Source organism: Bradyrhizobium sp. 40, from assembly GCF_023100925.1.
GTDB lineage: Bacteria > Pseudomonadota > Alphaproteobacteria > Rhizobiales > Xanthobacteraceae > Bradyrhizobium.
Genome location: NZ_CP064688.1, coordinates 565967 through 796652 on the forward strand (window position 1 = coordinate 565967; position 230686 = coordinate 796652).

The window sequence follows — 230686 nt, forward strand, 5'->3', positions numbered from 1 at the left end:
TCCATTCGGCGAGCTGTGGCGCACCCATCAGGCACGATTGCATCGAGACGTCGGCGAAGTCGGATGTGGTGACGGTTTGCTCATGACAGTTCGCTGGAGAGGCGAGGTTGCAGAGCACGGCAATGATCTTGATCACGCGAGGTTTCCTCCGTCGCTGCGACGCGCGGAGGCTCCGCTCGATCGTTCGCCTACCGGATCAGCCGGCGGGAAGATGCTGTCGTAGATCGCGCGCGCTTCCTGGATGAGGCGAATGCGCTCGCGCTCGGATTTCGAGACAAACTCAATAACCTGGCCCATGTCGGCTCCAATAGATCCTCAATCCATCATCACATGATGGAAATCATTTCATGCGGATGTGGGGTGCCGGCTTCGGCTTTGCAGCCGTGCGGGCGGTCACGAGGGATAAAAAGCCCGTGAGTATTCCGTTCCTGAAGTGGAACGAGATACCTTCAGAGATGCGCCGCTCTCACGACGCATCTGTTCGGCCGGATCGCTTCGCAGCTTCGTGATGACGTATTGAGCTCTGCGGTGTGAGGGCATTGCGGCACATTGTCTCGCGCGCGGAGTTGTAGATCACTCAGTGCACGTGCGCCTGACGAACGGCATTGCGATTGAGAGACCGCCCGAAAGGATCAGCCATGACAACAACGAAACGCTCCATTGCTGCACTCATTGCTCTCGGATTGGCCGCAGCGCCACTCGCTGTCAACGCACAGACGTCGGCGACAGGTACACCAGGCAGCACGAGCGGACGCACCGGAGCGCCGGTACAGCAAGGGACTATCGGAAGTTCCGGGCAGACCGTCGGGACCGTGACAGCGCCCTCGGTCGGAACGTCCAACCAGCCCTCCGTCGGCGTAACAAACTCAGTCCCCTCCTGGAACAACACGAATCCTCGACCGAAGTAGCCGCAATCGGCTGACTTACGCTGCCGGCGCGCGCTCCTTGCGCCCCGGCACCGCCGCGAGCAGTTCGCGCGTATAGGCATGTTCGGGCGCGGCGAACAGCTGCGCGGTCGGCTTCAGCTCGACTATGACGCCGCGCTGCATCACGGCGATTCGGTCGCAGATCTGGGCGGCAACGCGTAGATCGTGGGTGATGAACAGCATCGAGAGGCCGAGGCGGGCCTTGAGGTCTTCGAGCAGCCTCAGGACCTGCGCCTGCACGGAGACGTCGAGCGCCGAGACGGCCTCATCCGCGACGATGATCTCGGGCTCGAGCGCGAGCGCGCGCGCGATGCCGATGCGCTGGCGCTGGCCGCCGGAGAATTCATGCGGATAGCGCTCGAGGGCGCCGGCATCGAGGCCGACCATCTTGAGGAGATTGCGGGCGCGGTCGAACGCGACTTTCGGATCGGTACCGGCCGCGATCGGGCCGTCGGCGATGATATGACCGACCTTGCGGCGCGGATTGAGCGAAGCGAACGGATCCTGGAAGATCATCTGGATGCGATGACGCTCGGCGCGTAGCGCCTTGCCCGCGAGCTTTGTGAGATCGGTCTCGCCGATCCGCACGGTGCCGCGATCGGCCTCGATCAGCCGCATCACCAGCCGGGCCACCGACGATTTTCCGGAACCGGATTCGCCGACCAGGCCGAGCGTCTCGCCCTTGAGAATCGTGAAGTTGACTTCGCGAGCGGCATCGACGCGGCGGTCCTCGCGAAACCAGCCGCCCGAGGTGACGTAGGTCTTGTCCAGTCCGATCACCTCGACCGCCTTGGCCTGGTCGTCGAGGGCGCTGCGGGCGGGCGGGTCCATCGAGGGCACGGCGGCGAGTAGCGCCTTGGTGTAGTCGTGCTGCGGCGCGTTGAAGACGGCCGAGGCGGGGCCTTCCTCGACCACCTTGCCGTGGCGCAACACGACGATCTGGTCGGCGATGTCGGCGACCACGCCGAAATCATGGGTGATGAACATCACCGCCATGTTGCGATTGCGCTGGAGGTTGCGGATCAGTTTCAGGATCTGCGCTTGCGTGGTGACGTCGAGCGCTGTTGTCGGCTCGTCCGCGACCAGCACCGCCGGTTCGAGCGCGAGCGCCATCGCGATCATGGCGCGCTGGCGCTGGCCGCCGGAGAGCTGGTGTGGATAGGCGCGCACGATGCGCTCGGGATCGGGGAGGCCGACCTCGCGCGCCAGCGACAGCGCCTTGGCGCGCCATTCCCTCGGCGTGAGCAACCCGTGCGCCTCGAACATCTCCGCCATTTGGTCGCCGATCCGCATCAACGGATTGAGCGCGGTCATCGGCTCCTGAAAGATCATCGCGAGCCGGCGGCCGCGCAGATCGCGCCAACCGTCGTCGTCGAGCTTGAGCAGGTCGCGGCCTTCGAACTGGATCTCGCCGGAGGTGACGGTGACCGTGTCAGGCAACAGGCCCATCAGCGCATGCGCGCACATCGATTTGCCCGAGCCGGATTCGCCGACGACGCAGACGATCTTGCCCGGCCGCAGATCGAGCGAGACGCCGTCGACCGCGAACGGCCGTTCCGCGCCCTTGGGCAGCGCGATCCGCAAGTTCTTGATGGAGACGGCGGGCGGTGCGGTCATGATCAGCGGCCCTCCCGGGACAGCCGCGGATTGAGCGCGTCGTTCATGCCTTCGCCAATCAAATTGAGCCCGAGCACCGAGATCAGGATCGCGACGCCGGGAAACACGGTGATCCACCAGGCCTGGCGGATCACCGTACGGCCGGCACCGACCATGTAGCCCCAGGAGATCAGATTGGGATCGCCGAGGCCGAGGAACGCCAGCGAGGATTCCAGCAGGATCGCGGTCGCCACCATCAGCGAGGCCAGCACGATCACCGGCGACAACGTGTTCGGCAGGATTTCGCGCAGGATGATCCAGGTGTTGCTCTGGCCCGCGACCATCGCGGCCTGGACGTACTCCCGCGTGCGCAACGACAGCACCTCGCCACGGACGAGGCGCGCGACCGGCGGCCAGCTTACCAGCGCGATCGAGGCGACAATCGAATAGATCGAGGGCTGCAGGATCGCGACCAGCACGATCGCGAGCGCAAAGCTCGGAATGGTCTGGAAGAACTCGGTGAAGCGCATCAGGGCGTCGTCGACCCTGCCGCCGAAATAGCCGGCCATGGCGCCGATGGGAACGCCGACGACCAGCGCCACCAGGGTGGAGACCATGCCGACGAGCAGCGAGACGCGTGCGCCAAAGATCATTCCCGCGAACACGTCGCGGCCGAGTGCATCGGTGCCGAGCGGCACGGTCGCGAGCGTGAACGGCGGCAGGAACGGCCGCTGCACCATGCGCCAGGGCGAGTTCGGGAACAGCATCGGACCAAACAACGCGACCGAGATCGCAAGGAGCAGGATGATGAGCCCGATTACGCCGCTCGGGCTCCTCAGCATCGATTTCCAGAACTGTTTCATGTGGTGAATTCGATGCGCGGGTCGACCAGGCGATAAACCAGGTCGGTGATGAGGTTGAAGATCAGGACCATGGCGGAGCAGATCACGAAGACGCCGAGCAGCAGATTGTAGTCGCGCTGGAGCAGGGCGTCGTACATCAGGCGTCCGATGCCGGGCCAGGCGAACACGGTCTCAGTGATGACGGCGCCGCCGATCAGGGTGCCGGAGTGGACGCCGGCGAGCGTCACGACGGGAAGCAGCGCGTTGCGCAGGACGTGGCGACGCTGGATCACGGCATCGGAGAGGCCTTTGGCGCGCGCGGTCTTGACGAAGTCGAGACGCTTCACCTCCAGCATCGAGGCGCGCGTCATGCGGGTGTAGGTCGCCATGAAGAACAGGCCGAGCGTCATCGCCGGCATGATCAGGTGCTTTGCCACATCGACGGCATGAGCGAAGCCGGTGAAGTTGGCGCCGACGGTCTCGTAGCCGAAGCTCGGCAGCCAATCCATGGTGACCGAAAACAGCAGGATGCCCATCAGCGCCACCCAGAAGATCGGCATTGCGTAGAATATCAGGGCGAAGACGGTGATCGCGGTGTCGAGAAAGGTTCCGGCAAAGCGCGCGGCGAAGGTGCCGAAGAGAACGCCGAGCACGAGCGAGATCGCAAACGCCGTCAGCGTCAGCAGCAATGTCGCGGGCAGCCGCTCACCGATCAGCTTCGCGACCGGTGCCTGCTGGCGGAAGGAGAAGCCGAGGTCGAGGGTAGCAATGCCCTTGACGTAGATGAAGAGCTGCTCAGGCAGCGGCTTGTCCAGGCCGAACTTCTCCCTGAGCTGCTCGACGAAGATCTGGTCGCTCGCCCCGGCCTCGCCCGCCATCACGACGGCGGGATCGCCGGGCGCGAGCCGGATCAGGAAGAAATTGAGGACGACGATCGCAAGCAGGACGATCACGCCCTTCGCGACACGCTGAGCGACAAAGGAGAGCATCTAGAGGATCATATCGGTGACGTGACCTGGAGCGACAGAGATGGAGCGATCACCTCTCCCCGCGAGCGGGGAGAGGTGACGGAGGCAGCCCTCACTTGTCCAGCCATGCGTCCTTGAAGCCGTCATTGACGCCGATGCCGGTCGTGATCAGGTTCTTGATCTTGCAGCGCATGATGGTCGGGAATTGCAGCTCGAGCATCCAGGCCACCGGCACGTCCTCGACCAGGATCTTCTGCGCCTTCTCGTAGATCTCCTTGCGCTTGGAGTCGGGCGTCGCCACCGCGCCGTCGGCGAACAGCTTGTCGATTTCCGGGTTGGAGTAACCCTCGACGTTGTTGAACACCTGGCCCTTGGCGATGGCGCTGGAGACGTAGTTGCGACCGACGCCGAGGGCCGGATCGCCGTACTGGTAGAGATAGGTGAAGGCGATGTCGTAGTCCCAGTCGCCGATCTTCTGGTTGCCGCCGGCGACGTCAGTGGCGATGGTCTCGATGTTCATGCCGACGTCCTGGAGGTTCTGCTTCACGGCTTCACCCCAGCGCTGCCAGGTCTCGCCATAGGCGAGCGGCAGAAGACGGATCTTCTCGCCCTTGTAGCCGGCTTCCTTCAGCAGCGCCTTGGCCTTGGCCGGATCGTAAGGGTACTTCGGCACGTCGTCGGTATAGTATTTGATGGTCGAGGCCGACGGGCCGGTTGCGACCTTGCCGAGCCCGTTCCAGATCACGTCCTTGGCGAAGTCGCGGTCGATCGCAAACATCACCGCCTGCCGCACCCGCTTGTCGGCGAGCGGACCCTGGCGGTTGTTGAGCCACAGCCAGGCCAGCGGCGAGAAGAACTCCCAGCCGGCGCCGGTGACGCAGGTGTCCTTCAGCTTGGACAGCCGCGGCACGTCGAAATTCTCGACCGAGCCGCCGGGCAGCACGTCGACCTTGCCGGTCTCATACGCCACCGAGCGCGCCGCGGCATCGGGAATGATCTGCCAGTAGATCTCGTCGAGATAGGGCTTGCCCTTCTCGTAATAGTTCGGGTTCTTGACCAGGCGGATGAATGAGCCCTTCTGCCATTCCTTGAACATGAAGGGGCCGGTGCCGACGGGGGCGTTGTTGTAGGGATTGGTCTTCCAGTCGGTGCCTTCATAAAGATGCTTCGGCACCATCGGCATCGAGCCGACCTCGAAGATGCCGAGGAACGGGCCGAACGGCTGCTTCAGCGTGAACACCACCGTGTAGTCGTCGGGAGCCTCGACCTTGTCGACCTGTGCCAGATTGTTGCGGGCGCGCGCGTGGGTCTGTTTCAGCATCTCGAGCGAGAACAGCACGTCGGCGGCGGTGAAGGGGCTGCCGTCATGCCACGTCACGCCCTTCCTGAGCTTGAATGTGTAGGTTTTTGCGTCCTCGCCGACACTCCAGCTCTCGGCGAGCTCCGGCTGCGGTTCGAGCTTGGGGCTGTAGCGAAGCAGGCCTTCGAAAATGTTGCCCGACACCATCTGCACCGGGCCGTTCTGGACCATTGCCAGCATCAGGCCGGGCGGCTCGGGCTGAATCACGGCATTGATCGCTCCACCCGCTTTCGGCTCTTGCGCCAGCGCCGGGGCCGCGAGACCACAAGCCAGGAGGACACCAAGCAACACTCGTTTTGACATGTCGTATCTTTCTCAAGCGAGACCAGCCGCAAACGCTTCGCACGTCATGGCGCGCAAAGCTATGGCCGGCCCATCCCAGTCCCCATCCGGGATCGAGGCTCACACAGTCTCGTTCGGCGCCGCAAGATGAAAGTCTCGACAGTGTTCGCACAAAAAATGTACAGCGCGTCCTGTTATGGCATTTGACGGCCAAGCCGGCGCCGCCGCGCCGCCCGGCTTCAGGAGGGCCGCAGCACCCGTTGCAACTCGGCAAGCGCATCCGCGAGTTGCTCCCGGTGCGCGATGTCGTCCTTGGGGATGGCCGCGACACTGCCCGCGAGCTCGCGCAGGATTCCGGCGAGCAGGCCGAAATTGAGGTGCAGGTGCACCGATTTGCGCTCGTCCGCCGTGCCCGGATGCAGCAGCACCAGCGCAACGCCGCTGCCGTCGAGGCGAGCCTCGAACCGCGATGAATGCCCGAAGGTGCCGACATAGAACTTGTCGGGATATTCGAGCGCGATCTCTGCCTTGTCGGGAACCGGCTTGGACATGCGAGCCTCATTGATGTCAGGCTATTCTGGCCGGGAATAAACTCGGCCGCCTTGCGATAGGTCAGAGGCGGGCTCGTTCCGGATTTGATCGGGATCAAAGCCGGGCTGCCGCTTCTGCGATCTGATGGCAGGACGCGTGAAGCCCCGCGTGCCCGGTCAACTGCGAGTGCATCGGCGATGAACGTCCATTCCACCCCACCCGAAGCGGATTCAGACGATATCGCCATCTCCTTCGCGGACGAGGCGTCGGCACGTTGCGCGCAACTGCTCGGCGATGCCGGCCTCAGGCTGACGCGCCACCGTCTGGCGCTTGGTCAAATGCTGTTCCTCTGCCCCCATCGTCATGTGACAGCGGAGGGGCTTTATGAAGAAGCGACGGCCGCCAATCTGCGGCTGTCGCTTGCGACCGTCTACAACACGCTGAACCAGTTCACCGAAGCCGGCCTGTTGCGCCGGATCGCGGCCGACGGCATCAAGTCGTTCTTCGACACCGATACGTCCGTGCATCCGCATTTCTACCTCGAAGGCGAGGATGTGCTGGTCGACGTCACCGACCGCCTGACCTTCACCAGGATACCCGGGGCGCTTCCGGGCCACGAGATCGCGCGGCTCGACGTCGTCGTCCATCTGCGCCGGAAGCGCGACGCAGACCCGGCATGAGGATCGTCTAGCGCAAGCCCGCCCGCCGAAATCCTTCCAGATAGTGCTCGCGGTCGGCCTCGTTGGCCCACGGCAATTGCGTCGCGATCCAGTGCAACGAGATGTTGGGCTGGGTGCGGCGGAGCTCGCCCAGCGCCATCTCCGCAACCATGCCGTCGCCGGTCATACCGGCAGAAACCGCCAGCACGCGGTAGGCGCCGGTGAGGTCGCCGCGGTGGCGGATCGCCTCGCGCGCGAGCGCGATGGCCTCGCCATAGCGCCGCTCGGTGAAGCGGGCATAGCCGGCGATGCCATGATAGATCGCCAGGGATGGATCGCGCGGAGAGAGCCGCATTGCCCTCTGCGCTGCCTCGAATGAATCCTTCGGTCGCCCGGCATAGGACAGCGCCAGTGCGTAATAGCCCTGCGCCAGCGAGAAGTTCGGATTGAGCGCGAGCGCCTGCTCGAACTCGGACAGTGCGTCTGCAAGCCTTCGCGTCGAGAAGTAGACGCTGCCGAGCGCGGCGTGCGCCCAGGCATCCTCGTGGTCGCAGCGCACCGCGGCGAGCGCGGCGACTTCCGCCACCGGCGCCACCAGCGCAAGCTCGGCCCAGCCGAGATGCACGCCGAACATGTGGTTCGCCGCGAGCACCGACAGCGCCTGACCGTAGTTCGGGTCGATCCCGATCGCGCGTTCCAGCAGCACCCGTGCGGTCTCGTGATCCCGCCGCGTCACGCGCCAGTAATGCGATAGCGCCCGCATCAGGAGATCCCAGGCATCCAGGCTCGCGGGGGGCTTGCGATGGGCGCGAAAACTTTCCGCAGCATGAATCTGCGGCTCGATCGCCGCGGCGATCGCGTTGGTGATTTCGTCCTGCACGGCGAACACGTCGACCAGCTCGCGGTCGTAGCGTTCGGCCCAGAGATGGCTGCCGGTCGTGGCGTCGTTGAGCTGAGCGGTGATGCGCACCCGGTTGTCCGACTTGCGCACGCTGCCTTCGACGACGTAGCGGACGCCCAGTTCCTCGGCGATCTGCCGGATGTGGACCGCGCGGCCCTTGTAGGTGAAGGACGAGTTGCGGGCGATCACCATGAACCAGCGCTGCTTCGACAGCGCGGTTAGGATGTCCTCGCTGATGCCGTCGCCGAAATAGTCCTGTGCGGGATCGCCGCTCATGTTCTCGAAAGCGAGCACCGCGACCGCCGGACGGTCCGCCTGGGCGCGCGGCAGAACAGCGACGGGTTGCGCAGGCGCCGTCGCGGCTGCCACTTCTTCCCGGACTTCGCCGACGAAACGAAAGCCCTTGCGCGGAATGGTCTTGATCAGCCGCTGGCTCGCACCGTCGTCGCCGAGCGCCTTGCGCGCGGCGTTGATCCGGCTGTTCAGGGCGGAATCAGAGATGATCCGATCGCTCCAGATCTGGCTGATCAGGTCATCCTTGCTGACCACACGGGTGCGCTGCGCCACCAGATAGAGCAGGAGATCGAACACCTGCGGCTGCAACGGCACGGCGGCGCCGCTGCAGGTGAGTTCCCGCAGGTCGCCGTCGAGCACGTTGTTTTCAAAGCGAAATCGCACGTTTCTGTCGTCTCAAGCAAAAATCAAAGTCGTCTCAGGCGAAAATCAACCGTCCGCGAAAGTCTTGAGACCTCCGGTGCGGCATGGTGCAGCGACCAATGAAGTGTCGGCGTTTTGGCACAACGGAGCTGTTTATGACCCAAATTGATCATCAGGTTCATCCTATCGGCCCGGTTGCGGGCTCACGCATTTTCAAGTTCATCGCATTTCTGTACGGAATTGCGGCGTATCTCGTGTTTTTCGTCACCATTCTGTACGCCATCGGCTTCGTCATGGGGCTGGTGGTGCCGAAGACCATCGACACCGGGACCGACACGCCCGTGGCCGAGGCCGTCATCATCAATCTGCTCCTGATGGCCCTGTTTGCGGTCCAGCATAGCGTGATGGCGCGCCGGCAATTCAAGGCCTGGTGGACGCAGTACGTCCCCAAGCCGGTCGAGCGCAGCACCTATGTGCTGTTTGCGAGCCTGTCATTGCTCCTCCTGTTCTGGCAGTGGCGTCCGCTGCCCACGGTCGTATGGGACGTCGCGAACCCGGATCTTGCTGTGACGATCGTCACGCTGTCGCTGGTGGGCTGGGTCCTGGTATTCACCTCGACCTTCATCATCAATCACTTCGAGTTGTTCGGATTGCATCAGGTGACCAATCATCTCGTCGGCAAGGAGGCGTCGCCGCCGCGCTTCAAGACGCCGTTGCTATACAAGTTCGTCCGTCATCCGATCTATCTCGGCTTCATCATCGCGTTCTGGGCGGCGCCAGTCATGACCGCGGGCCATCTGCTGTTCGCCGCCGTGACCACGCTCTACATCTTCGTCGGCATCGCGCTGGAGGAGCACGACCTCATCGATCTCTTCGGCGACGAGTACCGGCAGTACAAACAACGGGTGTCGATGCTTATTCCCTGGCGCAAGTCGGTATAGCTTCCGCGTCTTCTCGTCGCGTCCCCCGAAAGGAGGACGCGCGGCGGCGCAGAGGCGCGTAACGGATCCTGCCGGACGCAACCTTCAACGTTTCTCGGGGTGAATCCCCCTCATCCCGACGCTATCAGTGCGAGCAAAGCTCGTCGCGACCCCCGCATTCGTTCTCGCCGAGTTATCGGCAAACAGGAGCGGGGAGAGGAATCTGAACAATCATCAACGGAGACGACCTAATGAAACATGTTGGAAACTGCTTCTGTGGCGCAGTCACGATCGAGGTCACGGGCGCGCCGGAGGCGATGGGCTATTGCCATTGCAGCTCGTGCCGCTCGTGGTCGGGCGGTCCGGTGAACGCCTTCAGCCTGTGGAAGCCCGAAGCCGTGCGCATCACCGAAGGTGCTCAGAATGTCGAGACCTTTGCGAAGACGCCGCTCAGCCAGCGCAAATATTGCAAGAAGTGCGGCGGCCATCTCATGACCAACCATCCGCCGCTCGGCCTGGTCGACGTCTTCACCGCCACCATCCCCACCCTCGCCTTCGCGCCCGGCGTCCACGTCAACTACGCCGAGACGGTGCTGCCAATGCGCGACGGCCTGCCCAAGCTCAAGGATTTCCCGGCCGAATTCGGCGGCAGCGGCGAGATGATGCAGGAGTGATGCGCTTTCTTCCTCTCCCCGCAAGCGGGGAGAGGAGAGATTCGCTACCTCATCCCCGCGCGCCGCAATCCCTCGAGATAATGCTCGCGATCCTCGTCCCGCAGCATCGGCAGCTCGCGCGTGATCCAGGCGAGCGAGATGCCGGGTTGGGCGCGGCGCAAGCCTTCCAGGGCGGAAGCCGCGCGCGCGGGATCGCCCGACATTCCGGCGGCGGCCGTCAGCACGCGATGCGCGCCGACGAAATCGGCGCGCTGCCGCATCGACTCGCGCGCCATCTGTGCGGCGCCTTCGTAATCGCGGCCGATGAACCGGGCATAGGCCGCGACGCCGCAATAGATCGCCGCGAGCGGGTCGCGCGGGCTCAGCCGCAGCGCGCGGCGCGCGGCGACATCGCCGTTCTGCCATCGTCCCGCGTAACACAGCGTCACGCCGTAGAAGGCGTGTGCCATCGCAAAATTCGGATTGAGGTTCAGCGCCAGCTCGAACTCCGCCAGCGCGTCGTCGAAGCGGCGACGGAATAGATAAGTATAAGCCAGACCATGATGAGCCCAGGCATCCTCGCGATCGGCCTCCACCGCCGCGAGCGCGGCGCGCTCGGCGACCGGCACGGTCGGGGCCATGTCGGACCAGCCCATATGCGCGCCGAAGATGTGGCTGGTCGCGAGCAGGCCGAGTGCCTTGCCATAGGCGGGATCGAGCGCGACGGCCTTTTCGAGCAGTCCCTGCGCGGCGGCATTGTCCTCGCGGGTGATGCGCCAGTAATGCGACAATGCGCGCATCACGAGGTCCCATGCATCCAGGCTTCCCGGCGGCTTCTGCTGGGCGCGAAAACTCTCGGCGGTATAGAGCTGCGGCTCGATCGCGGCGACGATCGCCTCGGTGATCTCGTCCTGCACCGCAAAGATGTCGGCAAGCTCGCGGTCGTAACGTTCGGCCCAGAGATGGCTGCCGGTCGAGACGTCGTTGAGCTGCGCGGAGATACGCACGCGATCGCCGCTCCGCCGCACGCTGCCTTCGAGCACGTAGCGCACGCCGAGCTCGCGCGCGACCTCGTTCATGTGCACCGCGCGGCCTTTGTAGACGAAGGAGGAGTTGCGCGCGATGACGAAGAACCAGCGCAGCTTCGACAGCGCGGTGATGATGTCCTCGCTGATTCCGTCCGAGAAATAATCCTGCTCGCGGTCGCCGCTCATGTTGGTGAAGGGCAGCACCGCGATCGCCGGCCGGTCCGGTAGCAGCAGCGGGGCCCGCAGAAGCTTCGCTCCGAAATCGGATTCCGGCGCGGTTGCCCCACGCTTGGTTTCGACGTCGCCGACGAAACGAAAACCTTTGCGTGAGATGGTGCGGATCAGCGCCTGGCTTGCGCCGCTGTCTCCGACCGCCTTGCGTGCCGCATTGATCCGGCTGGTCAGCGTGGATTCGGAGACGCTGCGCCCGTGCCAGATCTTGTCGATCAGTTCGTCCTTGCTGACCACCCGATCGCGGTTCTCCATGAGGTGGACAACGAGATCGAACACCTGCGGCTCCACGGCAACGGGAACCTGCTCGCGGCTCAGCTCGCGCAAGTCGGTATCGAGCAGGTGATCCCGGAACAGAAACTGCACGTCGAAAACTCAGACCTCAAGGCAACATCGGGCAATGATGAAAGCAAAACGGATTTCGGCTGATGTCTGTGAGTCCGCCAAGGGGCCTGTCCGGTTCACCACGATCGCGTGATGGCAGCCATGCGATTTACGGGGAGGAATGCAACCTGGATTAGAATAAAGCCGTTTCGGCCGGATTGTCGCGATTTCGTCACGGCGTTGCGAGCAATCCATCCTGCCGCCGCGGAGCTAGCGTGGATTGCTTCGTCGCAAGGGCTCCTCGCAATGACGGTGTTCAGGCAATGGTGTGCGGCAGCTTCCCATGTTGTCCTGGCCTTCGCGACAGCATCGAATACCTGACGAATAGTGAATGTCCATTGCCGAACAGTTCCGTGTGCGTAAGCTGCCCTCACACAAAACACCAACCACGAAGAAACGCCCATGCCCGCTTTTCATGCCTCAACCACCGTGCTCGATTCCATGCTGTTCCGCGATGCCTTCGGCACGCCGCAGATGCGGGAGGTGTTTTCCGATATCGCGACGGTCGCGCGCTATGCCGAGGTCGAGGTGGCGCTGGCGAAGGCGGAAGCGAGATGCGGGGTGATTCCGCAGGACGCGGCCGATCAGATCGCGGCGCGGACCGACGTTGCCGCGCTGGATTTCGACCTGTTGCGGCAGGAGACCGATGTCGTCGGCTATCCGATCCTGCCGCTGGTGCATCAGATGGTGAAGCAATGCGGCGATGCCGGCCGCTATGTGCATTGGGGAGCGACCACGCAGGACATCATGGACACCGCCGTGGTGCTGCAACTGCGCGCAGGCCTCGAGATCGTCGAACAGGATATCGCGGGCTTGCGCAAGATCCTCGCCGACCTCTCGAAGCGCTACCGCGACACGCCGATGGCGGGGCGCACCCATCTCCAGCAGGCGCTGCCAGTCACCTTCGGCTACAAGACCGCGATCTGGCTCGCGATGTTCGATCGCCACGCCGAGCGTATCAGTGAATTGAAGCCGCGCGTTCTGGTCGGCCAGTTCGCGGGTGCCGCCGGCACGCTGGCCTCGCTCGGCGACAAGGGGTTCGAGGTGCAGGAGGCGCTCTGCGCCGAACTGAGGCTCGGCGTTCCCGCCTCGACCTGGCACGTCGCACGCGACGGTTTTGCCGAGGCTGTGAATTTCCTGGCGCTCGTCACCGGCTCGCTCGGCAAGATCGCGCTCGACATCATGATCATGGCCTCGACCGAATTCGCCGAGGTCTACGAGCCCTTCGTCAAGGGACGCGGCGCGTCCTCGACCATGCCTCAGAAGCGCAACCCGATCTCCTCGGAACTGATGCTTGCGGCGTCCAAGGCGGTGCGCCAGCACGCCGGCCTCATGCTGGATGCCATGGTGCAGGATTTCGAGCGCGCCACCGGGCCCTGGCACGCCGAATGGATGGCGATCCCCGAGAGCTTCGTGCTGACCGCTGGCGCGTTGCACCAGGCGAAGTTCGCGCTCGCCGGCCTCATCGTGGACGAAAGCAAGATGAACGAGAATCTCGCCGTCAGCCGCGGTCTGATCGTGGCCGAAGCCGTCATGATGGGGCTCGCGCCGCAGATCGGGCGGCAGGAGGCCCATGACGTGGTCTATGACGCCTGCCGGCTCGCCAATGAGAAAGGTCTGACATTGGCGGACGCACTGTCGTCCGATTCCCGCGTCTCCGTCAGAATCGATCGTGCCACGATCGAGGCGCTGACATCACCGAAAAATTACCTCGGCCTTGCTCCCGCCATGGTCGACCGGGTGCTGAAATCGGCAACGCGTTGAAAACCAAAATGCGCGAAACTGCGTATCTTTGGGGTGTCGCAAGGCACTCGCGCACTTGTGTCTCGCGATGCTAGACTTAGATTGAGCGAGAGACGTTCGGCAGAGGATTCGGCATGACTGATCAACGCATCACCTCCACTCCCATCGATCCCGTGAAGCTCGACCGGCTGGCCGAGGTTGCGGTGAAGGTGGGCCTGGGCTTGCGGCCCGGCCAGGATCTGCTCTTGACGGCGCCTGCGATCGCGTTGCCGCTGGTGCGGCGGATTGCCGTGCATGCGTACAAGGCCGGCGCCGGCATCGTGACGCCCATTCTCTCCGACGAAGAGATGACGCTGGCGCGCTACCGCCACGGCCACGACGACAGCTTCGATCGCGCCGCCAACTGGCTCTACGAGGGCATGGCCAAGGCGTTCTCGAACAACACCGCGCGTCTCGCCATCGTCGGCGACAATCCGATGCTGCTCTCGGGCGAAGATGCATCCAAGGTCGCACGCGCCAGCAAGGCCAATTCCATGGCCTATCAGCCCGCGCTGGAAAAGATCGTCAATTTCGACACCAACTGGAACATCATCGCCTATCCGAGCCCGTCCTGGGCGAAGCAGGTCTTTCCGAATGATCCTGAAGAGGTCGCGATCGGCAAGCTCGCGGACGCGATCTTCGCGGCGTCCCGCGTCGATCGCGAGGACGCGCCGGCCAATTGGGCGAGCCACAACGCGGTGCTGCGGGAGCGCACCAACTGGCTCAACGGCCAGCGTTTCCGCGCGCTCCAGTATTCAGGACCGGGCACCGACCTCACGATCGGCCTCGCCGACGGCCATGAATGGGAGGGCGGTGCTTCGCTCTCCAAGAACGGCATCAGCTGCAACGCCAATATCCCGACCGAAGAGGTCTTCACCACGCCGCATTGCCGGCGCGTCTACGGCCATGTTGTGAGCTCGAAGCCGCTGTCCTACCAGGGCACGCTGATCGACAACATCGCGGTGCGCTTCGAGGACGGCAGGATCGTCGACGCCAAGGCTTCGCGCGGCGAGGAGGTACTGAACAAGGTGCTCGACACCGACGAGGGCGCGCGCCGTCTCGGCGAGGTGGCCCTGGTGCCGCACTCCTCGCCGATCTCGCAGAGCGGATTATTGTTCTACAACACGCTGTTCGACGAGAACGCGGCCTCGCACATCGCGCTCGGCCAGTGCTATTCGAAGTGCTTCGTCAACGGCGCCCAGCTCACGCCGCAGCAGATCGCGGCGCAAGGCGGCAACCAGAGCCTGATCCATATCGACTGGATGATCGGCTCGGCCGAGACCGACATCGACGGCATTCTGGCCGACGGCAGCAAAGTGCCGGTGTTTCGCAAGGGCGAATGGGCGAAGTAACGCGTCTTGCTATCCATCCTTCGAGACGCCCGCTTCGCGGGCTCCTCAGGATGAGGTTTTTTCTTGCGGTGAGATATTAGACTCTCATGGTGAGGAGCGCCGTTCACGGCGCGTCTCGAACCATGAGGGCCGAGCACGTTCCTATTCTCAAAGCCCGCCTTACGCCGCCGCGTTGCGCAGCATCGGGCTGTTGTCGATGCTGAAGCGGTTGAGCAGCGTCGTGAACGGGCTGCCGTCGGTGGCCCGCACGACGGCGTCGGAGGCCGCTACCGCGTCGTAGAGCGCACCGACCGGATCATTCGCCTCGGGCAAGTCGAGGCCCTTGCGGATTTGCTCGCGGGCCTCGTTGACGTCGTCCTCGTCGTCGAGTGTGGCCTCCAGCGCGTCGGCCGCCCGCCGCATTTCATGGAGGTCACCGCCGGCGGAAAATTTGAGGATGTCGAGCCAATAGGGGCGCGCCACGACGAGCTGGACGAAAGCCTCGAAACTTTCCGCGATGATTCCCGCGCGGCCTTCCGATGAGACGTAGAGCACGTTCTGAGACGGCAGCAGCACGAACGCGCCGCCGGAGCCGTCACTGCCGATCTGCCGGGGGCTGTCGATTCCGTCGACCGTGAACCAGGGCTCCTCTTCGGTTGCGAAGGAGACATCAAGGCTGCCGAGCCAGGCGACGACCTCGCCTTGAGTTGCGAGAACCTCCGGGGTGAGGGGCATCGGCATGGCTCCTTTCAGATAGCTTCGCGCACTTTGTCGCACCCCGGAAAAGAAGGGTTCATGTGCGCGAAATTGCAGGGAAATTGCGACGTTAACCGTTTCGCGTCTGCAACTTGCGGCTGATTGTCGGCCCCTGCGTAAGAAAGAATTAAAAACCGGCTACTAGCGTTCCCGCCATCTTTGAACAATCCGGGCCGAGACCCGGCGGATCATATTTTATCCCCTGGGGAAACAGATGTCGCGTACATTGATTGAAATCAGCAGTTGCAATGTAGACCTCGAGCTGCGGCCGATCGAACCGTCCTGGATCATCGAAGGCAATCCGGTGTCGCGCTCGCACATCCTGTCCACCAGTGCCGACGGCACCGCTTCGACCATCATCTGGGCCTGCACCGAAGGGCGCTTCAACTGGTACTACGATATCGACGAAACGATCATGATCATGGAAGGGTCGATCGTGCTCGAAAGCGACGGCATGCCGCCGAAGCGCTACGGCCCGGGCGACGTCATCTTCTTCCGCAACGGCGCGCATGCCAAATGGCATGTCGAAGGCCACGTCAAGAAGATCGCGTTCTGCCGCAAGACCAATCCCGTGATGATCGGCTTCCTGATCCGCGTCGTCAACAAGCTCAAGAAGATCTTCGTCTCCACCGGCGAGCGCCGTCCGGCCTCGCTGATGGGCGCCGGCTAGAGTTCAATCAGTTTCAAGGACGCTTCCCAGCGGTCACGACGGAACGGGGGCCGGGATCAAGATCCCGGTCCCTGTTCTCGTCATGACGGCAATCCTTTTTAAGGCAAATCGAGCCGGTAGAAGTTGCTCGCGGTCTGCGAGAACAACGCCGTCTTCTCGGTCTCGCTCAGGGGCGCCGCGATACGCTTGAAGGCGTTGAAGATCACCTGGTAGCTGCACTGGCCCTTGTCCGGCGGGAAGTTGCTCTCGAACATCGCGCGCTTGGGTCCAAACGCCTCGATGCAGGTCTCGACGTAAGGCCGCCACGCGGCGGCAAGCTCCTCGGATGACGGCGGCCTCTCGCGCAAATGGAAGTCGTAGCCGAGCAGGCACATCGCGAGCCCGCCGAGCTTCACCACCACGTTCTCGCATTTGGCGATCTCCTGGATCGACGCCCGCCATTGCGGAAACACCTCCTCGCGTCGCCCGACAAAGCGGCCGATTCCGGCCGGGCCGCCGCAATGGTCGAGCACGATCCTGGTGTCGGGAAATGCGCGGGCGAGCTCGGTCAGCTCGCCGATCTGCGGATGGAACAGCCAGGCATCGAAGCTCAGATTCAGCGGCGCGAGACAGGCGAAGCCCCTGCGGAAGGTCGGGTCCTGCAGCAATCCCTGCGGCCGGTTCGCATACATGCCGGCGACAGCAGGATCCGGGTCCCAGGCCGAGGAATGCCGGATGCCGCGGAAGCGACCGTTGCCTGCCGCGATCTCGGCCTCCAGCACCGGCTTTGCGGCATCGCCGAGCAGCAGATTGACGTGGCTGACGATGCCGGCGCAAATCGCGGCCTTGCCGTAACCGCCGCTGGCGCTCATCGCGGCGACGCCATTGGCGAACTCGACCTCGCCCACCGGCCGGAATGCTTCTGGCCCGTGCGCACGATACATCGAGCGGCAATCGACATAGACGGTGGCGATGACGTTGTGGCCGGAGGCGATATCGGCCGCCATCTCCTCGATCAGATAGCGGTGCCCGCGATTCCAGAGATGGTGATGGGGATCGACGATCGGCCGTAAGGGATCGATGATCTCCTCCTGATGCAGCGCGAGCCAGTCCTCGCGCGGCTCGACGAATAACCCGCTCGTGTTGGCGGGCAGACCGCTTGCGGCCATGGGCGTGCGCTCCCCTTATCTATGCTTCTTGTTCGGGGAGCCTAGCACCTCGTCATCGCACGCAGCAGCGCGCGTTGCGCAACCGCACCCGTCATCGCGGGCACAGCGGCGCCGTCGTCAACCCTTGCGCCGCTTCGCCCTTACATCGACCACGAGCCGCCAATCGGTTGCGGTGGCCGGCTTGACCTCGCCGAGCCAATGGAAGAACTCCTCGGTGATCTCCGTAAAGCTCCACCGCGTCAGGTCGCCGGCTTCGGTCGTGCCTTCCTGCACGATGTCGGCATCGCGTGGACGGCCGATCTGCTGGCGGAATATGCAGCGACCGGGATCGAACCAGGAAATCCGCCAGGCATCGATGGTCGGATCGTAGACCCGCAGCGTCGTGCCGTACCAATTGCCGGCGATCGGCAAGGCCGGGCTGCCAGCCGGGCGCGGAATGATCCAGACGTCCTGCACGGCGCGGCCCTCCAGCACCCAGCCGAAATGGATTTCGCCGGGCGCGGTGTGTTTCGTTCCATCGGGTCCATGGACGGTGATCTCGGCGTCCCAATCGCCGACGAAACGGCCGTAAAGCCGCAGCGCCGCCGCGTGCTCGGGGTTCGGTCCGTCCGCGTGCAATAATCTCGCTAAGTCGGTCATGTCGATCTCCTGTTGCGAGGAGATCAGCACGACCGGCCGGCAGCCGACTTGGAGAAAATTGCGCGGCGCCCGCCGTCAAGTCTTGTTGGGCGACAGATGCCCCATGCCAGGATTAGACTTTTCGTTCGTTGGTCGGCCCGTTGAACGTTCCGCGAGCCAAATGACGATCACGGAGACAATGACGAGACCCGCACCAAGCAGCATCACGCGCGAAAATGGCTCGTTCAGCACGACAGTGCCGAGCAGCACAGCGATCACCGGGTTGACGAAAGTGTAGGTCGACACCAACGAGGTCGAGACGTTTTCCAAGAGCCAGTTGTAGGCGACGAATCCGATCACGCTGCCAGCGATGATCAGCCAAAGCGCCGCTGCGAGCGAGACCAGCGAAACCTCGCTTGGCCTGAAGTTTCCGATCTCGCCTGTCAGCCAACTGATCGCGAACAACACGGTGCCGCCGATCGAAAGCTGGATGCCCGAAAGCAGGATAGCGGATGCCTGGCTCGACATGCTCCGGGACAAGACAGTCCCGGCCGACCATGACAAGGCCGCAGCCAGCAGCCAGACGACGGGAAAGATGCTGATGCCAGCCTGCTCGACGTTTTGCCACGCCACGAGTCCGACGCCGAAGAAGCCCGGCGCGAGAGCGAGCAGGGCAAGCTCGCTGATCGCCGGGGAACAAGATATCGATCAGCAGGATCCAGAACGGGATCGTGGCCAGCACGATGGCCGCGACGCCCGACGGAACCGATTGCTGCGCGAAGGCGAGTACGCCGTGGCAACCGACAAAGAACAGGAGCCCGCACAGGCTCGCCTTATCCATGCCTGCGCGGATACGTTCGCGACCTCACCGGCACTCATGGCCAGCAACAAGATGCCGCCACAGAACGAACGTAACGCCATCAGCAGGAATGGCGGAATCGATTTCAGGCCCAAAGTGATGGCGAAGTAGGTGGAACCCCACAGCAGGTAAATGGCCGCAAATGAGCCTATGACCAGCAACCGTCTGCTCATGATTGCTCCGATCGTAACTGATCTCGAAGCAACCAAGTCGGAGGAGGCTGATGCGTTCCGACTTCGCGCCTCACACCCCGTCGAGGATGATCACCGTCGGCTTCGACGGCAGCGCATCCCGGGACATCCGGAAACTTCGTTCCATGCGGCGATCGATCTCGAACTGCTGGCCGATGCGTTGCATGAAATCATCGAGCGGGGTGGCGAAGCGGTGCATCGGCAGCACGACCGAGGCGCGCAGCCGCTTGGTGATCTCGGAGACGCCGTCGAGCGACATGGTGTAGGTGCCGTCGATCGGCACCATCACGATGTCGAGCCGCCCGATCTGGGCAAAATGGCTGTCGTCGAGCTTGTGGTGAAGATGGCCGAGATGGCCGATGCAGAGGCCCGCGACCTCGAAGATGAAAATGGAGTTGCCGTCACGGATCATGTCCGCGCCGGAATCGTCGCCGAAATAGCGGCGGATGTCGGTCGTGACGTTGCGAATGAAGGTGTCGCCGATGCGCTCCGACACGATGGCTGGCTTGCCGTCCTCGCCCCAGCCATGCAGCACACGTGGAATGCGCTTGTCGGGATATAAAGAGTAGTGCGTGCTGTGGGCCCGGTTCATGGTGACGACATCGGGCAGCCGGCCGACCTGGTAGGCCCCGCTATAGTCGGTGGCGATGCGCAAGCCGCCGGGCGTGTCGATGAAATAGGTGGAATGGCCGGCATAGGTGATCTCGACCTCGGCCGCGGCCGCCGCCTGCTTGAACGCGACCGACATGAGGCGCGGCGCAGCATTGGCCATCGCCAGGCATTCGCTGCGCTGTGGCTGTTGGGCGAGGGCATGCGACAGAGTTGCGCCGAACAGCGCCAGAGCCACCGAAACCAGTCGCCGCATGAATCCATCCCCGATGACTTCAGGGGGAAAGTCTAGCGTGCAATGCAACGCGTGGCCAACAGCGCGCGATCAACAGCGCGTCAGTGTCGCACCCTCACGCCGGCCCATTGTCACTCCCGCCGCGGGCTGAACTTCCAGGTGATGGCGACGAGGCCCGCGGTGATCAGGCTGCTGACGAGACCGACGATGGGCAGCGTGAGCACCAGGGCAGCGCTGGCAGCCCAGCCGATCGAGGAGAACGCCTCGGCGAAGGTCGCAAGCCGCGACGAGGTCTGGCGGCGGCGGAATTGGCTGCGCCGGGCCTGCACCCGGAACCAGAGCTGGATTGCGGTGGCGGAGGCCGCGCTGACGATGACCGCACCGGCGCTGACCGCGGCCTGGAACGGCGAGGCGAAAGCGAGCGCCGCGATCAACGGGCAGAAGATGACGGCGATCGCGATCAGCACCACCTCGATCTTGGCGCGGATGACGCTCGACGGCGTCAGCGGCGCGGTCGCAACCAAGTCGGGCGCGTCCTCGCCCGAGATCGTCAGCCAGGCAAGCCCGCCGGCGAGTTGTCCAGCCGCCATGACGATGACGGGCGTGATCAGCGTCAGTGCCGCGGAGCTGTCGGCAAAGTTGCGCCAGAGCAGCAGCGCCGGTGGCACCAGATAGAGCAGCTGCATCAGCGTCTGCGAGATCAGCCAGGGATCGCGCCAGAGCAGCGAAAACTCCTTGCGCCGCAGGGCATGCTGCCGCGATCCGCCGCGAAACGGGCGCTCCTTCGCGCTGCGACGGCCGGACGCGCCATAGGCGGCGGCATCGATCGCCGTGTCTGCAAAGCGGCTCGAGAAGATCGCCATGACGCTTCCGAGCAGCACGAGCCCGAGTGCCAGGAGCAGCAGCAGCGCCTCGGCGTCCCCCATCGCCGCCCGCGCCGGCCACCACCAGATGCTGTCGGCATCGGGCGCGTAAGCGGCCAGGCTACCCGAAGTCAGGATGGTGAAGCGCGATAGCGTGCCGTAGGACATGATTGCCGCGACCTGGAGCGCGATCACGAAGCCGGCGCCGATGATCGCGGCGAGGATCTGGGCGACGAACCGTGTCCGCGCCGGACCGATCAGGCGGAACAGCAGGATAGTGACGGCGATCGCGACCGCTGCGGCCGACAGGCCCATGGCGATGACGACGCCGAACGCTGCGAGCCAGCGCGCGCCGCCCCCGAACACCAGCACGTCGATAAAAGGCGTCGAGAACAGCAGCGCCATCACCGTGACGGTGAGCGCGATCGCGGCGATGCGCACCGAGAACAGATTGGCCAGCGTCGCGGGTGAGGACATGATGAGGTCGAGATCGGCGCGGGCGTAAAACACCCGGGTCACCGATTCGATCGCCTGTGACAGCATCAGCGTCCAGGCGAGAAAAATCGTCGCCGAGATCACGATCAGCGAGGATTTGTCGAGCGGCAATTGCAGGTCCGCGAAGCGGCCGATCACCGCCCAGGCCGGCACGTGCAGCAGCGCCGCGAAGAACAGCAGGCCGATTACCGCTGCACGCGTTCGTTTGCGCCGCCCGCCGGTCATCATGGCGAGCCATTCGCGCCAGGCGAGCCGGAGCTCGTGGCGGGCGAACCAGGACAGCGCGGTGGCCGAGCTCATGCGGCTTCCTGGAGCGTCACCAGTGCGATGAAGAGATCTTCCAGGCTGGTATCGGCATGCCCGTTTTGCTGTCGCAGCTCAGTCAGCGTGCCCTCCGCAACCAGCCGGCCGGCTGCGATCACGCCGATGCGGTCGGCCATACGTTCGGCGACCTCGAGGATATGCGTGGTCATGATGACGGTGCAGCCGGCGCGGACGCGCTCGCTGAGGAGTCCCTTGACATGGCGGGCGGAGACGGCGTCCAGTCCCGTCAGCGGCTCGTCGAGGATGATGAGGCGGGGATCGTGCACCAGGGCGCCGGCGAGGGCGACCTTCTGGCGCATGCCCTTGGAAAAACCCTCGCAGCGTTCGTGCCGGTGCGGCTCGAGCCCGAGCGAGTTCAGGAGCTCCGCGGCGACCGGTTCCGAGGCTGATGGTGCGATGCCCCACAGACCGGCCACGAATTCGAGATATTCGAGCGGCGTGAGCTTGTCATAGATCATGGGCTCGTCGGAGACCCACGCCATCACCTGCTTGGCGGCGACGGGGTTTTGGAGCGCATCGATGCCGAAGATGGAGACTGCGCCCGCATCGGGCCGCAAAAGGCCTGCAACCATGCGCAAAGTGGTGGTCTTGCCGGCGCCGTTGGGGCCGACCAGCGCATAGAATTCGCCGGCATGGATGGTGAGATCGAGGTTATCGACCGCCAGACGGTCAAAACGCTTCGTTAACCCCAGGACTTCGAGCGCCGAGTCGTCCCGCTTCATCACGGCCACACCTTGCGGTTTTGCATCGCTCGCGACCATGCCCCGAAGATGTTTCGGCACCGTGAATCGCGCTGCGGCAAATTCCGTCATCCGGATTGGACTAATAGCAAGTCACCGTTTGTTGACAGCGCTTGGCGGTTCAGGCTGAATTGGCGAAGGGACGAATGGCGCGAACGCAGCGAAACGACTGCGTAGCGACTGAACACAAGATGCGGCAAGGCGGTCAGGAAGAACCGCCGGTTGTATCGGGAGGATGCGCGACGATGCTGGATTTCGTTCAGCAGCTGGTCAGCGGTGTTGCGCTCGGCTGCGTCTACGGCCTGATCGCGCTCGGCTTCGTGCTCGTCTACAAGGCCACCGAGGTCGTCAATTTCGCCCAGGGCGATCTGATGATGCTGGGCGGCTTCTTTGCCTTCACCTTCATCGGTATGATGGGCCTGAACTACTGGATCGGCTTTGCCGGCGCGGTGGCGGCGATGGCGCTGTTCGGCATGCTGGCCGAGCGCGTGGTGGTGCGGCCGATCCTCGGCTATCCGCAATTCTCCATCATCATGGCCACCATTGGGCTCGGCTATTTCCTGCGCTCGGTCTCCGGCATGATCTGGGGCACCGACGATTTCAAGATCGACACGCCCTTCAGCCAGGGCGTGCTGCGGATCGGTTCGCTGGTGCTCGCCCATGACAAGCTCTCGGTGATCGCGGCGACGGTCATCCTCTGCGCGCTGCTCTGGCTGTTCTTCAACAAGACCACGCTCGGCACCGCGATGCGCGCCAGTTCCGAGAACATGCTGGCGGCCTATTACATGGGCATCCCGGTCAAGCGCGTGGTGTCGATCGTCTGGGCGATCAGCGCGGCGGTTGCGACCTGCGCCGGCGTGCTGCTGGCGCCGATCACCTTCATCCATTCCAATGTCGGTCTGGTGCTGGGCCTGAAAGCGTTTCCGGCCGCCGTGCTCGGCGGCTTCGGCTCGATCCCCGGCGCCGTCGTCGGCGGCGTTCTGATCGGCGTCATCGAGAGCATGGCCGGCTTCTATCTGGCCGAGGGCTGGAAGGACGTCGCGCCCTATATCGTGCTGCTCGCCGTGCTCTTGCTCAAGCCCGAAGGCCTGTTCGGCCTTCACGTCCGCAAGAAGGTCTGAACGCATGCGCTTCCTGTTCAAGACCGACTACGAGGACGACATCAGGCTGTTTCCGCATTCGGGCTATTACGTCTCGTACGGTCTCCTGCTGGCCGTGCTGCTGATCGCGCCTTATGTGCTCTCCAGCTATCTGATGAGCCAGCTCGTCTTCGTCTGTATCTACGCGACGGTCGGCGTGGCGTTGTTGATCTTGACGGGTTTCACCGGGCAGGCCTCACTCGGGCATGCGGCGTTTCTCGCGATCGGTGCGTATACGGCGGCTTATTTGCAAAAATATGGTGTGCCGTTCCCGGTCTACTTTCTCGCCGCCGGGCTCCTGACCGGGCTGATCGGTGCGCTGGTCGGCTTTCCCGCGCTGCGGCTGCAAGGCATCTACCTCGTCATCGCCACCATCTCCTTCGCCTTCATCGTCGAGGAGATTCTGGCGCGCTGGGAGAGCGTCACCAACGGCAACGAGGGCATGCGGATCAAGGCGGTGTCGCTGTTTGGGGTTGCAGTCTCGCGCGACAGCCCCACCTTCTATTTCCTCTGCCTCGCGGTGCTGGTGCTGACCATCGTCGGCACGCTCAATTTGCTGCGGTCGCCCACGGGGCGCGCCTTCGTCGCGATCCGCGACAGCGAGACGGCGGCGCGCAGCATGGGCGTCAATGTCGCGCTCTACAAAGTGAAGTCCTTTGCGATCTCCGCGGCGATCACCGGCTTCGCCGGCGTGTTGTTCGCGCACAAGCTCTCCTTCATCTCGCCGGAGATGTTCACGCTCCAACTCTCGATCGAGTTCATCATCGTAATCCTGATCGGCGGCACCTTCAGCCTGCACGGCGCGGTGCTGGGGGCGATCTTCATCGTGATGATCGATCCGTTCCTGACCTACCTCAAGGACGACATGCCCGGCATCATCGCCGGCATTGCCGCGACCTTCGGAGCGGGCACGCAGACCGCCGCCAATGTCCAGTCCAAGGTCGCGGCCTTTGCCTCGCTCAACGGCCTGAAAGGCGCGATCTACGGCATCATCATCGTATTGTTCGTGCTGTTCGAGCCGCTCGGGCTTTACGGCCGCTGGCTCAAGATCAAACTCTTCTTCCAGCTGTTCCCGCTCTACAAACGCGCCACTTTCAAGCGGCAGAAGATCTACGTGAAGTCGGAGCGCAACCGATGAGCTATTTTCGCGCCGAGAGCTTGTCGCTGCATTTCGGCGGGCTGAAGGCCGTCGATGCGGTGTCTTTCGCGGTCGAGAGGGGCGAGATCCTCTCGATCATCGGGCCGAACGGCGCCGGCAAGAGCTCGATTTTCAACCTGATTTCGCGGATCTACCGGCCGACCTCCGGCCGCATCTTCTTCGAGGATCAGGACATCACGGAGCAGCCGCCCCACGACATCGCAAGGCTCGGCATCGCCCGCACGTTCCAGAACATCGAGCTGTTCGAGAACGCGACGGTGTTGTCGAACCTGCTGGTCGGACGCCACCGGCATTCGACCACGCAGCTTTGGCAGGAACTGTTGTTCCTACCGGGCGTCCGCGCCGACGAGAAGGTGCATCGCCGCAGGGTCGAGCAGGTCATCGAATTCCTCGATCTCGAACCCTATCGCGACAAGCTGATCTCGGGTCTGCCTTACGGCGTGCGCAAGGTGATCGAACTGGCGCGCGCACTATGCTCGGAGCCGAAGCTGATCCTGCTCGACGAGCCGTCCTCCGGCCTCAACGTGGAGGAGACCGACGACATGTCGTTCTGGATCCGCGACCTCAGGAGCGAGCTCGGCGTCACCGTGCTCATGGTCGAGCACGACATGTCACTGGTCAACCGCGTCTCCGACCGCGTCATCGCCCTGAACTACGGCCGGGTGCTGGCGATGGGCTCGCCCGCCGAAGTGCAAGAGCACCCCGATGTCGTCGCCGCCTATCTGGGAGCCTGACGCGATGGATGCCGTGGTGACACCAGACATCATCCTGAAACTCTCCAACATCGAGAGCTATTACGGGCCGATCATGGCGATCCGCGGCATCTCGCTTGAAGTGCCGCGCGGCCGCATCGTCACGCTGCTGGGCGCCAACGGCGCCGGCAAGACCACGGTGCTCAAGACGATCTCGGGCATTCTCGATCCGCAGAAGGGCGCCATCGAGTTCATGGGCAAGTCGATCCAGCGCATGGAGGCGGACAGGATCGTGCGGCTGGGCCTCAGCCATGTGCCGGAGGGACGCGAGGTGTTCCCGTTCCTCTCCGTGCGCGAGAACCTGATGATGGGTGCCTATCCGCGCAAGGATCGTGACGGCGTTGCCGAGGATCTGGAGCGCGTCTACGGCTATTTCCCGCGGCTGAAGGAGCGCATCAACCAGCCGGCCGGACAGCTCTCCGGCGGCGAGCAGCAGATGCTCGCAATCGGCCGCGCGCTGATGAACCGGCCGACGCTGTTGCTGCTCGACGAGCCCTCGCTCGGACTGTCGCCGATCCTGGTGAAGGAGATCTTCGCTATCATACGCCGCGTCAACGAGGAGCAGGGCATGTCGATCCTGCTGGTCGAGCAGAACGCCAAGGTGGCGCTGGAGACGGCGCATTATGGCTATGTGCTGGAGATCGGCCGGATCGTGATGAACGACAGCTGCGACCGTTTGATGCATTCGAAGGACATCCAGGAATTCTACCTTGGCGCCAAGGAAGCGGGCGCACGAGGCGAGCGGCGCTGGAAAAAGAAGAAGACTTGGCGTTGAAGCAAGACTTGGCGTTGAAGGAAGAATTGGCGTTAGATCGGGAGACCCGTCCGAAACAATAGACCGCCGGCAAGGCAGGCAGCGGAGGGGAATGCGACAAGGAGGAGACGTGAATGGCCCGACCGGCGGTGCTGACGGTCGCTGACACGATCGCGAAGAGCTTTTTGCGCGCCGCGGAAACGCGGGGCGACAGGCCGGCTATACGCGAGAAGAAATTCGGGATTTGGCAGCCGACCAGCTGGCGCGAATGGTTGGAGATCTCGAAGGAGATCGCCTACGCGCTGCACGCCATCGACTTCAGACCCGGCGACGTTGCTTCCATCATCGCCAACGCAGTGCCGGAATGGGTCCATGTCGACATGGGCATTCTGTGCGCCGGCGGCGTCTCCTCCGGCATCTATCCGACCGATGCCTCATCCCAGGTCGAATATCTCGTCAACGATTCCCGGACGAAAGTGATCTTCGCCGAGGACGAGGAGCAGCTCGACAAGGTCCTGGCCTGTCGCGCACGCTGTCCCTCTCTGCGAAAGATCATCGTGTTCGACATGGAGGGCCTCAGCGGCTTCTCCGACGACATGGTGATGTCGCTCGAAGAGTTCCGCGCACTCGGGCGCAACCACATGGCCGGCCGTGACGCGCTATGGCAGGAAATGGTCGACAGTCGCAGTGCGAGCGATCTCGCGGTCCTCGTCTATACATCCGGCACCACGGGCCCGCCCAAGGGCGCCATGCACGCCAACCGCAGCGTCACGCACCAGATGCGGCACGCCAACGATTTCATTCCGGCGCGCGAGAACGAGGACCGGCTGATCTTCCTGCCGCTCTGCCACGTCGCCGAACGGATTGGCGGCTATTACATCTCGGTCGCGCTCGGCTCGGTGATGAATTTTGCCGAGAGTCCGGAGACCGTGCCGGACAATCTGCGCGAGGTGCAGCCGACCATCTTCCTCGCGGTGCCGCGGATCTGGGAGAAATTCTATTCCGCGATCACTATCGCCCTAAAGGACGCGACGCCGCTGCAGCAATGGGTCTACCGCCGCGCCATCGATATCGGTTATCGCATGGTCGATTGCAGGATCGAAGGGAAACCGCCGCCGCTGTCGTTGCGTATCGCGAACGGCATCGCTTATCGGCTCGCATTCCGCAACATTCGCCGCATGATCGGGCTCGACCGTTGCCGCATCGCCTTCACCGGCGCGGCGCCGATCGCGCCGGAGCTGATCCGCTGGTATCTCGCGCTCGGCATCGACATTCATGAGGTCTACGGCCAGACCGAGAATTGCGGGGTCGCCACCATGATGCCGGCGGAGCGGATCAAGCTCGGCTCGGTCGGCAAGGCGGTGTCGTGGGGTGAAGTGGCGCTGTCGCCCGACGGGGAGATCCTGATCAGGGGCGACTTCCTGTTCATGGGCTATCTGAACCAGCCGGAGAGGACAGCAGAGACCATCGACCGTCGCGGCTGGCTGCATACCGGCGACGTCGGCAGCATCGACAATGAGGGCTTCGTCCGCATCACCGACCGGATGAAGGACATCATCATCACCTCGGGCGGCAAGAACATCACGCCGTCCGAGATCGAGAATCAGCTGAAATTCTCGCCCTACATCTCGGATTCCGTGGTGATTGGCGACAAGCGGCCATACCTCACCTGCCTCGTGATGATCGACCAGGAGAATGTCGAGAAGTTCGCGCAGGACCACGACATCCCGTTCACCAATTATGCCAGCCTGTGCCGCGCGGCGGAGATCCAGGACCTGATCTGGCGCGAGATCGAAGCGGTCAATGCCAATTTCGCCCGCGTCGAGACCATCAAGAGATTCTATCTGATCGAACGGCAACTCACTCCGGAGGACGAGGAGCTGACGCCGACCATGAAGCTGAAGCGCGGCTTCGTAAACAAGCGCTATGCCGCCGAGATCGACGCAATGTATCCGACGCGGGCGGTGGCTTGAACAATCCTGTTTGAATAACAGCGAAGGAGTGATGGCCCCACCCTTCGCATCATAAGGGCCCCAAGGAGAGGAGACGTCAATGTCGAGATCGTTGAGAACGTTCGGCTTTGCGGCAGGCGCGGTGGTGCTCACCTGTTTGCCTGCCGCGGCGCAGACCAAGGTCACCAATGAAGGCATCTCGGCCTCCGAGATCGTCATCGGCACCCATCAGGATCTGTCGGGGCCGATCAAGGTCTGGGGCGTGCCGGTCTCCAACGGCATGAAGATGGCGGTCGAGGAAATCAACGCGGCCGGCGGCATCAATGGCCGCAAGATCAGGATGATCCTCGAGGACAACGGCTACGATCCGAAGAAGGGCGTGCTGGCGTCCCAGAAGATGGTCGAGCGCGACAAGATATTTGCAATGATCGGCTCGATGGGATCGGCGCCGACGCTCGCCGCGCAGGACATCTTGTTCGATGCCGGCGTCCTCCAGCTCTTCCCGCTGACCGCCGCCGAGTTCACCTTCAAATTCGACCCGGCCAAGCCGCAGGAGCGGCTGAAGTTCAACAACCTCTTGCCCTATGTCGAGAGCACGCGCGCCGCGCTGAAATACATGGTGGAGTGGAAGAACTTCCAGAAGCCCTGCATCATGCATCAGGATGACGAGTACGGAAAGAACGTGCTCGACGGCTTCACCCAGCAATTGACGGCCATGAAGCTGCAGCCGGCATCGGTGACGAGCTACAAGCGCGGCGCCTCCGATTTCAGCGCGCAGATCGCCAAGATGAAGTCCGACGGCTGCGACCTCGTCGTGCTCGGCACCGTAATCCGCGAGACCATCGGAGCGATGACAGAGGCGAAGAAGCTCGGTTGGGACGTTACTTTCCTGGGGGCGACGCCGACCAACGTGCTGGAAGTGCCGGCGCTCGGCAAGGACGCCGTCGAGGGCCTCTATGCGGCGAGCGGCTTCGAGATCCCCTACGAGGACACCGCCAAGGGCAAGGTCCACGACTGGCTCATCAACTACAAGAAGATGTTCAACACCGATGCCAACACCCAGGCGATCATCGGCTACAACGCGGTGACGACGTTTGCGTTCTACGCCAACAAGGCGGGCAAGGATCTGACCGGGCAGAAGATGCTGGACGCGCTGGAATCGGGCGACAAATTCCTCGACATCTTCAACTCGCCGCCGACCAAATTCTCCAAGACCGACCACCTCGCCAACACCATCACCCAGGTGCAGCAGGTCAAGGGCGGCCGCTGGGTTCTGGTGAAGGACAATCTGATGTTTTGATTTCTTCGCCTCTCCCCGCATGCGGGGAGAGGCCGGAATGTACGCAGCAAATTCCGGGTGAGGGGGCTCTCCGCGAGTCTAACGTCACCGGATTCGCTGAAGCAGCCCCTCACCCCACCCTCTCAGCGCCAGCGAAGCTCGTCGCGACCCCGTAAGAACGGGGAGAGGGAGAGCACACAGCCCTACGATCCCCCACCGGCGGTGCCTGAATTCACCGGGGCCAGTTCGTCTTCCCGGCAGCGCCAGCCGTCGGCAGCTTTCACAAACGCAAAGGTGCGCTGGATCCGCAGGCGGCGTGTGACGTTGAAGGCGTCTGCGGAGCGCTCCTTGTTGCCGACGCCAGGCTGCGGACGACCCGTTGTGGCGTTCCAGCAGGTGCCCGTGCACGTCGTGGCGATCTTGCTGCAGGTGGCGAAGGGTGCAAGCACGGCCATCTCGATTTCGCCCGTGACCTGCGCCTCCTGCTCGCCCACCTGGCTGTCGAGCGCGTAGACGCGGTTGATGCGGAGGAAGTTGCCGCAGGAATTGGCCGCGTGAATTCGCGCGGCGCAGAAATCGACGGCATCGGTGTCGGGCGCGCGGGCTGCGACCTGCCGGCCGAACACCTTCTTCGGATCGCCCTTCGCCGCGCCAATCTCGTCGGCCTTGTGCTTCAGATAGCCGGCAAGACAGTCCTCCGCGGATTCGAGCTCCCCGAGCGGCACGTTCTCCTTGCCGACCAGATTGCATTTGCGATCGCGCTCCCGCGTCCACCGGCCATATTCGGCGAAGGCAAAGCGGGCCGCGGTCGGATCGAGCTTGCCGATCAGGCCGAGAACCTGGCTGTTCAACTCGGTCTCGGCAAGCGCCAGCGACGGGTCCGCACAGATCAGCGCGCCCGCGGCGGTGTTGGCCGCGAGACAGTCGAAATCCTGATCGCGCACGATCGCGGCGCGCTCATCGGTCACCTTGAGAAGACATGCCTTCACCCGGTCGAAATCGTCGGTGCGGATCGCGGTCTGGCCGACGATGCCGCAACCGAGGTTGCGCTGGCGAACCCAGATCGCGTTCTCCTCGATCCCAGGCAGGCGATCGGGCAGGCGGGCAAGCCGCGCCTCGATTCCCGTACTCAGCTTCTCGGCGGCGGCGGCAAGCTCGGCATCACCGCAGAACAATTGATTGCCGGGATCGCGGATCTGCTGGCAGTTGTTCCTGGCGAACAGCGGCAGCCTGTCGGCGACGGAGCGGTCGGACGGGCTGGATTGCGCGAAGCCTGGAGCCGCCGGCAAGGCCAGCAGCGCAAGCACAGTCAGCACGATGAACCGCATTCCAGTCGCCCCCGCATAGCCGCGGCCATGCTAGCGTCCCGGATCGCGCTGTGGAATGGGTTTGTGGGTAAGCGTACTTTGTGCTGGTAGCCCGGATGGAGCGCAGCGCAATCCGGGATTCGTGCGACAGGCGGCATCGCGGAGCCCGTCATCGAGCGGCGCTGTGCGCCGACCCCGGCGGCTCCATCCCGGCCTATAAGAAAATCAACGCGCCTCGGCGGCGACCATCGAGAACCGCACGGGTTCGTCGACATATTTCATCACGGCCGACCGGTAGAGCACGAACAACGGCTGGTAGCTCCGCGCAGCGTCGTCCTCGACCATTGCCATGCGGCGGTTGTCGAGCATCAGCCAGTGGCCGTCGAGCCGTGCAGCGGCAACCGCATGCTCTTCGCCGGCCCTGACGTCACGCACGACGACGATGCGGAGATCTTCGGTGGCGACGCCCGCGAGCCGCAGGGCGGCGAGCTTGGCAATGGCATAGTCCTCGCAGTCCCCAGCGCCACGCGCGAAAGTCGCGAGCGGCGAGCTCCAGACGTCCTCGGAACCGTCATCGGCGGCACGGATGGCGAGGTTGATCGCGCGATTGATTTCGCCCAGCAGAGCGCGGCCGTCACGGCTGCGGGCCTGGTCGACGATGGCGAGCAGTTTCAGCGCAGCGGGCGACGCGCAATCGTCCCGGTCGCCGTCGCACAGCGCGAGCTGCACCATGTCATCGTCGAGCCTGGACCTCAGCGCGAGCCATTTCTGTTGCAGGCTGCCGGCGGAGATAGCGAAGGCGAACACGCCGAACGGCTCGGCGGATTTGCGCACGAGGACGCCGGCCCCCGGCGACAGTAGTGTTCCAGCGCGAAGCTCGGCGGCCGATCCGAGCAGGATCAATCCGCACAGCACAACGATTGCGCGCCAAGCGCGCGAGCGAGCAGCGGTCTCCATTTGACATCCCCTTCCGGCTTCGCCAGGTCCCCCTCGACCTGCACGTGCCGGGCTTTGTTGCTTTCGCGGAGATAGTGCGAGGCCGCCGGTTTTGTTCTGCTTAACGCGCCCGGCTGGGGTCCCAAAACCGGGCAACAGGCTGAAATGGGCCTGCTCAAATTGCGTAAAATTTTACGATTCGCCGGCTAGGAGGGCGGCAGTTGCCGCGAAGAAGGACCAATTGCAGGCACAAGTTGTCGTGGAACTGATTCTGCGCCTTATGGCTAACGGCTCGCTATTTCACGGCTTCTGTTAGTTGGATCACAGATTTGGCCCCGTATTTGCCGCAGGGTGGTGCGGGGATCCACGAACAAAAGATGACATAAGTATCTATTGTAGGATTTCTACAACGGAATACATGGGGTTACTGGAAATGAGCGAAAATAAGCGCTATTTTACTTATGAGTATTCCAAAAATTACTTTGGCTTCTCTGCGGGCGCCCAGCCGCCTGAGAGCATCGACCGCTTGGTGATGCCAAATCACACAAGCAATAGGTGGTTTCGCTAAGGACTTGGTAATGATATGCAAGTTTAGGCGAGCGATACTTACTTAGATTTTAACTCCTTTTTTGGTGCTCGGATTGAATTACGCTGGCAAATTTGACGCCGCGATTTCCTTGGACGGCTTGGGTTCCCTATCGCCCGCCGATAGCCATGTTGATTCCTTTACCGCGAAGGCACACGGTCACGTGCCCGAAGGCGCGGTCGTTGTTGCCGACCCGAACCTGATCTTTCACGGCGAGTACAAGCGCGCCGGCGCCGACCTCGTGGTGTCCCATGAGGGTCACGAGTTCGTCGTTCACGATTACTTCAGGGGTGACAAGCGCGCGGCGATCGCCTCGCCCGATGGTGCCCACCTCACCGGCGATATCGTCAATGCGCTCACGGGCCATGTGCAATACGCGCAGGCCGCCTCCGGCATTGCCGCGGCCCAGGTCATCGGCCACGTCACCAAGCTCTCCGGCAGCGCCACCGCGGTCCGCAACGGCGTGTCGATCGTCCTGAACAACGGCGACAATGTCGAGAAGGGCGACGTGGTCTCGACCGGCGGCGACTCGACGCTCGGCATCACCTTCATCGACGGCACCGTGTTCGGCCTGTCCTCCAACGCGCGGATGGTGCTGAACGAGATGGTCTACGACCCCAACGGGTCGAACAATTCCTCGCTGCTCAGTCTGGTCGCGGGCACCATCACCTTCGTCGCTGGCGAGACCGCCAAGCACGGCGATATGAAGATCGACACGCCGGTCGCCACGATGGGCATCCGCGGCACGGCGGTGTTGAACCAGATCAATTTCGTCGTTCCCGCCGGCGGCGGCGATCCGCAGCCGCAGGTGAGCTTCCAGGTGCTGGTCGAGCCGAACGGCACGACCGGCTCCTACATCCTGTTCGACAAGGTCACGCTGCTGCCGATCGCGACGGTCAACCAGGCCGGCCAGATGATCCAGATCAGCGGCGGCAACGTCTCGATCTCCAATGCGCTGATGTCGCCGGACATCCAGAAGCTGATCACCGACGTGTTCACGCTGAAGTTCACGGACAACAACAGCAACACCAAGCTGACCCAGAACTTCACCGACTCGATCACGCAGACCGGCAACGTTGTCTTCATCAAGACGGATACCGGTGCCACCGCGACCGCGACCTTCACGCATCTCCCTGAGCCGGGATCGCAGGGGCCCGGCCATGATCCGGCGACCAGCACCCGCATTCCCGGCCCGCCCCTTGCGCGCAGCCTCGATCTCAATGGCAATGTGCAGAAGGCGTTCCCGCTGACCGAGCGCGCGGACACGACCGGCGACACGACCCATTACGATACCATCTCCGGCCTGATCACCTTCGACGACCAGAACCTGGGCGACCGGCCGACTGTGAGCATGAGCGTCGCCGACGCGCCCAACTACGTCTACAAGGACGCCGGGCTGCACGATGTCACCGGATCGCTCACCGCGCTCCAGAAGCAGGACATTGCTGCGACGCTGATCAACATCGACGTGGTCGCCAATGGCGGCAACACCAACCACGGCTCGGCGGTCTGGACCTACACGATTCCCGACCACGTCTTCGACTTTCTCGCGGCGGGTGAGACGCTGACGCTGACCTACAAGGTCCGCGTCAACAATAATTTCTCGGTCAATCCCGAAGCGTCGACCATCGACATCACCATCACGATCACCGGCACCAACGACAAGCCGGTGATCACCACCAGCGTTCCGGTCATCATCTTCGAAGGCGGCACCAGCGTGCCGGGTGGCCCGCTCACCAGCGAGGTGCCGACTTCGGGCACGCTGACCTTCAAGGATGTCGACCTCACTGACACCCACACGGTCGCGGTCAAGCTGACCAGCGCGACCCTGCCTGACGGTAGCGTTCCGCCGGGCCCGCTCGCGGCGTTCCAGAGCGCGATGTCGGTCGCGATCGCGGCGGGCGCCGACAGCAAGGGCAGCGGCACCGGCACCATCAATTGGTCGCTGGCTGACCTGCCGGTCTATCTCGCCGACTTCATCCCCAAGGGTGAAGTGCTGACGCTGGTCTACACCGTGACGCTCAAGGACGCGCAAGGCGCCACTTCGCAGCAGACCATCACCGTCACGATCACCGGCACCGACGCTCCCGCCGTGGTGTGGATCGCCACCGACCATGCCGGCGCTCCCTCCGGCGGCTTCTGGAAGGACGCGGCCAACTGGGAAACCGGCACGGTCCCCACCATCAATGACGACGTCATCGTCATCACGGATCAATTGCACGGGCTGACGCCGTCCTATCCGGTGACGATCGACGCGGCTGCCTATGCCAAGTCGATCACGATGAACGACTACGACACCACGGTCGGCCACACGGCACCGGAGGTCATCAACAAGAGTGCGTTGACGATTGCGGGCGAGGTCAGCCTCAAGGCCGATTCGAAGCTCACCAATTTCACGGCAAGCACGATCTCGGTTGGCGGCAAGGCCGAGTTCCTGGACAGTAGCGTGCTCACCAACGCCGGCGATCTGACGCTCAAGGGCGGCGGCGATTTCGCCGAGGGCACCACGATCACCAATTCCGGCACGATCGAGCTGTTCGGCGGCACGCTGAAGACGCTCGCCGGAATTAACAATGCCGGCGGCACGCTGAAGGCGGATGCCGGCACGACGCTGATCGTCGACACCGCCACCATCAGCGGCGGCACGGTCACCATCGCCGGCACGCTGGAACTCGACGGCAGCAGCGTCCTCAAGGACGGCACGCTGAACAATTCAGGAGCCGTCAACGTCAAGGGCACCGCGGATTTCGCCCATGAGACCGTCTCCAACACCTCCGGCGGCACGATCAAGGTGCTGGCGAATGGCTGGCTGACGATCGACCAGGGCTCGACGGTTGCGAATGCCGGCAACGTCACGGTCGATGCCAACGGCAAACTGACGGTGAACGGGGCCACGATCAGCGGCACCGGTACGGCTACAGGCAACGGTGAGATCGATCTGACCGGCGCTGCGGTGCTAAGCGGCGGCATCCTGAACAACAACGCGGCCTTCAAGGTCAGCGGCTCCGGCAATGCGCTGGACCACGAGACGATCACGAATGTGACAACCGGCACGATCGAAGTGCTGGCGAACGGCGCGCTGACGATCGACCAGGGCTCGACGGTTGCGAATGCCGGCAACGTCACGGTCGATGCCAACGGCAAGCTGACGGTGAACGGGGCCACGATCAGCGGCGGTACGATCGACGGTCTCGGCACGATCGACGTCACTGGTGCCAGCAAGATCGACGGCGGCGCGACGCTGAGCACGGCCACAGTTAGCGCCAATGCCCAGTTGACGCTGGACGGCATCACGGTGTCGGGCTCGGCGATCACGGACAATGGCGGCATCGAGCTCGACAACACCGTCAAGCTCAAGGACGGCGCCAGCATCCAGGGTGGCGCGGTCGCCAATACCGGCCTGCTGGAGATCGCCGGCGCTGCGACGCTGCTCAACGACGTCGTGACCAATACCGGCACGGTGACGGTTGACGGCGGCCAGACGCTGACACTGTCCGGCACGGAGATTTCGGGCGGGGCCGTCAACGGCACCGGCACGATCGATGTCATTGGCAGCAGCAAGATCGATAAATCAGCGACGCTGAGCACCACTGCCGTGACGGTTGAGAGCGGCGTCATCCTGACGCTGGATGACGTGACAATTGCGGGCACCGCAATCGCCAATCACGGCACGGTCAAGGTCGATGCAAGCAGCAAGCTGACATTGAACGGTGCGAGCCTGACAGGTGGCGCGCTCACCGTTTCGGGCACGCTGAATTCGACCGGCACAACTGCGATTACCGACGCCAATATCTCGAACAACTATCTGATCGAGGCAACCCTGGGCGCCTTGACGCTGCTGGCGACGACCTCCGCAAGCTCGATCGCGAATGACGGCATCCTCCGGGCCAATGGCGCCGAGCTCGACATCAACGGCGAAGCCGTCGCAAACACCGGCACGTTGGCGGCGATCAATCACGGGACACTGAAGCTGATCGGGATGACGGTGACCGACACCGGCAGCGGTCATGTCTCGGTCGAGTCCGGCTCGATACTCGATCTCCAGGGCGCGACCATTGACGGCGGTACGGTGACGATTGCCGGTACGCTGGAATCGACCGGCACGAGCGCGATCAACAACGCCGACATCACCAACACCGGCACGATCACGGTCACCAGCGGCACCCTGACGATTGATCCGGCCATCCTCCACACCATCAACAATCACAATCTGATTCAGGCGAATGGCGGTGAACTCGATATTTCCGGTGACCTGATCGTCAACTCGGCCGATATCATGGCGGTCCACGGCGGCACGCTGAAGCTTGCGAGCGTCATCGTGACCAATTCCGGCGGGACGATTGCGGTCGACGGAAGTTCGAAGCTCTATCTGTCCGACGTTTCGATCAATGGCGGCAGCCTGAGCAATGCCGGCAATCTCTACAGCGTATCCGGCTCCAATACCGTTTCGGCAATGGTCACGAACACCGGCACCATCGAGGTGCAGGCCGGCACGCTCAACCTCGCCGGCGGCCTCAGCGGTGTCGGTTCGGTTATCATCGATAACGGCGCGACGCTCGAACTCGCGGGGGCGACGGCGCAGACCATTGCCTTTGCCGGTGGCACCGATACGCTCCAGCTCGACAAGGTGGCGGGCCAGAGCTTCACCGGCACCATTGCCGGTCAGTCGACGAAAGCCGGCACGTTCACGATCAAGGGCGCGGCCGATATCACGACATCGAGCGGCGATGCGCTCGACTTCACCGCATCGGGCGGCACATCAGCAGCGCCCGCCGACATCGTTCTCACGCCCACCGGTGCACTGACGGGCGCGGCCAATGGCGTCGCAATCACCCAGAACGGTACCGGCGATATCTCGTTCACGGCGACCGGCGACATCAAGGGCCTCGCCGGCCACGGCATCTGGCTGCGCGACAGCGCGACCGGCGCTGGCGATATCACTGTCAACGATCTCACCGGCAAGGCGACGGGCACCGGCGCGAATTCGGTCGGCGTTCTCGTCGAGAATTTGAACAGCGCCAATGCCGGCGGCATCTCGATCATCCAGCTCGGCGGCGCTGTCGGCGGCGCATACGGCATCGACGCGACCACGCAGGGCAACGGCGACATCGCCATTGACGCCGGCGGTACCATCACCGGCAGCTCCGTCTACGGTATCCGCGCGCGGAGCTATGGCAGTGGCAGCGAGACCGTCACGACCGAGGCCGGCAGCGCCGTCACGTCGGGCAGCTCCGCCATCATCGCGGTCAATCGGGCAAACTCGATCGACGCGTCAGACGGCAGCACCATCACCGTCACGACCTACGGCACGATCAATTCCGGCAGCAGCCTGAACCAGAGCGGCAACACGCCGGCGGGCATCCAGGCCGGCTACACCGGTGCCACGACCGGGTCGACCGCCAATACCAACGTCAACGGCACCGTCACCATCAGCAATCACGCCAACATCACCGCCGCGGCGGGCTATGGCATCGACGCCTACAATTACGGCAATGGCGACGTCAGGGTGACCAGCTTCGCCGGGACCACGATTTCGGTCTCCGGTACCCAAAGCGTCGGCATCAACGCCTCGGCATTGAGCGGCGGCACTGGCGACGTGACGGTCACGCTTGGCGAAAATGTTACGATCTCGGGTGCGACGAGCTACGGCATCAGGGCTTACAGCATCGATGCGGGCGACGTCAGCGTTACCATGGCGAACGGCGACAGCATCACGTCCGGCAGCACCGGCATCGTGGCGGTCAACTACGCCGCTGCGATCGCTGACGGCCTCGGCAGCACGATCTCCGTCGAGGCCCATGGCACGATCCACTCCGGCTCGACCTCGAATAACGACGGCACCACTCCCGGCGGGATCATCGCCGGCTACAAGCCCGGCGGGACCGGCACGTTCTCGAATGCGGTCAAGGGCGACGTCACCGTCACGAGCGATGCAACGATTATCGCCGATGCGGGCTACGGCATCGAGGCGTTTACCTGGGGTGCCGGCAACCTCACGGTCACGACCGGCGCGACCTCCTCGATTACGGCCGCCGGTACCGCCATCGGCGCCTTCGATCACGGTGGCGGCGACGTCAGCGTCACCAATAATGGCTCCGCCATCGGTGCGGTCGGCGTGTCTGCCGTCGCCAACGGCAGCGGCGACGTCACCATCGTCAATCACGGCGGTATCACCAGCACGAGCCTCGCCGGCATCAGTGTGACGCAGAACGAAATGGGCGCGACCGGCTCGACCCATATCACCAATACCGGATCGATCGTGGCCCCGAGCGCCCATGCGGCGATCTTCATCCAGGAGAACGCGACCGGCATCGCGCAGATCGACAATTCCGCCACCGGAACGATCGGACCAGCCGTCGCCTCGACCGTGACCGCCGCGACTTACGCCATCGTCGAGACCGGCGGCCACATCACGATCAACAATGCCGGCCACATCAACGGCAATATCTCAGTCGCCAGCGCGACCTTCAACAACGAGCTGGGCGGCACCTGGACGGTCGCCGGCAGCGGCATCTTCGGCAACGCGTCGTCGATCGTGAACCACGGCGCCATCGATCTGCATGGCGCGTCGATCTCCGGGTCCGGGCTGAGCGTCGAGAATTACGCGACCATCGACAGCTGGGGCACGGCGTCGATCACGGGCACCGTCGCCAATACCGGCAGCATCGAGGTCCACGCTGGGACCCTGACGCTGTTCGGCTCGCTGTCGGGCGCAGGCTCGGTCACCGTCGACGTCGGCGCGTGGCTGAAGCTCGAGGGCACGGTGACGGCCACGCAGACGATCACGCTCGATGGCGACGGCGCCCATCTTCAGATCGATGCGTCGACCTTCGGCGGATCGATCGCGGCGTTGTCCGCGCACGATACGATCGATCTGTCGAGTATTGTTTATGATGACGGCACGTCGGCGACCTATAACACCGCGGCCGGCGAGCTCGTGGTGAGCGACGCCCACAACCATACGATTACGCTGAAACTCGCCGCCGGCGTCGACTATAGCAACTATCATTTCGCCGGCAGCGACGACGGCCATGGCGGCACGCTGATCACGATCAATTCGGATGACGACAAGCCGGTGTTCGATACGGCAACGGCAACGTTGACCGCGACCGTCCCCGAACGCGAGAACACCACCGGCTCTTCGGCACTCGACCCGACACCCACTGCCGCGACCGGCTCGATCGATTTCAAGGACGTCGATCTCACCGATCGGCCGACGGCGGAGATCACAGGTCAATCCGTGACCTGGCTCGATACCGACGGCACGACTCCGTTGACGCTGACGGGCCAGGAAGCCGCGCTCGAACACGCCCTGACCCTTCTGCAGCAGACCGGCAAGAACAACGGCACGGCCACCTGGAGCTATTCGATCGCCGACGGCGCGCTGGATTTCCTCGGCGAGAACCAGAGCGCCAAGGTAGTCTCCACCGTTACCCTTGATGACCACCAGGGCAAGACCGATACAGCCGAGGTCACGGTCACGATCATTGGCAAGAACGATGCGCCTGCGATCACGGCGGAAACGAACGACCATTCCGGCGCGGACCTGCTCGAGACGAATACGGAACTGGTGAAGCACGGTACGCTGACGGTTTCGGATGCCGATGCCACCGATCACGTGACGGTCGCGGTTGATCATCTCGATATCTATCTGGACGGCGTGCTCCAGACCGACTATGTCGGCGAGCCCTCGAGCGCGACGCTGCTCGACTATCTGGCGGTGCAGCCCGGGGACATTCTCAACGGCTCCGCCACCAACGCCGCGTTTACGTGGGACTTCAATTCAGGCAGCGAGGCCTTCGACTTCCTTGCCGCCGGCCACACGCTGTCGCTGCAGTACACGATCGTGCCCGACGACAGCCACACGCCGACCGGCACCGGCAACGGCGTCCTCACCTTCAACATCGCCGGCAGCAACGATGCCCCGACTCTGGGTGACGCGACGCTAGCCTCCGTCAGTGGAGATAACAGAGATCCGGCTGGCTCCAAGGTCAGCGATCTCTTCGCCGGCAAGTTCCACGACGCCGACGACGGCGCGAGCTTCCAGGCCGTCGCGGTCAGCGCAGACGACGCCAATTCGGATCAGGGAGTCTGGCAGTACGAAATCGCCGGCTCTAACCAGTGGGTCGACATCGCCGGCGTCAGCGACACGACTGCGCTTGTGCTGAGCACGGATACGCTGGTCCGGTTCGTGCCAGCCGACGGCTTTACCGGAACGCCGGCCTCACTGGGCGTGCATGCGATCGACAATACTTACACTGGCGATGTCACGACTGACGTGTTGACGCCGGCGACGATCGATCTCACGGCGACGGGCACCGGCGGCGCCACGCCGGTCTCGCACGAGCTCACCGCCATCGACACCAAAGTGACGGCGCCCCCCGCCAGCGGCCCTGTCATCAACACCGATCACTTCCAGGTCTGGCACACCAACGAGCCGAACACCGACTCCATCACCGGTCTCTCGGTCGTCGATACCGATTCCGGTGCCGCGACGGACGACTTCAAGATGACGGCCGTAACCGGGCAAGATCCGGACAGCAGCGTCGATCCGGGGACCGCTTGCGGCAACCTCGACGATATCAACTCGGTCCTCGCCGACGGCGTCACCTACAGTCCAGGAGCCACCCCGCCCGCGACTGACCAGATCACACTGACGGTGACGGACAAGACCACGGGCCTGTTCGACACCGTCCACTTCATCTTCAACGAGGCTGGTGACACGAGCCAGGGCGTCAGCCTGGAAGGCACCAGCGGCAAGGACGTCATCTTCGCGACCGAGACGGGCGACACGTTGACCGGCGGCGGCGGCAGGGATCAGTTCGTGTTCTCGCCAAACGCGTCGGGAAGCGATAGCGAGCACACCATCACCGATTTCGCGACGGGTCTCGACAAGATCGACCTGCGGCAGTTCTCGGATGTCGGCTCCATCGACGATCTCTCCTTCACCCCGCAATCTGACGACACGCTGGTGTTATGGAGCCACGAGATCGGCCAGCGTGATGGAGAGCCGGTTCTGGAGCAGGAGTCGATCCTGCTGAAGAATGTGACCGCAAGTCTCAAGGCCAGCGATTTCATCTTCCACGTCACCTGATGAACGGCCGACCGATGACCAATTGGCTTTCCTTCGGCCGGCACGCGCCTTGACCGGGGCAAAAAATCCATAATCCTCCACCGCCAGGGAATGGCCAATCGCGTTCCGGCGCTGCATGATCAGTGCGCACGGCGCGAGGCAGGGCAGGAAGTCCTACTGAAATGAAACGTCTCAAGATCCTGCGGCGGTGGTTTGCGCGGAAGTTGGGGTTTGCGCGGCTGATGTGCCTTGCGCTGCTCGTCGTGTTTGCCGGCGCTCGCCTCTGGGATCCGCCGCCGATCCAGGAACTGCGGCTGCGCACCTTCGACATGTTTCAGTTGATCGATCCGCGTCACAAGACGGTGCGGCCGGTCACCATCGTCGACATCGACGACAAGAGCCTCGCCAAGCTCGGCCAGTGGCCGTGGCCGCGGACACGGATCGCCGACCTGATCCAGAACCTCACCAATAACGGTGCGGTGGCAATCGGCTTCGACGTGGTGTTCTCGGAGGCTGATCGGCTCAATCCGGATCTGGTCGCGAGCCAGATGCGGTACCTGGACGACGCCACCCGCGCCAAGCTGCGCGAGCTGCCGAGCAACGACCAGATCCTCGCCGACGCGATCAAGCGCTCGCGCGTGATCCTGGGCGAGACTGGGCAGCGGGCGATTTCGTCCGAGGTCGACAAGTCGCTGCCCTTCACCGGCGTCGCGACGGTCGGCGAGGAGGGCGCTGAGCGCTTCCTGTTCGAATTTCCCGGGCTGTTGCGCAACGTGCCCGAGATCGAGAAGGTCGCGGCCGGCCGCGGCCTGTTCTCGATCAAGACCGAGCGCGACGGCCTGATCCGACGCGTGCCGATGATCATGCGCGCCCAGGGCATGGTCATGCCTTCGCTGAGCCTCGAGATTTTGCGCGTCGTCACGGGCACGCCGACCTTGCTGGTTCGGACCGACAAGACCGGCGTGCGGGCCGTGCGTCTCAAGGGCGTGGAGATCCCAACCGACAGGAACGGTCAGCTGTGGGTGCATTATGCGCGCCAGGATCCCTCGATCTACGTCTCGGCTGCCGACGTGCTCGACAATACCGTGCCGCCGAACAAGATCGCCGGCAAGCTCGTGCTGATCGGCACCTCCGCGGTTGGGCTCAATGACATCAAGACCACGCCGGTGTCCTCGACCATGCCGGGCGTCGAGATCCATGCGCAGGTGCTGGAGAGCGTGCTGAGCGGCGCGGTAATATCCCAGCCGAACTACGCGCTCGGCGTCGAGCTGCTCGCCGCGCTCATCATCGGCTTGCTCGTCATCATCTTCACGCCGAACCTCGGACCGGTCCGCCTCGTGCTTGCCGGCGCGACCTTCGCCGCGATCCTGATCGGAGTGTCCTGGTTCTTTTACGTGCAATACCGCTATCTGATCGATTTCACCTATCCGCTGCTCTCGACCACGGCGATCTATCTGACGCTGATCTTTGCCAGCTTCGTGCGCGAGCAGCGGCAGCGCGTGCAGATTCGCGGCATGTTCGCGCAATACATGTCGCCGGTGCTGGTCGAGCAACTCGCGCAGTCACCGGAAAAGCTCGTCCTCGGCGGCGAGGAGCGCGAAATGACGATCATGTTCTCCGACGTGCGCGGCTTCACCACCATCTCGGAAACCTACAAGCACGATCCGCAGGGCCTGATCGCGCTGATGAACCGCTTCCTGACTCCGCTGACCGACGTGATCATCGATCAGAAGGGCTATATCGACAAATATATGGGCGACGCCATCATGGCGTTCTGGAACGCGCCGCTCGACGATGCCGAGCACGAGGTCAACGCCTGTGAGGCCGCGATCCAGATGTTGGAGAGGATCGACGCCGTGAACAAGGACCGCGAGCAGGAAGCCGTCGATGGCGGCCACGTCTACATCCCGCTCAACGTCGGTATCGGTCTCAACACCGGTATCGGCGTGGTCGGCAACATGGGCTCCGACCTGAAGAAGAACTATTCGGTGCTCGGCGACAGCGTCAACCTGGCCTCGCGCCTGGAAGGCCAGTCGAAAGAATACGGCTTTCCGATCATCGTTGGCTCCCGCACCGCGCTCGCCGCCAAGGACAAGTTCGCAATTCTCGAGCTCGACTTCATCATGGTCAAGGGCAAGACCGAGCCGGAAGTGATCTACGCCATCGCCGGCCGCGCGGACGTGATGCATTCGGGCGCCTTCCAGCGCTTGCGCAACGTCACCATCGAAATGCTCGCCTGCTATCGCAGCCGCGACTGGCAGGGCGCGCTGGACGCGATCGAGCGCGGCCGCAGGAGCGAGGATGCCGACACTCTGGAAAAGCTGTTCAAGCTCTACGAAGTGCGCATCAAGGAATTCCAGGTCAATCCACCGCCGGAGGGTTGGACCGGGGCCTATGCGCTGCTGACGAAGTAGGGGGCAAATGTGTGGTTTGAAGCTAACCACACACTCGCTGTCGTCCTGGCGAACGCCAGGACCCGTTGCCCCAGGGAGAAGTTGTTACGGCGAGCGGCCAACCACCAATCTTCGCCAAACGAATTCGGTGGTTATGGGTCCTGGCTTTCGCCAGGACGACGGTGTGTTTGCGGAAGCTGAGTGCCGCCGGCCTTGAGCCTCACTCCGCCCCGATCGTGGTGAGGTCCTGGAACCAGTGCTGCGCCTGCACGAATTGCTTGACCTTGGGCGACAGCGCATGCGGGTTGGTGTCGTGCACCACCCACACCAGCGTGGCGTCGTCGACGATCAGCGCGTGCGCCTGCGCCAGCAGCTCGTCCTGCTTGGTGCTGTCGAAGGTCTGCTTGGCCTCGTCGATCAGCGCGTCGACCTTCGGATTCTTGTAGCCACCCCAGTTGACGCCGACCGGCGCGATCTGGCTCGAATGAAAGAAGCGGACGATGGCGTAGAGCGGATCGGAGGTGACATAGGCGATGTTATTGGCGGTGATGCCGGCGTTCATCTCGTCGGCCGCGCCCTTGCGCCAGTGCGTATATAGTGTCTCGAGCTCGACCACCTTGAAATCGATGTCGATGCCGATCTCCTTGAAGCTCTGCTGCAAAAATTCGTTCATCGGCAGCGACAGCATCTGGCCGGTGCCGCCCTGTGCGATGATGAAGGTGGCCTTCAGCGGCTTCGCCTTGGAGTAGCCGGCTTCCTCGACCAGCTTCTTCGCCGCGGCGACATCGTATTTCAGCTCGAAGCTCGGCTTGCCGAACCACGGGCTCGACGGATCGACCTGTCCCTTGGCGGGTTTTGCGAGGCCGTTCATCAGGCCCACCAAGGCTTCACGATCGATCGCGAGGTTCAGCGCCTTGCGCAGGCGGATGTCGGTCCAGGGCGAACCCGGCAGCACGCTCAGATGATAATTCCAGACATGCGGCGTGACGTTGTCGACGAGCTTCATGCCGGCAGCCTTGAGCTGCGGCACGGCATCCGGCGCCGGCGTCTCGATCAGATCGACTTGCCCGGCGAGCAGCGCATTGGTCCGCGTCAGCGCTTCCGGCATCGGCACCAGCACGAGCTTGTCGACCTTGGGAATACGCTTCTTGTTCCAATAATCCGGATTCTTGGTGAGCTCGGCGAGCTCGCGCGGCACCAGTTTGGTCAATTTGAACGGGCCGGTTCCCGAAGGCTGGCTCGCGAACTTATCCCAGTCCTTGCCGAGCTTTTCGTAATGCGTTGGGCTCGACACCAGGAACCACAGCATCTGATAGGGAAAGAAGGAATCGACCGTCTTGGTGGTGATCTCCACCGTGGAGTCGTCGATCTTGGCGTAGCTCGCGACCGAAGGCAGGCGGGTCTTGACCTGGGCGCTCTGGCGCTTGTCGAATTGCGGCGCCTTGTCGTTGAGCACCTTGTCCAGATTCCAGATCACGGCATCGGCGTCGAACTCGCTGCCGTCGTGAAACTTGACGCCCTTGCGAAGGGTGAAGCGCCATTTCGTCTTGTTCTCGGCATCGACTTTCCACTCGGTGGCCAGGCCGGGCATCAGCTTTCCCGGGCGGTCGGCGACGTCCATCTCCCACGCCACGAGCGGATCGTAGATGGTGTAGGCCGTGAACTGATAGGCGCCGGCGCCGCGATCGGGCTGGCCGGTCGTCAGCGGGATGTCCGCCATCGAGATGCCGTAGCGCAGCACCGTCTCGGCGCCCGCCGGAATCGCGGACAACGCCAGTGCAAGCACGGCGAAACAGGTCGATAGTCGGATACGCATGGGCCAAAGCTCCAGGAAGGCTTCAAGGACAATCGGAGCCAAACCTGCAATCTTGATGCCAGAATAGGCAGCAAGGTGCTTTCACGGAGGCGTCATCACAAGGACTTGTCGTCGCAGGGGCAATTTGCAGAATAAGTTTCCCCATTGGCATAGGCATTGCATACGATTGCATCAAAATTAGTCATCGAAGCCGGAAAAGGATTGAGTCAATGCTTATCAATAAGAACAAGACCCGCGCGGCGCTGATCGCGTTGCTGGCGCTCAGTAGCGCGGCTGCGTGGCCGCGCGCCGCAAGTGCCGAAACCGTGTTGCGCATCGCCATGACGGCTGCCGATATTCCGCGCACGCTGGGCCAGCCCGATCAGGGTTTTGAAGGCAACCGCTTCACCGGCCTCACCATGTATGACGCGCTCACCGGCTGGGACCTGTCCTCGGCCGACAAGGCGAGCGTGGTGATCCCCGGCCTTGCCACCGAGTGGAAGGTCGACGATGCCGACAAGACCAAATGGACTTTCAAGCTGCGGCCGGGCGTCACCTTCCATGACGGCTCGCCGTTCAATGCAGACGCCGTGGTGTGGAATGTCGAGAAAGTGCTGAAGCAGGACGCGCCGCAATTCGACGCCAGCCAGGTCGGCGTCACGGCCTCGCGCATGCCGACGCTGGCATCCGCGAAGAAGGTCGACGACATGACGGTCGAGCTCACCACCAAGGAGCCCGACAGCTTTTTGCCGATCAACCTCACCAACCTCTTCATGGCGAGCCCGGCGAAGTGGCAGCATTTCTACGACAAGGCGGAGGGCGCCGACGCCAAGGCCAAGTCGCAGGCGGCTTGGACCGCGTTCGCCAAGGACGCCGCGGGCACCGGCCCGTGGAAGATGGCCGCGTTCACGCCGCGCGAGCGGCTGGAGCTGGTCAAGAATGCGGGCTACTGGAACAAGGACCGCGTGCCGAAAGTCGACAAGATGGTGCTGTTGCCGATGCCGGAAGCGAATGCGCGCACTGCGGCGCTGCTTTCCGGGCAGGTCGATTGGGTCGAGGCGCCGGCGCCGGATGCGTTGCCTGAATTGAAGCAGCGCGGCTTCAAGCTCTACGCGAACGAGCAGCCGCACGTCTGGCCGTGGCAGTTCTCGCGCGTGGAGGGCTCGCCCTGGAACGATATCCGCGTGCGCAAGGCCGCGAACCTCTGCGTCGATCGCGAAGGCCTCAAGGACGGCCTGCTCGCGGGGTTGATGGTGCCCGCGACCGGCACCTTCGAGGCCGGCCATCCCTGGCGCGGCAAGCCGACCTTCGAGATCAAGTACGACAAGGTGGCTGCGCAGAAGCTGATGCAGGAGGCAGGATTCGGCCCGACCAAGAAGCTGACGGTGAAGACCCAGACCTCGGCGTCCGGCTCGGGCCAGATGCAGCCGCTGCCGATGAACGAATATCTGCAGCAGGCGCTGGCCGAATGCTATTTTGACGTGCAGCTCGACGTGATCGAGTGGAATACGCTGTTCACCAATTGGCGCCGCGGCGCCAAGGATCCCAGCGCCAACGGCTCGAACGCAACCAACGTCACCTACGCGGCGATGGATCCGTTCTTCGCGCTGGTGCGCTTCCTGCAATCGGGCATGGCTCCGCCGGTCTCGAACAATTGGGGTTTCATCAACAATCCCAAATTCGACGAGCTGGTGAAGAAGGCGCGGCAGACCTTCGATCCCGCCGCGCGTGACGCCGCGCTCGCCGAACTGCACGCGGCCTCCGTCGACGACGCAGCCTTCCTCTACGTCGCCCACGACGTTGGCCCGCGCGCCATCAGCCCGAAGGTGACAGGCGTCGTGCAGCCGAAGAGCTGGTTCATCGACTTCTCGCTGGTGTCGTTGCAGTAATTCTCTCGGCTTGCTCAGTGCACCCTCTCCCTTTGCGGGAGAGGGTGGCTTCGCGAAGCGAAGCCGGGTGAGGGGTCTCTCTCCGCGAGAGACGCTCTCTTATTCGTTAACACTGCACCCGGGGATACAACCCCTCATCCGGCGCTTCGCGCCACCTTCTCCCACAAGGGGAGAAGGGAAGAAAAGAAACAACGTGCTCGCCTATATCGCCAGACGCATCGTCTACGTCGTCCCGATCGTCATCAGCGTCGCGCTGGTGTGTTTTCTGCTCGTGCACATCACGCCGGGCGATCCGCTCGTCGCAGTGCTCCCCGCCGACGCTTCGCAGGAGCTCGCCGCGCAGCTCCGCACCGCTTACGGTTTCGACCGCCCGCTGCCGGTGCAGTTCGGGCTTTGGCTGCTCCGCGCGCTTCATGGCGATCTCGGCAATTCCATCGCCACGGGCCGCCCGGTGCTCGCCGAGGTCATGCGCGCGGTCAGCAACACCGTCACGCTGGCGATCGCGGCGGCGATCATCGGCTTCACCATGGGCATCCTGCTCGGACTGGTCGCCGGCTATTTCCGCGAGACCTGGATCGACAAGCTGGCGACGTCGTTTGCCATCGCCGGCGTTTCGGTGCCGCATTACTGGCTCGGCATGGTGCTCGTCATCATCTTCTCGGTTCAGCTGAACTGGCTGCCCGCCGTCGGCGCCGGACCCGGCGGCTCCGCCGCCTGGGCCTGGGACTGGGCGCATTTGCAATACCTCGTGCTGCCGGCGATCACGACCTCGGTGATCCCGATGGGCATCGTCACCCGCACGGTGCGCGCGCTGACCGGCGACATCCTCAGCCAGGATTTCGTCGAGGCGCTGCGTGCAAAAGGCCTGCATGAGCGCGGCGTGTTCCGCCACGTCATCAAGAACGCCGCGCCCACCGCGCTCGCGGTGATGGGACTTCAGCTCGGTTACATGCTCGGCGGCTCGATCCTGATCGAGACCGTGTTCTCCTGGCCGGGCTCGGGCTTCCTGCTCAATTCGGCGATCTTCCAGCGCGATCTGCCGCTGCTCCAGGGCACGATCCTGATCCTAGCGCTGTTCTTCGTCTTCCTCAATCTGCTGGTCGACATCGCGCAAGCCGCGATCGACCCGCGCATCAAGCGGGGCTAGCAATGAGCGAGCTTCCGTTGTCCGTCACCAGCGATGCGGCACTTCAGTCCGCGCCCGCGACCAAGGCGCGCGGCTATTGGGCGACCGTCGGACGTCGTATCCGGCGCGACAAGGTCAGCATGGTTTGCGCGCTGGTGCTGCTGCTGATCTTCCTGTCCGCGATCGTTGCGCCGTGGCTCGGTCTGGAAGATCCGTACAAGGGCTCGATGATCCGCCGCCTGCGCCACATCGGCACATCAGGCTACCCGCTCGGCACCGACGAGCTCGGCCGCGACATGCTGGCGCGCCTGATCTATGGCGGCCGCTTGTCGCTTCTCATCGGCATTTTGCCGGTGATCCTCGCCTTCTGCATCGGTACGTCGCTCGGCCTCGTTGCCGGCTATGTCGGCGGCAAGCTCAACACTGCGATCATGCGCACGATCGACGTGTTCTACGCGTTTCCGTCCGTGCTGCTGGCGATCGCGATCTCGGGCGCGCTGGGCGCGGGCATCCTCAATTCCATCGTGTCGTTGACCGTCGTGTTCGTGCCACAGATCACCCGCGTCGCCGAAAGCGTCACCACCGGCGTGCGCAACATGGACTTCGTCGATGCCGCGCGCGCCTCGGGCGCGGGACCGTTCACCATCATGCGCGTTCATATCCTCGGCAATGTGCTCGGTTCGATCTTCGTCTACGCGACCAGCCTGATCTCGGTCTCGATGATCCTCGCGGCGGGCCTGTCCTTCCTTGGCCTCGGCACCAAACCACCGGAGCCGGAATGGGGCCTGATGTTGAATACCTTGCGGACCGCGATCTATGTCAACCCCTGGGTCGCCGCACTCCCCGGTGCGATGATCTTCGCGGTCTCGATCTGCTTCAACCTGCTCTCGGACGGCCTGCGCAGCGCCATGGACATCAGGAACTAGCCATGAGCGAAGTCCGCACGTCAGTCGTAATGCTGGAGCCGATCGAAGACCTCGGCGGCGTCGCCCAACCGCTGCTCCAGGTCAACGGCCTGACCAAGCATTTTCCGGTGCGAGGCGGCCTGTTCGCCGCAAAGCGCACCGTGCGTGCCGTCGACAATGTTTCCTTCTCCGTCGCCAAGGGCGAGACCGTCGGCATCGTCGGGGAGTCCGGTTGCGGCAAGTCGACCACCGCGCGGCTGCTCATGCATCTGATGCCGCGCGACACCGGTGACATCATCTATGACGGTATGAGCGTCGGCCAGTCGCTCTCCCTGCGCGAGCTGCGCCGCGGCATGCAGATGGTGTTCCAGGATTCCTACGCCTCGCTCAATCCGCGCCTGACCATCGAGGAATCGATCGCCTTCGGCCCGAAGGTGCACGGCATGGCGGACGGCGCTGCGCGGGCGCTGGCGCGCGAGCTGCTGGGCAAAGTGGGCCTGGTTCCTGCGAATTTCGCCAACCGCTACCCCCACGAGATCTCCGGCGGCCAGCGCCAGCGCGTCAACATCGCGCGTGCGCTGGCACTCTCGCCGCGGCTGGTGATCCTCGACGAAGCCGTCTCCGCGCTCGACAAATCGGTCGAGGCGCAAGTGCTCAATTTGCTTGCCGACCTCAAGAGCGAGTTCGGCCTGACTTATCTCTTCATCAGCCACGATCTCAACGTCGTGCGCTATATCAGCGATCGCGTGCTGGTGATGTATCTCGGCGAGGTCGTCGAGCTCGGCCCGGTCGACCAGGTCTGGGACCAGCCGGCGCACCCCTATACGCGCGCACTCCTTGCCGCGATGCCGTCCTCGGATCCGGATCGCCGCACCGAGACGCCGCCGATCACGGGCGACCCGCCCAATCCGATCGATCCACCTTCGGGCTGCCGCTTCCACACCCGTTGCCCGTTTGCGGAGCCGCTCTGCGCAAATGCGACACCAAAACTCACCGCGCTCGATAGAATGGGCCACGAGGCCGCCTGCTACATGGCGATCCCGGGTTCAGGCCATAGCCGCGCGCCCAAGGAGGAAACCGTATGACGAGACCGACGACGAAAGAGATCAAGGCGACGGCACAGGTCGCCGGCGTTCCCGTCGACGACGAGATTGCGACGCGCATCTCCAATTCCATCGGACCGGCCTTCGAGGGCTTTGCGGCCATTGCCGGCACGCTGCCGTTCGATCTCGAGCCCGCGCTCTATCTGATCGCGCAGACTGCGAAGGTCTCGAAATGAGCACCGAGCCCGCATTGATGACGCTTACCGAGGTCGCGCGCGCGATTGCGATGAAGCAAGTGTCCTCACACGAGGTGACGCGCGCGCTGCTGCATCGTATCGCGCAGTGGCAGCCGCATCTCAACGCCTTCATGTCGATCGAATCGGAGGCGGCGCTGAAGGCTGCCGATGCCGCCGACGCCGAACTCGCCAAGGGGGAATTCCGCGGTCCGCTGCATGGCGTGCCGCTCGCGCACAAGGATATGTATTACGACGCAGGTCACGTCGCGACCTGCGGCTCGCTGATCCGCCGCGATTTCGTTCCGACCGTCACCTCGACTGCCTTGCAGCGGCTGAAGAACGCCGGCCAGGTTCGGCTCGGCACGTTGCATCTGGCGGAGTTCGCCTATGGCCCGACCGGTCATAACGCCCATTATGGTCCGGTTCGCAATCCCTGGAATGTCGCGCACATCACCGGCGGCTCGTCGTCAGGCTCGGGCTCTGCGGTCGCGGCGCGATTGACCTATGCCGCGCTCGGCTCCGACACCGGCGGCTCGATCCGCATGCCCGCGCATTTCTGCGGCGTCACGGGACTGAAGACCACCGTTGGCCGGGTCAGCCGCGCCGGTGCGATGCCGCTGTCGCAGTCGCTCGACACGGTCGGCCCGCTCGCCCGCACCGCCGAGGATTGCGCGCTGCTGCTGGCGCTGATGGCCGGCCCTGATCCCGAGGATTCGACCTGCAGTCAAGAGCCGCTGTCTGACTATGTCGGCGCGACCAAGGGCTCGCTGAAGGGCCTCAAAGTCGGCGTCCCCTCGTCCTTCTATGTCGACGATCTCGACGGCGAGGTCGCGCGCGTGCTGGACGAAACCATCGCGGTGCTCAAGCGCGAGGGCGCCGACATCGTCACGGTTGAGCTGCCCGACCAGCGGCAATTGTCCTCGGCAAGCCAGCTCGTGCTTGCAGCCGAAGCCGCCGCTTTCCACAAGCGCTGGATGATCGAGCGGCCGCAGGATTATGGTCCGCAGGTGTTGATGCGGCTTCAGAACGGGCTTGCGGTCCCCGCCATCACCTATCTCGAGGCGATGCGCTGGCGCGGACCGGCGCTCGCTGCGCACAACGCTGCGACATCAGGTGTCGATGCGATCATCGCGCCCGCGTCCCCGGTGCCGGCGCCGACCATCGAGGAGAGCGACGTCGGCGGCGGGCCGAACGCGCCGACGCTGTTGCAGCGGCTGACGCTGTTCACCCGTCCGGTGAATTACCTCGGCCTGCCCTCGCTCACGGTGCCCTCTGGCTTCACCAAGAGCGGTCTTCCGGTCGGTATGCAGCTGATCGGCCGCTCGTTCGATGAAGCGACGCTGCTCACCATCGGCGCCGCATTCCAGCGCGCCACCGACTACCACGACAGGCTGCCGAAACTTCCGTCATGACAAAGCTCGTCGAGATCTCAGGCCTCAACATCCGCTTCACCGGCGAGCGTACGGTCTATGCCGTGAACGATCTCAGCCTCTCGCTAGGCGACGGCGAGGTGCTGGGCCTGCTCGGAGAGTCCGGCTCGGGCAAGAGCGTGACCTTGCGTGCACTGATGCGGCTGTTGCCGAAGAAGCGCACCCAGATCACGGGCAAGGTCAACGTGATGGGTCGCGACGTGCTCGCCATGAACGACGGGCAGCTGTCGTCGTTCCGTGGGCAGACCGTGTCGATGATCTTTCAGGAGCCGGCGCTCGCGCTCGATCCGGTCTACACCATCGGCGCGCAGATCGCCGAAAGCGTGGTGCGTCACGAAGGCAAGTCTTACGCGGAGGGTAGGGCGAGGGCGCTCGAAATGCTCGAGGTCGTGCGCATTCCTTCCGCAAAGCGCCGGCTCGATGCCTATCCGCACGAGATGTCCGGCGGCATGCGTCAGCGCGCGATGATCGCGCTGGCGCTCGCGTGTCGTCCCAAGATATTGCTCGCCGACGAGCCGACCACCGCGCTCGATGCCACCGTGCAGATCCAGATCCTGCTGCTGTTGCGCGAATTGCAGCGCGAGTTCGGCATGTCCGTCATCTTCGTCACCCATGACATCGGGGTCGCCATCGAGATCTGCGACCGGGTCGCGGTGATGTATGCCGGCCAGATCGTGGAGCAGGGCACACTTCGCGACATCGTCCGCTCGCCGGTGCATCCCTACGCCAAGGGCCTGCTCGCCTCGACCGTCCACGGGGCCAAGCGGGGACAGCGACTCGAGACCATCCCCGGCACCCCGCCGTCGCTCGGCGAGAGGCCGCACAACTGCTCCTTTGCGCCCCGCTGCGCCGTAGCCCAGCCGCGCTGCCTGGAACAACTGCCAGGGACTGTGGAGGTCGGCCCGGGCCGGGCGGCACGGTGCGTGCTGGCGGAGCCGGTCACCGCACTGTCCTGATATTTGACCGCGACCGGGAAGCGGGGAACAGCATTCACACCTCGTTCATCCCGGTTCCGCTTCCATGGAACCGTTCACGGAGAGGGACCTCACTTATGTACATTTCCAACGAAGGCCTGCTTGTCATCCTGTTCGTCGGCTTGGTGGCGGGTTGGCTGGCCGCCAAGGTGGTGCGCGGAACCGGATTCGGCATGATCGGCGATATCGTGGTCGGCATCGCCGGCGCGCTGGTGGCAAGCTTCCTGTTTCCGAAGCTTGGCATTCACATCGGCACCGGACTGATATCGGAGATCATCTATTCCGCGATCGGCGCGGTCATCCTGCTGCTGGTGGTGCGGTTGGCCCGCGGCGGTGGCCGGTTCTAATGGCGCCCGAGTTCAATTGATCGAACTTTTGACCTCTCCCCGCCAGGGGAGAGGTGACATGTCTGCAAGAAAAAGCCGCAAGATCGTGAGATTCCGGACTTGCGTGCAGGGCCGGTCGGGGGTGATGTGGGCCATAGGGGTCCCGGGTATTCGACTGCGTTGGGCGATGAGCGCAAACGCGATGTTAATCCGGGTCAATTACTCCTGAATTTGCCTTTGAAATCAGGGACTTTGGCCCCTACCCGAAAGAGATCAGACTGATGGCAGCCGTTCCCGGCGTCCGCCGCTCAGAGCTCGGTGATGCGCTGCGCGCCTGTCGCACGGCGTTTGTCGGCGTCGGCTTGATGAGCTGCATGATCAACCTGCTCTATCTGACCGGGTCGATCTTCATGCTGGAGGTCTACGACCGGGTGCTGCCGAGCCGCAGCATTCCGACCCTGGTCGGCCTGATCGTCCTCGCCAGTTTCCTCTACATGGCGCAGGGCGTGCTGGACATGATCCGTAACCGGATCCTGGGCCGGGTCGGCACCGCGCTGGACGAAGCCCTGAACAAGCGGGTGTTCGACACCATCGTGCGCCTGCCGCTGCTGGTCGGCAGCCGCAACGAGGGGCTTCAGCCGCTGCGCGATCTCGACAATGTCCGCTCCTTCCTCGGGGGCATGGGACCGAGCGCGTTCTTCGACCTGCCCTGGCTGCCGCTCTATCTCGCCATCTGCTTCGCCTTCCACGTCATGATCGGCGTCACCGCGCTGGTCGGCGCCGTCATCCTGGTCGGGTTGACGCTGGTCACCGAGTTCATGTCGCGCCAGCCGGCGAAGGACGCGATGGGCCTTGCCGCCCAGCGCAACGATCTCGCCCAAGCCAGCCGCCGCAATGCCGAAGTCATGGTGTCGATGGGTATGGCCGGCCGGATGAACGCGCGCTGGAGCGAGGCCAACGAAAAATATCTCGACGGCAACCAGCGTGCTAGCGACGTCGCCGGCGGTCTCGGCGCGGTCGCAAAAGTGCTGCGCATGATGCTGCAATCGGCGGTGCTCGCGGTCGGCGCCTATCTCGTCATCCATCAGGAGGCGACCGCCGGCATCATCATCGCCGGCTCGATCCTCTCGGCCCGTGCGCTCGCGCCGGTCGACCTCGCGATCGCGCACTGGAAATCCTTTGTCGCGGCACGCCAGAGTTGGCATCGCCTGACCCGTCTACTGGAGCAGATGCCGGCGCAGACGATGCCGACCCAGCTGCAGGCGCCGACCAGCCGCCTCTCGGTCGAAGGCATCGCCATGGTGCCGCCGGGCGACCAGCGCCTCATCGTGCAGGACGTCACCTTTGCGCTCGAAGCCGGCAACGGCCTCGGCGTGATCGGACCGAGCGGCTCCGGCAAGTCGTCGCTGATCCGCGCGCTGGTCGGCGTCTGGCAACCGGTCCGCGGCAAGGTGCGGCTCGACGGCGCGGCGCTCGACCAATGGTCGTCGGACATGCTTGGCCGCCATATCGGCTATCTGCCGCAGGACGTCGAATTGTTCGGCGGCACCATCGCGCAGAACATCAGCCGCTTCGATCCCGAGGCCACGTCTGACGGCATCATCGCCGCCGCCAAGGAAGCCGGCGTGCACGAGATGATCATCAAGATGCGCGAGGGCTACAACACCCAGGTCGGCGAGCAGGGCACGGCGCTCTCCGCGGGCCAGGCGCAGCGCGTGGCACTGGCGCGCGCGCTCTATGGCAACCCGTTCCTGATCGTGCTCGACGAGCCCAATTCCAATCTCGACACCGAAGGCGACGAAGCTCTGACCCGCGCCATCCGTGCGGCGCGCGAGCGCGGCGCCATCGTCATCGTGGTGGCACATCGCCCGATCGGCGTGGAAGCGGTCGACCAGATCCTGGTGCTGCGTGACGGCCGCATGCAGGCCTTCGGGCCGAAGGAGCAGGTGCTCGCCCAGGTGCTCCAGCCGCGTGTGACGCCGCCGGCGCCGATCAAGATCGTCAGCGAAGGCGGAGCCAAGGCATGAGCACGATGGCGCTCGGCGGGGCGAAGCCCGCCGCGAAGCGGACCGTACGGCAGTCGATCCGGTTTCACCTGATGCTCGGGCTTGGGATCGTGCTGGTGCTCCTGGTCGGGCTCGGCGGCTGGGGATCGACCGTGCAGATCTCGGGCGCGCTGATCGCGCCCGGCCAGATCGTGGTCGAATCCAACGTCAAGAAGGTGCAGCATCCGACCGGCGGCGTGGTCGGCGAGCTGCGCGCTCGCGATGGCGACGTGGTCAAGGCCGGTGACATCGTGGTGCGGCTGGACGACACCGTCACCAAGGCCAACCTCGCCATCGTCACCAAGAATCTCGACGCGGCGCAGGCGCGTGCCGCGCGGCTCCAGGCCGAGCAGCGCGGGATCGACAGGATCGACTACCCGCAAGCGCTGCTCGACCGCGGCAACGATCCCGACGTCAAGGCGCTGCTCTCCGCCGAAACCAAGCTGTTCGACGTTCGCGTCAACGGACGCGCCGGCCAGAAGGCGCAGCTGCGCGAGCGCATCCAGCAGCTCAACGAGGAGATCGAGGGCCTCTCCGCGCAGGAGCGGGCCAAGGACAGGGAAATCTCGCTGGTGCAGCAGGAGCTCGTCGGTGTCCGGGATCTCTATGACAAGCACCTGGTGCAGATCTCCCGCCTGACCACGCTCGAACGCGACAGCGCCCGCCTCAACGGCGAGCGCGCGCAGTACATCGCCTCGCGCGCGCAGGCCAAAGGCAAGATCACCGAGACCGAGCTCCAGATCATCCAGGTCGACAAGGACATGGTCAGCGAGGTCTCCAAGGATCTGCGCGAGACCAACGACAAGATCGGCGAAATGATCGAGCGCAAGGTCGCCGCCGAGGACCAGCTTCGCCGCGTCGACATCCGCGCGCCGCAGGACGGCATGGTGCTGCAATCGACCGTGCATACGGTTGGTGGCGTCATCACCGCCGGCGACGCCCTCATGCTGATCGTGCCGCAGGCCGACGATCTCCAGGTCGAAGCCAAGGTCAATCCGGTCGATATCGACAAGCTCCAGATCGGCCAGAAGACGCTGCTGCGCCTCTCCGCCTTCAACCAGCGCACTACGCCCGAGCTCAACGGCGTCGTCAGCCGCGTCTCGCCCGACGTCACCACCGATCAGCGCACCGGCCAGAGCTACTACACCATCCGCGTCTCGCTGTCCGCGGAAGAGGTCGCCAAGCTCGGTGACTCCAGGCTGATCCCCGGCATGCCGGCGGAAGCCTTCGTCCAGACCGGCGACCGCACCATGCTGTCCTATCTGATGAAGCCGCTGCACGACCAGTTCATGCGCGCGTTCCGGGAGAAGTGACGCGCGAAGGCGCGTCATCGCCTCCTTTCGTCATTGCGAGCGCAGCGAAGCAATCCAGGTTGCCTCCACGGCGAGATTTCTGGATTGCTTCGCTACGCTCGCAATGACGGGCGGCTTCTTTCTTGCTTTAGTTTTCTTGCTATAGTTCGATTCGGCCCCAGCAACCCGGCGTCGAACAATGCAATCGATCCAATCTCCACCCTCCGTCGCCACCGAATCCTTCTCCGACGCTGGCCTCGCCGTCGCCCGCCTCGAAGAGATCTACGAGCGCAACACGAAGTTCCTGCGCGACCGATTCGAAGCTTACGTCAACGGCGAGGCAATCACGACGCGGGTGCGGGCCTTCTATCCCTTCGTCCGTGCCACCACCGCGACGCATGCGCGGCTGGATTCGCGTCTCGCCTACGGCTTCGTCGCCCGGCCCGGCGTGCACGAGACCAGCGTCACGCGTCCGGATCTGTTCCGGACTTATCTGACCGAGCAGATCGGATTGTTGATCCAGAACCACGGCGTTCCGGTCGAAATCGGCGAGTCCGACGAACCGATCCCCGTTCACTTTGCCTATCGCCGCGACATCAACATCGAAGCCGCCATCACCACCAGCGAGAATTCGACCGTGACGCGGTCGCTGCGCGATGCGTTCGACGTGCCTGATCTTGCGACCATGGACGATGCCATCGCCGACGGCACTTTCGAGCTCCAGCCTGGCGCGCCCGAGCCGCTGTCCCTGTTTCGGGCGGCCCGCGTCGACTACTCGCTACGCCCGCTCTACCATTACACAGGCACCGACCCCGAATATTTCCAGAACTTCGTGATCTTCACCAACTATCAGTTCTACGTCGACGCCTTCGCGCAACTCTGCCAGCAGCGGCTTCAGGCTGGCGAGGCCGGCCTCGATGCCTTCGTTGCTCCAGGCAATGTGATCACGCGCAGCGGCGGCGCGACGACGGGCGTTGCGCCCGCGCGCGGGCCGCAGATGCCAGCCTTCCATCTGGTCGCGCCCGGCTATCGCGGCATCACCCTGATCAACATCGGCACCGGTCCGTCCAACGCGCGCAACGTCACCGACCATGTTGCCGTGCTGCGGCCCCATGCCTGGCTGATGCTTGGCCATTGCGCGGGCCTGCGCAACACGCAGCGGCTCGGCGACTACGTGCTCGCCCATGGCTATGTCCGCGAGGACCATGTGCTCGATCGTGAATTGCCGCTGTGGGTGCCGATCCCGGCGCTCGCGGAGATGCAGGTCGCGCTCGAGGAGGCGGTGGAGGACGTCACCGGGCTCGAAGGGTTCGAGCTCAAGCGCCTGATGCGGACCGGCACCGTCGCGAGCGTCGACAACCGCAATTGGGAGATCAGCGGGCCCGATGTCATTCGCCGCTTGTCGCAGTCGCGCGCGGTTGCGCTCGACATGGAATCGGCCGCGATTGCGGCCAACGGCTACCGCTTTCGCGTCCCCTACGGCACGCTGCTGTGCGTCTCCGACAAGCCTCTGCACGGCGAGATCAAGCTCGCAGGCATGGCCAGCGAATTCTACCGCCGCCGCGTCGGTCAGCATCTCGAGATCGGCCTGAAGGCGCTGGAACGGCTCAAGCAGCAGGAATCCGAGCGGCTGCATTCGCGAAAGCTCCGCAGTTTCGCCGAAGTTGCGTTCCAGTAGGCGATGGATTGCCTTTGCTGCTGACAAGCAGCGGGATTTTCGGCATTTTCGGCGCAGGGGTCGACCGGGACGATTTGATGCCACTCATGCGCGACAGGATCATTGGCCATGATCTCGAACGGCTCGCCTTTCGCTTCACCATGCTGAACGATGACGAGGTCGTGCAGTGCCAGATCAGCGACGCCGCGATGGACGAGCTTGCGGGCATGCAGGGCACCGAAAGCAGCGCGCGGCAGGCCCAGTTCCTGTCGCTGCGCGAGACCATCGAGCGGCTCGCCTCAGACCTCTACGACGAGGCGCCGCGGGTCAGGGGTCATGTGGTGCGGATCTTTACGCGACATTTGCAGCGGTAGTTCCGCTCGATCCTCCGCATCATGCCCCGGAGCAGGTCATAAAGCATTCGCTAACCAAGCAACCGGTTCGCCGCAATCCTAAGACCTGCGAAACCAGACGTTATGCAACTGTGAATTGATGGCCCGTAGAGGTTAGGTCACGAAAATGGAGCCTCACGAGTGATCGCGTGACAAACGACATTGTTGGAAGCGACGCGATCCGCGGGTATGGTCATGACGTCAAGGCGGACAAGACGCCACCAAACCATTGGCCGCTTGCAATTGCCGTAGCGATCGGATGCGGACTCGTGGGCCTTGCGCTCCGCTACTTCGCCCGGAAGCACGCGACCGACGACGCCATTCAGCATCTGATCCCCTGGTATGTCTTCGCTCGCGATCACGGTGTCGCTGGACTGGCCGAAGCCTTTACCAACTATACGCCGTTCTACAGCTATCTCCTGCTGATTGCCGCCCGATTTGATTGGCTAGGCGAGCCACTTTCCCATGTGAAAGCGATCTCGGCAGTATTCGAGTTGGGCTGCGCGATCACTGTGGCCCAGATCGTCTGGCGAGCGACAAAGTTGCCATTACGCGCTTCCCTGGCCTTCTGCGCGGTTTGGCTTGCACCGACGGTGATCTTCAATGGCGCAGTGTGGGCGGAGAGTGATTCGATCTGGACCTTCTTCACGCTGGTTTCCGTGGCGCTGTTCATGCGGGACCGAAATGGCGTTGCGTCATTTGCGATGGCCTTTTCGGTGAAGGCTCAGGGCGTGTTCCTGGGACCCTTCGTGCTCGGCATGATTCTGCGCCGCAGGATCCACCTGGCATGGCTCGCCACCGTTCCCGGGATCTATGTTGTCCTCGCCATTCCGGTTCTGGTCGCGGGCAGATCCTTGGCCTCCGTGTTCGCGGTCTATTTGGACCAGGCTCACACCTTCGATCGCCTCACCATGAACGCAGCGAACATCTGGGTGCTGGCTGGCGGAATGCCGTACGCGATCGGAGTCGCCGTCGGCATGGTGCTCGCGGCCGCGAGCGGGCTCGCCTTGTCGATCTTCATCGCGCGCTCTCGACGGACGGGGCCGGAGTTTATTCTGCTGGCCGCGTGCGTATCGCTGATGCTCATGCCGTATCTGCTCCCGAAGATGCACGAGCGGTATTTCTACGCGTTCGAGCTTGCGTCGATCGCCCTGGCCTGCCTCAATCCGCGCTATGTGCCCTTCGCGGTGATTGCCCAGGTCGACGGCGTGTTATCCTATCTCGCGTTCGAAGCCGGAATCGTCCTGGGCGTGCTGCCGGCGGCACTCTGCAACACCATTCTCGTGTACTACCTCGTGCTTGATCTTTGGCGCGGCGAACGTGGATTTCGTTTTCCGAGCCTTGCCTGGCTCGGCTTCATCGTGTCGACCGCGGGACTGTTCTCTTATCTGGTCTTCGAGGGGCCCGGTTTGAACATATCGCCCGTGTACCTGCTCACCACCGGTCTCGTCACAGCTGCGGCGCTGCTGCTCCTGAAAGAGTCGCGTTGCGACTTGGCCGGCCCGGACCAGTTGCCTCAATCCTGAGCGTCCCGCCTCATCCAGCCATCAGCTGTCGAACATGATCACGCTGCGCAGCGTCTTGCCGGCTTTCATGTTTGCAAAGCCTTCGTTGATCTCGGAGAGCTTCAGCTTGGCCGAGATCCAGTCTTCCAGGTGCAGCCGGCCGCGCAGGTAGAAATCCACCAGCCGCGGCATGTCGACGCGAAAATGGTTCGAGCCCATCGAGGAGCCCTGGATCCTGCGCTCGCGCAGGAAGTCGAAGCCATGCAGCTCGATCTTCTGGCCGAACGGAATCATGCCGACGATGGTGGCCGTGCCGCCCGAGGCGAGCATGCCGAAGGCCTGCTCGGCGGTCTCCTTGCGGCCGAGCACCTCGAAGGAATGATGCACGCCGCCATTGGTGAGATCGCGCACCTGCTTCACGACGTCGCCGTCTGCCGGGTTGATGATGTCGGTGGCGCCCAGCTTGGTCGCAAGCTGGAGCTTGGCCGGATTAGTGTCGATGGCGATGATGCGGCCGGCGCCTGCGATCTGCGCGCCGTTGATCGCAGCCATGCCGACACCGCCGCAGCCGATCACGGCCACGGTCTCGCCGGCCGTCACCTTCGCCGTGTTCACGACCGCGCCGTAGCCGGTAATGACGCCGCAGCCGATCAGCGCGGCGAGATCGAGCGGCATCTCCTTGCGGATTTTGACGATCGCGTTCTCGTGCACCAGCATCTGCTCGGCGAAAGAAGAGAGGTTGAGAAACTGATGAAGCTTCTCCGAGCGGGCCCACTGCATCCGATTAGAGGCCCCCGGCAGCAATTTCACCGTGGTGTCGGTGCAGAGCACGGTGCGGCCCGTGGTGCAATTGTCGCAGGTGCCGCAGAACACCGAAAGGCAGGTCACGACATGATCACCGGGCTTCACATAAGTCACATCGGAGCCGACCTGCTCGACGACGCCGGCGGACTCGTGCCCGAGCACCGCAGGCAGCGGATGCGGATACAGGCCTTCCATGAAGTGCAGATCGGAGTGGCAGAGACCTGCGACCGACGTCCGGATCAGGACCTCGCGCGGGCCGGGCTTCGGCAGGCTGACATCCTCGATGACCAGAGGCTTGTTGACTTCATGGAGGACGGCGGCCTTCATCGAGCACTCCCTATCGCTTTTTTTGCTTTGAACGTGGGTGCAGCCTACGCCGCCAAGACCAGTTCGCCAACCTCGCTCATATCAGCTGCGCGGTCGCCGAGCAGCAGCGTGGCGATCTTCTGCTGCACGGCATTTTCTGTCAGCCGGAACGGATCGCTCGGCGACACCCGGTGATCGATCACCAGCCGCGACAACAACAGCCTTCGCGCATCGCCACGCATGCCGTGAATACGATGCGCCTCCCAGGCGAGCGCAACGGCGCTGGCGACATGATAGAGCAGGCTGGTGGCGCGGCGCGCATCGGCTTCGTTTTCGGATTTGGCCGCGACCTCGCGCGCAAAACCGACCGCGCGATCGGTGAGGCCGCGGAGCCGGTCGCGCCAGGCCTGTGGCACCGAGGGGCTGTCATCAAGGCGGGCGTGCAGATCGGCGGCGAGCGCGGATTCGGCGCCGTGGCGGCCGACCGCACGCCGGAGCGCATCGATCGCGACGATGTTGCCGGTGCCTTCCCAGACCGAGCCGAGATGCGCGTCGCGGAGCAGGCGGGCGGTCGCGAATTCCTCGATATAGCCGATGCCGCCGCGCATCTCGAGCGCGTCGCCACAGACCTTTCGCGCATCGCGGGTCGCGCGGAATTTCAAGGTCGGCGTCAGGATGCGCAGCAGTGCGGCTGCATCCTGGCTGCCGGCCTCGGCGCGGTCGAGCGCGTCCGCGGTGAGAAAGCTCATCGACAACGCCTGCTCGACCGGCAGCATGATCTTCAGCATCTGGCGCCGGCCCAGCGGCAGGTCGATGATGCGGTTGCCGAACACCACTCGGTTTTTCGCCACCGTCATCGCGTCATGGTAGGCCCGCCGCATCAGCGCGGTGGATTTGACGCCATTTGAAAGCCGCGACGAGTTCACCATCTCGGCCATCTGCACGAAGCCGCGATCGAGCTTTCCGACCGCGTAGGCGATCGCGCCCTCGAGCTTGATCTCACCCGAAGCCATCGAGCGCGTGCCGAGCTTGTCCTTCAGACGCACGATCCGGTAGTGGTTCTGCGAACCGTCGTCCAGGAAGCGCGGCATCAGGAACAGGCCGACTCCGCGCGTGCCGGGGCCGGCGCCTTCGGGGCGCGCCAGCAGCATCACGACTTTTGCGTCGGCGTTCGAGCAGAACCATTTTTCGCCGGTGAGGCGCCAATGGTCGCCTTCCTGCACCGCCGTCGTGGTCAGCGTCCCGACGTCGGAGCCGCCTTCCTTCTCGGTCATGAACTGGCCGCCCTGGGTCAGCTTGCTCATGTCGGTCTGGGTCAGACCGTCGAGATATTTCGCCTTCAGCGCGTCGCTGCCGAAGTTCGCGAGCAGCTTGGCGCAGCCGTCGGTGACGTTGATCGGGCAGCCCATGCCAAATTCGGTCTGGTTGAACAGGAACGTGAAGGCGTGCTTGGCGACGACGGGATATTTGTCCGGCCAGCCCATGATGCCCTTGCGGATCGAGAGCGCGTGGATGCCGAACTCGCCGAAGGCTGCCTTCTCCAGCTCGCGATAGGCCGGGTGGTATTCGATCCACTGCACGTCGCAGCCGAACTTGTCGCGCTGGTGCAGCACCGGCGTGTGCCGGTCGGCGAGCCGCGCGCATTCATCGAGCACGCCGCCGGCGAGTTCACCCAGGCGATCGAGATGCGGCTCGATGTGACGGAATAGCGTGTCCGGCAGATGAATGCGCAGGAGATCGGTGAGTGCCTGATCGGCGCGGTAGAAATTCATGCCGGTGGTATCGGGAGCCAGCAATCCGGATGGCGCGGCCGCGACCTGTTTTGCCTGCGCGGGAGCCGGCTTGTGCATGATCGTCCTCTTCGTTTCCGCCTTGCGGTCATTTTGCGCTGATTTGGCGCTTGCCGCTTGAGATGATGTCGATCATGCTCCAGTCGCGAAAGCGGATAAAGCCGCAAATTGTCAGGGAGGCATGATCGCCGCGTGGGAGCAATTCGCTCTGCGGAATTGTGATCGTCTTGGCTGGTTGTCCGCGCGGACCGTGCATAGATCAGCGGCTTCCCGTCTTCGAGAGATCACGTCATGGAACACCCCAAATACAAGATCGCCCTCATCGTCGGCGCCGGCGAAGGCCTGAGCGCATCGCTGGCGCGGCTGCTGTCCGCCCAGGGCATCCGCGTCGCACTGGCCGCTCGAAAAATCGAGAAGCTCGGCGCGCTCTGCAGCGAGACTGGCGCCAAGGCCTATGCCTGCAATGCCACAGACCCTGATGAGGTCGAGCGCCTGTTCGGCCTGGTCGAACGCGAGATCGGCACGCCCGACCTGGTCGTCTACAACGCCAGCGGCCGCGCGCGCGGGCCGTTCGTCGATCTCGTTCCGGCCGACGTGGCGAACGCCATTGCGGTCAGTGCCTATGGCGGCTTCCTGGTGGCGCAGCAGGCGGCCAGGCGCATGCTGCCGAACCAGCACGGTGCGATCCTGTTCACCGGCGCCTCGGCCAGCGTCAAGGGCTATGCGCAGTCCGCACCGTTCGCGATGGGCAAATTCGCACTGCGCGGGCTGGCACAGAGCATGGCGCGCGAATTGTCGCCGCAAGGCATCCATGTCGCGCATTTCGTGATCGATGGCGGCATCAGGAGCGCAGCGCGCGCGGAAGCGCCGGAGAAGCCGGATTCGATGCTCGATCCCGATGCCATCGCGGAGAGCTACTGGAACGTGTTGCAGCAGCCGCGCAGCGCTTGGAGCTGGGAGCTGGAGCTGCGGCCCTGGGTGGAGAAGTTTTGAAGGCGATAAATTCACAACGACCGTCATTGCGAGCGAAGCGAAGCAATCCAGAAATGCCTCCACTGAAAAAGGCTGGATTGCTTCGTCGCTTCGCTCCTCGCAATGACGAAAGAGAGGGAGCGGCATGACCACGGAAACCACCATCGATACCGGCACCAATGAACTCCTCTGCGTGATCCGCGATCGCGTCGCCGTCATCACGCTGAACCGGCCCGAGGCGCGAAACTCGCTGTCGGACGCACTGACTCCGGCGCTGCGCACGATGATCCGCTCCTGCGGCGAGAACCCCGATGTCGGCGCGCTGCTGCTCACCGGCGCGGGCGAAGCGTTCTGCGCGGGCGGCAACGTCAAGGGCATGGGCGCGCATCGCGACCCGAAGAAGCTGGAAATGTCCTTTGACGACAAGGTCGCCGATCTCCAGGAGCGGCAGCGCCTGCTCACCGGCGCGCTGGTGTCGGTGCGCAAGCCGACGATCGCGGCGCTGCCGGGGCCGGCGGTCGGCGCGGGGCTCGCCATCGCCATGGCCTGCGACATCCGCATTGCCGCGCAATCGGCCTTCGTGGCCACCGGCTATGCGCGCATTGCGCTCAGCGGCGACTATGGCATCGCGTGGCTGTTGACGCGCCTCGTCGGCACCGCGCGGGCGCGCGAGCTGCTGTTCACCGGCGATCGGGTCGATGCCGTTAGGTGCGAGGCCATCGGTCTCGTCAACCGCGTGGTGCCCGACGATAAATTGCAGGCAGAGGCCTTTGCGTTGGCGAAATCCCTTGCCGGAGGTCCGCGCCTCGCGTTGCGCTACATGAAGGACAATCTCGACGAGGCCCTGCTGTTCGACTTCGAGACCGCGCGCGACCACGAAGCCGAACGTCTGGTCCGCCTGACCACGACCGCCGACCACAAGGAGGCGGTGCAGGCCTTCATCGAGAAACGCAAGGCGGTGTTCACGGGGAAGTAGGGGCGAAAAAAATGCCCGGCACTGGTTTCGCCAGGCCGGGCACGAGTGGAGTCAGGCCGAGGCTGAGGGGCTATCCGCCTGACGGGAAAGGGCGACGAGACGCCAGCTCGCGCAAGGAATGCCTTTCGGTGCGACGGAGATCTCCTTGTCGAAGCGCACCAGCTTCCAGTCGTCAGGATGTTTGACGAAGGCGAAGCTCGATTTGCGTGCGAGCGAGATCATGGCCGCGTTGGAGCGCAACGTGTCGCCGAACATGTGGTCGGCGCCAAGCGCGGCGGCGCGGCATTCAAGATTCTTCATCAGCACGGTGGCGATACCGTGGCCCTGCCAGCGGTCGGCAACCGACAGGCCGAATTCAAGCGTCGCGGTTTCGGCATGCAGCGCATAGCGCGCTTCGGCGACGATGGTCTCGAAGCCGTCGACCATCATGGTCGCCACCACGGTGAAACGTTCGCGTTCGCCGATTTGAAGGAATTCGTGCAGCAGGCCCTGCGGCAGTTCGCTGATCGCGCCGAAGAAGCGGTTGTAGCGCGACCGCGTCGAGAGCGAGCGAAAATAGTGCTGGAGCTCCTCGGTGTCGCGCGGCTCGACGAAGCGAACGCGCAGCGCCTCGCCGTGTCGCGTCCGCAGCGTGTCCGAATATTGCTTCAGATCTTCCAGGCGAAGGGTGCTCATGACACGCGCCCCCAAGGGGACCAAAGGGAAAAGGGACCGCCGGCGCCCCCACAGTCAGGCGGCGCCGGCCTGGCGGCCAATCAGGCCCGCCAGAAGGGTTTGTCGGCCTCGTAGGCCACATCGCTCCAGGACAGCCCGACGTCCTGGAGGTCGCGCGCGGACCAGTTGGTGAGCTCCCGCCGGGTCCGGTAGCGCTCGTGCCAGATGTGAATGGTCTCGCCGATCTGGTGGATCAGCCCTGGCGCATGATGATTTGTCATCGAATTCTGGGTCAAAGTAGACATTGCCAGCTCCTGGAGCTAAGTTGACCGCTAATATCTGCTTGCGGGTGCACTGCGACAAACGACAATTTGTACTCTTTCGCATGAAATAACGTCATGTATCCTGCTGCCATATGACTGCCAGATTGCCCTCCCTGAACGGATTGCGGGCCTTTGAGGCCGCCGCGCGCCATCTCAGCTTCACGCTGGCGGCGTCCGAGCTGAACGTGACCCAGACCGCGATCAGCCATCAGATCCGCAGGCTCGAGGAGGAGCTCGGCATCCGCCTGTTCGTCCGGCAGAACCGCGCGCTGACGCTGACGCCGGAGGCGCGCGACTATCTGCCGGGCGTCCGCGCCGCCTTCAACGACCTACGTCTCGCCACCGACCGGCTGCTGCGCAAGGACGATGACAAGGTGCTGACGGTCTCGACGCTGGCTTCGCTGGCCGCAAAATGGCTGCTGCCGCGGCTGACCGATTTCCAGGAGCACCATCCCGGCATCGACGTCCGCATCACCACCTCCACCAGCCTCGTCGACTTCCAGCGCGACAATGTCGATGCCGCGATCCGTTACGGGCGCGGCCAGTGGGCGGGCTTGCGCGCCGACTGGCTGATGGCGGACGAGCTGTTTCCGGTGTGCAGCCCGTCTCTGCTGCGCGGTGACAAGCCGTTGCGCTGTCCCGAGGACCTCAAGAGCCACATGCTGCTGCACACCTCCAATGCCAACAGCGACGATTGGCGGCTGTGGTTGACGGCGGCGGGTCAGCCGGCCGACATCGCCAGGCAGCCCGGCATCACCTTCGACATGATCTTCATGACCATTCAGGCCGCGATCGACGGCATCGGCGTGGCGATGGGGCGGACCTCCTACGTTCAGGACGACATTGCCAAGGGGCGACTAGTGGTCCCGTTCAAGATCGCGCTGCCGGCCGATGCCGGCTTCTACCTGGTCGCGCCGGAGGGCCGCCGCGAGGCGCCGAAGCTCGCCGCATTCCGCGACTGGATGATCGCTGCAACGCAGAATAAAGCTTGAGATCGCCGGCGCAATTCCGCGCCGTCTGCTTCGCTACAGGTCCACCACGACGTAGTCGCTCTCGACTTTCACCGGTATCGTCTCGGCGACATACGGCCCCTTCACCACGCTCGCACCCGGCTCGACATGGGCCGGGTACGCCTTGACGCGGAAGCGGCGGGGGTCGCAATAGGACTGGCCGGTGCGGATGTCGAACTCCCAGCCGTGCCAGGGGCAGCGGAGGATCTCGCCGAGCTTGGTGTATTCGATCTCGCCCGGATCCGTCGATTGCGCGAGTCCGATCAAGGGTCCCTCGCACAGCGCCGCGCCCTGATGCGGGCAGCGGTTCATCAGGCCGAAATATTCACCCTTGATGTTGAAGATTGCGATCGGCCGTCCGTCGATCTCCAAAAATTTTCGCGTGCCGGGCGGAAGCTCATCGGCCGCGGCAATCACATGCCGCGCCATCAAGCGATCCCGTACAGCTTCTTCGCATTGCCCAGATAGAAGGCCTCGCGATCATCGTCGTTGACGCCTGCGGGCAGCACGCGCGAGGGCTCGTCGTAATCCCAGTGCGGATAGTCGGTGGCGAACAGCAGCCGGTCCCAGCCGATCCACTTGATGACGTCGAACAGATCCTCGCGCCGCTCCGGATCCTCCATCGGCTGCGTCGTCCACCACACCTGCTCGCGGATATATTCGGACGGCGGCCGTTTGACATGCGGCACCTCGCTGCGCAGCCGCTGCCAGACCTTGTCCAGCCGCCAGGCCAGCGACGGTGCCCAGCCGAAGCCGGCCTCGATCATCACCATCTTCAATTTCGGGAAACGCTCGAACACGCCCTCCAGCACCAGGCTCGCGAGCGCCGATTGCTGGCACTGGGAGTGGCCGACCATCTCCTCGATGTAATAGGAGGGCCAGCCCGACGGCGTGATCGGGTTGCCGCCGAAGCCGAAGGCGTGGACGCCGACGGGAAGCCCGGCCTCTTCCGCGGCCTGATAGATCGGCCAGTAGCGGCGCTGGCCGAGCGGCTCGACATTGCGGCTGAGCAGCAGCACCTGCACGAAGTTCTTGTCGCCGGCGCGCTCGCGGATTTCGGCTGCGGCCGACAGCCCGTCCTCATTGCCGACGACGATGGAGGCCTTCAGCCGCTTGTCCTTGCTGGTCCATTTGTCGATCTGCCAATCGTTGATCGCCGAGCACAAAGCGGCCGAGAGCTCGTGATTGCGGATGCCCTGGCCGGTGTTGAGCGGATTGAGCACGCCGAGCTGCACGTTGTTGGGATCGAGCAGCTGCTTCTGCATGAAGGACAGCGAGGAGCCCTGTGGCCCGCCTTCCGGCGGATAGGCGTCGCGGCGCGAGGCGTTGGGCTGGGCCTTCGGATAGGGCGGACCTTCCATCATGCCCTGATAGGCATGGACGCCGTAGACTTCGAGATGATGCTGCCAGCGTTTGGCCAGATAGGGATAGAGCTCGGCGCGGGTCGCGCGTGCCGGATGGATGTCGCAGTCCGCGATCGCGGTTTTGACGGCCAGTGGGGAAGCGGCTTCGGAGCTTTCGCGGAACTGAATATTCATCGCCTTGCCTCCTTTGGCAGCGGCTAAGTCAGGCGGGGATAGGTCGCATGCGGATTATCGATCATGATCTTGCGCACGAGATCGGGGGTGAGACCTGCGGGCAGCGCCTCCTGGCCGTCGAACTGCCAGTGCGGATAGTCGGTGGAGAATAGGACTAATTCGTCCGACTGCATATGATCAAACAGGCGAATTAATGTCGCCTCATCCGGCGGTGCATCGAATGGCTGTAACGAGAAGCGGATGTTGCTGCGCACAATGTCCAGCGGTGCGCGATCGACCCACGGCGTCTCCATCCGCACCCCACGCCAGAACTTGTGCAGGCGCCACAGAAATGGGGAGATCCAGGACACCCCGGATTCCAGCATCACCATCTTCAGGCGTGGATATTTGGCGAACACGCCCTCGACGATCAGGCTGGTGAGCTGGGTCTGGAACGCCTGGGCCTGACCGGCATAATCCTCGATGTGGTAGGACCCCCAGCCCACGGCCGTCGGCGGATTGTGATAGGCGGAACCGGCATGAATGCCGATCGGAAGTTCCAGCCGTTCTGCCGCCTCGTAGATCGGCCAGAGCGCGCGCTTGCCGAGCGGCGTGTCGCCCATCACCAGCATCAGCACCTGCACGAAGCGGCGATCCGTCGCACAGCGCTCGATCTCGGCGACGGCCTTCTCGACGCTTTGGGTGGGAATCACGATCGAGCCGCGCAGCCGCGGATCGCGATCGAGCCATTCCTTCGCGAGCCAGTCGTTCAGTGCGCGGCAGAAGGCGGCCTGCAGATCCTCTGAAAACACCATCTGCACGCCATAAAGCGGATTGCAGATAGCATGCGAGAGCTGGAAGGGATCGAGCACATGGCGCTGCATGTCCGCTAGGCTCTCGCCCGGCTTGCCGCTTTCAGGGCGCCAGTCGGGCCGCGCCGTGATCGGCGAGTTTTGCGGGTAGGATTGCGAGATGAGATCGACCATGCCGCGCGTCGTCACCTGATCGCGCCAATAGTCGTTCAGGTAGGGCAGCAGGCTGGTCAGATGCGGCACGGCCGGATGCACATCGCAATCCACCCCGCCGGCGATCAGGGACGCCATGACGTGTCCTTCACGTTTCCTCGTCGCGTCGTCTCGCGGGCGGCGCTTGGCCGCTCCGCCTTTGGCCGCCATTCAAGCAGGCCTGCCCGTTGGCTGCAACTCGGCCAACGGCGCTGTCATATGCTAGAAAGGCCGAGCTCGGTTGCGAAGGCATAAGGGGTCAGGGAATGAAAGAGCTCGTTAGCATTGCGGAACAGGTCGCCGCAAAACTGATCGCGCGCAAACAGACCATTGCCGTGGCGGAATCCTCGACCGGCGGACTGATCTCGGCCAGCCTTCTCGCGGTCCCCGGCGCGTCCGCCTATTTCCTCGGCGGCGCCGTGGTCTATACCCGCGATGCCCGGCGCGTGCTGATGGATATTTCGGACGAAGGAATGAAGGGCTTTCGTTCCTCGTCGGAGCCCTACGCGCAACTGCTGGCCGAGCGGATGCGCATCCGCTTCAACTGCGACTGGGGCCTGTCCGAAACCGGCGCGTCCGGTCCCACCGGCAATCGCTACGGCGATGCGGCGGGCCACAGCTGCATGGCGGTCGCCGGGCCCGCAGTCGAGGTGATGACGCTGGAGACGGGCGACAATGACCGCTTCGCCAATATGCAGATATTTGCAGCGACAGCGCTGAAATTGCTGCTGAAGAATCTGGGGCGGTGACCTCGCGGCCTCCCGGAGATCTGGCTGTCCCGGAGAATGTGCAGTCTGACGCGCTCCCTACCGCGACACGTGCGCCGACACAGCCCGCCACGTCTCGTCCTTCTTCGCCCAGCAATCGGTATATCGCCCGGTGGCCTGCTGGCCGTCCGCATTGGTGTAGCTGGTTGCCGCATGGATGATGGCGAAATCGCCCATAATACGGATGATGACCTCGTGTGCCCTGAGGTCACGGATCGCAATCGGCCGCGCCGTCTGCTTCAGGAAGGCCTCGCGATCGACCAGCGTCTTGTCGGGATTGGAGCAGTAGAACTCCGGCGCCAATATTTCGTCGAAGCGCTTGACGTCGCAATTCTGCACCGAGGCGACATAGTCGCGGTTGAGCGCGGTGAGCTGTTCGAGGTCGTTGTTCATGAGATTTCTCTCAGTCATTGAACAAGGGCGGCGGCACGAACCCGCCGAACTCGCGTTCGATCAGCTCGGCGAGCTTCAGCGGTGTGCGGTCCTCGAGGAAGGGCCCGATGATTTGCACGCCGACCGGCAGGCCATCCTTCGACAGACCGAGCGGAACGGCCGTTGCCGGCAGGCCCGTCAGCGTGGCGATGCCGGGCCACGCAAGCTGGTCCGGATAGGCGTGGTCCTTGCCATCGATATTGATCCGGCGCTTTTCCTGCTCCGGCGAATGATCATGCGGATAGGCCGGGGTCGGCATGATCGGACAGATCACCGCATCGAATGTCCTGAACAATTGCCGCCATTGCGCGCGCAGGCCGGCGCGAGCGCCCTCGTCGAACACCCAGGCCTGATGTGTGCTGGTCATGCCGCGCAGCCGCTCGGCAGCAAGGCTCTTGTCTTCTGGTGAGAGCTGCGCTGCCCCGGCACGCGCGCCGGCGAGAATGTCCGGCGGAAAGAAGGCGCCGAGAAAACCCATCAGCATGCGCATGTAGAGGCGGGAGGCTTCCGTGAAGTCAGGAAACAGCGGGCTTTCACGTGTGATGCTCGCACCTGCGCCCGCCAATTGTTTCGCCAGCTTCTCGATCGCGGTGCAAATGTCGGCATTCGCAGGCAGCAGCGGGTGGCTGTCGATCACCAGCACACGGAAATCCTTCAACGCACGGTGTCGCGCCTCCGGCAGCGCGAGCTTGTATCCGATGCCCAGGTCCAACGGATCGGGGCCTGCCATCACATCCAGGAGCAGGGGCAGGTCGACGGCGCTGCGCGCCATCGGACCGATCACCGCCATATCGCGCTCCATCGGGATGGCTGGAAACGGCGGCGGCGTGTGGCCACGCGTTGGACAGAGATTGTAGGTCGGCTTGTGCGCATAAACCCCGCAATGGAAGGCGGGCACGCGCAGCGAGCCGCCGATGTCGGACCCGAGCGAGAGTGGTCCGTAGCCTGCCGCCAGCGCCGCAGACGAGCCGCCCGACGAGCCACCCGGCGTGCGGCCGAGATCGAATGGATTGTTCGTCGTGCCGTAGATCTCGTTGTAGCTCTGCCAATCCGCCAATCCCACGGGCACGTTGGTCTTGCCGAGGATGACGCCGCCGGCACCCTTCACCCTGGCGATCGACAGCGCGTCCTCCGCCGGCTTGAAATCTTTCTGCGGCGTCCAGCCCCAGGTCGTGGGCAGGCCGGCGATGTTGAAGGATTCCTTGATCGTCATCGGCAGGCCGAGCAGCGGCTTGCGCTCGCCGCGGGCCAATGCGGCGTCCGCCTCGCGTGCGGCGTCCAACGCACGGTCGAAATCCCGCACGCAGATCGCGTTGACCTTGCCGTCGTGCCGTTCGATGCGGTCGATCGCATCGCGGGTGAGCTCGACCGACGAGACCTTCTTCGCGGTCAACGCGGCCGACAGCGCGACCGCGCTCTTGAAGCTCCATTCGGATTTGGCCATGGCGCATCTCCTGTTCTTATTGTCGAACGATGATGCGCAGTTTGGCCCAGCACCGCAACCGCCGTTTGATCGCGATTGACATGTGAGCAAGACGAAACGCGGTGAGCCGCAACCACTCGCAGTCATCGCCCGGCTTGACCGGGCGATACAGTATTCCACCGGCGCAGATCGGATACGGAGAGGTCGCGGCGTACTGGATGCCCCGGTCAAGCCGGAGCATGACAACGTCCTACGCCGCTCCGATCAAAATCCCCACCGCCAGCACGATCGCGCCGCCGAGCACGATCTGGAACACGGCCTGGAGAAACGGCGTGTCCATGTAGCGCGCGCGGATGAAGGCGATCGCCCACAATTCGAAGAACACGACAATTCCGGCAATTCCGGTCGCGATCCAGAATGCGTTGGACCAGGTATCGGGCACGAGATAGGGCAGGGTGTGCCCAAGCCCGCCGAGCGTCGTCATCAAGCCGCAGGTGAGACCGCGCAGCCAGGGCGAACCACGCCCGGTCAGCGAGCCGTCGTCGGACAGCGCTTCCGCAAAACCCATGCTGATGCCGGCGCCGATCGAGGCGGCGAGGCCGACCAGAAACGTCTGCCAGTTCTGATGCGTGGCGAAGGCAGCCGCGAACAGCGGCGCCAGCGTCGAGACGGAGCCGTCCATCAGGCCGGCGAGACCTGGCTGCACATATTGCAGCACGAACATGCGCCGGTTGGTGCGGTCTTCTTCGGCGCGCACGTCTGAGCTCAGGATCTGGTCCGTCAGCTTGGCGGCCACCTCTTCGTGGCCTTTCTCGGCTTCGGCCAGATCGCCGAGCAGGCGGCGCACGCCGACATCCTGCGCCTGTTCGGCGGCCTTCACGTAAAAGCGCTCGGCCTGCAATTCCATCGTCTCGACTTCCCTGCGGACGGTGTCGAGCGGCAGGTTTTTGGTGAGCCAGACCGGACGACGGCGCAGGAAGCCTTTGACGTCCTCGCGGCGGATCGGGGGCAAATGCGGACCGAAACGCTGCTCGTACATTTCCAGCAGCATGTGACGATGGCCGCGCTCTTCCTCGGCCATCTGCTCGAAGATCTTGGCCGAGTCCGGATAGCGCTCCTTCAGGTCCTCGGCGAAGCTCATATAGATGCGGCTGTCCTCCTCCTCGGAGGAGATCGCGACAGCAAGCACTTCGCGTTCGGTCAGATCGGCAAAATTCTTCACGGCCACCCTGCCTATATAGTTTAGAATAGTTCTAAACTATATAGGACGCCGAAGTTCCCGGGTCAAACCACGCCGCGGCTCTTCGCCAGGAAATCGAGCAGCAGACGGCTCACCTCGGCCGGTTGCTCCTGCTGCACCCAGTGACCGGCGCCGTCGACGAGGTGGCAGCCGAGCAGCTTCGTGCAGGTACGCGCCTGCATGGCCTCGAACACGCCGGGACGCTGGTAGGTGCCCCAATCCTGCTTGCCCGAGATGAAGCAGGAGGGGACGTCGATGTTGCGGCCGGCCAACAATTGGAGCTGGCTGTTGAATGCACCCGATGTGCCGCAGCGATACCATTGCAGGCCGCCCTGGAATCCGGTGCGGCCATATTCGGCGCTGTAGTAAGCGAGCTCGCGGTCGGGCAGCCATTGATTGGCGGCGATTGCGGCCGGCGAGGGCATCTCCTTCGCGACCGTCTCGGCCATGGTCTCGTTCAGGTCCATCACATAATAGGTCGGCAGCTTCGCAAGCTCGTTCGCCGACCAGGATTTCAGCGGATACGGCTTGTTGTCGGTCCAGTCCGCGCTCTTGTGATGATAGTAGGCGCGCAGGAAATCATGCACGCCCTGCGGCGCGCGGTGGATGTCGGCATTGGCCGGACGTGTCGCATAGTACCATTGATAATGCTTGCGCGGACGCGGCAAGGCGGCGAGCTCGCGATGCACGGGGTCTTCGGCCGGTGGCTTTGCCGGCGTGTCGACCGTGTTGAACGGCAGCGGCGGCGCTCCGCCGAACGGCGCGCTCATCATCGCCACCGAACGAAATACGTCAGGCCGCATCAGCGCGCACCAGGCCGCGACCGGACTGCCGAAATCATGTCCGACCAAATCGACCTGCCTGTATCCGAACGCCGACACCAGCCCGAGCGCATCCCGCACCAGGTTGAAGAGCGAAAACGGCGCGAGGTCGCCGTCGTACTCCGCGCTCCATCCCGTCGTCCGGCCATAGCCGCGCTGGTCCGGCGCGATCACGTGATAGCCGGCCGAGCTAAGCGCCGGCATCACCTTGCGCCAGGAGAAAGCGAGCTCCGGAAAGCCGTGCAGCAGCAGGATGCAGGGCCGGCCCTTGGTCTCGAAGCCGGCCTCCAGCACGTGCATGCGCAGGCCGTTGATGTCGTCGACATAGCGTGAGCGGATGCCGGCGGGCAGCGGGATGTCGGGGAGGTCGGTCATTGCTTTCTCCACACGGGTGGAATCGTAGGGTGGGCAAACGCGCGCTTCGCGCGCCGTGCCCACCATCATTCTACAACGCGTTTAGCATGGTGGGCACGCTTCGCTTTGCCCACCCTACGGCATCTCGGCTAGATCACACCGCCGCGCAGACGAACCCGCTGCCCTTGCGCCGGATCTTTCCCACCGACGGCGATGGGAAATGCGCGGTGCAGCACAGCGTGTCGGTGTCGCAATAGCGTTCCAGGAAGCTGCGGCGCGTCGTTGCCGCCCTGGCCTGATCGAGGTCGAACTTGACCGACAGCTCCGGATAGAGCGCCTGCAACGGCGAGTGCATGAGGTCGCCGGAGAACACGGCCTCGTCCTTGCCGCGGCCCATCGTGATGGCAATATGGCCCGGCGTATGGCCCGGCGTCGGCAGGATGCGGACGTGATCGCCGATCTGGTGATCGTTGCCGACGAGCTCGTGGCGTTTGGCCTCGACCACCGGCAGCACGCTGTCGGCGAAGGGCGGCACCTCCGCCTTCGCGTTCTGCTCGCTCCAGTGATCGAACTCCTGCTTGGCGAAGACGTAGCGCGCTTTCGGGAAGGTCGGCACCCAGCGGCCGTTCTCCAGCCGCGTGTTCCAGCCGACGTGATCGACATGCAGATGCGTGCACATCACGAAGTCGATGTCGTCAGGCGAGAATCCGGCAGCGTTGAGTCCGCGCAGATAGGTGTCGTCGGTCTTCATGTCCCACTTCGGACGCTGCGGCCGGGGCTTGTCGTTGCCGATGCAGCTGTCGACCAGAATGGTGTGGTGAGGCGTCTTGATCACGTAGGACTGGAAGCACAGCATCAATGTGTCGCTGTCATCCAGGGCTTTCGCCTCCCTCATCCACGCGCGGTTCTCGGCCAGCAGCTCCGGTGTCAGCCCCGGCAACATCTCCAGTGCCGGCACGAACGAGGTTTCCTGCTCGATGATGCGATGGATGGTGAGATCGCCGATCGCGTATTTCAGGCTCATGCTCGCTTCCTTGCACTCAGCGTGCATCACGCACGGACGGAATGACGATGTTGGAGAGGACGTCGATCGCGGCCAGCCCTTCCTTCGGCTGGCCGTATTGGGCAGCGGTGGTCATCATGACGAGATCGAGCTCGGGCACGATGAAAATGCGTTGTCCGCCCCAGCCGAAGGCGCCAACCCATTTGATTTCCCTCCCGCTGGCCAACGAGCGGCCCATCCACCATTGATAGCCGTAGAACAGCGTGCCGCCGAAATAGCCGACCGCCTGGAAGCGCGGTGCGATCGATTGTGCAATCCAATCGGCCGAGACGATCTGTTGGCCATTCCACTGGCCGCGATCGAGCACGAGCTGGCCAAGCTTGGCGGCATCTCGCGGACGCAAGCGCAGGCCGGCGGCCGCAGCGATCTTGCCGTTCTTCGGGTAGGCCTTCCACTCGAAATCGGTGATTCCGAGCGGCTGGAACAGCACCTCGCGCGCAAACGTCTCGAGCGGCTTGCCGGAGACGCGTTCGAGGATGTTGCCGAGCAGTTCAGTCCCGCCGCCATTATAGGTCCAGAGCACATCCGGCGGCGCAGCGACGGGCCTTGCGAGCACATAGCCGATTGGATCGGCTTCAAAGCCGAGATGCGGCTCGTCGTTGTTCGGATCGGTCCAGGCCCGCGCCTCGTCCCATTTCATTCCCGAGGACATCGTCAGCAGATGGCGCAGCGTAATAGCCTCCCAGCCCGCCTGCTCCACCGCCTGATGGTCGGTGAAGAATCTGAGCACAGGCTCGTCGACGCCTTCGATCAGCTTGCGATCGATCGCGATGCCGACGAGCAGCGAAACGACGCTCTTCGATGCCGAACGCATGTCGTGCTTCGTCGTCGCGGTGAATTCGCGCTGGCCTTCCGGTTGTCCCCAGGGTTGGTCGTAGCCGGCGAAGTATTGCTCGAAGACGAGCTTGCCGTGGCGCGCGACGACAACCGAATGGACCGAAGTCGCGCGTTGCCCGAGTCGTGCAGCGATGCCACAGAGTTGCGCGCCGTCCATGCCGACGCTGTCGGGCGACGCAGCCGTCCAGCCGTCGTCGGTTGACGATGGCGGTTCGCAGGCGAGGTTTCGCTGTCCAGGCACCATGCCGTCGGCTTGCACGGAAGTGGTTGAGACGGTCAACGCGAGCATAAGGCTCGCGCCGAGAATGCTGAGGCGGGGGAAGCGATCGCGCATCATCCTTCTCCCCGCCGTCGCAATACTACGCCGCGGGCGGCACCGAGATCTTCACGGAGGGCCGCTCCAGCATCTTCTGGTGGAAGGCGTCGAGCTTCGGATAGGCCTTGCGCCAGCCGCAATCGGCGAAGCGGAAGTCGGCATAGCCGAGCACGCAGACGAGGCCGATCTGCGAGATGTCGAACGGGCCGTTCAGCACTTCGGGCATGTTCTCGAAGCGCGCCATGCCGGTCCAGGCCCGATTCCAATGGTCGTCCGACCACGCCTGCCATTGCAGGCCCTGCGGCCGCACCATCTTCTCGTAGCGGCACAGCAGCATGGAATCGAGCATGCCGTTGATCAGGGCGTGATTGGTCTTGGCCTTCCAGCGCCGCGGACCGTAGTCCGGGATCAGGCTGCCGCCGGCCATCTCGTTGAGGTATTCGACGATGACGTAGGAGTCCAGGATGACATCGCCGTCATTGGTGATCAGCACCGGCAGCTTCTTCAGCGGCGTGATGCGCGAATAGTCCTCGTTGGCCTGCCCCGGTGCCACCGCTGCCGGCGTGAACTCGATCTTGTCGATCAGCCCGAGCTCGATCGCGGCGATGCGCACCTTGCGGGCGAAGGGCGAGGCGGGGGAGAAGGTGAGCTTCATGGCGAGTATCCAAAAAATAAAAGTTTTGCTTCGTCATTGCGAGGAGCACTTGCGACGAAGCAATCCAGACTGTCTCCGCGGATGGATTACTGGATTGCTTCGCTTCGCTCGCAATGACGGTGTGGCGGCAGTGATGATCGCGGCTTACGCCGCGACGATCTCCTGGCGCTGCTCGCCGAGGCCCTCGATGCCGAGCGTGATGACGTCGCCGACATTGAGGAAGGTCGGCGGCTTCATGCCGAGGCCGACGCCGGGCGGGGTGCCCGTCGTGATGATGTCGCCCGGCAGCAGCGTCATGAACTGCGAGACGTAGGAGATGCACTTGGCCATCGAGAAGATCATGGTCTTGGTCGAGCCGGTCTGGCGGCGCTGACCGTTGACGTCCAGCCACATCGGCAGGTTCTGCACGTCCTTGATTTCGTCCTTGGTGGCGAGCCAGGGGCCGAGCGGGCCGAACGTGTCGTGCGACTTGCCCTTGGTCCACTGACCCAGGCGCTCGATCTGGAAGGCGCGCTCGGAGACGTCGTTGCAGACGCAATAACCGGCGACGTGGTTGAGCGCGTCGGCTTCCGAGACGTATTTTGCGCGCGTGCCGATGATCGCGGCGATCTCGACCTCCCAGTCGAGCTTGGTCGAGCCGCGCGGCTTCTCGACGGGATCGTTCGGGCCGGACAGCGAGGTGTTGGCCTTCATGAAAATGATCGGCTCGCTCGGGATCTCCGCGCCGGTCTCCTTGGCGTGGTCGCTGTAGTTGAGGCCGATCGCCACGAATTTCGACATGCCGGTGACGGGGGCGCCGAACCGCGGCTTGCCGGAGACGGCGGGCAGCGAGGCGGGATCGAGCGCCGCCAGCTTCTTCAGGCTGTCGGGCGAATAGGCCTCGCCGGTCAGGTCCTTCACATGCGCCGACAGGTCGCGCAACTGGCCGGATTTGTCGATCAGGCCGGGCTTTTCCGCACCCTTCTCGCCATAACGAACAAGCTTCATTCTCGTTTCTCCCTGGACTGGACCGATCGGTTGAACAGCTTCATGGAACAGGGCGGCGGGAAATTCAACCGCTCAAAGAGGGCGCATTGCAGCCCTCTCAATTCGGGAGGTTCGTCCGGGGCACGAGACCTAGGCCAGCGCCTCGAACCTGAACGCGTCCCCGTCCCGGCTGATATGCCCGGCCGAAAAATGCCCGCCGATCACCAGCGTCGGGGTCTCGGCAAACCGGCCGAACAATTCGCGCCGCGTCGCGGCAGATTGGCTCTGATCGGAATCCGCGGTCGAGGACCAGCCGGGATGCGCCATCTGGCAGGGATGATGGGCGACGTCGCCCGTCAGCAGTCCCTGCTCGCCGTCCGACTGGATCAGAATGCTCATATGTCCAGGGCTGTGGCCGGGGGTCGGGATCATGCTGATCTCGTCGCTGAGCCGGTGGTCGCTCGCGACCAACTCCGCCCGCTCTGCATCGACGATCGGCTCCACGGAATCGCCAAACACGGCCTGCTTGTCCGGCTCGGTGGAATGGTCGCGCCAATGCTCATACTCGGTCTTGCCGAAGACATAGCGCGCGTTGGGGAAGGTCGGCACCCATTTGCCGTCGACCCATTTCGTGTTCCAGCCGACATGGTCGACGTGAAGGTGCGTGCACAGCACGATATCGATACTCTCGGGCGGAAAGCCCGCCGCAATCATCGTCTCCAGGAACGGCGTGGTGCGATTGTTCCAGGTCGGGACATTGCGGCCCTGCTTGTCATTGCCGAGCCCGGTATCGACCACGATGCGGCGCGAAGGCGTCTCCACCACCAGCGAATGGATCGACATCTTCAGCCGGCCCTCTTCGGTGGCGAAATGCGGGATCAGCCAAGGCAGCTTCTGGATTTCTGTATTGCTCGCCAAGGGCAGAATGAAGCGGGTCGAGCCGACCGTCTCCAATTCCACGACTTTGGTGATTTTGACCCTGCCGACCTTCCACTGCATCCGGCGCATCCTCATGTTCTTGCTTTGGCGGGGAACATGCGCAGTTTCGCGGGCAGGCGCAATGGATCATCTGACGCGGTGCGGCGTTATCGCGGGAACCCAGGGAAAGACAAAGGGCCAGCCATGCCAGAGCTTGCGATTTCCGCGGAGAAGGTCGCCTTCATCATCGAAAAGGCGCGTGAATTCGACGTCAAGCAGGCGGATTCCGATCCGGATTCCGGCTCGAATGCGACGGATGACGATGCGGTCGACGTCCTCGAGGATGACGGCTCCGATCCGGTGGTCAACGAACTCGGAAGTTTCATCGTGGCCATGAACGAGGACGAGCAGATCGATCTCGTCGCGCTAACCTGGCTCGGCCGCGGCGACGGCACGATCGACGACTGGGACGATCTGCGCGCACGCGCGGTGGAGGCGCGCGCCGAGTATCGCAGCCCCCGGCGCGAGACGGCGCATTATCTCCTCGGTGAGCCGATGCTGGGCGATCTGCTCGCCGACGGGCTCGACGAATTCGGCGTCGACTGGACCGACGGAAACCCAGTCGCCGATTCATCCAGTCCGAGCCAGCGGGACGAAGACGAGCCCACCAAGCAACAGCGGTGATTCCGGCCGATATCAGCGCGCGCAGTCAACGACCACGGTGCCGAGCTTGTCGCCTTTCTCGACGGCGACATGGGCTTGCGCCGTCTCCGACAGCGCAAACTGCGCCGCGACATTGTGGATTCGCGGCCCCGCTGCCAGCCATTTCGAGATGTCGGCCTGCGCCGCCGCCAGCAGCGCCGGCGGCAGCGCGAACAAGACGAGCGAGCGGAGCGTGATGCACTTCTCCATCAGCTCGCGCATCGGCATGGTCGGCGTGCGGTTGCCGTTGGTGGCGTAGACCGCGATTGTCGAATTCATTGCCATCAACTTCAGGGTCGTCGCGATGTTGCCGCCGAAATCGACATCGACCAATTGGTCGACCCCGCGTCCGCCGGTGAAGGCCATCGCCTTGGCAACGACGTCTTCGTCCCTGTAATTGACCACGAGATCGGCACCAGCCTGTCGCGCCTGCTCGCCTTTCATCGCCGAGCTGACGGTCGCGATCACCTGCGCGCCGCCCCATTTCGCGAGTTGCACGGCGTAATGCCCGACTGCACCCGCGCCGCCGGTGACCAGCACGGTCTTGCCGACGATCGGTCCGTCCGCAAATAGCGAGCACCACGCCGTCATAGCGGGAATGCCCAGCGTCGCGCCTTCCGCAAAAGAGAGGTTGTCCGGCAGCGGCGTCACCAGATGCTCGGCAAGCGCGATATGTTCGGCCGCGGTGCCAAAGGCGCGGCCGTTGCGCTGGCCGTTGAACAGCCAGACCCTGTCGCCGATCTTGAACCGCGTCGCGCCATCGCCGGTCTGGTCGATAAACCCCGCGCCATCGCTGTTTGGAATGACGCGCGAAAATTCCTTCGCGCGATAGCTGCCCCCGCGCCGGCCGACATCGGCCGGATTGACGCCGGAGGCTTCCAGGCGAACACGAACTTCGCCTGGGCCTGCCACCGGCGTCGTCATCTCACCATAGGTGAGGACGTCCGCCGCCGGTCCTGTCTCTTTGTACCAGACCGCCCTCACAGGGTTCCCGGGAAGGCGCCGCCATCGAGCAGAAGGTTCTGACCGGTGATGAAGCCGGCTCTGCTGCCGCACAGGAAGGCGCATGCGTAGCCGAACTCGTCGGGATCGCCGAAGCGGCCCGCGGGATTGAGCTTGGCGCGCTCGGCCAGAACCTGGTCCGGCGTGATGCCGCGCTTCTCGGATTCCCCCTTCGCGGTGCTGCGCAGCCGATCGGTCTCGAACGGGCCCGGCAGCAGGCCGTTGATGGTGACGTTGTTGATCACGGTCTTGCGCGACAGGCCGGCGATGAAGCCGGTGAGGCCGGCGCGCGCGCCGTTGGAGAGACCGAGGATGTCGATCGGCGCCTTCACCGCGGCCGAGGTGATGTTGACGATACGGCCGAACTTGCGCGCCATCATGCCGTCCACGGTGGATTTGATCAGCTCGATCGGGGTGAGCATGTTGGCGTCGATCGCCTTGATCCAGTCGTCGCGGGTCCAGTTGCGGAAATCGCCGGGCGGCGGTCCGCCGGCATTGTTGATCAGGATATCCGGCTCGGGGCAGGCCTTCAACACCGCCTCGCGGCCCGCCGGCGTCGTGATGTCGCCGACAATCTCGGTGACGGTCACATCAGGATAGGCCTTGCGGATGTCGTCGGCCGTCTTCTTCAGGGCCTCGGCGCCGCGCGCGGTCAGCGTGACGTGAACGCCGGCCTCGGCCAGCGAGATGGCGCAGGCGCGTCCGAGGCCTTTGCTGGATGCGCAGACGATGGCGCGGCGACCTTTGATCCCAAGATCCACTGTTTCACTCCCGTAATGTCATGCAGGTTTTAGAGCCGCTATTCTAGCCAACCTTGGCGCCGCTGATAAGGGATTGGCTCGCATCAAAATGCATGCGCGCTTGCCCGGCGATGCAAATGCGCCTCATCAGATGCGCCGCTCCTGCTTGAGGCGGTCGATCGCGGAGGCTGCCTCCGGCGGCAGCGACTTGAAGCCCATCCGGCCGGCCGTCGAGAACAGCGGCCGCAGGTGCGAGCCGGCGAGAAACGGCGGCTGGCGGTTGGCCGGCACGATCTGGTCGAACACCAGCACCAGCGTCGTGGCGACGAGGCCGACCCTGATGGCGCCGAGCGCTGCGCCGCCAAGCCGGTCGCCGATGCCGGCCTGCCGTATCGTGTCGCTCAGCGCCAGCCGGCCGAGATATCCAAACAGCATGCCGACCACCACGAAGATGCCGAAGAACCAGATCCAGTTCTGCAGCAGCGGCGCGTTCGGATTGCCCGCGACCTGCGGGACGATCAGCGGCATCAGCGCGACGGCGATGGGGGCGGCGAGGAGATAGGCCAGGATCGTCATGGCGCTACCGAGCAGGCCGGTCCTGAAACCGAAACCGATCGCGATGGCGAACGCCGCATAGACGGCGAGATCGAAAGTGTTCATGCGCGGGAGCCTGCCATGGAACGAGTGAACGCAGAACCGATCATTCCGGTTTCAGATCGTTAAAATCGTCTGTATTGATGGCCAAAAGTTCAGGGATCGCCCCAAGGAAAGCGTCAAGGAAAGCGTCAAGGAAAGCGTCAAGGAAAGCGTCAAGGAAAGCGTCATGTCAGACCTATTCGACGTCAGTCAGGAAACCATCCTCGTCACAGGTGCGAGCCAGGGCTTGGGGCGGCAATTTGCCCGGGTGTTGGGGGCACATGGCGCGGCCGTCGCGCTCGCGGCGCGGCAGACCGACAAGCTGAAAAGCCTGGAAGACGAGATCCGCGGCAAAGGCGGCCGTGCCGCCGCCGTCGCACTCGACGTCACCGACACCGCATCGATCGCCAGGGCCGTCGATGCCACGGAAGCCGCGCTCGGCCCGGTCACGGTGCTGATCAACAATGCCGGCATCGCCATCGAAAAGCTCGCGACCGAGCAGACCGAGGCCGATTGGGACGCGGTGATCGGCGCCAATCTCAAGGGCGCCTATTTTCTCGCGACCGAGATCGCGCGCCGCATGATCGCGCGCAAGCAGGCAGGCAACATCGTCAACATCGCCTCCGTGCTCGGCACCGGCGTGCTGAAGGCGCTGTCGCCTTACGCGATCTCCAAGGCCGGCATCATCCAGGCGACCAAGGCGATGGCGCTGGAGCTTGCGGGGCAGAATATCCGCGTCAACGCGCTGGCGCCCGGCTACATCGACACCGAGATGAACCACGCGTTCTGGTCGACGCCGCCGGGCGAGCGCCTGACCAAACGCATCCCACAGCGCCGCATCGGCGCCGAGTCCGATCTCGACGGCGCGATCCTGCTGCTGGCCTCCAAGGCCTCGCGGTACATGACGGGCAGCGTGGTGACGGTGGACGGCGGGTTCTTGTTGAATTGAGCGCACCGCTGTCGTCCCGGCCTAGTGCGCAATTGCGCACTAGGCCGGGACGACGAGGTAGAGTTACCGCATCTCCGCCCTGATCATATCCGCCGCCTTCTCCCCGATCATGATGGTCGGCGCATTGGTGTTGCCGCCGATCAATGTCGGCATGATCGAGGCATCGACGACGCGCAGGCCTTCGACGCCGTGCACCTTCAGCGCCGGATCGACCACGGCCATGGCGTCGGTGCCCATCTTGCAGGTGCCGACGGGGTGATAGACGGTGTCGACACGCGCGCGCAGGATGGCGCGGATGTCGTCGTCCGTTCTCACATCGGATGTGAACATGTCCTTCTTCTGCAAAGCGCGCATCGCGGGCGTCTCCATCAGCCGTCGCGTGGTCTTGAAGCCCGCGACCATCGTCTCGAGATCCTCAGCCTCGCCCAAGAAATTCGGATCGATCATCGGCGCCGCCAGCGGATCGGCGCTTTTCAGCCAGACGCTGCCACGGCTCTTCGGTCGCAACAGGCAGACGTGGCACGAGAAGCCCGCCTCCTTGTGCTTCTTGCGGCCGTGGTCGTCGAGCATCGCGATGATGAAGTGCAGCTGGATGTCGGCCACATCGAGATCGGTTCGGGTTTTCAGGAAGCCGCCACACTCGGCGAAATTGGTGGTCATCAGTCCGCGCCGGTCCCGGCGATATCGCTGGATGGCGCGGAGGAGGGATGGCAGCCGGCCGAGCGATGAGTGGACGAAGTGCGGGTAGTCGGAGGCGTAGACGAACACGAAATCCGGATGATCCTGCAGATTGCGTCCGACGCCCGGCAGGTGATGCACGACGCCGATACCGTGCGCGGCAAGCGCCTCGCCGTCGCCGATGCCCGACAGCATCAGCAATTGCGGCGACTGGAAGGCGCCGGCGGCGAGGATCACCTCGCGGCGGGCGCGCAGCTGCTTTGTCTGCTTGCCCTGGACATATTCGATGCCGACCGCGCGCCCACCTTCGAACAGGATGCGCGTGGCATGCGCCTGCGTCTCGACACGCAGATTGGCGCGCTTGCCCATGTGCGGATTCACATAGGCTCGCGCCGCGCTCCAGCGCTCGCCATTATGCTGCGTCACCTGGTAGCTGCCGAGCCCTTCGTGGTCCTCCGCATTGAAGTCCTCGCGGATGCGGAACTGCGCCTCGCGGGCGGCCTGATGGAAGATTTCGTGGATCGGATTGTCCGAGCGCAGCCTGTTGACATGCAGCGGGCCGCCCTTGCCATGATACGCGCCGTCGAAATCGGCGTTGTTCTCCGAGCGCTTGAAATAGGGCAGCACGTCCGCGTACGACCAGCCGGCATTGCCGAGCGAAGCCCAGTGGTCGTAGTCCCATTTGTTGCCGCGGATGTAGACCATGGCATTGATTGCCGAGGACCCGCCGAGCCCCTTGCCGCGCGGTTGATAGCCGATACGGCCGTTCAATCCCTTCTGCGGCACGGTATCGAAGCCCCAGTTGGCGACCTTGTATGGCAAGGCGAGTCCGAACGGTGTGGTGATCCGCCAATTGTCGTTCCGTCCGCCGGCATCGAGCAGCGCCACGGATGTCCCCGCATCCTCCGACAGCCGCCCCGCCACCGCGCAGCCGCCGGAGCCCGCGCCCACGACGACGAAATCGAATATGTCAGTCACTGATGTTTCCCCCTTTATCGTCATTCCGGGGCGCGCGTAGCGGGAGCCCGGAATCTCGAGGTTCCGGGTTCGCTTCGCGCCCCGGAACGACTACCCCTACGACATGAACCGCATCATCTTCTCCAGCCGCGCGATCTTGCCGCCGTAGGGCGGATAGAGGTCGGCGAGGCGGTTGAATTTCGAACGATAGAACACCGGCTTCAGCTTGCTGAACGTGCGAAAGCCCCATTCGCCGTGATAGGCGCCGGTGCCGGACGCGCCGACGCCGCCCATCGGCTGGTTGATTTGCGCGAAATGAAAGAGGCAGTCATTGATGGTGACGCCCCCGGAGACGGTCCGCGCCAGCACCTCGTCGCGCGCAACGTGGTCCTTGCCGAACCAGTACAGCGCCAGCGGCCGGTCGCGGGCGTTGACGAAGGCGATGGCGTCGGCCGGCTCGCGATAGCTGAGCACGGGAAGCACAGGACCGAAAATCTCCTCCTGCATCACCGCCATGTCTGCGGTCGCGCCCGCGATCAGCGTCGGCGGGAATTTGCGGTGCGCCTTCCAGTTCGGATCGTCCGCCTTCGCCGGCTGCAGGATCTTTGCGCCGCGGCTTGCCGCATCAGCGACGAGATTTTCCAGCCGCGCATAATGCCGGTCGGAGATCACGGAGGTGTAGTCCTTGTTGGAGGGGTCGGTGCCGAACATGCGCCGCATCTGCGCGCGCACTTTTTCGGCGAAAGCCTGCAACGCGCGCTCGGGCACCAGCACATAGTCCGGCGCGATGCAGGTCTGCCCGGCATTGAGCAGCTTGCCGTAGGCGATGCGTTCGGCGGCCTCTTCGAGGTCGGCCGAGGCGTCGATGATAACAGGCGACTTGCCGCCGAGCTCGAGCGTGACCGGCGTCAGATTGCGCCCCGCGGCCTCCGCCACCAGCCGCCCGACCCGGGTCGAGCCGGTGAACACCAGATGATCGAACGGCAGCGATGCGAAGGCCTTCGCGATTTCGTCCTCAATGCCGGTGACGAGCAACTCCGCAGCGTCGAACCGCGCGGCGACCGTCTCCTTCAGCAGCGCTGAGAAATGCGGCACGAGCTCGCTCGGCTTGATGATGACGCGGTTGCCGGCGGCGAGTGCGCCGATGGCGGGCGCGAGCGTCAGCTGCAGCGGGTAATTCCACGGCGCGATGATGCCGACGACGCCGAGCGGCTGCGGCATCAGCCGGTTGCGCGCGGGCAGGAATTGCAGCGCCGTCGAAACGCGCTGCGGCGCCATCCAGCTCTTGAGGTGTTTCGTGGCATGACGGATCTCGGAGAACACCATCATGGTCTCGGCGATGGTGGTCTCGACCGTGCAGCGTTGGCCGAAATCGGCCGAGATCGCCTGCCGGAAGCGCTCCTCGTTGTCGGCGACGACAGTGCGCAGCCGCGCCAGCCGGTCGAGCCGCTCGGCAAGGCCGGGCGCCGGCTCGGCCCGCGACCGCGCGATCATGGCACGGAAGGTTTCCTCAACGGCCCGAAGCGGGGCGCTCGGCGGGGGGCGGTCCAAGGGGCGATCCAAGGCGTGGTCCATGGCATTCTCCCCCCTTGAAGTGGCGTTTCCGCCTGGTTTTGTGGCCGCAAGCTGGCCCCTTGTGGAACTTCTGGCAAGGGCGGGCCAAACAGGCCGCAAATTCGTCCACCGCGCTGTCATAAAGTCGAAAAAAACGTCCCCGCAGCCCTTTCCAAAGGCACCCCGGGTTGGTACATACCGCCCGCACCCAACGGGCTTTGCCCGGGGTTGCCTTCCAAGGAAGCCTTCGGGACGGACGAAGCAAGCCACGCGAACAGCGCCGGCCCTTCATTCACCGTCCCCGGCACTTTCACGAAGGCAAAGCAACGGTTAACGCGGGGTGGAGCAGCCCGGTAGCTCGTCAGGCTCATAACCTGAAGGTCATAGGTTCAAATCCTATCCCCGCAACCAAGTTCGGACCTTACCGGTCCCGATCCGAAAATGGCCCGCATAACGCGGGCCATTTTTGTTTTGGGGCGTCCTCGATCATGCATGTCCTGCTTTGGCTCAGCCGTGGTTCGTTCGGGCCAAAGCGCGTCTCGTCGCCATTGGTGGAGGTCCCGAACGTAAGCGCGATCCGTCCAGAGCATGCCGTCCGGGGAAGGAACCCAGGATGCCGCCGGGCGTCAACACGAGTCACCGGCGCGTCCGGTGCTCACTTGTTGGCTTGCCGTCGTTCGGAAGGAGAGGGCCAATGCAGCTCGAAGATTTCGAGGCCGCCGATGTTCGGGCGGATGAGACACGTATCTTCATCCGTCGCGCCGGTTCGGGGCCGGCCGTTCTCCTGTTGCACGGATTTCCGCAGACGCATCTGATGTGGCGCGACGTTGCGCCGGTGCTCGCGCAGAACTTCACGGTGGTCTGCGCCGATCTTCGCGGATATGGCCAAAGCGATTGTCCTCCCTCCAGTCCGGACCATACGCCATATGCAAAACGAGCGATGGCAAAGGACATGGTGTCCGTCATGACGAAACTCGGCTTCGACCGTTTTTCGGTCGCGGGCCATGATCGCGGTGGCCGTGTCGCCTATCGGCTCGCGCTTGATCACCGCGAACGCGTGCAGCGGCTTGCCGTCCTGGACATCGTTCCGATCGCCGATGCCTGGGAGCGCGCCGACAAGAACCTGACGGTCGGCTATTGGCCGTGATCGTTGCTTGCGCAGCCTGAACCTCTTCCCGAGCGGCTGTTGTCGGCAGCCCCCGATGCCATCATCGACAATGCGCTGCATGGCTGGGGGTCTTCAGCTGGCAGCTTCAGTCCGGCCGTGCGGGCAGCCTATATCGACGCGTTGAGCGATGAGGCGCATGTTCATGCGATCTGCGAGGAATATCGTGCGGCCGCGACACTCGATCACGCGCACGATCTGGCGGACCGTCGTTCCGGCCGCCGAATTGACTGCCCTGTGCTCGTGCTCTGGAGCGGTCGCGGCCCTCTGAACGCGTGGTATGCGAGCGAGGGCGGCCCGTTGGGGCTCTGGCGGAGCTGGGCCGATGATTTGGACGGAAAGCCGCTTGATGGCGGGCACTTCTTCCCGGAGGAGCTTCCGCAGCAGACTGGGTACGAGCTGAACCGGTTTTTCGGAAGCGGCGGATAGGACCAGCGGCTTGGCCGTGCGGCTTCCTTCGACAGCTCTTGGCGAGCGCGAGGGCTGCCCCTTGGGGCGGGCGGCGATCGGAAGCAAACATTAAGCCCGCGCTAATGCGCAGGCGTAATGCGTTCGTGCGTACTATCCGAAGCTCAGGGTCTGTGCGGACAAACCATCGTCAGATTGAGCAGCGTGGGCGTCTTGCTGTCTGCCTCGTACTCCCACTCCAGCCGAATCTCATGCCGGTCAGCGTCGCGATCGGCCGGCGCATGCGTGATGATGTTGGTCTTCATGGGAATCGGAGGCTCCGAGTTGAAGCACTTCCGGACACAGGCATCGAGCAACGCGCATCGCGTCAGGGGAATCACGTCCGGCTCGTCCTTCGACAGCGGTGTGGTATTCGGTTGGAACGTGAGATCGACGCGAGCGCGGCCCTTCTCCTTCTGCCAGTGCTTCGCGCTTCCCTGCGGCCACTTGCTCTTCGGCGTCAAAACTAGGTGATATTGGCCGTATTCCAATGTCGGGAGGTGGATATTTTCCGAGGCCTTGAGCTTCTTTACGCTCTTCTTCATGTTCTCCAATGGGTAGTAGTTACCATTCATCAGGTCCTTAAATGGCTTACCCGTATATACTCTCATGCCCATGTATTTTGCCCCTCAATGAGTACTTGGCTTCCCCGGGAAATGTGCAGCTCCGCGAAGCTTGACGACCACAACACGAGCCTGGCGGCTCGTCATACGCAGCCTGTTTTTCGCGCAGCTTTCGGCAAGCTACCACCTGGGACTGTGAATCGTCCAGATCAGCAACCGGCTCGAGGATGTTTGCCCAAGATGAGCCGCATGCCCCGTTGCTAACCAGGTTTCCATAAGCGATCTTATTGCTTCGTTCGCAGAGGCCGACCGACGATGCCGCTGCAAGGCCTTGAAAGCACGGGAATGCATTGCGCGGCATGTCAGTCGACGATCGACCCTGGCGACAGCCGGTGTCCCAATTGCGGTGCAGGCGTGCAACGTTCCGATCCCGACAGCGAACGACGGTTCGTCACGATTTTACGGGCCGATGTGATTGATTCCACCGGGCTTGTTGCCGAACTGGATCCGGAGGAGGCGGTCTCGCGCCTGGAGCCGGCCCTGGCGTCCATGAGAGGCGCGGTTCGGCAGTTCGGCGGCATCGTCAGCAAGGAGCTGGGCGATGGGCTTGCCGCGGTGTTCGGCGCCCCGATCGCGGATGACAATCATGCCCCGATGGCCTGCCACGCCGCGATCGAGCTCGTCCGCCGCGTCGCAAGCCTGGGTGACCCCGGACTTCAGGTGCGGGTCGGTCTCCACTCTGGCCATGTCGTGGCCTACATGGTCGCCAGCGAGTTCTCCAAGGTTTACGAGATCGGGGGCGCCGCCCAGCATCTGGCCGCGCGGTTGGAGGCGGCGGCAGAGGCGAATCAGATCTACGTCTCGGAGGCCTGTCAAAAGCTCGCCGAGGGACATGTCCGGTTCGAATCTTTGGGCGACAAGTCCCTGCGCGGCTTCAATCAGCCCGTGCCGGTCTACCGGATCGTGGGCGCGAGCGACCTGTCGAGCTGGCGGGTACGGCGGGCGCGTAGCGTTTCTCGCTTCGTCGATCGCACGATTGAGCGGGCTCTGCTGGAGCGCACCTCCGGAAACGCCAGGACAACCCGGCAGAGCGTCCTGCTGCTGGGCGATGCGGGTATCGGAAAATCGCGGCTCGCGCACGAGTTTGCCCAGCAGCTGAGAGCGGACGGCTGGCGGTTGATCGATGCGGAATGTAGCCCGAACCTCCAAGGCGCGCCCTTCAGCACGCTCAAGCGGCTCTTGCTCTCGATCCTGGAGGGGACAGCAAGACACCCCGGCAGTCCAAGCGATCCTCGGGACGATCTGCCGGCGATACAACAGTGCGCCCTCGACGCAGTGCTCGACCTACCGATATCGAATCCGTACTGGGACGAGCTGGAGCCTCACGCACGGGGACAAGCGATCGCAGACGCAAGCTGTGCCCTCGTTGGAAGCCTGGCCCATCGCCAGCCAACGGTAGTCTTGCTCGAGGATCTGCACTGGATTGACCGTGCGAGCGATATCGTCGTAGCCGCCGTTGCGTCGCTACAGGCGCCCGGTCTTCTCGTGCTGTTCACCTCCCGGCCGAATGGCATGCCGGCCTGGATCGCGCGCTGTCACGCCGAGATCGTCGCGATGCGGCCCCTCGACGACGATTCGGGGTTGGCCATGCTGGCAGACATGCTTGGCTCCTCGGAGACCAACGCCGATTTGAAGAGCCGGATCATTTCTCATACTGCCAACGTTCCCCTGTTCATCGAGGAGGTCTGCCGCGGGTTGAAGGATAGCGGCACGCTGCGTGGCCAATGGGGCGATCTTGCGCTCGTGCGTCCGATCGACGAACTCGGCATTCCCAGCAGCATCCAGGGCGTGATTGCAGCGCGCCTCGATCGGGTATCGAAGCAAGAACGGTCCATTCTGCAGATCGCCGCCACTTTGGGGCCGAGATCGAACGAAGCCTTGCTTGAAAAGATCGCAGCCCTGTCTCGTGACGTTCTCCAGGGGTGCCTCGCGGCGCTCGATCGCGCTGAGTTGCTTGTCAGGATCGATAGCGCATTGGAGAATTCCCTGGAATTCCGGCATGAGATGGTCCGGCAGGTCACCTATGACTCGATGGTCGAAAAGGTACGCGAAGACATCCATGCGCGCGTTCTTTCGGCCCTGGAGGACAGCGAAGGCAGTGCCGACGATCCCGACAAGCTCTGCTACCACGCCACGCGGGCGAAGGATTGGGACAAGTCGTTCAGCTATGGCAGGGCTTCGGCGAGAAGATGTCTGGCGCGGTCGGCATTTGCCGATGCGGCTGACTATTTCGAGGTAGCCATGAGGTCTTTGGACATGATGCCGGCGAATCCCTCGAGGGAGGCGAGCGCCGTGGATGTTCGTATCGAGGCGCGTGCGGCATTCATTGCGTCTGGCCAGATTGCCGAATGGCTCAACCTCGGCAAGGAGGCTGAGCGTCGCGCCGATGCGATCAACGACATCGGACGGAAGGTGGCGGCCATGACGGTCATGGCGGCTGCACAAAACTTCTACGGCACGCCCATCGAAGCGATCACCCTCGGTGAGCAAGTCGCGCACCTCGCGGAGGAGTGGGGTAATCCTGGATGGCTCAATGCCGCGCACTACGGGCTCGGACAGGTGTATTTTCTTGCCGGGCGCTACCGTGAAGCTGATCGATTCTTCGCCCGGAGCTGCGCTCAGCTGATGGGGCCGGAGCCCAGCGCGCCTTTCGGCTCGACACCGAAATACGCATTGTTGCTCTGCTGCATGATGAGCAGCATTACCCACACCGTCGTGGGCGAGCTCGATGCCGCCGAGCAGCTCCAGCAACAGGCCGCCGCGATCGCGGAGGAGACGGGCCGGCCCTACGACCGTGTCGCCGCTGCCTACAGCGGCGGCTGGCTGATGCTCGGCCGCAACGAGCCGGCGGCGGCCGCGGCCATCCTCGAAGACGGTTTTGTCCTGGCGCAGAAGCACGGCATCCGGCTGTTCGTGCCGGTGCTCGCCTGCCATCTCGGCATGGCCTATCTGGAGCAGGGGCTGTTCGACCGGGCGCGCGGCATGCTGACGGAGGCGCGCGAGGAGGCCAAGGCGGTCGGCTATACCTCGGCGGTGCTGCGCAGCTCGATCTACCTGGCGCTCGCCACCCATCGCCTCGGCGACGTCCAGGCCGCGCAGAACATGCTGCGCGAGGCGCGCAACACCGCGCGGCAACAGGGGTTCTCCGGCCTGGAGGCGGAGGCTCTGTTCGGCGAGGCGATGGTGACGCCGCCGTCGGGTCCGGAGGCCAAGGCGGCGATCCTTGGCGCCCTGCGCGCGACCATCGCGATCGCCGCCGAGAGCGGCGCGCTGCCGCTGCAGCACAAGGCCGAGGCGATGCTCAACGAGATGCAGGCGACGGGTGACGAGCTCAGCTGACGGCAGCGGCGGCCCGGCTGCCATCGCGGCCGAAATCTGCCCGACGCGTCAAATAAATTCAGCAGGCGTCGCAATGGGTTAGCCACTGTGCATGGGGTTGTTTTCGCCCTTTTATCTTGAAGGGCCCTTCATGGCGCGGCGCAGAGGACGGCACGCTGGTGCGGCCCGCTCCGATGACTATGCCCTTGCACGCGCAGCAAGGTCGGCTACCGTCGGCCCTGGCCACACGGCCAGGCGACTTTTGATTTCAATTTTTTAGCATTCGATTTTCCGGCGCCGCGACGGCGCGACGCCCACCGAACGAGGCGGGGCCATGATCACACGGGACCAGTCAGCGCTGCTCGCGCCGGTCGAGCGCGACCTGCGGCTCGATCTCTTCCGCGGCATCGGTCTGTGGATGATCTTCCTCGACCACATCCCGCACGACGTCGTGGCCTGGCTGACCTTGCGCAATTACGGCTTCAGCGACGCCGCCGAATTCTTCGTCTTCATTTCCGGTTATCTGGTCGGCTGGATCTACGGCCCGATCATCGCGGGCGGCTGGTTTGCCGCCGCGCTGAAGCGGCTGTGGCGGCGCGCGATCGAGATGTATGTCGCCCACATCATGCTGTTCCTGCTGTTCACGGCGCAGATCGCCCGCACTGCGCGCCGCTTCGACAATCCGATGTACGAGCACGAGTTCAACGTGTTCAATTTCCTGTCGCATCCGGACGAGCTGATCGGGCAGGCGATCCTCCTGAAGTACAAGCCGGTCAATCTCGACGTGCTGCCGCTCTACATCACGCTGGTGTTCGCCTCGCCTTTCATCGTGTGGTGCCTGGTGCGGCGGCCGAACCTGACGCTCGCCGCATCCGTGGTGCTCTACGTGCTGGCGCGCTGGTTCGACTGGAACGTCGCCTCCTATCCGCCCGGCACGCACTGGTACTTCAACCCGTTCTGCTGGCAGCTGATGTTCGTGTTCGCGGCCTGGTGCGGCATCGGCCAGATCGACAAGGTCGCGAGATGGGTGTGGTCGAAGGCGGCGATGGCGCTGGCCGCGACTTGGCTCGCCTTCGCGCTGCTGATCGTGATGACCTGGCACGTCCCCGTGCTCGAAGCCCTGATCCCGAAATGGATGATCAAGGCGATCTACCCGATCGACAAGACCGATCTCGACATGCTGCGCTTCACGCATTTCCTGGCGCTGGCGATCTGGGTGACTCACCTCATCTCGCGCAAATGGCGGACCCTGCACGGGGCCTGGCTGCGCCCTGTGATCCTCTGTGGCCAGCACTCGCTGCCGATCTTCTGCCTCGGCGTCTTCCTGTCGTTCTCGGCGCACTGGATCCTGACGCAATACACCAAGGGGGTCTGGGAGCAGCTCGCGGTCTCCGTCGTCGGCATCGTCATCATGATCGCAGCCGCCTGGCTGCTCGACCGGGCCGGACGGGTGCCGAACCTGTTCGTGAAGGTGACGGAGATCGAGGAGGCCGACACCGTCCTGGAAAGCGCGCCCGCGGACAGGTCTGCCGTGGCGCCCGCGGGTCATTGAGGTTCGCCGGCCTGTATTTTGGCGGAGAGATCCAACGGAGAAGTTCATGTCCAGACTTGTGTTGATGATCGCCGGCGCCCTCCTGCTCCTGATTTGTGGTGCGTCGGCGCAAGCACCGTCGCCGGAGGCGATGAGCGCGGCGCGCAAGCTCGTGGTCACCTTGAAGATCGCGGACCAGTATCGCGCGCTGTTGCCGCAGCTCCTGCTCAAGCTGAGGCCCGTGGTCGCGCAGGACAGGCCGGAGATCGAGCGCGACTATGACGCGGTGACGGCACCCGGTTCCGAGATCTACACCCCGGCCCTCAACTCGATGGTCGATCAGGTCTCAGCCCTCTATGCCCAGAGCTTCAGCATCGACGAGCTGCGTCAGATCGAGGCTTTCTATGTCCAGCCGGCCGGGAAGAAGCTTCTGGAGAAGTCGGATGCGCTGGCGCAGGCAAGCGCGCAGATCGGCCAGGACGTCGGCCAGAAGACGGCCGACGAATTGAAGCAGCGCCTCATCGAAGCGCTGCGCCAGAAGGGGCACAAGCTCTGAGCTTATACCGACAGGGCTCGCGACCCTATACCTTGTCCGTCCTGCTGGCTCACTTCACAAGAGGGCAGCCGCCGTCCTTCAGGGGCCGGAAGGCCTGGTCGGCAGCGACTTCGGCGAGCAGCTTGTAGTAGTCCCACGGGCCCTTGGACTCCTCGGGCTTCTTCACCTGGAACAGGTACATGCTGTGCACCATGCGGCCGTCTTCGCGTAAGCTGCCGTTGTCGGTGAAGGCATCCTTCACCGGCAACTCGCGCATCTTGGCCATGACGGTTTTGGTGTCCCTTGTGCCGGCGGCCTGCACCGCCTTCAGGTAGTGCAGCGTCGCGCTGTAGGTCGCCGCCTGGTTCATCGTCGGCATGCGCTTGACGCGCTCCATGAAACGCTTGCCGAAAGCGCGGGTCTTGTCGTTGAGGTCCCAGTAATAGGCCTCGGTGATGATCAGTCCCTGCGCGAGCTTCAGCCCTAAGCTGTGCACGTCGGAGATGAACATCACGATCGCAGCCAGGTTCTGGCCGCCGGCGACGATGCCGAACTCACCGGCCTGCTTGATTGCGTTGATGGTGTCGCCGCCGCCGTTCGCAAGCCCGATGATCTTGGCCTTGGAGGCCTGGGCCTGGAGCAGGAAGGAGGAGAAATCCGCGGTGTTTAGCGGATGCTTGACGCTGCCGAGCACCTTGCCGCCCGCGGCCCTCACGACGTCGCCGGTGTCGCGTTCGATCGAATGGCCGAACACATAATCCGCGGTGAGGAAAAACCAGCTGTCGCCGCCGTTCTTGACGATGGCGCTGCCAACCGTGTGCGCGTTGGAATAAGTGTCGTAGGTCCAGTGCGCGGTGTAGGGCGAGCAGGACTTTCCGGTAATGTCGGAGCTCGCCGCATCCGTCACGATCATGATCTTCTCGTACTGCTTCGACAGCTCCATCACCGCGAGCGCGGTGGCGGATGTCGGCAGGTCGATGATCATATCGACGCCTTCGGTCTCCCACCACTTTCGCGCGATGGTCGAGGCGACATCGGGCTTGTTCAGCACATCGGCGCTGACCATGTCGATAGGCTTGCCGAACATCTGCCCGCCGAAATCCTCGATCGCCATTTTGGTGGCCTCGACATTCCCCTGGCCTCCGATGTCGGAATAGACCGAGGAGAAGTCGGAGAGCACGCCGATCTTGAGCGGCGCCTGCTGGGCGAGAGACGGGCTGATCAGAAACGCAGTCAATCCGGCCGCTAGGGCGGCACGCATAATTCGGCACATGGCATTTCCCCAAACTCTATCGTTGGTGCACGAGGCTAGATTTGCCCCCCCTGAAGCGTCAACTCTTGCGTAACGGCGCCGTGCTCGCTGGCTGATTTGACGCGGCCGGTTGCCCCGACTACGCTTTTGCAGAGAACAAGAAGCGGGTGAATGCGGTGGCCTGACCTGTGCTCAGGCGGCCCTCACGAAGAGAAAAAATCCAGGGGAACGGAAATGACCGGCGATATCGCAGCCACCATCTCGAAGGCCCGCGAGCATTCCATCGGCGACCTCCTGCGCCGCGCAGCGGGTCGCGATCCGGGCAAGCTCGCGGTGAGCTGCGGCCACGTGAGCTGGACCTTTGCCGAGATGGACGCGATCTGCAATCGGCTCGGCCGCGGCCTGCTTGGCCTCGGCGTGAAAAAGGGTGACCGCCTCGCCGTGCTCTCGCGCAATTCGCACGCCTTTGCGGCGCTCCGGTTCGCATTGGCCCGGATCGGCGCGGTGCTGGTGCCGATCAACTTCATGCTCAATCCGGACGAGATCAATTTCATCCTGAAGAGTTCCGGCGCAAAGCTGCTCGCGGCCGGCCCTGATTTCGTCGAGTCCGCGCGCGCGGCCTGCGCCAGGGATTGCGCGGTCGAGAAGATGATCTGGCTGCCGGGTGAGGATCCTGCCACGGCGCCCGCGGGCCTCACCAGCTTCGACGATCTCCTCAGCCCAGACGGCTCGTACCTCGAGGCGTCGGTCGACAGCCGCGATCTCGCACAGATCGTCTACACCAGCGGCACGGAGTCGCTGCCCAAGGGCGCGATGCTGACCCATGAAGCGGTGATGTGGCAGTATGTCAGCTGCATCATCGACGGCGGCATGACCGTGGACGACAAATTCCTGCACGCGCTTCCGCTCTATCATTGCGCGCAGCTCGACGTGTTCCTGGGACCGCAAATCTATCTCGGCGCCTCCGGCGTAATCACGGGCAAGCCGACCGCCGACAACATTCTGTCATTGATCCAGACGCACAGGATCACGTCGTTCTTCGCGCCGCCGACGATCTGGATCGCGATGCTGCGCTCGCCCAATTTCGACAAGACGGATTTGTCGACCTTGCAGAAGGGTTATTACGGCGCCTCGATCATGCCGGTGGAGGTGCTACTCGAACTCCAGCGCCGCCTGCCCAGCGTGAAGTTCTGGAACTTCTACGGCCAGACTGAGATCGCGCCCCTCGCAACCGTGCTGGGTCCTGCGGACCAGCTGCGCAAGGCCGGCTCTGCCGGCAAGCCCGTGCTCAATGTCGAGACCCGCGTGGTCAATACTTCAATGGAGGATGTGAAGGTCGGCGAGGTCGGCGAGATCGTGCACCGCTCGCCGCATCTGCTCTCCGGCTATTACAACGATCCGGTCAAGACGGCGGCGGCGTTCTCCGGCGGCTGGTTTCACTCCGGCGATCTCGCCACCGTCGATGACGAGGGCCACATCACCGTGGTCGATCGAGTCAAGGACATGATTAAGACCGGTGGCGAGAACGTCGCGAGCCGCGAGGTCGAGGAGATGGTCTACCGCATCCCCGCAGTGTCCGAGGTCGCGGTGGTAGGCCTGCCCGATCCGCGCTGGATCGAGGCAGTGACTGCGATTGTCGTGGTCAAGAGCGGCGAGAAGCTCGACGAGGAATCCGTCATCAAGTATTGCGCCGGCCAGATGGCGCATTTCAAGGTGCCCAAGCGCGTCATCTTCGTCGATGCCCTGCCCAAGAACCCGAGCGGCAAGCTGCTCAAGCGCGAGCTCCGCCAGCGCTTCGTCGGCGGCGAAACGCTCGACAAGGCGATCCAGAAGAATTTTGGGACCTGACGCGGAGCGCCCGACCATGAAAGTCTGGCAAATCGCGCGGGACTGGTCGATCGAGGGAATGGAGCTCGCCGATCTACCCGAGCCCAAGCCCGGTCCGGGGCAGGTCGCGGTGCGCATGCGGGCGGCATCGCTGAATCATCGCGATCTGCTCACGGTGCAGGGCAAGGGTGGCGTCACCAGATTGCCGCTGATCCCGTTCTCCGATGGCGCCGGCGAGGTGATCGCCGCCAGCGACGGCGTTTCCCGCGTAGCAGTCGGGGACCGCGTCTGCCCGATGTTCTTCCAATCGTGGATCGACGGAGCGGTTTCAGCCGCGAGCCGGCGCTACGCGCTCGGTGGCACGCGTCCGGGTGTGTTGCAGGAAGTCATGTTGCTGGACGCGGAGGATGTCAGCCGCATTCCGTCGCATCTCTCTTTCCAGGAAGCGGCGACGCTGCCTTGCGCCGGGCTAACCGCCTGGCGCGCACTGTTCGAGGAAGCCAAGGTGAAGCCCGGCGACACCGTTCTGGTGCAGGGTACCGGCGGCGTGTCGATCTTCGCATTGCAATTTGCCAAACTTGCAGGCGGGAGCGTGATCGTAACGTCATCGAGTGACGAGAAGCTCGAACGCGCTCGTGCGCTCGGCGCCGATCACACGATCAACTATCGCTCGGTTCCTGAGTGGGGCAAGGCCGCGGCAGAGTGGACCGGCGGCGGCGTCGACCACGTCGTCGAGGTCGGCGGCAAGGATACGTTCTCGCAGTCACTCGAGGCGGCGCGGATCGGCGGTACCATTCTGGTGATTGGCGTGCTCTCCGGCTTCTCGCAGCAGATCGCGATTCCAAGCCTGTTCTCCAAGAATTTGCACGTCATCGGCCTCTCTGTCGGCAGCCGCCGTATGTTCGAGGGTATGACCGCCGCGATCGGGCGAAATGGGATCAAACCGGTGATCGACCGCGTGTTCGCCTTCGACGCCGTGCCTGATGCGTTGCGGTTGATGCAGCAGGGCGGCCACTTCGGCAAGATCGTGGTGGAGTTTGGTTGAGCGAAGTTCGGCGAGAGTTGCCGCGCAACTCGTCCTACATCGTCATTGCGAGCGCAGCGAAGCAATCCAGAATCTTTCCGCAGGACAGCCTGGATTGCTTCGTCGCTTCGCTCCTCGCAATGACGGCTGAGAAGGCTGGCCTCAATACTTCTTTACAGCCGCGCCGAACGCGAACCACAGCGCCATGGACGCGAGGCCAAAACCGCCGAGCAGCAGGAAGGTCGGGCCGTAGCCGATCCATTGCGCGATCCAGCCGCCCAGCGCGGGGCTGAGGCTCGCGCCGATGCCCTGCACGGTGATGACGGCACCCTGGCCGAGATTGATGCGGCCGGTGCCGTTGAGGGAGCGCGCGACCATGCCTGGGACGGCAACCGTCTGGAGCCCGGTGCCGATGCCGTCGAGCACCTGCATCGGCACGACGCCCCACCATCCCGTGACGAAGAAGGCGAGCACGCCGCGGATGGGCAGGAACATGAAGGAGACGAGGATGATAGGCCAGTAGTTGCGCTTGCTCGCCGCCCTCATGGCGATCAGCGACGTGATGACCATGACGCCTTGTGCGATCACGACGGTGGTCGCGACGAAGCTCGGGCCGTTGGCCTGGCCTTCGGCGACCGCCGCCAGGCCGTAGAGCGGCACGATGGCGGCATTGCCGAGATGAAACAGCGCGAGCGCCATTGCCAGCACGAGCAGCGCGCGGTGCTTGAGCAGCATCGTGAGCGCGTCCGGCGCGCTGTCCGGATCGTCCTCCTTGCTGCCGCGCGCGGCGCGATCGTCGATCGCCTTGGCCGGGATCATCATCACGCAAGCGATCGCGATGGCGCCGAAGATTGCCGCCAGCACGAACACGGAGACATAGCCGAACCTGTAACCGAGATAGCCCGACAGCGCGGCGCCGACCATGTTGCCGGCGTGGTTGAATGCCTGGTTGCGGCCGTTGAGCGCGTTAAAGCCCTTCTGCTTGGCGATGCCGAGCGTGATGCCGGTGACCGCCGGCACGATCGCGGCGCTCGCCAGCGATTGTGCGACCTGCGAGAATGTCACCGCCCAGAAATTCTGCGAGATCAGGATGATCGCGGACGCGAGCACCACGCAGATGCCGGGAATGACGACCCACATGCGCTTGTTGCGGCTCGCGTCGATGAAGCCGCCGATCGGCGTCGTGATCAGCATGCCCGCGACATTGCCGATCGTCATCGCGGTGCCGATCAATCCGCTCGCCCAGCCGCGCTCCTGGAGGAAGACGCCGACGAAAGGGCCGATGCCCGACTGCATGTCGGCCATGAAGAAGTTGAGAGCGAACAGGGGCCAGATACGAGACGAGGAGGGGGACCGCGATGTCATCGATACCAAAACGTGGTCTCAGCCGGGATGCGGCGGGTGGGACATGATCCTTTCAGCCAATCGTTCTGGCGCGGACGAGAGTTTAACGAGCGCTGATCGGGTTGGTTCCAGGTTTCGCCCGGTCGGTGGGGCTTGCGGTCACCGCCAGCAATTCCTTATTGACGTTGGATCGTCTCTGTCGGGAGTACGGCATGCCCCTCTGGACCTGCGAAACCTGCGGCGCGCAATTTCCGGGCGAAAATCCGCCAACGTCCTGTGAAATTTGCGAGGACGAACGGCAATACGTCGGGTGGAAGGGCCAGACTTTCCTCACGCGCGAGGCGCTCTCGGAACGTCACCGCATGGTCTGGCGCGACGATCTCGGCCTGACCGGCCTCGCGCTCGAGCCAAGCTTTGCCATCGGCCAGCGCGCGCTGCTGGCGCCGCTCGCGGACGGCTGGCTGATGTGGGACTGCGTCCCGCTGGCGACGCCGGAGGCGATCGCGCATGTGCGGTCACTCGGCGGCCTGAAGGCGATCGCGATCTCGCATCCGCATTACTATGGCGCGCTCGCCGATTGGAGCGAGGCGTTTGGCGGGGTGCCGGTCTATTTGCACGCCGATGATCGCCAATGGGTGACGCGTCCGCATGCTTCGATCGTGCACTGGACCGGCGACAGCCATCGCATCTCCGAGGATGTGCTGCTCCTGCGCACCGGCGGTCATTTCGCCGGCGCCACCATGCTGCATCACGCGAGCGGTGCGGACGGCAAGGGCGCGCTACTCACCGGCGATATCGCGCAGGTCACGATGGATCGCCGCTTCGTCAGCTTCATGTACTCCTATCCGAACTACATGCCACTCGATGCCGCCGCGGTGCGACGGATTGCGGCTGCCGTCGAGCCGCTGGCCTTCGATCGCATCTACGGCGCCTGGTGGGACCGCAACATCGCCGCAGGCGCCAAGGCCGCATTCGCGGCCTCTGTCGCGCGCTATCTGGCCGCCATCGCCTGAGCTGGCGCGCGACCGGATTTATCTTGCTGGTCCATAATAAATGGACTATAAGTACAGTTATTAAGCGCGACGATGCGTCTGCGGGACGGCATGATCGATGCATCGCTGTTTCCGCGGCGCTTGCCGCGTGAGCGGGAGTTAGGTCGATGACGGCAGGGCGCGACTACGAGATTTTCGAGGCCGGCGACGTCGCGCTCCGGTCCGGGGCCGTCGTCCCTTCGCTCAAGCTCGCCTACAAGACCTACGGCACGCTCAGTCCGGACAAGGACAACGTGGTTCTCTATCCGACCTCGTTCAGCGCGCAGCACGCCGACACCGAGTGGCTGATTGGCCCCGACGGGGTGCTCGACGCAACACGCTACTTCATCGTGATTCCGAATCTGTTCGGTAACGGGCTGTCGTCCTCGCCGTCGAATACCGCCGCGCCGTTCCCGATCCTGACCTATCACGATGCCATCGCGGTCCAGCACCGGCTGCTCACCGAGCGGTTCGGCATCTCGAAGCTTGCCCTGGTCTATGGCTGGTCGATGGGCGGCATGCAGGCCTATCACTGGGCGGCGCTGCATCCCGATATGGTCGAGCGGGCGGCCGTCGTCTGCGGCAGTGCCCGCTGCGCGCCCTATAATTACGTCTTCCTGGAAAGCGTGAAGGCCGCGCTGACCGCCGATCCCGCCTTCCGCGACGGCCGCTTCGTCGCGAAGCCTGTCGCGGGCTATCGCGCCATGGGGCGCGTCTACGCGGGTTGGGCGATGTCGCACGGTTTCTATCGCGACGAGATCTGGCGCGAAGCAGGCTTCACCTCGCTGGACGACTATCTCGTCCGCACCTGGGACGCGGCGTTTGCCCGGCGCGATGCTAACGATCTCCTGGCGCAGATCGGCATCTGGCAGAACGGCGATGTCAGCCGCTGCACGACCTTCGATGGCGATTTCGATCGCGCGCTCGGTGCGATCAACGCGCACATGTTGCTGATGCCCGGTAGGACCGACCGCTATTTCGACGTCCGCGACAACGAGGACGAACTCGGCCGGCTGGTCAATGCGCGCTCTGCGGTGCTGCATCCGATCCCGTCGCTGCACGGCCATCGCGCCGGCAACCCCGTCAACAATGCGCGCGATCGGGCCTTCATCAAGGCCGAGATCGCAGAGCTCCTCGGCAAGTAGGGCAGGCATCCGATCATGATCGACGCAACCGTTTCAGAGTCCGGCCATCGGCTGAAGCCGCTGGCGCCGGCGATGCTGCGTGAACTGTCGGTGCGGTCCAACCTCAGGGGTGCCGTGCAGAGCCTCGGCCATTACGGCGTGATCCTGCTGGTCGGCGGGCTGATCTGGATGGTCGCCTCACGCCATGGCGTGCTCTGGGCGCTGCCGCTGATGGCGGTGCAAGGCTATCTCGTCGCCTTCCTGTTCATGGCTGTGCACGAGACCGCACACAAGACCGCGTTCAAAAGCCGCGGTCTCAACCTCGTGGTCGGCTATCTCTCAGGCTTCATCATCGGATTGCCCTACGAATATTATTGCCTGTTTCACTGGGACCATCATCGCTACACCCAGGATCCTGACAAGGACCCCGAACTGATCGTCGGCGTGAAGCCCACATCGGACACTCAACTCGCGATCGCCTATAGCGGCCTGCTTCAGGTCGCCGGGCGCTTGCGGTTGATGCTCGACCATGCCGTCACCGGCAAGGTCGTCGTGCCCTGGATCCCCGAGAACAGACGCACCATCATCGTCACCGAGGCGCGCGCTTACGTCGCACTTTATGCGCTGCTGCTCGTGCTCTCGCTGTGGTTCTCGTCGGCGCTGCTGCTCTGGGTCTGGATCGTGCCGCTGAACATTGGGCAGTTCTTCCTGCGGCCCTATCTCTACGCCGAGCACACCGGCTGCGAGCGCACCCGCAGCGCATTCCAGAACACCCGCACCACCTACACCGGCGCAATCGTCAAATGGGTTGCGTGGAATATGCCTTACCATGTCGAGCACCACGCTTATCCCACGATCCCGTTCCACGCGCTGCCGAAGCTGAACGGGATCGTCGACGGCGAGATCGTCCACCGCGGCCGCGGCTACATCAGAACGACGCGCGAGACCTGGGCCTGGTTTCGCCGACATCGACAGGCCGGCTAGTAGAAAAAAATTGACGTGCAAAGGCCCCGATCGCGGTGCGATCGGGGCTTTGTCGTGAATGCGGGATATCAGTAGATCCCGTACGCGCAGACGTTCACGACGCGGACGCGCAGGCCGTGGCGGGTCTGGACGACGCGCTCCTGATAGCAATTGTTGACGCCGCTGTTGACGTAGACCCCGCCAAAGCCCCAGCTGGGACCCCAGTGATGGTGGAAGCCGTGGGCCGACGCGGCGGTGGGGGCGAGAGCGGCAACGCCGAGCGAGCCGGCGGCGATCAGACCAAGTGCAAGCTTACGAAACATCTTCATTCTCCAGTGTGGCGCAGGGGCCGTTGTTGTGTCCCTGCATCTCGGTCGAGCCGAAACGCGGATGCGTTCATGCAGGCAGGGGAGAATCGTGTTTCAGGAGTGTTTCGTCGGTCGCGGTGCGTTGCGCCGCCGTCCTGCTTTTTGCGCCGCGCGATAGCGCACGGCCATCGCTTCTGTCAGCTCGGCCATCTTCTCACGCAGATCGGCCGGCTCCAGTACTTCGGCCTCGGGCCCGAGCCGCAACAATTCGGCGGCGGCATGCCATGACGTCTTGCCGGTCGGCACTCTGGCAATGCGCCAGCCGTCTGCATCCGCGGTCTCTTCGAGCTGCGTGCGCGCCCTGACGTAAGGCTGGGTCAGCGCGTCGAGCAGTTTCACGCCGAAGGGCGACAGCCGAACGATCGCGACATTGGGATGCATCTCGGCCTCGAGACGCAGCGTTGCGTCCCGCCAATAGTTGGCGAGATCGAAACCGGCGGGCCGCTCACAGCGATCTTCGAGCGCCGTGCAGTCGAGCACGCGCGCGACGCGATAGGTCCGCACGCTGCCGTCGACCCGACCTGCCAGATACCAGCTGCCACCTTTCAGCACGAGACCGAGCGGCGCGACGCGACGCTGCTTCTCGGCGCGCCAGCTCTGGTAGCGGATCTTGATCAGTGTCCCGCGCAGGGTCGCGGCAGCGATGGTGCGCAGATGCTTGGGTTCTTCCGCCTCGCCGAACCAGCCCGGCGCGTCGAGGTGAAAACGCTCCTGCATCCGTCCGGCGTCTTCGCGCAAATTGGCGGGCAGTGCGGCCATCAGCTTGTTCTGCGCGGCGATCATCGCCGCATCCAGCCCGAAAGCTGCCGCCGGGCCCGGCAATCCCGCCAGGAACAGCGCTTCCGCCTCGCTTTGTGACAGACCGTTCAGCCGCACGCGATAGCCATCGAGCAGGCGGTAGCCGCCCTCCGCGCCGCGGTCGGCATAGACGGGGACGCCGGATGCCGCGAGCGCGTCGATGTCGCGGTAGATCGTGCGCACCGAGACTTCGCAGGCCTCCGCGAGCTCAGGCGCGGTGACCTGCCCCCTGGCCTGGAGGGTGGTGAGGATCGACAGCATCCGGCTCGCGCGCATGGTCCCTTAAACCATACCTGACACAGGATGTCAGGTATGGTCCGCTACAATGCCATTTGCCAGCCGGCCAGATGGAGACCGCCATGACCGATCCGAACCGCATCACGCTATATTATTCGCCGCAAAGCCGCGCCACCGGCACGCGGGTGCTGCTTGAGGAACTGGGGGCGCCCTATGATCTTCATGTCCTCAACATGAAGGCCGCCGAGCAGCGCCAGCCGGCCTATCTCGCCGTCAACCCGCTCGGCAAGGTGCCGGCGATTCACCACAGCGGGCAGCTTGTGACCGAGCAGGTCGCGATTACCGTCTATCTCGCCGATTTGTTTCCGCAGGCAGGGCTGACGCCCGCGCTGAACGATCCGCTGCGCGGCCCCTATCTGCGCTGGATCGCCTATTACGGCGCCTCGTTCGAGCCGGCTCTGATCGACAAGTTCATGCAGCGCGAGCCGGCACCGATCACGCAATCGCCTTATGCCGACTACGACGCCATGCTCGGCGCGCTCGAGGCGCAGCTGTCGAAGGGACCGTATCTGCTCGGCGAGCGCATGACGGCCGCGGATGTGCTGTGGGGCGTCGCGTTCAGCTGGACGATGATGTTCGGCATTGTGCCGAAAAAGGACGTGTTCGTCCGCTATGCCGAACGCATGACCTCGCGGCCGGCGTTCCAGCGCATCAACGCGGCCGACGCCGAGATGGCTACGCAGCATGCCGCGGCGCTTCAGGGCTGAGTGATCCAAGGTTGAAGATGACGAAGCCGATGCACACGACCAACTGCTTCAACACCTTCATCCAGGTTGCTGAAGATTGTCCTGCGCGCACAGGCGAAGAGCCGCCGCTGCGCGCGGGAAAGCCGACGGTGGCGTGCCTGCAATACGGGATGATCGCGAAGGCGCCTTACAAATACACGTCCGACGACGTGATCTTCGCGACGTCCGCGCCAGGACGCGAACTCGCCGTGAAGGCAACGGAAACGGAGAAGCAGGCGGCCCGTGAAGCGTTCTTCTCCCGAGGGCAGGCGTGCATGAGGGCGTCGAGCCTGGGCAAGCGCTTCGGCTGGGGCGTTCATGCCGATAGCAAGGGCCGGGTCGCGCTCTATCCCATCGAGAGCAAACGCTACCAGGCGCTTGCCCGCGATCCGAAGCTCACGCAGGTGCGGGCGATGCGGTCGAAGCGGGCGTGATCAGAAAATTGGCGGCCGCTTCTCCGCGAAGGCCTTGATGCCTTCCTTGATCTCGTCGCCGCGCATGCTGTCACGGTGGCGCTGGTCGGCGCCTTGCTCGTCGAGTTCGCCGCGGGCGAATTCGTTGATCGCGCGCTTCATGCCGCGCATCGCCTGCGGCGCGTTGCCGGCGAGGATGTTGGCGAGCCTGTCGACCTCCTCGTCCAGAAACTCGACCGCCACCATATCGGTGAGATAGCCGATCCGCAGCATCTCCGGCGCGCTGATCTTTTGCGCGGTCAGGAACAGCTTTTTTGCATTGTCGACGCCGAGCCGTGTCACGTAACGCTTGATGCCGCTGCTGTAGTAATGCAGCCCGAGGCGTGCCGCGGGCATGAACATCTCGGCGGTATCCACGCCGATGCGGAAGTCGCAGGCGAGCGCGAGGTCGGTCGCGCCGCCATAGACGCCGCCGTTGAGCCGGCAGATCGTGGGGACCCCGAGATCCTCCAGCCGGTTGACGACTACCTCAAAGGCGGAGCCCGCGCTCTGCTGCTCGTTCGCACTGACCGCGCGCTCGGCAACCGAGTTGAGATCATAGCCCGCGGAGAAGGCGCGCCCGGTGCCGGTCAACACCAGCACGCGGATAGCAGGATCGGCCTCGACCCGATCGAACAGTTTGACCAGCTCGCCGAGATCCTCGGCCTGGAGCCGGTTGAGATGTTTGGGTCGGTTGAGGCGGATGGTGGCGCGTGCGCCAACGAGTTCGAGCACCGGGCCGGTGGCTGCGTCGGTGATGTCCGACATTCTTGTCTCCATTTATTTGCTTGTCGCCATCTACTTGTTTTCGAGCGTGCGCCGCTTCGCCTCGGCATCGATGGTTTCGGCGAGATCGGGATGCCGCGCCATCAGCACGCGGAAGTCGACGAGGTCGAGCACGAGAAGCCGCGACACCTTGGTGGTCGAGACATTGGCGCCGCGCAAATTGTTGCCGAGCAAGGCCATCTCGCCGAAGAACGCGCCGTCGCCGAGCTGCACCTTCTTGCCGGGCAGGTCGACCTCGACCTCGCCGGCGGCGATGAAATACATGCAATCGCCCTGCGCACCCTTGCGGATGATCATGGTGCGCGCCGGCAGCTCCATGGTTCGCAGCATGTGGGTGACGTCGGCGATGGCCGCCGGTCCGAGCGCCGCGAAGAACGGCACCTTGCTGACGGATTCCCAGGTCTTGAGGAAATTGTCGCGCCGGGTCTCCGCGGCAAAGCCGGTCGCCAAAATACCGGTCCAGAGGCCGAACACACCGAGGCCGGAGATCATCACCAGCGCGGCCACCATGCGGCCCAGCGGCGTCACCGGCACGACGTCGCCATAACCCGTCGTCGTCAGGGTTGCGACGGCCCACCACAGCGCGGCGGGGACGCTGCCGAAGGTCTGCGGCTGCACGTCCCGCTCCAGGAAATATTCGGCGACCGAGGCCAGGAAGACCACCATCAGGAAGATCACGAGCACGCTGAGCAGCGGCCCCGATTCGAGCACCAGCACGCGGCGGAGCTGCCGCAGGCCGGGAATGCCCGGCACCACCTTCAGCACCCAGAGCACGCTGAGCAGCCACGCCGTCCTGGGCTCGATCCCGAGAATCAGCGCGGCCGGCACCGCCAACGCACCGACCGCGTCGACCAGCCCGGCGGAGGAGGACATGTAGAGTGCAAGGCGCCCCTGTCGCGCCATATGGCGCAGCCGGACCACCCATTCGAACACGAAGTAGACGAGGCAGGTCCAAAGCAGGGCATCGACCCAGCGATGCGCCGTCTCATAGGCCGGGCTGACCGTCAGCAGCACCATGCCGAGCACGCCGACGGCGACGGCCACATAGGCCGCCCTGGTCATGTTGCGGCCGGCCGTGGCGGCCGCGAACTGGGCCAGAGCGGAGATCAGCGGCTTGGACATGCGGGAAGGCGGCTCGGTTTTGTCTTTGCGGCCCCGACTGGAACCTCGGTGCCAAAGTGCCTGCCCTGGTCGAGGCCGTCAACGACGGGCGCGGCCGCGGGCCACGTGCCGCTACTTGAAATGCGGCGGTTCGTCGTAGCCGCGACGGCTGCTGAAGAACAGCAGCACCATCAAGCCGATGCCGACAAGAACGGAAAACCCGGCCCCCAGCGCCAGCGCCACATAGCCTTCCGTCGGAATCGGCTCGCCCTCGACCGCCATCGCGGAGTAAGCGAAATAGCCAACCGCGGCCAACATTCCCAGCAGGAAGATGATGAGGAGTGCACGCATGGCGCGGTCTCCGGTTGATCCGAGAACAAACGGTTGTGGACAGGGACGGTTCCCGGACTGGGGTCCCCCGGTCCTTCGCGGACGTGCCGGCAAGGCGTCGCCGCAGATCCTCAATCGATAGGTCAGGCACTCTGAGCTGTCTTCACCACCACGACATTGCTCTCATCGTGGTGGGGAGGGGCCGCATCCTGGGCGGCCTTCTCGCCCTCGCCCGCATGGCGCTTGAGGTAGTCGCGGCGCATGCCGATCTCGTCGCGGACGAATTCGTAGCCGAGCTTGAAGGTGTCGAGCCCGTCAGTACTGATCGTGCCGTCTCGCAAGCCGATGACCGCGCCGCGCAAGATGCCTTCCAGCTCGTCCTGGAGACATTCGAGCTGGTCGAGCGAATGCGCGTGTTCGATCCGCTCGCCGATGTCGAGGATGGCGGTGGAAAGCTCGCTGGCCTTCTCCGGCGCGATCCGGGTGATCTTGGCGTAGATCGCGGCGAAGATCGAGCCGATGACGCTGAGCGCGGCAGCGGCCAGATACATCAGGTCGCTGTACTTATCCATGAACGACTTGGTGTCGTCGTTGATGTAGTCGGCCGCCCCTTGATGCGCCATCACGAAGGCGTCCTTCTCGACGGAGGCGGGTTCGATTCTGCTGGCAAAGCCACTGTCGAGCCCGAGCGCGGACTTGTTCTCGTAGACGCTGCGCGCGAGCTCCCCGGCCGCCGTCGGCGACATCCGGGATTGGGCGACCAGCAACCATTCGAGCCCGATCGTGTCGAGATCGTCGTCGGGAATTTCCGGTGATGCAGACAGCGTGCCCGCCGTCAGCGTCTCGCTGGAAATGCCGGGGATCCTGCGCGCCAGCGCTTTCGCCTCGTCGATCGCGTTCAGCGTGAAGCCGCCGCGCCTGGCGACCTGCTCATACGCCTTGTCCCGCACCGCCCTCGAGGCGTGGACGATGGCGACGACCGCGCCAAAGCCGCTTGCCGGCGCGAACAGCTTGTCGAGCGTTGCGCCCGGCGGCGCCATCTGGATCCTCGCCGCGTCCGCGCCATCGGGAATGTCGAGGATGCCGCGGACGAAGGCGAGCGATGATTCGTTGTCGGCGAGGACGGCGACCTTCTTCTTCTTCAGCTCGGCGAGCGACTTGATCTTCTTGTTTCCCGGCCCGAGCAGCAGCACGAGATCGTGCTCGAGGATCGCGAGCGTGCGCGCCCGCAGCGGCACCTTGGCGTCGGTGCGCAGCACCGCGAGGTCAGCCTGCTTGCGATCGAACTGGGCGATCGCCTTGGCGTTGTCGGCGTTGTTGACGATCTTGATCCGGAAGCGCGAGGCGTTGTTCTTCAGGACGGCGGCGAGCTTGGCTGCGAACAGCGCCTCGTCGCTGTTAGGGGCGCCGACGGCAAAGGTCAGCGTTTCCGAACTGTGCACCAGCATGCGGCCGCCCCAGACGGTGGCAAGCGACAACAGCAGGGTCAGCACGACGTAGAGGAAGACCTGCTGCTGATTGGTCTTGATCACCTTGGGTCGCCGGGGCGGTGGCTCGATCGGCGATGAGGTCGGGCCCTCAGTACTCATGGCAGCACTCTGGCCTTATGCTTCCGGTGGCGGGCGGCATCGCGGATGCGATCGCTGCGGTCGCCCTGTAATTCGTAAACGTCTGAAAAAAGAACGATATTCTCTGCCGGCAATGATAGCGCGCAGGCCGCGGAATGCAAATTCCGAGCCGAAGGTAACCTTACTCAACCCGGCCGCGGCGATTGGTCATCCTATCACCAGTTAGCCACAGTTGGCGATTTTCCGGTTCCCCCCGGCTGCATTCCCCCGCGGGAGGTGTCATAAATCGCAGGTCCCGGCGATTTGACCGGCCCAGGAAGAGATTGCGCTGAACGCTCCAATTCTTCCTGTCACGTCAACGAGGGCGCCTTGTCGTTTCCACCCCTGTCATCGGCGGTTCCGGTCGAAGCCCTCATTGGTTGGATGTTGCTGCTGACGTTCAAGCACATCATCGCTGATTTCGTCCTCCAGACCGCCTGGATGGCGCATGGCAAGGACCAGAAGCACGGCTGGGCCCTGCCGCTCCTGGTGCACTGCCTGGTTCACCTTGCGGTTGCGCTGCCGCTCATCCTGATCGTGGCGCCGAAATTCTGGTTTGTGGCGCTGATCGACTTCGTGATCCACATCACGATCGACCGCGCCAAGGGCCTCGTCTCGGCCAATTTCGGTGTCGATCTTGCGCATCCCTGGTTCTGGACCCTGATCGGTGTCGACCAGGCCCTGCACCATCTGACCGGCTTCGGCCTCTCCATCTTCATGGCGGCGAACTGAGCGCTGGCGGCCGTCTGGAGTGGCTGGCGGGCCTGCGTGGTTCGAGACGGCGCTTCGCGCCTCCTCGCCACGAGGGCTGAGAATCTTTCAGCAGAAGCAGACCTCATCCTGAGGGCCCGCCGAAGGCGGGTGTCTCGAAGGATGGCCACAGAGAAAACCCTTTCCAGCCCATTGATTCGCGGCCCACGCGCAAGGACCCCGGGTGACTACCGGGCAGCGTGGTTAACCTTTCATTAGAGAATTGCACTGCATCTTCCCAGACGAGGGAGAACTGCAATGTTTTCAAGCCGCGATACCTTTGAAGGCGATTCGTGCCCGGTCCGCGACGAACTCCTTGGCGAGATGTACCGCGCCAGCGAGAGTGGCCTGCCGAGGCTGGTTGAAAGTGTTTCCCCTGACGCGCGCGCCAGGCTGGCGCTGTTCTGCTATCGCCGAAGCCATCTGCATTCGCTGGCGGTCGCGATCGCAGGCAGCTGCAACGAGCGCGACCTGATCGAGAACGGCGGCCGTGTCGGTTCGACGCTCTACGCGCTTGCGCGCGAAGGCGCGGCGAAATCCTCGCCGTCGCTGTCCGGTGGGCGCAAGCCGATCACGCTGTCGACCAAGCCGCTCTCGGTGCTCGCGCCGCTGGACGACGAGATCGACGACGAGATCAGCGAAGCCGTCCCGGCCTAAACGCTCGCGATCATTGGCAGCCCGAATTTCCGTCGCGCCATCGCGCATTCGGCGTCGCCCGGCATGCACGTGCGGCACACGTCCGGCCGCACTGCGTAGATGCCGCACGCGGTCGCTTGTCCGATCTCTCCCTGCAACGCCGAACAGCGATCGCCTTCGCAGCGCATGCCGGATTGACGGTCGTTGACGAGCGCTTCGGGAATCGCGGCGAGCTCCTCGTCGCTCTCGATCGAGAAGCGCGGCCAGTTCGCCGAATAGCCGCAGCAGGCGCCGCAACTCTGGCAGCAGCTCGACAGGTCGATGGGGGCGTTCTCGTCCATCGTCACGTGTCCTTCACGTATCCTTGGGCGGGCCCCAGACCAGGCTCTGCCGCCATTTTGCGCGCAGCACGTCGCGCCTTTCAGGATATCTCTCATCGGGATAGGTCGCGTCGACCACGCGGTCGGTGCGGAAGCTGCGGAAGTCTCCGCGCAGCTCGCACCAGGCCGCGAGCAGGCGCACGGCTTCGAGATAGCCGATCGAAATCGGCCAGATCATGCGCTCGCTGGCGCGGCCCTGCTCGTCGCGATAGCGCAGCATGATCTTCTTGCCTTCGTGGATCTGGGTGCGTGTGCGCGCCATGTCCAGGCGGTCGGGCTCCCTGTTCCAGCTCGGCCGGGCCCGGCTTGCCGGCTCCAGCACGAAGGGACGCAGGCGCTCCGGGACAGTGTCGGCGATCTTGGCCATCAGATCTTCAGCCGCGCGCGCCAGCGCGGGATCGGCATGGCCGGCGACCCATTGCGCGCCCAGCACCGCCGCCTCGATCTCGTCGGGTGTCAGCATCAAAGGCGGCAGGTCAAAACCCTTTTCCAGGATGTAGCCCATGCCGGCTTCACCGCGGATGGGCACGCGCTGGCCGATCAGCGTGGCGATGTCGCGATAGATCGTGCGCTTCGAGGTCTCGAGCTCGGCCGCGATGGCGTCCGCCGTCAGCGGCTTACGCGTGCGCCTCAGCACCTGGATGATTTGAAACAGCCGGTCGGCGCGTCTCATGACGGGTCTCTTGTCGGTGGTTTTTCAGATGGTGGCGCGCGGCTGCTGACAGGATGTTGGCAGCAGGGGAGTTCTATACCGGGTCAACACGTCGACTGAAGAGGATTTGTCCATGATCATTCCAACTCATTTCGGCCCGGCCGCTGCGCTGTGGCGGACCCAGCCTCTACAGGTCCAGCCTTTGCAAGTCCTGCGTTTGCAACTCCGGGCTTGGTACGCATGGGCGTTCGGCCGCCTCGTATCCCTTGATCTCATGGTCCTCGACCTCCGCCTTGCGCTCGCGACCATGGTGGCTCGCTTCCTGGTCCAGGCCGCGGACGCGCTGGTCCGTCATGTCATGGCCCGCGCCTGGCGAGGGGCCCGTTTCGCAGAAGATATCACGACTGCTGCCACCATGGTGGCAGCAGCCCGCGGTTAAGTTCCCTCAACTCTTTCGGCGGTTTCAGGAGAGCCTTCATGATCACGCTTTACGGCTTTGGCACCGGCTTCGGCCTGCCGGAAATCAGCCCCTTCGTCACCAAGACGGAGGTGCAGCTCAAGATGGCGGGATTGCCTTACCGCAAGGAGCGGGCGATGCCGCCCGCCTCTCCCAAGGGGCAGCTGCCTTTCATCGACGATGGCGGCGAGGCGGTGGCCGATTCCACCTTCATCCGCGCCCATATCGAGCGCCGCTACGGCTTCGATTTCGACGCCGGGCTGTCTCTTGCCGAGCGCGCACAGGCTTGGGCGTTCGAGCGCATGATCGAGCATCACGTTTATTTTGCGCTGGTCGGGGCGCGCTGGGTCGACCCCGTCAACTTCGCCAAGGGGCCTGCGCATTTCTTCGACGGCGCGCCGGAGCACAACCGCGAGAAGTTGCGCGAGGACGCGCAATTCCGTGTCGCCGAGAACTATTTGCTCTCCGGGCTCGGACGGCACGCGCCCGATGACGACGTCGATCTCGCCGTGCGCTCGCTGTTTGCGCTCTCGGTGCAGCTCGGTGACAAATCCTATCTGATGGGCAACAAACCCTGCGGCGTCGATGCCACCGCCTTCGGTGCACTCGCCGGGATCCTGACGCCGTTCTTCGAATCCGCCCTGCGCCGTCGCGCCGAAGGATTTTCGAATCTCACCGCTTATGTCGACCGGATGATGGGCACTTACTATCCGGAGTTCGCCTGGACCCCGCTGCGGCAGGCAGCTTGACGACAGCGCGTCCGCAGGGCGTGGCGGGTGAGGGCTATCTCCTCTGGGGGCTTTGCCGGTAGACGTCAGACAATCCCAATGCGGAGGCACCCTCACCCCAACCCTCTCCCGCAAGCGGGAGAGGGGGGCGACACCGGAGGTGCGGCTCGCTCATACAGCCAAAACAAAAAGAGCCGGCCCATCGGGCCGGCTCTGTCGTCTCTAGTTTTCGCCGCGTCTACTTCACCAGCGAGTACTTGCCGTTCTTCACCGTGAGCAGGATGCGCGAGCGCTCGTCGAGGCCGTAGCGGTCCTTCTCGGTGAAATTGTAGACACCCTGGCTCGCCGCAAGCTCCTTCTCCGACAGCAGCGCCTGGCGGATCGCTTCGCGGAATTCCGGCGTGCCGGGCTTCGCCGTCTTGAGTGCCGCCGGGATGATGCGCTTGAGAATCTCGAACGCATCGTAAGAGTGACCGGCGAACTGGCTGCGGCTGTTCGGGCCGTACTTGGCTTCATAGGCCGAGTTGAGCGCGAGGCCCGGCTTCTTGGTGGCAGCTTCGTCCGGCTGGTCCTCGGGATCCATGACGGGACCAGAGGCCATCAGCACGCCTTCCGCCGCTTTGCCGGCGATGCGGATGAAGTCCATGCTGGCGGCGCCATGGGTCTGGTAGATCAGGCCCTGATAGCCACGCTCGCGCAGCTCGGTCTGCGGCAGCGCGGCCGCGGTGCCGGAAGCGCCGACCAGAATGGCATCGGGATTCGCTGCCACGAGCTTCAGCACCTGTCCGGTCACCGACGTGTCGGGGCGAGCGAAGCGCTCCTCGTCGGCGATGGTTATGCCCATCGGCACGGCCTGCGCCTTCAAATCGTTGAACCAGAGGTCGCCATAGGAGTCGGAATAGCCGATATAGCCGACGGTCTTCACGCCCTTGGCCTTCATGTGGTCGTACAGCACCTTGCCCACGATCGGGATCGGTTGCGGCATCGCCACCGACCACTTCATGCGCTCCGGCGTGATCGGGAAGGGCGCCAGGCCGAAATGCGGAATGCCGGCTTCGTTGGCGACGTTGGACACGGCGATGGTCGGCGGCGTCAGCGCCGAGCCCATGATGATGTCGGCCTTGGATTCGGTCACGAAGCGGCGTGCGTTGGTGGTCGCGGTGGTGGGATCGCCACCGTCGTCGAGCACGATCACCTTCAGCGGCACGCCGCCGATCTCCTTCGGCACGAACTCCAGCGCATTGCGCTCGGGAATGCCCAGCGCTGCGCCCGGGCCGGTCGTGGTGGTGGTGATGCCGATGGTGACCTCGGCGGTCTGAGCCAGCGCGGGCACGGCCGGCAGCGCAAGCGCGGCCGCGGTGACGGCGGCGGTCAGGTAAAAGCGTTTCATCTATTCCTCCCTTTATGTGTTTCTTTGAAAGCAGAAATCGGGGGGTAATTCAGCCCCCTCTTTTGGTGATGTGGCGATTTAGCTCCGGGTCTCGCTCCCCGTGAATTTGGCTACCATTTCCGCAGGAAACGGTGCCGATTTCAGTTTGTCGGGGTTAACGGGGTCGCGCCCGACCAGGACACGGGTCTCGAAACCCTCGATCGCAAGCGCCTCGCCCTTGAAGACGCTGTGCTTTACCTCGAAACTCGAGCGCTTGATGCTCTCGACCTTCGTTTCGATGGTGATCCAGTCGCCATAAGTCGAGGGGATGTAGAACTTGGCGCGCGTATCGACCATGGGAATGCCGACCAGGCCGTATTTCTTGACCAGGTCCTGCTTGGAGAATCCGGCGACTTCGAACAGGGTCGACGTCGAATCGTCGAACATCGCGAAATAGCGCGGGTAATAGACGATGTTGGCGGGGTCGCAGTCACCCCACTGGATCTGGACGTCGCGCCGGTTCACGAACATATGCCGCGCCCTATTTCGGCGCCATGCGCAGCGAGCCGTCGAGGCGTACCACTTCGCCGTTGAGGTAGGAATTCTCGACCATGTGCAGGGCGAGCGCCGCGAACTCGTCGGCGTGGCCGAGCCGGCGCGGGAACGGGATTGCGGCGGCGAGTGAGTCCTGGGCTTCCTGCGGCAGGTTGGCGAGCAGCGGCGTGAGGAACAGGCCGGGCGCAATCGTCAGCACGCGGACGCCGAACTGCGCCAGCTCGCGCGCGATCGGCAGCGTCATGCCGACGATGCCGCCCTTCGAGGCCGAATAGGCCGATTGCCCAATCTGGCCGTCATAAGCGGCAACGGACGCCGTGTTGATGATGACGCCGCGCTCGCCGGTGGCCTGCGGCTCGAGCTTGGACATCTCGTTTGCGGCGAGACGCAGCATGTTGAAGGTGCCGATCAGGTTGACCTTGATCACCTTGTCGAAATCGGCGAGCGCCATCGGGCCGTCGCGGCCGACGACGCGCTTGGCAACGCCGATGCCAGCGCAATTGACCAGCACGCGCGCGGGTCCATGGGCCTTGGTCGCCTGCGCGATCGCAGCTTCCGCGGACGCGGCATCGGAGACGTCGCAAGCCACAGCCACGCCCTTGATCTCGGCGGCGACAGTCTCGGCGAGCTTGGCATTGAGATCAAACACCGCGACCTTGGCGCCCTGGCCAGCCAGCTTTCGCGCGGTCGCCGCACCAAGTCCCGACGCGCCGCCGGTGACGATGACAGCCTGATCCTTCAACAACATGGCGTTCTCCCTGGTGCGATATTTCTTAGCCGACCGATATCACACGGTCCGATGGATTGGCAGCGTAGAGCTCCTCGATCAGCAGGCTGCGATGCTCGAGCACCGCGCGCTGGTTGATCGAGCCCTTGTCGGTGACCTCGCCCTTGTCGATCGAGAGCGGCGTGTCCATGAGGATCGCGCGCGTGATCCGCGTTGAGGATCCCGTGGCCGCGCCGAGAAAGCGGGTCAGCCGTTCGCGAAATGCCTCGCGCACCAGCCGGTCGCGGGTCGCGACGACGAGATCGTCGGTCGGCAGCGTCGGGTTGATCAGCCGGCAGCCGTCGAGATCGAGCACGACGAGCGCGGAGACCTCGTCACGGTTGATGCCGGCGATGACGACGTCGCGCACCAGCGGTGCGCAGGCCGCAACGAAGCGCGCGCGCAACGGGCCGACACTGACCCAGGTGCCGCTGCCGAGCTTGAAATCCTCGCCGATGCGGCCGTCGAAATCGAAGCCGGCATTGAGATCATCGGGATCTACGGGCTTGAGTGCATCGCCGAGCTTGTAGAAGCCTTCTTCGTCGAACGAACTTGCGGTGATGTCGGGCTGGCGCCAGTAGCCGGGCATCACGTTCGGCCCCTTGCAACGAACTTCCATCTTGCCGTTGTTCGGCACCAGCTTGGCGTCGTTGCCGGATACGGGAAGCCCGACATGGCCGGAGCGGCTGGTGCGCGGGTTGACCGACATGAAGAACGGCGCGGTCTCGGTTGCACCGAGGCCGGTCAGCATCGGCACGCGGTAGCCTTTTTCCTTCACCGCGAGCTCGTCGAGGCTGTTCCAGACGAACGGCGACAGGGCCGCGCCCGAGAAGAACATTGCGTGCAGCCGGTCGAAGAATTTTGCGCGCAGGCCTTGGTCGTCGCGCAGATAAGGCAGCAGCGACTCGTAGCCCTTGGGGACGTTGAAATAGACCGTCGGCGATATCTCCTGGAGATTGCGCACGGTCTCCTCGATGCCTCCAGGCACCGGCTTGCCGGCGTCGAGATACATCGAGCCGCCATTGTAGAGCGTCAACCCGATATTGTGGTTGCCGCCAAAAGTGTGATTCCAGGGCAGCCAGTCGATGATGACGGGCGGCTCGTCCCTGAGGAAGGCGAGCGTCTCGCGCAGCATCACCTGGTTGGCGCAGATCATGCGCTGGGTGTTGACGACTGCCTTGGGGTTGCCGGTCGAGCCCGACGTCAGCAGGAATTTCGCGATGGTGTCGGGGCCGATCCTGCCGTGGACCTCGTCCAGATCGCCGCGGATCGGCGTTGCCATGAGGTCGGCGAGCAAGGTGACGTCGCGGCCCGGCACATGGCCGTAGGACGCGGCGATCTCGGTGCCGAGCGAGACGTTGGCCGCGAGCGCGTCGGCGAACTTGTCGGCGTCCTCGGCGAAGACGAGGCCGGGCGTCAGCAGCTTCATCAGGTAGGAGAGCTTGCCGTAATCCTTCGATACCAGCGAATAGGCCGGCGACACCGGGCAGAACGGAATGCCGGCATAGAACGCTCCGAACGCCAGCAATGCATGGTCGATCGAATTGCCGGAGAGGATGACGACCGGCCGCTCCGCCGACAACCCGCGCGCAATGAGTCCTGAGGCAATGTGCCGGCTCGCGGCGAGCAACTCGGCGTAGCTGATCTTGCGCCAGCCGCGGCCGCCTTCGCGCTCGGCCATGAACACGCGATCGGGGGTCGCGCTCGCCCAGTGATGCAGGCGGTCGGTGATGCGGGCCGGATAGTCTCCGAGCGGCTGTTTGGGCCGCAGGTAAATCGTGCCGTCGTCGCGCCGCTCGATATTCACGACCGGATCGCCGAACGAAATGGGCCGCAGCGGGGAAGTGCTCGCGCCGCGCTCCATGCTGGAAGAGGACGACGGCTGCGCGCTCATGATTTCGGCTTCACTTTTGCGGTCTTGTGTTCGAGGAACTCGCGGATCCTGCGCTTGGCTTCCTTGTCGCTCTGCGCCACCGTCGCCATCAGCGATTCCATCAACAGGCCGGTCTGCGGATTGGCCTCCGCGATCATCGGGAGTGCCTGGAGCACGGCGAAGTTGGTCAGCGGCGCGTTGGAGGCGACCTTGGTCGCAAGCTCCATCGCCTTGCCGAGCCCGTTGCCGGCTTCCGTGACATATTGCGCAAAGCCGTAGGAGGTGCCTTCGGTCGCGGAATAGACGCGGCCGGTCAGCATCATGTCCATCATCCTGGCGACGCCGATCAGGCGCGGCAGGCGCACCGAACCGCCGCCACCGACGAAGATGCCGCGCTGCCCCTCCGGCAGCGCGAAATAGGTCGAGGGTTCGGCGACGCGGATATGCGCCGCACATGCGAGCTCCAGCCCGCCGCCGATCACGGCCCCCCTGAGTGCCGCGATCACGGGCACCCGGCTGTACTGGATGCGGTCGAACACCCGGTGCCACATCTGGGAATGAAGAAGGCCGCCGGTGGCATCATGGTCGGTCAGTTCGGAGAGGTCGAGACCGCTGGAGAAATGGTCGCCGATGCCGTGGATGACGACCGCGCCGATATCCTCGGGCAGGGACGCAAAACACTCGCCGATTTCCAGGATGATGCCGTCGTTGAGCGCATTGCGCTTGGCCGGCCGATTCAGACCGACCGTCAAAACCCGGTCTGCCCGCTCGATCCTCAAAAGCCCGGAGGCGCCCGCGTCAGCGGTCTCGGCGTTTCCCTGTGTCATTTGCGTCCTTGTCAGAATAGTTATGTTGTATAACGAATTCAGGGGGAGTCAATACGGCTGACAGCGCGGAAGCCGATGCATAGTCCGGAAAAGGGACGACAGTCCGGGTGCAGCGCCCGTACCCGAATGCCCGATGCGCAAGATTGGGATCGATATACGGACGCCGATGCGATCCGGTCGCTACGCCGCCTTCGTTCCACTTTGGGGTTGCGCCACAAGATTGATACCCATGGCGTGGAGAACTTTTATCACAGTGCCGAATTCGGGTTTGGCCTCGCCGCCAAGCGAGCGATACAAGTTCTCACGGGATAGACCGGCCTTTTCGGCAATGGCGCCCATGCCCTGAGAACGGGCTACGGCACCGATTGCCATCGTTATTGCGGACGGATCGTCCGATTCAAAGGCTTCGGTGAGATAGGTCGCAATCATCTCGGGGCTGTCGAGGTACTCCGCAGCATCAAATGATTTCACTTTTGCCATTGCTCAGACCTCCAATTCGCTCGCGATCTTCTTTGCCAACGCTATGTCCCCCGGCTGAGAGCCTTTATCGCCACCGCAAAGAAGGATACGATGATCTCCTCGCCTCGGGCAACGTAGTAGATCCGGTATCCGGCGCCCTCATGGACTCTCATTTCGCTGATGCCGCTTCCGACCGCAGCAACGTCTCCGGGATTGCCGAGCGCCAGCCGATCGATCCGGGCGAGGATTTTTGCCTTCGCTCTCCGGTCTCGCAGGTTTCTAAGCCAGTCAGAGAATTCGTCGGTTCTCTTGATGTCGGCATCTGTAGCGTATACGCTACAGATGCCGTATTGTCAATGGACTAGCCGGCGCTTGCGGCGCGCCGCGTTCACATCACCTGATGCACGTCGATCACCACGCGATCCGCATGCCGCGCTGCTGAACCGACAAAAATGTGCTCCATCAGCCAGCGGTATTTCTCATGCCCGGTCTCGAACTTCGGCACGGTGCGGAAATAGATCTGTTTCGGGTCGACCGGCTCGCCGCGCTTGAGCTTTTGCAACAGCTCGACCGGGCCGAAGCGCATGCCCTTGTTCTCGACATAGACGATGGCGCCGTCGTCGGTTTCAAACGCATACTTCGCTTCGAGATCGATCAGCTCATTCGGGCGGATGGTCTGGAAGTCCGCGCCGAACGGCAGCACCTTGCCGGTGATCGCGCCCGTCACCTCGCCGCCGATGATCGGGATGATGCGGCGAATTCCGATGCCGGTCTCGCCGGCGGTGACGACGTCGCCGATGCGTGCGGTGACGGTGAAGACGTATCTGGTTTCCAGCGTCGGCGTGGTCATCGATTCACCCCTCAATGGGCCATCATCCGCGTCGGCAGCCACGTCGCCAGCAGCGGGAAGGCGATCAGGATCACCAGGCGCACGAGGTCTGTTGCAACGAACGGGATCACGCCCCTGAAGATCGTGGAGAAGGAGACGTCCTTCACCACGCTCTTGATGACAAAGACGTTCATGCCCACCGGCGGATGGATCAGGCCGAGCTCGACTGTCATGACGATGATGACGCCGAACCAGATCGGGTCGAAACCGAGATGCATGATCACGGGGAAGATGATCGGCACGGTGAGGATGATCATCGCCATGGCGTCCATCAGGCAACCGAGCACGAGATACATCACCATGATCAGCGCCAGCACGCCGTAGGGGCCGAGGCCGAGGCCGGTGAGGAATTCCGTCACCTTCTGCGGGGTCTGCGTCACCGTGAGGAAGTACCCGAAGATCAAGGCGCCGATCAGCACGGTGAACACGGCGGCCGCCGTGCGCGTCGCCTGCAGCAGCGAGGCCAGAATCTTCTCGCGGTCGAGCCGGCCGGTCGCCACGCCGATGATGAAGGCGCCGGCAGCGCCGACGCCGCCGGCTTCCGTCGGCGTGAAGCGCGGCAAATAGGGCAGGCCGTAGAGGCCGCCGATCACGAACACGAACAGCAGCACCGGCGCCCAGATGTCCTTCAGGCCGGCGAAGCGCTCGCGCCACGGCAGCACCTTGCCCTTGGGCAGAAAGTCCGGCCGGAAATAGCCGATCAGGAAGATCGTGATCATGTACATTGTCATCGCCAGGATGCCCGGAATGATGCCGGCGATGAAGAGCTTGCCGATGTCCTGCTCGGTGATGATGCCGTAGACGGCGAGCACGGTGGAGGGCGGCAGCATCGCGCCCAGCGTGCCGCCGGCCGCGATCACGCCGGTGGCAAACGACTGCGGATAGCCGAAGCGGCGCATCTCGGGGTACGCGACCGCGGAGAAAGTCGCGGCGGTCGCGACCGAGGAGCCGCAGATCGCGGCAAAGCCGCCGCAGGCGCCGACGGTAGCGATGCCGAGTCCGCCGCGCAAATGGCCGACAAAGCCGTTGGCGGCGCGGAACAGCTCGCGGCTCATGCCGGAATTGCTGACGAAGGAGCCCATCAGCAAAAACATCGGAATGACGCCGAAGGTGTAGTCGGTCACCGTGCGCATCGAGGTCTGGCCGACCAGCTTCAGCGCCGGCGTGGCGCCGACGAGATAGGAGAAGCCGGAGACGCCGACGAGGCCCATGGCCATGCCGACCGGCACGCGCAGCAGCATCAGGGCGAACAGGGAAACGAAGCCGATTACGGCGACGGCATCGGTGCTCATGATTACTCCGTCGCCTTCAGCTTGGGGTCGTGCATTTCTTCGGGATGGAAGATCAACCGGTAGGTGCGGATCGCGATCAGCAGCACGGCCGAGACGTCGCCGATCCAGGCGATCGCGAAGAACGGCCAGGTCGGCATGTGCATGTCGAAGGTCTGGACGTTGTCGTTGTAGGTGCCGCGGACCTTGTCGAACAGCGTAAAGGTCTGCACCGTCACGACGAACAGCAGCACCAGCGTCGCGAAAACGTCGATCCAGCGCTGGTAGCGCGGCCCGACATTGCCCCAGATCAAATCGACCGTGATGTGGGTGCCGCGATAGGAGGTCGCGGCGATGCCCCAGAAGATCAGGATGCCGAGCAGCATGCGGCCGATGTCGAAACTATCGGGGATCGCATAGTTCAGCGTGTTGCGCAGCAGCACCGACAGGAAGATGTCGAGCGCGACGATGCCGACGAAGGCCGCTGCGATCCATTCGATCGAATCGATAACGCGATCCATCCAGCTGCGCTTCATGTGAGCTTCCTAGGAGATGTCATCCTCAGGCGGGAGAGGGAGAGGACGCGCTCCTCGCGTCTCGACCCGCTTGCAGAACAACGGCGGCGAGATGCATCCCGCCGCCGCATGTGTTTCGACAAAGAGCTACTCCGCCAGCGCGTTGTACTTCTTCAGCGAGGCCTTCAGCTCGGCGAGCGCCGCGTCCGGATCCGCGCCGGTCTTCTTGGCGCCGTCGCTCCAGGTCTTCACCAGGGGCTCGGCGGCTTTCTTCCAGGCGGCGGTCTGCTCGGGTGTCAGCTTGTAGACCTCGTGACCGCTCTCCGCCTTGACCTTGTCGATCCCGGCATCCTCGAACTTGCCCCAGTGCTCGCCGACCACACCGGCCATCTCGACCGTGCAATTCTTGTCGATCGCGGCCTTCTGCTTGTCGGACATCGCATTGTACTTGTCCTTGTTCATGACGAACACGAAGGTCGTGGTGTAGAGCGGCGCCTCCATGTCGTACTTTGTCACCTTGTCGATGCCGAACAGCACGAGAGAGCCCCAGGGGAAGGTGACGCCGTCGGCGACGCCGCGCTCGATGATGTCGCGCACTTCGGGCGCGGAGGACTGCACATTGGTGCCGCCGAGCGAGGTGACGAAGTTCGCCATGGTGGCGTGGGCGGGCCGGATCTTCAGGCCCTTCACGTCCTCCGGCATCACGATCTTCTTGGTCTTGGAATGGAACGAGGAGGGTGAGTGGACGAAGGCGAGGCAGTATTTGACGTCCTTCATCTCCTTCTCGGCGTATTTGCGGTACCAGGCGTCCAACCCCATCGAGCCGCCCTTGGCGTCCGAGATCAGGAACGGCAATTCGCCAGCGCCGATGATCGGGAAGCGGCCGGGCTGGTAGCCGGGATTGACGTAAGTGACATCGGCGATGCCGTCGCGCGCCATGTCGTAATGGTCGAAGGCCTTGCCCATCTGCTGGGCCGGGAACACCTTGCCCTTGATGGTGCCGCCGGAATCCTTCTCGACCGCGGCTGCCCAGTCCTCGAGCGATTTCTGCAGCGGATGCGAGGCCGGCACCCAGTGCGAGATCTTCAAATCGAAGGTCTTGTCCTGCGCGAGCGCAGGGCTCACGCTTGCTGCCAGCAGCAACGCCAGACAGGCTTTCCTCATCACGTGTCTCTCCCTCTTTTGACGGCGGGCTTCGATGGCCCGGTCTCGTTAATTAACATGTTATCTAATTGGCCGGCGCGTTCAAGCCGGAACTGGCGCGGCGTGCCGCCGCGCACTCCCTTTTGCCCAACCGTTATATGATATAATTATCGTGCGCGGACGGCTGCGACAAGCGAGCCGCGCCGAAAGCCTACAGGATCGGGAGGAGCAAGTATTGCGGACAAAAGTCGCAATCATCGGGGCAGGGCCGGCTGGATTGTTGCTTGGGCAACTGCTGCACGGTTACGGCATCGACAATGTCATTCTGGAGCGGCAGAGCCCGGACTATGTGCTCGGCCGCATCCGTGCCGGGCTGCTGGAGGAGGGGACCGTCGCGCTGCTCGACCAGATCGGCGCCGGCGCGCGGGCGCATGCCGAAGGTCTGGTGCATGAAGGGATCGAACTCGCCTTCTCGGGGCGCCGGCACCGCATCGACATGAAGGCTTCGACCGGCAAGACGGTCATGATCTACGGCCAGACCGAGGTCACGCTCGACCTGATGAATGCACGCGCGGCCGCCGGTCTCACCTCGGTCTACGAGGCCAAGGACGTGCAGCCGCACGATTTCGACGGCAGTCACCCGCGCGTAACCTACGTGAAGGATGGCGTCACCCACACGATCGATTGTGATTTCATCGCCGGCTGCGACGGCTTTCATGGCGTCAGCCGCGCCAGCGTTCCGGCTTCGGCGATCGAGGAGTTCGAGCGCATCTACCCGTTCGGCTGGCTCGGCATCCTCTCCGAGACGCCACCGGTCAGCCACGAGCTGATCTATTCCAACCACGCCCGCGGCTTTGCGCTGTGCACCATGCGCTCGACCAGACGCAGCCGCTACTATGTGCAGTGCGCGCTCGATGACCATGTCGACCAATGGCCGGACGACCGTTTCTGGGACGAGCTCAGGCGCCGGCTCGACCAGGACGCCGCCGACAGCCTGGTCACGGGCCCCTCGATCGAGAAGAGCATTGCGCCGCTGCGCAGCTTCGTGGCCGAGCCGATGCGCTTCGGCAGGATGTTCCTGTGCGGTGATGCCGCCCATATCGTGCCGCCGACCGGCGCCAAGGGGCTGAACCTGGCGGCCAGCGACGCGCATTATCTGTCGAGCGCATTTCGCGAGTTCTACGACGAAAAATCCAGCGCCGGCATTGATGCCTATTCGGCGAAGGCACTGGCGCGGGTCTGGAAGGCCGTGCGCTTCTCCTGGTGGATGACCTCGATGCTGCACAAATTCCCCGACACCGGCACCATCGGCGCGCGCATCCAGCTCGCCGAGCTCGACTACGTCACGCAGTCGCAGGCCGCGATGACGTCGCTGTCGGAGAATTACGTGGGGCTGCCGTTTTAGGACGGTCACTGTCATGCCCCCACGAAGGCGGGGCATCCAGTACGCCGCGGCCTCTCCGTATCACGTCGCCGTCTCTGGAATACTGGATCACCCGCTTTCGCGGGTGATGACAGTCCTGGTGAGGCGACGCCGCCGTCCATTTCAAACGCCCGCGCAAATGTCGTTTAAAACTTTGTAGGTGATGCAACCGTCACGTCCCTCGCGTTCAATGGCGGCAGCCACCAACGCGAGATGGACATGACCAGCACCGACATCCCCGCCGGCTTCGAGCCGCACTTTCGCAAAGCCCCGCTCACCGATCCCTGGGAGCCGCTTTACTCCAGGAAGACCGACAACGGCGTCACCGTGGGATTGCGGCTGGCAGCACCGCACACCAACGCGCGCGGGCTGATCCATGGCGGCCTGATCGCGGCGCTGGCCGATGCCGCCATGGGCTACAGCTGCGCGCAGGCGACGGGCTGGACCACCTCGTTGGTCACGATCTCGCTGTCGGTCGACTATGTCGGCGCCGGCGAGATCGGCCAATGGCTGGCAGTCGAGGGTGAGGCGATCAAGACCGGCAGCACGATCTGTTTCGCGCAGTGCCTCGCGAAGGCCGACGGCGCCGTGATCGCGCGTGCCAGCGGCACCTTTCGCGTCGTGCCGAAGAAGGGGTGAGCGCGTCACCCGAATTTCCACTCCGCAGTCTCCACCACGAGATCGACGAAGGCGCGTACCTTGGCGGAGAGCAGGCGCGAGGTCGGGTAGACGATGTGGATCGGTAGCGCCGGCTGCTCGTAGTTCGCCAATACGATCTTGAGCCGCCCGCGCCGCAAGCCTTCGGCGGCCTGATAGGCCAGCACTCGGGTCACGCCGCCGCCGGCCTCGGCATATTGCAGGGCGGCGTCGGCGCTGTTGCTGGCGAACCGTGGATTCGGCGCCACCTCGATGTCGTGGCCGTCCTGCACGAAGCGCCAGTTCGCGGATGGACCGAACGCGATGGTCTGGTGCGTAAGCAGTGCCTCCGGCGTCTTCGGCTCGCCATGGCGCTTGAGATAGCCTGGGGTCGCCACCACGATCCGCCGCATCTCGCCGACCTGGCGTGCGACGAGCGAGGAGTCGGCGAGATGGCCGATCCGCACCGCGACGTCGACGGCATCTTCCACGAGATTGACGAGATTGTCCGACAGCCGCAATTCGCAGGCGACCTCGGGATAGCGTTTGAGGTAGGCGGTCATGACAGACCCGACATGGAGCCGGCCGAAGCCGACCGGCGCCGACACCACCAGCCGCCCGCTCGGCCGGCTGCGCTCCTCCCGTGCCGAGCCGTCGGCCTCCTCGACATCGGCGAGGATGCGGCGCGCGCGCTCCAGATAGCGCGTGCCGACGTCAGTCAGGGTCACCTGACGGGTGGTCCGCTGCAACAGCCGCGCCCCGAGATGCTCCTCCAGAGCCGCGATCAGCCGCGTCACCGCCGAGGGGGACAGCCGCAGCTTTCGTGCCGCCGGCGCGAAGCCGCGCAAATCGGCGACGGTGACGAAAACATGCATGGCTTCAAGGTGGTCCATGGCATTATTGCATATAACGCAATGATGAAGTGTCAAGCCGGCTGATTGTTTTAGCCGGCGGAAGGTCCATCTTACATGGCGAAGACGCAAGGACGCGCCGGGATTTCAGGAGATGGTCCGATGACGGCAACTCACACCTACGCCAGCGACGTGGCATTCACGCCGGCGGTGAAGTCGATCCAGACCCGAAAGGGATCACGCGAAGGCTATGCGCATGCCGAGCAGCGCGGCTGGCGCACCGAGGTCGATGAGAACCTCGCGGCGTTCCTGGCCGACGCCAACAGCTTTTATCTCGCCACGGCCTCTGCCGACGGCCAGCCCTACATTCAGCATCGCGGCGGCCCGAAGGGCTTTTTGAAGGTGCTGGACAAGCAGACGCTCGCGTTCGCGGACTACGCCGGCAATCGGCAATACATCACGCAGGGAAACCTGTCTGAAAATCCCAAGGCCTACATCTTCGTGATGGACTACGCCCATCGCCGTCGAGTGAAGATCTGGGGCGAGGCCCGCGTGGTCGAGGACGACGAGGCGCTGACGACATCGCTGATGCCGAAAGGCTATCGGGCGCGCCCGGAGCAGGTGATCCTGTTCAAGATCGAAGCGTGGGATACGAACTGCCCGCAGCACATCCCGCAGAAGTTCGACGCTGGCGATGTGGCAGCGGCGCTGGCGGCGAGGGATGCGAAGATAGCGGAGCTGGAGGCGGAGGTCGCGGCGCTGAAGGGGGAGGCGAACTCACCATCCAATGAAAGCTAGAGCGACTTGCGCGGGATGAGGGGTCCCTCTCCGCGAATGAAGCGCTTTCCGTTTGGATGGATACCTCTCATCCGGCGCTTCGCGCCACCTTCTCCCGCAAGGGGAGAAGGGAAGAGGAGTTGACGGCGCACTTACAACACACTCGCGCCTTCGTGCTGGAAGCCGAGATAGCTGGCGGCGACGCGTTCATTCGCCGCGATGTCGCTGGCCTTGCCGCTGAGGACGAACTCGCCGAGCTCCATGACATAGGCTTGATCCGCGATCTTGAGCGCGGCCTGCGCGTTCTGCTCGACCAGCAGCACGGAGACGCCGGCGGCACGCAACTCGGTGACGATGCGGAAAATGTCGGCGACGATGATCGGGGCGAGGCCGAGGCTCGGCTCGTCCAGCATCAGGAGCTTGGGCTCGCCCATCAGCGCGCGGCCCATTGCGAGCATCTGCTGCTCGCCGCCGGAGAGCGTGCCGGCGAGCTGCTTGCGCCGCTCCTTGAGCCGCGGAAACAGCGTGTAGACCCGCTCCATCGAGGCTTTCGCCTTGCTTCTCTCGATGCGGAAGGCTCCTAACTCGAGATTGTCCTCGACATTCATGGTCACGAACAATTCGCGGTGCTCGGGAACGAGGCCCAGCCCCATGGCGACGCGGTCCTCGATGTCGAGCCGCGACAAATCCTGACCTGCGAATGAAACGCGCCCCTTCAGCGGCAAAATGCCGATGATGGCGGACAGCAGCGTGGTCTTGCCGGCGCCGTTGGCGCCGACGATGGTGACGATCTGGTTCTGGCCGACTTCGAGCGAGACCGAACGCACGGCCTCGACCTTGCCATAGGCGACATGGGCGTCGGCGACGGACAACAGCGCGCTCATGCCGCCACTCCGAGATAGGCCTTGATCACTTCGGGATTGGTCTTGATCGTGGCCGGCGTTCCTTCCGCGATCTTGGTGCCGAAATCGAGCACCACGATGCGGTCGGCAAGGTTCATGACGAAGCCCATGTCGTGCTCGACCAGCAAGACGCTCATGCCGCCGTCGCGTAGCTCCCGCAGCAGCGTCGCGAGCTGCTGCTTCTCCATGTGGCGCAGGCCGGCGGCCGGCTCGTCGAGCAGCAGCAGCATCGGATCGACGCACAACGCACGGGCGATCTCGACGATCCGTTGCTGTCCCAGCGAGAGCGAGCCTGCGAGCTGATGCATCTGCTCGCCCAGTCCGACCCGCTCGATCTGGCGGGCGGCCTCGGCGAGCAGCTTTGCCTCATCAGTGCGGTCGAGCCGCAGCATCGAGGAGATCGGCCCCGAATGGCCGCGCAGATGCGCGCCGATTGCGACGTTTTCCAGCACGGTCATGTCAGGCACCAGCTTGACGTGCTGGAAGGTGCGGGAGATGCCGAGCTTGACGATCTCCTGCGGCGGAGCCCTGTCCACCTTGTTGCCGAGCACGGAGATCGAGCCCGAGCTGGCCGACAGCACGCCGGTGATCAGGTTGAAGGTGGTGCTCTTGCCTGCGCCGTTGGGGCCGATCAGCGCGACGATCTCGCGGGCCTGAACGTCGAAGGAGACGTTGTTCACCGCGACCACGCCGCCGAATTGCTTCCGCGCCTTTTCGACCTGGAGCAGGACGCTGGATTGGCCGGGCGAGCGGGTGCGCTGCTCCAGTTTCAGCGAAGTGTCCGGCTTCTTGCCACTGGTACGCTGGGGCAGGAACGACATCAGCCAGGGCCAGACGCCGCCGGGTGCGAGCTGGAGCAGCGCCACCAGCATGATGCCGAACACGATGGTCTCGACCTGGCCGGAGCCGGGCAGGATCAGCGGCAGGTAGCTCTGCAGCACTTCCTTCAGGACCACGACGAGCGCCGCACCGAGGACGCCGCCCCAGACATAGCCGGCGCCGCCGACCACGGCGATGAAGAGATATTCGATGCCCGCCTGCGCGCCGAACGGCGTCGGATTCACCGCGCGTTGAAGATGGGCGTAGAGCCAGCCGGAGAGGCCGGCGAGCACGGCGGCATGGATGAACACCAGCATTTTCGCCCGCGGCGTGTGCACGCCGAACGCCTCGGCCGCGACATGGCCGCGCCGGAGCGCGCGGATGGCGCGGCCGGTACGGGAGTCCAGCAGGTTCATCGTGAGCAGCGCCGAGAGGATTACGGCAACCCAGATCGCGTAGTAGATCGAACCGGGCGAGAGCATTTTGAACGAGCCGATCGACAGCGGTGGGATCGCCGAGATGCCGTCGTTTCTTCCCAAAAACTCCAGCTTGCTGAAGAGATAGAACAAGCCGAGTCCCCAGGCCAACGTGCCGAGCGGCAGATAATGGCCGGACAGACGGACCGTGACGAGGCCGAGCAGCACCGCCAACAATCCGCTGACCACCAGCGACAGCGGCAGCGTCAGCCAGGGCGACATGCCGTAGGTCGTCGACAGCACCGCGGTGGTGTAGGCGCCGAAGCCGACGAAGGCCGCTTGTCCAAACGAGGTCAGGCCGCCGACGCCGGTCAGCAGCACGAGGCCCATCGCGACCAGGGCGGTGAGGCCGACATTGTCCAGCAGCACGATCCAGAACGGGGGCATGCCCGGAACGAACGGGATCGCCGCCATGATCAGCGCGAAGATGAGGATGGGAAGCCGGCTCTGCATCTTGACGTCAGTCCTTCTCTTCCTCGACCGCAGGCGCAGCGAGCGAGCGCAGCAGCAGCACGGGAATCAAGAGCATGAAAACGATCACCTCCTTGTAGTTGGAGGCATAAAAGGACGAGAACGCCTCGACGATGCCGACGACCAGCGCCGCGACCGCGGTGAGGGGATAGCTGACAAGCCCGCCGATGATGGCGGCGACAAAGCCCTTCAGGCCGATCAGGAAGCCCGAGTCGTAATAGAGCGTCGTGATCGGCACGATCATGATGCCCGACAGTGCGCCGATGACGGACGCCAGCAGGAAGGCGATCTGCCCGGACAGCGTGGTGCGGATGCCGACGAGCCGGGCACCCAGCCGGTTCACGGCGGTCGCGCGCAGCGCCTTGCCGTAAAGTGTCAGCCCGAAGAACAGCCACAGCCCGACGATGAAGGCGATGGTGATGCCGTAGACCGTGATGCTCTGGCCCGTGAAGCGCAGCGCGCCGGTGGTGAAAGATCCGGACAGCACGGCAGGTCCGCGCTGGCCTTCGGCGCCGAAGAACAAAAGGCCCAAACCCTGAAGCGCGAGGTGGACGCCCACCGAGGCGATCAGCAGCACCAGCACCGAGGTGTGCGCCAGCGGCTGGAATGCGATGCGGTAGAGAAACAGGCCGATCATCGCCACGATCACCAGCGACAGCGCGATGCAGACCGCAACCGGCGGCTTCTGGGCGGCGTAGTAGACGGTCAGCGCCAGCACGATGGTCGGCAGCACGATGTTGGTGAGGGTGCTGCGCAGCACCAGGCGTCCGTGCAGCGCCTTGCGCGCGGCGAACAGGTCGAACGCGAAGGCGCCAACGCCGAGGGCGAGCGCGAGTTTCGCCGTGCCCGGCATCTGGCCCGCGGCCAGCGAGGCGTAGGTCAGCGCGCCATAGGTGACGAATTCGCCTTGGGGAATGAGGATGACGCGGGTGACGGCGAACACCAGCACCAGCGCCAGGCCGAGCAGCGCATAGATCGCGCCATTGGTGATGCCGTCCTGCAGCAGGAACAGCATGATGGTGGTATTCAAGACCGGACGCTCCCCCTCAAAGATTCAGGACCGGTCCCCTGATTGTGGTGGACGGTCCGCTCACAGCCATTGAACAGCGCTGACGATATTTGATATGGTCCATAACAATTATCAAATATAACATCAAGGGTGGCGAACGATCCTCCCGAACTTAACGGGATTGCGAGCATGAGGCGATGACCGTTTCCAAAAGCGCTGAAAAGTCCTCTGAAAAACCCGCCGAGACCGCCAAGGGCCGCAAGGATGCGGCCGACGGGCCTGGCGAAGCCCTCCAGCTCGGCGAGCTCTCGGAGCAGCTCGGCTATGTCCTGAAGCGGGCACAGCTCAAGGTGTTCGAGAACTTCCTGCGCTGCATGGCCTCGCTCCAGCTCACGCCGGCGCAGTTTTCCGTGCTGTTGCTGGTCGAGAAAAACCCCGGCCGTAACCAGACCGAGATCGCCTCCACCCTCGGCATCCTGCGTCCGAATTTCGTGGCGATGCTCGACAATCTCGAGAGCCGCGACCTTTGCGCGCGGATCCGCTCCACCAACGACCGCCGCTCGCACATCCTGGTGCTGACCGACAAGGGCAAGGCCGTGCTGGCCCGCGCCAAGAAGCTCGTCGCGACCAAGCACGAGGCCCGGCTGAACGAGCTGCTCGGGCCGTCCAACCGCGAAGCCCTGCTCGGGATGCTCTCGAAGATCGCCAACGAGTTTTGACGGTTGATTGCCGCGGCGACCGGGCATCAAACCCGGAATCGCGGGCGGACTGGCGGCGGTTATGCCGCAGCGAACCGGTCGGGCATGGCAGGTGCTTCCGCGGACAGGAAACGGCGCTCGATTTCCCCGGCGGGCAAGGGCGGGCTGAACAGATAGCCCTGCATTTCCGTGCAGCCTTCCGCTGCGATCCGGTCCCGTTGCTCCTCGGTCTCCACGCCCTCCGCCGTCGTCGTCATGCCCATCCCGCGCGCCAGTGCCGCCACCGCCCGCACGATGCTGAGGGAGGCCGCATTGTTTTCCACGCCGCTGACGAAAGACCGGTCGATCTTGATCTTGTCGAAGGGGAAGCATTGCAGATAGGTCAGTGACGAATAGCCGGTGCCGAAATCGTCCATGGCGACCTTGATGCCCAGCGCCCGGAGCTGGTGCAGCGTCGTCAGCGTCCCATGCCTGTCCTGCAGCAGAACGCTTTCCGTGATTTCGATTTCCAGCCGCCGCGGATCGAGGCCGGAGGCCGCGAGCGCGCCGACGATCACCTCTGTCAGGCCCGGCTGGCGGAATTGCACCGCCGAGATGTTGACGGCGACGTGCAGATGGTCCGGCCATCGGCTTGCAATGGCACAGGCCTGCCGGATCACCCATTCGCCGATCGGCACGATCAGGCCGATCTCTTCCGCAAGCGGGATAAAGCTGTTCGGCGCGACCAGTCCGCGCCCTGGATGTCGCCAACGGATCAAGGCTTCGAAGCCGCTGATCTCGCCGCCGTCGGTCTTCACGACCGGCTGGTAGTGCAGTTCGAACTCGCCGGCGGCAAGGCCGTTGCGCAGGTCCTGCTCCAGTGCACGACGGCTTTGCGCCTCTTCGCCCATGGCCGGCTCGAAGAAGCAGTGCATGCCGCGGCCGTCGCTTTTCGCGCGATATAGGGCCAGATCGGCATTGTGCAGGAGTTGCTCGGGCGTCGAGCCGTCACCGGGCGCAATGGCGATCCCGATGCTCGCGCCCACAATAGCCTGATGTCCGTCGAGCCCGAACGGAGCACTCAGGGTGCTGACAACATCGCGCGCCAGCGTGTCCGCTTCGTTCGAATCGGAAATCGGCGACTGGAGGATGACGAATTCATCGCCACCCATGCGCGCGATCGTATCGCTGTCGCGCGCGAGCTGCTTGAGGCGGCGGCTGACATCCTGCAGCAGGATGTCGCCGGCCTGGTGGCCCAGGGTGTCGTTGACGGCCTTGAACTTGTCGAGATCGATGTGGTGGATCGCGAACATCCCGCCCTGCTCGAGCGCCTGCTTGAGGCGCTGACCGAGCAGGGCGCGATTGGCGAGGTCCGTCAGCGCATCGTGGTGCGCCATATGCGCGATCTGCAATTCCGCCTTGCGCTGCTCGGTGATGTCTTCGTGGGTCGCCACCCATCCGAGATCGGGCATCGGTCGGTGCCTGATCTTGAAGGTTCGCCCGTTCCGCATCTCGACGATGCTGTCCATGGCCTCGGCCGACGTGGCGACATCGGTCCGCCATGTGGCGTATTCCTCCCGCGTCATCGCCGGCACGCTGCCGGCTTCGAAGCGCAGGTCGAGGATCTCCTGGAGCGGCGTGCCCGGACGAACGTGGTCGGGCGGCAGGCCGTACATTTCGATATAGTGCGTGTTGCAGACGAGCAGCCGATGGTCGGCGCTGAAGAAGCAAAGTCCCTGCGACATGTTGTTGATCGCAATGTCGAACTGAAAATTGCGCTCCTGCAGCCGCGCACTGAGCTCTTCGCGCTCGGTAATGTCCTCGTGGGTCGCCATGCCGCCGCCGTCGGGCAGGGGATGGATGGTGTAGGCGATGATTCTTCCGTCGGCGAACTGCTGGACCGTCTCCTCGCTGACGACCGAGCCTTCCGTGCGGGCGCGGACATAGGCGCCGGCTTCTCCGCCGATGTTCAGGCCCAGTTTGAGCCGATGCTGGATCAGGTCCTTGATCGGCGTTCCCGGGCGCACCTGCTCGGGCGAGAGCGCGTACATCTCGCGGTAGCGCGGATTGCAGAAAATGACCCTGCGGTCGCTGCCAAAAAGGATGATCCCAAGCCACAGATTATTGGCGGCGCACTTGAGCAGCTCGCCGAGCACGAGCGGATCAATGCTTGCGACCTCCTGATCACTTTGCGCCATGTGCGTTGCCCCCGGGACGACGCGATTAGAGCAGGCGGTGGTGAATCAGCCCAACAATACGCCCAGTTTCGGGACATGTTCCTGAAACTGCGGCGAATGCGAGGTTAAAGGCGGCGATGCCCGCCCCCTGGAAAAGAGGACGCCGACGAGAATTCAGAGATCGTTAACCAGGCCGTCCCGCCGAACCGCGCGCGGCGCCGGCGGGATGGCGATGCCGCCGTGTCAGTCGACCAGGATCACCCTGATGTCGTTCACATTGGTCAGCGTGGGACCCGGCAGCAGCAGGTCGCCCGTCGCCTCGAAGAACGTCGTCGCATCGTTGTTGTCGAGATAGGCCTGCGGCTGCAGCCCCTGCGCCGTCATCTTCGCGAATGTCGCCGCGTCGATCAGCGCGCCGGCGGGGTCGGTGGGATGGCCGGCACCGCCATCGGCGCCGTCGGTGTCGCCGGCGAGCGCGGAGATGTCAGGCGTGTCCTTCAAGAGGGCGGCGAGCGCCAGCGCGTATTCCTGGTTCGGGCCGCCGCGGCCATTGCCCCGCACGGTGACCGTTAGCTCGCCGCCGGAGAGGATCGCGACGCGCTTGCCCTGGGCGCGGGCCTGAAGCGCCAGCCTGGCGTGATCGGCGGCAACGTCGCGGGCCTCGCCTTCGAGGTCGGCGCCGAGATCGATCGTCTCGTAACCGGCCTCATGCGCGAGTTTGACCGCAGCGTCGAGCGATTGCTTCGGACGTGCGATCAATTCGAAATGCGCGCGCGCGAACGCGGCGTCTCCCGGCTTGCAGCTTTCGTTCGCGGGGTCGTCCAGCGCGCGGCGAACGGCATCGTCGATGTCGAGCTTGTACCGGGCGACGATGGCGCGCGCATCATTGAGCGTGGTCGGATCGGGCACGGTCGGACCCGAGGCGATCGCGGAGGGATCGTCATGCGGCACGTCGGAGATCGCAAGCGTCACGATCTCGGCGGCATTTTTGCCCGCACGCGCCAGCCGCCCGCCCTTGATCCGCGACAGATGCTTGCGCACGACATTCATCTCGCCGATCGGCGCGCCGGAGCGGAGCAGCGCCTTGTTGACCGCCTGCTTCTGCGCGAAGCTGATGCCGTTGACGGGCGCGATCCAGTTCGCCGAGCCGCCGCCGGTGAGCAGCACCAGCAGCAAATCGTCCGGCCCGGCCTCGGCTGCGAGCGCGAGCGTATCGGCCGCGCCCTTCAGGCCGGCTTCGTCAGGCACGGGATGACCGGCCTCGACCACGCGGATGCGGCGGGTCGGTACGCCGTAGCCGTGACGCGTGGTGGCGATGCCGACCAGGCGCTCCGGTGCGAGCCCGAGCGTGTCGAGATAATGCCGCTCGGCGGCGGCGGCCATCGCGGCCGCGCCCTTGCCGGCGGCGAGACAGATCACGCGTCCACTCGGAACGGGCCGCAAATGCGGCGCCAGCACCGTGTTGGGATGAGCGGCGGCAACGGCGGCGTCGTAGAGCGCGCGGAGCAGGGGGCGTCGGTCGGTCATGACGAAGGGCCTTGAGCGGGCAGGAAAGACTGGCGGCAAACGCGCCGCTCACCTGCCTACCGCATCATGCGCCAAAGCGTAAGCCGGCTTTGCCATCATTCGATTGTGCAATCGCGTGATCATAATCGGCGCGCAAGCAAAAACCCCCTGCGATGGTTCGCAGGGGGTTTTCATCGTCGTGGGTATCAGGCGGTTAGCCGCCGACGTCGGCGCTGATCACGTCGCCGAACAGTTCCCACTTCTCGCCCTTGAACTTCTCGAGCTGGAGCTGGCTGATCGGCGCGAAATCGGTCGGCGAGGTGTTGATCTGCACGCCCGGCAGCAACACTTCGGTGCGGAAGTCCTTCAGGCTGGCGGCCTGTTTCATGACGTTCGCGCGGGTGAGATCGTCGCCGCACTGCTTCAGGATCTGGACCAGGGTCTGCGCCACGCCGTAGCCGACGATGGTGCCGTGATCGAGCTTGTCGCCGTCAGGAAAGTACTTGTTCATGAAGGCGACGAAGTCCTTCATGCCGGGGTCGCTGTTCCACGTCGAATCCGAAATGTCCTTCAGATAGTCGGCGGAGATGATGTCCTGCGAGTTCTCGAACCCGGCGGGCTTGAGCACGCTGCCGACGGAGGCCGAGACGTTGTTGAGGAAGTGCAGCGGCTTCCAGCCGATCTCGGCCACCTTCTTGATCGCCTGCGCCGCGAATTTCGGCGTCGTGATGTTCATGAAGACGTCGGCGCCGGTCGACTTCAGCTTGACGATGTGGTTGTCGATGGTCGGCTCGGAGGTCTCGTAGCTCTCCTCCATGACGATCATCGACGCGGCCTTGGCGCCGAGGCCGTCTTTCAGACCTTTGAGATAATCCTTGCCGTAATCGTCGTTCTGGAACAGCACGGCGATCTTGGCGTCCGGCTTGTTCTTGAGCAGCCATTTCGCGTAGATCTGCGTTTCGCTCTGGTAGTTGGGCTGCCACCCCATCGTCCAGGGGAAGTTCTGAGGATCGTTCCACTTGGTGGCGCCGGTGGCCACCAGGAGCTGCGGCACCTTCTTCGAGTTCATGTATTTGTGGATCGCCGAGTTCGGCGGCGTGCCGAGCGAGTTGAAGATGAACAGCACCTCGTCGCTCTCGACCAGCTTGCGCGCCTGCTCCACCGTCTTCGGCGGCGAATAGGCGTCGTCGTAGCTGATGAAGTTGATCTTGCGGCCGTTGATGCCGCCTTCGTCGTTGATCTTCTTGAAATAGGCGGCTTCCGTCCGCCCGATGATGCCGTAGGCGGAGGCCGGTCCGCTGTAGGGCATGATGTTGCCGACCTTGATCTCGGTATCGGTCGCGCCGGTATCGTATTTCTTCTGGGCCGATGCAGTGGAGGCCGAGGCCGCAATGAGCGCGAGCGCCAGTGACGCGGCCGCAAGTTTGCCGGTGACAGCGGGCATTCCTATCTCCCTATTTTCTTGGTGTGTGTGCGTCCCTTTTCTTGTGTTGCCTGTTCTTGGTGACGCAGCCGCAATTCAATACGATTTACCTGATGCCTACAACAGAAAGCCCCTGCGGCGGGGTCGCAGGGGCTGCTTCTTTAGTAGTCAGGGGCGCCCGCGCGCGCGTGTGCGACTGCGAGAAGGTGCATCCGTCTGAGTTGACGAACCGATCAGGAGCGAGTTTGAGTTGCGCGGCTTCAGTGGCCGAGCTCGCTCGAGATGACGTCCCCGAACAGCTCCCATTTCCGGCCCTTGAACCGCATCATCTGGAGCTGCTCGATCGGGGCGAAATTATCGGCTGCGGTGTTGATCTTGATGCCGGGCAACAGGGTGTCGGGCTCGAAATCCTTCAAGGAAGCGGCCTGCTTCATGACGTTGTCGCGGGTGAGATCGTCGCCGCACATTTGCAGCACCTTCACCATGGTCTGCGCGGCGGCATAGCCGAACACCACGCCGGCATCCAGCTTGTTGGCCTTGGGATCGTATTTGGCGAGGAAGTTGTAGAACTTCTTCATGCCGTCGTCGGCATTCCATTGCGGGTCGGAGCCGTCCTTGGTGTAGCTCGCCGACAGGATCCCTTGCGAGATCTCGAGCCCGGCCGGCTCGAGCACGCCGCCGACCGAGGCCGAGACGTTGGAGATGATGTGGACCGGATGCCAGTTGATCTCGGCCGCCTTCTTGATCGCCTGTGCGGCAAATTTCGGCGTGGTGATGCTGACGAAGATGTCGGCGCCGGAGGCCTTCAATTTCACGACGTGCTCGTCGATTGCCGGCTCCGACGTGTCGTAGCTGTCTTCCAGCACGATCATCGAGGCCTTGGGCCCAAGGCCGTCCTTCAGTCCTTTCAGATAGTCCTTGCCGAAATCGTCGTTCTGGTAGAGCACGCCGATCTTGCCGTCCGGCTTCTCCTTCATGATGTACTTGGCGTAGATGCGCGCCTCGCTGGCGTAGCTCGGCTGCCAGCCCATGGTCCAGGGATATTGCTTCGGATCGTTCCACTTCGAAGCGCCGCTCGCCACGAACAATTGCGGCACCTTCTTCTCGTTCATGTATTTGCGGATGGCGCCGTTGGTGGAGGTGCCGAGCGAGCCGAAGATCAGCAGCACCCCGTCGCTCTCGACCAGCTTGCGGGCCTGCTCCACCGTCTTCGGCGGCGAATAGCCGTCGTCGTAGGAGATAAACTTGATCTTGCGGCCGCCGATGCCGCCCTCGGCATTGATCTTGTTGAAATAGGCTTCCTCGGCCTTGCCGATCGCCGCATAGGCGGAGGCCGGGCCGCTATAGGGCATGATGTTGCCGATCTTGATCTCGGTATCGGAAGCGCCGCTGTCGTATTTCTTTTGCGCCAGGGCCGGGTTGCCCATCGCAGTGCACAACGCGAATGCGGCCAGAACGCCCGCAACCTGAAATCGAACGGCAGTCATCTTTCTCCACCCGGAACGGATCGCCGCCGCATTGAACAAGAATGATGCGGGACGTCAACAAAAAGCCCCCGCGATCGTTCGCGGGGGCTTCTCGACGTGTCGGACTATAGCGTCAGAGTGTCACTCGGTGGCGATGTCGCCGCTGATGATCTCGCCGAAGAGTTCCCACTTCTCGCCCTTGAAGCGCTGCATCTGGAGCTGGGCGATCGGGGCGAAGTCGGTGGGCCCGGTGTTGATCTTGACGCCGGGCAGCAGGGTGTCCGGTGCAAAATCCTTCAACGAGGCCGCCTGCTTCATGATGTTGGCCCGGGTCAGATCGTCGCCGCACATTTCCAGGACCTTGGTCAGCGTCGACGCCGCGCCGTAGCCATAGACCATGCTGGTGTCGGACTTGTCGGCACCCGGCATGTACTTGTCGACGAACTCGTTCCACTTCTTCATGCCGGGGTCGTTGGCCCACTGCGGGTCCGTGGAGTCCTTGGCATAGGCTGCCGACAACACGCCCTGCGAGGCCTCGAAGCCGGCCGGCTTCATCACGCTGCCGACCGAGATCGACACGTTGGTGAGGATCTGCAGCGGCTTCCAGCTCAGCTCGGCGGTCTTCTTGATGGTCTGGGCGGCGAACTTCGGCGTCGCGTAGATCAGCAGGACGTCGGGATTGGCCGCCTTGATCTTGACGATGTGACCGTCGATCGAGGGCTCCGACACCTCGTAGCTCTCTTCCATGATGATCATGGACGCGCCCTTGGCGCCCAGGCCGTCCTTGGTGCCCTTGAGGTAGTCTTTGCCGAAATCGTCGTTCTGATAAAGGATCGCGATCTTGGCGTCCGGCTTCTCCTTCAACAGCCATTTCGCGTAGATCTGCGCTTCGCTCTGGTAGGAGGGCTGCCAGCCCATGGTCCAGGGGAAGTTCTTCGGGTCGTTCCACTTGGTGGCGCCCGTGGCGACGAACAGCTGCGGGATCTTCTTGGCGTTCAAATACTTCTGGATCGCGCTGTTCGAAGGCGTGCCGAGCGGGTTGAACACGACGATCACTTCGTCGCTCTCGACCAGCTTGCGGACCTGCTCGACGGCCTTCGGCGGCGAATAGCCGTCGTCATAGGTGACGAAGTTGATCTTGCGGCCGTTGATGCCGCCCTTGTCGTTGATCATCTTGAAATAGGCTTCTTCGGTCTTGCCGATGATGCCATAGGCCGACGCCGGACCGCTATACGGCATGATGTTGCCGATCTTGATCTCGGTATCGGACGCGCCGGTGTCGTATTTCTTCTGGGCAAATGCGGCGCCGGAGCTGAGAGTGATGACCGCCGTTGCCGTCACCAGCGCAGCGGTTCGCAGTGTTCTTTCAAAAAACAATTCGGGTCTCCTTAGCTTAATCAACGGGTTGTCAGTTCTTTCTGAGCCGGCCGACGAGTTGCTGGCCCATGATCGCGATCTGCCTCGCGCCGTGCGGCACGAGGTAGATGACGGCGAACAGGAGTACGCCGAATACGGCGCCGGAGAGGCCCTTGGAGATGCCCTCCGCCATGTTCGGCACGAAGATGATGAAAGCTGCGCCGACGAACGAGCCGGGCAGCCAGCCGACGCCACCGACGACCATGCCGAGGAACAGCGAGATCGCCAGCGTGATCGTGTAGCTGTCGGGCGCGACGAACTGCACGGCGATGGCGCCAAGCGAGCCGGCAACGCCGGTGATGCCGGCGGACACGCCGAAGGCCAGCGTCTTGTACAGTGCGACGTTGACGCCCATCGAGGAGGCCGCGATCTCGTTGTCGCGGATCGCCATGAAGGCACGGCCCGAGCGGGAGCGCAGCAGGTTTACCGAGAAGATGTAGATCGCGAGCACGACGGCGAGCGAGAAGTAGTAGAGCCAGGTGTCCTGCGACATCGGCAGCCCGAACGGCGCGTCGGGCTTGGTGACGACGAGGCCCTGCACGCCGCCCGTCCAGTGCTCGAGGAAGTTCAGCTTCAGCAGCTGCGGCATCGCGGTGGCAAGCGCAAAGGTCGCGAGCGCGAGATAGACGCCCGATAGCCGCAGCGCCGGCTTGCCGAACAGGTAGCCGAATGCGAAGCAGACCGTCGCGGAAATCGGAATTGTCAGCGCATAGTTGACGTTGAAGTACTCCATCAGCACCGCCGACGTATAAGCGCCCACGGCGTAGAAGGCGCTCTGGCCGAGCGAGAACTGGCCGGAGCCGCCCGTCAGGATGTTCAAGGCCAGCACCGCGAGCCCGTAGATCAGGAGCATCGTCATCTGGAAGATGATGAAGTTCTTGACGAACACCGGCACGATCAACAGCACCGCCAGCACTAACAGGGAGGTGCCCGTGCCCAGCGTCATCGCCCGCTTCGGAACCGCCTCGACGGCCGGGGCTTCCGTGACGACGTCTTCTGCAGCGCTCATGATCAAACTCGCTTGACGATTTGCCGGCCGAACAGGCCAGCGGGTTTGACGACCAGGACGGAAATGATCAGCGCGAGCGCGATCGGGAGCTTCAACTCGTTGCCGACGCCGGGAATGTAGGTGCCGGCGAGGTTTTCGAAGACACCGACCAGGAAGCCGCCGACCACGGCGCCGAACGGGCTCGTCAGTCCGCCGAGCACCGCCGCGGCGAAGCCGTAGATCAGCACGCCGCCCATCATGTTGGGCTCGAGGAACACGACCGGTGCGATCAGCATGCCGGCGATCGCACCGATCGCGGACGCCATGCCCCAGCCCAGCGCGATCATCCAGCTCGTGTTGATGCCGACCAGCCGTGCCGATTCAGGTACGGAGGCGGCCGCGCGCATGGCGAGGCCGATCTTGGTGTACTGGAAGAAGAAGTAGAGGCCGAGCAGCAGCAGCACCGTCACGCCGATCATGCCGGCCTGGTGGGTCGAAATCAGCTGGCTGCCGAGGAACGGCGAGGAGCCGAATGGGGTCGGATACTGCTTGATGGTGAAGTCCCAGATCAGGCCGGCCGAGGAGTTGATGATCGCGAACAGCGCGATGAAGCCGGCGACGTTGGTCAGCACCGGCGCCTTGGCGAGCGGCTTGAACAGGATGCGCTCGATCGCGATGCCGCCGACAAAGGACAATGCCAGCGTGATCACGAAGGCGGCCCAATAGGGAATGCCCCATTGCATCAGCTGCCAGGAGATGAAGGTCGAGAACATCGCCATCTCGCCCTGCGCGAAGTTGAGATGGTCGATCGCCTGGTAGATCATGACCACGGCGAGCGCCATGCAGGCGTAGATCGCGCCCGTGGCGATGCCGGCCAGCACTTGGTTGGTGAACAGCTCCATCGTGCCGGCTCCTCAGTAACCCAGGTAGGATTTGCGGATTTCTTCGTTGTTCGCGATGTCCTTGGCGTTGCCCGACATCACGATGCGTCCGGTCTCGATCACATAGGCCTGGTCGGCGAGCTCGAGCGCGAGCTGGGCGTTCTGCTCGACCACCAGGATCGACACCTTGTCCTCGCGATTGATCTTGCCGAGGATGCCGAACAGGTCGCGCACCACCAGCGGCGCCAGGCCGAACGAAGGCTCGTCCAGCAGCATCAGCCGCGGCCGCAGCATCAGCGCGCGGGCGACCGCGAGCATTTGCTGCTCGCCGCCCGAGAGCGTGCCGGCCTGCTGGGTATGCCGCTGCTTGAGCACCGGGAAATGCGCATACATGCGCTCGATGTCGGAGACGATGCCGGCGCTGTCCTTGCGGGTGATTGCGCCGAGCTGGAGGTTTTCCTCCACCGTCATGGTGGTGAAGGTGCCGCGGCCCTGCGGCACATGGGCGATGCCGAACCGTACGATGCTTTCGGTGGAGCGGTTGTTCAGCGGCTTGCCGTCGAACTCGATGCCGCCGGTCGAACGCACCATGTTGCAGATCGCGCGCAGCGTGGTGGTCTTGCCGGCGCCGTTGGCCCCGAGCAGCGTGGTCAGCGATCCCTCGCTGAGCGAGAAGGAGAGGCCGTGGAGCGCCTGGACCTGGCCGTAATAGGCGCGCAGGTCCTTGACGTTGAGCAGTGTCGTCATTGGTCCTTGCTCCCGAGATAGGCCTTGATGACGTCGGGATCCGCCTGCACCTGGGCCGGCGTGCCTTCCGCGAGCTTCTTGCCGAAATTCAGAGCGACGACGTGGTCGGCGATCGACATCACGAGGCCCATGTGATGCTCGACCAGCAGCACGGTCATGTGGCGTTCGTCGCGGATGCGGCGGATGAGGTCGCCGAGCACGTAGACTTCCTCGTGGTTGAGGCCGCCGGCGGGCTCGTCGAGCAGCAGGATCTTCGGATCGGCAGCGAGCGCGCGCGCCAGTTCGACGCGCTTCTGCGTGCCGAACGGCAGGCCCGACACGACGGTGTGGGCGACGTCCTCGAGGTCGAGATAGGCGAGGATCTCATGCACCTTCTTGTTGACGTCGCTCTCGCTGCGGCGAACCCAGGCCAGCCGCAGCGAGTCGCTGATGATGTCGCTGGAGGTGCGGGCATGGGTGCCGACGCGGACATTGTCCATCACCGACAAATTCGGAAACAGCGCCACGTTCTGGAAAGTGCGGCCGATGCCGATCTCCGCGATCCGGTGCGGCGGGCGCGTCAGGATGCTTGCGCCCTCCATCAGGATGTCGCCGGACGATGGCTGGTACAGCCGCGAGAGGCAGTTGAAGAGCGTGGTCTTGCCGGCGCCGTTAGGGCCGATCAAGCCGAGGATCTGGCCCTTGTGCATGTCAAAGGACACACCGTTGAGCGCGACGATGCCGCCGAACACGACGCTGACGTCGCGAACCGCGAGCAGGGGCGATGTCCCCTGCGCGAGCTGTGCCTGCGTCATCTCGTCTCGCCCACTCTGTTCGGTGAGCGAAGGAGCGATGTGAACCGCTCTCGATGACAACAAAGGCTATCTGATCCCCTCGGCCACACGCGCAACTTTCCCTCCTGATTTCAGCTTTTTGCTGACGTCTTTTTTGGAATGCGGCATCAGACCCCCAAGTGCCGCTTCGATGTTCCTTACCATCGCAAGCAGACGCGGTCCAATGTCGTTGATCAAACGCTCTTCCGTGAAGCGGAATGCCGGCGCGCCGCAATTGAATGCGTAGGGGCCGGTTCCGTCGTTGAGCCTGAGTGCGACGCCGGCGGCGCCGATGTCGTCGTGCCAGTCGCCGACCGAAATCGCAAATCCGTATTTCGCGACCGTCTCGCCGGAACGTTCCAGCCCGTCGCGCATCTTGGGCCAGCGGCTGCCGTAATGTTCGCGCAAAACACGAGACAGTTCCGCCCGATCGTTTTCCTCGAGCGCCCAGAAATAGGCGCGGCCCATCGCGCTGGTTGCAATCGGCACGCGGGAGCCGACGTCAAGTTGAACGCCGACCGTCTCGCTGCCGCGGCTTTGCCCGAAATAGATCATGCTGTGACGGTCGCGGCCGCCGACGGCAACGGCTCCGCCGGTCGCGCGCATCATTTCCTCGCGGAACGGTTCGGACAAATGCCGAACGCCGAGATTGGACAACGCGGCGTAGCCGAGCGCCATCGCGGCCGGCGCAAGCTGATATTTCTCGAAACGGGGAACCGGCGTCAGATAGCCGAGCTTGGTCAAGGTATAGGTCAGCCGCGAAACGGTCGGCTTGGGCAAATTGGTACGGGCCGCGATTTCCTGATTGCCAAGAAGTCCGTCGCTGGGCTGGAATGCGCGCAATACGTCTAGTCCGCGGGAAAGCGCGACGACGAAATTCCGATCGGTCGCGGTCTTCTTTCCTGTACGCTTCATCCCAGATCTGCTTCTTGCGCGGAGTCGTTGACAAGCCACGTGCTTCAAAATAACCCTGCCGTCAAGATGCGGAATTAAATTCCGCAGTGCGAAATTGAACAAAAGTTACCCCACCAAGGAGGGACACCGTGAGCGAAGTGGTCAAGCTTGAGCGTCATGACGAAGTCGGGATCGTCACGGTCGACAGCCCTCCGGTCAACGCGCTGAGCGCCGCGGTTCGCGGCGGAATTCTGGGATGCATCAAGGCCGCAATCGCCGATCCCGCCATCAAGGGCATCGTGCTGACCTGTGCCGGCCGCACCTTCATCGCAGGCGCCGACATCACCGAATTCGGCAAGCCGCCGAAGGCGCCCGCCCTCAACGACGTGCTTTCCGAGATCGAGAATTCACCGAAGCCGGTCGTGGCCGCGATTCACGGCACCGCGCTCGGCGGCGGCCTCGAGGTCGCGCTCGCCTGTCATTTCCGTGTCGCGGTGAAGGAAGCCAAGCTCGGCCTGCCCGAGGTGAAGCTCGGCCTGCTGCCGGGCGCCGGCGGCACCCAGCGCCTGCCGCGCGCAGTCGGACCGGAGCTCGCGGTCAAGATGATCGTCGGCGGTGATCCGATCGGTGCGGCGGAAGCTCTGAAGAACGGCCTGATCGAGGAGATCGTCGAGGGCCCGGCCGCCGGAGGTGAAGCCTTCGTACGAAAGCTGCTGGCTGAAAAGCGTCCGCTGCGCCGTCTGCGTGACGACGACTCCAAGATCGCGGCGGCCAAGGTCGATCGCTCGATCTTCACCAACGCGGTCGCCGCCATGACCAAGAAGTCGCGCGGTCTGGAAGCTCCGTTCGCGGCGGCTGACGCCGTCGGCTACGCCATCGACCTGCCGTTCGACGAAGGCCTCAAGAAGGAGCGCGAAGGTTTCCTGAAGCTCGTCGCCAGCGATCAGTCCAAGGCGCAGCGTTATGCCTTCTTCGCCGAGCGCGAGGCCAGCAAGATCGCCGGCGTTCCTGAGGGCACCAAGCCACGGCCCGTGAACCGCGTCGCCATCCTCGGCGCCGGCACAATGGGCGGCGGCATCGCGATGTCCTTTGCCAATGCCGGCGTTCCCGTCACCCTGATCGAGACCGGCGAGGAGCAGCTCAAGCGCGGCATGGGCATCATGCAGAAGAACTGGGAAGCGACCGCTGCGCGTGGTGGCATCCCGGCGGATGCGCCCGCCAAGCGCATGGCGCTGATCAACGGCGTCGTCGGCATCGAGAACGTCGGTGATGCTGACCTGGTGATCGAGGCTGTGTTCGAGACCATGGCAGTGAAGAAGGAAGTGTTCGGCAAGCTCGACCAGTACGTCAAGCCGGGTGCTGTGCTCGCCTCCAACACCTCGTACCTGAACATCGACGAGATCGCGAAGTCGACCAAGCGTCCGCAGGACGTGCTCGGCATGCACTTCTTCTCGCCCGCCAACGTCATGAAATTGTGCGAGATCGTGCGCGCCGACAAGACCGCGCCGGATGCCCTCGTGACCGCGGTCTCGATCGCGCGCAAAATCGCAAAGGTGCCGGCCGTGGTCGGCGTCTGCGACGGCTTTGTCGGCAACCGCATGCTGGCCCAGCGCGGCAAGCAGTCCGAGAAGCTGCTGTTCGAAGGCGCGCTTCCGCAGCAGGTCGACGCCGTCGTGACGAAGTTCGGCATGCCGATGGGGCCGTTCGCGATGGGTGACCTCGCCGGCCTCGACATCGGCTGGCGCTCGCGCAAGGACCGCGGCATCAAGTCGGAGATCGCGGACGCGCTCTGCGAAGCCGGGCGCTTCGGCCAGAAGACCGGCAAGGGCTATTACAAATACGAAGCCGGCTCCCGTTCGGCGCTGCCGGATCCCGAAGTCGAGAAGCTGATCGATGAGACGCTGCTGCGCATGGGCCGCAAGAAGCGCGTCGTCAGTGACGACGAGATCCTCGAGCGCATGATGTATCCGATGATCAACGAGGGCGCAAAGATCCTGGAGGAAGGTATCGCCGCGCGCCCGTCCGACATCGACGTGGTCTGGCTCTATGGCTATGGCTGGCCGATCTACCGCGGCGGCCCGATGTTCTGGGCCGACACCGTCGGCCTCAAGCACATCGCCGATCGTCTCTCCTTCTATGCCAAGGAGACCAACGATCCGAGCCTCGAGCCCGCGCCACTGCTGAAGAAGCTCGCGGCCGAAGGCAAGACCTTCGCGTCGCTCGCGGCGGGCTCGAAAGCGGCGTGATTGGATTGGGGTGGCTGTGATGTCTCGCCCCGGGCAACGCCCTCTCCGTTCCCTCCCCCCTTGTGGGGGAGGGTCAGGGAGGGGGGTAGCCCCGGGCGCAGGCGTTTGTGGCCACCCCCTTCCCCAACCCATCCCCACAAGGGGGAAGGGAGCCCGTCTGTCCGTGCCCGCCTCACGTTTGCAAAGTAACGGCCTTCAATGACCCATCCCGGCGAACAGTTTTATCCCGAGGGCGTGCGTTGGGACGACGCCATCGTCCAGGGCACGCTCCCTGACCTGCTGTCGAAAGCCGCCGCTGACTACGGTGCGCGCACCGCGCTCGAGTTTCGCGATCGTCCGATCAGCTACACCGAGCTCGCCGCGATGGCGGAGCGTGCGGCTGCCGCGTTCCTGCGCGCCGGCTGCGGCAAGAATACTTCCATCGCGCTGTTCCTCGGCAATACGCCGGACCATCCCGTCAATTTCTTCGGCGCGCTGAAGGCCGGCGCCCGCGTCGCGCATCTGTCACCGCTCGACGGCGAGATCGCGCTGACGCACAAGGTCTCCGATTCCGGTTCGCGCCTGCTCGTCACGTCCAACCTCGCGGCGCTGCTGCCGACCGCGCTGAAATTCCTGGAGAAGGGCCTGATCGACCGCCTGGTGGTCTGCGAGGACAATAATTGGGGTAAGGTCGGCACGCCGCAGGCTGCGATCCCCAGCGATCCCCGCATCGTCACCTTCAAGGCCTTTGTCGAGGGCGCCACCGCGCCGGCAGAGTGGCCGCAAGTGAGCGCCGACGACGTCGCGCTGCTGCAATATACCGGTGGTACCACCGGCTTGCCCAAAGGCGCGATGCTGACCCACGGCAATCTCACCTCGGCCGTGTCGATCTACGACGTTTGGGGCAAGCCGTCGCGCGCGACGCGTGGCGACGTCGTCGAGCGCGTGATCTGCGTGCTGCCGCTGTTCCACATCTATGCGCTCACAGTCGTGCTGCTGTCCTCGCTCAGGCGCGGCAATCTGATCTCGCTGCATCAGCGTTTTGACGTCGAAGCGGTGATGCGCGACATCGAAATCAAGCGCGCAACCTACTTTCCCGGCGTGCCGACGATGTGGATCGCGATCGCGGCCCTTCCCGATCTCGACAAGCGCGATTTCTCCTCGCTGGCCACCATCGGCTCCGGGGGCGCGCCGCTGCCGGTGGAGATCGCGAGTTTCTTCGAGCGCAAAGTCGGCAAGAAGCTCCGCAGCGGCTGGGGCATGACCGAGACCTGCTCGCCCGGTACCGGCCATCCGCCGGTAAGTCCCGACAAGCCGGGCTCGATCGGCCTGATGCTGCCCGGCATCGAGCTCGACGTCGTCGCGCTGGACGATCCGACACGCGTATTGCCGCCGGGCGAAGTCGGCGAGATCCGCATCAAGGGCCCGAACGTCACCAGGGGCTACTGGAACAAGCCCGAGGGATCCGCGGAGGCCTTCGTCGACGGCCGCTTCGTCACCGGCGACATCGGCTATGTCGATAGCGACGGCTATTTCTTCCTGGTCGACCGCAAGAAGGACATGATCATCTCCGGCGGCTTCAACGTTTATCCGCAAATGATCGAGCAGGCGATCTACACCATACCAGGCGTGCACGAGGTGATCGTGCTCGGCATTCCCGACTCGTATCGCGGCGAGGCCGCAAAGGCCTTCATCAAGCTCAGGCCCGGCGCAAAGCCGTTTTCGCTCGACGAGCTGCGCGCGCAGCTTGCTGGCAAGCTCGGCAGGCACGAATTGCCGGCGGAGGTCGAATTCGTCGACGATCTGCCGCGCACGCCGGTCGGAAAGCTGTCGCGCCATGAGTTGCGCCAGCAGCAGAAACCATCACAATCCGCCCAACTTGCCACCCGACTTGCATCAGGAGATCGCTCTTGACCGACGCCGTCATCGTTTCCACCGCCCGCACCCCGATCGGCAAGGCTTATCGCGGCGCGCTCAACGCTACCGAGGGCGCAACCCTGCTTGGCCACGCCATCGGCGCGGCCGTCGCGCGCGCCAAGGTCGACCCCAAGGAGATCGAGGACGTTGTGATGGGCGCAGCGCTCCAGCAAGGCGCGACCGGCGGTAACATCGCGCGCAAGGCGCTGCTCCGTGCAGGTCTCCCCGTCACGGTCGCCGGCACCACCATCGACCGGCAATGCGCCTCGGGACTGCAGGCGATCGCGCTCGCCGCACGTTCGGTGATTTTTGATGGTGTGGAGATCGCGGTCGGCGGCGGCGGCGGCGAGTCCATCTCGCTGGTGCAGAACGACAAGATGAACGGCTTCCATGCGCAGGACCCGGCGCTGCTCGAGATCAAGGGCGAGGTCTACATGCCCATGATCGACACCGCCGAAATCGTGGCCAAGCGCTACGGCATCTCGCGGGAGAAGCAGGACGAATATTCGCTGGAGAGCCAGCGCCGTACGGCCGCGGCCCAGCAAGGCGGCAAGTTCAATGATGAGCTCGCGCCGATCACCACAAAGATGGCGGTGACCGACAAGGCAACCGGTGCAGTCTCGTTCAAGGACATCACGCTCTCGCAGGACGAGGGCCCGCGCCCCGAGACCACCGCAGAAGGCCTCGCCGGCCTCAAGGCCGTGCGCGGTGAAGGCTTTTCGGTCACCGCCGGCAATGCCAGCCAGCTCTCTGACGGCGCCAGCGCGAGCGTGATCATGAGCGACAAGGAAGCGGCGAAGCGCGGGCTGAACCCGCTCGGCATCTTCCGCGGCTTCGTCTCCGCCGGCTGCGAGCCGGACGAGATGGGCATCGGCCCGGTGTTCGCGGTGCCGCGCCTGCTCAAGCGTCATGGCCTCACCGTCGACGACATCGGCCTGTGGGAGCTGAACGAAGCCTTCGCGGTGCAGGTGCTGTATTGCCGCGACAAGCTCGGCATCGACCCCGACAAGATCAACGTCGACGGCGGCGCGATCGCGGTGGGGCATCCTTACGGCATGTCGGGCGCGCGTCTCACCGGCCACGCTCTGATCGAAGGTCGCCGCCGCAAGGCGAAGTACGCGGTCGTCACCATGTGCGTCGGCGGCGGCATGGGCGCGGCGGGGCTTTTTGAGGTGTTGCAGTAGTTCTGGTCCAGTAGCCGTCGTCCCGGCGAAAGCCGGGACCCATACTCCGCAGCAGGAGTTTGGCGCACGAACAACAATGGCCTTCGCATAACGAAGGCCGGTGGTAATGGGTCCCGGCCTTCGCCGGGACGACACGTTCACAGGAGGATCCGATGGATCTCGCATTCACGAAAGAAGAGCAGGCGTTTCGCGAGGAAGTGCGGTCATTCTTCCGCGACAACGTGCCGCCGGATACGCGGCGCAAGCTGGTCGAGGGCCGCCACCTCTCGAAGGACGAGATGGTGACGTGGTGGCGCATCCTCAACAAGAAGGGCTGGGGCGTCAGCCACTGGCCCAAGCAATATGGCGGCACCGGCTGGACCTCCGTGCAGCACTACATCTTCAACGAAGAGCTGCAGTCCTATCCGGCGCCGCAGCCGCTCGCCTTCGGCGTCAGCATGGTCGGTCCCGTGATCTACACCTTCGGCAATGAAGAGCAGAAGAAGCAGTATCTGCCCCGCATCGCCAATGTCGACGATTGGTGGTGCCAGGGTTTCTCCGAGCCCGGCTCCGGCTCCGACCTCGCCTCGCTGAAGACCAAGGCCGAGCGCAAGGGCGACAAGTGGATCATCAACGGCCAGAAGACCTGGACGACGCTGGCCCAGCACGCCGACATGATCTTCTGCCTCTGCCGCACCGACCCGTCCGCCAAGAAGCAGATGGGCATCTCCTTCATCGTGTTCTCAATGAAGTCGAAGGGCGTCACCGTGCGCCCGATCCAGACCATCGACGGCGGCGCCGAGGTCAACGAGGTCTTCTTCGACGACGTCGAAGTACCCTACGAGAACCTGATCGGCGAGGAGAACAAGGGCTGGGATTACGCGAAATTCCTGCTCGGCAATGAGCGCACCGGCATCGCGCGGGTCGGCGTCTCCAAGGAGCGGCTCCGCCGCATCCGCGATCTCGCCGGTAAGGTCGAATCCGGCGGCAAGCCGATCATCCAGGACGCGGCCTTCCGTGACAAGCTCGCGGCCTGCGAGATCGAGCTCAAGGCGCTCGAGCTGACGCAGCTTCGCGTCGTCGCCGACGAAGGCAAGCACGGCAAGGGCAAGCCCAATCCGGCTTCCTCGGTGCTGAAGATCAAGGGCTCCGAGATACAGCAAACCACCACCGAGCTGTTGATGGAAGTGATCGGCCCGTTCGCCGCGCCCTACGACGTGCACGGCGACGACGGCTCGAACGAAGCCATGGACTGGACCGCCCAGATCGCGCCGAGCTACTTCAACAACCGCAAGGTCTCGATCTACGGCGGCTCCAACGAGATCCAGCGCAACATCATCGCCAAGGCGGTGCTGGGGCTGTGATCGTACACTATTAACGCGCACTCACCGTCATGGCCGGGCTTGACCCGGCCATCCACGCCTAGCGCCACGAAAGAACGTGGATGCCCGGCACAAGACTGGGCATGACGACATCGATACCGGAGAGCAAAGAATATGGATTTTGATCTGAACGAGGAGCAGCGGCTTCTGAAGGAAAGCATCGACGGCCTCTTGACCGATTCCTACGATTTCGAGAGCCGCAAGAAGTACATGAAGGAGAAGGGCGGCTGGAGCCGGACCGTCTGGGGCAAGCTCGCCGAGCAGGGCCTGCTCGGTCTGCCCTTCGCGGAGGCCGATGGCGGCTTCGGCGGCGGCGGCGTCGAGACCATGATCGTGATGGAAGCGCTCGGCAAGGCGCTGATGCTCGAGCCTTATCTCGCAACCGTCGTGATCGGCGGCGGCTTCCTGCGCCATGCGGGCAGCGATGCGCAAAAGGCCGCGCATGTGCCCGGCATCGTCGACGGCAGCAAGACGCTCGCCTTTGCCCAGCTCGAGAAGAACTCGCGCTACGATCTCTTCGACGTCTCCACGACGGCGAAGAAGAAGGGCGAGGGTTGGGTCATCGACGGCGAGAAGTTCGTCGTGCTCAACGGCGAGAACGCAGATACTCTGATCGTGACCGCGCGCACCAGGGGCGAGCGCCGCGACAAGAGCGGCATCGGCGTGTTCCTGGTGCCGGCCAACGCCAAGGGCGTCGCCAGGAAATCGTACCCGACCCAGGACGGTCTGCACGCCGCCGACATCACCTTCACCGGCGTCGAGATCGGTGCCGATGCCGTGCTCGGCAATCCCGACGATTCGCTCGCGCTGATCGAGCGTGTGGTCGACGAAGCCCGCATCGCGCTCTGCGCCGAAGCGGTCGGCCTGATGGACGAGTCTCTGAAGACAACAGTCGAGTACATCAAGACGCGCAAGCAGTTCGGTGTCGCGATCGGTTCGTTCCAGAGCCTCCAGCACCGCGCCTCCGACATGTTCGTCGCCGCCGAGCAGGCGCGATCGATGTCGATGTTCGCGACCATGGCTGCTGATTTCGAGGACGCCAAGGAGCGCAGCAACGCCGTCGCCGCGGCCAAGGTGCAGATCGGCAAGTCGCTGAAGTTCGTCGGACAGCAGGCGATCCAGCTCCACGGCGGCATCGGCATGACCATGGAGGCGAAGATCGGCCACTACTTCAAGCGCCTGACCATGATCGAGAACTCGTTCGGCGACACCGACTACCACCAGCGCCGCGTGGCGGACGGTGGCGGGCTGATCTAGTCGCCACCACCGTCATTGCGAGCGAAGCGAAGCAATCCAGACGATCTCCTCGGCGGCATCTCTGGATTGCTTCGTCGCTTCGCTCCTCGCAATGACGGAGGTCGTTGAACCAGCGAGGCAACAATAATGAAAAACACCCCGTTCGATCTCACCGGCAAGGTCGCCGTGGTCACCGGCTCCAGCCGCGGCATCGGCCGCTCCTCTGCCGAACTGCTCGCAAAGCTCGGCGCCAAAGTGGTGGTCTCCTCGCGCAAGGCGGATGCCTGCCAGGAGGTCGCCGACGGCATCAAGGCGGCCGGTGGTGACGCCACCGTCATCCCCTGCAACATCGCGCGCAGGCAAGAGGTCGAGGCGCTGATCGCGGGTGCGACCAAGCACTATGGCAAGATCGACGTCCTCGTCTGCAACGCCGCGGTGAATCCGTATTACGGCCCGCTGCTCGACATCACCGACGAAGCCTTCGACAAGATCATGGGCAGCAACGTCAAGAGCAACATCTGGCTCTCCGCGCTGACGATCCCGCAGATGGCCGAACGTGGAGGCGGCTCCGTCGTCATCATCTCCTCGATCGGCGGCCTGCGCGGTTCGACCGTGATCGGCGCCTACGGCATCTCCAAGGCCGCCGACTTCGCGCTATGTCGTTCGCTCGCCGGCGAATGGGGTCCGAAAGGCGTCCGCGTCAATTGCATCGCGCCCGGCCTCGTGAAAACCGATTTCGCCCGCGCGCTGTGGGAAGACGAAGCCAATCTAAATCGCCGCACCGCCACCACGCCGCTGCGCCGCATCGGGGAACCCGATGAAATCGCAGGCGCGGTGGCCTACCTCGCCTCCGACGCGTCGAGCTTCATGACCGGACAGACCATCGTCATCGACGGCGGCGTGACCACGGCTGCGCCGTAGGTCTCTCAGCTCGTCGTCCCGGCGAAGGCCGGGACCTGTAACCACAGGGAGTGGTTTGACGAAGTCTGGTCGTGCTGGATCGGCATCGTGCGCAATCGATGGATCACGCGGTATGGGTCCCGGCCTTCGCCGGGACGACAGCTGAGCCCTTCTTGACCTTCCCGCCCTAATCCGCTCCCTTTGGCGCGACACAATGATCCCTCCCGGGACACGCCAAGAAAACGACCAGCAAACCCCAAGGGTGCTTCCATGTCTTTCGTCCTTGCCATCGACCAGGGCACCACCTCCTCGCGCGCGATCGTGTTTCGCGGCGACATTTCCATTGCGGCGAAGGCGCAGGCCGAGTTTCCGCAGCATTTCCCCGCCTCGGGCTGGGTCGAGCACGAGCCCGAGGACATCTGGACCTCGACCGTGACGGTCTGCCGCGACGCGATCGCGCAGGCCGGCATCAGCGCAAAGGACATCGCCGCGATCGGGATCACCAACCAGCGCGAGACCACCGTGGTGTGGGACCGCGCCACGGGGCAGGCCGTACACCGCGCCATCGTCTGGCAGGACCGCCGCACCGCCGACATCTGCGCGAGACTGAAAGCCGACGGCCGCGAGCCCGTGATCTCGCAGAAGACCGGCCTGATCATTGATCCCTATTTCTCCGGCACCAAGGTCGCCTGGATTCTCGACCATGTCCCCGGCGCGCGGGCGCGCGCCGCGCGCGGCGAATTGATGTTCGGCACCGTCGATTGCTATCTGCTGTGGCGCCTCACCGGCGGCAAGGTGCACGCCACCGATGCCACCAACGCCTCGCGCACGCTGCTGTTCAACATCCACACCGGCCAGTGGGACGACGAACTCCTGGAGATCATCGGCGTGCCGCGCTCGATGCTGCCCGAGGTGAAGGATTCCTCCGCCCGTTTCGGCGAGAGCACGCCGGACCTGTTCGGCGGCGCGATTGCGATCTCCGGCATTGCCGGCGACCAGCAGGCCGCCACCATCGGCCAGGCCTGCTTCCGTCCGGGCATGATGAAGTCGACCTACGGCACCGGCTGCTTCGCCCTGCTCAACACCGGCACCACGCCCGTGGCCTCGAAGAACAAGCTGCTCACCACCATCGCCTACCAGCTCGGTGGCAAACGCACCTACGCGCTCGAAGGCTCGATCTTCGTCGCGGGCAGCGCGGTACAGTGGCTGCGCGACGGCCTCGGCATCATCAAGCACGCCGCCGAGACCGGACCTCTTGCTGATCAGTCGGACTCCATGCAGAGCGTGTATCTGGTGCCGGCCTTCGTCGGCATGGGCGCGCCCTACTGGAATCCACGCGTGCGCGGCGCGCTGTTCGGCCTCACCCGCAATACCGGCCCGGCCGAGCTCGCCCACGCCGCGCTCGAAAGCGTCTGCTACCAGACGTTCGACCTTTGGGCCGCAATGCGCGCGGACTGGCCGAGCTCGGAAACCGCCAGCGTCGTGCTCCGCGTCGACGGCGGCATGACCGCATCCGACTGGACCATGCAGCGCCTCGCCGACCTGCTCGACGCCCCGGTCGACCGCCCCGTGATCCAGGAGACGACGGCGCTGGGCGCGGCCTATCTCGCCGGCCTTGAGGCCGGCGTCTATCCCGAGCCGACCAAATTCGCCGACAACTGGCGCCTCGAGCACCGCTTCAAGCCGAACATGAGCCAGGCGACAAGGGAGCGGAAGCTGGCGGGCTGGGCGAGGGCGGTGAAGGGCGTGCTCGCGAGCGACGAGGGCGAGGGCTAGGAGGATCTCGTAGCCTGGATGGAGCGCAGCGAAATCCGGGGTTCTGCATGGCACGATCCCGGATTGCGCTGCGCTCCATCCAGGCTACAAGAAACAGCAACAAAGGGAGCACCAACAATGAACACGGATTTCAACCGGGTCATCCAGAAGCTTTTTGGCGCAGCGATCTGCGCCGCGCTGCTCACCTCGACCGCCATTGCGCGTGAGAAGCCGGACCCGCTCGGAAGCGCGCGGCAGGTCAAGACCGACGTCGCCGGTCTCAATGCCCCCGCGCAGATTCTGGTCGATGTCTGGGGCATCCCCCACATCTATGCGGCCAATGAGCACGACCTGTTTTTCCTGCAAGGCTTCAACGCCGCCCGCGATCGGCTCTGGCAGATCGATCTCTGGCGCAAGCGCGGACTCGGTCTGCTGGCCAAGGATTTCGGCCCGGCCTATGCCGAACAGGACAAGGCGCTACGGCTCTTTCTTTATCGCGGCGACATGAATGCGGAATGGGCGGCTTACGGCCCCAAGGCGAAGACCTATGCGGAGGCGTTCGTCGCCGGGGTCAACGCCTATGTCGCCGATGTGCGCGCGGGCAAGCGCCCGTTACCGATCGAGTTCAGGATCGCCGGCACCATGCCGGATCCGTGGACGGCGGACGACATCGTCCGCATCCGCAGCCACGGCCTGACGCGCAATGTCGCCTCCGAGGTCAAGCGCTCGTTGGTCGCTTGCGCAGCCGGCCTCGATGCCGATCGGTTTCGCGTCAAGCTCGAGCCGGCATGGACGACGAAAATTCCAGATGGTCTCGATCCCTGCAGCGTGCCGAAGGCCGTGCTGGCGCCTTACGATCTCGCGACGCGCCCGGTCGCCTTTGCCGCGCCGAAAGATCGCCAGGGCGCGCTCGCGCACGATCCGGACAAGTACCTCACCGAGGCCGACCAGCAACGCGACACCATCGGCTCCAACAATTGGGTGATCGCGGCGTCGCGGACCGCGACGGGACGGCCGATCCTCGCCAACGATCCGCATCGCGAGCACAGCGTGCCTTCGCTGCGTTACGTCGTCGGCCTCAATGCGCCCGGCCTTTCCGTGATCGGCGCGGGCGAGCCGGCGCTGCCCGGCATCTCGATCGGCCACAATGGCACCATCGCCTTCGGCCTCACCATCTTCAACGTCGACCAGGAAGACCTCTACGTCTACGAGCTCAATCCGCAGAATCCCAACCAGTACCGCTATGGCAGCGGCTGGGAGGACATGCACATCGTACACGAGAAGGAGCAGGTGAAAGGCGAAGGCGATCGCGATCTCGAGCTGAAATTCACCCGGCATGGTCCGGTGATCTATGTCGACGACGCCAACAAGCGCGCCTTCGCCGTCCGCTCGATCTGGTTCGAGCCCGGCACCTCGGCCTATTTCGGCTCCTCCGACTACATGACCGCGAAGGATTGGAACGGATTCCTCGGCGCCATGCGGCGCTGGGGCGCGCCATCGGAGAACCAGGTCTATGCGGACACCAAGGGCAATATTGGCTGGGTTGCCGCCGGCAAGACGCCGCGGCGCGCCAATTATGATGGCCTGATGCCGGTGCCGGGCGACGGCCGCTACGAATGGCAGGGGTTTCTCTCGCTCGACGAACTGCCCAAGGCCTATCAGCCCAAGCAGGGCTTTCTCGCCACCGCCAACCAGATGAACCTGCCGGCGGATTATCCCGTCAGCGAGCGCAAGGTCGGCTTCGAATGGGCGGACAGTGCGCGCTGGCAGCGCATCACCGAGGTGCTGCAGGCCAACAGCAAGGTGACGCTGGCCGATGCCATGGATTTGCAGAACGACGACACCACGATGCTGGGGCGGCGGCTCGTCAAGCTGCTGCAGCCGCTCACTTCGGACGATGCCAACGTGAAGAAGGGCCTCGAACTGCTCAAGCCGTGGGACGCGCGTGATGCCGCCGACAGCGCCGCTGCCGCGGTGTTCGAGGTCTGGATCGCCAATCATCTTGGACCGGTGCTGTTGAAGACCACGGCGCCCAAGGCTGCCGACCTGATCGCGCCCGAGGCGTCGAGCATTTCGGCGCTTGTCGCCTTCCTGGAATCTCCAGACGCGTCGTTTGGCTCCGATCCCGCCGCCGCCCGCGACCAGATCCTGCGCGACAGCCTTGGCGCCGCGGTGGCCGATGTGACGACCAAGCTCGGGGCCGATTCCTCAACCTGGCGCTGGGGCCGCCTGCACGTCGCGAAATTCGACCATGCTCTGATGCCGCTTGCCGACAAGGCGACGGCCGCTCAGCTCTCGGTCGGTCCGCTGGCCTACGGCGGCGCCGCCAATGTGCCGCGCGCGGCCACCTATCGCCGCACCGATTATCAGCTGTTCGCCGGCGCCTCGTTCCGCATGGTGCTGGACGTCGGCAATTGGGATGCGAGCCGCACCATCAACACGCCGGGCCAGTCGGGCGATCCCTTCAGCGGCCATTATCGCGACCTCGCGCCGCTGTGGGCGACGGGCCGGTATGTGCCGCTGCTCTACAGCCGCGCTGCGGTCGAGGCGGCGACGGCGGAAGCGATCACGCTGACGCCTCGGTGAATGAGGCGATCTAAACAAGGGCGCGGCCGCAAACACCACCGTCGTCCCGGCCTAGTGCGCAATTGCGCACGGGGGGCCGGGACCCATACTCCGCAGCAGCTGTTACGAACGGGGCTCGTCGTTCCAGCGTCACAAAGCAACCTGCATCCGTGGTTATGGGTCCCGGCCTTCGCCGGGACGACGCAGAATATGTGGCTCGCGCTCGGCTCTATTGGAAACCGCCATGATCCTCCCCGACGGCTATTCCGACATTCCCGCCGGCAAGATCGCTGCCGTCGTCACGCATCTCGAGATGACGGCGCGTCCGCCGCTGCGTGGTGATCCCCTTGGCGCATGGACCCTGCGCAAGGTCGATACCCCCGCGGTTCATTGGTATCGCGATCTCCATCGCCGCGTCGGCGAGGAGTGGTTGTGGTTTTCGCGGGCGCGCATGAACGACGCCGAGCTCGCCGCAATCATCCATGCACCGGGCGTCGAGGTCTATGCGCTTGTCGTGGACGGCAACGATGAAGGCCTGCTGGAGCTGGACTTTCGCGAGGGCCGCCAGTGCGAGCTCGTGTATTTCGGCGTCACCGCAAAACTGATCGGCAGTGGTGCCGCCCGCTTTATGATGAACCGCGCGCTTGAGCTCGCGTGGTCACGCGACCTGTCCCGCGTCTGGGTGCACACCTGCACCTTGGACCATCCGTCCGCCGTCGCGTTCTATCAGCGCTCCGGCTTCCGCCCGTTCCGCCGCCAGATCGAGGTCGCCGACGACCCGCGGCTCGATGGCACGGCGCCGCGAACCGCGGCGAAGCATGTGCCGATCATCGAATAAAAGCTACTGTCAGACGTCGCCCCGGACTGAAGCCCGGTTGGAGCGCCTTGTCCGCCGAAGCTCGAAGCGCGAAGGCGGAAGCGCAATCCGCGACAGCGTCCCCGCATTCCGCTCCGCTCCATGCGGGCTACTCCTCAAAACACCTTCTGCTCCGCCCGCGCCAGCGAAAACCCGCGCTGCATCGCATTGAAGCACGTCAGTCCCGTCTGCTCGGAACGGCAGGTGAATCCCGCCCGCTGCCACACTTCGCCATAGGCGAGCACGGGCAGCGACGGGTCCATGATGGTATCGCCGGCGCAGATGCGGCCCGCGGCTCCCTTCGCGCTCATCTCGAAGGCGTTGCCCCATTCCAGCTCGCAATCGGCCGGACGGCGCGGCCGCGTCTCCAGGTTCATGACGTCGCAGCGGAGCACGCCTTGTCCGTTGTCGGTGAAGAACTGGCAGGCGATGTTTTTCGACGGCGTCTGGAAGCCGATCGGGCGGTCCTGCGCGCGGGCGCCGTGGCCGGCCAGGGCAAGCAGGATCGACGTCAGCAGGATCGACGTCAAAATGAGTCCGCGATAGGCGACCATGCGAAGCTCGCTAGCCGTTGAAATTGACTGCCGTGGTGTTGGCGCCGCAAACCAGGACCGCGACCCGCTCGCCAGGTGAGGGACGATAGCGGCCGGAGAGCAAGGCGGCAAAGGCGGCCGCGCCACCAGGCTCGGCCACTAGGCGCAGGCTCGACCACAAGGCCGCCTGCGCCTGCCTGATCGCGTCGTCGGCGACGAGGACGACTCGCTCGACATGGGCCCGCGCAATCGGAAACATCAATTGTCCGACACGTCGCGGGGCGAGACTGTCGGCGGCGATGCCGCCCGCGGGCGCATCGGTCGGCGCGCCTGCCGCGAAGGCGGCGTGAAGCGTTGGCGATTGCTCCGGCTCGACCGCGACGATGCGCGTCCTGCCGGCACTCCAGGCCGCCATACCACCAATCAGGCCGCCGCCGCCGACTGCAACCAGCACCGTGTCGATGCCCGGTGCATCCTGCTCCAGCTCCATGCCGACGCTGCCCTGACCGAGCAAGGTCTCGACCTGGTCGTAAGCATGCACGGCCATGGCGCCGGTCTGCGCGACATGGGTTTCGCTCGCGGCGAGCGCGTCGGCATAGCGGCTGCCTGCGACCACGAGCTGCGCGCCATAGCCTCTGATCCGCTCGGCCTTGGCCGGCGAGGTGATGTCGGGCACGAAAATCGTGGCGGGAACGCCGAGCCGCTGCGCCGCATAAGCCACCGCCGCGCCGTGATTGCCGCCCGATGCGGCGACGACACCGGCCTCGGGCAGCCGCCGCAACAGCAAATTGGCAAAGGCACCCCGCGCCTTGAACGATCCGGAATGCTGCAACAGCTCGAGCTTGAAAATGACGGGCGAAGCCGGCAGGCCAAAATCGGCGAGATCGGCCTCAACGAGCGGCGTGCGCCGTATGTGCGGACGGATGACGGCCTCGATCGCCGCGATCCGCTCCCGATTGATGTCCATTGTTGCTGTCATGATGCCGTCCTTGATAGCGCATCCGGCAGACGCTGTCGCGGCGCCGTTGCATCCGGCGCAATGCTCCACTTCCATGATTTTGCTTGCGCCACTGCGGCCTTGCCGTGGAAACTGATCGGCCGTGCCTCGTCCAAAAGCCAGAGAAGAGCGCAAAACCATGTTCCTGATCGGCCAATACGATTCCCCCTTTGTCCGCCGCGTCGCAATTGCGCTGCGGCTGTACGGCCTCGCCTTCGAGCACAGGCCGTGGTCGACCTTCGGCGACGCCGACAAGATCGCGCCCTATAATCCGCTGCGCCGCGTGCCGACGCTGGTGCTCGACGACGGCGAGGCGCTGATCGAGAGCACGGTCATCCTCGATTATCTCGACGAATTGGTAGGGCCGGAGAAGGCGATGCTGCCGCGCTCCGGCGCCGAGCGCCGGCATCATTTGCGCATCTGCGCGCTCGCCTCCGGTCTCGGCGACAAGGCGGTCAGCCTGCTCTACGAGCGCGTGTTGCGGAAGGAGCAGCTTGCGCTGTGGGTGCAGCGTTGCGAAGCGCAGATCGCGGACGTGCTGAAAGCGCTGGAGGCCGAGCGCGCCAAGGTGACCACGCCATACTGGCTAGGCGACCGCATCGGCCATGCCGACATCGCGGTGGCCTGCGTCGTGCGCTTCACCCGCGAGGCGCACCCGCTTCTGTTCGAGACCTCGCGCTATCCGGCGTTGTCGGCGCATGCCGACGCGTGCGAGGCGCTGGTGCCGTTCCAGGAGATCGTGCAGCCACTGTCACCGCCGAAGGGGTGAGCGCCGCTATGCGAACCCGACCTTGATCAGGATTGTCAGGAAGAGGCCGCCGACGACCGCGCAAACCGCGGCGCCGATCAGCGGCCCCAGCGCGCCTGCGCGGCTTGCAGGCTCCAGCACGGCTTGTCCGGGCTGGCCCGGATCGTAATAGACCTGGACGCTCTTCCCGGGGCGATATTTCGCCGCGGCCTCTGCGGCGACCTCGCGCAGCCCGGAGATCATGGTGCCGTTCCAATCGACTTCGGTGCCGATGAAATCGCGATTGCCGACCCTGTAGGCGTAGCGCAGGTCGACCTGATAGCGGTGGACAAGCTTTGAAGTCGTCGGTCGATTGTCGTGCTCGGTCTTCTCCTCGACGATTTCCTCAATCACCTCGCAATGGGTGACCCTGCCGGCAGCGGTCGGCCAGCGCAGGCTGGCGCTCGCCAGCCGGCGCGTCCGGACATAATCGGCGGCGAGGAACATCCCGCCCACCAGCACGATGATCGGCACCGCGAACGCGAACAGCGGGACGCCCTTGTCGGCGTAGAGCACGTGGCCTGCGAACGAATGCGCGGTCAGCGTGGCGGCGATGACGCCGAACACCATCGTGAACGCCACCAGCGCCGCGACGTTCTGCGCGGCGGCAGGCTCCAGCAGCGCCTCGGTCGGTTGCTTCGGATCGACATGGACGTCGACATGGGCGCCGACCGGATAACGTCCGGTCAGTTTTGCGGCCAGCACCCTCGTCGTGATGACGGTGCCGCCAACAAAGACCTTGTCGCCTTCCAGCTCCTGGCCGCCGGCCTGATAGCGATAGCGGATGATGGGCTTGGCGTCGTTCCGATCGTCCGAGGTGTGCGCCGTTGGCTGGTCGACCTGGGAGACTGTGATGATGCCCTCCACCTTGTCCCAGCTCCGCGCAGCCACCATCCGGCCTCGCATGCGGACCAGATTGAACAGCGTCAATCCAAACAGCAGCACGGCGATGCCAGCGGCAATCTGGGTCCACATCAATTGTTGGGCGTTCAGCATCCGATTCCCCTGCGCTTCGGCGGCGACCGCCATTGGTCGCGGCGAACGCGCTTTGCGTTCACGTCAGGGTGAAGTGCGGCCGATTCTATTTCCGTGTACAGGGCCTGATCTCGCCCGTCGCCGACGTCATTCCGACCGGACTTGGCGATAACCTGATGCCAAAGAACAACTGGGAGCCGGACACCTTGTCGTCAGCCCCATCGTGCACGTCGAGGTCGAGCTTCGCGGCGATCTCGGATGTCAACTTAGCCTTCTCCTCCATCGAGATCGAGTTGTGATATTTGATCTCGTAGACGACGTCAGCCTCCAGTACGGAGCGCGTCTGGCACACGACGCCGCCGTTCGAAACGTTCTGGGTGACCGCGTCTGCGCATTCTGCCTTCAGCAATGCGTTCCGGGTCGATATCAGCGACTCGTCGGAAATCAGCAGGATGTTGGCATTCTCGAGCTTGAGGTTGACCGCCTCGACCTGCTGCATCCCGGCGACGGCCGACAGCTTGTCCCTGACCTGGGCCGACACGTCGAGCTTCTTCTCGAGCGACTGCTTCAGGTCTCGGTCAACGGTCCGCGATCTCTGGATCTTGCCGGTCAGGAGCGTGGGGTCGACGTCGCAGGTTGGATGCAGCTCCAGCCGGCCGTTGCTGAGATATTCGATCGTGTTGATCGTGCCGGGGCCACCGAACGTGCTTGGCGGCACCACCTCGAAATATCCGGTCTCGGAGAGGATGGCCGTGATCGTTTGCTTCTTGCGCGGGAACCCGGCGTAGACGGAGACCATCACGAGGCCTATCGCGACAAAAACCCCGCTACCAAGCCAAAGCCATTTGCGGCTTGCTACTTGCCTGGGCAGCACAACTGACTTCGCTCGCCGCATGGCACGTAGCCTTTCGGACAGTCCGCCGAGGCAATCGTTGGCAGAACGACAAGAACGATCGCGGCGACGAACAGTGCAATGAACTGCTTCATATGTTCGATCCCAACTAAACCGTCGGCTTGAAGGTAGTAGACCGAGAGAGTAGTGGATCAAGGTTGAGCGGACAAGTGAACGAGTTCACAAGCGCCCGATTCTCGCGAGGCACATCCGCAGCAGCTCGATGTGCTGCGTCGTTTCGGTACAGGTTGAGCATTTGCTTCACCCATGTCGTCCTGGCGAAAGCCAGGACCTATGGCCCCAGCGGGTCATTTGGCGAAGATTGGTCGTTCGGTATTACCAGCGATCGTCACCGATGGATCGCGCGGTATGGGTCCTGGCTTTCGCCAGGACGACACAGAACGTTCGACACAGAACGTTCGACACCGAGCGTGTGGCACGCGCCCATGATCGCGGCGGACGAGGCAGCGAGTATCAAACGGGCGCGGTCGGCGATCATGCATTCATACAGGTGTTTTGCCCGACGCCGCAAGCCATTTCGGTAAGCCCGAAATTTGTCGAGCCTTTTCAACCCCATGCCTACTGTGCATGGGGTTGATTTCTCGTTTTTTGTTTGGAGGGCGCCTAGCCCGCGCCCGCGCGCTTCTTCTGCCAGACCAGATGCACCGCGCAGGTGCAGCCCGGCGGATGCGAGGCAAGCTCCTTCGACGTTTCGTCGTTGGCCGGTGTTGCCGCGAACGCCGCCTTGTCGCTCGTACCCTCTCGCGCCGGGATGTAGTTCAGGATCGGCGCGAGCCAGCGCTCGGTCTCGGCGACGCTCATGCCCTTGCGCGCAGCATAATCCTCGACCTGATCGCGCTCGATCTTGCCGACGCCGAAATAGTAGCTCTCGGGATTGGCGAGATAGAGCCCCGACACGGAGGAGCCCGGCCACATTGCAAAGCTCTCGGTCAGCTTCACGCCGGCGGTGTTTTCGGCGTCGAGCAGCTCGAACAGCGTGGCCTTCTCGGTGTGATCGGGCTGCGCGGGATAGCCGGGAGCGGGACGGATGCCCTGGTACTTTTCGAGGATCAACTCGTCGGTCGAGAGCGTCTCGTCCGGCGCATAGGCCCAGAACTCGCGGCGGACGCGGGCATGCATGCGCTCCGCGAAGGCTTCGGCGAGGCGATCGGCCAGCGCCTTGCACAGGATCGACGAGTAGTCGTCATTGGCCATCTTGAAGCGGTCGGCGACCACATCCTCGCCGATGCCGGCGGTGACGACGAAGCCGCCGACATAATCGGGCACGCCGGTGATGGCGGGCGCGACGAAGTCGGACAGCGCCGCGTTGAAACGGCCCTCGCGCTTCTCGAGCTGCTGGCGCAGCGTGTGCAGCGTCGCGATCGTCCTGGTTCGGCTCTCGTCGGCATAGAGCACGATGTCGTCGCCCTGCGCATTGGCCGGCCAGAAGCCGACGGTGGCGCGCGCGCGGAACCATTTCTCCTTGACGATCAGGTCGAGCATCTTGCGCGCATCGTCGTAGAGCGAGCGCGCGACCTCGCCGACCTTGGCATCGTCGAGGATGGCGGGGAAGCGCCCGGCGAGCTCCCAGGTCTGGAAGAACGGCGTCCAGTCGATATAGGGCACCAGCTCGGCGAGATCGTAGTCGTCGAAGCTCCTGGTGCCGAGGAAGGTCGGCTTCACCGGCTTGTTCGCGGCAAAGTCGACCGGCACGCGGTTGGCGCGGGCGGTCGCCAGCTTCAGCCGCTTCTTGTCGGCCTGGGCGCGCATATGCGCGTCCGAGATTTTTGCGTATTCAGCGCGGACTTCGGCGGCATAGGCCTCGCGCCTCTCGGGCGACAGCAGAGCAGACGCAACACCAACCGCGCGGCTGGCGTCGTTGACATGCACCACGGGGCCGGCGCGATAGCTCGGGTCGATCTTCACCGCCGTATGCACGCGGCTCGTGGTGGCGCCGCCGATCAAGAGCGGCAGCTTGAGGCCTTCGCGCTGCAATTCTGCGGCGAAGAACGCCATCTCGTCGAGCGAGGGCGTGATCAGGCCGGACAGCCCGACGATGTCGGCCTTCTCCGCCTTCACCGTCTCGACGATCTTGGCCGCGGGCACCATCACGCCGAGATCGATCACCTCGTAATTGTTGCACTGGAGCACGATGCCGACGATGTTCTTGCCGATATCGTGGACGTCGCCCTTGACGGTCGCGAGCACGATCTTGCCGGCGGACGATGAGCCTTCCGTGCCGATGCCGTTGGCGAGATTGCGCGCCTTCTCCTCTTCCATGAACGGCATCAGCCAGGCGACAGCCTGCTTCATCACGCGGGCCGACTTCACCACCTGCGGCAGGAACATTTTGCCGTCGCCGAAGAGATCGCCGACCACGTTCATGCCCGCCATCAGAGGCCCCTCGATCACGTCGAGCGGGCGCTTCGAGGCCTTGCGGGCCTCCTCGGTATCCTGCTCGATGAACTCGGTGATCCCGTGGACCAGCGAATGCGACAGCCGCTTCGCCACCGGCCATTCGCGCCAGGCGAGATCGGCTTCCTTGGTCTGGGTCTTGTTGCCGCGGAATCTTTCGGCGAGCGCCAGCAGACGCTCGGACGCACCGGGGTCGCGGTTGAGGATGACGTCCTCGCACACCTGGCGCAATTCGGGATCGATGTCGTCATAGACGATCATCTGCCCGGCATTGACGATGCCCATGTCCATGCCGGCCTTGATGGCGTGATACAGGAACACCGAGTGCATGGCCTCGCGCACCGGCTCGTTGCCGCGGAACGAGAACGACAAATTGGACACGCCGCCCGAGATGTGCGCGCCCGGCAGATACTTGCGAATCCAGCGCGTCGCCTCGATGAAGTCGACGCCGTAATTGTTGTGTTCCTCGATACCGGTTGCGATCGCGAAAATATTCGGATCGAAGATGATGTCTTCCGGCGAAAAGCCGACGCGGTTCACGAGGATGTTGTAGGCGCGCTTGCAGATCTCGGTCTTGCGGGCGAACGTATCGGCCTGGCCGACCTCGTCGAACGCCATCACCACGACGGCCGCGCCGTGGCGGCGGGCGATCCTGGCCTCGTGAATGAACTTGTCCTCGCCTTCCTTCATCGAGATCGAGTTGACGACCGGCTTGCCCTGCACGCATTTCAGGCCGGCCTCGATCACCGAGAACTTCGAGCTGTCGACCATCACGGGGACGCGGGCGATGTCGGGCTCGGCGGCGACGAGGTTGAGGAAGGTCACCATCGCGGCTTCCGAATCCAGAAGGCCCTCGTCCATGTTGACGTCGATGATCTGCGCGCCGTTCTCGACCTGGTCGCGCGCGACCTGCAACGCGGCGGTGTAGTCGCCGGCGGTGACCAGCTTGCGGAAGCGGGCGGAGCCGGTGACGTTGGTGCGCTCGCCGACGTTCACGAAAGGAATCGCGTCGGTCAGGATGAACGGCTCGAGGCCGGAGAGCCGCAAGCGAGGTTCGATCTCCGGCACGATGCGCGGCTTGTGCGGCGCGACCGCAGCCGCAATCGCCGCGATATGGTCCGGCGTGGTGCCGCAGCAGCCGCCGACGATGTTGACGAGGCCATCACGCGCGAACTCGCCAACCAGGCGGGCCATGTATTCCGGGGTCTCGTCATACTGGCCGAACTCGTTGGGCAGGCCGGCATTGGGATAGGCACAAACAAGCGTGTCGGCGACGCGGCCGATATCGGCGATATGCGCGCGCAGATCTTCCGCGCCGAGCGCGCAGTTGAAGCCGATGGTGATGGGCTTGGCGTGTTGCACCGAATGCCAGAACGCTTCCGGCAACTGGCCGGACAGCAGGCGGCCGGACTTGTCGGTGATGGTGCCCGATACCATCACCGGCATGTCGATGCCGCGTTCTTCCGTGATCTCGGCGATCGCGTACAGCGCCGCCTTTGCGTTGAGCGTGTCGAAGATGGTCTCGACCAGCAGCAGATCGACGCCGCCGTCGAGCATGCCGTTGATCTGCTCGCCATAGGATTTGCGCAAATCGTCGAACGTGACGGCGCGGTAGCCGGGATTGGACACGTCGGGCGAGATCGAGGCGGTGCGGTTGGTCGGTCCGATGGCGCCGGCGACGAAGCGCGGCTTGCCGTCCTCGGCCTCGACGCGGCGTGCGGCGTTGCCGGCGAGGCGGGCGCCTTCGCGCGCCATCTCGTAGACGATGTCGGCGAGATCGTAATCGGCCTGCGCGATCGAGGTCGTGGAGAAGGTGTTGGTGGCGACGATGTCGGCACCGGCACGCAAATAGGCGGCGTGGATGTCCTCGATCGCCTGCGGCTGGGTCAGGATCAAGAGATCGTTGTTGCCGCGCAAATCGCGATGGAAGGTCTTGAAGCGCTCGCCGCGGAAGGCGGCCTCGTCGAACTGGAGGTTCTGGATCATCGTGCCCATGGCGCCATCGAGCACGAGAATGCGCTCGCGCGCGGCGTTGAGCAGGGCGGTTCGCTTGGGAGAGGTGGATACGGTCATGCTGTCTTAAGCCGCCTTCTGCGCGCTCTTGGCGCGGATGCCGAGCAAATGGCTGATCGCGAACACGAGATCGGCGCGGTTCATGGTGTAGAAATGGAAGGTGTCGACGCCGTGCTTCGCCAGCTTCTGCACCTGGCCGGCGGCGACCGTCGCCGCCACCAGCTTGCGGGTCTCGGCGTCTTCATCGAGGCCCTCGAACTTCGCGGCGATCCAGTCCGGCACGGAGGTGCCGTTGCGGGTGACGAAATTGCGAGCCTGCTTGAAATTATGCATGGGCATGATGCCCGGCACGATCGGGATGTTGATCCCGCGCGCCTGCACGCGGTCGAGATAGCGGAAATAGAGGTCGTTATCGAAGAACACCTGCGTGATCGCGCGGGTCGCACCCGCATCGACCTTGGCCTGCAGCGTGTCGATGTCATCGTCGAAGTCGCGCGCCTCCGGGTGCTTCTCAGGGTACGCCGAGACCGATACCTCGATATCGCCGTGCCGCTTCTTGATGCCGGCGACGAGGTCGGCGGAGCTCTGGTAGCCGTCGGGATGGCTGGAATAGGCCGTGCCGATGCCGCCCGCGGGATCGCCGCGCAAGGCCACGATGTGGCGGACGCCGACCTCGTGATAGCGGTCGACGATCTCGTCGATCTCCCCGCGCGAGGCGCCGACGCAGGTCAGATGCGCGGCCGGCAGCAGCGCGGTTTCTTTCAGGATACGCGAGATGGTCGCGTGGGTGCGCTCACGGGTCGAGCCGCCGGCGCCATAGGTGACCGAGACGAATTTCGGGTCGAGCGGAGCCAGCCGGTTGATGGTGTCCCAGAGATTGCGCTCCATATCTTCCGTCTTGGGCGGAAAGAACTCGAAGGAAATCGCAGGCCGCTTCAGGTACCCGTCTTGCCCGTCGGTGTGGGCAGGCATCGTCGCGTCAGTCATGGGCACCACTCACTCCAAGGGCGCGCCGGGTCGTTGGCGGCCGACGGTCAGGTCTAGATTGCGAGAGGCCAAGATAAGCCAAAGCGGCCGCGCACGACAGCCCATCGCAGATGGGAAATGGCCCACTTTTGTTACTATCGTAGCAAATGAGGTGTCGTTTGAAGTCGAAGTGGGCTAAATGCATTCAGCTATAATGATAAATAAATCAGGCATGTAGCCAAATCCGTGGCCATTTGACGCAAAGTTCTGGGGTGGGCAATGTGAAGGAGTTGTTTTCAGATCGATTTTGTCCCAACACCGCGGTGCGGTCCGGCGCGCGAGCCCGCGGCCTGCACGTCAGACCTGCGCGGTCTCCCCATTGCCGCTGCGCCGCTCTCCATTACGTTAACGCGCCATGATCCCGCTCTCAGTCCTCGACCTCTCCGTCGTCACAACAGGCACAAAGCCGGCCGCGGCACTGCGCAACAGCATCGACCTGGCGCGCCATGCCGACGGGCTCGGCTATGTCCGCTACTGGCTTGCCGAGCATCACAACCTCGCCTCCGTCGCGAGCCCGGCGCCCGACGTGATGATCGGGCAGATCGCGGCGGTGACGAAGCACATCCGCGTCGGTTCCGGTGGCGTGATGCTGCCGAATCACGCGCCGTTGGTCGTGGCCGAGCGCTTCAAGATGCTGGAGGCGCTGTTTCCGGGTCGCATCGATCTCGGCCTCGGCCGCGCCCCCGGCACCGACGGTGCCACAGCCTATGCGCTGCGCAGTCGGCTCGATCGCCGCGAAGGCGACGATTTCCTCGAGCGGCTGCACGAATTGATCCTGTGGCAGACCCGGGAATTCCCCTCGGGCCATCCCTACCACAACGTCGTTGCGATGCCCGACGATACGCCGTTGCCGCCGATCTGGCTGCTCGGCTCCAGCGATTATTCGTCCGAGCTCGCCGCGCAGGTCGGCATGGGCTTCGCATTCGCCCATCATTTTGCATCCCACGATGCGATCGACGCGATGGTGCATTATCGCAATCGTTTTCAGCCCTCGGCCTGGAGTGCGAGCCCGCGCGCGATCCTCGCGGTCGCCGTCATCACGGCCGACACGGATGACGAAGCCGAAAAGCTCGCCGCGTCTTTCGACCTCAACCGCCTGCGCCGTGACCGCGGCCAGTATCTTCCGTTGCCGAGCGTCGAGGAGGCGCTGGCCTATCCCTATACCGACTCGGAGCGCACCTCGATCCGGCGCAACCGCTCGCGGCTGTTCGTCGGTAACCCGGCGACGGTGCAGAAGACGCTTCAGCCACTGATCGATGCAAGCAAGCCGGACGAGTTGATGGTGATCACCGCCGTCTATGATCACGAGGCGCGAAAGAAATCGTATTCGCTGCTGGCGGAGGCGTTCGGGCTTAAGGCGGTCGGATAAGGCTCTCGTGCTCCGGCTCGCGCTTCGCGCGTCCGGGACACGAGACTATTCCATCGTCGCGCGGAACGGGTGGCCTGGATACACGCCGACGATGCGGAATTCGCGCGAGAAGAATTTCAGCTCCTCGATCGCGAAAGCGAGGCCCTTGTCATCAGGGTGGCCGTCGACGTCGGCGTAAAACTGGGTGGCGAAGAAATTGCCGTCGACCATGTAGCTCTCGAGCTTGGTCATGTTGACGCCGTTGGTGGCAAAGCCACCGAGCGCCTTGTAGAGCGCGGCCGGCAAATTCCGCACCCGGAACACAAAAGTCGTGACCAGCGGACCGGAGCCCTGTGCGGCCCATTTCGGTTCGCGCGCGAGCACCACGAAGCGCGTGGTGTTGTGGGCCTCGTCCTCGATGTCCTCGGCCAAAATGTCGAGGCCGTAAATCTTTGCGGCCAGGCGCGAGGCGATCGCGGCGACGGACTTGTCGTTACGTTCGGAAATGTCGCGGGCGCTGCCGGCGGTATCGGCGTGCACGATCGGCTTGATGCCAAGCTTGCGAATGATGCGCCGGCATTGGCCGAGCGCGTGCACGTGGCTCTCGACGCTCTTGATGTCCTCGAGCCTGGTCCCCTTCACCGCCATCAGCTGATGCCGGACCGGCAGAAACCATTCGCCGATGATGAAGAGGCCGGAGGCCGGCAGCAAATGATGGATGTCGGCGACGCGGCCTGCGACCGAATTCTCGATCGGGATCATGCCGAGATCGGCTTCGCCCGACGAGATCGCCGACAAGGCGTCCTCGAAGGTGGCGCAGGGCATCGGCTCGGCGTCGGGATAGGCCTCGACGATGGCGATGTGGGAATTGGCCCCAGGCTCGCCCTGGAATGCGATTTTCAGCTTGCTCATGCTCGGCCTTGTAACAGCGGCTCAGGATTTGGAAAGGATGCTGCGGGCGGTTTCCAGGTCCGCCGGGGTGTCGACCCCGCGGGGCACGGTATCGACAATGGTGAAGTCGATGCGCATTCCGGCCTCAAGCGCCCGGAGCTGCTCGAGCTTCTCCTGCAATTCCAGCGGCGAAGGCGGCAGTGAGACGTAGCGCTCCAGCGCGGCGCGGCGATAGGCGTAGAGGCCGATATGGTGGTAGCGCGGCCCGTCGCCGGTCGGCGCGGTGGCGCGGGTGAAATAAAGTGCGCGCATGCGTCTGCCGCCGAGCGAGGTCCCGATCGCCTTCACGACGCTGGGCGCGAGGTCCTCCTCCTCGGTGTGGATCTGCGAAGCCAGCGTTGCGATGTCCACGACAGGGTCTTGCAGCGGCGGCAGCACCTCGCGGATGTTGTCGATCGTGATGGTCGGGAAATCGCCCTGGAGATTGACCACGATCTCGGCTTTGCCGTCCGGATCGAGCTTCTGCATGGCCTCGTGGATGCGGTCGGAGCCGGACGGGTGCTCCGGGCGGGTCATCACGGCCTCGCCGCCATGGGCGGTCACGACGGACGCGATCTCCGCGGTGTCGGTTGCGACCGCGACCCGGCCTATCCCGGCGGCCTCGGCGCGGCGCATCACGTGCACGATCATCGGCTGCCCCGCGATATCGGCGAGCGGCTTGCCGGGCAGGCGGGTGGCGGCCATGCGGGCTGGAATCAGCACCAGGATGCGGGGATCGATCATGGTTCAAGGGCCTGGAAACGGGGCGTTTTCCGCGCCGAGAAATGGGGTGGGGACGGGCGTGAAGCCCGCTCGCTTATACGGGTTGCCAGACCCCGGGCAAACCGATATCTCAATGGCAAAACTCGGGGAAACAATAAAGGAACGTTGATTCTCCGAGGCTCGTCCTGGCGGCCGCATTGGGCCGCTCGATCCTTCTTGCGGTGTGGGGCCTGGCCGGCAATGGACTCTTTCGAACTGAACAAGATTCTCGGTGCCGTGCTCGGCACCTGTCTCCTTCTGCTGGTGACGAGCTTCACCGCGAGTGCGCTGTTCTCGCCCAAGATGCCGGAAAAGCCGGGCTTCGAGATCGCGGTGAAGGAAGACGCCGGTCACGGTAAGGAAGGCGGCGCTGCCCCCGCGGCCGCCGAACCGATCGAAAAGCTGCTCCAGACCGCCTCGGTCGAGAAGGGCGCCTCCGCCGCCAAGAAGTGCGGCGCCTGCCACACCTTCGAGAAGGGCGGCCCGAACCGTGTCGGTCCGAACCTCTACGGCGTCGTCGGCGACCATGTTGGCGAGGGCCGCGGCGGCTTCAACTTCTCGGCTGCGATGAAGGCCAAGGGCGGCACCTGGGACTTCGATGCGCTCAACAAGTTCATCGCCAATCCCAAGGCGGCTGTCCCGGGCACCGCGATGGGCTTTGCCGGCATCCCGAAGGATAGCGAGCGCGCCGACGTGATCGCTTACCTGAACAGTCTCTCCGACAGCCCGAAGCCGCTGCCGACCGCGGCGAAGTAAGGCCTGTCGATTTCGATCTTGGTACGCGGCCGGGCTCAAAGCCCGGCCGTTTGCTTATCCGGGCCTCGCGGCGTTGTTATCGGGGCGTTTGGCCGCAGCGATCGGCCAGCCGGGCTTCCAAGATGAGGAAAAAGCAACATATTCCGTCGAAACCTCGCCTATATTCGGACCTTAAAGGAGTAGCCTCCTTCAAGACAGGAATGTTGATTTGGCCCTTACCCGACGCGATCTCCTGCTCACTGGCACCGCTGCCGCAACGCTCCCCGCCCTTGGTTCCGTAGGGGGCCTTTCCGGCGTCGGCGTGGCACACGCGCAATCCGCCAGCGAGCCGACTTGGCGGCACGCGCTGTCGCTGTTCGGACAGGTCAAATACCCTGCGGACTTCAAGCGCTTCGACTACGTCAATCCGGAAGCGCCAAAAGGCGGCGTCGCGCGCCAGATCGCCGTCGGCACATTCGACAATTTCAATATCGTCGTCTCCGGTGTGAAGGGGCAAGTCGCCGGTGCCGTGGCATTCATCTACGAATCCCTCACGACGGCCTCGCTCGACGAAGTCTCGACCGAATACGGCGCGCTGGCCGAGGCCGTCAGCCATCCGGATGATTTCTCCTTCGTGACTTACCGCTTGCGGCCGCAAGCCAAATGGCATGACGGCAAGCCGGTTACCGCGGACGACGTGATCTTCTCGCTCGATTCCTTCAAGAAGCACCACCCGCAGTACTCGGCCTATTACAGCCATGTGGTGAAAGCCGAGAAGGTCGGCGAGCGTGAGGTAAAGTTCGTGTTCGACGCGCCGGGCAACCGCGAATTGCCGCAGATCGTTGGGCAGCTCACGGTCCTGCCGAAGCATTGGTGGGAGGGCACCGACGCGCAGGGCCGCAAGCGCGATGTCTCCGCCACCACGCTCGAAGTGCCGCTGGGTTCGGGCCCCTACCGGGTTAAGGAATTCGTTGCCGGGCGGTCGATCGCGCTGGAGCGCGTCAAGGATTATTGGGGGCGCGATCTCGCCGCCAATGTGGGCCGAAATAATTTCGACGAGCTGCGCTACGAGTATTTCCGCGACGCCACCGTGGCGATCGAGGCTTTCAAGGCCGATCAGGTCGATTGGCGCACCGAGAACAGCGCAAAGAATTGGGCGACAGCCTACGACTTCCCGGCCGTCACTGAAAAGCGCGTGATCCTCGAGGAGTTCGCCAATCGCAGCTCGGGCGTCATGCAGGCCTTCGTGCCGAACCTGCGCCGCGCCAAGTTTAAGGATCCGCGCGTGCGACGCGCGCTCAATTACGCCTTCGACTTCGAGGAGATGAACAAGCAGATCTTCTACGGCCAGTACAAGCGCATCAGCAGTTATTTTGATGGCATTGATGAGCTGATGGCGACCGGGTTGCCGCAGGGCAAGGAGCTCGAGATCCTCGAGACAGTCCGCGCCGAGGTCCCGCCCGAAGTCTTCACCACGGCCTACACCAACCCGGTCAGCGGCAGTCCGGAAGCCGTTCGCGACAATCTGCGCGAGGCGCTGCGCCTGTTCAAGGAAGCCGGCTACGAGGTGCGCGAGCGCAAGCTGATCGACATCAAGACCGGCGCCCAGTTCTCGCTGGAGCTGCTGAACTCAGATCCAAGCTTCGAGCGGATCACGCTGTTCTACAAGCCGTCGCTGGAACGGCTCGGCATTGCTGTCAGCGTGCGGACGGTGGATCCCACTCAGTACGAGAACAGGACGCGCGAGTGGGATTTCGACATCGTCACCAACTCCTGGGGCGAGTCGCAGTCGCCGGGTAACGAGCAGCGCGAATTCTGGTCCTCAAAGACGGCCGACATCGCCGGTTCACGCAATATTACCGGCATCAAGAATCCGGCGGTCGACAAGCTGATCGAGCGGGTGATCTACGCCAAGGGTCGCGACGATCTCGTCGCGGCAACCAAGGCACTCGACCGCGTGCTGCTGTGGAATCACTACGTCGTGCCGCAGTGGACTTATACGAAGGTCCGCACCGCGCGCTGGGATCGGTTTGGCCGGCCAGCGGAATTGCCCAAATATGGTCAGTCCGGCTTTCCGTTCATCTGGTGGCACGACGCGGACAAGGCGGCGCGGATCGCAAAGAAGTCGTGAAGGGCATTTCTCGCATGGCGCAGCTTTCACGCCGGCATGTGCTGGCCTTGGGTGCCGGTGGCGCGTTCAGCGCCGCTTGGCTCCGGGGCGCGACAGCGTCCGAGATGCCTGCAGAAGCCCACGGCATGTCGGCCTTCGGCGACCTCAAATATCCCGCCGACTTCCATCACTTCGACTACGTCAATGTCGACGCGCCCAAGGGCGGCACCTTCTCGCTGATCCCGTCGGTGCGCGCCTACAACCAGTCCTACCAGACCTTCAACTCGCTCAATGCCTTCATCCTCAAAGGCGATGGCGCGCAGGGCATGGACATGACTTTTGCGCCGCTGATGCTGCGCGCCAATGACGAACCGGACGGGATGTACGGGCTTGCCGCCAAGTCGGTAAATATATCGGCAGACAGGCTGGTTTATCGCTTCACCATGCGGCCCGAGGCGAAATTCCACGACGGCACCAAGCTCACCGCTCACGACGCGGCGTTTTCGCTGACGTCGCTGAAGACGAAGGGCCATCCCCTGATCATCGTGCAGATGCGCGATATGGTCAGCGCGGAAGCTGTTGACGATGCGACGCTTGTTGTGACCTTCGCCAAGGGACGCGCGCGCGACGTGCCACTCTATGTCGCGAGCCTGCCGATATTCTCGAAAGCCTACTATGCCTCCCGTCCGTTCGACGAAACGTCTCTGGAGATCCCGTTGGGTTCGGGGCCGTACAAGGTCGGCAAGTTCGAGGTCAACCGCTACATCGAATACGAGCGCGTCAAGGATTGGTGGGCTGCCGATCTGCCCCCCTGTCGCGGCAGCTACAATTTCGACGTCGTGCGCTACGAATTCTACCGCGACCGCGATGTCGCCTTCGAAGGTTTCACCGGCAAGAACTATCTCTACCGCGAAGAGTTCACTGCTCGTATCTGGGCGACCCGCTATGACTTCCCCGCGGTCAAGGACGGTCGCGTCAAGATGGAGGTCGTGCCCGACGACACGCCGTCCGGCGCGCAAGGATGGTTCATCAACACGCGGCGCGAAAAATTCAGGGATCCTCGCGTGCGTGAGGCACTGATCGACGCCTTCGACTTCGAGTGGACCAACAAGACCATCATGTACGGTGCTTATGCCCGCACGGTGTCGCCATTTCAGAACTCGGACCTCATGGCGAGCGATGGGCCTCCGCCGCCGGAAGAGCTGAAGCTGCTGGAGCCGTTTCGCGGCCAGATTCCCGACGAGGTGTTCGCCGCGCCGTTCACGCCGCCGGTCTCGGACGGCTCCGGGCAGGACCGCAGCCTGTTGCGCAAGGCGCAGCAACTGCTCAGCGACGCCGGCTTGCCGATCAAGGACGGCAAGAGGATGCTGCCGAACGGCGAGATCTTCAGGATCGAATTCCTGTTGGACGAGGCTTCGTTCCAGCCGCACCATGGGCCCTACATCAAGAATCTCGCGACGCTCGGCATCGAAGCGAGCGTGCGCCTCGTCGATGCCGTACAACATAAGGCGCGCCAGGAAGATTTCGACTTCGATATGACGATCCAACGCTTCAGCATGTCCGCAACGCCGGGCGACGCCATGCGCGCGTTCTTCTCGTCGCAGGTCGCGGCAACGAAGGGCTCGTACAATCTCGCGGGCGTCGCCAGCCCGGCGATCGATGCCATGATCGAGAAGATCATGGCGGCCGACAGCCGCGAGGACTTGACCATCGCCTGCCGCGCCTTCGATCGCCTGTTTCGCGCCGGCCGTTATTGGGTGCCGCAATGGTATAACAAGACGCACCGGCTTGCTTATTGGGACCAATTCGGTCATCCGCAAAAGCCGCCGCGTTATGCCAACGGCGTCGGCGCTCCCGACATCTGGTGGTACGAGGGTGGCAAGGCCGCGAAGCTCGATCAGGCGAAACAGCCATGAGCGCCTATATCGCCCGCCGCATCCTGCTGATGATCCCGACCTTGCTCGGGATCCTCTTCGTCTCCTTCATTGTCGTACAGTTCGCGCCGGGCGGGCCGGTCGAGCGCGTGATCGCGCAGCTCTCGGGCGCCGACACCGGCGGGACCTCGCGCATTTCGGGCGGCAGCGACTTTGCGCAGCGCGCCCCGGGGCAGTTGGGGGCCGGCGGCGACGCCATCAATTCGAAATATCGCGGCGCGCAAGGCCTCGATCCCGACTTCATCAAAAAGCTGGAAGTGCAGTTCGGCTTCGACAAGCCGGCCCCTGAGCGCTTCGCGCTGATGGTCTGGAATTTCGCCCGCTTCGATTTCGGCAAGAGCTATTTTCGCGATGTCAGCGTGCTCCAGCTCGTCAAGGAGAAGTTGCCGGTCTCGATCTCGCTCGGCATCTGGCTGACGTTGCTCACTTACCTGATCTCGATTCCGCTCGGCATCCGCAAGGCGGTCAGGGATGGGACGCGCTTCGACACCTGGACGTCGAGCGTGCTCGTGCTCGGCTATGCCATTCCCGGCTTCCTGTTCGCGATCCTCCTGATCATCCTGTTTGCCGGCGGTTCGTTCTTCAACTGGTTCCCGCTGCGCGGACTGACTTCGGACGGCTGGTCGCAGTTTCCGTGGTACTGGAAGATCATCGACTATTTCTGGCATTTGACGCTGCCGCTGATCGCCATGGGGCTCGGTGCGTTCACCACCATGACGTTCCTGACCAAGAACTCGTTTCTGGACGAGATCCGCAAGCAATACGTGATGACGGCGCGCGCGAAAGGCTGCAGCGAGAATCGGGTGCTCTATGGTCACGTCTTCCGCAACGCGATGCTGATCGTCATCGCCGGCTTTCCCAGCACCTTCATTCACGCCTTCTTCTCGGGCTCGCTTCTGATCGAGACCATCTTCTCGCTGGACGGGCTGGGACTACTCAGCTTCGAGAGCGTTCTCAACCGCGACTACCCCGTGGTGTTCGGCACGCTCTTCATCTTCTCGCTCGTCGGCCTCGTGATCAACCTGATCTCTGACCTGACCTATATGTGGATCGATCCGCGGATCGATTTCGAGGCGCGGGAGGTCTGATGACACTGGCCGCCCCCACCACGCCGATCGAAACCACTGCGAAGTCGCCGCTCGGCAGTGCCGTGCCGATCACGCGCAAACCGTTCGTGCCATCGCCGCTCAACAGGCGCCGGTGGCAGAATTTCAAGGCGAACCGGCGCGGCTATTGGTCCTTCTGGATCTTCCTGATCCTGTTTGTGGTGTCGCTATTCGCCGAGCTGATCGCCAATGATCGGCCGTTCCTGATCAAATATGATGGCCACCTCTATTGGCCGTCCGTCGTCACCTATTCGGAAACCACTTTCGGCGGCGACTTCGAAACGGCGGCCGACTATCGCGATCCCTACTTGCAGAAGCTGATCAGGGAGAAGGGCGGCAGCATCGTCTGGCCGCTGATCCGCTATTCCTACGACACCCACAATCTCGATCTGCCGACGCCGGCGCCGTCGCGGCCGACCTGGATGTTGACGGAAGCGCAGTGCAAGCCCGTCGTCGAGAAGAAGGGCCTCAAGAGCTGCCGCGATCTCGAATACAACTGGCTCGGCACCGACGACCAGGGCCGCGACGTGGTGGCGCGGCTGATCTACGGCTTCCGCATCTCGGTGCTGTTCGGCCTCTGCCTGACCATCGTCTCCTCCGTCGTCGGCATCGCGGCCGGCGCGGTGCAGGGCTATTTCGGCGGCTGGATCGACCTGTTGTTCCAGCGGTTCATCGAGATATGGACCGCGATCCCTTCGCTCTATCTGCTGCTGATCCTGTCGTCGGTGCTGGTGCCCGGTTTCTTCGTGCTTCTCGGCATCCTGCTGTTGTTTTCCTGGGTATCGCTGGTCGGGCTTGTGCGCGCGGAATTCCTGCGCGGGCGCAATTTCGAGTACATCCAGGCGGCGCGGGCGCTCGGCGTGTCGAACAAGGTCATCATGTTCCGGCATCTGTTGCCGAACGCGATGGTCGCGACCATGACATTCCTGCCGTTCATCGTGTCGAGTTCGGTGATGACGCTGACGGCGCTCGACTTCCTGGGGTTCGGACTGCCGCCCGGCTCGCCGTCGCTCGGCGAGCTGCTGTCGCAGGGCAAGTCCAACGTGCAGGCGCCCTGGCTTGGTTTCTCCGGCTTCTTCTCGGTCGCGATCATGCTGTCGCTCTTGATTTTCATCGGCGAGGCCGTGCGCGACGCGTTCGATCCGCGCAAGACGTTCAGGTAAGCCAATGGACGCGATCAACCAGCCTCTGCTCAGCGTGCGCGACCTCTCGGTGGCTTTCCACCAGGGCGGCGCCACCACGCTCGCGGTCGACAAGGTCTCGTTCCAGATCAGGCGCGGCGAGTGCCTGGCGCTGGTCGGCGAGTCCGGCTCCGGCAAGTCGGTCAGCGCGCTCTCGATTCTCAAGCTGTTGCCCTATCCGAACGCCTCGCATCCTTCGGGCAGCATCCGCTTCAAGGGCCAGGAACTGATCGACCGGTCGGAGCAGGAGATGCGGGAGATCCGCGGCAGCGACATCTCGATCATCTTCCAGGAGCCGATGACCTCGCTCAACCCGCTGCACACGATCGAGGCGCAGATCGGCGAGATCATCCAGCTGCACAATCCGACCAGCAATGCCGAGGCGCGCAGGCGGACGCTGGAATTGCTGACGCAGGTTGGCATTCCCGAGCCAGAAACGCGGCTGAAGAGCTATCCACACCAGCTCTCCGGCGGCCAGCGCCAGCGCGTGATGATCGCGATGGCGCTCGCCAACGAGCCGGACCTGCTGATCGCGGACGAGCCGACCACGGCGCTCGACGTCACCGTGCAGGCGCAAATCCTGACGCTGCTCGCAGAGATCCGCGGCCGGCTCGGCATGAGTCTTCTCTTCATCACCCACGATCTCGGCATCGTGCGACGCATCGCCGACCAGGTCTGCGTCATGAAGGGCGGCGAGATCGTGGAGCAGGGGCCGGTCGAGCAGGTCTTCAAGAGCCCGAAGCATCCCTATACGCGCGACCTGCTCGCCGCGGAGCCGAAGCCGGATCCCGCGCCGCCGCAGCCAGATGCGCCGGTGGTGATGTCGGCCGACGATCTGAAAGTCTGGTTTCCGATCAAGCGCGGGTTGATGCGCAAGACGGTCGGCCACATCAAGGCGGTGGACGGCGTCAGCATCGCCGTGCGCAAAGGCGAGACGCTCGGCGTCGTCGGCGAGTCCGGCTCGGGCAAGACCACGCTGGGGCTCGCATTGCTGCGGCTGATCTCCTCGAACGGACGTATCGTGTTCCTGGGAAAAGATATCCAGGGTCTCCGCTTCAAGGAGATGCGGCCGTTCCGGCGCGACATGCAGATCGTGTTCCAGGATCCGTTCGGCTCGCTCAGCCCGCGCATGTCGGTCGCCGACATCGTCGCGGAAGGCCTCACCGTGCATCAACCGCAGCTCTCGCGCGGCGAGCGTGAGGAGCGCGTAGTCAAGGCGCTCGAGGACGTCGGATTGAAGCCGGATACCCGCAACCGTTATCCGCATGAATTCTCCGGCGGCCAGCGCCAGCGCATCAGCATCGCGCGGGCGGTGGTGCTGGAGCCGGATTTCGTCGTGCTGGACGAGCCGACCAGTGCGCTCGACATGCTGATTCAGGCGCAGATGGTCGATCTGCTGCGTGAATTGCAGCGCCGGCGCGATCTCACCTACATGTTCATCTCGCACGATCTGCGCGTCGTCGCCTCGCTCGCCAGCCATCTGATCGTGATGCGCGGCGGCAAGGTGGTCGAGGAAGGCCAGGCCGCCGAGCTCTTCAAGAACCCGAAGACGGATTACACGCGCGCGCTGTTTGCGGCGGCGTTCCGGCTGGAGACGGCCGAGAACGGTTCGGCGGCGACGTAGCGTCCGTCAGAGCCGCTTGATCGCGGTGACCTCGCTGCCGGCTTGCTTGATCCGTGCGATGGCCGGCTCGATCGGCTCGATCACCGTTGCCATGTGATGCGCATTGGCGTGAACCATGGTGCCGCGATCGCGGACGATCGCGACATGACCCTTCCAGAAGATGAGATCGCCGCGTTGTAACTTGCTCTGCTCATGCGGCTCCAGCGCGCGACCGAGGCCGGCCTGCTGCATGTCGCTGTCGCGCGGGCAGCCGATGCCCGCTGACGTCAGCGAGATCTGGACGAGTCCGGAGCAATCGACGCCAAGGCTGCTCTTGCCACCCCAGAGATAGGGCGTGTCGACGAAACGCTCGGCGACGGCGACGAAATCCGGCTCGCGATGACCGAGCGGGACGAGATGGGTCTTGGGCAGATATTGTCCGTCGCGCGTCACGGCGAAGCTGCCGTCCTCGCGCACAACCACGATCTTTGATCCCATCACCAGGGTGTCTGCGGGCGGCAGCTTGATCGAGGGACCGGGGAAGGCAAAGGTTCGTAGCGCGCTGACCATATGGGTCGGGGCGGCCGAGGGCTTCATCAGCGCTGCATCCGGCAGCCAGCCGACATAGCCGTCACCGGAAAGCTGACCCCACGCCCATCCTTCGCCGTTGCGGTCGTAGACCGTGACGCGCTCGCCGCGCAACGCTTGTGTCATCAGCATTGCGTTCGACGACGGCTGTTCGCGCACGGGCGCGATCGCCTCGACTGTCTCGAATTCCTCGCCCGTGACGAAACGATCCGCCTGCACCTTGCCTTCGAGGTATTTTGCGGCGAGGTCGCCGCGCGCGGGTGTCAGCCTTGGATCTCGCCCTGGATCACGCATAGCGCTCGCTCAACAATGTGTAGATCGCGCGCGCGGCCTGGCATTCGCCGCCCTCGGGGCGTGCAGGCTTCGCCGACGGCGTCCAGCCGTAGATGTCGACATGCAGCCAGCTCCTGGCATGCTCGACGAAGCGTTGCAGGAACAGCGCGCAGATGATCGAGCCGGCAAAGCCGCCTGATGGTGCGTTGGTGATGGTGGCGGTCTTGGAGTCCAGCCACGCATCGTAAGGCGGCCACAGCGGCATGCGCCACAGCGGATCGTTCTCCTTCACCGCGCATCGTGCGACGTCGGCGGCAAGCATCTCATCGTTGGTGTAAAACGGCGGCAAATCCGGCCCCAGCGCGACGCGTGCCGCTCCCGTCAGCGTGCCGAGATCGATCAGCAGGTCCGGCTTTTCCTCGTCCGCCAGCGCCAGCGCGTCGGCAAGCACCAGCCGTCCCTCCGCGTCCGTATTGCCGATCTCGACCGTGATGCCCTTGCGAGAGGTGAAGATGTCGAGCGGGCGGAAGGCATTGCCCGCCACCGCGTTCTCCACGGCCGGAATCAGCACGCGCAGCCGCACCTTCAGCTTCGCATCCATCACCATGCGCGCCAGCGCCAGCACGTTGGCGGCGCCCCCCATGTCCTTCTTCATGATCAGCATGCCGCTCGAAGGCTTCAGGTCGAGCCCGCCGGTGTCGAAGCAGACGCCCTTGCCGACCAGCGTCACCTTGGGATGCGCCGGGTCGCCCCAGCCGATGTCGATCAGCCGCGGCGCGCGGTCTGACGCCATGCCGACGGCGTGGATCAGCGGAAAACTCGTCTTCAACTCATCACCGATGGTGCAGGCAAAGCTTGCACCGAATTCGGCGGCGAGATCCTGCGCGGCTGCGGCAAGCTCCTCCGGCCCCATGTCGTTGGCCGGCGTGTTGATGAGGTCGCGCGCCAGCATTGCGGCGTCCGCCATGCGGTTGATCTCGGTCGCGTCGACGCCGTCGGGTGGCACGAGACGGACGTCGGGGCGATCCGCCTTGCGGTACCGGGCAAAGCGGTAGCTGCCGAGTGCGAAGGCGAGTGCGGCGAGCCGTGCATCGTGCGGTGCATTGGCGAAGCGATAGACGCCCGGCGGCAGCAGGCCGGGCAGGGCGCCCGGTCGGAACAGGTCGCGCGATCTTGCACCTTCGTCCTCGAGCCCGAACAGCACTTGCGCGATCGCGCCATCGGGCGCGGGCAGCGCGAGATAGCCGCCCGGCTTTGCGGTAAAGGCGCTCGCAGTGGCGAACTGGCGTTGCGCCGCCGGTAGCCGCTCAGCGACCTGATCCCAGCTCGCCTTGGTGACGAAGGTGATCGGAATGGCGGTAGGCGACGTCTCGAAGACAGAAGGCATTGGCGGGTCCGGATCGTCAGATCGAGCGGGTCATACGAACGGACGAGATTTCGCAGAGTTTCGCCGCCGCTGCAATCAGCTTTGCTGCCACCGTTCAGCGATCCGCTACTCGCAGCAAGGGGGCCATGCTAGGTTCCGGCAACGGCCGTCAGGTGCAGATCTCCGGCGGCCGACGACAAAGCCGCCCGGGAGGAAATGCAATGGAATTTGTGTGGAGCGTGGTCACATTCATCGGCCAGGCGGTCGAGGCGATTTTTGGCTATGTCGAGCATCATCATTGGATATTCGCGTTCCTCGCCGGTGGTTACGTCTTCTATCTCCACGACCGCTCCGTTCACGCGCGGTTCGATGCACTGGACAAGCGCATTGACGAAATCCGCAAGCGGCTCGCCATCGAATATTGATCTGGTGAACGAAACCATCATCGGGCGGGCCCCGTATCTCATGCCGAGGACCGCCGTTCACGCGAGCGGCCGCAGGGCTTTACTAGCGCTGCGGTTGTGGCATTATTGGCCAATATTTTAGATTGTGTCGTGCGGTTCTGCACGTGGCGAGCGTAACAACGAGGCATGCGGTCGCTTCTTGCCCCGGCTCATCATGGCTCGGGCTGATACCGAACGGAACCTGATCGTCGAAGGCATTTCTCTTATCGTTTGCGCGGCGCGGCATTCGCAAATAAGCGACGCAAAATGGATAGATCGTTCGTCATCGTACAGATTTCCGACCTGCATCTGGACGGGTCTGGTCGGCTGCTTGCGACGATCGAGACGCTCAATGCCGCAATTCGCGAGAGGATGGCGGACTTCGCGAATGTTCCCGATCGCATCCTGTTGATCACCGGCGATATCGTGGACGACCCGACGCCGCCTGCGCTCGACGAAGCGCTCGCCGTCATTACGTCCTTCCGGCAGACCGGGCTGTTCACCGACATTCAGGCAATTGCCGGCAATCACGACGTCAAGCGCCCGAGCCAGCGTGCAGGCCGCCACGACGTCTATGATTACCTGCATTTGCCGCGGACCTCGAAGAGCGTCTACTACCGTCAGGCCGGTCTCGATCTGGTGCTGCTGGATTCGAACCGCGCGAGCCTCACGACGCTCGCGAGCAGCAACGTCGACCAGAGCGCCTATCACGCCCTGGTCTCGGATTCCTCGCGGCTGAGCGTCGAACTCGCGGGCAGCCTCGGGTCGGGCGGCCGCGCCGATTATGCCGAGCCGGTTGAAAACCTGGTGCGCGTGCTGGCGCTGCACCATCATCCACTGCCGCAGGCGACCGGAGAAGGAAAGCGGTTTCTCGGCGTGCCCGACGAGCCGCTGATGTATCTCGCCGCGCCCGCGACCTTCCTCGAAGCGGCGACATCGCTCAACGTCGATCTCGTTCTGCACGGACACCGGCATGTCGAAGGCTTGACGCGCTATTCGATTCCCGATCCGCGCGCCACGTCGAGTGAGAGCGATGAAGCATTCTGGCGCACGATCTACGTCCTGTCCTGTCCATCATCGACCGGGCAGGCCGGTGACGATGCCGGCTTCAACGTCATCCATTTCGGCCCGATGTCCCATGGCGGCCGCACCGAGTATCGCTTCGCGATCGCCCGCTACTCACGTCCGCGCAAGGATGGTGTCTTCAGGCCGCTCGATTCCAACCTGCCGCACGGCGTCGTCAGGCTGCCGGCCGGGCGCGAGTTTTCCCGAGATCCGGCCGTCCAGTCGGGCATCGAGATCGACGCATGCACGACGCTGAAACGGGATCAGGTCGCGGCATTCGCCCGCCGGCTCCTGCTACGCCGCGCCTTCTATGCCGACGGCGAGGTGGATTGGGCCGATTTGCTCCACGTCTATCTCGTGACCTCTCACGCCTGGGCCGATCTCGACAGCAAGTTCTCGAGATCCGCACGCAAGCATGACCTCGACGCCGTAGCCGTGGTGACATCGCTGCTGCGTCGGTTGGTCGAGCAATCTGCAAATGTGCTCGGCATCGACGACGTTCAGCTCGACGAGCTCCGCGCGAGGCGTCTGCTCAATCGTGACGATCTTCGGCGCGAATTGCCGAGGGTGGCGCGGCCGGGCATCGATGTCGAGATCGAAACGCGGCAACGACTGCAATTGCTGCGAGACCTGAACGAGCAGGTGAAGGCGCTGGGCCTCGATCTGGGCCTCGGCGGCGAGGTGCCGCCGCAGGCGCCGCGGTGAGGGACGCGGCAGGGAATTAACCGGCCGTTAGGGTTAACAGTCTATTGCTGGCGTGTTCGGCTCGATCAATCGGCTCGAGAGTCAAAGCGTCATGCGTCAACGGTTCGGTCTTGAACGGTTCAGTCTTGGACGGCTCAGTCTTGAACGACTCAGTCTTGCCCGGCTTCTTGCGTCCACCTCGCTGGTTGCGGCGGTGGCCATGGGCCTCGGCGGCTGCACGGCGATGTCGAAACTCTCCGACGTCACGGGCTCGGTCGGGCCGCGGGCGGAAGCCGCTCCCACCGATCCCGCGCGCGCTGCCGAAGTCTATGGCGAGCGCTATCGCGCCAATCCCAAGGACGCCGATGCGGCGCTCGCCTACGGCCAGGCCTTGCGCGCCAACGGCCAGCACGCCCAGGCCGCCGCCGTGCTCGAGCAGGCGACCATCGCCAATCCCGGCAACAAGGCGCTGATGGCCCAATACGGCCGCGCGCTCTCCGACAACGGCAATTTCCAGCAAGCCTTCGACGTGCTGACGAAGGCGCATTCGCCCGACAACCCGGATTGGCGGCTGCTCTCGGTGCAGGGGACCGCGCTCGATCAGATGGGCCGTCACGAGGAAGCGCGTTCCTATTACGCGAGCGCGCTCAAGATTGCGCCTGGCGATCCCGGCGTGCTCTCCAATCTCGGCCTGTCCTACATGTTGTCCAGAGACCTGCCGAAGGCCGAAGACGCGCTGCGGCAAGCCTATGCCTCGCCGCGCGCAAACGCGCGGGTGCGGCAAAATCTCGGTCTGGTCGTCGGTCTCCAGGGCCGCTTCGCCGAGGCCGAGACCATCGTGAAGGCGGACCTGCCGCCGGACCAGGCTGCCGCCAACGTCGCCTATCTCAAGGAAATGCTGACCCGCAGCGACGTCAAGCGGGGTGCGCCGAAGCGGACTCCGGTCGCCTCGCTCGGCCAGCCCGACTGATCAGACGTGATCGTCCAATCCTGAAGGCAGCCGCGGACCTTGCGCGGTCCGCATCTAACGTCATTGCATCTCGGTGACCTTGATCCCCGTCGGTCCGAGGATGACGACGAACAGCACCGGCAGGAAGAACAGGATCATCGGTACCGTCAGCTTCGGCGGCAATGCTGCGGCCTTTTTCTCGGCCTCGTTCATGCGCATGTCGCGGTTTTCCTGCGCCATCACCCGCAAGGATTGGCCGAGCGGGGTGCCGTAACGCTCCGCCTGCTGGAGTGCGAGACATACCGACTTGACGCCCTCGAGCCCGGTGCGCCGCGCGAGGTTCTCGTAGGCGACCTTGCGATCCTGCAAATAGGACAGCTCGGCCGTGGTCAGGGTGAACTCCTCCGACAGCGCGATCGATTGGCCCACGATTTCGACCGCGACCTTCCGGAACGCCATCTCGATCGACATGCCGGATTCGATGCAGATCAGGAGCAGGTCGAGCGCGTCGGGAAAGGCGCGCTTGATCGAGAGTTGGCGCTTGGAGATCGCGTTCCTGAGGAACAGCATCGGCGCTTGAAGTCCGAGATAGGCCGCGCCGACGCAGATGCCGATCTTGATCGGCATCGACTGCTGCATATGCGCGATCAGGAACACGTAGACGACCGAACCGACGAACAGCACGATCGGGGCAACCAGGCGGGCAAACAGGAAGGTGATGTAGGGCGCCTGGCCCCGATAGCCCGCCATGATGAGCTTGTCCCGTGCAGCTTCCTGCGCGAGCCATTTGGTAAGGTTGAAGTCGTCGACGACCTTCGAGACGAGCTGCTTCGGCGTCTGGCGAAGCGAGACTTTTTCGCTCTTGTGGAGGCGCTCGCGCTCGCGCTGCCGGATGCGCTCACGTTCGTTCGCTACCGCCTTCATGCGCTTGGAAAGGCCTTCGCCAGCGAACAGCGGCATCACCAGCGTATAGACTGTGGCGCTGGCGGCAACGGCGGCCAGCAGCATCGTCATGAAGTGGACGTCGTGAAGTTTCGCAACGAGGAACTCTACCATAAGGCACCATCAGAAGTCGAAATTGATCATCTTCTTCATCACCATGATGCCAATCGACATCCAGACGACGCAGCCGACCAGCATGAGCTGGCCGGTGGGATGAGTCCAAAGCATCGAGATGTATCCCGGCGTTGTGAGATAGACGAGGAACATCACGATCGGCGGCAGCGAGCCGATGATGCCGGCCGAGGCCTTGGCTTCCATCGACATCGCCTGGATCTTCTCTTTCATCTTCTTGCGGTCGCGCAGCACCTTGGAGAGGTTGCCGAGTGCTTCGGAGAGGTTGCCGCCCGATTTCTGCTGGATCGAGATGACGATGCCGAAGAAATTGGCCTCGGGCAGCGGCATCCGATCGTAGAGTCGCGTGCAGGCCTCGCCGAGCGGCATGCCGATCGCCTGCGTTTCGATGATGGACAGAAACTCCGAGCGTAGCGGCTCTGGCGCGTCGGCGGCGACGACCTTGATCGATTCGAACAGCGGCAGGCCCGCCTTGATGCCGCGGACGATCACGTCGACCGCGTCGGGCAGCGCCTTCAGGAATTTGGCTTCGCGGCGCCTCTTCAGGAAGCCCAGCGCCCAGCGTGGCAGACCGAAGCCGCCGGCGAAAGCGAGTCCGGCGGCACCGAGCAGGCCGCCGCCGATGAACAAGGCGACTGCGAACAGCACGCCCGCTACGACGGCGGACACGATCCAGAATTTCTGCGGCGCCCAGTCGAGGCCCGCCTGCGACAGGCGAACACTGAGCGGTACGCTCTTCTCCTGCTGGCGCCGCGCCTCGAGATCCTTGAGCGAGGTTTCGACCTGCTCGCGGCGCGAGCGCTGCGTCTTCTCGGCCGCGCGGGCCGTGGGCGCCTCTGCCCGCGAGATCGAGGCGCGGCGGCTCTCGGCCTTCCGTTCTCCGGACAGCATTGGATAAAGGAAGACCCAGGCGAGGCCGCCGACGGCGGCGGTGGCAAGGAAGGCGAGGGCAAGGACTTGCATGTTCATGGCTGCGCTGACCTGCTCACGTCGTGGGCGCCACTTCCGCGGCGTCGAGCGCCGCGGCAAGGCGCTTCTCTTCGCCGTAATAGCGGGCGCGTTCCCAGAACTTCGGACGGCCGATTCCGGTCGACCGATGCCGGCCGATGATCTTGCCGTTGGCGTCCTCGCCGACCATGTCGTAGAGGAAGACGTCCTGGGTGATGATGGTGTCGCCTTCCATGCCCATCACCTCGGTGATGTGGGTGATGCGGCGCGAACCGTCGCGCAGGCGCGCGGCCTGGACGATGACGTCGATCGAGGCGCAGATCATCTCTCGGATGGTGCGTGAAGGCAGGGAGAAGCCGCCCATCGTGATCATGGATTCGCAGCGCGATAGCGCCTCGCGGGGATTGTTGGCGTGCAGCGTGCCCATCGAGCCGTCATGGCCGGTGTTCATGGCCTGGAGCAGGTCGAATGCCTCGGGTCCGCGGACTTCGCCGACGATGATGCGCTCGGGACGCATACGCAGGCAGTTGCGCACCAGCTCGCGCATGGTGACCTGGCCCTCGCCCTCGATGTTGGGCGGGCGGGTTTCCAGTCGGACCACGTGCGGCTGCTGGAGCTGGAGTTCGGCGGCGTCTTCGCAGGTGATGACACGCTCGTCGTGCTCGATGTAGTTGGTCAGGCAGTTGAGCAAGGTGGTTTTGCCCGAGCCGGTACCGCCGGAGATCAGCACGTTGCAGCGGACGCGGCCGATGATCTGGAGGATTTCCGCGCCCTCCGGCGAGATTGCGCCGAACTTGACGAGCTGATCGAGCGTCAGCTTGTCCTTCTTGAACTTGCGGATGGTGAGCGTGGGGCCGTCGATCGACAGCGGGGGCACGATGGCGTTGACGCGGGAGCCATCGGCCAGGCGCGCGTCGCAGATCGGCGAGGATTCATCGACGCGCCGGCCGACCTGGCTGACGATACGCTGGCAGATGTTGAGGAGCTGCTGGTTGTCGCGGAAGCGGATACCGGTGCGTTGGATCTTGCCGGCGACCTCGATGTAGACGGTGTCGGCGCCGTTGACCATGATGTCGGCGATGTCGTCGCGCGACAACAGCGGCTCCAGCGGACCGTAGCCGAGGACGTCATTGCAGATGTCGTCGAGCAGCTCTTCCTGCTCGGCGATCGACATCACGATGTTCTTGATCGCGATGATCTCGTTGACGATGTCCCGGATTTCCTCGCGCGCGGACTCCGAATCGAGCTTGGCGAGCTGGGCGAGGTCGATGGCCTCGATCAGCGCGCCGAAGATGGTCGCCTTGACCTCGTAATAATTGTCCGAGCGGCGGGCTTCCATGGTCGGCGCAGGCTTCGCCGGGGCAAGCGGCGGAGAGGTGACGGCCGGCGGCGGCGGCACGCGCGACACAGCGGGCGCCGAAGCCTGGGCAGGCTCTGACGACACGGCACCGGGCTTCGAGGCCCGAGGGTCGGTGTCTGTTCCGCTACGCTTACCGAACACTTAAAAACTCCATGCGGCCACCTATTTTCCCCGCAACTTCTCAATCAGGGGTGAAAGCAGGGACGACTTTTGCTTCTTCGTTTCGCTGCGGCCGGTCAGGCGCTGGGCGATCTGAAGGAACATCTCGATTGATTTGTGATTGGCCGAGATCTCCGCGATCATCTGGCCGTTATTGGCCGCCGAGCCGAAGATCTGCGGCTCGAAGGGGATCGAGACGACCGGCTGGCTCTCGATCGCCTTGGCGAACTCCGCCGCGGCGATTTCGGGCCGTTTCGGCACGCCGACCTGGTTCAGGCAGTAGAGCGGCGGACGGTCGTTCGGACGCGCGGCCTTCAGGAGATCGAACAGGTTTTTGGTGTTGCGCAAATTGGCGAGGTCGGGTGCCGCCACGATCAGGATGTCGTCCGCTCCGATCAGGGCGCGTTTTGTCCAGCCCGACCATTGGTGCGGAACGTCGAGCACGATGCAGGGCATGGTGGAGCGCAGCGTGTCGAACACGGCATCGAAGGCGTCGGCGCCGAAATCATAGACCCGGTCGAGCGTCGCCGGCGCCGCCAGCAGGCTGAGGTGGTCGGTGCATTTCGACAGCAGGCGGTCGATGAAGGCGGTATCGACGCGATCGGGCGAGAACACGGCGTCGGCAATACCCTGCGGCGGATCCTGGTTATAGTCGAGCCCGGCGGTGCCGAAGGCGAGGTCGAGGTCGGCGACGACCGCGTCCATCGCGAGATCGCGGGCGATCGCCCAGGCGACGTTGTGGGAGATGGTTGACGCGCCGACGCCGCCCTTGGCGCCGACCACGGCGATGATACGGCCGACGGCCTTGGCTTCCGGCGCCGAGAACAGGTTGCAGATCGAGCGCACGACGTCGATCGCGCCGACCGGCGCTAGCACGTAGTCGCTGACGCCGCGGCGCACCAGCTCGCGGTAGAGCATGACGTCGTTGATGCGGCCGATCACGACCACGCGGGTGCCGGCGTCGCAGACGGTTGCGAGATGATCGAGCCCGCCTAGGAGGTCGTTGCGGCCGTCGCTTTCGAGCACGATCACGTTCGGCGTGGGTGCCGAGCGGTAGGCTTCGACCGCAGCCGCCATACCGCCCATCTGGATCTTGAGATGGGCCTTGCCGAGACGGCGATCTTCGCCGGCCGACTGCACGGCGGCCGCCGTTTCCACGGTCTCGCAGAAAGCCTGGACGGAAACGCGGGGGGCAGGCGCAATATGCTCCTCGGCCGGCGGGAGCGATGCCTCGGACTGCTCTTCTTGGGGCTGGCGAGCGTAGCTGATCATTTGCCGGTGTCGCTGAGTTTGGCCTTGTCGGCCTCAGGATAGGCGACCGCCGTCGGCATTCCCTTGCGATACTTCTCGAACGCGGCGGTGCGCCGCGGCGTGTAGGACGGCGTTTCGGGCCGCGGCTGCTCGAGATCTGACGGATTGTCGACCATCGCCGCGAGGTTGCGCTGATAAGCGCAGCCGTAATTGTAATATTCCTTGTTCTCGAACCAGCTCTTGTTCTTCATCGAAGGGCCGATGTCTTCCGGCCACAGGCCGCAGGGACCCGCGACCGCGGCGATCTTGGAATAGGTGAGCCGGATCGGCGGCAGGAAGCGCTTGTCTTCCGGCTGGTAAGAACGGGCGTTGACGCCGCGCGGCGGAACGCCTGCCGCTGACAGGATCGCCTGGATTTCACGCATGGTGTCCGCGACCGGACGCGCGTTGGGCGTGCCGGACGGCACGTCGATCTGGATCGCGCCGGTGCCTTCGTGCATCCAGGCCGACGCGACGCCCATCACGTCGGCGCGCTGGGCGGCGGTCAAGCCGCCGCGGGCATGGCCGACGAAGACGACGATGGAGCGATTCTGCTCCTCGATGGCGATCGGATGGCGCTGCTTGTAGTTGTCGGGAATGGAGGCGGTGACCGCTTCGTCATGCTGGCAGCCGCCAAGGGCGAGCGCCATGCCGACGAGCGCGCCGCCGAGGTGGATGGCGCGCCTGCGAATCTGGGGTGGTCTAGTGATCTTCATGAAGTCCCCGTTCCGCCTCAATCGGTGATGAAGCCGTAGGTGCCGCGGTAGTTCTTGGCCGGTTCGGTCCGGCCGGGCACGCCGTAGATGCGGTTGATGTTGCCGAGCAGTTCGGCCTGCGGATCCGCAGGCGCGGAGAAGCCATCATCCGGCCGCGACAGATCCTTTTGCGCAACTGCGCGAACGATATAGGGCGTCACGATCACGACCAGCTCGGTCGCGTTGTTGACGAAGTCGCGGCTGCGGAACAGCGTGCCGAGGACCGGGAGCTGCATCAGGCCCGGCAGTCCGCTGACGGCCTGCTTGGTCTGCTGCTGGATCAGGCCGGCCATAGCCATCGCACCTCCGGAGGGAATTTCCAGGGAGGTTTCTGCGCGGCGGGTCTTGATCGAGGGCACCGTGAGCGAGTTGACCGAGGTCGAGGTCACGGCCTGGGACAGCGTGATCGCGTTTTCGTTGGAGAGCTCAGAGACCTCCGTCATCACCCGCAGGCTGATCTTGCCCTCGGTGAGAACGACGGGGGTGAAGTTGAGCGAGATGCCGAACTTCTTGAAGCTGATCTGGGTGGTACAAACGTGCGTGGTAGGGTCGCACGCGTAGCCGGCAGGCACCGGGAATTCACCGCCGGCGATGAATGTTGCCGATTCACCGGAGATCGCGGTCAGATTCGGTTCGGCCAGCGTCCGGATCACACCCGCGGTTTCCATCGCACGCAGGGTGGCCTGCACCGACGGGGCCCCGCCGAACTTGGTGGTCAGATTGTTGCCGTCGACGAGGTTCTTGCCGAGAGCCGTGAACGGATTGGAGTTGCTGAAGCTGACGACCGAGGTGCCGTAGCTGAGATTGGCGGTAAGGTCGATTCCTAGCTGCTTGATGATGCTGCGCTGCACTTCGGCAACGGTCACCTTGAGCATGACCTGGTCGCGGCCGCGGACCACGATCGAGTTCACGACCTTCTCGGGGCCGCCCGCGAGGCGCACGGCGAGGTCGTTGGCCTGCTGGGCTTCGGCGGGATTCGCGGCCGAACCGGTCAGGATGATGCCGTCGCCTAGCCCGTCGATCTGGATGTCTGAGTTCGGCAGGACCTGCTTCAGCGCGGCCCGCACGCCGTTGAGGTCGCGCTTGACCGCGATGTCATAGGCCGCAATCTGCTGGCCGGCGGAATCGAAGAACACGATGTTGGTCTGGCCGATCGCGGCGCCGATGATGTAGGCGCGCTGCGCCGAGCGGACGACCGCGTTGGCGATCTTGGGATCGGCGACAAGCACGTCCTTGATGTCACGCGGAAGGTCGATCACGATCGACTTGCCGATGCCGAGCGAGAGGAATCGCGCGTTCATCTGACCGTCGGCCGCAGCCTGCGCCACAGGGCGATAGTCGGCGGCAACCACAGGGGTCAGCACCGGGTTGAGCGCGAGCGCGACGGTGGCCGAAAACGACAGGGCGCGGACCACAGAGGTTCGCATCGTCGCCAAGTTCGCCCTGCATTTCATATCGACAGTCCTCATCGTGCCTTCGCCGTCGAGCTTGGGATACCGTACCGAATGATCGAAATGCCATCGCGCTTCTGCGCGGAATCATCGAGCGTGATCTCGCTGAGCTTGACGTCGACGATGCTGCGCAACGCCAGCGACAGCGTGCCGCTCTGGCGTGCGGAGGAGAGCGTCGCAGTCTGCGCAGGATTGAGCTCGAGGGTGACGGTCTTGCCGACCACCGCGTTCTGCCCGTCCTTCTCCTTCGGCGCCTGGTCGATGGCCAGGACGCGGATATTGGCCAGGATGATCTCGGACGTGATCACATCAGGGGCGCCGCTGCTCTGGTCCGGATTCTTGAGACGGCGCGTCAGAAGCACGTCGACGCGGTCGTTGGGGAGGATGAAGCCGCCTGCGCCGGTTTCCGGCGAGATCTCGGTCGAAATCGCCCGCATGCCGGTGGGCAGGATTGCCGCCATGAAGCCGGAGCCTTCGGCCTTGACCAGCTTCTGGTCGCGGATCGGCTCACCCTGGATGAAGGGGGATCGTGCGATCGAGCCGGTGACCTGGGTTACCCCCTCGGGGCGCTCGTTGCGGCGGATGAAGGTGGTGCTGGCGGTCGCGGACGGCCAGGTCTGCCATTGCACGTCTTCCGGCTTGACGGTCTGGCCGAGGCCGATGTCGTTCTTGGCGACCAGGACGTCGACGGTGGGAAGCTGCGCGACCGGAGCCGGAGGCGGCGCAGAATTGTCCGAGCCGCTCGCCAGATACGCGGCGACACCGCCGGCGCAGATGGCGACCGTCAGGACGACAATGCGTGCCCTATTCATACGCTTCACTTTCCAACAAACGCCGCGACGCTGACGCCGCCGTAATCGGCAGTTGACCAGCTATTCGTCAAAGCATGGTTAATGAGGCGTATCTAAATCGCCTTAACGCCGGGTTGACCCGATGCGTTCAGCGCAATGCGAGGTGAGCGAGGTCGATCGCCTTCACCCATTCGGTCTCCGGGTAGACCATCAGCGCACTCATTGCGAGCGCGATGCCGTAGGGAATGCCGCTCTCCTTGGCGTGCAGCCGCGCGAGCCAGGCCTGGCCCGCCAGCCCATAAGGCAGCGGCCACTGCCGGAACTGGAGCAGGAGCAGCGTCAGCGCCCCACCGAACAGCGAGGCGTAGAGCAGGAAGTTCATCAGCTGTGCGAACCCGAACCAGAGTGCGACGGAGGCCGCGACCTTGGCATCGCCACCGCCGACCCAACCCATCGCAAAACAGGTGAAAGCCACGACCAGGACGAGCGCACCTGAGCCGACATGGCTCAGCATCTCGTAAGGTGCCATGCCACCGGCGAGAGCGAGCGCGAAAAAGCCGGCGACCAGCGCCAGCGATACGCGGTTAGAGATCGTCATCGTGAAGAGATCGCTCGCGGCGGCAAACGCCATCAGGGCAGGGAAGAGCAGAAGGCGCGCAAGGTCGAGGATCATGGGTTGCGTCTTGAGGCCTGGGTTTGCCGCGGAGCTGGCGTCGCCGGATTCTAGCCGGCAGTGCTAAACAAACCGAAAACGGCGGCAGCCGTTTCGATGGGCGGAACCAGCCAAAGGCGTGCTCACCAGAGGGAGGCGATGCGTGCGGCGAGCGCGACGGTCGCAAGCAGCAGGGCCAGGCAGACCCAGTAAGCCGGCGAGCCGGTCTGCGCGGCCTCCGCCGCGTTTGCCGCGACCGCGGCATCGGTACTGTACTTGCTCAACGCCACTGGAACTCGCCGTCTGAAAAACAAAGGCCCCGGAGGCCCGGGGCTTTTGCCGTCGTTCGTCGATCGCTTACTTCAGCGAGCTGCTGATCGAGGTGAACTTGGCGTTCAGCGTGGTGCCGAGATTGTTGACGACGGTGATGATGGCCAGCGCGATGCCGGCGGCGATCAGGCCGTATTCGATGGCGGTGGCGCCGGATTCATCTTTCGCGAAACGCGCAATCAGGTTCTTCATGAACAAAACTCCATCTGGGGTGGGATCGCCTCGTTCGGCGTTGTGCTTGACCCAATGACCATGAGATCCGAGCTCTTTCGGGAGAGTTAATTCGATCGGGCAAACCCGCCTGCCGCTGGCCAGAGTGAATTTCGCCTTAAGGCAGCCAGCTGCAATCGTTCCAGTTCCGGATGTGCAGCAAGCGCAGTTCCGGCTTCACCGTCCCTTAAATTTGAGGGAGTACGCGTAGGCGGGACCAGCAATTCGCAAGAGAGGCGACAATGTCGAGCCTGCCCATGGAAATCGCCCTGATGCTCGGCGAGACCATCGCGAAGGTGATCCCCACGACTTTCGCGCTCGCGGTGGTCTTCACCGTGCTCGAGCACGTCTGGGCCTGCAATCCCGGCGTGCCCTGGTGGCGCAAGCGGGAGATCGTCACGGACATCTGCTACTGGTTTGTCGTTCCGGTGTTCGCACGCGTCATGCGGATCAGCCTTCTGATCGTCGGTGCGAGCTTCGTCTTCAACATCCATGATGCCGACGAACTCATCGCCTTCTACGACAATGGCCACGGCCCGCTGTCGCTATTGCCGCTCTGGGTCCAGGCCGTGCTGTTCCTGGTCCTGTCCGATTTCATGCTGTACTGGCTGCACCGGTTGTTCCACGGCGGCGGGTTCTGGAAGTACCACGCGATCCATCACTCCTCGGAGGAGATCAGCTGGATTTCCGCGGCCCGCTTCCATCCCGTCAATCTCGTGCTCGGTACGATCGCGGTCGACGTCGTGCTGCTGATGGCCGGCATTTCGCCGAACGCCATGGTCTGGCTCGCCCCGTTCACGACCTTCCATTCGGCCTTCGTGCACGCCAACCTCAACTGGACCTTCGGGCCGTTCAAATATGTGCTGGCGACGCCGGTGTTCCATCGCTGGCACCACACCTCGCTCGCAGAGGGCGGCGACACCAATTTTGCCGGCACGTTCCCGATCTGGGATGTGCTGTTCGGCACTTTCCGGATGCCCGAGGGGCAATTGCCGCAGGATTACGGCAAGGATGAAGCCACCATGCCGAAGGAGATCGGAGGGCAGCTTGCCTATCCGTTCCGCCGCTAGGTTCTCGGGGCCGCGAAATGCCAGTCCGTTCAAACAATAGTCGGCGAATTTGCGGAACGTTCACGAATTGAGGGCAGGTTAGCCGGGTCGGGCACCGGCTCGGCTGTTATCTGATTGCTTCTGCCGGTTTGTGACGTCCCGGGGGTAAGAGTATGCGTAAACAACTGCTGCGCCGTCATGCGCGCGTCTGTCTTCTGGTTGCGGCCGCGGTGCTGGCATCGCCGGCTGCTGGCCTTGCCGAGCCGACCGCAGATGCCATAGCCGTGAATGTCGACCAGGCCAAGCTGGTGCGGTTGCCTGGCAAGGTGGCGACCATCGTGGTCGGCAATCCCATGATTGCCGACGTCACGCTCCAGCCCGGTGGCATGATCGTCGTGACCGGCAAGGGCTATGGCGCCACCAATTTCATCGCGCTCGACCGAGGCGGCGAGATCCTGGTCGATCGCCAGATCCAGGTTGAAGGTCCGAGCGATCGGCTCGTCACCGTCTATCGCGGGATCGAGCGCGAGTCCTACAGCTGCATGCCGGTTTGCCAGCGTCGCGTGACGCTCGGCGACAGCGACACCTATTTCAACAACACGATGAGTCAGGCCGGTTCGTTGAGCAGCACGGCCAGCGGCAATGCTGGTGCGGGCGCCAAGACGAACTGAGTAAGACCAACTAAGTAAGACCAACCAGCGAGTTTGATTGGCGGGTTTGCCGGGGCAAGGATCGCCCCGGGCCGATGCGGTCGCATGAGTTTCTCTCTCCGTATGCTCGTCTCAATGCTCTCGTCTCCTTGGCCTGGGTCGTTCACGGTTAACGCGCCCCTAATGGCCCGGGTCGCCGGGTGCGGATCGCCTGAAACACTTAAACAATCAGTTTCCGCTATTGAACATGGCAGATGATTGCTGCTGCTGCTGGGGAATTTGATGCCTTCGCCTGCACCTACGAGGTTCACGCTCCTCGCCATGCTGCGCCGGTTTCGCGGCAGTCGCCGCGGCTCCGCAGCCGTCGAGTTCGCGCTGGTCGCACCGATGTTCTTCGCGCTGCTGTTCGCCATCATCGAGACGGCGCTGATGTTCTTGGCGACCCAGGTGCTCGAGAGCGCCAGCCAGAATTCCGCGCGGGTGTTGCTGACGGGGCAGGCGCAATCCGGTTCGGTGGCGGCCTGCGCGGTGTCCGGCGTGAGCACGCCCTGCTCGCAAACGACGTTCAAGGCTTACGTCTGCAGCCAGATCCCAGCGCTCTTTGATTGCACCAAGCTCTACATCGACGTTGTGAGTACGAACTCGTTCGGAGCACTAAGCCTCACCAGCTACGGCAATTCCTGCAGCTTCAACCCGGCCGGCGTGCAGTACAATGCCGGGGCCGCCGGCCAGGTCGTCGTGGTGCGCCTGTTCTATCAGTGGCCGCTCATCGTCACCGGCCTTGGCTTCAACATGGGCTGCAGCAACAAACGGCTGCTGGTCGCGACCGCGGCCTTCAAGAACGAACCTTTTTGAGACAGATGGATTCGAGCAAGCCGATGCAGCCGATTGCGCATATCTGGAGGAATACCGGTCAATTCGTGCGTGACTTCGTCGCCGACAAGCGCGCGCTCGCGGCGACCGAATTCGCGGTCATCGTGCCGCTGATGCTGGTGATGTTCTTCGGTACCGTCGAATTTTCATCGGCCGTGGCGATTGATCGCAAAGTCACAATGATTGCACGGACACTGTCCGATTTGACGTCGCAGTCAACGTCGCTCGACTCGAACGACTTGCAGGACACGTTCACGGCAAGCATTTCGATGATCATGCCTTACGACGCTACGCTCGTGAACGGCACGGTTCTTCAGATCTATATCGACTCGAGCAGCGTCGCCAAAATTAAATGGAGCCAGTCCGCCACCATTGCCAACGGTGCGACGCAGGCCACGCTGACGGCTCCGCCCTCGGCTCTGGCTGCTGGTACCACGGTCACCTCGATGATTCCGTCGACGCTCTTGATCCCGAAGACCTACCTCATTTACAGCGAGGCGAGTTACCTCTACACGCCTTCTGTCAAATTTGTTCTGAAGTCGGGCATCACGCTGAGCGATGTCTCCTACACGCGCCCGCGCCAGGTCACCTGCGTTCCTTACAACGGCGTACCGTCGCTGCCGTGCCCCCTGAACTAGAAAAAAGGCCGGGCATTGTGCCCGGCCTTTTCTTTTAACTTGTTCGCTCGAGCCGATCGGGGCCGTAAGCGGTAGGCTCAACCGGCGGAACGGAGGTTGTCCGCTGCCGACTTGCCGGAACGGCGGTCGGCCACGATCTCGTAGGAGATCTTCTGACCTTCGCGCAGCGTGCCCAGGCCTGCACGCTCCACAGCGCTGATGTGGACAAACACGTCCTGGCCGCCATCGTCGGGCTGGATGAAGCCGAAGCCTTTGGTCGCGTTAAACCACTTCACGGTTCCCATGCTCATGGGGGTAGTCCCTTCTCAGATAACACAATGTCAGGGCCCGCTCGCGCGGACAGGTTAGATCGAATTTTTGGAAGGGTCGTCAGCGTGTCTGAACCGGCTGTACCGGTGGATGCTAATGTCGTCCGGCCGAAAATCGATTAACTCATTTTATTGGAAACAGAACCCCAAAACAATGCTGACGTGCACGATTTTTTGATCCGCCGTGATGTTCACGGCGGATCAGCATACAGGTCGGAACTTCAGGTCCGCGCTCGCGCGCTGAGCCTCCCGACTAACGGCGGCGGAACTGGCCGCCGCGCTGTCCGGGGCGCGGAGGGCCGCCCATCCCGCTCGGACGTTCGTCCTTGTGGCGGAAAATCAGCCGGCCCTTTTCGAGGTCATAGGGCGACATCTCAACCGTCACGCGGTCGCCCGCCAGAGTCTTGATGCGGTTCTTCTTCATCTTGCCGGCGGTGTAGGCGACGATCTCGTGTCCGGCGTCGAGCTGCACGCGGTAGCGCGCGTCGGGGAGGATTTCGGTGACCAGTCCTTCGAACTGGATCAGCTCTTCCTTAGCCATGAATTTCTCCAGGTCGTGGACGGCTAGTGCGAATGGGGTTTGCGGTTCGGTTGGCCGTTCGGCCGACTCTCGCGGCGCAAAAAGGCAACGCCTTGTATCCCATCAGACGCCCCGGCGCTATGCGCGGAACGCTGTTCCGGACGGCCGTTTGGCGAAGAATGCGCCTTGCCGCCGGTGTGGTCGCGACGAGGAGCCTTCGAAGCCTTCGGGCCACTGCCGGGCCGTGCGTCAGCACGCCTGGCGTCGCCATGCCGTCCCTCGCCGGGTCTTCCGTCGCCCTGCTTGGCGGCACTGTGGTGGCGCCCGTCCGCATGCCTTTCGTCGGCACGGCGACCGTCACCGTGGCGTCCCTCACCAGACCTTGCGCCTTGCGGACGCTGGCCCGGGCGGCCCGGCCGACCCTGTCGTTGCTGCTGCGGGGGAGGGCCCGCATCCCGGCGGCCGGCGTCGGTGCGGCGATCCTCACGCGGCAGCGCCACTTTGATCAGCCGCTCGATATCGCGGAGATAGCTCAGCTCCTCGCCGCCTGCGACCAGTGAGATCGCGGTACCCTCGGCACCCGCGCGCGCGGTGCGACCGATGCGATGCACATAGGTCTCCGGCACGTTGGGCAGGTCGAAATTGATGACGTGGGTGATGCCGTCGACATCGATGCCGCGGGCGGCGATATCGGTGGCGACCAGCGTGCGGATTTCACCGGTGCGGAACTGGGCAAGCGTCCGTTCGCGATGGTTCTGCGACTTGTTACCGTGGATGGCGCTGGCGGGGATCCCCGCCTTCTCGAGTGTCTTAACGACCTTGTCGGCGCCGTGCTTGGTGCGCGTGAAGACCAGGGCTCGGTTGACCTGCTCCTGCTTCAACAGCTGGGCGAGGAACGCCGGCTTGGCGGAGAAGTCGACCTGGATGATGCGCTGCTGGATGCGCTCCACGGTCGAGGAGACCGGGGTCACCGCGACGCGGGCAGGGTCGCGCAGCATGGCGTCGGCCAGCTCGGCGATGTCCTTCGGCATGGTGGCCGAGAAGAACAGCGTCTGCCGCTTGATCGGCAGCTTGGCGACGATTTTGCGGATGTCGTTGATGAAGCCCATGTCGAGCATGCGGTCGGCTTCGTCGAGCACGAGGAATTCGACGCTTCCAAGCTTCAGTCCGTTGCTCTGCACGAGGTCGAGCAAACGGCCGGGGGTGGCGACCAGCACCTCGACGCCCTGCATCAGCGAGCGGACCTGACGGCCCATCGGCACGCCGCCGATGGCGAGGGTCGAGGACAGGCGGATGTGGCGGCCATAGGCGTTGAAGCTGTCGAGGATTTGGCCGGACAGTTCGCGGGTCGGCGACAGCACCAGGACGCGGGTCGTCTTCGGCTGCGGCTTGATGCGATTCTCGAGCAGGCGGTGCAGGATCGGCAGCGCGAAAGACGCGGTCTTGCCGGTTCCGGTCTGGGCGATGCCGACGACGTCGCGGCCGGTCAGCGCGGTCGGAATCGTCTGGGTCTGGATGGGGGTGGGGGTGACGTAGTTCTCTTCGGTGAGAGCACGAGCGATGGGTTCGGCGAGGCCGAAATCCTGAAACGAAGTCAAAAGGTGGGTTCTTTCCATGTCAAAAGCGGGCGCCCGGCGCATTCGGCGCGGCGCGCGCAAAAGGGTGTCGAGAGGGACACCTGCGTGTTTGGGGTGTCGGATGGCTTGATGGGATGGGGCAAGCCAGACGCCCGTAAGGGCTTAAGAACACGCGGCTCGCAACGGTCTCTGATTCGCAAGAGACCTCGCCCCCCATATGGAACATTGAGGCGGCGCTTTCAAGGCAGGCGCACCACAAATGGCGATCGCGGTGCAGAAATAGTTATGCCGGAAATTTAGCCAGGGTGGGAAATTTGCTTAGAAAATAGCCTGCCTGCCACATTCGCATACATTCGAATTGCTCAAGGTTTAGGCGGCGCGGCTATGGCGATGCTTGGTTTTCTGTCGATTTCCCCAGCGAAATCAATGGCCTAATATGTGTCTAATCCATGGCACGGTTCTTGCGAATCCGTTAATCGCAGGCGGCCGTTGGGGCCGTTTCGCAGCGTTTTTCACGTCTGCGTCAGGGAGATGAGACACTCATGCATAGCAAATCCACTCACGATATAGCGGCGCCATTTAGCCGCCGTGGCGTTCTCGCCGCGACCGCCGGACTGATGCTTGGTCTGGCTTCCATTTCCGGTGCGAAAGCCGCGGACGACACCATCAAGGTCGGCGTGCTTCATTCTCTCTCCGGCACCATGGCCATCAGCGAGACCACGCTGAAGGACACCATCCTCTTCCTGATCGACGAGCAGAACAAGAAGGGCGGCGTCAACGGCAAGAAGCTCGAAGCCGTCGTCGTCGATCCCGCTTCGAACTGGCCGCTGTTCGCCGAGAAGGCGCGCGAGTTGATCACCAAGGACAAGGTCTCGGTCGTGTTCGGCTGCTGGACCTCGGTGTCGCGCAAGTCGGTGCTCCCGGTGTTCAAGGAGCTGAACAGCATCCTGTTCTACCCCGTGCAGTACGAGGGCGAGGAGAGCGAGCGCAACGTGTTCTACACCGGTGCCGCGCCGAACCAGCAGGCGATCCCCGCCGTCGACTATCTGATGAAGGACGAGAAGGTGAAGCGCTGGGTGCTCGCGGGCACCGACTACGTCTATCCACGCACCACCAACAAGATCCTGGAAGCCTATCTGAAGTCCAAGGGTGTCGCCCAGGAAGACATCATGATCAACTACACGCCGTTCGGTCATTCCGACTGGCAGACGATCGTGGCCGACATCAAGAAGTTCGGCTCGGCCGGCAAGAAGACCGCCGTGGTCTCGACCATCAACGGCGACGCCAACGTTCCTTTCTACAAGGAGCTCGGCAACCAGGGCATCAAGGCGAAGGACATCCCGGTCGTCGCGTTCTCGGTGGGTGAGGAAGAACTCGCCGGCATCGACACCAAGCCGCTGCTCGGCCATCTCGCCGCCTGGAACTACTTCCAGTCGATCAAGTCGCCGGAGAACGAGAAGTTCATCAAGGCGTGGCAGACCTACACCAAGAATCCGAAGCGCGTGACCAACGATCCGATGGAAGCGCACGTGATCGGCTTCGACATGTGGGTCAAGGCGGTCGAGAAGGTGAAGTCGACCGATCCGGACAAGGTGATCGACGCGCTCCCGGGCATCGAAGCCAAGAACCTGACCGGCGGCGCCTCCAAGATGCTTCCGAACCATCACATCACCAAGCCGGTGTTCATTGGCGAAATCAAAGCCAACGGCCAGTTCGACGTGGTGTGGAAGACCCCGGGTCTTGTCGCGGGCGACGCCTGGTCGAAGGAGCTCGACGGCTCCAAGGACCTGGTCGGCGACTGGGTCGGCAAGAAGTGCGGCAACTTCAACACCAAGAGCAACAAGTGCCTCGGTTCGGGTTCCTGATCCGAATCTGACACTTCATTGCATGATCGGAGAAGGCGGCGATCCCGCCGCCTTCTCCACCCTTTTCTGCCGGGGTCTTTCACAGTGCCAGCCAATTTGTCCGCCCGCCTCTGTTCGCTCCTGCTCTCGTTGTTCCTGATCGCGTTCGCACTGCCGGCCTTGGCTGGTCCGTTCGAAGATGCGGTCGCCAAATTCGCCAACGACGATTATTCCGACACGGAAGAGGCGATCGGCGTGGTCGCGAGCAGCGGCAATACGCTGGCCTTTCCGATTATCAGCGCGCTCCAGGACGGCCGGCTGATGGCCGATCCGGACAGCAAGAAGGTTTACGTTACCGGCGCCGACGGCAAGTCGATCGATGCCGCGACCGGTCAGGCCGTGGCCAGCGTGCCCGACAGTGCAAGCGCGGTCCGCCTCAACAACCGCCTGCGCCGCAGCGTCGATGCCGCGATCGGCAGTCTGACGCTGCAGTCACCCGACATCGGAGCGCGGCTCCAGGCGGCGCAATCCGTCTTCAAGTCGCATGAGGAGACGTCGCTCGAAGCCGTCGACGGCGCGCTCGCCAAGGAAACCAACCGATCCGTCAAGGCTGCGCTGGGCGACGCCCGCGCGGCGATCCTGTTGTTCAAGCCCGATGCCACCGAGGTCGAGAAGCTCGAAGCCGTTGCCACCATCAAGGCGCGCGGCGACCAGGAGGCGATGGCGCTGCTCACCGGCATGGGCGACCAGCCGGCCTCGGTGACCAAGGCTGCCGCGAGCGCAATCGGCTCGATCCAGAGTTCGCTCGCGGTCTGGTCGATGGTGCAGAATGCCTGGTACGGCCTCTCGCTCGGTTCGGTGCTGCTGCTTGCCGCGATCGGGCTTGCCATCACGTTCGGCGTGATGGGCGTCATCAACATGGCCCATGGCGAGATGGTGATGATCGGAGCCTACACCACCTTCGTGGTGCAGGAGGTGATCCGCACCCGCTATCCCGGCCTGTTCGACTATTCGCTGCTGATCGCGGTGCCGCTCGCCTTCCTGGTGGCGGGCGCGCTCGGCGTCGTGATCGAGCGCAGCATCATCCGCTTTCTCTATGGCCGTCCGCTGGAGACGCTGTTGGCAACATGGGGTCTGTCGCTGGTGCTGCAGCAGGCGGTGCGCACCATGTTCGGTCCGACCAACCGCGAGGTCGGCAATCCCTCCTGGATGAGCGGCGCATTCGAACTCGGCCAGATCACGATTACCTATAACCGGCTCTGGATCCTTGTCTTCACGCTCGCGGTGTTCGTCATTCTGCTCGCGATGCTGCGCTACACGGCACTCGGGCTCGAGATGCGCGCGGTCACGCAGAACCGCCGCATGGCGGCTTCGATGGGCATCGCGACCTCGCGTGTCGATGCGCTGACCTTCGGCCTCGGCTCGGGCATTGCCGGCATCGCCGGCGTGGCGCTGTCTCAGATCGACAATGTCAGCCCCAATCTCGGCCAGAGCTACATCATCGACAGCTTCATGGTCGTCGTGTTCGGCGGCGTCGGCAATCTCTGGGGCACGCTGGTCGGCGCCTTCACGCTCGGCATCGCCAACAAATTCCTGGAGCCGGTCGCCGGCGCCGTGCTCGGCAAGATCGCCATCCTCGTTCTCATCATCCTGTTCATTCAAAAGCGGCCGCGCGGTCTGTTCGCGCTCAAGGGCCGTGCGGTGGAAGCATGACCCCTCACATGCTGACGCGATCGCTGGACCGCGGCGCGACGATCTTCCTTGCCGTCGTCGTGGCCTGCGGCATCCTCATCCCGCTCTCCAACCTGCTGCTGCCCGCGGGCTCGTTCCTGCAAGTGCCGACCTATCTGGTCGCGCTCTGGGGCAAATATGTCTGCTACGCCATCCTGGCGCTCTCGATTGACCTGATCTGGGGCTATTGCGGCATCCTCTCGCTCGGCCACGGCGCCTTCTTCGCGCTCGGCGGCTACGCGATGGGCATGTACCTGATGCGGCAGATCGGCAGCCGCGGCGTCTACGGCAACCCGATCCTGCCGGACTTCATGGTGTTCCTGAACTATTCGAAGCTGCCCTGGTACTGGTACGGCTTCGACATGTTCTGGTTTGCCGCGCTGATGGTGCTGATCGTACCGGGGCTGCTCGCCTTTTGCTTCGGCTGGCTCGCCTTCCGCTCCCGCGTCACGGGCGTGTATCTGTCGATCATCACGCAGGCGATGACCTATGCACTGCTGCTCGCCTTCTTCCGCAACGATTTCGGCTTCGGCGGCAACAACGGCATGACCGACTTCAAGGACATTTTGGGCTTCAACGTGCAGGCCGAGGGCACGCGTGCTGCGCTGTTCGCGCTGAGCTGCCTGGCGCTGATCGCCGGCTTCCTGATCTGCCGCGCCATCGTCTCGTCCAAGCTCGGCAAGGTGCTGATCGCCGTGCGCGATGCGGAATCGCGCGCGCGCTTCCTCGGCTACCGCGTCGAATCCTACAAGCTGTTCGTGTTCACGGTGTCGGCCTGCATGGCCGGCGTCGCCGGCGCGCTCTATGTGCCGCAGGTCGGCATCATCAACCCAAGCGAATTCGCGCCGGGCAATTCGATCGAGGCAGTGATCTGGGTCGCGGTCGGCGGCCGCGGTACGCTGGTCGGCGCTGCGCTTGGCGCCGTCGTCGTCAACTACGCAAAGACGTTCTTCACCTCCGGCATGCTCGCACCTTACTGGCTGTTCATGCTGGGCGCCATGTTCATCCTGGTGACGCTGCTGCTGCCAAAGGGTATCGTCGGCACTTTCAACGCCTGGTGGGACTCGTCGAAAGAAAGGCGCGACGCCGCGACCATTGCGAGCGCCGCGGCCGAAGACGGCGTCACCGAACCTAAAATGGCGGAGGAAGCGCAATGAACGTCATGGACACCCGCGCCACCTCCGCAATGCTTTATCTCGACGGCGTGCACGTCTCGTTCGACGGCTTCCACGCCATCAACAACCTCTCGCTGACGCTCGAGCCCGGCGAGATGCGTGCCATCATCGGCCCGAACGGCGCCGGCAAGACCACGATGATGGACATCATCACCGGCAAGACCAAGCCTGACGAAGGCACCGTGCTGTTCGACGGCGTCACCGATCTGACGCGGCTGGACGAAACCCGTATCGCCGAGCTCGGCATCGGCCGCAAATTCCAGAAGCCGACCGTGTTCGAGAGCCAGACCGTGCAGGACAACCTGCTGCTCGCGCTCAATGTCGACCACAGCGTCAAGGGTACGCTGTTCTGGCGCGGCAGCCGGGCGGAATCCGAGCAGATCGACAAGGTGCTGGAGACGATCCGCCTCACCGATGCCCGCGCCCGTCTCGCCGGCAGCCTCAGCCACGGCCAGAAGCAGTGGCTCGAGATCGGCATGCTGCTCGCACAGGATCCGAAACTGCTTCTCGTCGACGAACCCGTCGCTGGCATGACCGACGTCGAGACGCATCTCACCGCCGAGCTGCTCAAGCAAATCAACAAGACCCACACCGTGATGGTGGTCGAGCACGACATGACGTTCGTGCGCGAGCTCGGCGTCAAGGTCACCTGCCTGCATGAGGGTACCGTGCTCGCGGAAGGCACCATCGACCAGGTCTCGTCCAACGAGCGGGTCATCGAAGTCTATCTGGGGCGGTGAGCGATGCTTGAGGTCAAGGACATCAACCTGTTCTACGGCGCGGCGCAGGCGCTGCGTGGCGTCTCGATCGCGGCCGAACCCGGCAAGGTGACTTGCGTGCTCGGGCGCAACGGCGTCGGCAAGACCTCGCTCTTGCGCGCCATGGTCGGGCAGTACCCGATCTCCTCGGGCGCGATCGTGCTCGACGGCAGCGATATCACGGGCCTGAAGCCCTATGAGCGCGCGCGCAAGGGCATCGGCTTCGTGCCGCAGGGGCGCGAGATCTTTCCGCTTCTGACGGTCGAGGAAAATCTCAAGACCGGCTTCGGCCCGCTCAGGCGCGAGGACAAGCACATTCCGGACGACGTGTACTCGCTGTTCCCGGTGCTGCAATCCATGCTCGGCCGGCGCGGCGGCGATCTCTCCGGCGGCCAGCAGCAACAGCTCGCGATCGGGCGCGCGCTGGTGATGCGGCCAAAGCTGCTGCTGCTCGACGAGCCGACCGAGGGCATCCAGCCCTCGATCATCAAGGATATCGGCCGAGCCATCTCGTACCTGCGCAATCTCGGCAACATCGCCATCGTGCTGGTCGAACAATATCTCGACTTTGCCTGCGAACTCGGCGACAGTTTTGCGGTGATGGATCGCGGCGCGGTGAAGTTCACCTGCGACCGCTCCAATCTCGACGCGAGCGAAATCAGCCGCCAGATGGCGCTGTAAGCCATTCTGCCGCGACCGGCTGGGGAGGCGGATGCGCAGCGACGTTTCAGCGACATCTTCGGTGTTCGACGCCAACCGCGCCCGCGGCGCGGTGCGCTTCGACGTCCACGCGCGTGACGGTGTGACACGTCGCGGGGTCTTGCATGAGTCCGGCTCGCTGCGCGTGCGCTTCCCTTCGCCGGAGGACGAGGGTCTCTCCGGCGTGTTCGTCAACACGGCCGGCGGCGTTGCGGGCGGCGATCGCTTCGACATCGAAATCGCGGCCGCAGATAGCTCGAAGCTGACGCTGACGACGGCAGCCGCGGAAAAGGTCTACCGCGCGCCAGGGCAGGCGGCGGAGCTCAATATAACGCTGAAGGTTGCCGCGGGCGCACATGTCGGCTGGCTGCCGCAGGAGACGATCCTGTTCGACCGGGCGCGCGTTCGGCGCCGCTTCGACATTGACCTCAATGCGACTGCCTCGCTTCTGCTGTGCGAGATCGTGGTGTTCGGCCGTACCGCCATGGGCGAACGAATGGAGCAAGGCGAGTTCGTCGACCACTGGCGGCTGCGTCGCGGCGGCAAGCTAGTGTTCGCCGAGACCGTCAGGCTCGACGGCAATATCGGCGCAAAGCTTGCGCGATCGGCGGTGGCCAAGGGCGGCGCTGCGATCGGCACGGCGCTGATCGTGCCCGGCGACGAGGCTCTGATCGAGCGTCTCCGCGAGGCCTCGGAATCCTTCGCCGGCGAGGTCGGGATATCCGCCTGGAATGGCTTTGCAATGGCACGGTTCTGTGCCCAAGATGCGGCGCGGCTGCGCGCGGACATGATGGCCGTCCTGGCGCGCACCGGTGCGACGTTGCCGCGGCTCTGGCTCAATTGATCGGCTGAAAGTGTTGAACGGAAGAGATTTCGCATGAACCTGTCTCCCCGCGAAAAGGACAAGCTTCTGATCTCGATGGCGGCGATCGTGGCCCGCCGCCGGCTGGATCGCGGCGTCAAGCTCAACCATCCGGAGGCGATCGCGCTCATCTCCGATTTCATCCTCGAGGGTGCGCGCGATGGCCGCACCGTCGCCGAGCTGATGCAGGCGGGCGCGCAGGTCCTCACCCGCGAGCAGGTGATGCCGGGAATCCCAGAGATGATCCACGACATCCAGGTCGAGGCGACCTTTCCGGACGGGACCAAGCTCGTCACTGTGCACGAGCCGATCAGGTAGGAGAGAAGCATGATTCCCGGCGAACTCTTCATCCAGGACGGCGAGATCGAGCTCAATGCCGGCCGCAAGACCGTGACGCTGACGGTCGCCAACACCGGCGACCGCCCGATCCAGGTCGGCTCGCACTATCATTTCTTCGAGACCAACCCGGCGCTGAAGTTCGATCGCAAGAAAGCCCGCGGCATGCGCCTCGACATCGCCGCCGGCACCGCCGTTCGCTTCGAGCCGGGCCAGACCCGCGACGTCCAGCTCGTCGCGGTGGCCGGTAAGAAGACCATCTACGGCTTCCGCGGCGACGTGATGGGGAAGCTGTGAAATCCACAGGAACGAGCGTGGCGCGCCACGGTTGAGGCGAAAACGGAGGACTTTGCCATGCTGTCACCTGTCCGCCTCATCTCCGAAGCCGCCGAACTCGCCGCGCGCCGCCACAACGGCATGGCGCGCAAGGGCCGCGGTCATGAGCCTTACATCAACCACCTCGCCGAGGTCGCGAACCTGCTTGCGACCGCGACCGACGGCGCCGACGCCGAACTCGTTGCCGCCGGCTGGCTGCATGATGCGATCGAGGACACCGACACCACGCGCGAGGAGCTCGCGCAAAAATTCTCCGACCGTGTCGCGTCGCTTGTCGAGGAATGCACCGACGACATGAGTCTGCCGAAGCCGGAGCGGCGGCGGCGTCAGGTGCTCGACGCGCCGAAAAAATCGGCTGGCGCCAGGCTGATCAAGATCGCCGACAAGATCAGCAATATCGGCGCGCGCGTGCATTCGGATCCGACGGCCGCGGAACGTGACGATCTCGTCGATTACACTGACTGGGCCGAGCAGGTTGTCGCCGGTTGCCGCGGCGGTAACTCCTGGCTCGATACGACATTCGACGACACGGTGCTCACAGCGAGGACCTCGCTGTGAGCACCGATCCAAAATTCAAACGCAAACGGGGCTTGTGATGTCCGTCAAAATAAAGCGTTCCGTCTATGCCGACATGTTCGGCCCGACCACCGGCGACAAGGTGCGGCTGGCCGACACCGACCTCATCATCGAGGTCGAGAAGGATTTCACCACCTACGGCGAGGAAGTGAAGTTCGGCGGCGGCAAGGTGATCCGCGACGGCATGGGCCAGTCGCAGGTCACCAACAAGCAGGGCGCGGCGGACACCGTCATCACCAATGCGCTGATCGTCGATCACTGGGGCATCGTGAAGGCCGACGTCGCGATCAAGGACGGCATGATCGCTGGCATCGGCAAGGCCGGCAATCCCGACATCCAGCCCGGTGTCACCATCATCATCGGCCCCGGCACCGACGTGATCGCGGGTGAAGGCAAGATCCTCACCGCCGGCGGCTTCGACAGCCACATCCATTTCATCTGCCCGCAGCAGATCGAGCACGCGCTGATGTCGGGCGTCACCTCGATGCTAGGGGGCGGCACCGGCCCGTCGCACGGCACGTTCGCCACCACCTGCACGCCGGGGCCGTGGCACATGGGCCGGATGATCCAGTCGTTCGACGCCTTCCCGGTCAATCTCGGCGTCTCCGGCAAGGGCAACGCCTCGCGGCCCGGCGCGCTGGTCGAGATGATCAAGGCCGGCGCCTGCGCGCTGAAGCTGCACGAGGACTGGGGCACGACGCCGGCCGCGATCGACACCTGCCTTTCGGTCGCCGACGACTACGACATCCAGGTGATGATCCACACCGACACGCTGAACGAGTCCGGCTTCGTCGAGGATACCATCAAGGCGTTCAAAGGCCGCACCATCCACGCCTTCCACACCGAGGGCGCCGGCGGCGGTCACGCCCCTGATATCATCAAGGTCGCGGGGCTGAAGAACGTGCTCCCGTCGTCGACCAACCCGACGCGGCCCTTCACGCGCAACACCATCGACGAGCATCTGGACATGCTGATGGTGTGCCACCACCTCGATCCCTCGATCGCGGAAGATCTGGCGTTTGCTGAAAGCCGCATCCGCAAGGAGACCATCGCGGCCGAGGACATCCTGCATGATCTCGGCGCGCTCTCCATGATCTCCTCGGACTCCCAGGCCATGGGCCGCCTCGGCGAGGTCATCATCCGGACCTGGCAGACCGCCGACAAGATGAAGAAGCAGCGCGGCTCGCTGCCGCAGGACAAGGGCAAGGACAACGACAATTTCCGGGTCAAACGCTACATCGCCAAATACACGATCAATCCCGCGATCGCCCACGGCGTTTCGAAGCTGATCGGCTCGGTGGAGAAGGGCAAGCTCGCCGATCTCGTGCTGTGGTCGCCGGCCTTCTTTGGCGTCAAGCCGGATTGCGTCGTCAAGGGCGGCATGATCGTCGCGGCTCCCATGGGCGATCCCAACGCCTCGATCCCGACCCCGCAGCCGGTGCATTACCAGCCGATGTTCGGCGCCTTCGGCAAGGCGCGCACTGCGTCTTCTGTGGTGTTCACCTCGAAGGCCGCGATCGCCGGTGGCCTCGCGCGCAAGCTCGGCATCGACAAGAAGCTCTATGCAGTCCAGAACACCCGCGGCAGGATCTCGAAGAAGAGCATGATTCACAACGACGCCACGCCCAATATCGAGGTCGATCCGGAGACCTATGAGGTCCGTGCCGACGGCGAGCTCTTGACCTGCGCCCCCGCTGAGGTGCTGCCGATGGCGCAGCGATATTTCATGTACTGAAATAGCGCCTCGACGCATGTCCCAGGAATATGTCTTGGTCGTAGCGGAGACAGCTTTTCCGGTTTTGCGTTCGATCCCGCCTGGTCTAAGGTCCCGCCCGGTATCTGAAGCCCAGAAGAAAAGCCGGGAGGATTTCTCGTGATCTATGTCGTCGCCACCTTGACCATCAAGCCTGAAACGCGCGCCGAATTCATTGCAGCCGCCACCGCCTGCATCAAGGAGACGCGAAAAGAGCCCGGCAATATCGCCTATGATCTGCATGAGAGCGTCACCGATCCCGCCAAGATGGTGTTCGTCGAGCAGTGGGAGAATGCCGAGGCGCTGGTGCCGCATCGCGCCATGGAGCACATGAAGACGTTCGGCCGCGTCGCGGTGAAGTGTTTTACGGCGCCGCCGAAGATCGAGGTGATCACGCCCGAGAAGGTCGAGACACGGTAACGGGGTAAAAGCGCATGATCCGGGCGACGCAGGTCAGGGGACAACACCGCTTCGCGGAAGCGCCGGCGGATACGGTCGTGCTCGATTTCGACGATCGACACCGCCGCCGCATGGCGATGACGGGGACGCGGGGGCTCGAGTTCCTGCTCGACCTGGAGAATGCCGTCGCGCTGCGCGGCGGCGATGCGCTGGTGTTGGAGGACGGCCGGCTGGTAGAGGTGGTCGCCGCGCCCGAGCCGCTGCTCGAGATCCGCGGCCACGATCCGCACCACCTTATTCGCGTCGGCTGGCATCTCGGCAATCGCCATCTGCCGACGCAGATCATGGCCAAGGGCCTGCGCATCCGCCGCGACCACGTCATCGAAGCCATGGTGAAGGGCCTCGGTGCCCGCGTGATCGAGATCGAGGCGCCGTTCGATCCCGAGGGCGGCGCCTATGCCGATGCCGGTCATGCGCATGGACATGACGACCACGCGCATCACGATCATGGCCACGATGATCATCATGGCCACCCCCATGATCATGCCGCACATGGCGACGGTCACGATCACCATCACCACGACGAGCATTGCGATCACCCCGATCATCACCACGGCCACAAGCATGCTCATGACCACAAATGAGCCGGTCGCGGCCCGCGACCTCGCGGAGCGCGAGGCGGCGGCGCTGTACCGGTTGATGACCTGGCTGTCGCCCGCGTTTCCAGTGGGGGGCTTTTCCTACTCCAGCGGCATCGAATGGGCGGTCGAGGCCGGCGACATCACCGACACCGCGACGCTGGCGGACTGGCTCGATTCGATGCTTCGCGATGGCTCGGGCTTCTGCGATGCGACGTTTCTGGTCCACGCCTATCGCGCCACTGAAGCGGGCGAGGGCGACACCTTGAGCGATATCGCCGAGCTCGCCGCGGCGTTCGTGTCCTCGCGCGAGCGGCAGCTGGAAACGACATCGCAGGGCCGTGCCTTCATCGATATCGCCCGCGCCGCGTGGGATGCCGACGGGCTGGATGCCATGGTTGCGGCATGCCGGACGCCACTGGTCTATCCCGTTGCCGTTGGCGTGGTCGCCGCGATGCACGGCGTGCCGCTGGCGCCGACGCTGCACTCCTTCCTGCATGCGCTGGTCTCGAACTGGATTTCCGCGGCCAGCCGGCTCATTCCGCTCGGCCAGACCGACAGCCAGCGCGTGCTGGTGAGGCTGGAAGCCGCGGTTGCCGCGACGGCAAATCGTGCGCTGAATGCGACGTTGGACGATGTCGGCGGCGCGACGTTTCGCGCCGACCTCGCCAGCCTGCGGCACGAGACGCAATATACGCGGCTGTTCAGATCTTGATTGCGGCCAGTACACTCCGCAGCCGCCAGGACGACGATAGGAAAGAAGCAATGGCTACATCTCACGGTCCCTTGCGTGTCGGCATCGGCGGTCCGGTCGGATCGGGCAAGACCGCGCTGATGGACCTGCTCTGCAAGACCATGCGCGAGCGCTACGACATCGCCGCGATCACCAACGACATCTATACCAAATGGGATGCGGAATTCCTCGTGCGCTCGGGCTCGCTGACGCCGGATCGCATTGCCGGGGTCGAGACCGGCGGCTGCCCGCACACCGCGATCCGCGAGGACGCCTCGATGAATCTCGCCGCGGTGGCGGATATGCGCGCCAAGTTTCCCGGGCTCGATCTCGTGCTGATCGAATCGGGCGGTGATAACCTCGCTGCCACTTTTTCCCCTGAGCTCGCCGATCTCACCATTTACGTCATCGACGTGGCGGCCGGCGACAAGATCCCGGCCAAGGGCGGCCCGGGCATCACCCGGTCCGACCTCCTTGTCATCAACAAGATCGACCTGGCGCCTTATGTCGGCGCCTCCCTGGAAAAGATGGAGACGGACGCCGGGCGCATGCGCGGCGAGCGGCCGTTCGTCATGACCAATTTGAAGAAGAGCCAGGGGCTGGACCGCATCATCGGCTTCATCGAGGCCAAAGGCGGCTTGAAACGGGCCGGCTGACCGGCGCGACCACCTGGCGCAGGCGTTTTCCCCTGATAACGGCATGGGCAGAGCCGTGTCCGCGGAACAAATTTCGGTCACGGCAATTGATTACCTCCGGTGCCCGGAGCAAATCCATCCCGGCCCGACCATCGGCCGGGCGGCTTTAAGCTTCTCAGGCGACCCAAGTTGCGTATCGATGCCTCCTCCTCCATTATCTCGGCCATTGGGGTTCTCCCTGTTTCGGCACGTGCCCGTTCGAGCGGCGTCCATATGCTCCGTGTTTATTGCCGACCTCCTGCTTTCGCCTGAGTAGTCGCGTGGTCAGGCTGGGTTTCATCATCGGCTTCATTGCTCTTCTCGGAGCCCTGCTCTCCGGGCTTGCGGCTTATCGCGTCCACGACCAGGAGCTGGCCCTGGACCGGATCGCGCTTGCGCGCGCGATCGACGTCCATGCGAGCCTGGTCCAGGACCGGCTCACCGAGCGTGAACTGCTCGCGCGGGTTGCCTCCGGCCTGTTCCGGGCACCGTCGGTGCTCAAGCCAAACATGCTCGAGCCGCTGCGCTCGGCCATCTACGCCTTCAAGACCGATTTCGTGGTGGCGGGCTGGGTGGCCCGCCTGAAGCCGAACGAGCTTGCCGCAGCGCAGGCCGCCATCGCGAGCGCCGGCTTCCCCAATCCGCGAATCCGCACCTATGACGACAAGCCGATCGATCCGGCAGGTGTCACCCAGCCGATCGACGTGCTGCTGGATCTCGAGCCGCGCAGCAACGAGACCAAGGGGCTGCCTGGCCGCAGTTACGACCAGGACCAGGTGCGCAGCGCCATGCTGACGCGCGCCAGAGTGGAGAAGAGATCGGTTGCCTCAGAACCGGTTGCCCTCCTGCGCGGCGACGGGCCCATCGGCATCATTGTGGCCGCTCCCGTCATCCCCGAGGGCGCAACGGAGCCGGCGGGCTTCATCACATTTTCCTACGAGCTCTCTTCCCTGATGCTGACCAACGACGACATGTCGTTGTTCGCGGTCGCGCTGAAGGATCCGCGCCTGGAGGGTGGCGAGCTGGTCGCCAACGATCAAGGCGTCGTCTCCGGCCGAACGACGGCGGCCGATGGGCCCGCGCCGTCGGCGACGCGCACGGTGAGCTTCGGTGGCCGCGACTGGCAGCTCGGCTATTACGCCAAGACCAATTCGGCGCGCCGCGCCGAACAGACCGCGATCATCGTGGCGGCGATCGGCTTTGCGATCACCGCGATGGTGTGCGGCCTGTTCGGCTACGTCGCCTACAACAATTTGCGGCTCAGCCGGGAAATCCAGGTCAGAATCGGCTTCGAACGCCGGCTGACCGCTGTCATCGACGAGCTCAACCACCGGGTCAAAAACATCCTGGCGGTGATCCAGTCGATCGTGACCCGCACGCTGCGCCATGGCTCCGACATCGATGTCGCGCGCGAGCTCCTGATCGGCCGCATCCACGCCATGTCCAACGTCGTCTCGCTGCTCAGCGAGAGCCAGTGGCAGGGTGTCAAGCTGAAGGGCCTGTTCGAGGCGCGCGCGATTCCGCATGCCGATCGCATCGCCGTCACCGGCCCTGATATCGCAGTCAGCGCGCGCGCGGCGCAGAGCCTGTCGCTGCTGTTCTTCGAGCTCGCCTCGCACTCGGACGAAGGCCTGTCGCTGGTCGGCAAGCATCCGCACATCACGGCCAATTGGACGGTGACGAACGAGGAGGCCGGCGAGGTCTTCTATTTCCGCTGGGAGGAGTTCAACACCAGCGAAGCGACGCGCCGCCCCGATTCCGATTTCGGCCTGATCCTGCTCGACCGCGTCGCGCCCGAGGCGCTCGGCGGCACCGCCAAGCGCTATTTCACCGACGTCTCCTATGTCTACGAGCTGACCGCGCCGATGGAGACGGTCGAGGACATGACCGAGCGCGACCGCACCGACAAGCTGTCGGCACCGATCCGGCCCGCGCGGTGATTCCAGGTTAGCTCTTCGACCGCAGCACGAGGTCAACCAGATTGCGCGCGTAGGCCGGTGTGATCGGCGCGATGCCGAAGACGTAACGGTAGAACAGGCTGCCATAGATCGCGTCGTAGAGATCCTCCGGCGGTGCTTCCGCCAGAATGCTGCCGTCGTTTTGGCCGGCGGCGATCATCTCGACCAGCGCGTCGCGGCGGAATTGCAGGTAGCGGGCGTAGAACAGCTCCGCCGAGCCGGTCTTGGAGATGCATTCGGAGATGACGGCGAGCTGGACCTTGCCGAACTCGCCCTGGAGCGCTTCGGCATAGGCGGCGGCATGGCGGCGTGCGCGCGTGGCGGGGCTGCCCGAGCTTGCAGGCGGCAGCGGCAGCATCTGCGCGGCTTGATGAAGGAAGGCATCGATCAGCAAGGCTTCGCGGGACGGCCACCATTTGTAGATCGTCATCTTGGAGACGCTGGAGTGGCGCGCGATCGCGTCGATGGTGGTGGCGGCAAGGCCGGTGGTGGCCATCAACGCATAGGCGCTTTGGAGAATGGCGTTGGTGGTCTCGATCGACCTCGGCCGGCCGCGCCGGGGCGCGCTATCGGCTCCCTCACCCCCGCCATTCGCCATCGCCACGCCCCGCCTCCTCGCGCAATCCGCTGCCGCTCCGCTTAGCCCAGCCGCGATGGCCGGCCTAGCGGAATCGGAAGGTGCCGGGCTAGGCCTGTTGCCGCAAGGCCGCCGGCAGGTCCTGCCGCTTCGACCAGGCGATGTAATATGCGACCGCGGCCATCGCCGCGAAGCCGGCCAGACTCACGGCGATCTGCATCACCATCAGATTGGCACCGGTGATCAGGATGAGATGGCCGGCTAAGGACAGGAATACGCCGACGCAGAACACCGCGAGCCATTCCTCGCCGCATCGGATGACTGCCCGTAGCGATCTCCATTGCAGGCCGGGATGATCGGCCGGCACGAGATGTGTCGCGATGAAAGCGAGTGCGAGGAAGTGGACTACGCGATAGGGTGCGAGGTTTTCCTTGTCGGTCGGCGTGATGTTGTCGAGCACGATGTCCGGCAGGTAGGCGGCAAGCGCCGGCGAGTGGCGCATCAGCGTGATCGCCATTGCGAATACGAGATAGGCGCCTGCAAGCACGCGCAGCCAGGACAGGCCGTGTAGCGCGCGGCCCGACGCACCGGTCACGGCGAACCAGCCGCCCAGCACCATCAGCATCTGCCAGCAGAACGGGTTGAAGGTCCACTCCTGGTCCGGATAGACCCGGAAATTCCAGTCGAACCAGCGCGCCGCAACGTACAGCGCGACCGATGCCACAAGCGTCAGGTTCGGCCGCCGCAACAGCCCCCACAGCGCCAAGGGAAAGAAGGCCATCAGCGGGATCATCAGCTGTAACAGATCGAGATTCAGCGGCTCCTCCTGGAGCACGAGGCCACGCACCAGGATTCGCAGCGGGTGTTCGAGGATTCCCGATATGTTGTATTCGTGGATGATTTCGGGCGCCATCGATTGCGAGGCGACATAGGCGATGGTGTCGATATAGATCACGAACAGCACGACATAGGCGGCATACAGCCGCCAGACGCGGCGAAAGATGCGCGTCGCCGCGACAACGTAGCCGCGCTCAAGCGCTATCCTGCCGTGAATGATCGCGACGCCATAGCCCACCACGAACACGAACAAGTCTGCGGCGCCGCTGAAGCCGAAGTTGCGCAGCGTCAGCAAATTGACCACGTTGTTCGGGATGTGGTCGACGAAAACCGACCAGTTGGCGATGCCGAGCGTCAAATAGAGCCGGGGGTCGTGATGGAATGCGGCGAGGTTCGCCTGGACAGACGGTTTCATCGAAAAAATGACTTTTGGAATCAGGGGCGCTGCTTTTAGCGGCAACCGCCTGCCTATCCGAGTAGCGTTTGCGTGAGTAGGGACATTCGCGTCGGGCGACGCAAATTTGGCGGGGCGCCCGCGGGTGTCGAATTCCGAAAGATGCGCTTGCGGGACCTATGACGAAATTTTCTAACGCGCGCTAGCCGCTACTCGGCAGGTTCGGCCGAGGCATCGTCGGGTACGCCGGCGCGGCTCGCCATGATCCCGAGAGCGACGCCGCCGATCGCCAGGATCGGCAACAGCCGCTTGATCCCGATGGCGCGAACGATCTGGAGTCCGGTGGCGAGCAGCATGGGGTCCGCGAGCATGCTCGAGGCCGCCGACCTCGTGGCGCGCTCGGCTGCGATATAAGCTTGCTTGCGCAGCTGCCGTTTGTAGACCCAATAGCTCACCGCTGCGGTCAGGGTCAGCAGAAAGAAAATGCCTGCACCGGCGAGGCAGGCCTGCACCGGACCATATTTGTTGAGCACAGAAATGAACGCTGCCGCGCACAGGAAGCACGTGGTGATGAAGAGTGCGAGCGCCGCGCCTGCTGCCAGCGATGTCAGCCGCACAGTAGTACCGGTGGATGCGCTGATCCCGTCGATGATGCGCTGAAACATGGCCTTGCTCCTCAGATCCCCACAAGCCGGCACCGGCGGCGCCGCTGCGCCACCGTCTTAATACCCGTTCGCGATCTCAGCGACGCCAGACTGCGCCGATCAGGAAGCCGATGCCGAGCGCGAGCCCAACGGTCGCGAGCGGCCGCTGCGTGATCGCGTCCTCCAGCGTCTCCTCGATCGAGCCATAGGCCTCCTGTGCCGCGCCCATCATCGCGCTGCCGCGTTCCGACATATCGTCGATCGCGGAATCCACGTTTTCGCGCGCCTGGCTATAGCCGCGGCGGGCTTGCTTGCTGGAGGAGTTGGCAAAAGTATTGAGCGCGTCGGTGATCTGATCGGTGAGGGCGGCGATATCGCTTTTCACGGCTGCTACATCCTTCTCGAGGCGTTCTCGGGTGGCTTTGTCGGTCCAGTCTCTCATCCCGGCTTCGGCATTGGTGGCGGACATCGGGGGCTCCGAGCTGTTGACGGTTGAGACAGCCGGGAAACGTTTCGTCGTCGGGTAAGTTCCGTTCACGGAAACCGGTCAGTCCTGCGGGAGCTGCGGCGAATCCTGCGGCAGCAGATGCTCCTTCAGAATCAGGGCGACGATCAGCAGCGGCGACGACAGGAACGCGCCCATCGGGCCCCACAGCCAGGTCCAGAACGCCAGCGCCAGCAGCACCGCGAGCGCATTGAGCGCCAGCCGCCGGCCGATGATGGTCGGCGTGACGAAATGTCCCTCCAGGAAGGTGATGCCGCCAAAGGCGAGCGCCGCCATCAGGCCGCCGCTGACGGTCGGGAAAGTGACCAGTCCCACCACGACCAGAATGGCGAACATGGCCACCGGTCCGATGATCGGAATGAAATTGAGGGCGGCCGCGAGCGCGCCGAGGCCAGCCGGATTGGGCATTCCGGTGAGCGCGCAGACAATGCCGGCGGCGACGCCGACGCCGACATTGATGAGGGTCACGGTCAAGAGGTAGTTGCCGAGATGGACCTCGATCTCGTTGAGGATGCGAAGCGTGCGCAGCCGTGCCTCATGATCGCTGAAGGTCATGATCATCGCCCGTCGCAGGTCCCGCCAGCTGGCGATGAACAGGATCAGGGTGACGAAGAACAGCAGGAATTCGGTAAAGGTCGGTGACAGGAATTCGATCGTCGGCTGCACCCAATCGAATTTCGGCATCTGGAAACTTGGCAATCCCTCCGAGCCGCCGAGCATCATCTGCAGCTCCCGCCACAGCGCCAGCGGCCGGTCGAACACGTGGACCTTGTCTTTCAACTGCGCGCCGAGTTCGGGCAGGCGCGAGCTCCATTCCATCGCTGGCGAGGCGATCAGCGCGACGATGAAGCCGACCACGGCGGTCACCGCGAACACGATCAGCGCGGCGGCGAGGCTCCGCGGCACTTTCCGTTTCTCCAGGAAGGTCGCCGCCGGTGAGAGCATCGTGCCGGTGACGAACGCCATCACGACAGGCAGAAAGAACGCTTTTCCGACATAGAGCACCGCGACGATTGCAATGAGGAGCAGTCCGGCGAGCGAGAAGGCAACGAGCTCGGTGCGGCGGATCACCGGGGGGAGCTCGCCGTGGCTCTCGGGAAGCGGGGTGCCGTCGCCGTTGCCGGAAGTCATACGTTCACTGGGAAGGACGCGCACAATACCTCTCCGGCACGGAGTCTTCGGTCCGCGCGCCCAAGGACCAGGAGAGAACGTCCAAGCGCCCTGCGGGTTCCATCGCGGCTTCGTGAAGAAATGCTCGCTTGACTGTGACGTCGCTGCTGCATCCGGCAAGGGAACTTGTATCGGCTCGACCGCGTTGATCGGACCAGAGCATCACCCTGATGCAGGTATCCAACGGGGCAGCACATGACGAAGTTCTCTGCAGTCCGACGCCGCTTATCGCCGCGCCGCATCACCGCATTCGCGTTCGCAACCGCTTTGCTGGCGGTGCCGTTCGGCGCCGCAAGCGCACAGACACTGGGCTACACCTATCCGCAGGATCAGGCCTACCCTCAGGACCAGGGCTATTCGCAGGGTTATGCAAACCAAGGCTATGCGAACCAAGGCTATGCAAGCCCGAACGCGCAGGCCTCCGACGAGGATGCCGTGCTGCCCGATCGCCTGCGCAAGCAGATTGTCAGCTTCGACCGCAGCGAGCCGGCCGGTACCATCGTCATCGATACCAATAATACTTATCTTTACTATGTGCTCGGCCAGGGCCGCGCCATCCGTTATGGCGTCGGTGTCGGGCGCGAGGGTTTCACCTGGTCGGGCGTGCAGAGCGTCAGCCGCAAGGCGGAGTGGCCTGATTGGCATCCGCCGGCTGAGATGATCGCGCGCCAACCCTATCTGCCCCGCTTCGTCGCTGGCGGCCCCGGCAATCCGCTCGGCGCGCGTGCGATGTATCTCGGGTCGAGCGAATACCGCATCCATGGCACCAACGATCCTACCACGATCGGCAAGTTCGTCTCATCCGGCTGCATCCGCATGACCAATGAGGACGTCACCGACCTGTTCGGCCGCGTCAATGTGGGTGCAAAGGTCGTTGTGCTGCCCAAGAACGCGCCGGTGATGGCCAAAGGCGGGGATCCCGTGCGCAAGCGTCCGGCCGTGACGGCGCTGCCCTCGGGCCGTCAGGCGCTGAACATTTCGAATTCGGCCGTAAACTAAGGGTCGCGTGAGGTCACATGAAGAGACGTTCGATCGGCAAACTCGCCGGTGGCGCGGCGGCATTCGTCGCCGTTGCCTCCTTCGGCCTCGCGCTGACCCCCTCGGCCCATGCGGAGGACTTTTTCTCGGCCCTGTTCGGCGGCTTCCGCGGGCGGGCGGCGCCGGAGATTCGCATGCCGTTCCAGACCGATGACATGCCGCGCTACGACACGCCGCGCCAGCGGGCCTCCTACGGCGGCGGCACGGCCTATTGCGTGCGCGGCTGCGACGGACGTTATTTCCCGGCGCAGGGAAATGATTCCGAGAGCAAGGCGCAATCCTGTAAGAGCTTCTGCCCCGCCTCGGAGACCTCGCTGGTCTATGGCGGCAACATCGAGGACGCGACGACGGACAAGGGGAAATCCTATTCCGACCTGCCCAACGCGTTCCGCTATCGCAATGAGATTGTCGCAGGCTGCACCTGCAACGGCAAAGATCCGGTCGGGCTCGCTCAGGTCAAGGTCGACGACGATCCCACCTTGCGCAAGGGCGACATCGTCGCGGGCGCCGACGGTCTGGTGGTCGCCAGCCGCAATGCCAATGACCGCCGCGGCGTCGCGATGAATTTCTCCCCATTGCCCGATTCGGTGCGCGCAAGATTCCGCCAACTGCCGGTAGTGGCGAAGGAGTAGCCCTCAACGTTGTCTTGGCGAAAGCCAGGACCCATTACCCCAAATGCCGATGTTGCCCCCACACCGCTGACCACCAGCCTGCCCCTTGCAGAGTGCGGTGGCTATGGGTCCTGGCTTTCACCAGGACGACACCGAGAGTGTGGGCGCGGCTCTCTTTTTAACGGCCTACGCTACGCCGCGCGGATCTTGCCGAGGAAGTCGCTGACCTCATGGCCGAGCTGGCGGCTCTGGCTCTCCAGCATCTCGGAGGCGTGCTTCACGTTGTCGGCGGCAGCGGCGGCAGCGTCCGCATCGGATTTGACGCCCGTGATGTTGTCCGAGACGTTCTTGGTGCCCTGCGCCGCAAACTGGGTGCTGCGGGTGATCTCTTGCGTGGCCGCCCCCTGCTCCTGCACGGCGGCGGCGATCGCGGTCGCAACCTCGTTCACTTCGCCGATGATGCCGCCGATGGTCTGGATCGCGCTGATGGCATCGCCCGCGACCTTCTGGATGTCGGCGATCTGCTCGGAGATCTCCTCGGTTGCCTTGGCCGTCTGGCTCGCCAGCGACTTCACCTCGGAGGCGACCACGGCAAAGCCGCGCCCCGCTTCGCCTGCGCGGGCCGCCTCGATCGTGGCGTTGAGCGCGAGCAAATTGGTCTGCTGCGCAATGGTGTTGATCAGGCCGACGACCTCGCCGATGCGGCTGGCCGACTTCTGTAGTCCCTGGACCGTGCCGTCGGTGTCGCGCGCCTGGGTCACGGCGCGGCTGGCGATGCCTGCGGCATGCGCGGCCTGCTGGCTGATGTCGTTGATCGAGGCGCTGAGCTCCTCCGCGGCGGCGGCGACGCTGTCGACGCTCATGGACGCGTCATTGGAGGCCTTGCCCGCGACCTGCACGCGGTCGTTGGTCTGCCGCGATACCGCGGAGAGATCGCCCGAGGTCTTGCGCATTTCACCGGAGGCTTCGCTCAATTCGCCGAGCGTTTTGCGCACCGCGCCCTCGAACTCGCCGACATAGGTCTCGACCGCGCGCTGGCGCGCCGAGGCGCCCGCATTGCGTTCGCGCTCCTGCGCCTCGATCGTGAGCTTCTCGTTGGCCTGCTGCTTGAAGGTCTCCAGCGCGCCGGCAAGCGCGCCGATCTCGTCGTTGCGGTCGAGATAGCCGCTGTCGACGGCAAGATCGCCGCCGGCGACCTTGAGCATGGCGTCGCGAATGGTGTTGAGCGGGGTGATGACGCGGCGGCTGACCAGCATGATCGCGCCGACGGCAAGGCCGATAGCGAGCGCCAGCAGCGTAAGCTGTACGATCAGCGCGCGCTGTGCGGCGCCGCGCTGCTCCTGCGTGTGGATCTTGGCAGCATCGAGTGCACCTTCTGCCACTGCGACCGCGCTCGCCATGCGGCCGACCGTAAGAGGGCTCCATTGGTTCGCCGTCATCTCGGGCTTCTCACCCTTGACCAGCGCGTCCGCGAGACGGTCGCGCAAGGCCAGATATTGCGGCTCGAAATAAGAGGACTTTGCAGAGGCCATCGCGGAGGCGAGCCCCGCCGGCAACTGCATGCCGGACGTCGACAACTCCAGCGCCTTCCACATCGCGCTCGTGCCGCCGACATGTTGGGTATAAGCGTAGCGGCCTTCCGGCGTGATCTTGCCGGCGGCAAGCCCGGTCGAGACGATCAGCGACGCCTCGCCCGCGGTGTTGCGGAGCAGCCAGGCGCTCTGCTTGATCGACAGGAGCTGGTCGATCGCGGCGTCCAGGTGATTGACGGTGGCGGCCAACGTGTTCGAAAGCTTGTCGAGCGTGTCGAGCAGGCCCTGTGTCGTCTCCATGTATTCCTTGGGCAGGCCGGCGCGGCGCTGCTCCTTCGGCTTGGCCACATCCTCCCAGAACTGCTTCTGCTCCTCGATCAGCAGCTTGTAGAGGCGCGCGAGCTCCGGTACCAGCGTACCCGATTGCGGAAAGTCGATGGTCGGCAGCAGCTCGATCGCGCGCGCCATCGCGGGCATTTGGGCATCGCGCAGGGCGCGCAGATATTTCTCGATCTCGCCGTCCATCGGCTCGGTCGCGTTCAGGAGGCGGACCGTGGTCGAGCGGTCGGTGCGCAGATTGTGCATCGCCTTGAACAGATCGGCGGACGTGTCGGCGATCTGGGAGATGCGGTTGGCGGTCTTCAGGCGATCCCAGGACTCGTAGGCGGTGAGCGAGAGTGCGATCACCACGCAGACCGACGTGATCGCGATCACCGCCTTCAGCAGCGCGGATACGGTCAGACGATTCAGCATCGAAGTCCCCCAATTCCCATTACAAAGTGCGTGAAGTCGCCCCGGCAACATCGGGCGCACGCAAGACCAGGCAATCGCATGCCGTTTGTGGCTCAGGGCCCAAACGGTGACTGCATCTGAAAGGAAAAGGGTAAAGTTTTAGGCAGGCCGGCCGACGGTAGAAGTACGTATTTACTAGAAGTTGCAGAGGGTTGCGTCGATGGAACCAAGCCGGGAGTTGCGCGTTAGGAGACTGTCAGCAATTTTGCCTAAAGGGGGTCCTAGCGATGCTGGTCGGCGTACTCGTCACCTTTCTCGTCGTCATTCTCGTACTTTACCTCATCAACATGCTGCCGATGGACGGCCGCGCCAAGCAGATCGCGCGCGTCGTCGTCATCATCATCGGCATCGTGTCGCTGCTGAAATATCTGGCCGTGTTCTAGCCGGGCTTTCGTAGCCCGGACGGATGGCAGCGCAATCCGGTCTTGCCCCAAACCATAGCGGCCCCGGATTACACTTCGCTCCATCCGGGCTACGGCTCCAACAAAAAAGCCCCGGCGTGAGCCGGGGCTTTGGTGCTCGGTTATTCGGGCCTACCCCGCCGCTTTGGCCTCGCGGCGGCGGGCGGTGAGGATGTATTCGGTGTAGCCGTTCGGCTGCTCGCGCCCCTTGAAGATGAGGTCGCTAGCCGCCTTGAAGGCCGTGCCGTCGAAGGCGGGCGCCATCGGCTTGTAGGTGGGATCGCCCGCATTCTGCTTATCGACGACGACCGCCATGCGCTTGAGCGATTCCATCACCTGCGCCTCGGTGATGACGCCCTGGTGCAGCCAGTTGGCGAGGTGCTGGCTGGAAATGCGCAAGGTGGCACGGTCTTCCATCAGGCCGACGTCGTGGATGTCAGGCACCTTGGAGCAGCCGACGCCCTGGTCGATCCAGCGCACGACATAGCCCAAAATGCCCTGGCAGTTGTTGTCGATCTCCTGCTTGACGTCGTCGGGTGCCCAGTTCGATTTCGACACCGGGATGGTGAGGATGTCTTCGAGCTTCGCGCGTGGGCCGCCCTTGGCGAGCTCCTGCTGGCGCGCGGTGACGTTGACCTGGTGGTAGTGCAGCGCGTGCAGCGTCGCGGCCGTCGGCGAGGGCACCCAGGCGGTGGTGGCGCCGGCCTGCGGATGGGCGAGCTTCTGGGCCAGCATGTCCGCCATCTTGTCTGGCGCGGCCCACATGCCCTTGCCGATCTGGGCATGGCCGGGCAGGCCACAGGTCAGGCCCATGTCGACGTTCCAATCCTCATAGGACTTGATCCAGGGCTGCGCCTTCATCTCGTTCTTGCGGATCATCGGACCCGCCTCCATCGAGGTGTGGATCTCGTCGCCGGTACGGTCGAGGAAGCCGGTGTTGATGAACATGATGCGCTTGGAGGCGCGCTGGATGCAGGCCTTGAGGTTGACGGTGGTGCGCCGCTCCTCGTCCATGAGGCCGACCTTGAGCGTGTTCTCGGGCAGCGACAGTATCTTCTCGACGCGGTCGAAGATCTCGCAGGTCAGCGACACCTCGTCGGGGCCGTGCATCTTCGGCTTGACGATATAGGCAGATCCCGTGCGGCTGTTCTTGACCTTGGAGCTGCCTTTCAGATCATGCACGGCAAGAAGCCCGGAGACGGCGGCGTCGAGCAGGCCTTCCGGAATTTCCTCGCCCTTGTCGTCCAGCACCGCGTCGGTGAACATGTGGTGACCGCAATTGCGCATCAGCAGCAGGCTGCGGCCGTGCAGCTTGATCTCGCCCTTGCCGTCAGGCGTCTTGTAGCTGCGGTCGGCATTGAGCGAGCGCGTCAGCGTCTTGCCGCCCTTCTCGAAATCGGCCGACAGCGTGCCGTTCATCAGGCCGAGCGTGTTGCGATAGACCAGCACCTTGTCCTCGGCATCGACGGCCGCGACCGAGTCTTCCATGTCGAGAATCGTGGAGACCGCGGACTCCATGACCATGTCCGCAACGCCGGCCGGATCGTCCTTGCCGATCGCGCTGCTGCGGTCGATCTTCACCTCGACATGCAGGCCGTTGTTGGCGAGCAGCACCGCGCTCGGTGCTGCTGCATCGCCCTGGAAGCCGGCGAACTGCGCGGCGTTCTTCAGCGCGGTGGCGTTGCCGCTCTTCAGCTTCACCGCGAGCTGGCCTGCGACCACGCTATAGGCGGTGACGTCGGTGTGACTGCCGGTCGCCAACGGCACGGCGGCGTCGAGGAAGGCTTTCGCTTTTGCGATCACCTTGTCGCCGCGCGCCTTGTTGTAGCCCTTGCCGCTCTCGGACGGATCGTGCGGGATCGCGTCGGTGCCGTAGAAGGCGTCATAGAGCGAGCCCCAGCGCGCATTAGCCGCATTCAGCGCGTAGCGTGCGTTGGTCAGGGGCACGACCAGCTGCGGGCCGCAGATCTTGCCGATCTCCTCGTCCACATTTTCGGTCTCGACCTTCTGCGTCGCCGGCTCCGGGACGAGATAGCCGATCTCCTTCAGGAAGGCGGTATAGGCGTTGAGGTCGAACGCCTTGCCCTTGTTGGCGCGGTGCCAGTCGTCGATCTTGGCCTGCAGCGTGTCGCGCACCGCCAGTAGCGCGCGGTTCTTCGGGCCCAGCTCCTTGATGATGGCGGCAAGCCCGGCCCAGAACGCATCCGGCGCGATTCCCGTCTTCGGGGCCGCTTCCTTGGCGATGAAATCGAACAGGACGGGAGCAATCTTCAATCCGTGGGCGTCGACGCGTTTCATGATGGGCTTTCTCGTTGGAAATGGCTGTTTTTGGCTGCTTTTGACCCGACAGCAGCAAAATGCGCTCCAAGAGCGGCTTTCGGGGTCTTATTAGCCCCAAAATCGGGGCCGTGAGAAGGCCCCCAAAAGTTGTCAAAATGTCAAGGCGAGGTGGGGGACGCACGGTGTCATTCCCCCCGAAGGCGGGGAATCCAGTCGCCGAGGCCTCTGGGCTGAATCACTGCAGTCGGTGGAATACTGGGTCGCCCGGTCAAGCCGGGCGACGACAGCGGGGCAGCAGCCCGGCTCAAATATTCGCGGCGAGGTCCACGAGTTCGTCGAACAGCACGCCGGTCGTCTTGAGCATCCGTTCGATCTCGTCCGCCGCCTCGGCGACCGTCCGCATCGAGGTGTCGATCACGAGCTCAGCGGCTTGCGGCGTCTCGTAGTCGTTGAGGATGCCGGTGAACGACGCGAGCGTGCCGGCGCGGGCCTTCTTGTAGTGGCCCTTGGGGTCGCGCTCCTCGCAAATTTCCGCAGGCGTCGCGACGTGGATCTCGCGGAACGAAGTGTCGGCGATGCGGCGCGCGGTGGCGCGGTCCTCGCGGGCGGGCGAGACGGCGGCGACAATGGCGATGTGGCCGTTGCGGGCGAGATGCGTCGCGACTTCAGCGAGACGCCGGATGTTCTCGCTGCGATCGGCGGTCGAGAAGCCGAGATCGCTGTTGAGCCCGGCGCGTAGCGTATCGCCGTCGAGCAGGATCGGCGAGCCGCCATTGCTGAACAGCCGCCGCTCCAGCGCTTTTGCGAGAGTCGACTTGCCGGAAGCGGGGAGGCCGGTGAGCCAGACCACGGCGCCGTTGTGACGATAGCGCGCGGAGCGTTCGTCGGGCCGCAGCGCGGATTCCACCGGCACGATGTCGACGGGCACGGCGCGCTGGCCGGCATCGACCGACAGCACGAGACCGCCGCCGGCGATGCGCCCGGACACCTCGATCACGAGACGGCCGGTGCGCGGATTCTCCGTGTAGGGATCGGTGGCAATCGGATTCGAAAGGGAAATGTCGATCTCGCCGACATGGTTGCGCCCGATCGCCTTGTTCTCGACGCTCGACAGCTCGCCCGGATCGACCGCCTTCTCGATTGCGACGACGGTGGCGCGGCTTTCCTTCGGTCCGCAGCGAACCAGGAGCTGGTCGCCCTTGGCCAGCGGCTTGTCGTGCAGCCAGAAGATCCGCGCGCGCAGCCGCCGCGTCTCGCGCGGCGCGCTGTTCGTATGCGCGATGATATCGCCGCGTTCGAGGAACAGCTCGCGGTCGAGCGTGATGCCGACCGAGCGGCCCGCACCCTGTCGGCCCGCGACCGGCGTCACCGGCCAGCTCTCGACCGTCTTGATCCTGGCGATCTTGCCGGCGGGCATGATCACGATTTCGTCGCCGGCGACCAGGTTGCCGGATTCGATCCGGCCCGCAACGATGCGGCGATCGTCGAATTTGTAGATCGCCTGCACCGGCAGGCGCAGCGCCAGCGCTTCGAGCGGCCGCGCCGGCTCGAGTCCATCAAGCGCTTCGACCACGGTCGGACCCTTGTACCAGCCGATGCGGTCGGTGCGCTCGGCGACGCCGTCGCCGTCGCGGGCGGAAATCGGGATCACGACCGTGGGCTTCACACCGAGGCCTTGCAGATGCGCCGAGATCTCGTCGCTGATGTCCTTGAAGCGCTCGGCGGAGAAGTCGACGCGGTCCATCTTGTTGACGACGACCGCGACCTGCTTCACGCCGAGCAGATGCAGGAGATAGCCGTGCCGCCTTGTCTGATCGCGCACGCCTTCGAGCGCGTCGATGATCAGCACCGCGCCGTCGGCCTGCGAGGCGCCGGTGATCATGTTGCGCAGGAATTCGGCGTGGCCGGGTGCGTCGATCAGCACGATGTCGCGCGAATTGGTGCGGAAGCGGATCTGCGTCGTGTCGATAGTAATGCCCTGGTCGCGCTCGGTCTGCAGCGCGTCGAGCAGGAACGACCATTCGAACGGCATGCCGCGCCGCGCGCTGACGGCCTTGAGCATGTCGAGCTTGCCGTCGGGCAGGCTGCCGGTCTCGTGCAAGAGGCGGCCGACCAGCGTCGACTTGCCGTGGTCGACATGGCCGACGATGACGATGCGGACCTGCGGACGCGTGGTGCCGTTCGGGGTCGCAGGCGATGCGGGGGTGACGATCATGTTCATACGACGCTCGCGTCCTTGATCAGAGATAGCCGGCGACGCGCAGGCGCTCGAAAGCGTCCTCGGTCTCGTGGTCGAGCGCACGGCCGGACCGTTCCGGCACCTTGGTCTGTTCGAGCTCGATCAGGATCTCGTCGATGTTCGACGCGTTTGAGGCGACCGGATTGGTGATGTCCTGATCGCCCAGCGAGCGATAGCGCTTGCCGTTTTGCGACAGATACAGCGGGATGATCGGGATGTTCTCGCGCTTGGTGTAGGCCCAGATATCGGACTCGGTCCAATGCAGGATCGGATGGATGCGCAAATGCGCGCCTTGCGGCGGCGACGCATTGAAATGATCCCAGAACTCCGGCGGCTGGTCGCGCACGTCCCAATTGCCCTCCAGGCCGCGCGGAGAGAACACGCGCTCCTTGGCGCGCGTCGCCTCCTCATCGCGGCGAATGCCGGCAATCAGGCCGTCAAAACCGTATTTGGCGAGCGCCAGCTTGAGGCCCTCGGTCTTGCGCGCGGCGGAACGGGCGGCGGGCGGCAGCGTTGGGTCGACGGCATCAATCGGCGGGCAGGGCTCGACGCGCAGATCGAGATCCCATTCCTTGCCGTAGTGATCGCGAAAGCGATACATCTCCGGAAACTTCTTGCCGGTGTCGACATGGAGGGCCGGGAACGGCAGACGGCCGAAGAACGCCTTGCGCGCCAGCCAGATCATGACGTTGGAGTCCTTGCCGAGCGACCACAGCAGGGCGATCTTCTTCAAACGGGCAAAAGCCTCGCGGAAGATGTAGATGCTCTGGGCCTCGAGCTGGTCGAGATGGTCCATGCTCGGTGCCAGGTCGGCAGAAAATTCTTGCGCGGGCACGCGCTCGGCGAGAGCGGGGCTGCTCAGCCCGCCAGCAGTGGAATTGTCCTTGAGAAGATGCATCTCTGCCACTTTGCGTTTGGAGGCGAAAATTCTATAGTTGCGGTGCAAGGGAGAAGAAAAAATTTTCTCTTTGCGCGCTCGAAACGACACATATATAGAAAATAATTCCAGTCAACCCCGGATGTGGGGGAAGCGAGTATCGTATGCGGTTCTTGCCCGTGTTCCTCGATCTCAAGGCCGGTCCGGTGGTCCTCATCGGTGCGGGTGAGCTTTTGCGCGCCAAGCTGCGCGTGCTCACTGCGGCCGGTGCGCGCATTCGCGTGCATGCGATCGACGGCAATCAGGACCTGGGTCTGAGCTCCGAGGACGCCGCGCGTATCGACATTGCGGCGGCCGATCCGCTGACCGCCGATCTCTCGGGAATCATCGCCGTCGTTTGCGCCGGCGCAGGCGATGTCGGCGTGGCGATGTCGGCCCGCGCCAAGGCGCTCGGCCTGCCCGTCAACGTCATGGACGATCTCGAGCATTCCAGCTTCATCTTTCCGGCGATCGTCGATCGCGGCGATGTCGTGGTCGCTATCGGCACCGGCGGCACGTCGCCGGTGGTGGCGCGGCGCGTGCGCGAGAAGATCGAGGCGCTGCTGCCGGCGCGCATCGGCGAACTCGCCGAGTTCATCGGCGGCTTCCGCAAATCCGTCAACGAACGTATTGCCGAGTTTCCGCTGCGCCGCCGCTTCTGGGAGCGCGTCATCGACGGCCCGATTGGCGCCGCCATTCTGGCCGGCCGCAAAGGCGAGGCGGACGCAGCGCTCAAGGCGATTTCCGATCCATCCGCGTTTGCGCGGGCCGACAAGCCGGAAGGCTCGGTCGCTCTGGTCGGCGCCGGCCCCGGTGATCCGGATTTGCTCACCATCAAGGCGTTGCGCGCGCTCCAGGATGCGGACATCGTCTTCCACGACGAACTGGTCTCGCCTGAAATTCTCGACCGCATCCGCCGTGACACCACGCGTGTGCCGGTCGGCCGCCGCGTCGGCAAGCCCGGCATCGGGCAGGACGCCATCAACAAGCGTATGATCGAGGCCGCGCAATCCGGCCAGCGTGTGGTGCGGCTGAAGGGCGGCGATCCCTTCGTGTTCGGCCGTGGCGGCGAAGAAGTCGAAGCGCTGCGTGCTGCCGGCGTTGCTTATTCGATCATTCCCGGCATTACCGCAGGCCTTGGTGGCGCCGCCGATTTCGAGGTGCCGCTCACCTACCGTCACGAAGCAACCCGCATCACCTTCCTCACCGCGCACAAGGCGCGCGACGCGGAAGTCGTGGACTGGTCGACGCTGACCGACGCCAGGATGACCGTCGTGGTCTACATGGGCATGACGGCTGCGCCCGCTATACGCGCTGGCCTGTTTGCCGCCGGCCGTTCGCCGGAGACGCCGGTCGGCGTGTTCGCCCGCGTCACGCGCCCCGATGCGCAAGGCGCGATCGGCACGCTGCGCGACCTGCCTGAGCTGGTGCGACGGACCAATGGCGGGCCTGCCATTCTCATCATCGGCGATGTGGTCCGGCATGCCGGATCGCTTCGCCGCCAAACCCCAAAGCAAATCATCTCTGACCTATTGGATGCAGCCGAATGACCTCCCCGCTTGAACAGAAAAAGATCAAAATCGCCGGCCCCTCGGTCGTGACCGCCAATCGCACCTGGGACGGCATCGTGGTGTACCGCACCGCCGCCAACGGCTGGTCTGCCGACCTCTCGGAAGCCGCGATCGTGCGCAACTCCGACGAGGCGAAAGCGTTGCTTGCGGAGTCCGTGGCCGATGACGTGGGCGCGATCGGTCCCTATATCGCCCCGGTACAGGTCGGCGCCGACGGCAAGGTCGAACCCGGCAATCTGCGCGAACAGATCCGCCGCACCGGCGTGACCATCGGACAGCCGGTCCAGGTTTAAGGCATTCTCTCATGTACGCTTACGACGAAATCGACCGCACGCTCGTCAACGAGCGCGTCTCGGAATTCCGCGACCAGGTGAAGCGCCGCCTGTCCGGCGAGCTCACCGAGGACGAGTTCAAGATCCTGCGGCTGCAGAACGGCGTCTATCTGCAACTGCACGCCTACATGTTCCGCGTCGCGATCCCCTACGGGACGCTGGCGTCCAACCAGTTGCGGGCGCTCGCCCACGTCGCGCGCAAATACGACCGCGGCTACGGCCATTTCACGACGCGGCAGAACATCCAGTTCAACTGGATCAAGCTCGCCGAGCTGCCGGATGCGCTGGCCGATCTCGCCGAGGTCGGCATCCATGCGATGCAGACCTCCGGCAACAACATGCGCAACGTCACCTCGGACCAGTGGGCCGGCGTCGCGCCCGGCGAGATCGAGGATCCCCGAATCTGGTCGGAGCTGATTCGCCAGCACACCACGCTGCATCCGGAATTCTCGTTCCTGCCGCGCAAGTTCAAGATCGCGATCACCGCGTCGGACCACGACCGCGCCGCGATCAAGATCCACGACATCGGGCTGAAGCTGATCAAGAACGAGAAGGGCGAGACCGGCTTCGAGGTTCTGGTCGGCGGCGGGCTTGGGCGCACGCCGTTCATCGGCAAGACCATCAAGCACTTCGTGCATGGCCGCGACATTCTCAGCTATATCGAAGCGATCCTGCGCGTCTACAACCAGTACGGCCGCCGCGACAATATCTACAAGGCGCGCATCAAGATCCTGGTGCACGAGCTCGGCATCGAGAAGTTCTCGCGTGAGGTCGAGGAGGAGTGGCAGCACATCCGCAACTCCTCGCTCCAGATCGACGACGAGGTGGTCGAGGACATCCGCTCGCGCTTCACCTATCCCGCCTACGAGAAGCTGCCGCACATGCCGGACGAGCTGCGCCAGGCCGCGGCCGATCCGGATTTCGAGGCGTGGCGCAAGAACTCGGTGGCCCCGCACAGGGTCCAGGGCTATTCCATTGTCACGATCTCGCTGAAGCCGATCGGCGCGCCTCCGGGCGATGCCACCGCCGAGCAAATGGATGCGCTCGCCGATCTCGCCGACAGATATTCCTTCGGGGAGATCCGCGTCGGCCACGAGCAGAACCTCGCTTTGCCGCACGTTGCCAAGCGCGACCTGCCGGCGTTGTGGAAGGCGCTCGACAAGCTCGGTCTCGCGACGCCGAACGTCAATCTGATCACCGACATCATCGCCTGCCCGGGGCTCGACTACTGCTCGCTGGCCAATGCGCGCTCGATCCCGATCGCGCAGGAACTGACGCGGCGCTTCGCCAATCACGAGCTGGCCAATCTGATCGGCCGGTTGCACATCAACATCTCTGGCTGCATCAACGCCTGCGGCCATCACCATGTCGGCCACATCGGCATTCTCGGCGTCGAGAAGAACGGCGAGGAGGTTTACCAGATCACCATCGGCGGGCGCGCCGACGAGAGCGCAGCGCTCGGCAATCTGATCGGCCCCGGCGTCAAGTTCGACGAGGTCGCCGACGTAGTCGAGGACATCGTGGAAGCCTATCTAGCGCTGCGCGAGCGGCCCGAAGAGCTGTTCATGGACACCGTAAAGCGCCTCGGCGTCGAACCCTTCAAGGAGCGCGTTTATGCCACTCGTTAACGGCGGAAAGATCGCCGACGACAGCTTCGTCAAGCTCGCCGTCGACACGCCGCTGCCCGAGGGCGGCGACATCCTGGTGCCGGCCGAACGCTTCGTGGGCGAGGCGGATGCGTTGCTCAAGCGGAACGGCAAGGTCGGCGTGATCTGGCCGAACAATCGTGACATCGCCGAGCTGGTGCCCTATCTCGGCAAGATCGCCGTCGTCGCGCTGGTGTTCCCGACCTTCCGCGACGGACGCGCCTACAGCCAGGCGCGGCTGCTG

General features: G+C 64.0%; 207 protein-coding genes, 1 tRNA gene and 2 pseudogenes (2 of these 210 cut by a window edge). 101 read left to right on the plus strand and 109 right to left on the minus strand.

All coding sequences use genetic code 11. The annotated features are described in order from the left end of the window. Together IVB40_RS02645 and IVB40_RS02650 are read right to left on the minus strand one after the other, a co-directional pair. Positions 1-136, minus strand: the 5' portion of a protein-coding gene (locus IVB40_RS02645; RefSeq protein WP_027570060.1) for a hypothetical protein. 74 nt of this gene lie to the left of the window's left edge; only the first 136 of its 210 coding nucleotides appear in the window; the start codon lies at positions 134-136; the stop codon falls past the left edge of the window. Further along, on the minus strand, positions 133-297 hold the full coding sequence (locus tag IVB40_RS02650; protein WP_197031214.1) for a hypothetical protein: 165 nt from the start codon (positions 295-297) through the stop codon (positions 133-135). Before IVB40_RS02650 ends, IVB40_RS02645 begins: the two co-directional genes overlap by 4 nt. A gap of 341 nt (positions 298-638) precedes the next feature. On the opposite strand from IVB40_RS02650, the gene IVB40_RS02655 reads away from it, so the two are divergent. Then, complete coding sequence (locus tag IVB40_RS02655; RefSeq protein WP_247283201.1) at positions 639-908, plus strand: hypothetical protein; 270 nt, start codon at positions 639-641, stop codon at positions 906-908. A gap of 15 nt (positions 909-923) precedes the next feature. On the opposite strand, the gene IVB40_RS02660 is transcribed toward IVB40_RS02655, so the two are convergent. The 5 genes from IVB40_RS02660 to IVB40_RS02680 all read right to left on the minus strand — a co-directional run bounded on the left by IVB40_RS02660 (position 924) and on the right by IVB40_RS02680 (position 6525). Next, positions 924-2543 (minus strand): ABC transporter ATP-binding protein, encoded by a 1620-nt coding sequence (locus IVB40_RS02660; protein ID WP_247818021.1) that lies wholly within the window; start codon positions 2541-2543, stop codon positions 924-926. Between the two features lie 2 nt (positions 2544-2545). After that, positions 2546-3385, minus strand: a complete 840-nt coding sequence (locus IVB40_RS02665; RefSeq protein WP_247818022.1) for an ABC transporter permease — start codon at positions 3383-3385, stop codon at positions 2546-2548. Then, on the minus strand, positions 3382-4353 hold the full coding sequence (locus tag IVB40_RS02670; protein WP_247818023.1) for an ABC transporter permease: 972 nt from the start codon (positions 4351-4353) through the stop codon (positions 3382-3384). The genes IVB40_RS02665 and IVB40_RS02670 overlap by 4 nt, the downstream gene beginning before the upstream one ends. A gap of 91 nt (positions 4354-4444) precedes the next feature. Further along, positions 4445-5995 carry an ABC transporter substrate-binding protein gene (locus tag IVB40_RS02675; protein WP_247818024.1) on the minus strand — a complete coding sequence of 517 codons (1551 nt, stop codon included), beginning with the start codon at positions 5993-5995 and terminating at the stop codon, positions 4445-4447. Positions 5996-6213: 218 nt separating this feature from the next. Continuing rightward, positions 6214-6525 (minus strand): hypothetical protein, encoded by a 312-nt coding sequence (locus tag IVB40_RS02680; protein WP_247818025.1) that lies wholly within the window; start codon positions 6523-6525, stop codon positions 6214-6216. 177 nt (positions 6526-6702) lie between these two features. On the opposite strand from IVB40_RS02680, the gene irrA reads away from it, so the two are divergent. After that, positions 6703-7185, plus strand: coding sequence for an iron response transcriptional regulator IrrA (irrA, locus tag IVB40_RS02685; protein ID WP_247283207.1), 483 nt, complete (start codon positions 6703-6705; stop codon positions 7183-7185). Positions 7186-7192: 7 nt separating this feature from the next. On the opposite strand, the gene IVB40_RS02690 is transcribed toward irrA, so the two are convergent. After that, on the minus strand, positions 7193-8743 hold the full coding sequence (locus IVB40_RS02690) for a winged helix-turn-helix domain-containing tetratricopeptide repeat protein (protein ID WP_247362927.1): 1551 nt from the start codon (positions 8741-8743) through the stop codon (positions 7193-7195). A 134-nt stretch (positions 8744-8877) separates the two neighbouring features. Between IVB40_RS02690 and mddA the strand changes: the two genes are divergently transcribed. Together mddA and IVB40_RS02700 are read left to right on the plus strand one after the other, a co-directional pair. Then, the gene (gene mddA, locus IVB40_RS02695) at positions 8878-9663 is read left to right on the plus strand and encodes a methanethiol S-methyltransferase (RefSeq protein WP_027570067.1); all 786 of its coding nucleotides are present in this window, start codon (positions 8878-8880) and stop codon (positions 9661-9663) included. A 230-nt stretch (positions 9664-9893) separates the two neighbouring features. Then, positions 9894-10316, plus strand: a complete 423-nt coding sequence (locus IVB40_RS02700; protein WP_027515305.1) for a GFA family protein — start codon at positions 9894-9896, stop codon at positions 10314-10316. A gap of 44 nt (positions 10317-10360) precedes the next feature. On the opposite strand, the gene IVB40_RS02705 is transcribed toward IVB40_RS02700, so the two are convergent. Then, positions 10361-11920, minus strand: coding sequence for a winged helix-turn-helix domain-containing protein (locus IVB40_RS02705; protein WP_247406028.1), 1560 nt, complete (start codon positions 11918-11920; stop codon positions 10361-10363). Between the two features lie 420 nt (positions 11921-12340). Here IVB40_RS02705 and IVB40_RS02710 point away from each other — a divergent pair, with 420 nt between their 5' ends. After that, a complete protein-coding gene (locus IVB40_RS02710; RefSeq protein ID WP_247362925.1) occupies positions 12341-13702 on the plus strand; it encodes an adenylosuccinate lyase family protein in 1362 nt (453 codons plus the stop codon). A 113-nt stretch (positions 13703-13815) separates the two neighbouring features. After that, a complete protein-coding gene (locus IVB40_RS02715; RefSeq protein WP_027570071.1) occupies positions 13816-15072 on the plus strand; it encodes an aminopeptidase in 1257 nt (418 codons plus the stop codon). Between the two features lie 159 nt (positions 15073-15231). Here the strand turns inward: IVB40_RS02715 and IVB40_RS02720 are convergent, their stop codons facing one another. Then, complete coding sequence (locus tag IVB40_RS02720) at positions 15232-15786, minus strand: hypothetical protein (protein WP_247406030.1); 555 nt, start codon at positions 15784-15786, stop codon at positions 15232-15234. A gap of 235 nt (positions 15787-16021) precedes the next feature. On the opposite strand from IVB40_RS02720, the gene IVB40_RS02725 reads away from it, so the two are divergent. Continuing rightward, positions 16022-16477 carry a cupin domain-containing protein gene (locus IVB40_RS02725; protein WP_027570072.1) on the plus strand — a complete coding sequence of 152 codons (456 nt, stop codon included), beginning with the start codon at positions 16022-16024 and terminating at the stop codon, positions 16475-16477. A gap of 98 nt (positions 16478-16575) precedes the next feature. Here the strand turns inward: IVB40_RS02725 and IVB40_RS02730 are convergent, their stop codons facing one another. The 3 genes from IVB40_RS02730 to IVB40_RS02740 form a co-directional block, all read right to left on the minus strand. Then, positions 16576-17625, minus strand: a complete 1050-nt coding sequence (locus tag IVB40_RS02730) for an amidohydrolase family protein (RefSeq protein WP_247818026.1) — start codon at positions 17623-17625, stop codon at positions 16576-16578. A gap of 117 nt (positions 17626-17742) precedes the next feature. Continuing rightward, a complete protein-coding gene (locus IVB40_RS02735) occupies positions 17743-18264 on the minus strand; it encodes a hypothetical protein (RefSeq protein WP_247818027.1) in 522 nt (173 codons plus the stop codon). Positions 18265-18339: 75 nt separating this feature from the next. Continuing rightward, complete coding sequence (locus tag IVB40_RS02740; RefSeq protein WP_247818028.1) at positions 18340-18876, minus strand: EamA family transporter; 537 nt, start codon at positions 18874-18876, stop codon at positions 18340-18342. Here IVB40_RS02740 and IVB40_RS02745 point away from each other — a divergent pair. Further along, positions 18839-19213, plus strand: coding sequence for a hypothetical protein (locus tag IVB40_RS02745; RefSeq protein ID WP_247818029.1), 375 nt, complete (start codon positions 18839-18841; stop codon positions 19211-19213). The genes IVB40_RS02740 and IVB40_RS02745 overlap by 38 nt on opposite strands. A 132-nt stretch (positions 19214-19345) precedes the next feature. Here the strand turns inward: IVB40_RS02745 and IVB40_RS02750 are convergent, their stop codons facing one another. The 3 genes from IVB40_RS02750 to IVB40_RS02760 form a co-directional block, all read right to left on the minus strand. Next, a complete protein-coding gene (locus IVB40_RS02750) occupies positions 19346-20158 on the minus strand; it encodes an MBL fold metallo-hydrolase (protein WP_027570076.1) in 813 nt (270 codons plus the stop codon). A gap of 110 nt (positions 20159-20268) precedes the next feature. Continuing rightward, on the minus strand, positions 20269-21795 hold the full coding sequence (locus IVB40_RS02755; RefSeq protein WP_247818030.1) for a permease: 1527 nt from the start codon (positions 21793-21795) through the stop codon (positions 20269-20271). Continuing rightward, positions 21792-22541, minus strand: a complete 750-nt coding sequence (locus tag IVB40_RS02760; protein ID WP_027570078.1) for an ABC transporter ATP-binding protein — start codon at positions 22539-22541, stop codon at positions 21792-21794. The genes IVB40_RS02755 and IVB40_RS02760 overlap by 4 nt, the downstream gene beginning before the upstream one ends. 263 nt (positions 22542-22804) lie before the next feature. On the opposite strand from IVB40_RS02760, the gene IVB40_RS02765 reads away from it, so the two are divergent. The 6 genes from IVB40_RS02765 (at position 22805) to IVB40_RS02790 (ending at position 29615) form a co-directional block, all read left to right on the plus strand. Next, a complete protein-coding gene (locus IVB40_RS02765) occupies positions 22805-23680 on the plus strand; it encodes a branched-chain amino acid ABC transporter permease (protein ID WP_027570079.1) in 876 nt (291 codons plus the stop codon). Positions 23681-23684: 4 nt separating this feature from the next. Next, on the plus strand, positions 23685-24836 hold the full coding sequence (locus IVB40_RS02770; RefSeq protein WP_247283228.1) for a branched-chain amino acid ABC transporter permease: 1152 nt from the start codon (positions 23685-23687) through the stop codon (positions 24834-24836). Beyond that, a complete protein-coding gene (locus tag IVB40_RS02775) occupies positions 24833-25591 on the plus strand; it encodes an ABC transporter ATP-binding protein (RefSeq protein WP_247818031.1) in 759 nt (252 codons plus the stop codon). Before IVB40_RS02770 ends, IVB40_RS02775 begins: the two co-directional genes overlap by 4 nt. Before the next feature lie 4 nt (positions 25592-25595). Further along, positions 25596-26384, plus strand: coding sequence for an ABC transporter ATP-binding protein (locus IVB40_RS02780; protein WP_247283233.1), 789 nt, complete (start codon positions 25596-25598; stop codon positions 26382-26384). Positions 26385-26497: 113 nt separating this feature from the next. Further along, complete coding sequence (locus tag IVB40_RS02785) at positions 26498-28336, plus strand: AMP-dependent synthetase/ligase (RefSeq protein ID WP_247818032.1); 1839 nt, start codon at positions 26498-26500, stop codon at positions 28334-28336. Between the two features lie 79 nt (positions 28337-28415). Beyond that, positions 28416-29615: an ABC transporter substrate-binding protein gene (locus IVB40_RS02790; RefSeq protein WP_027570084.1), complete on the plus strand. Its 1200-nt coding sequence runs from the start codon at positions 28416-28418 to the stop codon at positions 29613-29615. 182 nt (positions 29616-29797) lie between these two features. On the opposite strand, the gene IVB40_RS02795 is transcribed toward IVB40_RS02790, so the two are convergent. Beyond that, the gene (locus tag IVB40_RS02795) at positions 29798-30922 is read right to left on the minus strand and encodes a lysozyme inhibitor LprI family protein (RefSeq protein ID WP_247464137.1); all 1125 of its coding nucleotides are present in this window, start codon (positions 30920-30922) and stop codon (positions 29798-29800) included. A 204-nt stretch (positions 30923-31126) separates the two neighbouring features. After that, entirely contained in the window at positions 31127-31858 is a 732-nt protein-coding gene (locus IVB40_RS02800) for a transglutaminase-like cysteine peptidase (protein ID WP_247464134.1), read from the minus strand. 728 nt (positions 31859-32586) lie between these two features. Between IVB40_RS02800 and IVB40_RS02805 the strand changes: the two genes are divergently transcribed. Together IVB40_RS02805 and IVB40_RS02810 are read left to right on the plus strand one after the other, a co-directional pair. Beyond that, on the plus strand, positions 32587-41517 hold the full coding sequence (locus IVB40_RS02805; RefSeq protein WP_346283278.1) for a VCBS domain-containing protein: 8931 nt from the start codon (positions 32587-32589) through the stop codon (positions 41515-41517). Between the two features lie 161 nt (positions 41518-41678). Then, positions 41679-43910 (plus strand): adenylate/guanylate cyclase domain-containing protein, encoded by a 2232-nt coding sequence (locus tag IVB40_RS02810; RefSeq protein WP_247818034.1) that lies wholly within the window; start codon positions 41679-41681, stop codon positions 43908-43910. A gap of 199 nt (positions 43911-44109) precedes the next feature. Here the strand turns inward: IVB40_RS02810 and IVB40_RS02815 are convergent, their stop codons facing one another. Further along, positions 44110-45705, minus strand: coding sequence for an ABC transporter substrate-binding protein (locus tag IVB40_RS02815; protein ID WP_247818035.1), 1596 nt, complete (start codon positions 45703-45705; stop codon positions 44110-44112). Between the two features lie 209 nt (positions 45706-45914). Between IVB40_RS02815 and IVB40_RS02820 the strand changes: the two genes are divergently transcribed. The 13 genes from IVB40_RS02820 (at position 45915) to IVB40_RS02880 (ending at position 60525) form a co-directional block, all read left to right on the plus strand. Then, positions 45915-47573, plus strand: coding sequence for an ABC transporter substrate-binding protein (locus tag IVB40_RS02820; protein WP_247818036.1), 1659 nt, complete (start codon positions 45915-45917; stop codon positions 47571-47573). A gap of 193 nt (positions 47574-47766) precedes the next feature. Then, positions 47767-48720, plus strand: coding sequence for an ABC transporter permease (locus tag IVB40_RS02825; RefSeq protein ID WP_247459803.1), 954 nt, complete (start codon positions 47767-47769; stop codon positions 48718-48720). A gap of 2 nt (positions 48721-48722) precedes the next feature. Next, positions 48723-49625 carry an ABC transporter permease gene (locus IVB40_RS02830; protein WP_027570091.1) on the plus strand — a complete coding sequence of 301 codons (903 nt, stop codon included), beginning with the start codon at positions 48723-48725 and terminating at the stop codon, positions 49623-49625. 2 nt (positions 49626-49627) lie between these two features. After that, positions 49628-50689: an ABC transporter ATP-binding protein gene (locus tag IVB40_RS02835; RefSeq protein ID WP_247818037.1), complete on the plus strand. Its 1062-nt coding sequence runs from the start codon at positions 49628-49630 to the stop codon at positions 50687-50689. Further along, positions 50686-50883, plus strand: coding sequence for a hypothetical protein (locus tag IVB40_RS02840; RefSeq protein WP_247818038.1), 198 nt, complete (start codon positions 50686-50688; stop codon positions 50881-50883). The genes IVB40_RS02835 and IVB40_RS02840 overlap by 4 nt, the downstream gene beginning before the upstream one ends. Then, positions 50880-52295 (plus strand): amidase, encoded by a 1416-nt coding sequence (locus IVB40_RS02845; protein WP_247818039.1) that lies wholly within the window; start codon positions 50880-50882, stop codon positions 52293-52295. The genes IVB40_RS02840 and IVB40_RS02845 overlap by 4 nt, the downstream gene beginning before the upstream one ends. Then, positions 52292-53269, plus strand: coding sequence for an ABC transporter ATP-binding protein (locus IVB40_RS02850; RefSeq protein ID WP_247362902.1), 978 nt, complete (start codon positions 52292-52294; stop codon positions 53267-53269). The genes IVB40_RS02845 and IVB40_RS02850 overlap by 4 nt, the downstream gene beginning before the upstream one ends. A 95-nt stretch (positions 53270-53364) precedes the next feature. Further along, entirely contained in the window at positions 53365-53634 is a 270-nt protein-coding gene (locus IVB40_RS02855; RefSeq protein WP_247818040.1) for a GlsB/YeaQ/YmgE family stress response membrane protein, read from the plus strand. Between the two features lie 260 nt (positions 53635-53894). After that, a complete protein-coding gene (locus IVB40_RS02860; protein WP_247818041.1) occupies positions 53895-55640 on the plus strand; it encodes a type I secretion system permease/ATPase in 1746 nt (581 codons plus the stop codon). Continuing rightward, the gene (locus IVB40_RS02865; protein ID WP_247283315.1) at positions 55637-56971 is read left to right on the plus strand and encodes an HlyD family type I secretion periplasmic adaptor subunit; all 1335 of its coding nucleotides are present in this window, start codon (positions 55637-55639) and stop codon (positions 56969-56971) included. Before IVB40_RS02860 ends, IVB40_RS02865 begins: the two co-directional genes overlap by 4 nt. A 178-nt stretch (positions 56972-57149) precedes the next feature. Then, positions 57150-58628: an AMP nucleosidase gene (locus IVB40_RS02870; protein ID WP_247818042.1), complete on the plus strand. Its 1479-nt coding sequence runs from the start codon at positions 57150-57152 to the stop codon at positions 58626-58628. Between the two features lie 77 nt (positions 58629-58705). Then, positions 58706-58981 carry a DUF1488 family protein gene (locus IVB40_RS02875; protein WP_027570099.1) on the plus strand — a complete coding sequence of 92 codons (276 nt, stop codon included), beginning with the start codon at positions 58706-58708 and terminating at the stop codon, positions 58979-58981. A 167-nt stretch (positions 58982-59148) separates the two neighbouring features. Next, positions 59149-60525, plus strand: coding sequence for a hypothetical protein (locus IVB40_RS02880; RefSeq protein WP_247818043.1), 1377 nt, complete (start codon positions 59149-59151; stop codon positions 60523-60525). 21 nt (positions 60526-60546) lie between these two features. On the opposite strand, the gene IVB40_RS02885 is transcribed toward IVB40_RS02880, so the two are convergent. Genes IVB40_RS02885 through IVB40_RS02895 form a run of 3 tightly spaced genes read right to left on the minus strand, consistent with a single transcriptional unit; the run spans position 60547 to position 63660 of the window. Beyond that, positions 60547-61635, minus strand: a complete 1089-nt coding sequence (locus tag IVB40_RS02885) for a Zn-dependent alcohol dehydrogenase (protein WP_027570101.1) — start codon at positions 61633-61635, stop codon at positions 60547-60549. A gap of 44 nt (positions 61636-61679) precedes the next feature. After that, positions 61680-63464, minus strand: a complete 1785-nt coding sequence (locus IVB40_RS02890) for an acyl-CoA dehydrogenase family protein (protein ID WP_247362898.1) — start codon at positions 63462-63464, stop codon at positions 61680-61682. Between the two features lie 28 nt (positions 63465-63492). Then, positions 63493-63660, minus strand: coding sequence for a hypothetical protein (locus IVB40_RS02895; protein WP_247818044.1), 168 nt, complete (start codon positions 63658-63660; stop codon positions 63493-63495). A gap of 35 nt (positions 63661-63695) precedes the next feature. On the opposite strand from IVB40_RS02895, the gene IVB40_RS02900 reads away from it, so the two are divergent. Both IVB40_RS02900 and IVB40_RS02905 read left to right on the plus strand, forming a co-directional pair. Next, entirely contained in the window at positions 63696-64397 is a 702-nt protein-coding gene (locus IVB40_RS02900; RefSeq protein WP_247406091.1) for an SDR family NAD(P)-dependent oxidoreductase, read from the plus strand. Positions 64398-64521: 124 nt separating this feature from the next. Further along, positions 64522-65352 (plus strand): enoyl-CoA hydratase, encoded by an 831-nt coding sequence (locus IVB40_RS02905; RefSeq protein ID WP_247818045.1) that lies wholly within the window; start codon positions 64522-64524, stop codon positions 65350-65352. 51 nt (positions 65353-65403) lie between these two features. Here the strand turns inward: IVB40_RS02905 and IVB40_RS02910 are convergent, their stop codons facing one another. Next, the gene (locus tag IVB40_RS02910) at positions 65404-66027 is read right to left on the minus strand and encodes a GNAT family N-acetyltransferase (RefSeq protein WP_247818046.1); all 624 of its coding nucleotides are present in this window, start codon (positions 66025-66027) and stop codon (positions 65404-65406) included. Positions 66028-66107: 80 nt separating this feature from the next. Beyond that, positions 66108-66311 (minus strand): DUF1127 domain-containing protein, encoded by a 204-nt coding sequence (locus IVB40_RS02915; protein WP_027570106.1) that lies wholly within the window; start codon positions 66309-66311, stop codon positions 66108-66110. A gap of 110 nt (positions 66312-66421) precedes the next feature. Between IVB40_RS02915 and IVB40_RS02920 the strand changes: the two genes are divergently transcribed. Next, entirely contained in the window at positions 66422-67321 is a 900-nt protein-coding gene (locus IVB40_RS02920; protein ID WP_027515345.1) for a transcriptional regulator GcvA, read from the plus strand. A 33-nt stretch (positions 67322-67354) separates the two neighbouring features. On the opposite strand, the gene IVB40_RS02925 is transcribed toward IVB40_RS02920, so the two are convergent. Genes IVB40_RS02925 through IVB40_RS02935 form a run of 3 tightly spaced genes read right to left on the minus strand, consistent with a single transcriptional unit; the run spans position 67355 to position 69959 of the window. Then, a complete protein-coding gene (locus IVB40_RS02925) occupies positions 67355-67768 on the minus strand; it encodes a Rieske (2Fe-2S) protein (protein ID WP_027570108.1) in 414 nt (137 codons plus the stop codon). Next, positions 67768-68877: an amidohydrolase family protein gene (locus IVB40_RS02930; protein WP_027570109.1), complete on the minus strand. Its 1110-nt coding sequence runs from the start codon at positions 68875-68877 to the stop codon at positions 67768-67770. The genes IVB40_RS02925 and IVB40_RS02930 overlap by 1 nt, the downstream gene beginning before the upstream one ends. A 23-nt stretch (positions 68878-68900) precedes the next feature. After that, positions 68901-69959 (minus strand): amidohydrolase family protein, encoded by a 1059-nt coding sequence (locus IVB40_RS02935; RefSeq protein ID WP_247459782.1) that lies wholly within the window; start codon positions 69957-69959, stop codon positions 68901-68903. Positions 69960-70126: 167 nt separating this feature from the next. Here IVB40_RS02935 and IVB40_RS02940 point away from each other — a divergent pair, with 167 nt between their 5' ends. Then, positions 70127-70609, plus strand: a complete 483-nt coding sequence (locus tag IVB40_RS02940; protein WP_247432144.1) for a CinA family protein — start codon at positions 70127-70129, stop codon at positions 70607-70609. 57 nt (positions 70610-70666) lie between these two features. Here the strand turns inward: IVB40_RS02940 and IVB40_RS02945 are convergent, their stop codons facing one another. The 9 genes from IVB40_RS02945 to IVB40_RS02985 all read right to left on the minus strand — a co-directional run bounded on the left by IVB40_RS02945 (position 70667) and on the right by IVB40_RS02985 (position 79733). Next, complete coding sequence (locus tag IVB40_RS02945; protein ID WP_247432142.1) at positions 70667-71020, minus strand: nuclear transport factor 2 family protein; 354 nt, start codon at positions 71018-71020, stop codon at positions 70667-70669. Positions 71021-71030: 10 nt separating this feature from the next. Next, on the minus strand, positions 71031-72503 hold the full coding sequence (locus IVB40_RS02950) for an amidase (RefSeq protein WP_247818047.1): 1473 nt from the start codon (positions 72501-72503) through the stop codon (positions 71031-71033). 229 nt (positions 72504-72732) lie between these two features. Next, a complete protein-coding gene (gene mbfA, locus IVB40_RS02955; protein ID WP_027570114.1) occupies positions 72733-73704 on the minus strand; it encodes an iron exporter MbfA in 972 nt (323 codons plus the stop codon). Between the two features lie 62 nt (positions 73705-73766). Continuing rightward, entirely contained in the window at positions 73767-74918 is a 1152-nt protein-coding gene (locus IVB40_RS02960; RefSeq protein ID WP_247818048.1) for an alpha/beta hydrolase, read from the minus strand. A 133-nt stretch (positions 74919-75051) separates the two neighbouring features. Beyond that, positions 75052-75921 (minus strand): MBL fold metallo-hydrolase, encoded by an 870-nt coding sequence (locus IVB40_RS02965; RefSeq protein ID WP_247459777.1) that lies wholly within the window; start codon positions 75919-75921, stop codon positions 75052-75054. Between the two features lie 16 nt (positions 75922-75937). After that, complete coding sequence (locus IVB40_RS02970; RefSeq protein ID WP_247818049.1) at positions 75938-77134, minus strand: serine hydrolase; 1197 nt, start codon at positions 77132-77134, stop codon at positions 75938-75940. 22 nt (positions 77135-77156) lie between these two features. Continuing rightward, complete coding sequence (locus tag IVB40_RS02975) at positions 77157-77768, minus strand: glutathione S-transferase family protein (RefSeq protein ID WP_106941743.1); 612 nt, start codon at positions 77766-77768, stop codon at positions 77157-77159. Positions 77769-77912: 144 nt separating this feature from the next. Then, positions 77913-78755 (minus strand): fumarylacetoacetate hydrolase family protein, encoded by an 843-nt coding sequence (locus IVB40_RS02980; RefSeq protein WP_247432123.1) that lies wholly within the window; start codon positions 78753-78755, stop codon positions 77913-77915. A gap of 129 nt (positions 78756-78884) precedes the next feature. Then, positions 78885-79733 (minus strand): MBL fold metallo-hydrolase, encoded by an 849-nt coding sequence (locus IVB40_RS02985; protein WP_247818050.1) that lies wholly within the window; start codon positions 79731-79733, stop codon positions 78885-78887. A gap of 123 nt (positions 79734-79856) precedes the next feature. Between IVB40_RS02985 and IVB40_RS02990 the strand changes: the two genes are divergently transcribed. Beyond that, the gene (locus IVB40_RS02990) at positions 79857-80336 is read left to right on the plus strand and encodes a DUF3775 domain-containing protein (RefSeq protein ID WP_027515358.1); all 480 of its coding nucleotides are present in this window, start codon (positions 79857-79859) and stop codon (positions 80334-80336) included. 12 nt (positions 80337-80348) lie between these two features. On the opposite strand, the gene IVB40_RS02995 is transcribed toward IVB40_RS02990, so the two are convergent. The 3 genes from IVB40_RS02995 to IVB40_RS03005 form a co-directional block, all read right to left on the minus strand. After that, the gene (locus IVB40_RS02995; RefSeq protein ID WP_247818051.1) at positions 80349-81338 is read right to left on the minus strand and encodes an NADPH:quinone reductase; all 990 of its coding nucleotides are present in this window, start codon (positions 81336-81338) and stop codon (positions 80349-80351) included. Then, entirely contained in the window at positions 81335-82117 is a 783-nt protein-coding gene (locus tag IVB40_RS03000) for an SDR family oxidoreductase (RefSeq protein ID WP_027570121.1), read from the minus strand. The genes IVB40_RS02995 and IVB40_RS03000 overlap by 4 nt, the downstream gene beginning before the upstream one ends. A 126-nt stretch (positions 82118-82243) precedes the next feature. After that, positions 82244-82756 (minus strand): CvpA family protein, encoded by a 513-nt coding sequence (locus tag IVB40_RS03005; protein WP_247818052.1) that lies wholly within the window; start codon positions 82754-82756, stop codon positions 82244-82246. Positions 82757-82919: 163 nt separating this feature from the next. Between IVB40_RS03005 and IVB40_RS03010 the strand changes: the two genes are divergently transcribed. Beyond that, positions 82920-83681: an SDR family oxidoreductase gene (locus tag IVB40_RS03010; protein WP_247818053.1), complete on the plus strand. Its 762-nt coding sequence runs from the start codon at positions 82920-82922 to the stop codon at positions 83679-83681. Between the two features lie 63 nt (positions 83682-83744). Here IVB40_RS03010 and IVB40_RS03015 read toward each other — a convergent pair whose 3' ends face one another. Together IVB40_RS03015 and IVB40_RS03020 are read right to left on the minus strand one after the other, a co-directional pair. Beyond that, a complete protein-coding gene (locus IVB40_RS03015) occupies positions 83745-85337 on the minus strand; it encodes a choline dehydrogenase (protein ID WP_247818054.1) in 1593 nt (530 codons plus the stop codon). A gap of 96 nt (positions 85338-85433) precedes the next feature. Then, the gene (locus tag IVB40_RS03020) at positions 85434-86891 is read right to left on the minus strand and encodes a coniferyl aldehyde dehydrogenase (protein ID WP_247818055.1); all 1458 of its coding nucleotides are present in this window, start codon (positions 86889-86891) and stop codon (positions 85434-85436) included. Positions 86892-87204: 313 nt separating this feature from the next. On the opposite strand from IVB40_RS03020, the gene IVB40_RS03025 reads away from it, so the two are divergent. Together IVB40_RS03025 and IVB40_RS03030 are read left to right on the plus strand one after the other, a co-directional pair. Then, a tRNA-Met gene (locus tag IVB40_RS03025) sits at positions 87205-87281 on the plus strand. Between the two features lie 283 nt (positions 87282-87564). Beyond that, positions 87565-88464, plus strand: a pseudogene (locus IVB40_RS03030) (alpha/beta hydrolase). A gap of 143 nt (positions 88465-88607) precedes the next feature. Here the strand turns inward: IVB40_RS03030 and IVB40_RS03035 are convergent. After that, positions 88608-89099 (minus strand): hypothetical protein, encoded by a 492-nt coding sequence (locus IVB40_RS03035; RefSeq protein ID WP_027570125.1) that lies wholly within the window; start codon positions 89097-89099, stop codon positions 88608-88610. A 291-nt stretch (positions 89100-89390) separates the two neighbouring features. Here IVB40_RS03035 and IVB40_RS03040 point away from each other — a divergent pair, with 291 nt between their 5' ends. The 3 genes from IVB40_RS03040 to IVB40_RS03050 all read left to right on the plus strand — a co-directional run bounded on the left by IVB40_RS03040 (position 89391) and on the right by IVB40_RS03050 (position 94510). Beyond that, the gene (locus tag IVB40_RS03040) at positions 89391-92444 is read left to right on the plus strand and encodes an adenylate/guanylate cyclase domain-containing protein (protein WP_247819648.1); all 3054 of its coding nucleotides are present in this window, start codon (positions 89391-89393) and stop codon (positions 92442-92444) included. Between the two features lie 313 nt (positions 92445-92757). Next, complete coding sequence (locus IVB40_RS03045; RefSeq protein ID WP_247818056.1) at positions 92758-93975, plus strand: OpgC domain-containing protein; 1218 nt, start codon at positions 92758-92760, stop codon at positions 93973-93975. Between the two features lie 46 nt (positions 93976-94021). Beyond that, positions 94022-94510: a DUF2059 domain-containing protein gene (locus IVB40_RS03050; protein ID WP_247283386.1), complete on the plus strand. Its 489-nt coding sequence runs from the start codon at positions 94022-94024 to the stop codon at positions 94508-94510. Positions 94511-94559: 49 nt separating this feature from the next. Here the strand turns inward: IVB40_RS03050 and IVB40_RS03055 are convergent, their stop codons facing one another. Continuing rightward, positions 94560-95762, minus strand: coding sequence for an ABC transporter substrate-binding protein (locus IVB40_RS03055; RefSeq protein WP_247362875.1), 1203 nt, complete (start codon positions 95760-95762; stop codon positions 94560-94562). Between the two features lie 213 nt (positions 95763-95975). Between IVB40_RS03055 and IVB40_RS03060 the strand changes: the two genes are divergently transcribed. Beyond that, the gene (locus tag IVB40_RS03060) at positions 95976-97589 is read left to right on the plus strand and encodes an acyl-CoA synthetase (protein WP_247818057.1); all 1614 of its coding nucleotides are present in this window, start codon (positions 95976-95978) and stop codon (positions 97587-97589) included. Positions 97590-97605: 16 nt separating this feature from the next. Next, on the plus strand, positions 97606-98613 hold the full coding sequence (locus tag IVB40_RS03065; RefSeq protein WP_247818058.1) for an NAD(P)-dependent alcohol dehydrogenase: 1008 nt from the start codon (positions 97606-97608) through the stop codon (positions 98611-98613). A gap of 141 nt (positions 98614-98754) precedes the next feature. On the opposite strand, the gene IVB40_RS03070 is transcribed toward IVB40_RS03065, so the two are convergent. Further along, on the minus strand, positions 98755-99957 hold the full coding sequence (locus tag IVB40_RS03070; protein ID WP_247818059.1) for an MFS transporter: 1203 nt from the start codon (positions 99955-99957) through the stop codon (positions 98755-98757). Positions 99958-100148: 191 nt separating this feature from the next. Here IVB40_RS03070 and IVB40_RS03075 point away from each other — a divergent pair, with 191 nt between their 5' ends. From IVB40_RS03075 to IVB40_RS03085, 3 genes are all read left to right on the plus strand, one after another. Continuing rightward, a complete protein-coding gene (locus IVB40_RS03075) occupies positions 100149-100949 on the plus strand; it encodes an MBL fold metallo-hydrolase (RefSeq protein ID WP_247818060.1) in 801 nt (266 codons plus the stop codon). 146 nt (positions 100950-101095) lie between these two features. After that, a complete protein-coding gene (locus tag IVB40_RS03080) occupies positions 101096-102112 on the plus strand; it encodes an alpha/beta fold hydrolase (protein WP_247818061.1) in 1017 nt (338 codons plus the stop codon). 15 nt (positions 102113-102127) lie between these two features. Further along, positions 102128-103075: a fatty acid desaturase gene (locus tag IVB40_RS03085; RefSeq protein WP_247818062.1), complete on the plus strand. Its 948-nt coding sequence runs from the start codon at positions 102128-102130 to the stop codon at positions 103073-103075. Between the two features lie 68 nt (positions 103076-103143). Here the strand turns inward: IVB40_RS03085 and IVB40_RS03090 are convergent, their stop codons facing one another. Next, positions 103144-103377, minus strand: coding sequence for a hypothetical protein (locus tag IVB40_RS03090; RefSeq protein WP_007599629.1), 234 nt, complete (start codon positions 103375-103377; stop codon positions 103144-103146). Positions 103378-103476: 99 nt separating this feature from the next. Continuing rightward, complete coding sequence (locus IVB40_RS03095) at positions 103477-104496, minus strand: YafY family protein (protein WP_247818063.1); 1020 nt, start codon at positions 104494-104496, stop codon at positions 103477-103479. An 83-nt stretch (positions 104497-104579) separates the two neighbouring features. Between IVB40_RS03095 and IVB40_RS03100 the strand changes: the two genes are divergently transcribed. Then, complete coding sequence (locus IVB40_RS03100) at positions 104580-105224, plus strand: glutathione S-transferase family protein (protein ID WP_247818064.1); 645 nt, start codon at positions 104580-104582, stop codon at positions 105222-105224. A gap of 17 nt (positions 105225-105241) precedes the next feature. Then, a complete protein-coding gene (locus IVB40_RS03105; protein ID WP_247818065.1) occupies positions 105242-105676 on the plus strand; it encodes a DUF6157 family protein in 435 nt (144 codons plus the stop codon). Here IVB40_RS03105 and IVB40_RS03110 read toward each other — a convergent pair whose 3' ends face one another. From IVB40_RS03110 to IVB40_RS03125, 4 genes are all read right to left on the minus strand, one after another. Further along, entirely contained in the window at positions 105677-106462 is a 786-nt protein-coding gene (locus IVB40_RS03110; protein WP_247432071.1) for an enoyl-CoA hydratase/isomerase family protein, read from the minus strand. Between the two features lie 30 nt (positions 106463-106492). Next, a complete protein-coding gene (locus tag IVB40_RS03115) occupies positions 106493-107602 on the minus strand; it encodes a cyclic nucleotide-gated ion channel (RefSeq protein ID WP_247406164.1) in 1110 nt (369 codons plus the stop codon). Between the two features lie 111 nt (positions 107603-107713). Beyond that, positions 107714-107932, minus strand: a complete 219-nt coding sequence (locus IVB40_RS03120; protein WP_007605264.1) for a hypothetical protein — start codon at positions 107930-107932, stop codon at positions 107714-107716. Positions 107933-108054: 122 nt separating this feature from the next. After that, on the minus strand, positions 108055-109500 hold the full coding sequence (locus IVB40_RS03125; protein WP_027570142.1) for a TAXI family TRAP transporter solute-binding subunit: 1446 nt from the start codon (positions 109498-109500) through the stop codon (positions 108055-108057). A gap of 402 nt (positions 109501-109902) precedes the next feature. Between IVB40_RS03125 and IVB40_RS03130 the strand changes: the two genes are divergently transcribed. After that, entirely contained in the window at positions 109903-110250 is a 348-nt protein-coding gene (locus IVB40_RS03130) for a DUF3307 domain-containing protein (protein WP_018458457.1), read from the plus strand. Between the two features lie 276 nt (positions 110251-110526). Further along, complete coding sequence (locus IVB40_RS03135; protein WP_007599645.1) at positions 110527-110925, plus strand: hypothetical protein; 399 nt, start codon at positions 110527-110529, stop codon at positions 110923-110925. Here IVB40_RS03135 and IVB40_RS03140 read toward each other — a convergent pair. Both IVB40_RS03140 and IVB40_RS03145 read right to left on the minus strand, forming a co-directional pair. Beyond that, positions 110922-111245 (minus strand): YkgJ family cysteine cluster protein, encoded by a 324-nt coding sequence (locus IVB40_RS03140; RefSeq protein WP_247406170.1) that lies wholly within the window; start codon positions 111243-111245, stop codon positions 110922-110924. The two genes, IVB40_RS03135 and IVB40_RS03140, sit on opposite strands and share 4 nt — an antisense overlap. A gap of 13 nt (positions 111246-111258) precedes the next feature. Further along, entirely contained in the window at positions 111259-111957 is a 699-nt protein-coding gene (locus IVB40_RS03145; RefSeq protein ID WP_027570145.1) for a YafY family protein, read from the minus strand. A 112-nt stretch (positions 111958-112069) separates the two neighbouring features. Between IVB40_RS03145 and IVB40_RS03150 the strand changes: the two genes are divergently transcribed. Then, the gene (locus IVB40_RS03150; RefSeq protein WP_247818066.1) at positions 112070-112375 is read left to right on the plus strand and encodes a hypothetical protein; all 306 of its coding nucleotides are present in this window, start codon (positions 112070-112072) and stop codon (positions 112373-112375) included. Between the two features lie 38 nt (positions 112376-112413). After that, positions 112414-113142, plus strand: coding sequence for a glutathione S-transferase family protein (locus tag IVB40_RS03155; protein ID WP_247818067.1), 729 nt, complete (start codon positions 112414-112416; stop codon positions 113140-113142). A 217-nt stretch (positions 113143-113359) separates the two neighbouring features. Here the strand turns inward: IVB40_RS03155 and IVB40_RS03160 are convergent, their stop codons facing one another. From IVB40_RS03160 to IVB40_RS03210, 11 genes and pseudogenes are all read right to left on the minus strand, one after another. After that, positions 113360-114511 carry an ABC transporter substrate-binding protein gene (locus tag IVB40_RS03160; protein ID WP_027570148.1) on the minus strand — a complete coding sequence of 384 codons (1152 nt, stop codon included), beginning with the start codon at positions 114509-114511 and terminating at the stop codon, positions 113360-113362. Positions 114512-114589: 78 nt separating this feature from the next. After that, the gene (locus IVB40_RS03165) at positions 114590-115021 is read right to left on the minus strand and encodes a thioesterase family protein (RefSeq protein WP_247283456.1); all 432 of its coding nucleotides are present in this window, start codon (positions 115019-115021) and stop codon (positions 114590-114592) included. Between the two features lie 10 nt (positions 115022-115031). After that, positions 115032-115793 (minus strand): SDR family NAD(P)-dependent oxidoreductase, encoded by a 762-nt coding sequence (locus IVB40_RS03170; protein ID WP_027570150.1) that lies wholly within the window; start codon positions 115791-115793, stop codon positions 115032-115034. 25 nt (positions 115794-115818) lie between these two features. Beyond that, positions 115819-117705 carry a feruloyl-CoA synthase gene (locus IVB40_RS03175; RefSeq protein ID WP_247818068.1) on the minus strand — a complete coding sequence of 629 codons (1887 nt, stop codon included), beginning with the start codon at positions 117703-117705 and terminating at the stop codon, positions 115819-115821. Then, positions 117702-118511 (minus strand): crotonase/enoyl-CoA hydratase family protein, encoded by an 810-nt coding sequence (locus IVB40_RS03180; RefSeq protein ID WP_247283469.1) that lies wholly within the window; start codon positions 118509-118511, stop codon positions 117702-117704. Before IVB40_RS03180 ends, IVB40_RS03175 begins: the two co-directional genes overlap by 4 nt. A 180-nt stretch (positions 118512-118691) precedes the next feature. Continuing rightward, a complete protein-coding gene (locus IVB40_RS03185) occupies positions 118692-118991 on the minus strand; it encodes an addiction module antidote protein (RefSeq protein ID WP_247818069.1) in 300 nt (99 codons plus the stop codon). 3 nt (positions 118992-118994) lie between these two features. Beyond that, a pseudogene (locus IVB40_RS03190) lies at positions 118995-119284 on the minus strand (type II toxin-antitoxin system RelE/ParE family toxin). A 74-nt stretch (positions 119285-119358) separates the two neighbouring features. Next, positions 119359-119820: a DUF3237 domain-containing protein gene (locus IVB40_RS03195; RefSeq protein ID WP_247818070.1), complete on the minus strand. Its 462-nt coding sequence runs from the start codon at positions 119818-119820 to the stop codon at positions 119359-119361. A gap of 11 nt (positions 119821-119831) precedes the next feature. Continuing rightward, positions 119832-121151: a TRAP transporter permease gene (locus IVB40_RS03200; RefSeq protein ID WP_027515392.1), complete on the minus strand. Its 1320-nt coding sequence runs from the start codon at positions 121149-121151 to the stop codon at positions 119832-119834. A 2-nt stretch (positions 121152-121153) separates the two neighbouring features. Next, positions 121154-121663, minus strand: a complete 510-nt coding sequence (locus IVB40_RS03205; RefSeq protein ID WP_247818071.1) for a TRAP transporter small permease — start codon at positions 121661-121663, stop codon at positions 121154-121156. Between the two features lie 126 nt (positions 121664-121789). Then, positions 121790-122806 carry a TRAP transporter substrate-binding protein gene (locus IVB40_RS03210; protein ID WP_247818072.1) on the minus strand — a complete coding sequence of 339 codons (1017 nt, stop codon included), beginning with the start codon at positions 122804-122806 and terminating at the stop codon, positions 121790-121792. 214 nt (positions 122807-123020) lie between these two features. On the opposite strand from IVB40_RS03210, the gene pobA reads away from it, so the two are divergent. Together pobA and IVB40_RS03220 are read left to right on the plus strand one after the other, a co-directional pair. Beyond that, entirely contained in the window at positions 123021-124190 is a 1170-nt protein-coding gene (pobA, locus tag IVB40_RS03215) for a 4-hydroxybenzoate 3-monooxygenase (RefSeq protein WP_027570156.1), read from the plus strand. 237 nt (positions 124191-124427) lie between these two features. Further along, entirely contained in the window at positions 124428-124847 is a 420-nt protein-coding gene (locus IVB40_RS03220; RefSeq protein ID WP_247818073.1) for a PaaI family thioesterase, read from the plus strand. Between the two features lie 5 nt (positions 124848-124852). Here the strand turns inward: IVB40_RS03220 and IVB40_RS03225 are convergent, their stop codons facing one another. Further along, positions 124853-125737, minus strand: coding sequence for a LysR family transcriptional regulator (locus IVB40_RS03225; protein ID WP_247818074.1), 885 nt, complete (start codon positions 125735-125737; stop codon positions 124853-124855). A 120-nt stretch (positions 125738-125857) separates the two neighbouring features. Here IVB40_RS03225 and IVB40_RS03230 point away from each other — a divergent pair, with 120 nt between their 5' ends. Then, positions 125858-126493: a pyridoxamine 5'-phosphate oxidase family protein gene (locus IVB40_RS03230; RefSeq protein ID WP_247818075.1), complete on the plus strand. Its 636-nt coding sequence runs from the start codon at positions 125858-125860 to the stop codon at positions 126491-126493. A 131-nt stretch (positions 126494-126624) separates the two neighbouring features. On the opposite strand, the gene IVB40_RS03235 is transcribed toward IVB40_RS03230, so the two are convergent. Genes IVB40_RS03235 through IVB40_RS03245 form a run of 3 tightly spaced genes read right to left on the minus strand, consistent with a single transcriptional unit; the run spans position 126625 to position 130170 of the window. After that, positions 126625-127356 (minus strand): ABC transporter ATP-binding protein, encoded by a 732-nt coding sequence (locus IVB40_RS03235; protein WP_027570159.1) that lies wholly within the window; start codon positions 127354-127356, stop codon positions 126625-126627. Then, entirely contained in the window at positions 127353-129122 is a 1770-nt protein-coding gene (locus tag IVB40_RS03240; RefSeq protein WP_051462974.1) for a branched-chain amino acid ABC transporter ATP-binding protein/permease, read from the minus strand. The genes IVB40_RS03235 and IVB40_RS03240 overlap by 4 nt, the downstream gene beginning before the upstream one ends. A gap of 7 nt (positions 129123-129129) precedes the next feature. Further along, positions 129130-130170: a branched-chain amino acid ABC transporter permease gene (locus IVB40_RS03245; protein ID WP_247818076.1), complete on the minus strand. Its 1041-nt coding sequence runs from the start codon at positions 130168-130170 to the stop codon at positions 129130-129132. A 176-nt stretch (positions 130171-130346) separates the two neighbouring features. On the opposite strand from IVB40_RS03245, the gene IVB40_RS03250 reads away from it, so the two are divergent. Continuing rightward, positions 130347-130868 (plus strand): MarR family transcriptional regulator, encoded by a 522-nt coding sequence (locus IVB40_RS03250; protein WP_027570162.1) that lies wholly within the window; start codon positions 130347-130349, stop codon positions 130866-130868. Positions 130869-130927: 59 nt separating this feature from the next. Here the strand turns inward: IVB40_RS03250 and IVB40_RS03255 are convergent, their stop codons facing one another. The 10 genes from IVB40_RS03255 to IVB40_RS03300 form a co-directional block, all read right to left on the minus strand. Beyond that, entirely contained in the window at positions 130928-133024 is a 2097-nt protein-coding gene (locus IVB40_RS03255; RefSeq protein ID WP_247818077.1) for an EAL domain-containing protein, read from the minus strand. A 222-nt stretch (positions 133025-133246) separates the two neighbouring features. Further along, positions 133247-134530 carry a glycerate kinase gene (locus IVB40_RS03260; protein WP_247818078.1) on the minus strand — a complete coding sequence of 428 codons (1284 nt, stop codon included), beginning with the start codon at positions 134528-134530 and terminating at the stop codon, positions 133247-133249. A gap of 193 nt (positions 134531-134723) precedes the next feature. Beyond that, positions 134724-135953, minus strand: a complete 1230-nt coding sequence (locus tag IVB40_RS03265) for an ABC transporter substrate-binding protein (RefSeq protein ID WP_247432042.1) — start codon at positions 135951-135953, stop codon at positions 134724-134726. A 239-nt stretch (positions 135954-136192) separates the two neighbouring features. Then, positions 136193-137419, minus strand: a complete 1227-nt coding sequence (locus tag IVB40_RS03270; RefSeq protein ID WP_247818079.1) for an ABC transporter substrate-binding protein — start codon at positions 137417-137419, stop codon at positions 136193-136195. A 120-nt stretch (positions 137420-137539) separates the two neighbouring features. Beyond that, on the minus strand, positions 137540-138775 hold the full coding sequence (locus tag IVB40_RS03275; protein WP_247362840.1) for an ABC transporter substrate-binding protein: 1236 nt from the start codon (positions 138773-138775) through the stop codon (positions 137540-137542). 31 nt (positions 138776-138806) lie between these two features. Further along, entirely contained in the window at positions 138807-139823 is a 1017-nt protein-coding gene (locus tag IVB40_RS03280) for a branched-chain amino acid ABC transporter permease (RefSeq protein WP_247362839.1), read from the minus strand. Positions 139824-139825: 2 nt separating this feature from the next. After that, positions 139826-140704, minus strand: a complete 879-nt coding sequence (locus IVB40_RS03285; protein ID WP_007599708.1) for a branched-chain amino acid ABC transporter permease — start codon at positions 140702-140704, stop codon at positions 139826-139828. A gap of 12 nt (positions 140705-140716) precedes the next feature. After that, the gene (locus IVB40_RS03290) at positions 140717-141430 is read right to left on the minus strand and encodes an ABC transporter ATP-binding protein (protein WP_007599709.1); all 714 of its coding nucleotides are present in this window, start codon (positions 141428-141430) and stop codon (positions 140717-140719) included. Further along, positions 141427-142224, minus strand: a complete 798-nt coding sequence (locus tag IVB40_RS03295) for an ABC transporter ATP-binding protein (protein ID WP_007599710.1) — start codon at positions 142222-142224, stop codon at positions 141427-141429. Before IVB40_RS03295 ends, IVB40_RS03290 begins: the two co-directional genes overlap by 4 nt. Positions 142225-142290: 66 nt before the next feature. Beyond that, entirely contained in the window at positions 142291-143157 is an 867-nt protein-coding gene (locus tag IVB40_RS03300; RefSeq protein WP_007599713.1) for an IclR family transcriptional regulator, read from the minus strand. 128 nt (positions 143158-143285) lie between these two features. Here IVB40_RS03300 and IVB40_RS03305 point away from each other — a divergent pair, with 128 nt between their 5' ends. The 9 genes from IVB40_RS03305 to IVB40_RS03345 all read left to right on the plus strand — a co-directional run bounded on the left by IVB40_RS03305 (position 143286) and on the right by IVB40_RS03345 (position 157117). After that, on the plus strand, positions 143286-145382 hold the full coding sequence (locus IVB40_RS03305; RefSeq protein ID WP_247818080.1) for a 3-hydroxyacyl-CoA dehydrogenase NAD-binding domain-containing protein: 2097 nt from the start codon (positions 143286-143288) through the stop codon (positions 145380-145382). A gap of 198 nt (positions 145383-145580) precedes the next feature. Next, a complete protein-coding gene (pimA, locus tag IVB40_RS03310; protein WP_247818081.1) occupies positions 145581-147275 on the plus strand; it encodes a dicarboxylate--CoA ligase PimA in 1695 nt (564 codons plus the stop codon). Further along, entirely contained in the window at positions 147272-148462 is a 1191-nt protein-coding gene (locus IVB40_RS03315; RefSeq protein ID WP_247818082.1) for an acetyl-CoA C-acyltransferase, read from the plus strand. The genes pimA and IVB40_RS03315 overlap by 4 nt, the downstream gene beginning before the upstream one ends. A 152-nt stretch (positions 148463-148614) precedes the next feature. After that, a complete protein-coding gene (pimC, locus tag IVB40_RS03320; RefSeq protein ID WP_027570171.1) occupies positions 148615-149805 on the plus strand; it encodes a pimeloyl-CoA dehydrogenase large subunit in 1191 nt (396 codons plus the stop codon). Positions 149806-149937: 132 nt separating this feature from the next. Further along, entirely contained in the window at positions 149938-151080 is a 1143-nt protein-coding gene (pimD, locus tag IVB40_RS03325) for a pimeloyl-CoA dehydrogenase small subunit (RefSeq protein ID WP_247818083.1), read from the plus strand. 126 nt (positions 151081-151206) lie between these two features. Next, a complete protein-coding gene (locus IVB40_RS03330; protein ID WP_247818084.1) occupies positions 151207-151980 on the plus strand; it encodes a glucose 1-dehydrogenase in 774 nt (257 codons plus the stop codon). A gap of 249 nt (positions 151981-152229) precedes the next feature. After that, positions 152230-153735, plus strand: a complete 1506-nt coding sequence (gene glpK, locus IVB40_RS03335) for a glycerol kinase GlpK (protein ID WP_247818085.1) — start codon at positions 152230-152232, stop codon at positions 153733-153735. Positions 153736-153852: 117 nt separating this feature from the next. Continuing rightward, a complete protein-coding gene (locus IVB40_RS03340) occupies positions 153853-156300 on the plus strand; it encodes a penicillin acylase family protein (RefSeq protein WP_247818086.1) in 2448 nt (815 codons plus the stop codon). Between the two features lie 223 nt (positions 156301-156523). Further along, positions 156524-157117: a GNAT family N-acetyltransferase gene (locus tag IVB40_RS03345; protein ID WP_247818087.1), complete on the plus strand. Its 594-nt coding sequence runs from the start codon at positions 156524-156526 to the stop codon at positions 157115-157117. 134 nt (positions 157118-157251) lie between these two features. Here the strand turns inward: IVB40_RS03345 and IVB40_RS03350 are convergent, their stop codons facing one another. Together IVB40_RS03350 and IVB40_RS03355 are read right to left on the minus strand one after the other, a co-directional pair. Further along, positions 157252-157689 (minus strand): DUF6636 domain-containing protein, encoded by a 438-nt coding sequence (locus IVB40_RS03350; protein ID WP_247818088.1) that lies wholly within the window; start codon positions 157687-157689, stop codon positions 157252-157254. 10 nt (positions 157690-157699) lie between these two features. Continuing rightward, positions 157700-158647, minus strand: coding sequence for a threonine/serine dehydratase (locus IVB40_RS03355; protein ID WP_247818089.1), 948 nt, complete (start codon positions 158645-158647; stop codon positions 157700-157702). A gap of 157 nt (positions 158648-158804) precedes the next feature. Here IVB40_RS03355 and IVB40_RS03360 point away from each other — a divergent pair, with 157 nt between their 5' ends. Further along, a complete protein-coding gene (locus tag IVB40_RS03360) occupies positions 158805-159434 on the plus strand; it encodes a glutathione S-transferase family protein (protein WP_247283565.1) in 630 nt (209 codons plus the stop codon). Positions 159435-159440: 6 nt separating this feature from the next. On the opposite strand, the gene IVB40_RS03365 is transcribed toward IVB40_RS03360, so the two are convergent. The 4 genes from IVB40_RS03365 to metF all read right to left on the minus strand — a co-directional run bounded on the left by IVB40_RS03365 (position 159441) and on the right by metF (position 166734). Beyond that, on the minus strand, positions 159441-160448 hold the full coding sequence (locus IVB40_RS03365; protein WP_247818090.1) for a DUF3592 domain-containing protein: 1008 nt from the start codon (positions 160446-160448) through the stop codon (positions 159441-159443). Positions 160449-160533: 85 nt separating this feature from the next. Further along, complete coding sequence (locus IVB40_RS03370; RefSeq protein WP_247819649.1) at positions 160534-161226, minus strand: hypothetical protein; 693 nt, start codon at positions 161224-161226, stop codon at positions 160534-160536. 717 nt (positions 161227-161943) lie between these two features. Further along, entirely contained in the window at positions 161944-165807 is a 3864-nt protein-coding gene (gene metH, locus IVB40_RS03375) for a methionine synthase (protein ID WP_247818091.1), read from the minus strand. A 6-nt stretch (positions 165808-165813) separates the two neighbouring features. Further along, positions 165814-166734, minus strand: a complete 921-nt coding sequence (gene metF, locus IVB40_RS03380) for a methylenetetrahydrofolate reductase [NAD(P)H] (protein ID WP_027570183.1) — start codon at positions 166732-166734, stop codon at positions 165814-165816. Between the two features lie 394 nt (positions 166735-167128). Between metF and IVB40_RS03385 the strand changes: the two genes are divergently transcribed. Further along, complete coding sequence (locus IVB40_RS03385) at positions 167129-168142, plus strand: LLM class flavin-dependent oxidoreductase (RefSeq protein WP_247818092.1); 1014 nt, start codon at positions 167129-167131, stop codon at positions 168140-168142. A 45-nt stretch (positions 168143-168187) separates the two neighbouring features. Here the strand turns inward: IVB40_RS03385 and IVB40_RS03390 are convergent, their stop codons facing one another. After that, positions 168188-169033 (minus strand): prephenate dehydratase, encoded by an 846-nt coding sequence (locus IVB40_RS03390; RefSeq protein WP_247818093.1) that lies wholly within the window; start codon positions 169031-169033, stop codon positions 168188-168190. A gap of 21 nt (positions 169034-169054) precedes the next feature. Then, positions 169055-169795, minus strand: coding sequence for a 3-deoxy-manno-octulosonate cytidylyltransferase (locus IVB40_RS03395; RefSeq protein WP_027515424.1), 741 nt, complete (start codon positions 169793-169795; stop codon positions 169055-169057). A 219-nt stretch (positions 169796-170014) separates the two neighbouring features. Here IVB40_RS03395 and IVB40_RS03400 point away from each other — a divergent pair, with 219 nt between their 5' ends. The 6 genes from IVB40_RS03400 to IVB40_RS03425 all read left to right on the plus strand — a co-directional run bounded on the left by IVB40_RS03400 (position 170015) and on the right by IVB40_RS03425 (position 178503). Then, positions 170015-170569, plus strand: coding sequence for a cytochrome c family protein (locus tag IVB40_RS03400; RefSeq protein WP_027570186.1), 555 nt, complete (start codon positions 170015-170017; stop codon positions 170567-170569). Between the two features lie 208 nt (positions 170570-170777). Next, entirely contained in the window at positions 170778-172679 is a 1902-nt protein-coding gene (locus tag IVB40_RS03405) for an extracellular solute-binding protein (protein ID WP_247818094.1), read from the plus strand. 14 nt (positions 172680-172693) lie between these two features. Then, entirely contained in the window at positions 172694-174574 is a 1881-nt protein-coding gene (locus IVB40_RS03410) for an extracellular solute-binding protein (RefSeq protein ID WP_247818095.1), read from the plus strand. Then, entirely contained in the window at positions 174571-175680 is a 1110-nt protein-coding gene (locus IVB40_RS03415; RefSeq protein ID WP_007605353.1) for a microcin C ABC transporter permease YejB, read from the plus strand. The genes IVB40_RS03410 and IVB40_RS03415 overlap by 4 nt, the downstream gene beginning before the upstream one ends. Continuing rightward, positions 175680-176861, plus strand: coding sequence for an ABC transporter permease (locus IVB40_RS03420; RefSeq protein ID WP_027570189.1), 1182 nt, complete (start codon positions 175680-175682; stop codon positions 176859-176861). Before IVB40_RS03415 ends, IVB40_RS03420 begins: the two co-directional genes overlap by 1 nt. A 4-nt stretch (positions 176862-176865) precedes the next feature. Then, on the plus strand, positions 176866-178503 hold the full coding sequence (locus IVB40_RS03425) for an ABC transporter ATP-binding protein (protein WP_247818096.1): 1638 nt from the start codon (positions 176866-176868) through the stop codon (positions 178501-178503). 6 nt (positions 178504-178509) lie between these two features. Here IVB40_RS03425 and IVB40_RS03430 read toward each other — a convergent pair whose 3' ends face one another. After that, positions 178510-179364, minus strand: a complete 855-nt coding sequence (locus IVB40_RS03430) for an NlpC/P60 family protein (RefSeq protein WP_247818097.1) — start codon at positions 179362-179364, stop codon at positions 178510-178512. Beyond that, positions 179357-180730 carry a leucyl aminopeptidase family protein gene (locus tag IVB40_RS03435; protein ID WP_247818098.1) on the minus strand — a complete coding sequence of 458 codons (1374 nt, stop codon included), beginning with the start codon at positions 180728-180730 and terminating at the stop codon, positions 179357-179359. Before IVB40_RS03435 ends, IVB40_RS03430 begins: the two co-directional genes overlap by 8 nt. 200 nt (positions 180731-180930) lie before the next feature. Here IVB40_RS03435 and IVB40_RS35855 point away from each other — a divergent pair, with 200 nt between their 5' ends. From IVB40_RS35855 to IVB40_RS03450, 3 genes are all read left to right on the plus strand, one after another. Further along, a complete protein-coding gene (locus IVB40_RS35855) occupies positions 180931-181134 on the plus strand; it encodes a hypothetical protein (protein ID WP_018454690.1) in 204 nt (67 codons plus the stop codon). Positions 181135-181419: 285 nt separating this feature from the next. Then, positions 181420-182922, plus strand: coding sequence for a metallophosphoesterase (locus tag IVB40_RS03445; protein ID WP_247818099.1), 1503 nt, complete (start codon positions 181420-181422; stop codon positions 182920-182922). 199 nt (positions 182923-183121) lie between these two features. Next, positions 183122-183871 carry a tetratricopeptide repeat protein gene (locus tag IVB40_RS03450; protein ID WP_247284104.1) on the plus strand — a complete coding sequence of 250 codons (750 nt, stop codon included), beginning with the start codon at positions 183122-183124 and terminating at the stop codon, positions 183869-183871. Positions 183872-183931: 60 nt separating this feature from the next. Here the strand turns inward: IVB40_RS03450 and IVB40_RS03455 are convergent, their stop codons facing one another. From IVB40_RS03455 to IVB40_RS03500, 10 genes are all read right to left on the minus strand, one after another. Continuing rightward, positions 183932-184906 carry a type II secretion system F family protein gene (locus tag IVB40_RS03455; protein WP_027570195.1) on the minus strand — a complete coding sequence of 325 codons (975 nt, stop codon included), beginning with the start codon at positions 184904-184906 and terminating at the stop codon, positions 183932-183934. 9 nt (positions 184907-184915) lie between these two features. Further along, entirely contained in the window at positions 184916-185893 is a 978-nt protein-coding gene (locus IVB40_RS03460) for a type II secretion system F family protein (protein WP_247359494.1), read from the minus strand. Positions 185894-185909: 16 nt separating this feature from the next. Next, positions 185910-187373 carry a CpaF family protein gene (locus tag IVB40_RS03465; protein WP_027570197.1) on the minus strand — a complete coding sequence of 488 codons (1464 nt, stop codon included), beginning with the start codon at positions 187371-187373 and terminating at the stop codon, positions 185910-185912. A 21-nt stretch (positions 187374-187394) separates the two neighbouring features. After that, positions 187395-188663 carry an AAA family ATPase gene (locus tag IVB40_RS03470; protein WP_027570198.1) on the minus strand — a complete coding sequence of 423 codons (1269 nt, stop codon included), beginning with the start codon at positions 188661-188663 and terminating at the stop codon, positions 187395-187397. Next, on the minus strand, positions 188660-189397 hold the full coding sequence (locus IVB40_RS03475; RefSeq protein ID WP_247818100.1) for a CpaD family pilus assembly protein: 738 nt from the start codon (positions 189395-189397) through the stop codon (positions 188660-188662). Before IVB40_RS03475 ends, IVB40_RS03470 begins: the two co-directional genes overlap by 4 nt. 17 nt (positions 189398-189414) lie before the next feature. Beyond that, positions 189415-190890, minus strand: a complete 1476-nt coding sequence (locus IVB40_RS03480; protein WP_027570200.1) for a type II and III secretion system protein family protein — start codon at positions 190888-190890, stop codon at positions 189415-189417. 11 nt (positions 190891-190901) lie between these two features. Continuing rightward, positions 190902-191699, minus strand: coding sequence for a Flp pilus assembly protein CpaB (gene cpaB / locus IVB40_RS03485; protein ID WP_027570201.1), 798 nt, complete (start codon positions 191697-191699; stop codon positions 190902-190904). 127 nt (positions 191700-191826) lie between these two features. Beyond that, the gene (locus IVB40_RS03490; protein ID WP_027570202.1) at positions 191827-192351 is read right to left on the minus strand and encodes a prepilin peptidase; all 525 of its coding nucleotides are present in this window, start codon (positions 192349-192351) and stop codon (positions 191827-191829) included. Positions 192352-192473: 122 nt separating this feature from the next. Further along, positions 192474-192614, minus strand: a complete 141-nt coding sequence (locus IVB40_RS03495; protein WP_247819652.1) for a hypothetical protein — start codon at positions 192612-192614, stop codon at positions 192474-192476. A gap of 73 nt (positions 192615-192687) precedes the next feature. Next, positions 192688-192852, minus strand: coding sequence for a Flp family type IVb pilin (locus IVB40_RS03500; RefSeq protein WP_007599783.1), 165 nt, complete (start codon positions 192850-192852; stop codon positions 192688-192690). A gap of 260 nt (positions 192853-193112) precedes the next feature. On the opposite strand from IVB40_RS03500, the gene IVB40_RS03505 reads away from it, so the two are divergent. The 4 genes from IVB40_RS03505 (at position 193113) to IVB40_RS03520 (ending at position 196080) form a co-directional block, all read left to right on the plus strand. Beyond that, on the plus strand, positions 193113-193940 hold the full coding sequence (locus IVB40_RS03505; protein ID WP_027570203.1) for a sterol desaturase family protein: 828 nt from the start codon (positions 193113-193115) through the stop codon (positions 193938-193940). A 152-nt stretch (positions 193941-194092) separates the two neighbouring features. After that, complete coding sequence (locus IVB40_RS03510; RefSeq protein ID WP_027570204.1) at positions 194093-194590, plus strand: pilus assembly protein N-terminal domain-containing protein; 498 nt, start codon at positions 194093-194095, stop codon at positions 194588-194590. A 261-nt stretch (positions 194591-194851) separates the two neighbouring features. After that, positions 194852-195424, plus strand: coding sequence for a TadE/TadG family type IV pilus assembly protein (locus IVB40_RS03515; protein ID WP_027570205.1), 573 nt, complete (start codon positions 194852-194854; stop codon positions 195422-195424). A 5-nt stretch (positions 195425-195429) separates the two neighbouring features. Beyond that, entirely contained in the window at positions 195430-196080 is a 651-nt protein-coding gene (locus IVB40_RS03520) for a TadE/TadG family type IV pilus assembly protein (protein WP_247818101.1), read from the plus strand. Between the two features lie 77 nt (positions 196081-196157). Here the strand turns inward: IVB40_RS03520 and IVB40_RS03525 are convergent, their stop codons facing one another. The 3 genes from IVB40_RS03525 to IVB40_RS03535 form a co-directional block, all read right to left on the minus strand. Further along, positions 196158-196370: a cold-shock protein gene (locus IVB40_RS03525; protein WP_007599788.1), complete on the minus strand. Its 213-nt coding sequence runs from the start codon at positions 196368-196370 to the stop codon at positions 196158-196160. A 271-nt stretch (positions 196371-196641) separates the two neighbouring features. After that, complete coding sequence (infA, locus tag IVB40_RS03530) at positions 196642-196929, minus strand: translation initiation factor IF-1 (protein ID WP_007599789.1); 288 nt, start codon at positions 196927-196929, stop codon at positions 196642-196644. Positions 196930-196952: 23 nt separating this feature from the next. Beyond that, positions 196953-198548, minus strand: a complete 1596-nt coding sequence (locus tag IVB40_RS03535) for a DEAD/DEAH box helicase (RefSeq protein WP_247359498.1) — start codon at positions 198546-198548, stop codon at positions 196953-196955. Between the two features lie 479 nt (positions 198549-199027). On the opposite strand from IVB40_RS03535, the gene urtA reads away from it, so the two are divergent. The 15 genes from urtA to IVB40_RS03610 all read left to right on the plus strand — a co-directional run bounded on the left by urtA (position 199028) and on the right by IVB40_RS03610 (position 212939). Next, positions 199028-200350 (plus strand): urea ABC transporter substrate-binding protein, encoded by a 1323-nt coding sequence (urtA, locus tag IVB40_RS03540; protein WP_247818102.1) that lies wholly within the window; start codon positions 199028-199030, stop codon positions 200348-200350. 84 nt (positions 200351-200434) lie between these two features. After that, on the plus strand, positions 200435-202042 hold the full coding sequence (gene urtB / locus IVB40_RS03545; RefSeq protein WP_027570209.1) for an urea ABC transporter permease subunit UrtB: 1608 nt from the start codon (positions 200435-200437) through the stop codon (positions 202040-202042). Continuing rightward, a complete protein-coding gene (gene urtC, locus IVB40_RS03550) occupies positions 202039-203217 on the plus strand; it encodes an urea ABC transporter permease subunit UrtC (RefSeq protein WP_247818103.1) in 1179 nt (392 codons plus the stop codon). Before urtB ends, urtC begins: the two co-directional genes overlap by 4 nt. Beyond that, the gene (gene urtD, locus IVB40_RS03555) at positions 203214-203975 is read left to right on the plus strand and encodes an urea ABC transporter ATP-binding protein UrtD (protein WP_247359503.1); all 762 of its coding nucleotides are present in this window, start codon (positions 203214-203216) and stop codon (positions 203973-203975) included. Before urtC ends, urtD begins: the two co-directional genes overlap by 4 nt. Positions 203976-203978: 3 nt before the next feature. Continuing rightward, positions 203979-204674, plus strand: coding sequence for an urea ABC transporter ATP-binding subunit UrtE (urtE, locus tag IVB40_RS03560; RefSeq protein WP_007605420.1), 696 nt, complete (start codon positions 203979-203981; stop codon positions 204672-204674). 31 nt (positions 204675-204705) lie between these two features. Beyond that, positions 204706-205536, plus strand: coding sequence for an urease accessory protein UreD (locus IVB40_RS03565; RefSeq protein ID WP_247818104.1), 831 nt, complete (start codon positions 204706-204708; stop codon positions 205534-205536). 33 nt (positions 205537-205569) lie between these two features. After that, a complete protein-coding gene (locus IVB40_RS03570) occupies positions 205570-205872 on the plus strand; it encodes an urease subunit gamma (RefSeq protein ID WP_027570212.1) in 303 nt (100 codons plus the stop codon). A gap of 9 nt (positions 205873-205881) precedes the next feature. Then, positions 205882-206187 carry an urease subunit beta gene (locus IVB40_RS03575; RefSeq protein WP_007599812.1) on the plus strand — a complete coding sequence of 102 codons (306 nt, stop codon included), beginning with the start codon at positions 205882-205884 and terminating at the stop codon, positions 206185-206187. Positions 206188-206244: 57 nt separating this feature from the next. Continuing rightward, positions 206245-206784: an HD domain-containing protein gene (locus tag IVB40_RS03580; RefSeq protein ID WP_247818105.1), complete on the plus strand. Its 540-nt coding sequence runs from the start codon at positions 206245-206247 to the stop codon at positions 206782-206784. Between the two features lie 37 nt (positions 206785-206821). After that, on the plus strand, positions 206822-208537 hold the full coding sequence (ureC, locus tag IVB40_RS03585; RefSeq protein ID WP_247818106.1) for an urease subunit alpha: 1716 nt from the start codon (positions 206822-206824) through the stop codon (positions 208535-208537). A gap of 138 nt (positions 208538-208675) precedes the next feature. Beyond that, on the plus strand, positions 208676-208975 hold the full coding sequence (locus IVB40_RS03590) for a putative quinol monooxygenase (protein WP_007599815.1): 300 nt from the start codon (positions 208676-208678) through the stop codon (positions 208973-208975). 14 nt (positions 208976-208989) lie between these two features. Then, a complete protein-coding gene (locus IVB40_RS03595; protein ID WP_247818107.1) occupies positions 208990-209598 on the plus strand; it encodes an urease accessory protein UreE in 609 nt (202 codons plus the stop codon). After that, a complete protein-coding gene (locus tag IVB40_RS03600) occupies positions 209579-210307 on the plus strand; it encodes an urease accessory protein UreF (protein ID WP_247819650.1) in 729 nt (242 codons plus the stop codon). Before IVB40_RS03595 ends, IVB40_RS03600 begins: the two co-directional genes overlap by 20 nt. Before the next feature lie 50 nt (positions 210308-210357). Further along, positions 210358-210981, plus strand: a complete 624-nt coding sequence (gene ureG / locus IVB40_RS03605; RefSeq protein WP_247818108.1) for an urease accessory protein UreG — start codon at positions 210358-210360, stop codon at positions 210979-210981. A gap of 299 nt (positions 210982-211280) precedes the next feature. Further along, positions 211281-212939, plus strand: coding sequence for an HWE histidine kinase domain-containing protein (locus tag IVB40_RS03610; protein ID WP_247283695.1), 1659 nt, complete (start codon positions 211281-211283; stop codon positions 212937-212939). A gap of 7 nt (positions 212940-212946) precedes the next feature. Here the strand turns inward: IVB40_RS03610 and IVB40_RS03615 are convergent, their stop codons facing one another. The 5 genes from IVB40_RS03615 to IVB40_RS03635 form a co-directional block, all read right to left on the minus strand. Beyond that, complete coding sequence (locus IVB40_RS03615) at positions 212947-213555, minus strand: TetR/AcrR family transcriptional regulator (protein WP_247432862.1); 609 nt, start codon at positions 213553-213555, stop codon at positions 212947-212949. An 88-nt stretch (positions 213556-213643) separates the two neighbouring features. Next, a complete protein-coding gene (locus IVB40_RS03620; protein ID WP_247431946.1) occupies positions 213644-214786 on the minus strand; it encodes an OpgC domain-containing protein in 1143 nt (380 codons plus the stop codon). A 188-nt stretch (positions 214787-214974) separates the two neighbouring features. Next, positions 214975-215430 (minus strand): hypothetical protein, encoded by a 456-nt coding sequence (locus IVB40_RS03625; protein ID WP_247818109.1) that lies wholly within the window; start codon positions 215428-215430, stop codon positions 214975-214977. 76 nt (positions 215431-215506) lie between these two features. Beyond that, on the minus strand, positions 215507-215878 hold the full coding sequence (locus IVB40_RS03630) for a DUF883 family protein (RefSeq protein ID WP_027570222.1): 372 nt from the start codon (positions 215876-215878) through the stop codon (positions 215507-215509). A 78-nt stretch (positions 215879-215956) separates the two neighbouring features. Then, positions 215957-217069 (minus strand): AI-2E family transporter, encoded by a 1113-nt coding sequence (locus IVB40_RS03635; protein ID WP_247818110.1) that lies wholly within the window; start codon positions 217067-217069, stop codon positions 215957-215959. A 210-nt stretch (positions 217070-217279) separates the two neighbouring features. Between IVB40_RS03635 and IVB40_RS03640 the strand changes: the two genes are divergently transcribed. Both IVB40_RS03640 and IVB40_RS03645 read left to right on the plus strand, forming a co-directional pair. Continuing rightward, positions 217280-218083, plus strand: coding sequence for a L,D-transpeptidase (locus tag IVB40_RS03640; protein WP_247359509.1), 804 nt, complete (start codon positions 217280-217282; stop codon positions 218081-218083). 17 nt (positions 218084-218100) lie between these two features. Then, positions 218101-218754: a DUF2865 domain-containing protein gene (locus IVB40_RS03645; RefSeq protein ID WP_247818111.1), complete on the plus strand. Its 654-nt coding sequence runs from the start codon at positions 218101-218103 to the stop codon at positions 218752-218754. 170 nt (positions 218755-218924) lie between these two features. Here IVB40_RS03645 and IVB40_RS03650 read toward each other — a convergent pair whose 3' ends face one another. Next, a complete protein-coding gene (locus tag IVB40_RS03650) occupies positions 218925-221018 on the minus strand; it encodes a methyl-accepting chemotaxis protein (protein ID WP_247818112.1) in 2094 nt (697 codons plus the stop codon). Between the two features lie 266 nt (positions 221019-221284). On the opposite strand from IVB40_RS03650, the gene IVB40_RS03655 reads away from it, so the two are divergent. Next, the gene (locus tag IVB40_RS03655; protein ID WP_007599832.1) at positions 221285-221440 is read left to right on the plus strand and encodes a Thivi_2564 family membrane protein; all 156 of its coding nucleotides are present in this window, start codon (positions 221285-221287) and stop codon (positions 221438-221440) included. Between the two features lie 150 nt (positions 221441-221590). Here IVB40_RS03655 and IVB40_RS03660 read toward each other — a convergent pair whose 3' ends face one another. From IVB40_RS03660 to cysD, 3 genes are all read right to left on the minus strand, one after another. Next, positions 221591-223756: a malate synthase G gene (locus IVB40_RS03660; protein ID WP_247818113.1), complete on the minus strand. Its 2166-nt coding sequence runs from the start codon at positions 223754-223756 to the stop codon at positions 221591-221593. A 286-nt stretch (positions 223757-224042) separates the two neighbouring features. Beyond that, entirely contained in the window at positions 224043-225959 is a 1917-nt protein-coding gene (gene cysC, locus IVB40_RS03665; protein ID WP_247818114.1) for an adenylyl-sulfate kinase, read from the minus strand. 19 nt (positions 225960-225978) lie between these two features. After that, positions 225979-226773, minus strand: coding sequence for a sulfate adenylyltransferase subunit CysD (gene cysD / locus IVB40_RS03670; protein ID WP_247819651.1), 795 nt, complete (start codon positions 226771-226773; stop codon positions 225979-225981). Between the two features lie 245 nt (positions 226774-227018). On the opposite strand from cysD, the gene cysG reads away from it, so the two are divergent. The 4 genes in view from cysG to IVB40_RS03690 are tightly spaced (at most 11 nt apart) and all read left to right on the plus strand, a layout consistent with a single transcriptional unit that may run on beyond the window. Continuing rightward, complete coding sequence (gene cysG / locus IVB40_RS03675) at positions 227019-228443, plus strand: siroheme synthase CysG (RefSeq protein ID WP_247818115.1); 1425 nt, start codon at positions 227019-227021, stop codon at positions 228441-228443. Continuing rightward, a complete protein-coding gene (locus IVB40_RS03680; RefSeq protein ID WP_247359517.1) occupies positions 228440-228757 on the plus strand; it encodes a DUF2849 domain-containing protein in 318 nt (105 codons plus the stop codon). The genes cysG and IVB40_RS03680 overlap by 4 nt, the downstream gene beginning before the upstream one ends. 11 nt (positions 228758-228768) lie before the next feature. Continuing rightward, entirely contained in the window at positions 228769-230424 is a 1656-nt protein-coding gene (locus tag IVB40_RS03685; protein WP_247818116.1) for a nitrite/sulfite reductase, read from the plus strand. After that, positions 230411-230686 carry the 5' portion of a DUF934 domain-containing protein gene (locus IVB40_RS03690; RefSeq protein WP_247818117.1) on the plus strand. 240 nt of this gene lie beyond the right edge of the window, so the window shows 276 of its 516 coding nt (coding positions 1-276); it begins with the start codon at positions 230411-230413; its stop codon lies off the right edge, out of view. The genes IVB40_RS03685 and IVB40_RS03690 overlap by 14 nt, the downstream gene beginning before the upstream one ends.

Coding starts and splice junctions, on each gene's coding strand:
- IVB40_RS02735 (WP_247818027.1), bottom strand. CDS start 18,264: ATGACCGACTTAGCGAGATTATTGCACGCGGACGGACCGAACCCCGAG.
- IVB40_RS03460 (WP_247359494.1), bottom strand. CDS start 185,893: ATGAACATGCAAGTCCTTGCCCTCGCCTTCCTTGCCACCGCCGCCGTC.
- IVB40_RS03280 (WP_247362839.1), bottom strand. CDS start 139,823: ATGAGCGCTGCAGAAGACGTCGTCACGGAAGCCCCGGCCGTCGAGGCG.
- IVB40_RS03085 (WP_247818062.1), top strand. CDS start 102,128: ATGATCGACGCAACCGTTTCAGAGTCCGGCCATCGGCTGAAGCCGCTG.
- IVB40_RS02950 (WP_247818047.1), bottom strand. CDS start 72,503: ATGGCCAAATCCGAATGGAGCTTCAAGAGCGCGGTCGCGCTGTCGGCC.
- IVB40_RS02700 (WP_027515305.1), top strand. CDS start 9,894: ATGAAACATGTTGGAAACTGCTTCTGTGGCGCAGTCACGATCGAGGTC.
- pimC (WP_027570171.1), top strand. CDS start 148,615: ATGGATCTCGCATTCACGAAAGAAGAGCAGGCGTTTCGCGAGGAAGTG.
- IVB40_RS02775 (WP_247818031.1), top strand. CDS start 24,833: ATGAGCTATTTTCGCGCCGAGAGCTTGTCGCTGCATTTCGGCGGGCTG.
- IVB40_RS03235 (WP_027570159.1), bottom strand. CDS start 127,356: ATGAGCGCGCTGTTGTCCGTCGCCGACGCCCATGTCGCCTATGGCAAG.
- cysD (WP_247819651.1), bottom strand. CDS start 226,773: ATGGACCATCTCGACCAGCTCGAGGCCCAGAGCATCTACATCTTCCGC.
- IVB40_RS03285 (WP_007599708.1), bottom strand. CDS start 140,704: ATGGAGCTGTTCACCAACCAAGTGCTGGCCGGCATCGCCACGGGCGCG.
- IVB40_RS02680 (WP_247818025.1), bottom strand. CDS start 6,525: ATGTCCAAGCCGGTTCCCGACAAGGCAGAGATCGCGCTCGAATATCCC.
- IVB40_RS02760 (WP_027570078.1), bottom strand. CDS start 22,541: ATGAAGCGGGACGACTCGGCGCTCGAAGTCCTGGGGTTAACGAAGCGT.
- IVB40_RS03455 (WP_027570195.1), bottom strand. CDS start 184,906: ATGGTAGAGTTCCTCGTTGCGAAACTTCACGACGTCCACTTCATGACG.
- IVB40_RS02815 (WP_247818035.1), bottom strand. CDS start 45,705: ATGCGTATCCGACTATCGACCTGTTTCGCCGTGCTTGCACTGGCGTTG.
- urtC (WP_247818103.1), top strand. CDS start 202,039: ATGACCCCTCACATGCTGACGCGATCGCTGGACCGCGGCGCGACGATC.
- IVB40_RS03660 (WP_247818113.1), bottom strand. CDS start 223,756: ATGAAACGCGTCGACGCCCACGGATTGAAGATTGCTCCCGTCCTGTTC.
- IVB40_RS03565 (WP_247818104.1), top strand. CDS start 204,706: ATGCGCAGCGACGTTTCAGCGACATCTTCGGTGTTCGACGCCAACCGC.
- IVB40_RS03615 (WP_247432862.1), bottom strand. CDS start 213,555: ATGGCGAATGGCGGGGGTGAGGGAGCCGATAGCGCGCCCCGGCGCGGC.
- IVB40_RS03340 (WP_247818086.1), top strand. CDS start 153,853: ATGAACACGGATTTCAACCGGGTCATCCAGAAGCTTTTTGGCGCAGCG.
- IVB40_RS03520 (WP_247818101.1), top strand. CDS start 195,430: ATGGATTCGAGCAAGCCGATGCAGCCGATTGCGCATATCTGGAGGAAT.
- IVB40_RS03255 (WP_247818077.1), bottom strand. CDS start 133,024: ATGGCGCAAAGTGATCAGGAGGTCGCAAGCATTGATCCGCTCGTGCTC.
- IVB40_RS03390 (WP_247818093.1), bottom strand. CDS start 169,033: ATGAGCAAGCTGAAAATCGCATTCCAGGGCGAGCCTGGGGCCAATTCC.
- IVB40_RS02845 (WP_247818039.1), top strand. CDS start 50,880: ATGAGCACCGAGCCCGCATTGATGACGCTTACCGAGGTCGCGCGCGCG.
- IVB40_RS03650 (WP_247818112.1), bottom strand. CDS start 221,018: ATGCTGAATCGTCTGACCGTATCCGCGCTGCTGAAGGCGGTGATCGCG.
- IVB40_RS03360 (WP_247283565.1), top strand. CDS start 158,805: ATGTTCCTGATCGGCCAATACGATTCCCCCTTTGTCCGCCGCGTCGCA.
- IVB40_RS02835 (WP_247818037.1), top strand. CDS start 49,628: ATGAGCGAAGTCCGCACGTCAGTCGTAATGCTGGAGCCGATCGAAGAC.
- IVB40_RS03645 (WP_247818111.1), top strand. CDS start 218,101: ATGAAGAGACGTTCGATCGGCAAACTCGCCGGTGGCGCGGCGGCATTC.
- urtD (WP_247359503.1), top strand. CDS start 203,214: ATGAACGTCATGGACACCCGCGCCACCTCCGCAATGCTTTATCTCGAC.
- irrA (WP_247283207.1), top strand. CDS start 6,703: ATGAACGTCCATTCCACCCCACCCGAAGCGGATTCAGACGATATCGCC.
- IVB40_RS03045 (WP_247818056.1), top strand. CDS start 92,758: ATGATCACACGGGACCAGTCAGCGCTGCTCGCGCCGGTCGAGCGCGAC.
- IVB40_RS03330 (WP_247818084.1), top strand. CDS start 151,207: ATGAAAAACACCCCGTTCGATCTCACCGGCAAGGTCGCCGTGGTCACC.
- IVB40_RS03065 (WP_247818058.1), top strand. CDS start 97,606: ATGAAAGTCTGGCAAATCGCGCGGGACTGGTCGATCGAGGGAATGGAG.
- IVB40_RS03165 (WP_247283456.1), bottom strand. CDS start 115,021: ATGTTCGTGAACCGGCGCGACGTCCAGATCCAGTGGGGTGACTGCGAC.
- IVB40_RS03145 (WP_027570145.1), bottom strand. CDS start 111,957: ATGAGACGCGCCGACCGGCTGTTTCAAATCATCCAGGTGCTGAGGCGC.
- IVB40_RS03060 (WP_247818057.1), top strand. CDS start 95,976: ATGACCGGCGATATCGCAGCCACCATCTCGAAGGCCCGCGAGCATTCC.
- IVB40_RS02720 (WP_247406030.1), bottom strand. CDS start 15,786: ATGCCCCTCACCCCGGAGGTTCTCGCAACTCAAGGCGAGGTCGTCGCC.
- IVB40_RS03430 (WP_247818097.1), bottom strand. CDS start 179,364: ATGCGTGATCCAGGGCGAGATCCAAGGCTGACACCCGCGCGCGGCGAC.
- pimA (WP_247818081.1), top strand. CDS start 145,581: ATGACCCATCCCGGCGAACAGTTTTATCCCGAGGGCGTGCGTTGGGAC.
- IVB40_RS03580 (WP_247818105.1), top strand. CDS start 206,245: ATGCTGTCACCTGTCCGCCTCATCTCCGAAGCCGCCGAACTCGCCGCG.
- IVB40_RS02850 (WP_247362902.1), top strand. CDS start 52,292: ATGACAAAGCTCGTCGAGATCTCAGGCCTCAACATCCGCTTCACCGGC.
- IVB40_RS03080 (WP_247818061.1), top strand. CDS start 101,096: ATGACGGCAGGGCGCGACTACGAGATTTTCGAGGCCGGCGACGTCGCG.
- IVB40_RS02780 (WP_247283233.1), top strand. CDS start 25,596: ATGGATGCCGTGGTGACACCAGACATCATCCTGAAACTCTCCAACATC.
- IVB40_RS02790 (WP_027570084.1), top strand. CDS start 28,416: ATGTCGAGATCGTTGAGAACGTTCGGCTTTGCGGCAGGCGCGGTGGTG.
- IVB40_RS03475 (WP_247818100.1), bottom strand. CDS start 189,397: ATGAAGATCACTAGACCACCCCAGATTCGCAGGCGCGCCATCCACCTC.
- IVB40_RS03040 (WP_247819648.1), top strand. CDS start 89,391: ATGCATTGCGCGGCATGTCAGTCGACGATCGACCCTGGCGACAGCCGG.
- IVB40_RS03125 (WP_027570142.1), bottom strand. CDS start 109,500: ATGAGTACTGAGGGCCCGACCTCATCGCCGATCGAGCCACCGCCCCGG.
- glpK (WP_247818085.1), top strand. CDS start 152,230: ATGTCTTTCGTCCTTGCCATCGACCAGGGCACCACCTCCTCGCGCGCG.
- IVB40_RS03395 (WP_027515424.1), bottom strand. CDS start 169,795: ATGATCGATCCCCGCATCCTGGTGCTGATTCCAGCCCGCATGGCCGCC.
- IVB40_RS03170 (WP_027570150.1), bottom strand. CDS start 115,793: ATGTTGTTGAAGGATCAGGCTGTCATCGTCACCGGCGGCGCGTCGGGA.
- IVB40_RS02795 (WP_247464137.1), bottom strand. CDS start 30,922: ATGCGGTTCATCGTGCTGACTGTGCTTGCGCTGCTGGCCTTGCCGGCG.
- IVB40_RS03470 (WP_027570198.1), bottom strand. CDS start 188,663: ATGATCAGCTACGCTCGCCAGCCCCAAGAAGAGCAGTCCGAGGCATCG.
- IVB40_RS03180 (WP_247283469.1), bottom strand. CDS start 118,511: ATGACACAGGGAAACGCCGAGACCGCTGACGCGGGCGCCTCCGGGCTT.
- IVB40_RS03205 (WP_247818071.1), bottom strand. CDS start 121,663: ATGAAGCGCAGCTGGATGGATCGCGTTATCGATTCGATCGAATGGATC.
- IVB40_RS03365 (WP_247818090.1), bottom strand. CDS start 160,448: ATGCTGAACGCCCAACAATTGATGTGGACCCAGATTGCCGCTGGCATC.
- IVB40_RS03300 (WP_007599713.1), bottom strand. CDS start 143,157: ATGAAGCGTACAGGAAAGAAGACCGCGACCGATCGGAATTTCGTCGTC.
- IVB40_RS02810 (WP_247818034.1), top strand. CDS start 41,679: ATGAAACGTCTCAAGATCCTGCGGCGGTGGTTTGCGCGGAAGTTGGGG.
- IVB40_RS02670 (WP_247818023.1), bottom strand. CDS start 4,353: ATGCTCTCCTTTGTCGCTCAGCGTGTCGCGAAGGGCGTGATCGTCCTG.
- IVB40_RS03625 (WP_247818109.1), bottom strand. CDS start 215,430: ATGTTTCAGCGCATCATCGACGGGATCAGCGCATCCACCGGTACTACT.
- IVB40_RS03410 (WP_247818095.1), top strand. CDS start 172,694: ATGGCGCAGCTTTCACGCCGGCATGTGCTGGCCTTGGGTGCCGGTGGC.
- IVB40_RS03655 (WP_007599832.1), top strand. CDS start 221,285: ATGCTGGTCGGCGTACTCGTCACCTTTCTCGTCGTCATTCTCGTACTT.
- mddA (WP_027570067.1), top strand. CDS start 8,878: ATGACCCAAATTGATCATCAGGTTCATCCTATCGGCCCGGTTGCGGGC.
- IVB40_RS02965 (WP_247459777.1), bottom strand. CDS start 75,921: ATGAGCCTGAAATACGCGATCGGCGATCTCACCATCCATCGCATCATC.
- IVB40_RS02860 (WP_247818041.1), top strand. CDS start 53,895: ATGGCAGCCGTTCCCGGCGTCCGCCGCTCAGAGCTCGGTGATGCGCTG.
- IVB40_RS02785 (WP_247818032.1), top strand. CDS start 26,498: ATGGCCCGACCGGCGGTGCTGACGGTCGCTGACACGATCGCGAAGAGC.
- IVB40_RS02925 (WP_027570108.1), bottom strand. CDS start 67,768: ATGGCGCGGCATGTGATTGCCGCGGCCGATGAGCTTCCGCCCGGCACG.
- urtE (WP_007605420.1), top strand. CDS start 203,979: ATGCTTGAGGTCAAGGACATCAACCTGTTCTACGGCGCGGCGCAGGCG.
- IVB40_RS03240 (WP_051462974.1), bottom strand. CDS start 129,122: ATGCAGAGCCGGCTTCCCATCCTCATCTTCGCGCTGATCATGGCGGCG.
- IVB40_RS03105 (WP_247818065.1), top strand. CDS start 105,242: ATGACGAAGCCGATGCACACGACCAACTGCTTCAACACCTTCATCCAG.
- IVB40_RS03260 (WP_247818078.1), bottom strand. CDS start 134,530: ATGACCGACCGACGCCCCCTGCTCCGCGCGCTCTACGACGCCGCCGTT.
- metF (WP_027570183.1), bottom strand. CDS start 166,734: ATGACTGACGCGACGATGCCTGCCCACACCGACGGGCAAGACGGGTAC.
- IVB40_RS03370 (WP_247819649.1), bottom strand. CDS start 161,226: ATGGTCTCCGTCTACGCCGGGTTCCCGCGCAAGAAGCAAACGATCACG.
- IVB40_RS03055 (WP_247362875.1), bottom strand. CDS start 95,762: ATGTGCCGAATTATGCGTGCCGCCCTAGCGGCCGGATTGACTGCGTTT.
- IVB40_RS03425 (WP_247818096.1), top strand. CDS start 176,866: ATGGACGCGATCAACCAGCCTCTGCTCAGCGTGCGCGACCTCTCGGTG.
- IVB40_RS03290 (WP_007599709.1), bottom strand. CDS start 141,430: ATGACGACACTGCTCAACGTCAAGGACCTGCGCGCCTATTACGGCCAG.
- IVB40_RS03100 (WP_247818064.1), top strand. CDS start 104,580: ATGACCGATCCGAACCGCATCACGCTATATTATTCGCCGCAAAGCCGC.
- IVB40_RS02715 (WP_027570071.1), top strand. CDS start 13,816: ATGACTGATCAACGCATCACCTCCACTCCCATCGATCCCGTGAAGCTC.
- IVB40_RS02915 (WP_027570106.1), bottom strand. CDS start 66,311: ATGTCTACTTTGACCCAGAATTCGATGACAAATCATCATGCGCCAGGG.
- IVB40_RS02945 (WP_247432142.1), bottom strand. CDS start 71,020: ATGAACAACGACCTCGAACAGCTCACCGCGCTCAACCGCGACTATGTC.
- cysC (WP_247818114.1), bottom strand. CDS start 225,959: ATGAACATGATCGTCACCCCCGCATCGCCTGCGACCCCGAACGGCACC.
- IVB40_RS02870 (WP_247818042.1), top strand. CDS start 57,150: ATGCAATCGATCCAATCTCCACCCTCCGTCGCCACCGAATCCTTCTCC.
- IVB40_RS02920 (WP_027515345.1), top strand. CDS start 66,422: ATGACTGCCAGATTGCCCTCCCTGAACGGATTGCGGGCCTTTGAGGCC.
- IVB40_RS03630 (WP_027570222.1), bottom strand. CDS start 215,878: ATGTCCGCCACCAATGCCGAAGCCGGGATGAGAGACTGGACCGACAAA.
- IVB40_RS02940 (WP_247432144.1), top strand. CDS start 70,127: ATGAAAGAGCTCGTTAGCATTGCGGAACAGGTCGCCGCAAAACTGATC.
- IVB40_RS03265 (WP_247432042.1), bottom strand. CDS start 135,953: ATGCCCGCTGTCACCGGCAAACTTGCGGCCGCGTCACTGGCGCTCGCG.
- IVB40_RS02900 (WP_247406091.1), top strand. CDS start 63,696: ATGGAACACCCCAAATACAAGATCGCCCTCATCGTCGGCGCCGGCGAA.
- IVB40_RS03130 (WP_018458457.1), top strand. CDS start 109,903: ATGTTGCTGCTGACGTTCAAGCACATCATCGCTGATTTCGTCCTCCAG.
- IVB40_RS02895 (WP_247818044.1), bottom strand. CDS start 63,660: ATGCACGGTCCGCGCGGACAACCAGCCAAGACGATCACAATTCCGCAG.
- IVB40_RS03295 (WP_007599710.1), bottom strand. CDS start 142,224: ATGACGCAGGCACAGCTCGCGCAGGGGACATCGCCCCTGCTCGCGGTT.
- IVB40_RS03120 (WP_007605264.1), bottom strand. CDS start 107,932: ATGCGTGCACTCCTCATCATCTTCCTGCTGGGAATGTTGGCCGCGGTT.
- IVB40_RS03480 (WP_027570200.1), bottom strand. CDS start 190,890: ATGAAATGCAGGGCGAACTTGGCGACGATGCGAACCTCTGTGGTCCGC.
- IVB40_RS02875 (WP_027570099.1), top strand. CDS start 58,706: ATGCCACTCATGCGCGACAGGATCATTGGCCATGATCTCGAACGGCTC.
- IVB40_RS03620 (WP_247431946.1), bottom strand. CDS start 214,786: ATGAAACCGTCTGTCCAGGCGAACCTCGCCGCATTCCATCACGACCCC.
- metH (WP_247818091.1), bottom strand. CDS start 165,807: ATGACCGTATCCACCTCTCCCAAGCGAACCGCCCTGCTCAACGCCGCG.
- IVB40_RS03435 (WP_247818098.1), bottom strand. CDS start 180,730: ATGCCTTCTGTCTTCGAGACGTCGCCTACCGCCATTCCGATCACCTTC.
- IVB40_RS03505 (WP_027570203.1), top strand. CDS start 193,113: ATGTCGAGCCTGCCCATGGAAATCGCCCTGATGCTCGGCGAGACCATC.
- IVB40_RS02765 (WP_027570079.1), top strand. CDS start 22,805: ATGCTGGATTTCGTTCAGCAGCTGGTCAGCGGTGTTGCGCTCGGCTGC.
- IVB40_RS02910 (WP_247818046.1), bottom strand. CDS start 66,027: ATGAGCACCCTTCGCCTGGAAGATCTGAAGCAATATTCGGACACGCTG.
- IVB40_RS03110 (WP_247432071.1), bottom strand. CDS start 106,462: ATGTCGGACATCACCGACGCAGCCACCGGCCCGGTGCTCGAACTCGTT.
- IVB40_RS03225 (WP_247818074.1), bottom strand. CDS start 125,737: ATGGACCACCTTGAAGCCATGCATGTTTTCGTCACCGTCGCCGATTTG.
- IVB40_RS02865 (WP_247283315.1), top strand. CDS start 55,637: ATGAGCACGATGGCGCTCGGCGGGGCGAAGCCCGCCGCGAAGCGGACC.
- ureC (WP_247818106.1), top strand. CDS start 206,822: ATGTCCGTCAAAATAAAGCGTTCCGTCTATGCCGACATGTTCGGCCCG.
- IVB40_RS03090 (WP_007599629.1), bottom strand. CDS start 103,377: ATGTTTCGTAAGCTTGCACTTGGTCTGATCGCCGCCGGCTCGCTCGGC.
- IVB40_RS02655 (WP_247283201.1), top strand. CDS start 639: ATGACAACAACGAAACGCTCCATTGCTGCACTCATTGCTCTCGGATTG.
- IVB40_RS02725 (WP_027570072.1), top strand. CDS start 16,022: ATGTCGCGTACATTGATTGAAATCAGCAGTTGCAATGTAGACCTCGAG.
- IVB40_RS03600 (WP_247819650.1), top strand. CDS start 209,579: ATGCTCATGACCACAAATGAGCCGGTCGCGGCCCGCGACCTCGCGGAG.
- IVB40_RS03685 (WP_247818116.1), top strand. CDS start 228,769: ATGTACGCTTACGACGAAATCGACCGCACGCTCGTCAACGAGCGCGTC.
- IVB40_RS02885 (WP_027570101.1), bottom strand. CDS start 61,635: ATGAAGGCCGCCGTCCTCCATGAAGTCAACAAGCCTCTGGTCATCGAG.
- IVB40_RS02730 (WP_247818026.1), bottom strand. CDS start 17,625: ATGGCCGCAAGCGGTCTGCCCGCCAACACGAGCGGGTTATTCGTCGAG.
- IVB40_RS03050 (WP_247283386.1), top strand. CDS start 94,022: ATGTCCAGACTTGTGTTGATGATCGCCGGCGCCCTCCTGCTCCTGATT.
- IVB40_RS03210 (WP_247818072.1), bottom strand. CDS start 122,806: ATGAGGAAAGCCTGTCTGGCGTTGCTGCTGGCAGCAAGCGTGAGCCCT.
- IVB40_RS03420 (WP_027570189.1), top strand. CDS start 175,680: ATGACACTGGCCGCCCCCACCACGCCGATCGAAACCACTGCGAAGTCG.
- IVB40_RS03415 (WP_007605353.1), top strand. CDS start 174,571: ATGAGCGCCTATATCGCCCGCCGCATCCTGCTGATGATCCCGACCTTG.
- IVB40_RS03515 (WP_027570205.1), top strand. CDS start 194,852: ATGCCTTCGCCTGCACCTACGAGGTTCACGCTCCTCGCCATGCTGCGC.
- IVB40_RS03035 (WP_027570125.1), bottom strand. CDS start 89,099: ATGGGCATGAGAGTATATACGGGTAAGCCATTTAAGGACCTGATGAAT.
- IVB40_RS03500 (WP_007599783.1), bottom strand. CDS start 192,852: ATGAAGAACCTGATTGCGCGTTTCGCGAAAGATGAATCCGGCGCCACC.
- IVB40_RS03220 (WP_247818073.1), top strand. CDS start 124,428: ATGACCAGCACCGACATCCCCGCCGGCTTCGAGCCGCACTTTCGCAAA.
- IVB40_RS03250 (WP_027570162.1), top strand. CDS start 130,347: ATGACCGTTTCCAAAAGCGCTGAAAAGTCCTCTGAAAAACCCGCCGAG.
- IVB40_RS03135 (WP_007599645.1), top strand. CDS start 110,527: ATGTTTTCAAGCCGCGATACCTTTGAAGGCGATTCGTGCCCGGTCCGC.
- IVB40_RS02665 (WP_247818022.1), bottom strand. CDS start 3,385: ATGAAACAGTTCTGGAAATCGATGCTGAGGAGCCCGAGCGGCGTAATC.
- IVB40_RS02660 (WP_247818021.1), bottom strand. CDS start 2,543: ATGACCGCACCGCCCGCCGTCTCCATCAAGAACTTGCGGATCGCGCTG.
- IVB40_RS02890 (WP_247362898.1), bottom strand. CDS start 63,464: ATGCACAAGCCGGCTCCCGCGCAGGCAAAACAGGTCGCGGCCGCGCCA.
- IVB40_RS35855 (WP_018454690.1), top strand. CDS start 180,931: ATGGAATTTGTGTGGAGCGTGGTCACATTCATCGGCCAGGCGGTCGAG.
- IVB40_RS02905 (WP_247818045.1), top strand. CDS start 64,522: ATGACCACGGAAACCACCATCGATACCGGCACCAATGAACTCCTCTGC.
- IVB40_RS03385 (WP_247818092.1), top strand. CDS start 167,129: ATGATCCCGCTCTCAGTCCTCGACCTCTCCGTCGTCACAACAGGCACA.
- IVB40_RS03575 (WP_007599812.1), top strand. CDS start 205,882: ATGATTCCCGGCGAACTCTTCATCCAGGACGGCGAGATCGAGCTCAAT.
- IVB40_RS03185 (WP_247818069.1), bottom strand. CDS start 118,991: ATGGCAAAAGTGAAATCATTTGATGCTGCGGAGTACCTCGACAGCCCC.
- IVB40_RS03270 (WP_247818079.1), bottom strand. CDS start 137,419: ATGACTGCCGTTCGATTTCAGGTTGCGGGCGTTCTGGCCGCATTCGCG.
- IVB40_RS03200 (WP_027515392.1), bottom strand. CDS start 121,151: ATGAGCACCGATGCCGTCGCCGTAATCGGCTTCGTTTCCCTGTTCGCC.
- IVB40_RS03355 (WP_247818089.1), bottom strand. CDS start 158,647: ATGACAGCAACAATGGACATCAATCGGGAGCGGATCGCGGCGATCGAG.
- IVB40_RS03160 (WP_027570148.1), bottom strand. CDS start 114,511: ATGAAACGCTTTTACCTGACCGCCGCCGTCACCGCGGCCGCGCTTGCG.
- IVB40_RS03020 (WP_247818055.1), bottom strand. CDS start 86,891: ATGGACCACGCCTTGGATCGCCCCTTGGACCGCCCCCCGCCGAGCGCC.
- IVB40_RS03010 (WP_247818053.1), top strand. CDS start 82,920: ATGTCAGACCTATTCGACGTCAGTCAGGAAACCATCCTCGTCACAGGT.
- IVB40_RS02755 (WP_247818030.1), bottom strand. CDS start 21,795: ATGAGCTCGGCCACCGCGCTGTCCTGGTTCGCCCGCCACGAGCTCCGG.
- IVB40_RS03115 (WP_247406164.1), bottom strand. CDS start 107,602: ATGTCCAAGCCGCTGATCTCCGCTCTGGCCCAGTTCGCGGCCGCCACG.
- IVB40_RS03445 (WP_247818099.1), top strand. CDS start 181,420: ATGGATAGATCGTTCGTCATCGTACAGATTTCCGACCTGCATCTGGAC.
- IVB40_RS02840 (WP_247818038.1), top strand. CDS start 50,686: ATGACGAGACCGACGACGAAAGAGATCAAGGCGACGGCACAGGTCGCC.
- IVB40_RS03680 (WP_247359517.1), top strand. CDS start 228,440: ATGACCTCCCCGCTTGAACAGAAAAAGATCAAAATCGCCGGCCCCTCG.
- IVB40_RS03175 (WP_247818068.1), bottom strand. CDS start 117,705: ATGAGCGCGCAGCCGTCGTCCTCTTCCAGCATGGAGCGCGGCGCGAGC.
- IVB40_RS03570 (WP_027570212.1), top strand. CDS start 205,570: ATGAACCTGTCTCCCCGCGAAAAGGACAAGCTTCTGATCTCGATGGCG.
- IVB40_RS03510 (WP_027570204.1), top strand. CDS start 194,093: ATGCGTAAACAACTGCTGCGCCGTCATGCGCGCGTCTGTCTTCTGGTT.
- IVB40_RS02935 (WP_247459782.1), bottom strand. CDS start 69,959: ATGGCGTCCCTGATCGCCGGCGGGGTGGATTGCGATGTGCATCCGGCC.
- IVB40_RS03150 (WP_247818066.1), top strand. CDS start 112,070: ATGATCATTCCAACTCATTTCGGCCCGGCCGCTGCGCTGTGGCGGACC.
- IVB40_RS03195 (WP_247818070.1), bottom strand. CDS start 119,820: ATGACCACGCCGACGCTGGAAACCAGATACGTCTTCACCGTCACCGCA.
- IVB40_RS03535 (WP_247359498.1), bottom strand. CDS start 198,548: ATGCGCCGGGCGCCCGCTTTTGACATGGAAAGAACCCACCTTTTGACT.
- infA (WP_007599789.1), bottom strand. CDS start 196,929: ATGGCTAAGGAAGAGCTGATCCAGTTCGAAGGACTGGTCACCGAAATC.
- cpaB (WP_027570201.1), bottom strand. CDS start 191,699: ATGAATAGGGCACGCATTGTCGTCCTGACGGTCGCCATCTGCGCCGGC.
- IVB40_RS02675 (WP_247818024.1), bottom strand. CDS start 5,995: ATGTCAAAACGAGTGTTGCTTGGTGTCCTCCTGGCTTGTGGTCTCGCG.
- IVB40_RS03450 (WP_247284104.1), top strand. CDS start 183,122: ATGGGCCTCGGCGGCTGCACGGCGATGTCGAAACTCTCCGACGTCACG.
- IVB40_RS02970 (WP_247818049.1), bottom strand. CDS start 77,134: ATGATGCGCGATCGCTTCCCCCGCCTCAGCATTCTCGGCGCGAGCCTT.
- IVB40_RS03595 (WP_247818107.1), top strand. CDS start 208,990: ATGATCCGGGCGACGCAGGTCAGGGGACAACACCGCTTCGCGGAAGCG.
- IVB40_RS03640 (WP_247359509.1), top strand. CDS start 217,280: ATGACGAAGTTCTCTGCAGTCCGACGCCGCTTATCGCCGCGCCGCATC.
- IVB40_RS02960 (WP_247818048.1), bottom strand. CDS start 74,918: ATGACCGACCTCCCCGACATCCCGCTGCCCGCCGGCATCCGCTCACGC.
- IVB40_RS02980 (WP_247432123.1), bottom strand. CDS start 78,755: ATGAAGCTTGTTCGTTATGGCGAGAAGGGTGCGGAAAAGCCCGGCCTG.
- IVB40_RS03230 (WP_247818075.1), top strand. CDS start 125,858: ATGACGGCAACTCACACCTACGCCAGCGACGTGGCATTCACGCCGGCG.
- IVB40_RS02985 (WP_247818050.1), bottom strand. CDS start 79,733: ATGCAGTGGAAGGTCGGCAGGGTCAAAATCACCAAAGTCGTGGAATTG.
- IVB40_RS02930 (WP_027570109.1), bottom strand. CDS start 68,877: ATGAATATTCAGTTCCGCGAAAGCTCCGAAGCCGCTTCCCCACTGGCC.
- IVB40_RS03345 (WP_247818087.1), top strand. CDS start 156,524: ATGATCCTCCCCGACGGCTATTCCGACATTCCCGCCGGCAAGATCGCT.
- IVB40_RS02750 (WP_027570076.1), bottom strand. CDS start 20,158: ATGCGGCGACTGGTTTCGGTGGCTCTGGCGCTGTTCGGCGCAACTCTG.
- IVB40_RS03525 (WP_007599788.1), bottom strand. CDS start 196,370: ATGAGCATGGGAACCGTGAAGTGGTTTAACGCGACCAAAGGCTTCGGC.
- cysG (WP_247818115.1), top strand. CDS start 227,019: ATGCGGTTCTTGCCCGTGTTCCTCGATCTCAAGGCCGGTCCGGTGGTC.
- ureG (WP_247818108.1), top strand. CDS start 210,358: ATGGCTACATCTCACGGTCCCTTGCGTGTCGGCATCGGCGGTCCGGTC.
- IVB40_RS02855 (WP_247818040.1), top strand. CDS start 53,365: ATGTACATTTCCAACGAAGGCCTGCTTGTCATCCTGTTCGTCGGCTTG.
- IVB40_RS03140 (WP_247406170.1), bottom strand. CDS start 111,245: ATGGACGAGAACGCCCCCATCGACCTGTCGAGCTGCTGCCAGAGTTGC.
- IVB40_RS02820 (WP_247818036.1), top strand. CDS start 45,915: ATGCTTATCAATAAGAACAAGACCCGCGCGGCGCTGATCGCGTTGCTG.
- IVB40_RS02975 (WP_106941743.1), bottom strand. CDS start 77,768: ATGAAGCTCACCTTCTCCCCCGCCTCGCCCTTCGCCCGCAAGGTGCGC.
- IVB40_RS03350 (WP_247818088.1), bottom strand. CDS start 157,689: ATGGTCGCCTATCGCGGACTCATTTTGACGTCGATCCTGCTGACGTCG.
- IVB40_RS03155 (WP_247818067.1), top strand. CDS start 112,414: ATGATCACGCTTTACGGCTTTGGCACCGGCTTCGGCCTGCCGGAAATC.
- IVB40_RS02990 (WP_027515358.1), top strand. CDS start 79,857: ATGCCAGAGCTTGCGATTTCCGCGGAGAAGGTCGCCTTCATCATCGAA.
- pimD (WP_247818083.1), top strand. CDS start 149,938: ATGGATTTTGATCTGAACGAGGAGCAGCGGCTTCTGAAGGAAAGCATC.
- IVB40_RS02710 (WP_247362925.1), top strand. CDS start 12,341: ATGCCCGCTTTTCATGCCTCAACCACCGTGCTCGATTCCATGCTGTTC.
- urtA (WP_247818102.1), top strand. CDS start 199,028: ATGCATAGCAAATCCACTCACGATATAGCGGCGCCATTTAGCCGCCGT.
- IVB40_RS03075 (WP_247818060.1), top strand. CDS start 100,149: ATGCCCCTCTGGACCTGCGAAACCTGCGGCGCGCAATTTCCGGGCGAA.
- IVB40_RS02800 (WP_247464134.1), bottom strand. CDS start 31,858: ATGGAGACCGCTGCTCGCTCGCGCGCTTGGCGCGCAATCGTTGTGCTG.
- IVB40_RS02770 (WP_247283228.1), top strand. CDS start 23,685: ATGCGCTTCCTGTTCAAGACCGACTACGAGGACGACATCAGGCTGTTT.
- IVB40_RS03070 (WP_247818059.1), bottom strand. CDS start 99,957: ATGACATCGCGGTCCCCCTCCTCGTCTCGTATCTGGCCCCTGTTCGCT.
- IVB40_RS03005 (WP_247818052.1), bottom strand. CDS start 82,756: ATGAACACTTTCGATCTCGCCGTCTATGCGGCGTTCGCCATCGCGATC.
- IVB40_RS03095 (WP_247818063.1), bottom strand. CDS start 104,496: ATGCGCGCGAGCCGGATGCTGTCGATCCTCACCACCCTCCAGGCCAGG.
- IVB40_RS02830 (WP_027570091.1), top strand. CDS start 48,723: ATGAGCGAGCTTCCGTTGTCCGTCACCAGCGATGCGGCACTTCAGTCC.
- IVB40_RS03400 (WP_027570186.1), top strand. CDS start 170,015: ATGGACTCTTTCGAACTGAACAAGATTCTCGGTGCCGTGCTCGGCACC.
- IVB40_RS03490 (WP_027570202.1), bottom strand. CDS start 192,351: ATGATCCTCGACCTTGCGCGCCTTCTGCTCTTCCCTGCCCTGATGGCG.
- IVB40_RS02745 (WP_247818029.1), top strand. CDS start 18,839: ATGCTGATGCCAGCCTGCTCGACGTTTTGCCACGCCACGAGTCCGACG.
- IVB40_RS02650 (WP_197031214.1), bottom strand. CDS start 297: ATGGGCCAGGTTATTGAGTTTGTCTCGAAATCCGAGCGCGAGCGCATT.